Here is a 230,686-nt window from a genome sequence, read left to right on the forward strand (position 1 = left end):
GGAGAAAGTCATGGAAAAAGAAATTATAATTGTTTTCTGTATATGTGATGAGATAACACAAGCACTCAAGATTGTAGAAGATCCTCAAGTTAAAATGACTAATTCAGAAATTATGACAACAGCATTAGTTTCTATGCTCTACTTTTCTGGCAACTTTGAAAAAGGACGAAACTTTTTAGCTGAACATGGCTACATCAAAAAAATGCTAAGTAAAAGTCGTTTCAATCGCCGCATACGTGCTATTGGTGAAAATGTATGGCTTTCTCTTTTTCATTTGTTTGCTGAAATTAGTAAGCGAAACAATCTGCGAGATTATATCATAGATAGTTTCCCTATTCCGGTCTGTGACAATATTCGCATTAGTCGTTGCAAAATATACAATACACAAGATCATCGGGGTTGTGTTGCAAGCAAACGTCGTTATTTTTTCGGTTTGCGGGTTCATATGCTCGTCACCAAAACTGGTTTACCAGTTGAGTTTTTGCTTGCTCCTGGTGGCTGCAATGATTGTCGTGTTCTCAAACAATTTCAATTAGATATCCCTGAAAACTCTTTTGTTTTTGCTGATAAATCTTACAACGACTACTCTTTCGAAGATATTGTTTCCGAAGCTCTTAATGTCTCTATCTTACCTCAGAGAAAGAAAAATTCTAAAAGGGCTTTTTCCCGAGCTACTGAGTTTATTCAAAAAGTTACCCGTAAAAGGATTGAAAATACTTTTAGTCAGATCACTTCTTTTTTTCCAAAGAAAATTCATGCTGTTACCTCTTATGGATTTGAGTTAAAAGTTGTCCTTTTTGTTCTCGCTTTCACTTTTTCTTGTTATTTTTATCATACTGATTAATTTATTACTAGTACTACAGTTGTAATTAAAATAACAAATAGGTAGCTATAAAAATTAGACACTCTGTAGGTCTTATTTTATCGATAGCTGTTTACAAATAGCAAAAAATACTGTTATTTGTAAACAGCTAGAAACACCGAAAAATAAGGAACTGTACTTAGTTACAACTGTAGTACTAGCAATCCCAACTCTTATTTTTGTGGATTTATGTTTGGCCAATTTATGTAAAAAAGAAATAGTGTTTTTATTTCTGGCTTGTTTTATTTAAAAGCCTTTCCTTTTGTAAAATAGCAACCCATTCACGTGCTTTGGTAAAACCTTTCTCAAATTTTTTAGAGACTACCATATTACGCATAACCATTTCATACAAATGATATTGTTTTTGCTTGATAGGTTTGTAACGGTGCGGATAACGATACTGACTATAACTTATTATATTGTAATAAAATTGGTGTATTTTTTCTTGATGGCTTGCTGTAATGAGGTAAGGAATATGGCTATATGTGCTCCATTTGTTTTCGATATGCACTAATTGTGTTTCTAATCTTTTTATAGCATCTATAGTTACACGTTGAATATCTTTGTCAGTTGAAGATAAAAAGTCAGTAAAAGAAGAGAACACCAACAGAGGTTCCATTACCATTAGTTCCAAAGTAAGATTTTTTAAGTTACTATTATAACGACGTTTTTTTTCAAATTCACGAAAGGCTTTCTGGCTCTTGCATATCTCAATAAATTTTTCGGTTAGGTCAGGAGCAAAACCATTGATAAACGCTTTGTGTGAACCCAATGTATCGATCGCTTCTTGATCGCTATAATGTGATAAAGCAGATGCTGCGGACATACGCGTTCGACCATTTAGTGATTGGTCATTTAGACATTGAATGAGAAAACCAAGAATCTGTTTGTTGGGTGACAAACGTCCGAGACCTTTTACAAAAAGATAGGGAGAAAAAGAGCCGATTTTTGTAATATCCAGATATTCATCCTTCATATCAAAGTTTGAAATACTAGAAAAAATAGGTGTATAGTCGTCATTGGCAATACACATAATTTTAAAAAGCCATGCCTCCTTTTTCGGTAGAATAGATTTGATTGACTTTAAATTTTCAATCGAAAAACTGGAGTATGTCTTTCCTGTGATTAGGTCTTTGGTGAAACCACCAATCGTCGTTGATCTAACTAAACAACCATTTGGACAATATTCAATAGGCGTCATGTCAATTAGATGCTTCTTAAGAAAAGAAATAGCTTTGATTTTTTTCCTTTGCCATAGACCTAAAATTCCCATTGCCCTATAAATAGGATTTTTGCTGGTTGTCATGTACTCAAAATCTTTATTTGTTGCAACTTTCATAAATTCTTGGGAAAGTGTGTAAAATTGCCCTGGCATTGCTGCAAATCCTGTATGCTTTCCATAAACACCGTTTACTTTTCTTAACTCATCAAGTAAATTTGGGATCTTGGTATCTTGAGCACAAACAATCGAAATAAAAACTACCACTAGTATATATTTCATATTTAATCTCCAAAAATATACAGTAAAAGTAATTATAGAACACCCAAAGAGGTTTCAAAATTCCTCTTATACTTTCCTGTATAGAGTACAAATTTTTGAAAATATTCATATTATACATGGATGGCACTACATTTTTTCAATTATTGAAAAGTAGTCCCAAAGAACAGATTTGATTATAGATGGTATGGTGGGTAAAGCGATTGATTTTTTAAATAGAAATATTAAAAGCGGCAACAGACAACTAACAATTTATTCTTTTGTCTGAAATATCTCATTGATAGACGAAACTCTACAATACGAATGATCAAACGTTTTGCTTTGGTATTTTTTGGTGATATTCTTTTTTGCGTTTAAAAAATATACACGCGCCAAGAATCCCTAGAAGAAAGTAAATAGAAGGCTCAGGTACCGCGGCAACAAAGTCGATATTCAAATTATCAAAAGCAACATTTGCATCTGTACCGTTGTTGGGGATGGTAATTGAAAATCCAATATCCTGCCCCAAGAAAAGATTGTCACTAGTAATAGTATAATTGTAAGTAAATTCTTCGAAAGTACCTGATGCTGGTAAGGGAGTATCAGACGAATCAAAAGCAAGTAAGTTTCCTCCTGCTGTTAAACCAAGGTCTGTAGCTGGATCAAAACTAGCGAGTGGTCTATTGTTAAAGTCTCCAACATCTATAGTTACAACGTAATTGCCTACTTCTAATGGTGTGCCTGCGAAAGTGATAGTATTTGTTCCATTAAATTCTGGGCTTAGATTATTGAAATGCATTAATTCATTTCCTGCTGTAGGAACTAATCCTGCTACAGCACCTAAAAATTGAATATCAGAAACCCCAAGATCCCATTCACCATTGTCATCGATGACAGAAGAGGCTATAATTTCGGCATTAGCTACAAGTGAAAACGCAAAAATAATTGCGAATAAAAATATATTTTTTTTAGACATACATTGCCCCATAGAAAATAAATTCTAGGCTGTTTGTTTATTACTTGAATTAGTTATATACAATATAATAATTTAAATTTCAAAATAACTCTAGCCAAAATTTATTTTCCTTCAACCGACTCCACTACAAATGGCTTGCGTCGTTTTATTTTACTGCATTCTTGCAAAAAATATATAATGCTATTTTCAACAATATCAAATTTTTTGCGCTGATAAGAAAGTTCAAAAGTAAAAGAATATATACCAAGAACTCCGTAGGTCCAGTCAATTGTGTATCCTGATCCGTTGCGCACTACGTCAATAATTTGATGTCTTTTTGGGTATTGTGAATAACGGTCCATCACATGATGAAGAGTTTGATACAACCATTTGTACTCTTTGTTTATCGGATGGTCAATAACACCAAAAGCTGTAAATATCATATCAGCACTCATATGATAGTCAGCGTAAATTGTTATAGATTTGCGTTGTAGTAAAAAGTCGCGAACCGCTTGCGATTCTGGCTCGGAAAAGGCAGAATCGCCAATATAATAACTACTTTTTTTCTGACGAACGTTCTTGAAACGCGTTCCCCAGTTTTCTCCCCAATGATAACCAAAATTTCTATTGAGGTCAACACCAGTAGCATTTTTGCGCGAACCGCGGACAACACCGTCCGGATTTACCATTGGCTGCACCCAGATTATTGTTGATTTCAAAAGCGAAGCAATATCCCGCTGTTCGCGCTTTTGTAAAAAACCCTTTAGAGCTTCTAAAAGTGCAAAATGACTATATTCGTGACCATGAATAGAAGCTCCTAGATAAATAGCAGGAAGGTCATTGTTTTTCGATGCGCTAATACGCAGAACAGTTAAATCGCGTTTTTCAACAGATTTACCGATAAGCATTTTACTTACTAAACTAGGATATTTTTTTTGCAGATAGTCGATTGTGTCCACAACATACTTATATTCTTCTTGCGAAGCGTTAATTGATACAAAATTAATTAGCATTATTAAAATGATTTTTCTCATTTGATATCCTGCTTTTAGAAAAATCTAGAATAGAATATAGAAAAAGCGGTACACTCAATTACTCTTCTCATAAAAAGTAAATGTATTAAAAAGCGCTAAAAAATGCCGTTCTGGTTCGAACACTAAAACATACACGCTAGCATATCGGATGTTTTACAAAATATATCATTTCTTAGAAAAATAGCCGGTAAAGTCAGTACAAGAAATCGCACACATTCATATTCTAACAATGCATAAAATTTGTAAAGGATTCTTGGTTATTACCTGCGACAAACATTCGCGTCCAGTCTACTAAATAAAGTTTTTCATCTTTTAAAAATGCATTCATCTGCGATGAAAATGGCTCAACTAACGCATTTGCCATAGCTATAACGTTTAGAAAACAAATATGATTGTTGTCATTCAATTGCCCCCAGAAAATCCAATTGGATTCTGTTGCTAAAGCAAAACCATTCTCAATGACTCCATAGCTGCTGCTAAAACCAACGCTATTGTAACGCATTTTAATTTCAAAATGTTTTTCTAGATGTTCAATTAAAAGAGTTTTATCTCCCAGTGGAGAAAGAATCAATTTTCTCAGATGCATATTCCTAAACCCAGCGCTTTCTCTTTCATTTTCATAAACATTACGGATTTGAGAAAGTTCTTCATTTATATTTTTGAGAAAACGAGCTTCTAAACACTCCACTTGCCGCCAATCATCTTCTAATAACACAAGAGTTCCTTCAGTTGTATCACTTTCTATAATATTCGGGATATCTTCACTAATAGAAGGTAAACTATACAATATCTTTTTAGGGTCCATCACTTCTGTTTTGGATAAAAATAATTTTACTTTTCCGCTTTCTTGAAATTCTGATTTTTCAGAAGGTAGCGCTTCAGAAATTACCCAATGAGAGTCAGAGAAGTGAATTGCTGTATCTTTTTCAAAAACATCGGGTAACTGCTCTAAAGATTTACTTACAGTCTTAAGCAATTTCTTATTTATAAAGTCATAAAACTCAATACTAATTTCATTTTGTTTCATCTTAAGAATACCTAAAAAATTATTAAGGTTTATCAACGGAAAACTTGAGATATTATATACAAAACAAGAAAGGAATTAAAATGGATATTGTAGAACACAATAGAAAAGCGTGGAATAGCTACTCGAAAAATGGAAATCGTTGGAGTATTCCAGTAACAAGCGAAGAAACGCAAAGCGCAAGAAATGGGAATTGGAATATTATTTTAACACCAAACAAAAATGTTCCGCGTGAGTGGTTTGGAGATATCGCAGGAAAAAAAATACTATGCCTAGCTTCTGGAGGAGGACAACAAGCCCCCATTCTTGCTGCAGCAGGTGCAGATGTGACTAGTTTTGATAATTCAGAAGAACAGCTACAAAAAGATCAGCTGGTTGCTAAACGTGACTCATTATTAATAAAATGCGTTCGCGGAGATATGGCTGATCTATCTGTTTTTGAAAATGAAAGCTTTGATCTTATTTTTCATCCAGTATCTAATGTATTTGTGGAAAATATAGCTCCTGTTTGGAAAGAGTGTTTTCGCGTACTAAAACCTCAAGGACGTTTATTATCAGGTTTTATGAATCCATTTTTCTTTTTGTTTGACTACCAAGAAATGGAAAAAACAGGGGAAATGATAGTAAAACATAGTTTACCCTACTCCGATATTAAAAGTTTAGAAAAAGAAAGAATGGAAGAACTCGCTCGTAATCAATCAGCTTTAGAATTTGGTCACACTTTAGAACAACAAATAGGAGGACAACTCAAAGCAGGTTTTGTTCTTAGCAGTTTATACGAAGACGACTGGAGCGACGAAGCTACTCCCTTGAATAAATATAGCACAACATTTATCGCTACTTTAGCGGTAAAATAGACACAACTCTGTGCAAAAGATCATTAAGCTAAGCTTGGTTCACAACCATTTTGTTTTTTACAAAAGAAAATCAAAGGCCTCCCACCGTCGTGGAAGGGCCTTTGATTCTCAATTTAATTAAGATTATCAATTAGGGCGTGTCATCATTCAATACAGATAAAAATATAACGGATTCATTTAATGATACGCCAGTAGTATTGAGCCCGAGTCCGTTTGCGAGCCCGCGCCCGAAAACTTTTTGAGAGCGACAGAAAGTGATTTATTGGTTCAATACTAGTTTTTTGCGATGGAAAAAGAAACTTTGCTTCTTTGATAAATTGTTAGTGAAAGTTTCGGAAACGAGCTCGCAAACGGGCTCGGGCTCGAAAAAACACACAATATTTTGAATGATGACACGCCCTAAAGCATCGTTTATTTACTGTACTCAATAATCCGCGTTTCACGTGTCAAGGATACTTTGATCTCTCCTGAATACACAAGCTCACCACTTATACGGTTAGCTATTTCGCGTGCGAGAATGTAGGCTCTTTCCTCAGACACACTATTCGCCGTAACAACGCAACGAAGTTCGCGTCCTGAGTCAACAGCGTAGGCTTGATTCACATCTTCAAATGATAACGCCACTTTTTCTAAATTATCCAACCTTTTAAGATGTTTCTCTAAAGAATCTTTACGACTCTCTGGTCGCGAAAAAATAATGCTATGCGCTATTTGTAAAATAACTGCGTATAATGTTTGTGGCTCTTTGTCATGTGATAAGATACTTGTGACAACAATTTCTGATTCTAAATATTTTTTTGCTGTATCCGCGCCTACAACACACGAACTTCCTTCAAAGTTGTCTTCAACCACCGAACCAATATCATGAAGAAGAGCACAACGTTTAGCAATATCAATATTTAAATTAAGTTCACCAGCAATAAGAGAGGTTAAATGCACAACTTCAAGAGTATGCTGTAATAAACTTTGCCCCATCGTTAAGTGAAATTTCATTTTTCCAATAAGTTCTATTAGATGACTATTTATATTAACGACATTTACATCGCAACACACTTGTTTACCTGTCTTCATAATAAATTTATTGATTTCTAAGCGCGTTTGTTCAACAACTTCTTCAATTCGAGAAGGATGGATTCTTCCATCTAGTATCAATTTTTCCATGGTAATTTTAGCCACCTCGCGACGCAAAGGGTTAAAAGCCGAAAGTATAACAGCATTCGGTGTATCATCAACAATGACATCAACTCCCGTTGATTTCTCGAAAGTCCGAATATTGCGACCTTCGCGACCAATAATACGACCTTTCATTTCTTCATTGGGCAATTCAATTGTTGTAATCACATTTTCTGCGGTATATTCTACAGCGCAGCGTTGCATCGCTAATAATAAAATATCTCTAGCTTGACGATCTATCTCTGTTTTATAACTATCAATATGTTTTTGCACTGCGTCGGAAATTTCACTCTCGAGTTCTTTTTCTAATTTTACAGTTAGTCGATTTCGAGCCTCTTCTTCTGAGATTGAAGATACTTCTTGTAACATTTTTTTCTCTTGAGTAATAAGGATATCTAAATGATCAATTCTTTTCTCTAAGCTAAGTTTTTCCTCGATAAGTTGCTTTTCTTGAGAAATAAGCAGTCCCTCTTTCTCATTCAAAAAATGTAGACGCTTCTCTAAGTCTTTCTTTTTTTCCCTTACGTTTGTATCTGTTTGCCCCAATTCATCTTTAATCGCTAGAACTTCTCTTTCATATAAATCTTTTTTATAACTAAATTCATCTTGTATTTGTTTTTCTGCTTTTTTGAGTAAATACTCTGCTTGTTTTTGTGCTTGTTCTATAATTTTTTGCGAATGAACTTTACCTGTGCTTTCTGAAAACCTAAAATAAATTTCATGGAGCACAAAACCTAAAATAACTCCTGCTAAAGATATCGCAATGTTAATTAAAATATCCATTTGCTTACCGTTTCTAATTTCACTTACAACGAGGAAACCTTTCATTGGTCATTTAGTTTTATGCAAATAAGCCAATAAGCTCTTGATTTATCATCTAGAATTATTTATTTTTAATGAATGAAGTTTTCCACTAGGTGTGTCTACACTATAAAGAAGATAGATGTAAACGCCTCCTAAATCCCAAACATTTTAATAAGGCCAAAATATGGAAATACCTCGTAAATTTGGAAAGTATAACATTTTATCAGTAATCGGCCAAGGTTCCATGGGGACTGTTTGTAAAGCAGAACAAGATGTCATTAGACGTATTGTTGCCATTAAAGTACTTCCTTTAGAATTAGCAAAAGAAGATAAACGCAAAGAGCTACGTTTTGAATATGAGGCTAAGTCGGCAGCAAGATTATTTCATCCTCACATTATTACAATTTTTGAAATAGGCAAATTATCTGTTCCTCCTGATGACATACATTACTTTGTAATGCAATATTTCAAAGGAGAGTCGCTAGCAAACTTAATTGAAGGTAAAAAACTACCATTAATGACAGCTCTTTCTATTTTTGAGCAAATGGCAAGTGCTTTAGATCATGCTCATACAAAAGAAGTCGTCCATCGAGACATAAAACCTTCTAATATTATAGTAAGTTCTGATTGGAAAGCCAAATTATTAGATTTCGGTATTGCGAAAATTATCAAAGAGTCTCCACAACTTACAAAACCAGGGTATGTTATAGGTAGTGCACCTTACATGTCTCCTGAACAAGCGCGTGGCGAAACAGTAGATGGTCGCAGTGATATTTTTTCTCTTGGAGTCGTTGTTTATGAAGCATTTACAGGGCAACGTGCTTTTTTTGCCAAGAACAAAAGAGACATGATACTCAATCGTCAAAAAATGGACAAACTCCCAAAGAAAAAACTTCCAACGCGAATGCGCCTTATTAACCCTGAAATTCCCACATATTTAGAAGAAATTGTTCATAAGTGTATGGAAGGAAACCAAGATAACCGTTATCAAACGGCAGGGGAACTATTACAAGATATCACTAAATGCAAATTACTAATACTCTCTGAAAGAAAATTCTATAACTTAGTGCCCAAATATTATTACTTACCTAAGAAACAAAGTTATTTAACTTTGCTATCTATTTCAGCTATCGCAGGCGTACTCATTTTCATTGCAGGTATGATTTCTTTCTAGGAACAAATTATGGCTATATTACGAATAGAAAAAGGTCCAGGCGCAGGCAACACCTTTTTTCTCAAAGAAAAAGAATTTATTGGTCGCGATGCAGCGCAAGCATCAATTCATCTTCCTGATAGTAAAGTATCCGGATGCCATGCTCTCGTTTCTAAGCGAAATGACAGCTACTATCTAGAAGACCAAAATAGCAAAAACCACACGTTTATAAATGGCCGACCTGTTGAAAGTAAAATTCGTCTAGAATCAGGCGACTACATAAATATAGGTTCGACGTGGCTATGTTTCGAAGAAGAAGAGGAAGTAGAAAGAATTGCAAAAGAATTAAAAACCTATGAAGTTATTCAGCAATTAAAAAAAATTGGTGGTATCGGGCATCATTACAAAGTGCGTCAAATAAAACTAGACCGTGTTGTTGCTTTACAACTTTTACCTCCTAATATTATAAAAGCGCACCCCGACCTAAAGAAAAAATTCCGTTTACAAGCAAAGTCTCTTGCAAAACTAAATCATGAAAATGTTGCAATTATACTAGACTTTGAAGCAAAAGAGTCACACTTATATTACACGACAGAATACGTTGAAGGCGAAGCTATTACTGGCCTTGTTGAAAAAGATCAACCAGTAGACCTTAATCAAGCCTTAGAAATTGGGATGGGAGTAGCCTACGGTCTAGCTCATGCACATAGCCAAGGAGTAATACACCAAGATATCAATCCTAACAACATCGTTCTTAGCGGAGAACGTGTAATTTTAACAGGTTTTGGGCTCGGAGCGATATTTTCAGATATCCAAGAAAGATTCTCATCCCTGGTTGGTAATATTGAATACTTTTCTCCAGAAAAACTTTCAGGTAGAGAAGTCGATTATAGAAGTGATATATATTCGTTTGGTATTCTTCTGTATAAACTACTTACAGGCCATGCTCCATTTATTGGCGAAACAATCGACGAGATCATAGAATCACAATTGCACGATATACCTGCTCTTACAAATTTCAACACCAATATTCCTGCTGAAGTAGAAAAATTGGTCTACCAATGTTTAGAAAGAAGCAAAGAAGCTCGTCCTCAAGATGTTGGGGCCGTGGCAAATACTTTAGAAAATATACTGTACAAACAACGAGCTGTTTCTTTAGCTAAGTACGAAGATATCTACACATCTTTTTGGAAATACGGCATCACAAAAATATTTTACCATCCAGTTTTTACAATTGCAGTAGGACCTTTAATTGCAGGCTTGATATTATTATTAATTCATTTATCAAAATAAGATTTAAATCCCTATTTTACAGGGATTTAAACCTTAGTTGCTTATGTAATTTTGTGCTTCTTCGTTATTTGGATCTAAGGCGAGAATTGATTCATAGCATCTTTTAGCTTCATCAAAGTTGCGTTTTTTGATAAGTGTTTTTGCAAATAAGGATAGTTTTTCTATGGCATCATTTATTTTACCAATAGAGATCGCTAATTCGGCATATTCACTAACAGAATCTTTGTCTAAAGGATTTTGTTCTATCTTCATTGCCAGTTGCGACATTCTTCTTTTTGCATTAGGAGGGGGACTGGCAATAGCACCATCTTCAAAGTCATCAAACAACGATAAAGCAGAATCTATTTGTTGGTCTGTTTCTGATTTTGGCGCTGGATCTTCGCCAAAAACGGCGGACAACGCAGAGTCTATTTCACCACCACCTGTGTCTGGAGAATCTTCGCCGAAAACATTTGCTAAAGCGGAATCTATTTCATTGTTTAGTTGCGGAGCTTCTTCAGGAAAAACAGATGATAAGGCTGTATCTATTTGACTTCCCAAAGGAGAATCTTCTCGTTGCATTGTGCCTTGTAAAGGAGATGTTTCTCGGTGTTGTGTTTTAATAATTTCCGACATAATTTCATTATCGGCTTTATCAAATATAGTTTCCCATACATCGGTATTACCAAGTTGTTGTGCTGATTTACTCTCTTCACTCTTAGTTGCGAAATCATTTATGTGCTTTTCTATATTACTTAGCAAGCCTACAAAGAAAAACAAATCGCAAGATTTTGCACTTTCTAATTCTTGTAACATTTCTAATCTAGGAGGAGAAGTAATAGCCATAGTTAAAGCACCACCTGCTTCAACAATAGGAAAACACAAATAACGTTTCATTAACCCATTAGGAATACTATTTACTAAATCTTTAGAGATATTCATATTCTCAAGTTGCAAAAACGGTAGATTAAGAGTTTTACAGGTAATCTCAGCAAGCTGTTCTTCCGTAATCAACCCATTTGACATCAAGGTTTTTTCAATAGGAACATTTCTCTGTGTACTTTGTATAGATAATTTTTTTAATTTAGAAGTATCAATGATATTTTTTTCGATCAAAAGCTCTTCTAAATTTTTCTTTGTTAATTTTTCTAAATATTTCATATTGTATACAACCATATCAGCAAGACAACACAGTACATGTAAAGGATTGATAGTAACCGTTTTTTAATATTTTGTCAAATCAAAAAAATAGGGCACATCAACACACCCTACTTATAATTTTGCAAAATATTTTTAAGAAAGTATGAAAATGAATCAATTAGATATTTTAAAAGAAATTAAAAGTGACCCTACAAATTGGTCTTTGTGGCATAAGTATGGCATATTTGCGGCAGAAAATAAAGATTGGAAAACGTGTATTAGTGCATACCTTGCAGCGTTAAGACTTAATCCACAACAAAGTATCCAAGATGAATGCATGAATGCTTATCAAAACTATACCACCACTTTAACAACAAACTTTAGCTTTCGTTTTTTAAAGTTACCTAAAAAAACACTTATTGTTGATATGTATGGTCTTATGAATATGGACATGACCGATTTTGAAAACCAAGTAAAATCACTAATTGCAAAAAATAACGAGGTCATTTTTCTTCACTTTGCGTTTGTTAAAAACTTAACAGGATTAGGTCCTTCAACAATAAAAAAAATAATAAAGTGGAGTAAGGAAAAAAATATTTTTGTTGCTGCAATAGCGGTTCACGATCAACTTCGGATAACTTTCAATTTAAAAAAAATAGAAGTAGATGAATATCAAAATCTACTTCAAGCTTTTCAAAACAAATAGGATACGACATGAATTCGTTGCACTTACTTTTCACAACACGTTACCAAGAAATAAAAAGACAGCTAAAAATAGCGACAGAATCTCGCTTTAGAACTTACACTGTTGCTATTTGCGCTTTACTATTTTGGTCAGGCCTCTTTGCTTTTTTCCTACGTGGTTTTTCTTTTTTTACTTCTTACATACCACAAAGCTTTTCCAATATTATTATTGACTATATGTTTTCGATTTTCTATTTTGCGCTTTTTACCATGCTAATGTTTTCATCTTTGCTCATTGCTATATCACTGTTTTTTAAAAACAACGAAACAAAATTCCTAATGACAAAGCCTATTCCTCATCAAGACATTTTTCTATACAAACTTTCAGAAACATTTGTATTTGCTTCATGGGCTGTCTTTTTTCTTGGAGTTCCCGTTGCGTGGGCATATGGCATTCAACAAGGAGTAAATTTATGGTTCTATCCTTTAGTAATTGTTAGTTTTATTCCTTATATCATCATACCCTGTACACTAGGTGCACTTCTTTCATTTATCATAATTCTTTACATTGCAAAGTTTAAAAAAGCATTGGGAATTATATTTGCTCTAGTCTTATCTGTAGGTATAGCATACCTCATTTACTCTATAGCTGCAGAAAAAGAAAATGCTCCTTCATATTCCGCGGTATGGTTATTTAATGTGTTAGCTTATTTTCAATTTACAAAATGGCCTTTTTCACCGTCATTGTGGATGTCACAATGTATGCAATCTGTGGCTTTACTAGAGTGGGGGGAATTTTTCTTTCACTTTATGTTACTACTATCAACATCGTTAGCCTTAGTATTATTTAGTTATTATTTTGCCGCATCGAATTACTTTATTGCATGGTCAAGAGTGTATAGCGACCTGAGCTCTAAAAAGCTATGGAAGTTATCTTTAATCCGCAAAATGCTCACACCACTTATTTTTGTAAGTCGTAGAGCAAAATTATTCTTAGAAAAAGATCTAAAAATCTTTATACGTGATCCAGTACAATGGTCGCAATTTGCCATTTTATTAGGGTTACTTTTATTATATATTTTGAATCTAAGAACTCTCAAATACGACCAAAAGTCTACTTTTTGGCGCGAAATTATCGCGAATTTAAATCTAATGGCAATTTCACTGACGGCATGTACTTTTGCAAGTAGATTTATCTTTCCAATGTTATCTTTAGAAGGTAAAAGATTTTGGACTCTTGGAGTCATGCCAATAAAAAGGTCATCTATTATTATGGCAAAATTTATATTTGCGATGGTAATATTAACCTTAATGACTCAGATATTAGTTTTGTTGTCCGCCATTATGCTAAAATTTCCATGGTCATTAATGGTATACCACAGTATTATAGCACTGCTTCTAACTAGTGGAATTGCTGGTTTGGCAGTGGGATTAGGTGCTATTTATCCTAATTTTAGAGAGGACAGTCCATCAAAGATAGTCTCTGGATTTGGTGGAACACTTAATTTGGTGGTGAGTTTGGTGTATGTATTTGTTGTTATATTTACACAAATTATTCCAAGCCACATACTTCTAACATCTACTTTATCTAAATCATTTTATATTTTGACATTTGCAGCTATTTCTATTAGTGCCACTATCACATTACTACCTTTGTGGATTGGAATTAATAAGTTTAACAAAATTGAAATCTAAGACTCATTCGCAACTGCATTAATTGCAGTTGCGGATTTGTTTAGGTCTATTGACATTGTAAAAAAGATAAATATCGACACTCTATTCACATTGCACTTTAACTAAAGCCACAGTGATATTATCCGATCCTCCAGCGTCATTCGCTGCGTCAATAAGATTAGCAACTGTTTCTTCTAAATCAGCGGAATTTAAAACAATTTGTAAAACAGGATCATTCTCAACTAAATCACTCAAACCATCAGTACACAATAAGAAAATATCGTTGTTCTGCAACTTGTGTACCTTAGTATCTACCGTTACATTTTGTCCCATTCCAAGAGCACGTGTAATAATATTTTTGTTTTGCAAAAACATTAAATCTTTTTCGTGAATAATATTATGGCGTAGTAATTCACCAACCAAGGAATGGTCCTCTGTAATTTGTTCTATTTCTTCATCTCTAATTCGGTAAATACGGCTATCTCCCACACACGCAGTAATTGAGTGTCCACAAGGAGTGATTTGTAAACCAACAACAGTTGTGCCCATACTCTCAAGAGAAAAAACTCCTTGGTTCTTTTCGAATATTTTAAAATTTGCACACTCTATGCTTTCTGCGAGAAATTGTTCCTGAGATTTTATTTGGTCATCATCATCGTTTACTTTTTCGGCATATAAACTATCATACCTCTCGTTTAGAGTCTCTGTCACAATACGGCTAGCAACGTCACCATCGACGTGCCCTCCCATCCCATCAGCGACAATCGCAAGCGAAAATTTTTCCAGTATAATAAAATTATCTTCATTACGAAAACGTTGTCGTCCAACATTTGTGTTGGCGGCAATTTCACATTTTACATCCATAATGGCATACATCCTAGCATATATCTCTATCCTCTTTAAACCCGAGAAATCTTTTATTCATCGTAATCATCTTCATCGTTGTCGTCTTCATCGTAATCTTCTTCGTCGTCTTCTTCGTCTTCTTCGTCGTAAAACTCCTCTATGTTATCAAGAAGATTTTTCGCTGTATTATAAGAAACCGAATTCACAAGTGCAAAGGTCTGTTTTAAATTTTTGCTTTTTCGATTTTCCCAAGTATCAACGACTTCGTTCAATAAACCCTCAAACAAAGACTCATCAGTAGAAAATCTTGCCAATGTTTTTGCATATTCTACATGTATTAATAGTAATTTTCGCTGTGATATTTCCAGCGCTGTCTTGAAATAACTTTCAACAATATCGTTTTTAGATTTTAATTTTCCTAAAAACATAAATGGTAAACCATCTTGGTATTTCTTATCCCAGGAAATTACTTTTTTCATAGATGCTTCTACTTGTGTTAATTCATCTAGTAAAGTAATATTATCTGCATTAACAGATATAAAACTTCCCCAACTTGTTGCAAGCCAAAAAAGAGCTTCTATCATTTGCGGATTCAATTTATCTAGTGCAGCAATAAAGTTTTGTTCTTCTTGCAATATATTAGGTTCTAAGCCACATGCTTTTGTTGCATATTCTTTTGCTTGTTTGTAGTGCATACTCGCCCATACGCTATTATCATTTTGAACAAAAAGAGCACCATACATAGAGTGTAACTGGGCACCTTGTACTAATAAAAACTTATCACTTGGATTCTTGAGTATAAATGAATCTAACATCAATAACATAGAAGGCGTAGCTTTTTCAACTAAAAAGAAATTCTCTGTTTTTTGAATTTGTTTTTGAGATTCCTTCATGTTTTCTATAAATTGCTCTTTAGCAATTGAATCGAAACTACATCCAAAAATCATAAAGCAAAACATTATTACAACCAACTTCATGTTTCAAATATCTTCCTTTGGGCTAGGTTGCAAACTTGGGAATAGGGCACTAGCAAAAATTCGCCCTACGTACAATAAAACATTAGCTTCAAATTAAACAACCTGACAAAAGTAGTCGATTAAGCAACTACTTCTGTCAGACCATCTTGTATATTTAGTGCTTAAATAATTTAGCTATATGGTAAAACAATATACCAAATTTTATGAAAAAATTTTATTCATCAGTTCTTTATTAAAAAAAGTGGCGCGTAAAGCGACCACTTTTTTTATAATAATACATTTACTGATAGAATCTTACCACTCTTCATCGTCGCCAGATTCTTCACCAGAATCATCCCAGCCTTCATCATCACCAGCTCCATCGCCAGCGTCATCCCAGCCTTCGTCATCACCAGATTCTTCGCGATCTTCTTCACCAGCTTCTTCACCCCACTCATCAGTGGTTTCTTCCATAGATTCACCAGCTTCTTCTACTTCTTCGCCAGCTTCTTCACCCCACTCATCAGTGGTTTCTTCCATAGATTCACCAGCTTCTTCTACTTCTTCGCCAGCTTCTTCACCCCACTCATCAGTGGTTTCTTCCATAGATTCACCAGCTTCTTCTACTTCTTCGCCAGCTTCTTCACCCCACTCATCAGTGGTTTCTTCCATAGATTCACCAGCTTCTTCTACTTCTTCACTAGCTTCTTCACCCCACTCATCAGTGGTTTCTTCCATAGATTCACCAGCTTCTTCTACTTCTTCGCCAGCTTCTTCACCCCACTCATCAGTGGTTTCTTCCATAGATTCACCAGCTTCTTCTACTTCTTCACTAGCTTCTTCGCCCCACTCGTCAGTGGTTTCTTCTACTTCTTCCATTGTCTCGTCAGTTTCTTCCATTGTTGCCTCAGCCTCTTCCATTGCGGAACCGGCCTCGTCCATTGCATCTTCAACAATAGCACCACTTTCACCCATCGAATCTTTCATCATTTCGTCTGAGTTATGATTAGCTTTGTATTCTGTAACAGACTTAGTAGGAGCAGTGTAATTTCCTGCGCTGTCACCAACCCAGGCAGCTGCAACATCCGACCAATCGGCTTTTGCCCAATCAGCAGCAGCAATTTGGTTCACTCCAGCAAAACCAGTGTTGTAAGGAGCAGCACTTCTGGTTGCTGTTGAACGAGTTGTTGATGAATCAGTAGTGGTACTATGATCATTGCTTGTGTCACTGTCGTGATTTACGGTAGATTGTTGTGTACTGCTCTTACTATTGTTCGTCTTTTGCGAACTAGAGCATGCAATCATCGCCGAAGCAACGATGAAACATAAAAATATTCTCAGCATCTTTCAAATTTCCTTCCACAAAAACAAGAGTTTTACACACATACAATTACACTTTATGTAGTTGTGTTTATGCATCCCTATCTTGATTGAGTATAAAATTCTCATCTCGGTGCAATAACACCGAAATGAGAAAACCATTTACAATTTCGTAAAAGGCGCAAACAATAGCAAAAGCTTACTTGTAAACACTTGTACCTTCTTCGTCAATGATCTCTTTATCAAACTGATCATATCTTAGACGAGCGGTATTTTTTGCAGAGCCTTCCTTGATAGCACGACATACGATTTTAATTGTTAGTTTATCACCAGGTTGTAAAATAGGCATTGGCGCAAACTTAACCTTACGAGTTGCTTCATCGTATTCGAACTCTCCAGGACCTTCAGCTTTTACAAATTCCATTTCTTCAGGAATATCATCTATAAGGCTTACATTCGTACAAGCACTAGTACCTTCGTTTCTTGCCGTAATAACATAAATTGTTTGTTGCCCAACTTCTACTGGGTCATCGGTATCGTAAGTAGATAAGTGCATCGCAGATACACCTTCGATTCTTAGACCAGCTTCATCTTGAACTTCGCGGCCTTCGCTTGTTACCTTCACAACGTTAATACAGCGCGCCACTTTTTCAATACCGCGAGCAACAAGCTTGATTTCAATAGATTCACCAGCGTCAAGTTTAGGGAATTGCCATCTTACAGTCGCAAGTTGTCCACCTCTACCAGGACGGAAAGAACCTTGAGGTTCAGAAGATATGTATTCTAATTGTGAAGGAAGAGAATCAACAACATCAACTCCTCGCGCTTCACCACTACCCTCATTTTTAACAGTGATTTTAAAAGTAACTTGCTTGTTCAAGAATATAAAACGACTACTAGCGCGTTTCTTAACAGTGATTTGTGGATTGACAACGCGAGTAACAAAACGCGCTTCGTGAAGAACCTTGCCACCGCTAACAGCCTGGGCAATATTAGTGAATTCACCTTCTTTTTGTGTCAATAACACATAATCAAAAGATCTTTCTTCACCTCTTTGCAGAGTTCCGACATTCCACTTCAATGAAAATTTACCAGTATCGCGACCACGATATTTAAATCCCGCAGGAACGTTATCGCGCACAACTACATTGCGTGCAGGTGCACTACCACGATTTTTAATAGTAATTCTGTACGCTGGAGATTCACCCAATCTTGCAAGTGCTTGTCCAGTTTTCACAATGTACAATTCAGGCGCACCAATTAGGGTTTCAGCTTGTGCTTCTGGGCCTTCACCGCGGTCAGTAATTACCTGAACTTTGTTAATTTGCTTACCTGTTTTTGTTGCTTTAACAACTAGGTTAATCTGCTTTGTTTCATTAGAAGCTAGTGTTCCCAAATTCCATCTAATCTTATTACCACGTACAGCAGATGGGTCAGGCTGAGAACTTTCAAAAGCTAGTCCACTTGGAAGAGAATCAACAACTTTTACTTCACGCGCTTCACCTTCTCCAGAGTTTGTCACCATAATACTGTAGCTAACATTCTCTTTTAGAATACCATCCGCCGGACCTGTTTTTACGATGGTCATTTGTGGTGATATCCATCTTTTGGTTACTTTTCGTACAGCTAAAAGCTTACCATCAGGATCGCGAAGTTCAATTTCAATATCATTTTGCCCCGGATCGGGGTTGATTTGCGTTAATGTAACCTTCGCTTCACCTTCTTCGTTGGTCTGAACTTCAACCTCTTTGTTCTCTTCACTATCATTCAGATATGCAGGAACACCACCTTCTACAAGTTTCCAACGAACACGGTAACCAGGAAGCGGAGTACGAGAAGAAGCCTTGATTAATTTGAAAGTAAAGGTGTGAGGGTCGCCTACGCGGTTAATAGCATTGATTGGCCACTGAATATCAGCGTCAATCCAGTATTTTACTGCGTAAACTTTGTGTTGACTTGCATCTTTAATACCAGGGCAAAACGCGATAACGTGAGTTTCTCCTTCAATAGGAGATGTAATCGTACACCATGTTTGTCCAACGGTTAAGTTTAAGTCATCGTTAGGGTTGTCATTTCCAAAGTCCAATGTTCTTGGTCCATCATTGGTATAACTAACAGTGTAGTGGTTAGAAAGTTTGTTAACTTTTTCTCCACCAACAATTGCACCCTTATCGTCATGTTCTACAATATCACCAACGCAAATGTTACCACGTGATAAAATCCACTCAACTCTTTGTCCTCCAAGAGGGTTACCGTTTTCATCATATACAGTAACAACAAAGGTGTGTTGTGTTTTTACAGGGTTAACAGCAGCGACAGGATCGATGGTTAATCTAGCAGGTTGTTGTGCAAATAACGCTACAGAAAGAACCACGAGAAGCGCACTTACTATTCGCTTCATTAAAATATCCTCCAAGTCTTAAATGCATATAATATTCAATTTTTTACATAGGGTATATCGATATTTAGATTTTATTATAATGTAAGATATTTTAGGGAATAGCGCTCTGCAATTGAAAAGTAACAAAGCTAGTCTCTAAAATAACAACACTATAAGGAAGATAAATGTCAACATGCCCTAATTCTTATTGTAAAAGTTTTCGCAATTTCAATACGTAGAAATACAAATACAAAGTGCCAACGCAACCCAACTTGTTAAGAGGTAAATAGGTGGGAGAACACCTCTTACAACGTTAGTGCATCGCGATTACACATCACTTATAATAAGAATTTGCAAGCGTTGCGAGTATAGCAAAAAGCGTAATCCTTTGCAAGTGATTCCATAATAATTATTTTTCCAAGTATAGAGTATTGTCAATTTAAATTTTATTTCGCAAACTCCACCCTCCGCATTCAAGTTTTTATATAATGTAGAAAATATTCCATTGAGGATAGGACCCGTAAACATTTTCAACTATTTGCTTAAAACAAGAAAATACTTGAGACAAATACAATAGCGCGTTATGATTTGTATAAAATATATCAAGTAAGTTGTAGAAACTTTGCGACTTAGTTCAAAACGCGACAAAAATCCAAATAAATTTTAAAATTACTAAAAAGGACAAGACTGCTAGTAAAGTCTGTTTATAAAATTATGAAGTAATAACAGACTCGAAGTGTTCGTCTTGAGTAAAACATGAACAATAAAAAAATTCTCGCTATAGTTGGTATGGCTGGTTCAGGCAAGTCAACAGCTGTAGATTTACTCGTACAAAAATATAATATGCCTTACATATATTTCGGAGATATCACTCTACAAGAAATGAAAAAAAGAGGTTTAGAATCTGGGCAAGAAAACGAGAAAAAAACTAGAATCGAACTTAGGCAAAACCACGGCATGAGTGCTTACGCAAAACTATCTCTACCAAAAATAAATGAATATTTAACTACAAATGACTACGTCTTACTCGATGGTTTATACAGCTGGAGTGAATACACTTTACTGCGACAACAATTAGAAACACCTATTATTCTAGTTGCTGTTATCGCCAAAAGAAAAATCCGTTATGATCGTTTACAAAACAGAGAAGTGCGTCCTCTAACTGCTGAAGAATCGGAAAAGAGAGATTTTGCAGAAATAGAACAAATCGAAAAAGGTGGCCCCATAGCGCTATGTGACTATTACATAACAAACGATACTTCGTTAGAAGATTTAAAAGCACAAATAGAACAAATCACAAGTGAACTAGCTATCGGATCAAAAAAACCCATTTGACTATAGTGATTATTTACCGCATAACAAATTTAAAACAACACTTGTAAGTAGGGCATGTCAACGCCTCAATGAAAGACACATCATTTTGTTTACAGTGCTCTCTATTTTATAGAGCAAAGGCCAGGGCACATCTAAACACGTTAAGGAAATCTCCATGATAAAACAAATAGTATTCATCTTAGCAACATTAGTTGCTTTTAATACTGCTTCCGCTCAAGAAACAGATACTTTATTTGTGATGCCCTTGAGTCTGGATAAAAGTATTAAAGATCCTTATTATCATAGTATTACTAAAAACTTGAACAAAAATTTATTGCAGGCCATAGGTCAAACAAATATTTATAGAATCAAACGATCAAAGCAAATAACCAAAGAACTAGCTTCTAAAAAATTATCACTAAAAAAACTTACGAATCTTCAATATCGTACAAAGCACGCAGCATCTATTTCATCTTTATTCAGTTTTATTGTTCAAGGAGAAGTTATTTTTCCCAAGCAAAACGAGCTGTCTGTTAGCGTACGTTTAATTCAAACTAGCAACAATGCGATTGTTAAGTCAACAGCTCTTCGCGAGCGTATAGACACCATGGAAAAGCTCTCAGCAAAAATTATTGAAACAATTTTTCCAACGCAAGACGAAGTACTACAAAGTATTCGCAAAAAATACAAAAGAGCTTTTAAGAAAAAAAACTATCCACACGCTAAATTGTTGTGCGATTGGGCACTTAGAATAAGACCTCTTTACGCTGATTTTTTATATTTTAAAGCGCAAGTACTGGAAAAACAAAAAAATTATATCAATGCTCAAAAGCTCTACAAAGAAGCAAAGCGTATGCGTTACAAAAATCCACAAAATATAGATAAAGCTCTACAGAGAATTCGACCTTATGCGCAAAAATCTAAAAAAGGTTACCAACAAGAGCTACAAAGTCTTTTCAAAGAATTCGAAAAATTTGAAAAGAAAAACGTCAGTAAAGAGATCGTCGCAGCAGCAACTCAAATCCAGCTGAAACTAAAAAAAATAACGCACCTACAAAAAGTAATAGATGTTGCAACCTCCTTACAGAAAGATACCAAGAATTTCATATTGTGGATGAACCAACTTCACGGTAGTACCTTTTCTGATAAAAAACGCACAATGATAAACAACATGCGCCAAAAAATCGAGGATTTTAAACAACGCCAAAAAACAGCAACAGAGCAATTACAAAAGTATCCAGCGCATAGCAAAATGTTTTTAGATAAATGTACAAAACTACAAAGAAAAAAAGACTATGATAAGGCTTTATACCAAGCAAAATTAGCTATTTTAGTAAACCCTAAAGATGCAGAAGGTTATTATCATAAAGGTATTTGTCTTGGTAAAAAATACAAACACCAACAAGCAATTTTTTCTTTTTCTCAAGCGATAGCTATTGATTCAAATCATTGGCAATCAATATACAACAGAGCAATGACCTACCTTGCTCTCGAAAACACGAATAAAACAATTTCAGATCTAAAATCAGTTTTAAAAATACACAAACACGCCCCCACTTATTATGAACTAGGGAAAATATATCTCGCTCAAAACAAAGACAAAAAAGCGCAACTGTTATTTACAAATGCAATCAACCGCGATCCTACTTTAGCGGCCGCTTATTACGAACGAGGAAAAATCAGCGACAAGCAAAATCAATTTGTGCAGGCCAGTCAAGATTACAAAAAAGCAATGGCGTTAGATAAGGCCTTAGCTACCAAAGTAAGTGCTCTATACGACAAAAGTAAATCTTATATATCCCAGCAAGCTTATATTTACTTAGAAATGGGACAGGATTATCAACAATATGGTGAGCTAGAAGCTGCTTCAAATTTTTATAAAAAAGCTATATCTCTAAATCCACAATTATACCAAGCCTTTTTTCATCAAGCACAAATTTTACATATACAAAAAAAATATAAGATTGCGGTAAAAAACTATAGTAAAGCACTACGCATTAATCCAGAAAAACCAGAAATACACAAGTATCGTTGTATTAGTTTTATTAAGCTAGGCAACTTTGAGAAAGCTCTTCAAGATGTAGAGGATGCACTAAAACACGACCCTAATATATCGGGTATCTATTTACTAAAAGGTCAAATTTACGAAGGGCTACATCAAAAATCTAATAACCCTTCCTATCTTCGTCTTGCTTTACAAAGTTACGATCTAGCAGTAAAATTATTACCAAGTAAATCTCATTATTACATGGAACGCTCACGTATTTACAAACAACTAGGACGTAACGAAGAAGCATTGCAAGACCAAATATATGCTAGAAATTTAAAAAAATAAAGGAATGGAATGAACTTTTCACAACTTCAGCTTCACGCGCATAGTTTGTTAGAAGAAAACTACCAACACCAAGAATGGCTTATTCGATTTACTGCGTGCGAAGCTTTAGCTCATATTCGCGACGACCGGGGAATTGACACACTGATAGAAGGTTTACAACACGCAAGCGCTCTTATTCGTGAGCGCGCGGTTGTTGCGGTTACTGCACTACAAAAACCTGAGCTGTATGAATTTATAGAAAAATATAGTGCCTCAGACAACGACGCTAGTGTATGCGGATATGCAATTATTGCAGCAGCAAAACTTAAGCCACAACAATGCTTTTTTCAAATACAAAAAGGTCTAAGTAACAAAAACGACCTTGTAAAACAAAGGGCTATTGAGTCGATGCATATTTGTTCTACACAACCTGCAATAAAAGAGTTAAAAAAAATCGCCCTAGGAGAATACGACAATCAATTACCGTACTTACTGCGTTTAAATGCGGCTTATTATCTTGCTTTAGAAGAGAAAAGTGGTCGCGAAGCACTATACACATTACTGAATTCTCCTGATGAATGGGTTCAATTTATTACTGCTAAAAAATTAGCAATGCTAAACGATTCTACTGCGATACCGTACTTAAAAAATATGATTACTGACGGTGATTGGGAAAACAAACTAAGTGCAATTGAAAGCCTTCTTTTGCTAGAAGAAAATGTTATTGAAGATTCGCTTTTTTTGAAACCAACGCAAGCACCTGATATTTTTACTAAAATCACCGCGGCAATTGTTCTATACAAACAATTTCCCGATGCCGCTGCAACCACAGTAAAAACGTCTTTGGAATCAAAAGAAGAAGAGCTACAGTTACACGTAATCCATCAAATTACCCGTAGTGGTCATCACCCTCTTCTCGTTCATGCTAAACCTATTTTACAATCTGGAAGAGAAAATGTACGCGCAGCTATAACAATAGCAATTGAAAAATCAGAAGACGCTGAGTTAGTAGTACTTCTCGAACCGATTATTGCTCGCTCTCACTGGATATTACGTTTACAAGCCGCAAAAACCATCCTAAAAATAGCCCAACTACAATGTCAAAAATCAAAATAGATGCGATAATTATTCTTGTCAACTGGAACGGTTGGCAAGACACACTTGAATGTGTCAAGTCTTGTCAAAATCTTGTTCATCATTCATACCAAATTATTATTGTCGATAACGATTCTCAAGATCAACCACAAAAAACTCTACAACAATTACAGCGTTTCGATAATGTTACACTTCTACAAAGTAATGCAAATTTAGGCTTTGCTGGGGGCAATAATTTTGGTATTCGCCATGCACAGCAAAAATATAATTGCGATTACTTTTGGTTATTAAATAACGATACCGTTGTTGAACAAACAACATTAAGTGAGCTCATAAAAACTGCTCGTTGCGATTCTAACATTGGTATCGTTGGTTCTAAAATATTCTACTACAACAGTAGCAAATTATGGTTCGCAGGAGGAGAATTTCAAAAACACAGTGGTTATATAAAGCATTTGGGAATGTTAGAAGAAGATAATGTGCAATTTTCTCAACAGAAATCAGTAGATTTTATCTCTGGTTGTAGCTTACTTATTACTAAATCTGCAATACAAACAGTTGGCCTTATACCCGAGGATTATTTTTTATATTTTGAAGATACTGACTGGAATTTTGCTGTAAAAGAAGCGAGTTTTAAAATTTTATACGCACCTCACTCTCGTGTTTGGCATAAGATATCTCAAAGCGTAGGTCAACAATCAACAACATATTATTATTACATGTTTAGAAACTCCCTTATTTTTAGTAAAAAGTATTTTCCACATTTACAACAACGCATTTTTCTTTTTAGATGTTTAGAAATTATACAGTTACTTCTCAAAGGAAATTTTACAGCGGTACGCGCGTCTACAAAGGGCATTTGGCATTTTTTGAAAAAAAAGAATGGAAAATTATGATACTGCGCTTTTTACGCGTTATAATATAAAATGCCCTACCAACATACTCTATAAATAGAGTACAACAAAATACTAGGGTAGAGAGATATTATATAATTTTAAATTTAATGAGGATAAAATACGAATGGCAAAAAAAAAGACAGACCAAATTGAATCAGAAGAAAACAAAGACACGATAGAAACAAAAACTAAGGCGAAAAAATCTTCCTCAAAGAAAACTACCAAAAAAAAATCTACCAAAACTAAGTCTAAAGACAACAGTGACGAGGAAAAACAAGAGAAAAAAACCACTCAAAAAAAATCATCGACTAAAGCTAAAGCAAAAACCACAAAAGATAACGACGAAGAAAAGCCTAAAAAGAAAACTACTGCTAAAAAATCATCGACTAAAGCTAAGGCAAAAACTACAAAAGATAACAACGAAGAAAAACCTAAAAAGAAAACTACTGCTAAGAAATCGTCGACTAAAGCTAAGGCAAAAACTACAAAAGATAATGACGAAGAAAAACCAAAAAAGAAAGCTACTGCTAAAAAATCGTCTACTAAAACTAAAGCAAAAACTACAAAAGATAACGACGAAGAAAAACCAAAAAAGAAAACTACCGCTAAAAAATCATCTGCTAAAGCTAAGGCAAAAACTACAAAAGATAACGACGAAAAAAAACCTAAAAAGAAAGCTACTAAAAAATCAACAAAAAAACAAACCGCGCCAAAAAAAGTAGCAAAGGCTGATATTGTAGAAAATACGTCATTCGCACTTGTAAAACACAGTGACATAAACAAAAAACACTTGAGTACACCACTGATCTTTATATTTGTTATCATAGTATTAGCTATACCATTGTCTATATTTATGGCAGAAACAAACACAATTGAAATTCCAACAATTAGCGTATCGACAAAAGCGATGCAAATACTCACTATTTTTCCTATTCTAATCTTTGTAGTACTCACGCTTGTTTTTGCCAAATTTATTTACCAAAAGAGTTACTCTTTCTCTCTTAAAGAACAACTGACAGAAGAAGACAATCCTGCCGTAGGAATTAGTTTAGCAGGATATTTAATAGGTGTATCGTTGGCAATTATTGGCTCTGTCTCGCATATTGCCAATGACAATTTAATTGTTAGTCTTCCCAGTATAATGAATAATCTTATCCCTGGTATTGCCATTAGCCTTATTCTTCTCTACGTTTCACAAAAAGTACTTGATAAACTTATTTTATACAGATTTTCAATAGAAAAAGAACTAGCAACTGATAGAAACTTAGGAACAGCTGCTATTTGTTGCGGAGGTTTTATCGCCACCGGCTTAATTTTAATGAATAGCTTCAGCTCCAAAATAGAACAAGGTGTTATTGAATATGCACTTGCTATTGTATCTGCATTTGTAGTCGGTCAATTAATTTTTGTAATAAGCGGTTGGATTTTTACAAAAACTTCTCGTTTCAATTTCCATTATGAAGTAGAGACCAGAGATAATGTATCAGCAGGTATCCTTTTTGGAGGCTTTCTCGTAGGTGTGGGATTAGTGATCGCAGCTTCTGTTTCCAACATTGAATGGGAAAATCCGCCCTTATTTGTTGCAGAACACAAAATGAACAATAGCTTTTCGCAAAATGACATTAATGGCAAAATGATCAAACTATTTCAAGATAATGGTTGCCCCTTAAGCCCTAAAGCTAACGTTCTATCAGAACAACCTAATGAATGGATTATAAAAAACCCTGGATACTACATTCAATACATTATTGTAAGTAAAGGTACCTCAATAGAGGTTTACAACAATAACCTGTTTTTAATCACCTTACACAAAGCAATTACAGCTTTAATTGCCGGTATTTTAGCGATACTTTTATTATTATTTATGGGTTTATGGGCATCAAGACTATTATTTTTCCGTATATCAATCACCCAAGAAATAGAACAAAAAAATCCAGCTGTAGCCTTGATAATTATATGCATCTACATCGCGACAGGTCTCGTGATACAAACACTTCTCAACATTTGAAATTAGGCCCTAATAAAACATCTATTTTCACTAGAGCGCGTCCCTAGTTACCTTACTAGGTTAGACTAAAACATCTTAAATTTTTGTACAATTATGATATCCGCGCTCCCTAATAAACACTGTAGATAAAGTTTATTTATATGTTATATTAATTGATGGACTTTGTAGAGCGTTACAATAAATTTGTAACGCTCTATCACTTGGGAAAATAGATATTATATGTAATACTGTTTGGATAAAAAAATGGACAACAGAGACAAGGAAAAATTAAAACAACAGTGGAAAAAGTTGGAAAAACAACATCAAGATTTAGGTAATACATTCAAATCTAATACAATTCCTCCTCAAAAAAAATCATCATTACCACAAGTAACATTTTCACAACAAGAAATAGATGATTTATTTTTTACTGAACAACGAATAGAAGAACAGAATACAATTATTGACCCTTCTGCTTCTTCTTATACTTCAGAAGCCAAACCTTCAAGCGTAAACTATGATGTAGGTGAAGAAATTGCTAGAGGAGGTATGGGCATTATTTACAAAGCTAAACAAATTAGTTTACAAAGAGATATTGCGATAAAAAAGCTTATTGATAATGAAAATATTCCTAATCTCAGAGAAAAATTCATCAATGAAGCTGTTGTTACCGCATTCCTTGATCATCCCAATATAGTTCCTGTCCATGAACTTGGAAAAAGTGTTGATGGTGAAATTATCCTAGCAATGAAACTCGTCGGTGGAACCTCGTGGAATAACGTAATGTCAAATCCACAATACGACTTAGACTATCATCTGGGTATATTACTCAATGTATGTAATGCTGTTGCTTTTGCACATAGCAAAAAAATTATCCACAACGATCTTAAACCAGAAAATATCATGATAGGTGAATTCGGTGAGGTCCTCGTAATGGATTGGGGGATAGCTCTTGATATAAACGATGTTCCTGACACCCATAAAAAAACATTGTCAGGCCGTACTCTCGACTCCCCAATGGGAACACCTCACTACATGCCTCTCGAATTAGCCCAAGGAAACGGTGCAAACATTGGAGCGTGGACAGATGTGTACTTGCTTGGTGGCATTCTGTATGAGATATTAACTGGAAATCCCCCGCACTCAGGTTCAAACATATGGGAAGTGATTTCGTGCGTCATAGACGGAGCGTCTTTGGAATTTACAGAATCAACTCCAATAGAGTTACAGCAAATCTGTACAAAAGCCCTCAGTAGAAACTCAGAAGAGCGCTATCAATCAGTTCACGAATTCAAAAAAGCAATAAAAGACTTCATTAAACATCGCGAAAGTAACACTATCTCAAACAAAGCATGTGAAATACTAAAGACATGTGAAGAAAAAGTCCTAAAAGTAACATCTGCGCAACTTATTCTTCAAAAAATAGAACGCAGCCAACTTTACGATCAATTTGCACAATCCATAGCAAGATTTCAACAATCAATAGAGCTCTGGAAAGGTAACAGCATAGCCGCTGAGTCAATGCAAAATGCAAGACTTCTTTATGCCAAAGTCGCTCTACACAACAGTGATACTGGTCTTGCAGAGGCGCAAATTTCAAAGATAGTTTACAATACTGAAGAAGTAAAACAACTACGTAGAAAAATTAATCAACAAAAAATTAGCAAAATTCGACAAACAAAAACCACAAGAAAACTTCGTACAAGTTTAACAGCGGCATCGATATTTATTATCCTAGGTTTAGCAACAAGTACTATACTTATACGCAAAGAACATTTACGTGCGCAACAAAAAGCAACAGAGGCAATAGAATTACAAGAGCAAAAAGCTAACGATGCAAATAAATCGCGAATTAAACTTGCGAAAATAGCTTTGAGTAAAGCAATAGAAGCACGCAAAAGAACAGAATGGAACAAATTAGGATCTTATGCTGCGGAAGCCTTAGAGTTCATAAAAAATATTGAATCCGGCAGTGAACAAATACAAAATATTAAAAATACGACGCGCAATCTAATTGCTATAGCAGAACAAAAAAAGCCTTTATTATGGCGAAGCCCGTCGCGACAAAACCTATCTAGTGGCAAAATTACAGCAATAAGCGCACACAAAGACCACATTGTTTATGCTGTAAATCAAAGATGCTATGTTTGTGATACGACAGGCAAAATAATTGTTTATTTACCAGAAAGCGCCTATAAAATACAACATGTTTCTATAAAGCGTAATCTTGTAGCTATAGGGTTAAAAAATAAAGTCATTAAAATCTTTAATTTACAAACAGCCAAAACTACACACACATTTTCACATCATAGTACAAATTCTTTTTTCAATTTTTCCTCACATAGCAACGCCTTAGTATATAACACTAATGAATCGGTGAATATTTGGAATCTCGACACAAATGCTCACCAAATACTTTACTACCACACCAACATACACTCTTTAGCTGTTTCAGAAACAACAATAGCTTCTGCATCCAACGCAAATATTACAACTTATAATCTTGCTACACAACAAACCGTCAACATTCCTAAAAATCGCAAAGTAACCCTGATCTCTTTGCACAAAAACCTGTTACTCTCAGTGCTAGATAAGCAAACAATCAATCTACGATCAGCAAATACAATTGTGCATTCTTTACACAACAAAAATGCCCAAATAAATGCTACAGCTATAAACGATCGTTGGCTAGTCGCTGCTTTTGCAAATCGCTCTCTTGTTCTATGGAGTACACAAACAGGTAAACAGGTATATACGACACAATTAGAAATGGATATCGAATCGATTGAATTCTTTACCGACACTCAAATTCTTATTATCACAAAAGATCGGCAAGTTCAAACCTGGGATTGCAAGACGCGAAACCCTAGTATCATTTTCCCAGGACACAAGAGCAGAATCAACGCTATTAAGTTTAGTAAAAATGGCAAGACAATTGCTACTGTTTCCAACGACCATACTTTAAAACTATGGCTTACTTCAACAGGTAAGCTCCATAAAACACTTCGTGGACACAATGCCGCAATTAATTGTCTAGATTTTTCAACCACATCTAATTTAATAATCACTGGTTCCGAAAACAAAGACTCAACATCTAAATTGTGGAACATCTCACAAAACACCCAACAAACCATTTTCAAACACAATAATCTAGATATTTACAGTGTAGCTTTTAGTGAAGATGATAAATTAGTTGCTGTTGGTTCTGCAGAAAATGTTGCTATGTTATGGCAACTTTCAAAAAAAGCCACTTTTAACAATTTTAGACACCCAACAACTGTCAAACAACTTTTGTTTACGGGATCACAACTAGTAACAGTTTGTCAAGGAAATGACAACAAAATTCGCTGGTGGGATACAAAAGAATATCAACGCGACCCCAAACCTTTATTTGAAATACAAATACCCAATAAAGTAACTAATACCGCTGTATGTAAACGCAATAAAACACTTGCAACTGTAGTCGATAATAACACGATATATCTATGGGACGTCACAACAAGAACACTACTCCATAAATTTGGTCCATATTCTTATACAATAAGTACCCTATCTATCTCACCAACAATGATGGCCTTATTCACTTCTCAATCAACAATAGAAATTCTATCTTTAAAAACAGGTCGATCAATTACAACAATTCCAGCAAAAGAAAATATTAACTGCATCGCCATCTCTCCTGTTGATCAACTTATTGCAATTGCTAGCGATGAGCAAATACAATTACTGTCGATTCCAGCACAAATGAATTATAGTAAGCCTGGAAAATCTATATTTATTGATTCTCAAAAAAAATACATAGCATCTGTTATAGAACAGAAAATATTTATCTACGACAGTTCTTCTTTAAAGAACCTGGGAGAAAAGAAAATTGATGGCTCAGTGGTAGATTTTCTACCAATGAAAAACGCTATATTTTTCAATAATGAAAAACAAGTTTTTGTATGGGATCTAGAGAAAGATAAGGAATATTCGACAAAAATATTTGGTAAGTTAATTACTTGTAGTCCAAGTGGCAATAATGTAGCAATAATGAGTTTCGGAGACACGCATATTTTTTTTCATGACATAAAAACAAACAAAGATCATGGACAAATTCAAAGACATTTGAGTAAAAAAGTACACATGCAGTTTGTTTCTGAAAATATCGTTGCCATTGCACTTGACAACAAGCTACTCTTACACGATATTGCGATAAGTGATAATGTAGAAAAATTATTTAATAACGAAAAAGTCAAAACATTTCCTTCCAATATTCAATACCTAAAAGTATTTGCAAACAACATATTTTTAGTTACCGAAAAACAGATTTTTATTGTTGATAATACCCTAAGAACAACTCAAATCATTGATAGTAAACATGAAATTGGTCACTTATCTTGTGATTCTCAACATATAGTGTTTTCTAACGCTAGTGGAACAATCTATGTGTGGAATCGCACAAGTAAACAATTCACTCATATTTTCAATAACGATCATGAAAAAGTAGACGATATGAAGCTACTAAATGAAAATACACTCATTATCTCAGCGAACAATCAAATAACACACTGGACCATCTCACCTATAAAAAAAATGCATTACTCCACAAAATGGCAGAACACACTAGAAAATAATTTTTCTATAGATACTAAAACCAAGAACTGGACTCTCAATATCAATTTAGATTTCTCGGCCAAAATAACAGCAGAAAACCTTTTTGGGAAACATATAGAGGACAATCTTTCAACAAAAAATACAACTCCTGTGCAATATTTTTTTAAATAGACCTAGAAATATGCAAAATATCTTCGTACACGAGCTTCATCATTTTCATTGAGATCATCAGAAGAGATAAATAATGTTTTTTTCGAAGAATATTCACTAAAAAAGATATTCTCACACGCTGTTCGCGCTTGTTTCCACATGCCTAGCATTGCGTACGCACGAGCTACTCGCAACACAAATGTTTTATCTCTAGCAAGTACATTAGCTGTTACAGGTGCACCAAATAACATTTTCATTTTTTTTGTCGCTTGTTCACCATCATAGTTTTGGATGTAGTATTCTGCTAATTTTAAACGACTAATAAAAGATTCTTTTTGAGAATCATATTTGCGATTATTCACAATTTCTTCCCAAATTTTAACTGATTGAGAAATTTGCTTAAAATTTACTTGAGCAACTGCTTTTTCGAATTTGTATGTCATATTTAGCGGATCGAGTTGAATAGCTCGATCTAAGTGCCGAAGAATTTCGCGATTTATTCTACGTTTAGATTTGTTTTGAAGAGCAGTGAGATATAAATAATACTGTGTTTGTAGTGACTGTATTTCTTTTGGGGCTAGAAATCTAGAAAAAGTCATTAGTTTAACTAAATTATGTATTCCTACAGCAAGCATTTTTTTCTGTTGTTGGCTTTTCAGAAGGTAAGAATTAAATATTTGCTGTTGTTGTTTCTTATCTGAGTAAACATACCATGCCATCAAAGCATTGCGACGTAAAGATTCTTTGTCAGAATTGATATATTTTTTGATTAACTGCAATTTTTGATCGCGACTCCAATTGTCTCCTATTTCTTTATTGAGTGTTTTTAGTGCATATTTAGTAAGAGCATTCCCCGGATTTTGAAAATTTTTCATAAAACCAAATTTCAAAAAGCAGAGATGCTGTAGTATATGAGATTTTGTTGCTTCGTTTTCTTTTTCGAAAGAATCTAGCGTATGAAATCCAAATAATGCAGAAATATAGTACACAAAAATTTTATAGTATTTGTCTTGCTCTTCTGATTGAGTACGACGTAAAATTTTCTTAATAAATCGCATATTTTGCAAAACTTTATTTGGGTTCCAAGAATTTGAAGCTCGTTTGAATATTTCGCTGTTGTAAGCAAGCACTCTTGGAATAGGATGCTCATCTGGTTGTTCTAATAACCGTTTAGGAGGCGAAAGATGATAAAAAAGCACTTTAGTAGCTTGCAAACGAGACACATTAATTTTTTTACCTTCTTGGCGTTTTTTTTCTATATGTTGTGCCATATACTGTGCGATGAGCTTTGATTTTTTTTTATCTAAGATTTTTTCTTTTGCAAAAAAAATCATTGTCGAAATAATTGGCTCATATTGTTCCTGCCAAGCCTTGTGATAATATTCCCAATAGTCTTTGATTCTTTGTTTTACATAATCGTTTTGCCAAAAATAGTAATGTGCAAAAAAGCGATTTTCGACATTCTTGTCATCCATACACTTAAGAAATATATTTTCTGCTTTCAACCATAATTCCCGGGGCGCATTTTTTATGCTAAAAACAACTTTTGCTGCATACATACGTACTATTTGCTTATTATGGGGCAGCATGAATTCTTGTAATAACGATAAGGTTGCTGAATCTATATGTTCACCCGGTAAATATAAGTAATTAATTGATAGTAATTTTAATAAGAAAGTGGTTTTACTTAAACTGCTTACAATAGGCGAAATACTAACAGCTACCGACTCACTACGATAGGCAAGACAGGCAATTAGTCTTCCTATACTAGATTTTGTTGTTGTTAAATAGTTTTCTACATAGTGAGTGTCTTGCGAATTCAGCAAAGCCTTCGCTGCTAAATACCTCATTATTAACTTTTCTTTATCATTTTCAAGTATAGCTCGTAAATTTTGTTTATCTATACTTGCAAACTCTTGCTGAGTCCAGTCAACGACCATTTCTCGATCATTATTTTCATACCACTGAGCTAAACGATAATAATTTGCTTTTTTGATCTCTCGTTGTTTTTTGTTAATAAAAGTTTCCAATATATCAAAAAATTTATGCTCGCTGTCTGAAAACTCTTTTGATATATAATCCTTGATAGTTGTTTCCATATCATTGTGATGGCGAACTAAATTTAAATATGTGCGAAACTGGTCAGGAGTGCCAAAGAAACTTTTTTGTATATTTAGTTGTTTAGAATTATGCTTTTCTCGCCACCACTGTAAACGTTCATAAGACTCTTGGAATTTTGCCTTTAATTGTATTACTTTATTTTTAATACAGTCAGGGACAGCTATTTTATCAAAATTCTTACTGTAGTATGTCATAGTCATATAGTATTCTTGCTGTTGTTGCGGGTTTTGGTAAGCTAATTCGATAAAAGAGGTGCTCGCTATATTGTTACGTGGATCTAATTTTACTGCTTCTATTATACAGCTATAAGCTTTAGAAAAATCCTTAAGAGCAATATGAACTTCTGCAAGTAAGTTATAATAACGTGCTCGTCCTGGTTTGAGATCTATGCTTTTTTGGAAATAAGCTTTTGCTTGCTCAAGATCTAAGTGGTCGACGAACAAACAACGCCCTATATATTCATAGACCTCTGCATTATTAGTTAATTGCTTTTCTAATGAAAATAAAATACCTTTAGCTTGTTGTAAGTGAATATTTTTTTTACTTTTTAGATAAGACTGGAAATATGTTTTTCCTAAAAGCAAGCGAATAAAAACCTCCTTGGTTTTTGTTCGTTGTAAAGAGCTTTGATCTGTGGCTTTTAGACTTTGAAGCAAAGATGATATTGTTTCTTCGTACTTCTTTTCTTCGTAAAAAAGTTTTGCCTTTAAGTAATAAAAATCTGTAGCTAAAGAATTCGAAGTCCTAACTTTATGTTTTAAATGTAACTGGGCTTTGTCGATATTGCCTTTTTCAAAAAACATATATGCCAGTGCTAAATCCGCTTGTAGTACATTTTTTCCGCGAAAATAACGCGTCGCTATCTTCTCAACTTCTACCCATTTTTTTTGCCTTTTATATATTTCCAACATACCAAGATACATTTTCTGGCGAAGTGGACTTTTGGTACTCAACCTTTGTTCCAAAGATGTAAGTTGTTTGAAAGCATCTTCATCTAAACCGTAATCAATTAAATTGAAAGCATTTTGTAATAGAGTTTGCGGTGAAGTAATGCGTAAATTTATAGTATCTTTTCTCTCTTTTGACCAAAAAAGAACAGCCAACAGCACTAAAATTAAACATAGTGGATTGAGAATTTTAAAAAAACCGCTTCTCATACGCCAAAAAGTGGCTGTAGGGGTTTGCTGACTTAAAAAACTATTTAAGTCATCTGCAAATCCCTGGGCACTCTGATAACGATGTCTTTTCTTTTTTTGCAAAGCTTTATAACAAATACTTTCTAAATCGTACGAAGCATTTGGATCAATTTCTCTCAAACGCATAGGTTTTTCATAAATAACTTTCCGCAAGATATCCATAATTTTTTCATCTGCAATCACAGGTAAATCAGTAATAAGCTCGTAGAAAATAGTTCCAAGAGAATAGAGATCAGACAAATGATCTAATTTGCGAGTTTCGCCATTTGCTTGTTCTGGTGACATGTAATTAGGGGAACCAATAAGTAAACCCGTTTTGGTTAAAGTGGCATCTACCTTCATTCGTTTTGCAAGACCAAAGTCCATCAAATGTGGCTCACCTTGCTGATCTATCATAATATTTGCAGGCTTGATATCACGATGAACAATATTTACTTTGTGCGCAGACTCTACAGCTTCAAGTATTTTTATAAATAGCTTTATCTTCTCTTCTAGAGACAAAGTATTGTTTGGTAAATATTCATGAAGTGTAACACCATCGATGTACTCCATTACTAAACATGGAAAATTTTGAATCATGAGTACATTGTAAACTCTTATTATATTTGGATGAGTTAAAGAAGCAATAGATTGTGCTTCACGCATCATTCTTTTTACATAATATGAACTACGATCATTGATATGTTTAATCGCCACTTTTCTTTTTATAGAGTCATCATATGCAAGGTGAACAGTCCCCATACCACCTTCGCCTAATTTATCTAATATTTTGTATTGCCCAATTGTTTTTGTCATACTACATTTCCAAATGAATTCAAGAATGAGAGCTGCGGCATTTTTTATCCACAATTTTTTTTCGTTTTGAGCGATTTTTACTTTTGTACTTTTAATAGAATCAACATACTGCATATAATAAGTATAGCCGCAAGTGCAAAAGGAGCACCTGGAAAATAAAAAATATTATCTTTACCAGTAAAATAACTAAATGTCTGTGTCATTATAATAGGAGATAAAATAGCTGAAAAGCTCACTAAACTGCTTATTGCACCTTGCAATTCTCCTTGTTGATTTTCATCAATTTGGTTTGACATAATAGCGCGTATCGACGGATCGATAAAACCACCAAGAGAAGATACAACAATAAAGAGACATGCTACCCATGTTTGTCGCGCAAAAGCAAATCCTGTAAATGCACAACCAGCCATAAATAAGCCAAGGAGAAGCGCTTTTCGTTCGCCTATTTTAGGAATAACAACACGTATTAATTTTCCTTGTACCAAGGCCAGTAGTATTCCGACAAGAGCTAAGGAATAACCAATTTCACTTTCCGACCACTTAAAACTTTCTATAGAATAATAAGTCCAAATGCTTGCATATGAATCCCTAGCAATTTGCGCAACAAATAATACAATAAGGAGTCCTGAAACAATAGGAAATTGTTTCATTGAAAGAAGTGCACCAATAGGATTTGCACGTTTCCATAAAAAAGGACGCCTTCTTTCTTTGGTAAGAGTTTCTGGAGCAACAAAGAAACCATATATTGCGACGAGTAAAGCGAGTACAGAAGAACAATAAAAAGGAATACGCGTTCCGTATTCTCCCAAAATTCCACCAAGTGCCGGCCCAACAATAAAACCGACGCCAAAAGCAGCACCAATAAGACCAAAATTTTGTGCTCTTTCTTTGGGTGAACTTACATCAGCAACGTAAGCAGCAGCTGTACCATATGTGGCTCCAGCAATACCTGTAAAAAGCCGCCCTAAAAATAACCAATATAAATTAGGAGCAAAACTCATAATCGCATAATTAATGCTCAAAGATACCAGAGAAAAAAGTAAAACAGGTCGCCTTCCATAACAATCGCTAAGGTTTCCAAGAATAGGGGCGCAAAAAAACTGCATCAGTGAATAAATGAATAGCAACCATCCACCATAAATAGCAGCATAACTTAAGCCTTGACCAGTTAATTCAACGATTAATTTGGGCATAACCGGTATTATAATGCCTATGCCAATGGCATCAAGGAGAACTGTAATAAAAACAAAATACAACGCTTGTTTGTTGTGCAACATATTTTTCCTATTCTTAAGTCTATTAGTGATTGAGTTTCAAATATTTTATGATAAGGTAAGCAAAATGTGAATAGATATTTTATTTTAGAATTCACTTACAAGGGAATATTGCTGACGTGCCCTAGAAAAGAGAAGCTATGAGCAACGAAGAAGAAATGCATTGTATGGAAGTATGGGGAGGAAATCGCGATTGTGATTGCCATCTACAACTTATGGGGTTAGGAGTAGAGGTATATAGTAAACCATTTGCTGGTTGCGAGAATGGAGGAGATGTTTACTATGTTTCTTCATGTGCCACTGGTCGCATAACACGATTAATGGTTGCTGATGTAAGTGGTCATGGTGAAGACGCAGCTCACTCTGCAAATCAGCTACGTCAGTTAATGGGAAAGTATGTCAATTTTGTAGACCAAAGTCGCGTTATAGAAGGAATGAACGACCAGTTTGCCAGTATTGTTAAACATGGACGATTTGCTACTGCAGTTATTATTACCTATTTTGCGCCCACAAACGAAATGATCATATCGAATGCTGGCCATCCTCCGCCCTTGCTATACCGAAAAAAAAGCAAGAGCTGGTGCTTTATCGATAAGAATATGATAGGGGAAGAAACCGGAGACATTCCTTTAGGAATTCTCAGCGGTGCACACTATCACCAATGTAAAATATATCTTGAGCCAGGAGATTTAGTACTTTGCTATACAGATTCTCTTATCGAGATGCGCAAAAATTCTTCTGTAATAGGCGCGGATGGACTACTACAATTCATGCAAGACATTGGAAAAATTCACCTACCTAGTGCGCAAATACTCTTAGAAAAATTACAACAACAAACCAAATCGCAATTTAATGATGATGTAACAGTGGTTACCCTTGCAGTAGAAGCAGCACCAAGAGTAAACCTAAAAACGAAAATTCTAATTCCCTTTCGCATGTTGTGGATTGTTATACGTTCACTATTTTCAAATCGAATCATTACTCCACAGACAGAGTGGTCACTTCGCAACCTTGGCGGAGCTTTTTTTCACCGTCTTAATTTCCTAGGTAACAAAAACAAAAAGAACGATGCAAACTAGGAAGTGGTCAGAATCCTAGAATGCATCAATTTCTTTTTGGTACTTAAAGTTTTGTATCGTTAGTTCTTTAGTTAATCGCCGTTGACTCGTAGCTACAAATCCCATCTTTTTATATAAATAAATCGCAGGTACATTTTTTATCGCTGTTGAGACAATAACTTCTTTAAAATTCTCTTGTTGTAATGTGAATGACAAAAGAGTTCGAGCAATACCTTTACGAAATTGCTGAGGATCAACCATTAATCTATGAATATCTAAAACATTTTGACTTATTTTATAAGAAATAGCTCCTTGCAATTGTGAAGAATTTACATACCCATAAAAAATTTCCTGACACTGCTGTAAATCTCTTAAAGATTCTAACAAGGGAGGAATTTCGTAGAAATCTATTAGCTGCGCTTCTTCTTTATATGATTTTTTTTGTAGATTGTGTAGGGATAGCAAAGTTACTTCGTCTGTGAGATTTAAGTATTGAATCATAGTTTTACCTTGTATGAGAAATCTAGGATAAAGCTTTAATTTGATTGTTTATAGCTATTTTCTATGGTTAAATTAATAAATTAACTTTTAAAAAGACTCTCTCTGCTGGTAGATATATTCCAAATGGCCAGCCAAAAGAAAGGTGTAAAAATGGTTCCGCAAATAGCATCAATACTAGGAACAATATCGTTTGTTATTCAAAAAATTATTGAGTTTATTCGTCCTTTGTTAGAATCTTACATTCCGTGGTTTAATTTTTCTGATATTAAGGTTACCGAAAAAAAAGTAAGTTTACTTGATAAAGTATACGCTAATACACTACACCAAACCCAAGCTAAAGATATTAAAATTACTAAGGATGGTGAGGATTTTACTTTTAGCGATGAAATGATGGATGTCGTTAAGCTACGAGCAACACTCTTACAACGAGTTAGTAACCGTAAGAAATCCAAGTCGAGACGTTATATGGTTTTGGGTATGGCAATAGGCGTTATTTTATGTCTTATCGTAAGCAAATTAATGGGAATAACATTTTTCAGTCTCGCAGATAGTTACAAAAATATACAAATGTCTGGAGCATATTGGATCATTGATTCTATCGTTGCTGGTGTATTAGCTGGTTTTGGTAGTAAACCTGTAAACGACGTGCTCAGCTACTTCAATGGTAGTGAAAGAAAAAAGACTGCATAGTAAATTATGAGTGATCAACAAATAACCCAAGTATTTCTTCCCACCGATTTATCTAACACTAGCGAAATTGCCTTTGCTCACGCTTTAAAATTAAGCGTGATCGGCAAAGCGGAGTTAGATATTTTACATGTGGGAGAAAATGTAGATGTGAACAACTTTCCTAAAGTACTTAGCTTGTTAGAAAAATGGCAGTACCTTCAAAAAGGAAGCTCAAAAGCTGACATTTTAAAGCTGGGCTGTTTTGTGCGCAAAATTGCTGCACCAAGTAGTGACCCATTCTCGTGGATTATGGATTATCTAAAGACACATCATCCTGATCTGATAGTTCTTCTTACTCATCAAAAGAAGGGCATCCGACGTTGGATAAAGAAATCTATATCAGAACCAATCGCGCGTAAGTCTAAAGCAATGACTTTATTTATTCCACATGAAACTTCTGGTTTTGTTTGTATGGAAAGTGGAAAGTCCAAACTTAAACATATACTTATCCCTATTACTAAAGATCCCAATCCAGAAATTGCTATCAAGGTTGCAGAAAAATTTGCTGCAAGAGTAGCCGAAGATGAGAACGTCAACTTCACTTTGTTATTTGTAGGGGATATTGAAGATAAACCTTCTGCGAAACTTTTAAACAAAAATTGGGAGTTTATTGTGCGAGGAGGTAATGTTGTTGAACAAATCCTTAGTGTTTCTAAATTTAAACAAACAGACTTAATCGCAATGACGACCAAAGGGCATGATGGATTCGTAGACGCTTTGCGCGGAAGTACAACAGAACAAGTAATACGTGAAACATCTACTCCTGTTCTTGCAATACCAATAAGTAGAAAGTAAGAATTGCGACAATTATAATGTCGCAATTCTTTAGAATATCTTACTTTAAACGTTCCAGAGTTTTTTCAATCCACATTATCAATTCTGAGTTATCAGTTTCTTTTAGTTTATTTTTTAGAAACTTTCGATAGCGACTAAGATATTTTTTCATTTTTTCACTTTTATCCAGCGTTGTTAATGTATAAATAGCAACAATTTTTACTTTGGGATCTCTATCTCGTAATCTATCTGTTACTATTTTTACAGATTCAACAAACTCTTGCTTTTCAATAATGCTAATTGCGCGGTATCTAATATCTTTATTAGAATCAAGTGTTGCAAAATTTATTATCTCTTTGATAGGAGATAAATCTTCTTCTGTATTAAATAATGAATTCATTACTACGGTGCGTATCTCAAGACTTTTGCTACGCAAATATTTTTTGAACAGCAAAAGAATTTCCTGCTCTTCTGTGTATATTTTTCCTAAAGAACTCATCGCAGCAAGACGCTGTTCTCTTATATCAGAATTTTCAACTATAGAAATCAAAGCAGTAATAGCACTTTTTTCTTTCATTTCTCCCAAGCGTTCAATAGCACGCATCTGTAATTGAGGATTTTTTCCATATAAGAGATGGTTAATTTCTTCAACACTAGAATAACTTTCTTTAGGATCTTCCTTTTTCTCTTCTTTTACTTCTTTCTCTGAAGAGGGAGGAGAGACATCTTCTTTTGCAAGAGCTTCGTTTTTATCTTTTTGCACAGTATCTTTTTTTTGTTCGTTCTGTTCTTTCTCTGCTTGCTCCTGCGCAAGTTTTTCTTTTTCTTCTTGCTCTTTTATTTTTTTATCTTTTGCTACAGTTGTTTTCCAAAAATCAAAGTTTTTATGGAAATCTCTTTGTGGTCTAGTTACACCACCAAATCTATTCTTCGCAATGGTTCCTCCTGTTGTCCTTGAAAAATTATTACGTGCACGATTCAGTCTTTTATGCCAACGATTACGATTTGCTTCATTCCATTCTGAACCCGGAGGAAATTGCTCAAGTATTTCTTTTTCATCTTTTGTCAAAACAAGTTTTGGCTCTTCCAGAACCTTTTGTTTTTCTTCTATTCTTTTTTGTTGCTTTACGATCTTCTTTTCTTCCCGTTCACCACGTTCTTTTTGTCGTTCGCGATAGTCCTTAGCAACTTCATTTATTTTTTTTACTACTTTTGCTCGCGCATTGTAACTTTTTTCAATCACGACAATTTTATTAACATCGCCGTAGGGAATATACAGGTATCCTGGAGAATTTTTCACGTACCACAAACGGATGCCAAGATTGCGCATACTAGAACGTATTGCTCTCTCTTTTTTATTTGACAAATCGCGCACGATTTTCCGATTTTGATTTTTTAAAACAACATATCCACCATAGTTTTGCTTCTCTAGAAAAACAGCATTTCTCGCAACACCTTTAAAAGATGTTCCGTTTTTAAGTTTAACTTCTACAAGCCAATCGTTTTTGCCCTTTTGTGCGAAAAGGCATGTTGTTGCGATAACAAAAAGTAAAAAAAATTGAATGTTTTTCATAATTTAGGCTCACTTTACTATATTACAAACTCCACGCATTCCGCAGCTTCCGCCACGCCCTTCTGGGTTGCGACATCTACGAGCAGTTGTTCGCAGAAACTTTTTCCCTGTATACCACGATCCTCCGCGCAATACTTTTCCGATTTCTCCCTTTTGAGAATCTATTTTTGTAGCATCGGACTTACCTGGACCTCGAGGATTTTTTTTCGGAGATTTGGAATAGTAATTTTCTCCGTACCAATCTTTGCACCATTCCCAAACATTACCAGCCATATCCAAGCATCCATAAGGAGATGCTCCTTTTGAAAAACTTCCTACCCGCGATGTAGATTTTTGCCCGCGATTTCTTCCATAGTGAGGCTCTTCATTATAATTCGCTAACCAAGTTCCGTTTTCATCTGGAAGAGAGTTGCCCCAAGGGTATGTTCGTTTGTGATACGGATTTTTTTGTTGTTTTAAATCATCTCCGTCTAACCAAACACCACCTTTCGCTGTTTTTTCCCACTGTGCTTCTGTAGCAAGTATTTTACCTGCCCAAATACAGTAAGCTTTTGCATCCAACCAACTAATATTTACAACCGGGTGCTCTTCGTAAATGCCCCACTTAGGTGGTGTTGGTTTGGGATGTCCAGTTGCATCGCAAAAAGTCAAAAATTGATGCCATGTGGTAAGATACTTATCTATAAAAAATCCATCAACATACACGTTATGTTCTGGTTTTTCTATATCAGAGGAGGTTTCACTACTTCCCATAACGAACTCTCCACCTGGAATATACACAAGCAAAGATTCATCTTTTTCGCATATTATATGGCTATCGTCAAACCAGTGGAATCCATTTGGAAGTTTAATTTTAAGCTGCAGATCGGAAAGACCATTCTCTGCTTTGAGTGCTTGAGATTGCTCAAGAATAACCTCAAAATCGGATGTTTTTAAATGCACATCTTCTTTTGTAACAGGAGATTCATCTTTCATCGCCAAAGAGGAAGCAACGTAATCTGCCATTTCTGCTGGCGGAACTTGAATAACCTGCGTTTCTTCTTCAAAGACTACTTCATCTTCGTTTGAATCTTCGGTTTCAGGCTCCTGAATTTCTTCCACTTTTTCTTCAGGCATTTCGTCTTCTACTACAATGCTAATATCTTCTAACGTATCGTTTGTACTACTATTGTCTTCTATTTTGGTTTGTTTAACAGAAGATGGTATCATTTTTACAAGACTTTCTTTTGCCGTATTCATTTTTTCTAATAGCAAAGGCAGGCTCTCGTTTTCTTCCGTTTGTAAAACCTTCTGTAGAGTACTATAAATACGCTTTTTAGTTTCTACATCTGTCTCTACTTCATATCTTTGAACCAAATCAATGATAAAATCAAGACTTTTTTGAAAATTACTATACTCTTTGGCCGTTGAGAATATTTCGTCAAGAGATTTTTGCTGTTGTTCTTTTTCTAATTGCAAGATCCGCTCAAGTTGTTTTTCTTCAACTAAACCTTGCTCAAATCCTTCTTTTAAGATTCGCGAAGCCTGAGAATAGTTTTTTGTTTTTTCATATTTTGTTACGTATTTCTGAATATATTCCGTCAAAGCTTCGCGTATATCAGAAAGCATCTCTCCTGCGTGCTGATAACGGTCTTCTTGTTTTTTAGCAAGCGTTTTATCTAGTATTTTGCTTATTGAAGGAGCAATACCTTCTACTGAAGGACTTCTGAGACCAAGGTCTAATATTTTTTCCATGCAGTCGATACGTTTATTTTCATAGCAAACTTCGGCAATTTTTCCAAAAGGTGGATTACCTGTCAGCATTTCAAAAAAGATAACTCCTAAAGCATAAACATCTGCTCTCGCGTCAGGACGACCACGTAAGTCAAGTTGTTCTGGAGCCATATAAAGAAGTGTTCCATGGGGTCCAAGTATATTCGTCGCGCTGCGGCCAAAACGCGCAAGCCCAAAATCTAAAATGACCGGTTTATCTTCTCGAAAACAAATATTTTCAGGTTTTATATCTAAATGCCAAATTGGCTTTGATTGGGTATGAGCGTGTGCAATAGAATCTGTCATGTGATATAACAATCTTAGAGATCGCAAAGAAGAAATAGGAGCTTCCCTATTTATATAAGCGCGTAGCGTTTCCCCTTGTATAAACTCCATTGTATACCAAGGAATTTCGGCATATATATCAGCATCTAGAATCCCGACAATACCAGGGTGACTAAGTTGTTGTAAGGCTTTGACCTCTTCTTTGAATTGCGCAAGAAGAACATCTCCTGAATCGGAAAAGGGAGCTTTTATTAATATGTTTTCGTGCTTCACATTATAAACCGCACCCATTCCACCAACATTAAACTGTTTGTCAATGACGTAACTCTTAACTATATCCCCTTCATGAAAAGGTGGCTTTCCCATGAATATGCTCCAGTGTGTGTAGGACTGTGGTTTTTTGGATAGTGTAGTATTTACGAATTTAAAATTTAGGAAAATCCTAATAAATCGTTTGCAATTATAGCATATCGTGTATCCATTGACAAGACCATTTAGAGGTGATAGAGGTGATAGAGGAGTGAGTTATATTACAATTTTTATACCCAATCCCGTATAAATACGTAATTTAAGAATATTGTCAATAGTATAAACACATAACTGTATGCATCAAATATTGGTGACACTTAAGATTAATTTTATTTTGGTAACTTTGCACTTATAATTACTTGGTTGAGTTTCCGATAGGAACAGGTTAAGGATCGTATTTTTATTTCAACTAACACAAATAACTTTGAACATTATCCGAGCTGAGGTGTATATAAAAACAAACAAGTTCATTTTTTATTGTTATAAATCGGAGAAGTTCATGAAGTGTATTCAAGAAAGCTCGCTAGTTGTAGCGGGAATGAGTATTTTGGCATTCGTGACAACATACTTTGTTATTTCTACATTTTCTATCATTTATACTTATCTAGGAGTAGATTTATCAATCATAACAATAATCATTTCACCAGTTGTTTGGGTGTTGCTAAGCATTTTTAGTGTTATTGGTATCGTGGTAAAAGATTTCTGGATTAGCCGTAAGACTTGCGCACAGATCAATTTTGTTTTTGTTATTTTAATAGGGAGCTTTTTATCTTTTCAAATGATTAGCGCATCCACTCCCACCTTTGGCTTTCAAGGGCAACTTCCTCGTGAAGATAACAAGATAGAATCATCCTCAAAACCTTAAACTTAAAAGAACTACATCTTCACTAATTTTAGCTCTAACTTATAAAAGCGAGGTTTTCTTTTAATATCCTGAACCTCCTCTAATCCTTTATAGTGCTCATATACGTTTAAGAAAAAGCCTGGCGTTGTTAACAACACACCAGGCTTGAAAAAAAGATAATAAACCATAGAGAAAACTTGTTTTGAAAAAGTTAGATGTTTATTTCTTAGCCTTTTGAAATTCGTCCAGCTCTTTTTCGCTAAGTAAATCACCGTGCCCATCCACAAAAACATAGCCTTTTTTCTTAGGCCACAAAAAATAGCTCTTTTCGGAAACTAGAACATCTCTTCGGTTTTGCATATTTGCTTTTTGATGAAGAATATAAGACGAATGTTTATCTACAAAATCCCAAGCCTTGCTTTGATAGTTAAAAGTTGTGGTATCTGATGGCGACAAGAAGACTCTGTGCTCTAAATTCTTATACTTTATAACAAAATATCCTTTTAAATCGGAAGGTTTCGACGGAAGTTTACCATTTTTTTTATGATATTCGATCATTGCAATCGAAATCTCTTGCATATTATTTACACTTTCACCGTAAAGGCTCATTTTTAGCCATTCAAGTTTTTTCTCGTACTCTTCAGGTTTTTGATTTTCTCTATCTTTTTTTTCTAAACTATCAACTCTATCTACTAAATTTTTCAATACTTCTAAAAATGTAATTTTTCCAGATTTAAGATTTTTTTCCAAATCTTCATGATCTATATTCTGAGAGTATAAAAGTCCTGAAATACAAATTAAAGCTAGTAATAATAATATTCTCATTCCATTTCCTTTCAATGCTTATAGAAAAATTTCTTTGTGATTATATATTTGTACTTTTATATAATAGTCTCTGCAAAACTATACGGAGAAAAAAAATTTACAAAAAAAATTTACAAAAAAATCGGTAATAATTTCTACATAAAGAAAATTCTCCGTATAGCTATATAAAGAATTTAGGAAGAAAATATGAGTTATACTAACGATTTTATGAATTATATAGCAAGAGACGTCTCTGAAACCAATTTTAAAAAACACGGACAACCTGAAGAGATGGCGAAAAAATATGGTGTTTTTTTGCGCAAAATCTTAGAGGCTATCTTCAGAGATAACCAAATACCAATAATTATTGATAAAGAAGACGTTTTAATGGCGTTTTTGGGGATGAAACTCCCAGTTATTATGAAAAATTTTTCAAAAGAAAAGGGAAGCTTCAGAAAGTATTTAAAAAAATGCTTTAGGAACTATATCATAGACGAAATACGTAAGACACAATCGAAAAAAAATGTAGAAAATAGAACCGTTCCGATCAATGATAATGATTACAGTTTGAAAAATGAAGTGTACGAGCAAATAATAGACAAAGAATTTGACTTAGAATACTCAAAAAATCTATTTAAAATATTAGACTCGGAATTAGAAAGTGAAAATGCTGTACAATGTTTGCTTGGCGAATACCTAAAAAATTTCAAAAATACAGATAACGATTATAGAATTAATGAACGGTACTATCGCGAAAAAACGATAAATGTACTTCAAATAATAATATTTAGAGTTTTGAAAAAACAATGTTCTGATTTAGAACCAGAATATTTCTTTGAGTTATACATAAAGTACAAAAATTTAGGAAATAAACTTTGATGAAGTTTGATAAAGACTTTTTACTTCTCCTGAGAGGTTACTACAAAGAAGCAAAAACAATCTACGAACAAAAAATCGCCGATGAACCAAATGACCCTAACCACCTTTTCAATGGATTTTGCTCTTTTGTTTATTTTGGAAGAGAATTACCTAACCCAAAGAGAGATAAAATTTTTAAACAAGCACTAGAATATTACTTCAAATCTGTAGAGCTAGATCCGGAATATCAATTATTTAATAAAAGATACACAATAAAAGAAATAATAGGTGCCGGAGGAATGGGTGTTGTATTTCGAGTTTACGATACAAAATTGGATTTTGATAAAGCTATAAAAGTATTCAAACCGCATGAAATAAACATTACTAAATGCGATAAAGATCGCTTTATATCCGAGGCAAAAATGGTGCAAAGAATGGAAGATCAAAGGATTGTTAAAATATTTGATCTGTCACTGGATCCGTTGTACATGGTAATGGAATATATACAAGGAAAAAACTTAAAAGAATGTGTCCAAGAGTTTACAACTGACGAAAAGTATGATATAGCATTAAATATAGCAATAGGTATCAACGTATGCCATAGCTACGGCGTTATACATAGAGATATAAAACCATCTAACATATTGATAAAAAATGGTAATATTAAAATCATCGATTTTGGGATAGCTAAAAGTAGTTCATGTAATTCGTTAACTGAAACAGGGCTATCTCTTGGAACGGCAAAATATATCGCTCCTGAAATAAGAGAAGAAGCAAAAGAGGCAAACTTCGTTAGCGACATTTTTTCCTACGGTAGAACATTAATTTATTTGTTTTCAGAAGATTGTATCGATATCGAAAAATGCCCAAAAAAAATACAAAAACTACTTAAAAAACTCACAAAAAACTCCCCTGAAAAACGTTACCAATCCATGAGTCAATTTTTAGACGATTTCGGCAAATTACAACGAAAAAAAACTAGAATAATTTACTTAGTTTCAGCTTTTGCGGCATTTTTTTTACTTTTCAGTTTTTTCTTCGAAATAGAATTAAACCAAACTCTACCGCAGAATATTTCAAAGTCTCAAATTTTAAGATTTAAAAACATCCATAATTCGTGGGGGTTAGAAAGCAATCTTGAAGGTTTCGAAAATTTTACAAGCGAAAGAATATACAAATTATTAATACAACTGGATGAGTTCACAGGAATAAAGGTGACTAGTGAAAAACCCAAAAAAATTAATAATATTTGGTTCGAAAAGCATTTAAAGATGCTCGAAAAAATGCAATGGCGCTAACTCCGGTGATTTGCTTTTACCATTCCACTCAAAGCTTCAATCCATATTTTTTTACTTTGTAACGAAGTGAACGAAACGATAGGTTCAGAAGTTTTGCAGCTTGAGTAAGATTTCCATTGGTTTTGGCTAGGGCTTCTTTGATATAAAAACACTCGACTTTAGTAAGTTGATTTTCCAAATCAAAACCATCTTCTATCAATTCTGGTAATGAATTATCTGAGGCAGTGTTATCGTGAATTTCTAAATCTTCTTTTTGTATTATTGAACTTTCACAAAGAACAACAGTTCGATGAATTACATTACTAAGTTCTCTAATATTTCCTGGCCAATTATAATCGTGGAGAAGTTGCATGGCTTCTGCCGAAAACCCTGTTACATTTTTGTTATTTTTTTGCGTATAGAGTGCGAGAAAATAACCAGCTAACAGTGGAATATCTTCTTTTCTTTCGCGTAAGGATGGAACTTCAATAGGAATCACATTTAAGCGGTAAAATAGGTCTTCACGAAACTCGCCACGTTTTACCATTTCTTGTAAATTGCGATTTGTAGCAGTGATAAAACGTACGTCTGTTTTTTTAGCTTTAACACCTCCAATAGGCATAAATTCTCTATTTTCAAGTACACGGAGTAATTTTACTTGCGTTGAAAGTAGCATTTCGCCAACTTCATCTAGAAATAGTGATCCACTATTTGCAACCTCGACTAAACCTTTTTTGCTTTGTATTGCCCCGGTAAATGCACCTTGAACATGACCAAACAATTCTGACTCTAATAGATTCTCTACAAGAGAGCCACAATTAATTGAAATAAAGACTTGTTCTTGGCGCGAAGAAAAATTATGAATAGCACGCGCAACCAATTCTTTTCCCACACCACTTTCACCATGGATTAAGATAGTTGCGTCTGTTGGTGCCACACGCTGAATAAGGCTTTTTAATTTTTGCATTTGTAGAGAGTTACCAATTATTTTGGAATCTTTTTCTCGGTCGGCAACAGCAAGTTCTCGTTGATGAATACCTCGACGAACGATATTTACGATATTCTCATTATCAAAAGGTTTTCTTATGTAATTAAACGCACCTAGACGCATTGCTTCTACAGCGATTTGCCAATTAGAAAAAGCGGTAATTACGATAATGATAAGCTCAGGATACAGATTTTTTATTTTTTTCAGTAAGTCTAATCCTTCAATATCAGGCAACTTGAGATCCTGAACGACTAAGTCAAAGCATTCATCTTTCAATATTTGAAGTGCATCTGCTCCTGTTTGAGCTGTCCTAGTTTTATACCCTCTTTCTTCTAAAACGTAAGATAGAATTTGGCATATGCTTTTTTCATCATCAATAATCAGTATTTTTTTCATGGATTACGTTTCTATGGGAAAAAAAATAACAAAATCAGTTCCTTTTCCTAAGGTACTTTCTACGTAGTAAGCAGCACGATGAGATTCTAAAATTTGTTGTACAATTGCTAAGCCTATACCACTTCCTCCTGATTTCGTTGTAAAAAATGGCGTAAATATTTTTGTTGTTAAAAGTGGATCTATTCCCTTTCCCCTATCACTAAAAGACACTTGTATTCCTTTCGTAAAATCATCGTAGTAGAAGCCATGAATAGCACCACTTTTACAAAATTCCTCGAAAAGACAAGCCTTCGTTGAGACTGTTATAAAGTTTTCATTCTCTCCTTTGGCTTCTAATGAATTAATACCCAAATTGTAAAATAGCTGCTTTAGGTGTCCCAAATCACCTTTAATTGTAATGTTTTTTTCAACATTCATTTTTATCTTTGCATTGTTATCAGCACGTTGATTTAAAAGGAGTATTACCTCTTCTATAATATGCCCAATACTATGCGTTTGAAAATTAGGTTGCCGCAACTTTGAAAAGCGCAAAAAATCTTCAACAATACGATCAATTCTCTGTGATTCTTTTATCATGATATCAAATAGTATTTTTGCATTATCTTTGTTTGAAAATATGCGACTGAGTTCTTGACTAGCTCCTAGAATAGAGGCTAGAGGATTGCGGATTTCGTGAGCTATCATTGTTGCAGTTTCGTTTACTACTGACAAGCGCTCTGCCACTTTGATGGTCGCTTCCATTCGCTTTTGTAGTGAAATGTCTTTGAGTATTATAATAGACATTTTTACTTTTTTATTGATTGTAATTGGAGTAATTACGATGTTTAAAGGAATTTTTTTCTCTTGGTATTCCCAAACAACTTGATATTCCATAGGGCGATGCATTAAAATTCCCTTGAGGAGATCAAGATGTATGTTGTAGTTCAGTATTTTTAGTATAGAAAAATTATGATAATTTTTGGTTAGAGATAAATCTAACATTTTTCTTGCATCGTGATTAATATAACTTACACAATTTTTGTTATTTGTAACAAGAACACCATCAACTAAATGTTCTAATATTTCTTTGTGAAGTATTCTTTCCCTAAAACGAATAGCGGTAAGATGACCGCTAAAAAGAGCAACTAAATAAAACGACAATCCTTGAACAAATAAATAAGCGCGACAAAAATTTAAGTCGTTCTCTTGAGGAAAAGAAATAGGAGGAAACACTTTAAATATTGGAAGGTGAGATGAATGCAAGATGCTGATATAGTAAATAATAACACTAATAGATATACCTATAACTGCAAAAGAAGCGCAAAAAAGACTGACGCGCAAAGAAATAAACAAGCCAGAGTACAGTATAGACACAAAATACAATATAACAAATGCCGAAAGAATACCACCGGTAATATAAACGAGGATCGTTTCCATAAATAAATCAATTACTATTTGCAAAATGATAAATAATGACCACGAAAATCGAATGTACGGCGTCGCTATTAAAAAAAGAGTATTTATAATTAAAATAGCAATTAACACTAATGTATTTAGTGTGTTAACTTTAGGTCCATAATCTAAAAAAAGATGAATGGCAAAGCAAAGGCTTGTGATCGCAAAACGGAAAAATATGAGCCAATAGATTTGAGATTTAGTAACTGAATTTTGATATGTTTGTGTCGGAATATTCATCGAGTATTTACCTGACTTTGCTTCTTTTTATTACGCTTTTGGGATTGGTGAGTGGCAAAAATAATTATTGCCACTCACTTGTCTTTGTTTTAACCGCCGCGAGCCAATTGCTCTTGTAATTTGAAAATAGGTAAAAATACTGCTAATACAATTCCGCCCACAATAAATCCCATAACGCCGATCATTAATGGTTCGATCATAGAGGTTAGCGATTCTACGGAAGCAGAAACTTGCTGATCGTAAAATTCTGAGATTTTTTCTAAAAGCGCTTCTAGAGCACCTGCGCGTTCCCCGATCGCGATCATTTTCGTTACCATCGGTGGAAATACCCAAAAATCAGAAAGAGGGTCAGCTAAAGATTCACCTTGTTTTACGTTATTCATAGACGCTTTTACAGCATCTTCAATAATAGTATTTCCTGAAGTTTGCCCTACAATTTCTAAAGAACCTAAAATTGGTACACCACTCCGAATTAAAGTTGCAAATGTTCTAGTAAAACGTGAAATTGCGACTTTTTGAAACAGTGTTCCAAAAACCGGTGATTTAAGCATTAGAAAATCAAAGTGCCGACGCCCTTGTTTTGTTGTTACATAAACCTTAAGAGCAATAAAGAAAACTATTGTACCACCAAAAAGTTCTAGCCAGTATAATTGTAAAAAATCAGAAAGTTCTAGAAGGCCGATGGTAATCCCTGGCAGTTCGACACCTAGAGATACAAATATTTCTTTAAATTTTGGTATAATACCCACTAAAAGAAAAGCAGTAATACCAAAAATCATTGCTAAGGAAATCACAGGATACGTCATGGCACTTTTGATTTCTCTACGCAATTTTGCTGTTGCTTCTTGATATTCTGCTAATCTTGTTAGAATAACATCAAGTTGACCACTAGCTTCCCCAGCTTTAACCATACTTACGTATATTTTAGGAAAAACTTTTAAGTGAGCACCAAGAGCTGTTGAAAGGTCACTACCTGATCGCACGCGGTCAACAACATCTCCTAGAATTTTCGCAAAACCTTGGTTTGATTGTTGGTCTTGAAGTATCTCTAAACTCTCTAAAAGAGGGATACCCGCGGAAATCATTGTTGATAATTGGCGCGTAAAAATTACCATGTCATCAAGTTTCACCTTGACTTTGGCTTCACCAAATTCCAGTTGCAATAAGGATTTTTTCTGATCAATATTTATAACAATAAGTTGTTTTTGTCGCAATTGGATAACAACGTCTTCGCGGCTAGATGCTGTCATTTGACCCAAAATTTCCTGACCGCTGTTGTCTTGCGCTGTATATTTATAAACAGGCATACTTCTTTACCTTTCCTACCTCATGATTAATTCTACTTGTTCCATTTCATAAACTGTCGATGCAGATCTTCGGGATCTGTACTGCGGATTAAAGCTTCCTCTTTACTAATCATTTTTTTATCAACCAAGTCAAATAAAGATTGATTCATTGTTGTCATTCCAAATCTTCCACCTGTTTGAATAAGCCCTTTTATCTGCTCGATTCTTTTTTCGCGGATCATGTTCCGTAGTGCGGGGGTTGCAATCATAATTTCAGAGGCAAGTACACGTCCTCTTCCTGATATGTGCGGTAAAAGTTGTTGGCAAAACACTCCTTCAAGTACAAATGATAGCTGTGTGAGTATTTGTGCCTGCTGGTATGCTGGAAATACATCGACAATACGGTTAATAGTTTGCGGACAATCAGTGGTGTGAAGTGTTGCAAAAGTTAAGTGCCCGGTTTCTGCAACAGTTAATGCCGCTTCCACAGTTTCGAGATCGCGCATTTCTCCCACAAGTACAATATCAGGATCTTGACGTAGTACTGCTCGCAAGGCATGTTTAAACCCGTGTGTATCACCACCTATTTCTCTTTGGTTGACTAAACAACTCTTGTTTGGATGAATAAATTCAATAGGATCTTCAATAGTCATTATGTGCTCTGATCTATGTTCGTTAATATAGTTAATCATAGACGCAAGAGTTGTTGACTTTCCACTACCAGTAGAACCAGTAACAAGTACTAGACCTTTTGGTAGTGCACACAACCTTTTACAAACATTTTCGGGAAGACCAAGGTCTTGAAATGTTAGTAAATCATATGGAATGATTCGCAAAACACCACCTACGGCACCGCGTTGTAAAAAAACATTGGTTCGAAAGCGCCCTAACCCTTGGATACCAAATGATAAATCCAATTCCCATTCTTTTTCAAATCTGGCAATTTGTTCGTCATCAAGTATAGCGTAAAGTAATCTTTGTGTTGTTTCTGGATCAAGGACATCATAATCAGTATCAATCAGTTGACCATCTACACGAACTCGCGGCCTTGATCCAGCTGATAAATGCAGGTCCGACCCACCTTTTTCTACAAGAGTTTGTGTTAATTCTTCAATGCTAGAAGGAAGCATCCTTATCCCTTTTAAAATGTTTACGGAAAATATAGTTTACACCTGTGTTCCATAGAGTTTAGCTATGAATTTTCAGATCAATATTTTGTTTTAAATACTATTTATTTGTTACTGTTACACTTAATTCAAAACCAAATACGGTGTTAAACAAATCAAAACTAATTTTCCAGAGTGAGTATCATACTCTGGAAGTATTATGTTTTCCTATTGAAATTGTTTAATAGTCATCATCGTCATCATCGTCAAGACCTAAATCGATAGTAAGTTCTGGATTTTTTTTAGGTTTAGGTTTAGGTTTAGGTTTAGGTTTAGGTTTAGGTTTAGGTTTCTGAGCTAATAATTCCGCATCAGAATCTTCGTCATCGTAATCATCATCTCCGTCAATTTGGATAGTCATTTCTTGGTGAGCGGCAACCTGGCGACTTGGTATAGAAATAGGTTTATCAATAACAAGTTGTGCGTGAGAATCGTCATCGTCATCGTCATTGTCTGAATCATCAAGACCGAGATTGATTGTCATTTCTCCTCCAGCAGGAGATTTCGTATTTGGCATAGGACTCATAGTCGCTTGGCTAACATCAATTTCATCAATAAGAAGTTCAGCATCAGAATCGTCATCATCGTAAGTAGAATTACTATGAACAGGCATCGTCATTTCTTGGTGAGCAGCAACTTGACGATTTGGAATAGAAACATGAGGACTGTCAACAACAAGTTGTGCGTCAGAGTCTTCATCGTCGTTATCTGCATCATCAAGACCGAGATTGATTGTCATTTCCCGTCCAGCAGGAGGTTTCGTATTTGGCATAGGGCTCATAGTCGCTTGGCTAACATCAATTTCATCAATGAGAAGTTCAGCATCAGAATCGTCATCATCGTAAGTAGAATTACTATGAACAGGCATCGTCATTTCTTGGTGAGCAGCAACTTGCCGATTTGGAATAGAAACATGAGGGCTGTCAACAACAAGTTGTGCATCAGAGTCTTCATCCTCGTTATCTGCATCATCAAGACCGAGATTGATTGTCATTTCCCGTCCAGCAGGCGGTTTTGTATTTGGCATAGGACTCATAGTCGCTTGGCTAACATCAATTTCATCGATCAGAAGCTCAGCATCAGAATCATCATCGTCATAAGTAGAATTACTGTGAACAGGCATCGTCATTTCTTGGTGAGCAGCAACTTGCCGATTTGGAATAGAAACATGAGGGCTGTCAACAACAAGTTGTGCGTCAGACTCTTCATCGTCGTTGTCCGCATCATCAAGACCAAGATTAATTGTCATTTCTCGTCCAGCAGACATACTAGCTTGATTAACATCAATTTCATCAATGAGAAGTTCAGCATCCGAATCATCTTCATCATGAGTAGAGTTACTGTGAACAGGCATCGTCATTTCTTGGTGAGCAATAACTTGCCTATTTGGAATGGAAACATGAGGACTATCAACAATAAGTTGCGCATCAGAATCATCATCGGCATCATCGAGACCAAGATTGATTGTCATTTCTTGTTTAGAAGCTGTGGGCTGTTGAATTGTTGTTTCCACAGCCAAATTAGGATTTGAATCATCTTCTGAAAAATCACGCCCATAATCCTCTAGATTCATCGTCATTTCAGGGCTTTGATCATCCACTTCTGATCCAATAAGTATACCATTGTCCTCGCTATCATCAAGACCAAGGTTAATAGTAGCTTCATTGCCAACAAATCGAGGTAGATCCTCCTCATCATCATCTTCGTCGTCATCGCCAAGATTAATAGTTACTTCAGGATTTCCTACCTGCGGAATATTAAAGCTATTAGCCTCTTCACCGATCAAAATGCCTTCATCATCATCTTCATCATCAAGCCCAAGATTAATCGTTGCTTCGATAGTAGATGCCGTACCCTGTACAGCTGATGTTGTGATTGGCACATCAACATCATCTTCATCTAAATCAATAGTCACTTCTGGATTACTAGGAGAAACTGCGACTTCTTCTTTGTTTGCCTCATACTCTTCTTTAGAAACACCTTTAAGTACTTTTCGACTATCAAGTCCTACTACTTTCTTCTCTTTGTGTACCAGGTCACGTACACTCTTTGACTTTGTTTGTCCTGGCATTGGTACTATAACAGCTGTTCCACACGTTTTACATTTAAACCGTTTTCCTACATCGTCTTGACTCACTCGGTACATTGTACGGCATTTACTACAGTGTACAATACGTTGTTTACTTGACTCTTTTATGATTTTTAACTCGTGGTTGGTGATCACTTTATTCTTAATCATAAAAACTTCTACACTGATACGAGGGTCTTCTTTGCGTAGGGCATCGAGTTCGTCTAGCAATCTTTGCATTTCTGCTTTAGAAATAAGGTCTTTAGAAGCAAGTAGTTTAGCAAATTCAATATCTTTTTGTGTAGGCACGGTACTCTACTTTCTTTAAGAAAAGAATTATTAGGATTTTTAGGTGCCATCATTTTTTGTAAAAACGACAGGTTTATTACTGTGTTTTCCGTGAATTTTTGTTTTCTAATATGAAAAAATATATGATACTATTGCTTTTATTTTGATGTCTGAGGATATTTTGTTTACGAAATAGTTCCATAAAACAATGGAATGGTAAAAATGTACATTTATTATAATAAAAACATCTATATCCAAACTTCAGACATACAAAGAAAACACAGAATTAGCGCGTCCAATGTAATCCTAAATTTTCAAAAATTTTAGGGCGTGTTGACACGCCTTAATAGAAACACGCTATAAATTATGTAATTATAGTATAACTCTTCTTTAAATAAAATCTATTTTCTCAAATTTCCGCAAAAATGTATAGTCTAAAAACTATACATACTAAACATGTAAACAATTTTGCAAAGACAAAAAAATATGAAAATTGCAATTGAAGCAAAAAAACTACACAAACACTACAATTCTTTTCACGCCCTAAAAGGAATCGACTTATCTGTTTATGAAGGAGAAGTTTTCGGTTTTCTTGGACCAAATGGAGCAGGAAAAACAACGACAATTCGTTGTTTGCTAGACCTAATTCGTCCAAGTAGTGGTGAGGTCAAAATTTTTGGTACTGATCCCCTGAAAAATAGTGTCGAAGTAAAAAAACAAATGGGCTACCTTCCTGGTGAACTAAATCTAGATGATCGCTTAACAGCAAGACAATCTTTACAATTGTTTGCAGATATGCGCAACTGCAAAGTTAGTTGGGCGTGGATTGAAAATCATGCTGAAAAACTCAAGTTAAACCTGGACACAAAAATCAAAAATTTCTCCAAAGGAAATAAACAAAAAGTAGGAATAATCCAAGCATTTATGCATAAACCGCGCCTACTTATACTAGATGAACCCACAAGTGGTTTAGACCCTCTTATGCAAAAACAAGTTCTAAAGATGGTAATGGCATCAAAAAAAGAAGGAGCAACGGTTTTCTTTTCATCTCATATCTTAAGCGAAGTAGAAGAAGTGAGTGATCGTGTTGCAATTATTCGCGACGGTATTATTATCGATACTGCAGTGGTAGAAAACCTATTAGCTAAAAACATGCGCCGTGTATCAGTAACATGTAGTTCTGATATAGACATTGATGGTCTACTTCAAAAACTGCCAAACGTAAAGTTGTTAGAGAAAAAAGAAAAAACGGTAGTATTGCAAGTCTCAAAAGATCTGGCAAAAGTAATTAATTATTGTACGCCTTACGAGATTAAAGATTTTGTTACTTCTCAACCCTCTTTAGAAGAAATATTTTTGACGTACTATACTGGAGAATATAGTGAGAAAATGAAATAAAAAATTAGAAGAAAAGCTGACTAAGTCAGGTAATAGTCACGCAAAGATATATGAATTCTCAATTATTGAAGAACCAGTAACACAACAAAAAAACACACACATACATTATTTAATATAGACTGCTACACTGTGCATTGCAAAAGCAGTGAATATTACGCATTTTTTTTTGGCAATGAAGGAATTTTTATGAGACCAATATTTTATCATACTTTTAAGCGTCTTGTACCTCAGATATTTGGTTGGGGGCTTGGGTTGGCTTTCTATTGCGCTGTTGTTCTAAGCTTTTTTCATATCGTTTCGGACAATGCCAATGAAATTCAAAAGTTGATTGCTAGCCTACCCAAGGCACTTACCTCCTTGGTGGGAGACTTAAGTAAATTCAATACTCCCGAGGGCTACATGAGTATACGGATTTTTGGAGTTTTTCCTTTATTGCTCGGTGTTTTTGGCCTTATTTGTGGTTCGGGCTTGATTGTTCGCGATGAAGAACGTGGTTTTCTCGATTTAATGATGGGCTACCCTATTACACGCGCACAAATATTTTTTGCGCGATTAAGTGCTCTTTTAGCGTCTATTGTGGGAATTTTACTTATTGTATGGATAGGTATTGCGATTGGTATATGGTTGGCAGAATTGAAAGTTTCTCTATGGCAAGTATTTTTTCCACTAACATCTCTATTTGCGATTTTATGTTGTTTTGCCACTTTAAGTTTGATGTTCAGTATGGTCTTAGCTTCGCGTATTGCGGCAACTATGACCGGAGGACTAGTGATGATTATCACTCAAATGCTTTCCAATTTGGCAAAACTTAGTGATACTTTAAAACCTATCGCATTATTATCTCCATTTGAATATTACCAAGGAGTTAAAGCCTTTGATTCGTTTGATTACATTAGCTTTCTAGTGCTTATTATTTCTTCTATTATTTTTATATTTATCGCGTTTTATTATTTTAAAAAGAGAGACATTCGCGTTGCAGGTGAAGGAGAAATGAACTGGACCAAATTTACTTTGGCAACGATCGCAACTCTGATCATTTTCGTATACACTCTTATTTCTCTCACTAGAGATGTTTCTCAACTTACACCTAAGAATTGTTTTAAAACCACTACAAAAAGCATCGAAGATAAGGATTGGAAAACATTGATGAAGTGTATTACTCAGCAAACCAAGAAACGTTGGTGTGCAGATGCACTTTTACGCGGATCTTTTTTAGCCCTTGATGTCGGAGAAAAAGGAGCAATTCGAATGTGGCAAGGAGCGGATGAACGTTTTAATTTCGATTTTGATTCTGCACAACAAAAAACCATGGGCTCTATTATCCAAATACAAATGGCGATTGCAAATGTCGATATAAAAGTACTACAAAAAAATGCAGACATTATTATTACTTATCCAAATAAATTATTTCTCACGGCAGAAGAAGTAGAAAGATTGTCTTCGGCTGTTAAGAATAAAGATGCCTTTATTCAGGCTGTTTTGCGTGCAACAAATAATTTACGACAATTTGAAAACTATAAATCGGTGCTAGATATTAAGAAGAAAGATAATGTTGCTACAGCAGTGGCACTAACAAACAGTCAAATAGAAATTCCCATTTCATTTACAAAAACGAAAAAGAAGTGGCGGGTTCATCTACCAGAGCTAAATTTTATAAGTGAAGAAATTGTTTCTGAAACGAAAACAAGTGAGGACGACATGGGAGAATACACACTACACCAAAATGTTACCTATGATAAAAAATACCAATTGCTACTCGATGCCTACATTCCTAAAAATGAAAATAATGCGCCTGCTATTTTGTTGGTGCATGGTGGTGGCTGGCGATCAGGCGACAAAAATCAGTTGTCCAAGTATGCCCATTTCTTAGCGAGTAATGGCTTTGCATGCTTTGCTATTAGTTATCGTTTAGCTCCTAAGTACAAATTTCCAGCTCAAATTGATGATTGTCGTCAAGCACTCTCTTGGCTACAAAAGAATGCAGGTACTTACAATATAGATCCTAATAAAATAGGAGCTGTCGGTTATTCTGCAGGAGGTCATCTTGTTTCTCTACTTGCTACGGAAAACCAAAATCGCAAAAACAAATTAAAAGTTGTTGTTGCTGGAGGAGCGCCTACCGATTTTAGCTCTTTAGATGAAAAAGTAACTACTTTTCGTTATTTGTTTGGCGATACGATTACTAATATGTCACAATTATACAAAAATGCCTCTCCCGTTTATCATGCATCAAAACAATCGTGCCCTATGGCTTTTTTTCACGGAGAAGAAGACATGTTGGTTTCTTTAGATGGTCCACTTAGTCCAGTGAAACTATACAACAAACTTACAAAACTAGGGGTAGCTTGTGAAATGTTGAGAATTCCTACAGCGGGACACTTTGAAACGATTTATCATGAACAAATTTTTCCTTTTACTTTAAAGTTTTTACAAAAATATTTGAAATGAGTCGTTTCGATTGTCATGTCGAAACAATCAAAAACACTGCAGAAAATACCAAGCTTTTTGATGTTTTAGCGAATTAAGAACAAATCTTAATTCTAAATTTAACTGTATTAAGTTTGATACAGCACATTAAAAAGGACCGAAGAACATGAAAAAAATAATTTTTGTACTCGTAATCTCAATTGTTATCTTAGGCTGTTCTGCACCAAAAATGACAAGCAATGATATTGCAGTTGAAAAAGCCCAAGTGCAAAGAATTGTTCAAAAAAATGCACCCAAAAGCACGCGTAAAATTATTCGCTCTGGCCAAATTTCTATAACTGTAGAAACGCTACGCGATATGACGGATGATTTTCAAATTTTGGCAGAAAAGTACGATGGTTATGTTTTAAGTTCCAATTTACACAGCGCAACTGTTCGCGTTGCGAGTAATCAATTTGACGCCACCGTTGAAGAAGTTGCGAAATGGGGAGATGTTCATTACAAAAACATCAATAGCGAAGATGTAAGCGAAGCATATTACAATACAAAAATTCGTTTAGATAATGCCATGAAATCTCGCGAGCGATATTTACAATTATTACAACAAGCAAAAAATGTAACAGATATTCTTGCGGTAGAAAAAGAGCTTGAACGACTAAACACAACTATTGAGCTTTTACAAGGACAATTAAGCAAGAAAGATCATTTAATTTCTTATTCAACGTTATCAATTACTATGCAAGAAAAATTTGAAGGGGAAAAGAGTCAACTAGGACCGCTAGGTTATGTAGTTTACGGAGTTTATGCTGGAATCCGGTGGCTTTTTATCTGGGACTAATAAGAAAATTAAGTGACCTAATGAAACAGGTCACTTAATCACAAATTAACGACTCACTTTTAGTGTACTCGTCCAAGTGTGTCCATTTCCACGGCATAACCAATTGTATGAATTGATTGTTGGACCTGACCATGGATCCATGATGTACGATGTGTTTCCTGATAATCCTTTACAAACAACAAAGTGTCCACCACCATTGTCCCACCCCCAGCGAACAACAACTGGTTTGTTGGCAGCAATTTCCGATTGAAGATCGTTATAACTCAAACGATTATTCAGTCCATAACTACGAAGTCCCCAAGTACTTAGAAGTTCGCGAATTCCTTTGCGGTATGGATTATTTGTAACACCCCATAGCCAGTTCCATATATTTTGGCCGCGTGTTCCTTCTTGAGCAATACGCTCTTGCTGTACATTTTTGTTGAAGTAGTTAAAAATAGCTTCGCTGCATCCTGCCCAACACCACTGATTATATTTTTGATACTTTTGCGGAAGATTTAATACCTTGCGCGTAGCATTAAAAGATGTTGGATTGTCATTAGCAATCTCTTCGAATTTTCGTTGTGGTTCCATGTTTTTTTGGACTTCTTGCCATAAATCTTTTGCTATTGTATCCATTGCACCTACATAGTGATAATCAATAGCTTGCTTTGTGCGTAATTGAATAGCGGTAAGATTGTTTTCATTAAGTTGTGGTATATGGAAAAAATATTGTTGCGCTTGATATACTACAATAATTTGCGGAGAAAATCCTCGGTTCTGTGCCCAAGTACTTTCTATACTTTGCAGTTGATTTGCAAGAGGAATATTACCTAGTGAAACTGCTTGCCACTGATTATCGATTTTAGCAACACTTAAAATAGTCTTATTTTCGCCAGAACAAACAATCGTAAAATACCACACACCAGTGTCTTTAGTCATTGATTGTACAGTGTCGTTAATATTGTAACTACGCAATTTGTTTGGAGTAATAGTCTTTAACTGAAAAGGAGCCCCGAGTTGGCACTGTTCTAGCTCTTCTTCACTATCAAATCCATATTCACTTAGCATAGCTTCGGGTATTGAATTTAGAAATGAGTGCATGCCTTGTTGTGCCGCTTTTACTACATCTTCTGGAGCAGCAGAGACAAAAACCATAGCAAATACTGCGAGAAAACAAAAGATTTTGTTATGTAATTTCATATATCTCCCCTAATAATTTTTAAATTAACATAATTTAAATTCTAACAAATAGAACATATCATGTCACCAACCATTTGCTAAACCACTTTGTCATGTTATTCCACAAATCATTCCAGTCATTTTCCAACATAAAATGTTCAGAATCAGGATACTCTATGTATTCTAATTTATTAATCTCAGTATAATATTCCGCTAGTTCACCGTGAAAATTCTTTGCTTCAAATGCAGGAACAGAGGTGTCTTTTCCTGCATTGAGAGACATCAGTGCAGTAGGTGCAAATTTTTGCATATAAAGATGCGGGCTATGAGAGTCGTTATTTTTCCATTTAGGAGAACCCAAAATTGAAACAGCGGCTTTAAAATGTGCGTACTCTATAACAGCGCGATAAGTAACAAATCCCCCCATTGAAATACCAGTAATACCTATGTTACCGTTAAAAATAAGCTCTTTCTTTTCTAATTCCTCTATGATTATCGGCACTTCTTGTGCAGTTTCTAGAACAGCTTGTTGAAAATCTCTTTCTAAATCGGGATTTTGCACCGAGAACTTTTGCTCAAAATCTAGATATCTTCTTTCACCATGGCCTACGTTATCAACACCTACAACTAAAAAACCACTTTTGGCAAGGTTTTTTAAATCATGTATTTGAGCATCTTTAGACGCTCCTAACCCATGAAAAAATAAAATAGTTCCTTTTTGGGATGCTTCAGTTATGTCATTGTTGTAAACAAAAACTGTTGGTATTTTTTGTAAATATTGTCGTTTTATATGCATAATTTTTGCAAATTATTCTAAGAAATATTGGGTCTTGTCGACTTATTTTCCTCAAGATGTAATTTGCCCTTCCCTAAATAAACGACTCATCTCTTTAAATTTTGGATGATTCTTATCACGAGCCCACTCAAAACCAACAGATTCATGATTAGTAATAATAGCTCCTTTTTGATTCATGCGTTGCAGGGCATGATCACGATACTCTTCTCCTCGTCCACTCACACACTCCCAACACACATGCGCTTCATAACCATTTTCTTGCAATTCAATTACAGTTTGCATAACACACACATGTGCTTCAATACCTGCAATAATAATTTGTTGTTTATTTGTATCCGGTCGCGCGTTTTTTAAAATAGAGTAGAACTGATCTTCGCAGCACCCAAAACTATCTTTTTCCATGTAGAATTTTTTTGTGGTTAATTTTTCATAAACGGAAAGCACCTGTGGGTGTGTTGATCCTAAACCCTTTGGATATTGTTCAGTTATAACCACAGGAACTTCAAATAGATCTGCTAATTTCATTAAGCGTATTGTTGAAGAAATAACTAAGTTCGGACGGTAAATCATATCCATTAGTTTTCCCTGTAGGTCAATAATAACAACTATACTGCGATGAACGTCAAGTAAACTCATGTAATGCTCCAGAATGACAGTAGTGACTTAATTCGTTATTTTATAATCGGTAGTAAATCCCAACGATATAAACTCCAAGGGCCTATAACGAGATGCTTTTCTGTGTAGAAATAGAATAGTATATCTTTAGGATAAAACTCTATATGACTAAAACGAGCGCGTACTTGTTGTTTTTTTAATAACATTTGCATTCGTTGCTGTGTAGAGGATTTAGCTTCAAAATATATGTATATAAATCCAACTATTAACAAAAAAATAATCACTGTTAGTATATAAAAAATTTTTTTCAAGCACTACTCCTTTATATCGCTAAGCGACCCAACAAAAGTAATTATTCTTTGGCAGGCCATTTAGAACTAAAAATTTTTGCTGGGTTTATGTGTTTATGTACACTCTATAAATAGAGACTAAAACATATTCACATTAAAAGAATAACTACAACAATGCTATTTAGCTAATTAAAATATAGGCTACAAACAGAAATAGAGATCATTTTTCGATTTTAAACGTCAACGCGATCTAATCTCTTATAGTTACTTTAACTTCGATTATTTAATATAATAAAGTACTCATAACAGCATACTTAAATAAAAGGAATATTATATGAAAAGTATAGGTTTAATGGCAATTCTTTTGTGCTTTGTATGGGCGGATAAATACCCTACTTACGAAGATATTACAGACAACGTTCCTAGCTACTACAAAAAAAATGTTGCTTTTTCTTTTGGTTTTGCAGGTATTAGAAATAAAGTTTCTATAGCTATGGTACGCAGAGGTTTTAAAAATGATAATTATGGGCAGTTATACGCTAACGATCTTAAGTTAGCACTACTAATAACTAAAAACGGCAGCGCGTGGAAAAATATAGAGTCAATGTCTAGAGGAACAAAACTACTGTGCACAGGAAAAGTAAAACGCTTAAATGCACGTTCTGGAGGTGACTTTTATTACTTGGTTATTTCTGCGATAAAAAAAGCCACGGAGCAAGAACAAGAAGAAGGAAAGACAACAACAGATATCAAGCTTTTGGCTAAATCGCCTAAAGAATTTGTTGGTAAAGAGATTGAAACAGAAGATGTTTTTATTCGTACAACAAATTTTCAAAGAATCGAAAACGACAAATACAAACGAATTCAAGGTAGCTCGAAAATGCTTATTGTCTACCCAGCAAATGATGGTGGCATAGAGTATACACTCAAAAACACAAAAAAGAGAACACCTCTACGTATTTTTGGTAGCCTAAAAGAAGTTAAAATAAAAAAAAGAACAAAGTACGTTCTTGTTGTAAAACGCATTGAATCATCTATAAATGAAGTAGAGAACAAATCATTACCTAAAAATGAGTTTCGTAAACGACGACGCAGAAGAAATTAATATTGCAAAAATGAGGATTCACAACAATTAAATCCTCATTTTTTTACCTCAAAACCGAGGTAATATCGGCTTCAATCGTATTTGAGGTATCAGGCCCAAAGCAATCTTTTCTCGTTTTTTTTGCCTTTTTTTACAATTAAAAACACTATTTTTAGTACAAAATCCCCTCTGCACTGCAAAGAAAGCGTTCATTTTTTTGTATAAGTTTGTCTCTGCAATAAGGTCTGTCCTCCTTTTTAAAATGGACAGACTGAATTATCATCTTAATTATCTTTATCTTAATTATCTTTATTTACTGCCAATTGTAGCTATGAAACTCTAAATCAAAAATAACGATAATATCTTTATTGTTTCCTTCTCCTCCTTTTTTGTTATTCAAACCTAAACTTTGCATTGATATTTTTTTTTTGTCTATTATTTTGTAAGTTATTTTGTTTCCCCACTCATCTTGTATATTTACAGATAATTCATCTAAAGAGGTTGGTAATCGATTATACTTTCTAAAATACATAAATACTTGGTGACAATTTTTTGAAATAGTTACCCTTGTTCTTATTTTTGCTGAATCAATATAAATTAAGGACATCACATAAGGTGGTAAAAATATTGCAATAGTTGTAGAGACAATAGAAACAACGATGCTAGTTTGCATCAGTGTGAAACTTCTTGTCTTTGTCATTTCTGCTCCTAATGAAAATACTGTTCTAATATTTCTGTATGAAAAATGATCTTTCTTTTCAGTTGCACTAGCAGGAAAAATTCTTGGGCGAAGTTCTATTTCACGAGGTATAATGTTCACATCTTCCCTATTTAATTGAGGTAATTCATCAATTGCTCCCGCAATGTTTCTACCGAAAACCCCATACCAAATAGCGAAACCAAAGCTAATACCAACTAAGCGTTTTTTAATAACCGAAGTTGCTGTTCCACAAATTAGTGTCAGACTCAAGCAAAAATAACACAAGTTGTTTTATAAAGCGTTTTTTAATAACCGAAGTTGCTGTTCCACAAATTAGTGTCAGACTCAAGCAAAAATAACACAAGTTGTTCTATAGCAGACTCTTACAAAAAAGACCTGCCAATTAGTGCCAAATTAGTGTCAGACTCGAATGCCATTCAGTTAAATTTAAGGTCGTTCAGTTCGAATTCCTTGTAAAATAAGGATCTTGTATTCATTACGATGTTTAGTAAGTAATGTAAATCTCTTCATACGTTGTTTAATTCGGCGAGGTTCTACACGCAAAATAGTACGAATAGGTAACAATTTCTTTGCAACATCAGAAATAAGAGCTTGAAATAAGAAACTCTGCATAGATCTAGAGGAAGAGCGCATTTGTTCAAGAAAAGAGAGAATCGAATGTTGGGAGTATCTAAAGCTAACAGAAAAAACAATGTGATTGTGTGCAACAGCAGTACGAAAAATAACAAGACGAATTAGATTATAGGCCAAGATATAAGCATAGATTTCTTTGTACAGTATATCTGGAGTTTTGCCTTTAAGTTTTTCCATACGCATGTCAGTTTTTAGAGTGCGTAAATAAAGCTCTGCATGCCATCGAAGAAAATACAACTGCGCAATATCCCCAAAAGTGTATCCATCAAAATCGAGAAGAGAAGTAACGATAATAAACTCTTTAGAACGAAAGCCAGGTGTATCAACTTTGTATTGAACAAGACGAACCTCCATTGATTCGGGAATTGAATCTGGTGTTTCAACCCAATCAGGTAGTATCCGTGTTAATGTAAGTGGTGGAAAGCTATGGGCGAAGATTTCTAATGACTTGATACAAAATAATAAGCCAAAAGAAATTCCTTTTCATAACGAGCATACGGGAGATCGTTTTAATTTTAGGGTTGTTAAATGAGGAAATTGACTGCGCAATAAAGTAAAACCTTCTAAATATTTATAAAGAAACTATATAAAGAATAACTTAAGGTAATGAGAATGAAATGCCTCCCAAGTTATCCCCATGATCTACGCGGTATAAATATCTTAAAGAAACCTATCTCTTCCTCGCCGGATACCGACGACTACATGATCGAAACCACACAAAGTACGTCCCAAATAGGGACTAGGTAGCCAGTCAATTTAATTCATTATAACATGTTTGTATTTTTATACAACTAGTATGGAGGTAAAAATGGATCAACCTGTAATTGTATTTAATGGTGATATAGTGAATTAATAAACCAAAAAACTTGGAGCAGAGAAAAAAATACTATCGTGTATATAGTTATTTTTGAAAAATTTTCTAAATAAGATAATCTTTTCACAAACAAAAGTAAGTTACAGGCATTAAAAAAGGAAAGAAGAATACAGTTGCAACAAATACATGAATCGGTGTTGGTGTCCATATCGTAATATCGGTAATCAACCATGCGAAAGAAAGTACGGTAAGAATACACAATTCAAAGAGTAACACTTCTCTGTTTTCCATAATAATTCCCTAGTAATCTATCGTTTTATTCCTGGTTTTTGTAAAAAGATATCCATATTTGTTGACTAAAATTTGATATGTTTCTTTCGCGCTTTTGTAGAGAAGATAATGAACTGTGATCTGCAACCGCTGGACATTATTTCGATTTACAATTGAACATTCACTAAGACAATAAAAACCCGGCCCTACAGAAAAAAAAGAATTATTACAGAGATTACTCGACATCGAAAAACTAGTAACCCGACAATAAGTCTCATCTTGCGAATCGATGGGAGTATATATTCTGACTAAGCATATATATTTTCTATGATCTGTTCCCTGAATCTCTAATAATCTATAACTAAAGCTATAAAAATGATGCGAGAACTCGAACGAAGCGCTTCCCTGCGCTTGAATCAATTTTTCAAGAATATCATACGAAACATTGCAGTTCTTGTGAATTATTCGAGAAACCATTTCTTTTCTTTTTTTTCTTTGATCCTCTGAAATAGAGTAAAATATATTGTTCGTTTTCAAATACGAATACTTTACTTCTTTGTTTTTGGTTATTTTTTCTGTATCAATTAGTGCTTGGTATATTTGAAAATGAGTCTCTACATCAGAATAAACAATAACTATTGAAGTTTTCTCATAAGATTTGACATATTTATATCTGAAGTTATTTTTTATATAGTTAACAACTCGAAGAAAAAATTTCGTGCTGGATTTTCCCGATACTTTTTTACATTGTAACTTTTTGCAAAACTGGCTTTTGTATCTTCAGAAAAAGCGCAGCAAATTAAAATCGCTATTAAACAATACCTAAACTTCATTCCGTGACCTCTTCACTTTTATCATTTGCCAAACAATATAGATGATCAGTATCAGTACTGTAAGTAGCGAAATCAATTTTCCTAGTTTATCGTACCATGGGTGTTGGTATTTAATGGTAATTTTACTGCTCCCTGCAGGAACATTCACTGCTATTGTTCCTGCTTGCGCCAGATATACTTTTGTCGTTTTTCCATTTACTTGTGCTACTAGATTGGGATGGTAGTGTAGAGAAAGAAACATTAATCCGTCTTGCTGCGAGTTTACTTCGTAAGTAATACTTTCTATATTATCGTGTATCACTTTGTAATTTGTTTTATTTTTTGGAGCGTCACCTAAAAAGAATGGAACTAGTTTTGTTTCCCAGTTTTCATCTGTGACTATATCACCAATTTCTTTGCCTTCATAACAAAAGCTTACTATATTCGGATTGAAATTAGGGTGGTGCGATATTTTTTCGAATAACTTCCATGGTTTTTGTGCTTTTATTACCATTACTCTTTGTGGAATTATTATTGGTGAGCTTAACGTATTTTCATATAAAGCAGAAGTGTGCGATTGATGTATCCTTCTTATAGTCGCAGAGTTTGTTATTCTACCAGTAGCTGGTTTAAAATAGCGAAGATTGAGAACTATGTAACGCACGTCTAAAATAGCAAGGCGGTGGGCTAGAGAATTTCCATTGTAGGCAATAAATGGTTTTTGCACACCAACAATAACTTTTCCAGAAAGCGCTTTTTTTTGTATCTTGATTACAATTTCTGCAAACTCAGCGGCTACATTTTTTTTCTCTACAGGAATTATTAAATAATAATTATAACCTTTTATGTCTGCTTTTACTTTCGAAACCGATTTGTTTTGATAAAACGTTTCTATCTGCGTTTGTGGAGATAACAATGTTGGGAGAACAATCCAGCAACTAAATTTTCCTGCTGGGAGATGTATTTTTAAACTCAAATTAGCATTCCCCTGTTGCTTCATTTCCCATAAATATTTCGAATCGTTAGGTTTCGGAACATTACACTCTATTTCATCTAATGGCAAAGGGCAGTGATTGCTATATTCCAGAGAGAAAGGTATTGCTTTCATCACTTCTTGCTGCGCAACTTGATCGCTATAGTATTTAGCTTCTGTCCAGTCAGTGTTTGGTTCTTCGGCAAATACATCTGGGTGTTTATGATATAGTCTATTGCAGTTAAATAAAAGCTTTGGTAGGTCTAATACACGTCCTTGTCGCGCATTTTTTAAAACATTGTATGCGTCAAAAACATTATTATTTCCAGAAATCCCTAACGGATCTTGTTTTCCTTGTCGCGGGGTATACATTTTTGCTGCCTTATTTATCGCTACGAGTGTAAAGAAATCAAGGCATATAATAATGGCTATTGTAAACATTATTCCTTTTGCTAAGCGTGTATTTACAATCTTACATAGCTTTTCAAATATAACTATTGACCCGAATAATACGCACATGCACATACAGAAATAAAAAGGCTCTAACCAATAAAATGGTAGAGTAAGATGGTGCCCGATTACATGAAATACATTATGCCGAAAGCCTTTCCAAAATATAATTATGGCAATGATAATTGTGGTAATACTAATGGCAACAGATACTTTTTTTAAAGGATTTGACCTCGGAAAAATGACAGAGCCAAATATTGCAATAAGTATCACCGTTATTCCAAAGTAAGCAGAATTTACTCCTCCAAAACCCCCAAGAAACGATCCTCCGTTTTCGGCATCTGCATTTAGATTAGAAAACCAATTATCGCGATCGACGAACTCTAACATATATTTGCTAGGTAGAACTTCACTCCAAGACACATTCTGTTGCGCCTGTTGCTGACGACGCATCATTCCGTAATATTCTTTTTCTAACACTAGAGGAAAGATAAACCAAGCAGCCAGACACAAAGAAATAATTGCAGGGCAAATGAGGCTACGCCATTTTTTCCACTGAAGACATTCAAACGGATTAATGATAGTAGAAATAGAAGCGTACATTATACACGTAATAACTAGATAAATAAAACTCCCTGGGTGACACATAAGGCAACAAGAAGTGGCTATCGCCATAATTACCTGCTCATTTTTCTTTAAAGAACGACGCAATAAAATCACAACAATCGCAAAAGCAATCGGGAAGAAAATAAGTGCCCCTGCTCTTTGTAGCGATCCCACATGTAAAACAACTCCCCATCGCGACCAACCAAAGATGTAAGCACAAGCGGCGACAATCGCTGCGCTATCCATTGCTTTTTTATCTTCGCTGTGAACTTCAATTATTTTTTTTGCTGCCCAATAAAAAGATAATCCTGCCCCTAGATTGAGAAGTATTCCAAACAACCGTCCAACAAACATAATAACCGTAGTATCAGATACATTTATAAATATTTGTAGTATATAACAACACCAGCCCATCATTTGCGCAATAAGCATACCTTGGTATCTAATAAAAGTTGTTCCCGCTCCATGTAAATAGTGATATGCTGGTATGGGAATTCCATCTGCTATCGCGTTTTTTATTATGTCAGCTTGCGCAAGATGAATAAAGTAATCTAGTCCTAATACATGCGGCGTTCCAAAAAAGTAGTGCCAACTTGCTAATAACGAAAAAGTTGTTACAATGAACCAGCCCCAATTTTGACGAAGACCCATACTTGACTCCAAACAAGGATTTATTATGAAAATCTGGATTGTTTTACCAGCATATAACGAAGAACTTGCACTACCTCCTCTTTTTGAGGCGATTCATTCCTGTTTACCCCAAAGTAATTTAGAGTATGAGGTTATAGTAGTTAATGATGGCAGTACAGATAACACAGAAGAGGTTACCAAAAATTATAGTAGCAAGCAACCTATATTACTTGTCAACCAACCTCAAAATTGCGGATTAGCAAAAACAATACAACTAGGGCTAACGGAGGCAAGTAGTCGTGCTAATAAAGATGATGTTATTGTTGCCATGGATGCAGATTTTACTCATCCTCCGCAACTTATTCTTCCAATGCTAGATTATATCGAAGAAGGCTACGATGTTGTCATTGCCAGTAGGTATGTTCCAGGAAGCCGCGTTCTTGGTGTTCCTTTCTATCGAAAAGTTTTAAGTGGTACTGCTTCGTGGCTATTTCGCTTGTGTTTTCCTACGCCAAATGTTCGCGATTTTACCTGCGGTTATCGAGCATATCGCGCTAGCGTTTTACAAACCCTGGTTAAAGACTACAATGGTGAATTTGTTTCACAGCAAGGCTTTTCCTGTATGGTGGAAATACTACTACACTTAAGAAAACAAAAAGCCAAAATGCAAGAAGTACCACTCGATTTGAGATATGATCGCAAACCTGGTGCATCTAAATTGAAAATATTTAAAACTATTTTCGAAACTCTAGAAATTATATGGCGTAATTTAAAAAACCGTTAATTAGTGTGTCACCCAACTGCTGTTAATTCCGGAACCAAGATCGCGAACATACAATTTCTGCTATTTTTTGTGCAGCTTTGCCACTCCCATATGGATTTTTAGCTTTGCACATACGTTCATATAACTCTTTATCTTCTAATAATGCACTAACTTTGTTCACAATGTTATCCTCATTCGCACCCACCAAAAGAGTTGCACCACAGTTAACGGCCTCTTGCCTTTCAGTTGATTCCCTAGTTACAAGCACTGGTTTATTTAGTGTGGGCGCCTCTTCTTGTATCCCACCAGAATCCGTAATAATCAAGTATGACTTACTCATTAGATATACAAAATTGGGATATGTAAGAGGTGGTAAGAGATGAATATTGGGTTCGCTCAAAAGAATTTCACTAACCGTTTTTTGGACATTTGGATTTAGATGAACAGGATATACAATTTGTAAATCTTGGTGCTTAGTAGCTATTTTTTTTAGTGCGCGACAAACTCCTTTTAGTTTCTCTCCCAAATTTTCACGGCGATGACCAGTGACTAATATGATTTTTTTTTGTGGATGTAGAATTTGCAAATCTTTAGAGAACTTTTCCGGCTTTTTCTCTATGATTTTGATCGCATCGAGTAACGCGTCAATTGCAGTATTCCCCGTTATATAAATATTCTGTTCTTTGATCCCTTCTTTTAGCAAATTTTTCTGCGCTTCTTTTGTTGGAGCAAAGTGTACATCAGCAGCGTGAGTAACTAGTTTTCGATTTACTTCTTCTGGCCATGGAGCATACTTATTTCCTGTACGAAGCCCAGCCTCGATATGTCCCACTGCTATACCAGAATAGAATGCTGCAAGAGTGGCGCAAAAAGTAGTTGTAGTATCTCCTTGGACTAAAACTAAGTGCGGCTTTACTTCTTCTAGTATCTTTTTTAGTTCAAGAAGAATTCTACTTGTAAGAGTAAAGAGGTCCTGATCCTTTGTCATTATATCTAAATCAAATTCAGGTCTAATGTCGAAAAATTCGAGAACTTGATCTAGCATTTCTCGATGCTGCGCAGTAACACAAACATTAACTTCACAGTTTTTTTCTTTTAGACTATTAATAACTGGAACCATTTTTATCGCTTCTGGACGCGTACCAAAAATAATTAATATTTTATTCAAAATACCCTCATTTTATTTATAAAATATGTTACGAAGAATGCCGTTGCTATTTAGGCTTTTGTAAAGTAATTTGTAGCTTTAGTTTTATAAATTTTTCATTCCAAGGTTGTTTTTTAATCGCTTGTTTTATTTTTTGTTGCGCGAGAGAAAATTTGTTTTGCTTCATATAAGCTCTTGTCATCCAATATAAGACCAAACTGTTTTTTTGCTTTATTCTTTCCAACACGACTAAACTAGTAGAAGCATTGCCTAATAAGTATTCAATAACGGCATTTTCAAGTAAATAACGATCATTTTGTGGGGCGAGCTCTGCGGCTTTTTGAGTACACATTTGAAAAATGCGCCTTTCCTTTAAGGACATTCGTGGAAGTCTTTTTTCTAACGTTTCTAAAAATTGTAAATAATTACCATTATTTTCAAAACTATTTATGTTAGACGAAAATAAATTAGCTAAGTAGTTGTATTTATATAAATAAAAAGAATATCCAAAAGCAGCATGAGATCTTGTTTTACTATCTTGTTTAAGAATAAATTTGTGTAGCTTATTTAATTTTTTTATTTTTTGATGCTGAACATAATTATTAACAAGCGACATATATGCAGCAGCTCGCACTCGTTCACTTTTATGTTTCGATAATTCTAGTAGCAAATCAGAAACTTCACCGCGACATTCAAGAAGGCCATTCGCCATTGCCCATGCACTATTAATTTTTTTCATATCAATATCGTCTAAAAAGTATTTAATAAGATTTCCTTTACTTGTACGCATCAAATACTCTATTGTAATAAAACGCATAGATTGCGCCTTATCTTTCGCTAGCTTTTTTATCACTTTTACAACTTCAAAAAGAGATGCATTGTTCTTATTTTTTGTTTTTTCGAAATAAATAAGTGGTGCTAGCCGCAAGGCAGGATACTCTTTGGTATTTGCTGCTATATTGAGTAAATACATCATATCCCCTTGAACCGTTAGCGAAAAAAGAGCTTGCAAGCGTACAGCTACTTCATCATTTCTGATGTGTTCTTTGATTTTTTTTATGAAAATGGGTTTTTCGAGGCTTTTCATTTTTGAGAGAGCAACCTTCCGTACTAATGGCTCTTGGTCTTCTACTGCAAGTAACAATATTTGATTATGCTCATCAATAAATTGTTTCTTAAATTTTTGCGGAAATTGATCAATGCTCCACAAAGCCTTCAAAGCAAAGGCGCGCATAATTTTATTAGAACTTTGACTGTGTTTTAATAATAATTTTTGTGGTTGTCGATCACCAACTAACCACATTTTTCGCGCGGCAGATAACGATACTTTTGGATATGAACTGTTAAGTAAAGAATCAAACAATGGATGATTTGTAGGTAACATTTCTACTAATTGTACTTGTAAAAAGGCTGGTGTATTTTGTGGTATTTTTTGCAAAGCTAGTTGCGTTGTTTTGCGATTATTTTTTTGAATTAGAATTTTTATGAGTAATTGTGTGGTTTGTGGTTGTGTCTCATACACTTGTTGGAAAAATTTTATCAATTTACTGCGAGCAATTCGAAACAAAATTTGTCCAGCGTAAAATCGTGTAATCATATCCTCCCAAGGATCTAACAAAACCTTTTGCAAAACTTTAATGTTTATTTCTTTGTTGTTATACAACGAAAAAAGCGTTTTATGGTCTTCTGTCATATAGTAACGACTAATTATTTTGCGAAAGTGAGCTTTTTGATTTTCGATGTATTTATCGCGAACATCCACATTAAGTGATCGCAATTTTTCCTGTATTTGAGGAGATAGATTTTCTTCTTTTATCGTTTCTTTTATCATCTCGCGTACACGCTCAATTATGAACATACCTTTTAATCCATCGTAAGCAATTTCATCAACACCTCTTTCTTGTCTAGTTCTTATGGTTTCTAAAAAACGCTGCGCACGTTCGATATCTTTAGAATCAGGTATTGTATTTCGTAAAGTAGCCGCTTGTGAGTAACTACGGCTTAATTTCTTTTTTTCTTCGCTAAACAAATCAATATCTTTTTCTATATAGGTGTGAAAAATACGCCCACGCAACATTTTTTTCCACGAAAAGCGTTCGAATGGATCCTCTTCAAAAATCATATTTTCGTACACATTTGTCACAGTGTACAAATTATCAATATTTAGTTCTACGGCATATAAAAAATCATGATTGGCGCGTCTTGTTTGCTTTAGTTCGTTATAACAAAAAGCTCTCTCTTTGTAAAAAATACCAACCCATGGTTCTAAATGAATAGCTTTTGTATACAATTCTACTGCTATTTGATATTCTTGGCGTAAATGATAGCACTTACCTAGCAAGAAATTCGTTTGTGCGTGTTCGTTGTTAAGTTGGACTGCTATTTGTAAGTATTTAAATGCCGACTCATAATTCTCGTTTGCAAATTCCCACTGTCCAAGATAAAAAAGCACTATGTATTTCTTATGATCTAAAGCTTTTGGATTATTTGCTAAGCTTTTTAGTAATGGTAATGCTATTTCTTTCTCACCTGATTCATAAAGAGTAATCGCTTGATAATACAGCGTTTCTATTTGTAATTTTCCTTTTAGAGACATAATTTGTTGTAGAAGTTTTTTGGCTTTGCTATAGTTTTGTAGATAATAATATGCACGAGCTATTTGTAGTAGATCTTGAGGAACTTTTGCAGAAATACGTTTTCCTGTTGCAATAGCAGATTGATATTTTTTTAAATTTACTTGTAAAGCAAGCATAATTTGTAGAGAAACATCATCAGAAATACGACTCATAGCATCTGATTTTTGATAACACAACAAAGCATCTGACTTATTGCCTATTTTGTGCTCTAGATATCCTAACATTTTGTAGTCTTCAGGAATTGCATTTAAACGAATGGCAGTTTGTAAATCAGGAATGGCAGATTGCCATTTATTTTTACGAAGTAATATACGTCCACGTTCCCTAAATCCTATAGCTCGGTGTGGATAAGAAATAGCTAATTGGCTTGCGAGAGAGAGAGCTTTATTGAGATTAGTGTCTTGGTACTGCACCAATAATTTTTTCTGAACAGAAATAGTAATATCTTCAATTTTAGTGGCATGTGTTTTGTCGCGCGCTGCTAGTTCTTTACGCTGCTTTTTCTCGTAGATACTTGCACGTAAGTGATAAAACTTAGCTTCTTTTGGTGATTTTTCGATGATGTAGTTAATATATTTGAGCGCCTTACTGTAGTTTTTTGTATCATACAAAAACTGCGCGTAAAGAAACGAAACTTCTAAAGTTTTTTTTTTAGTGCCACTGCAAAAAGCATTTTCGCTTTTTTTGTATCACCCATCTTTTGATAAATATGTCCCTTAAGCGCAATGAGATGTGCATCTTTGGTTGTTACCGACGAAATTTTCTGTAATGCGCTATCGTATTCTTGTTGTTGTACTAAATCATAGACCGCGTAATATATTTGCTCCATCTTTGTTGCAGTTGATATTCTAGAATTTGATGCTTGCCACCACCCTAAAGCAACAACAAGTGTTATGGCAATTGCAGCGATAGCACCTATCATTTTTTTATACGTACCCCACCACATTTTCGTGGTAAGGATCATATGTTCTTTGCCTAGAGGTTGTTTTTCTCCTGTGCGATACTTTTCCAATGCCTCAGCAAAATTTGCCGCACTTTGATAACGATCTTCAGCTTTTCTCGCAATGGTCTTTAGACAAATAAAGTTTAGTTCTTCATCAATGTTATTATCGACTTTACGCGGAGCTATAGGAATGTCTTCTTGTATTTTTTTATACAACCCTGGTAATCGACTATCGATAAAAGGAAATTTTCCACAAACAATTTTGTACAATATTACCCCTAAAGCATATATGTCAGCACGGTGGTCAATGTGTTTTCGATGACCGCGTACTTGTTCGGGAGCCAAATAAAAAGGTGTACCAATAACCGCTCCTGATTTTGTCAAAGATGAAGCTTTATCACTAGTTTTTGCTAGCCCAAAATCTGCAAGGTATGGTTTGTGATCTTTGTCGAGAAAAACATTAGCTGGCTTCACATCGCGGTGAATAATATTATTTTTATGCGCATAATCTAAAGCATGGGCAATTTTTATAAGAATATCAATCAGTTCCGTCTTTTTACAAGTATCTGCGTCAATAAGTTCCTGAAAATCCATACCATCAATAAACTGCATAACGAAATAAGGAAAACCATTTTCTTCGCCAAAATCATAAATAGGAATAATATTAGGATGTTTCAAAGACGAAATAGCTTGCGCTTCTTTATAAAAGCGCTTTACACTAATAGGATGACTACTTACATTACCTAATAAGGTTTTTAAAACTAGAATGCGATTGATTCCTGGTTGTCGTACTTTATAAACAACTCCCATACCACCACGTCCCAATTCAGATAATACTTCGTATTTTCCTATGTTTTTAGCCACTACACTTTTTTGAGGTTCCACAACATCTTGTGAGCATTTACTTTTTCCTGTTGTACTTAAATTTTCACCAGTGTGTATCATTTTGATTATCTTTGCGACATACTGCGGCGGAAGCATATTTTTCTGGATTAAAAATTGTGCTAAGTTTAATTGATTTTTGTTACAAAAGAATAACATCTGTTCAATAGCATTTTTTTGCAATGCTTGCTGTTCATCGAGAATTTGCGCAATTTTTACATTGTAATCTTTGATGTCACTCATTTAGTTTTTCCTTTGTAGCTGCGCGATTTGTCGTTTTAGTTTTGCAAAATCTGTATTCCAAGGCTGTCTTACAATTGCTTGCTCAATTCTTTTTTGTGCAAGAGAAAGCTTGTTTTGTTTTATATAGATTCTCGCTAACCAATATTGTTGTAAACAATTCTCGCGCTGCATATTTCGCAGTGAAGTAAGACTACTTGGAATATTACCTAATAAATATTGAACAACAGCATTTTCTAATAAGCAACGATCATTTTGTGGAGCAAGCTCTATAGCTTTTTGTACACACATTCTCATCGTACGCTTTACTTGCGAAGTACAGCCAGAAAAACCAACTTCGAGTATACGCAAAAATTCTAAATAATTGCGGTTATTTTCAAAATGATCAATATTTGACGAAAACAAACTGGTTTGATAATAGTAATTATAAAGATAGTAAGAATAACCAAAAGCAGCGTGAGATCTTGTTTTGACATCTTCTTTCAAAAGTTGTTTGTGAAGTCTATCTAATTTTTTTGGCTTGCTGTGTGAAATATAACAACTAAGAAGAGACATATACGCAGCTGTTCGTACTAATTTATCTTTATGTTTTGTTAGGTCTAATAGTATCTGTGATTGGTCAATATCACTTTCTAAAAGACCATTTGCCATAGCCCAAGCACTGCTTGCATCCTTTATATCTATATCACCTAAGAAAAATTTTACTAATTTCCCTCTGTTCGCTCGCATTATATATTCAATCATAATAAAGCGCATTATTTCATTTTCATCAGTAATCAGTTGTTTTGCAACTTTTAATACTTCAAAGACAGGCGTGTCATTTCTATTCTTTGCTACTTCAAAATAAATAAGAGGCGCTACGCGCAACGCTGGGTATTCTTTCGTATTCGCTGTTATTTTTAATAACGAGATAATATCTCCTTGTAAAGCTAACGAAAATATAGCTTGTAAGCGTACAGTTGTTACCTCTTTTTCTACATGCTCTTTTATTTTTTTTACGAAAACCGGTCTTTTGAAATTTTTCATTTTTGCAAGTGCAACTCTACGTACCAGTTTTGTTTTATCTTCTGCTGCTTCCAAGAGTATTTCTTGGTATTTTGGAATAAATTCGTTTTGAAATTCAGTAGAAAATTGATCTATTTTCCATAAAGCGTTTAGAGCAAAAGCGCGAATAAATTTATCTGTGTCTTTACTATATTTTAAAAGCGTAGGCAGCGATTTTTTTTTGCCGCTCAACCACATTTTACTTGCTGCAGACAAAGAAATTTTTGTCTGTGAACTGTAAAGGAAATAATCAAACAACTTATGATCTGTAGATATTACGTTGAGCAGTTGCACCTGTAAAAATACGGGCGTTGTATTTGCAATTTTTTGTGGTACTTTATTTACTAATTTTAGATTATTTTTTTTACTAAGTGCTGTTACAAGAAGCTTGGTAATTTCAGACTGCGATTTATAAGCGTTCTCTAGAAATTTTATGGTCATTTTCCGTTCAATTTCTAGTAAAATTTTCCCAGCGTAGTATCTCGCAATTATATTTTCCCACGGATCTATTACTATTTGTTGTAAAACTTTAATGTTGATTTCTTTGTTACTATGTAAAGAAAGTAGCGTCTTATTATTCTCTGTCATATAGTAACGACTAATTATCTTGCGAAAATAAGATTTTTGGTTTGTTATATATTTTTGGCGAATATCAGTATTTAATCGCCGTAGTTTTTTTTCAACAAAAGGGTCATCTAAATTCTTGTCTTCAATTGCTTTTTGTACAAGATCGCGAACCTCTTGTATCATAAACATACCCGTAAGCCCCTCATGAGCAATTTCATCTATTTTTTGTTCTTGGTTTGTTTTAAGAGTTTTTAATAATCGTTGGGCTCTCTCAATATTTGTTTTATTTTCCACTTGGTTTTGTAAAGTCGCCGTTTGCGAGTAATTACGGCTTAGTTTTGTTTTCTCCTCTACAAATAAATCGACATCTTCATCGACGTAATTTAAGAAAACACGACCACGCAACATTTTTTTCAATATAAAGCGCTCAAATGGATCTTTTTGGGTAATCATGTTATCGTACACATACGTTGCCAAATATAGATTACTCATATTTAATTCTATAGCGTATAAAAAATCGTGATTTGCTCGTTCTGGCTGCTTTAAAGCCATATAGCAAAAAGCTCTTTTTTTGTAATACGTATCAATCCAAGGCTCTATATCAATTGCTTTAGTGAGAAATCTTGCAGCTTTTTTGTATTTTTTACGTATATAGTAACATTCGCCTAACAAAAAATTCGTTTTTGCGTGATCTCTATTAAGAGATGCAGCTCTTTGTAGATATTTAAAAGCCAATTTATATTTTTTGTTTTTAAACTCCCACTCACCAAGATAAAAAAGCACAATATATTTGTTGTGAGTTAGAGCACCTTTCTGCTTCGCTAGGTTTTTAAGTAGCGCAATAGCCGTATCTGTGTCTTGCGATTCGTAATAGGTAATTGCCTTGTAGTATAATGTTTCTATTTGCAGTTTTTTCTGTTGAGTAGTAATTTGTTTTAAAAATTTTTTTGCATTACTATAGTTTTGCAAATAGTAATGCGCGCGAGCTATTTGTAATAAATTTCGTACTGACTTCGTACGAATGCGTTTCCAAGTTGCCACCGCCGACTGATATTTTTCTAAATTTACTTGTAAAGAAAGTAAATTTTCTAAGGTTTTTGCATTAGTAATCTTGCGTATCGCATCCGATTTTTCATAGTATAATAATGCTTCTGATTTATTTCCAATTTGTTGTTGTAGTTTTCCAAGCTTTTCATAATCCTGAGGAGTTGGGTCTAAATTAATAGCTACTTGTAAATCATGAATAGCAGACTCCCAGTTGTTTTTAAGCAGCAAAATATTTGCACGTTCTCTAAAACCAACTGATCGATGAGGATAAGAAACTACCAATTGACTTGCTATAGCTAACGCTTTATCTGGATTGGTATTGTAATACTGTTGTAGTAATTTTTTTTGTTTAAAAATTGCTGTATCTTCAATTCTTTTAGCGCGTATTTTGTCGTGGGAAGCTAATCTTTTGCGTTGTTTTTTCTCGTAAATGTTGGCCCGTAGTCGGTAATATTTAGCTTTTTTAGATGATAGTTTAATAATATAATTGGTATATTTTAGTGCTTTGTCGTAATTTGTAGTGTCATATAAAAATTGCGCATAAATGAAAGATACCTCAGGGTTTTTTGATGATTTTTTTAGAGCAGATATAAAAAACTTTTGTGCTTTTTGTACATTACCTGTTTTCTGGTAAATACGTGCTCTAAGGGCAATAAGACGCGGGTCTTTATTGGCAAAGGTCGTCGAAGAAATTTTTTGTAAAGCAGCATCGTATTTTTTTTGGTGTATTAGATCATACGCGGTGTAGTATATTTGTTCTATTTTTGTAGAAGTAGAACTCCCGTAACTTGTTGTTTGCCACCAACTAAAGATAATCGCAAGTGATGTCATCGTTATCACTAAGCCAGTAACAAGTTTCTTGTTAGCACTCCACCACATTTTAGTAGCAAGAGTCATGTGCTCTTTACCTACGTTTTGTTTTTCACCTGCACAGTATCTTTCTAGTGCTTTGGCAAAACTTGCAGCACTTTGGTAGCGATCTTCTGCTTTTTTAGAAATAGTTTTTAGACAAATAAAATTAAGCTCTTTGTTTATCTCTCGACTTACTTTTCGCGGTGAAATAGGCATATCTTGCTGTATTTTTTTATACAGTCCCGAGAATTGATTATCAATAAATGGAAATTGTCCGCAGATAATTTTGTATAGTATAATGCCTAAAGCATATATATCTGAGCGGTGATCAATATATTTCCTATGGCCACGTACTTGTTCAGGAGATAAATAAAACGGCGTACCAATAATTGTTCCGGATCTAGTTAAAGATGAAGATTTGTCACTAGCTTTTGCCAATCCAAAATCCGCAAGATACGGTTTGTTATTTTTATCAAGAAAGATATTCGCTGGCTTGACATCGCGGTGGACAATGTTATTTTTGTGAGCATAATCAAGAGCATGAGCAATTTGAATAAGAATCCGAATAAGTTCATCTTGTTGGCAAGTGCCTTTATCGATAAATTCCTGAAAATCCATACCTTCAATAAACTGCATCACAAAATAAGGAAAACCATTTTCTTCGCCAAAATCGTAAATAGGAATGATATTTGAATGTTGTAGAGATGAAATCATTTGCGCTTCTTTATGAAAGCGCTTTACACTAACGGGGTCATCACTAACATTTGACAACAAAGTTTTTAAAACTAAAATGCGATCAATGCCTGGTTGCTTTACTTTATAAACAACACCCATCCCTCCACGACCTAATTCCGAAATTACTTCATATTTCCCTATGGTTTTTGCAACTACGGAAGTATTTTGTTCTTTTGTTTCGGTAATGGTTTTTTCTTTTTGTAAGTTTCCTTGTGTTTCATTTAAACCTTGTCCAGTACGAATCATCTTAATTACTTGACTAACATACTGTGCTGAAAGTATCTTACGCTGTACAAGAACTTGAGCTAAATTGAGTTGTTGTTGATTGCAAAATGACAATGCTTGCTCAATCGTATTTTGTTGCAGTGCTTGTTGCTCTTTGAGAATTTGCGCAATTTGTGTATTATAATTTTTTATGTTGTTCATCTATTTTTTACCAAATTACTTAACCATGTATCTATTTCTTTTAAAGCCTGCTCGTTACTTCTGTAAACAATAGCGGTATTCTTTTCGTAATTTTTTTCTGGCATCCACGGCAAAAGAATCAATTGTAACTGTGCAGAAACAACGTCTTTTTTATAGGCATCTCTAGCCAACTCCATATTCACTTTTACTTGCCGTAACCACTCTTTTTCCCAAAAAGGTTCAAACAATTGTTCTTCTTTATTCAAGTAAATTTTGTATAGATACAATCGTGCTACAATATTATACAAATCTCCAATAATAGGGCTTTCCTTATAATTGTTTATGTCAATCGTTATTTGTTTGAGAATAGAGTTCAAATATTTTTGCGAAGGTTTTTGTAAAACATATAATTTTGTTTGGATACTACGGAGGAATTGTTTTTGTTGAGGAGTCGTTTTGATACGTTTTACAGAAGAATTTTGCTTTACATTACTTGAATTTCCACTATTTGAATTTTTATTTGAGGTAGAGGTTTTTTTGTGAACAATTTTCTGTGGTTTTGTATTATTGGTTTGAGTTTGCGAAAATGGATTAGAAATAGCTACAAGCACAACAACAAAAAAAAGTATACTTCCTGCTATAACATATCGAGATTTTTTGTTAAATTCTTCTTTATCTTTTTGATTGGAACGCAAAAAAGAGCCCTGTTTCGATTTATTCGTTTGTAAATGCGCTCGCTTCTCCGACATTTCATCGTAGAGATCAGAAAAATTATTACCCGATTCTTTTGAAGAATCAGATCTTGGACGTACAGCTGTTTGCAACATATGTTCATGTATTTGTTGCTCATCATTAGTGGCGGTGTCTTTTTTTACTGGTGATACAAATGCCTTTGTAGTGTTTTTTCCAAGATTTGGTGGTTGACGTACACTTGTTTGCACTTGTTTTGTATAATCAATACCAACAGATGGTTGATCCAAAATGGAATTAATATGTTGTAGAGGGCTTGCACTACGCATCACTGTCTTTTCAATATTCTCGATATGTTCCAACTTCTCCATAAGCGTTGGTTGCCCTGTTTTTTCTTTCTGAGTTAAAGCATCTAAACTTTCTTGAAGATCTATATGTGAAATACGATCTTTACGGCTAAACAGCAGCATTTTCTTAACTAAATCTTGAATTTCACTTTTAACTTGCGTGTCTTGCAGTAACTGTAAATCGGGGATTTTATTCGTTTGAACAGCTTCTTTATAATCATCAAGAGAATTAAATAAATTACGACCACTTAGTAGTTCAAACAGTAGTACACCTAAAGTGTAAATGTTGGCAAGTACATCTTGCTCCATACTATCAAATGTACATTCTGGAGGATTATAGTAGTGATAACGTCCCTTGATTCTCTTAGAAAGACCTGTAATGCGCACTTCGTTATTGTGATCTGCAAGTATATTGTCAGGTGTTAATACAATTGAAAATCCTTCTAATTCTTTTAAGTGTTTACTAATGTTTTTTATAATAATGAGCGCTTCATTTCCTGAAATCACTCCATTTTGTCCACGATAGTTTTCTAGGGTTATTCCATTGAAATACTCTGAAATAATAAAGTGATCTTCACTATTGATGTGCTTTATGTAAGGAAATATTGCACACTTAGATTTTTTTCGCTGTTCAGCAATCGCAACTTGTTGTGTGCAATCCTGATAGTTTGGAGAAGGAATCTGAACTACATAGCGCGTTCCTAAACGGTAGCTAATATATTCTTTTTCACAAATTTTGCGTATCATACCGTACTTTTGCTTTACTTTATTTTCTAAAGTAAACGACGGGATATTTTCTTTATGAATTTGTCCAGCAATATACAGATGTGGATTTATCTTAATTTGCCAACGAAACATATCTAAAGATTCACGAGAAAAAGGTATGCGCATTGCACCTGAGACAAAAGTATCGCGCATTGAGCTTGTATTTAACTGTGTATTCGCTTTCGCATTCATAAACATTGCTGTTTTTTGAAAATACATATTTACATGCTCTGGCTCTAAACTTTTAACTATAATGTCAGCGTTTATCGAGCTTCCAATACAAATATTTTGCGTAGGAAATTTATAAAACGACTGTCCATAAAAACTAGTTAATTTACTACCCGCAGTATCGCGGATAATAAGTAGATTGCAAAAATAAGTAGTTGCCATTTTCAACTTTCAGAATTATAGAACCTCTTTGATATCTAAATAAACAATGCGGATTATCCGTAATTGCACATCATCAAGTACAGGAACATCATTACCATTATTATTAAAATCAACGGTATATTCTACGCTAAAATTCTCATCAACGCCCGTATTACTCATAGGTAAACCATTTCCATCAAAACCTGGCTCTGTATCAACAGTTGGTTCCGTAAAGTTTGCAATAGTGCTACCTGTAGCATCTTTAATTATACTACTAACACTTATATTCGCTCCGCCATCGCGTTTATCAGGATAAGCACTCCATCGCAATGTACCCAAACTACTTTTACGCGGAATAACAAAAGTATGTGTATAGCGCGCTGCATTCTCAAAACGATTATTCAATTCAACAACGGTACCTGGGTTTGCAAAAGTACGCACATTTGAAATCGTTCCATTAGCTGAAAAATGAACATTGTTTGAAAATTTAAAGAGTCCGCGCGCCGCATCAACTTGTGGACGAAAAAAACCACCAATATTAAAACAATCTCGAGGAGCTCTTTCGTTGAGTAAACAATATTCAGGGTCGTCTAAAGTTTCAGGTGTAAAATCGATATTTTGGATGGCTGTTTCTTTTTGTTCTCCATCAATAGTCACTTGTAGTGGATTGTTTGGATTGATGTTACTCCATGATACAACCACTTGGTGCCATGTATGCGCTTCCCAGTTTAAATCATTAGCGCGTACGACAACATCTTGACGCGGAATAGGAAAACGAAAACCATTCAGTAATCTCTGTCCTTGCCAAACATCTCCTGGTATATCCCAACCATCAGCATTAGTAGTAAAGTGTGTTCCAATTGGATTTTCATTGTCATCAAACGTTATGCAAAAATACAAACGAGAGAACCGCAATTCACCTAAAGTGTTTTTAAAAATATAAAACTGTACTCCTTCAGAATTCGCTTGATTGGGTAGATCACCTTCTTCGGGATTAAATGGAGGATTAGGATTAATAAATGTAGCGCTTGCTAAACCACAACCCATTTGTGCATTAGACGACTCTGTTAATTTCACCCAAAACTCTAAAGTACCTTGGTAATAAGAGATTTGCGATCCTGCTGTTGTATTCTCACCACGCTCAACACCTGATGGCATTGCTGGTATACTATGAAAACGTAATTGAGTGGGATCAGAAACTTGGCGCAAATCAGAAAGTATTCCATCATTAACTATGTTATTTTGCGGATCGCGAATACTGGTACCAATATTCATATCTTGCAATACACCAGGAAAGGATAAAAATCGTTGAGAATTACTATCTGGCAAATCTGGTGTACCCGCTCTTGAAGGAGAAAATCCTGACGAAAATAACGATCCTCCTGGAGAAGTTGAGCGCACCTCTGGCTCTACACGTCCAACATGTTCTTCCGGGTCCCATCCTAAGTTTTTAATTACACCAGGGTAGCTTGTAGTACTAGTAAATGTTGGCGGAGTTGTTGTAGTTGTGATTTCAAAATCTTGCTGAGTTGTGTGTTGTAAAATCTCCATTACCGAAACATTACTTTCCACGATAGTTTGCGCAACAATACCCACTTCAGAATGTGCCATTTGACCAAGACTAGTAATTTCGTAAATACCCATTGATGAAAAACTAAACTCTGTTGTATGTGAAGACTCCAGTGTAGTGTTAGAAAATAAATCTCCTTTTGTCACACGTAAGAAAGCGTTATTGTTGGGATTAAAATTACTATCTACGTTATTAGGATTAAAATTCGCTTTCAAAGCATCGCGGCACATTTCTTCCCATATTTGTGTTCCTAAATTTGAATCGGTAATTTCAGGAGAACCAGGATTAGGATGTAAACGCGCGATGATATCACTATCTAAAGGAAGCTCTACCCCTATATTCAATTGACCATCGACAAACTTGTAAAAACTATTCCAATTAGTAAAGGGCTGTATAGCACGGAATTGAATAATGCGATCAGCAATAGCATCAGCAGTCGCTTTATCAGGAATCAAATCGAGCACAATGCGAACTGGTAAAGATTCGATATTTGTTTCATCGAAAATATCTCCTGAGCTTACACTCCCTTCATTAGAAGTTTGACGTACAATCGCTGAATTGTCTATCATAACAGGAGCTGCTTGTAATCCTTGTAGAATGCTTGAGAGAACTTCTTTTGAGGCAAGATTTATGTTTATGGGGCTACGCGCTTCACCAGTAAATGTAGGAATAGCATTGGTGCTTGGGTCTATATTTACAATTCTCGAAGTACGATCATCAATCCAAGATTCGGTGGTAATACGATCAATAAAACGTTGCTTGTCATCCTCGTTGACAGCGAGTCCTAACGAATTAATCACAGCAACAGCATCGTCTAAAGATGCCCAGCGTCTTGGCAGTGGTTGTGTTATATCATTATAAAGAGGTGAGAAATTAATATCAATAAGAGTATCAGCTACTGTAGTCGCATCAATTCCTGTAAATCCACAATTGATAGCAAGATTTCTGACGATAGTGTTTAACGTTATATTAGACGGCTGCTGATTGCCTATAGTTCCCGACTGCGGTAAAGCAATATGACTATTAAGATTTATCTGTGTTGAGGTATCAATAATTTTTAAAGAATAACTATCTAGTGTAAAGTCATCCTCTTTCAACAAACCAGAGTAACGAATAGTAAGCGCAGTACCGTCCTCAAGAGAAACACCTGTTTCTTCTCCTACATCAAGTGGGAAATTTTCACTAATTGCTTCGCGAATATCCACTGATTCATCGTGGGGAAAACGCCACGGAGTATCTTCTATATCATTAAAACCTCTTTGGGAAGATTCAGCAACAAGCACTGCAATCGCATGATCTAAGCCTGCAAAAGCATACAAACGTGTTGCCACTTTGTCTGCGTAGTTTTGCGAAGATTTTCGTTCCATTAGTGACAAACGAGTAAAAGTAACTGCTGTAGTTGATAGAACCAGCAACACTCCTATGGTGGTCATAAGCGCAATAGCTTTATGCTTTTTGCTAGATAATAACATAAAAAAATCCTCTACTTGTAGGGTAGTCTAGGAAGCCCAACTAAAAATAACAAAGCTCAAGTGAGTCATAAAAATTTCAAGTGAGTCGCAAAAGTTTTTGAGCACGTTTTAAGTCAGTGTAGAATTTGAGTGTCAAAGCAAGCCTGAGAGTCACATAACCTTAACTATGTAACCGAAGGCTCGACACCGCTATGATACTCAAAAGCAAGCTACATCCTTTTAAAAACTTTTGGCCTCCTTAAGCACCAAGTTCTATTCTGACTTTATTTTTTATTTAAGCTTTTAGCTGTATTGTTAATCAATTTAGTTAAATGGTTTATAATACCTTGTTCTCTACTAACACCAAACGGATCTACGCGACTAGTGTCGCGAATATCCACTTTCACTTTGTGATATTCGTGAATGCGAATACTTAGTATACGTGCATAACGGAGTAACATAAACGTAAATTCTTCTAAATTGCTATTTGGTATAGGGTAACGTCGACAGTAAGTTTTCTTGTGAAACTTTCGTAAAGCCGTCAACTCAATCTTAATCGGGATTTGTAATTTTTTTTCGAGCCATGTACGCCAAAGAACAGGTGAAAATTTTTGTTTTTTCTTACTGATGAAGTGGTTAGAACGTTTATATTGAATACTTGCTTTTGTGTCTAATGCCAACTGCGCATTTTTTAGCAATTCTTTGTAAAGAAAATCTAGTCGTTTTAAACGCTCTTCGTAAAAATTTTTTATTTCTAAATCTTCTTCTGCAAACACCTCTTGAGTTTTCCAATATATATTTTGTGCAAATAGAGTGTGTTTCGCTCCCTTAAGTTCAGAAAGATTTTTGCGTACTTCTCTTGATTGTCCAGCAACTATAATGTAAATATGAACCTGATAATCTCCAGCAAGAACTCGCTGGTATGGTTCATTAAGTGGTCCACAGACAAAACGAAAAGGAAAATACTCTTTGGATGTAGTATTTGTTAGAGTAAAGTTATATTGACTTGCTACTTTTTTATGGTAACGTATTTCTAAAATCAATTTTGCATTTCTTAAATAGCGATGAGCATTCCCACGCACTAAAAATGAAAATTCATCTCCCCATGTATATCTTTTGAATCGAAATTTTGCTTCTTTTACTTTAAACCATTCAGAACCTTGCGTATAACCACAAGTAACAACAACAAAAACTAATAATAGGTACTTTATATTTTTTTTATTCCGCATTTTATATTTTACCAATTTTATATTTTTATTTATTTTTATAAAGTAAGTCAGGGTGTGTCTCTAGCTAAAATATTATAGCAACAACATAAACGCGAATAAATAAAAATCTGATCTCGTAAAATAGTACCTTACTTTTTCTGTTTACGGTAGCTCATTATAAAGCTTTTTCCACCGCTTTTTTCTTTCCCTGATGGTAGAACACAGTGTTCCCAACTCCATCTTGATGAGCCTGATATTAAGTAAGCATCTCCACTAGATAATTCGATTTTGAATATGTCAGAACCCGCATCACAGCGAAAGCCTATCATTCGTTTACTCGAAAGCGTAACAACTAATATTTTTTTGCCATGGCGTTTATTATCAATATGCCACTTAAAGTTTGAAGATAACTCGCCAATCCAATCACAAACGCGATATTGATTAGGAACCTCAGAAAAGAAATCATGGTGTTGAAAAACTTTTCTCCCATAATCAATCATCCACTCTTGTGGAGGCTGTGCTTCTTTCCCTCCAAATTCTCCAAAAAGGCGAAACAACTCCATTTTGGAATTATTAACAAATTCTGTTTGTGATAATATATGATTTATTTCATCTTGATGGAAAAAATTTCTTATGATTTTTAAACCTGGAGGACGTTTCATATTTTGACCTTATAAAATCGATAAATTTAAATAGACCTCCGCAGAAAATAAGCAAAAATTGGAGACCAAGATGGAATCTATAATACAAAAAGACAAAAATTAATTCCAAAAAATTCTAAACGGAAAATAATCATAAATGAAAAAAGCAATTGCCATAACGAACCTAGTAGCGCTATTTACAGCAGGCATATTGGTATACTACATTCTCTTATATAATGCTTTTAATACAGTATCAAACGAATGCATGATGAAAAACCCCATCCATCACAACACAAATATATTTGTAGAAAACAAAGACATAGGTATTTCATTTAAATTTTACAGTCAATCAAGCATTCACCGTGTATTTGGTACAAATTATGCAAAAGGATTTTTTATAAACTATCACTTAAGAAAATGGATAATCACTATTGGGGATATTCCTTTAATTTTAAACGATAACCGACGCTAAAACTCTATATTTGAGTTGCGGAAATTTCTTCCTTAGTTTAAAACAACATTGGTTTAGGCATGGGCGTAGCAGAAATGTACTTCTATAAGTGTAGGAATGTCTTTGTGGGTTTGGGTGTCCATGGCAATCGAGAGAATAGTACAAACATTTTTTACAGACACCGTTGAACAGTAGTTACAATTGGTTTACAAAAATTCTATCGCGAAAAAGTCATTCAATATTCTGACGGTAATTTTAAATTCATGCATAATAATAAATGAACTATTCACACCTTACTTACAAGGTACGAATAATTTATTTATTATCAGTTACATTCTATTATTTTGTTTTTTGAAGCTCTTGCTCCCAAGCGTCAAATGCAAACTTGAATACATCTGGACGAAATTTTGCCCAATTGCCTAGCTTTTTAGGAACTTTGTACTCTTTCCATATTTGGCTTGCGGGAATTCCTTTCTTAAAAGCTTCTGTCGACGTCATCCTGATATCGCCAAGAAGTTCTAAATATGACGATAAACCTTGTGCATTTGTAATGGCTCCATGCCCAGGAACATAAGTAACGTTAGGGTCTTTTAGAAAAGAATTACACGTTTCTTCTAATTGCGAAGGCAAAGCATCAGCGTAATACGGAAATAACCCGTTTAAAATTAAATCTCCGCCCCAAGTAAGACGTGGAGAGTCAATTTCAACAGTCACATCACTTGCAGTGTGTCCAACTCTAGGAACTAGTTTCACTATTTTTCCACCTAGATCAATTTCAAAGGGCTTGTCTGTGTTCGCTAAAATTTGATTTGGCAATATTGAATGATATTGTTGAGTGATTAAGCCTCCTTGTGATTTTTGGTTTTCAAAAGATTTTAACTGAAAATTAGATAGTAATTCTTGCGTTTTTAAGGTAGAGATTATTTTTACTTGCGGATTACGATGAACATAACCAACTAACCCTGATGAATGGTCGATATGAAAATGAGTTAAAGCTACATGAGTAGGAAAAGAACCTGTCAATTCCTTCGCCACACTAGCAATAAAATGCGATCCTTCGACTGTCATACACGCATCAACCACAAGAACGCCATTTTTACCTTGTATTATACCACTATTAGACATCACTTGTGGGCCACCTGTCGGTGTTGCAATAATTGTCCAAACTCCAGGGGCCATCTTTTCAACTCTTGCAAAAGGCTTATTTATAACGGTCTTTCCTGTAGTTTCTTGGGCAAATAAATGACTGTCCTCCATCATAAAAAGAGACAACGCCACAAATCCTCCGCAACCTAAACCTTTTAAAAAATTTCTACGAGAACAACAATTATTAGATTCTGTCATGCCATATTCCTTATATTTTTTTTAAAATCTACTCTAACCTAAGATAATAAATCATTGACCAACAATGAGAAAAAGTAAACACATCTGTTCCTGCTAGTCTCTTGTGCCATTTTTTTTGCATTGCTAAAACGCACTTTGTGGCTAACTTATCAAACACTGTTTGCACTAAAAGCCATCTATTTTTTGCCCCACCGTTTTTGACCACATCACTGCCTGCTTCACGATAATCAAAATTTTGCATTTCTCTTTGGCAAATTTTCTTGAGATCGAGAAGATATTCTTTTGCAAGTATTACATCTTCTCTCATCCCTAGCTTTGTATGGCCTCCAACAAAGTAGTCAAAACTATACGAAAGAATTTTGTCGTGAGCATCAATGTATCCTCCAACATTCGTCGTATAAGCAAAGTTTTTAAATGGTACCCAACCTGGGAAAACTATATCCACAACCATAAGTAATTTTTTCTTAGGCAAATAAATAGCTGAGTCACCACGACTGTGCCCGTATATATTTGCATCCAGTACTACAATTTCTTCTCCCAACTCGATTTGAAAAGTATCATTGTAAGTAATTGTTGGAATTGGACGTTTAGGGTCTTTTGCTTTTTTTAACAACTCAGCTGCGCGCTTCGTAGCAACATATTCAACGTCCATTTTTTTAAATAAATGCGCTGCCCCAATGTGATCTTTATGGTGATGACTATAAATAACATATTTTATTGGTTCTTCACTCACACTTCTGACCGCTTGTAGAATTTTACTTCCAAAACCCATAGGCGCATCCATCAGGATAATACCTACACCTGTAGTAACGAACAAAAAATTAAATCCTGTGTTGGTTACCCAATAAACATTTTTACAAATATTTTTGACTATGTAACCTTCTTTTGGCAAAGGCTCAAGAACAGATTTTTGCGGTACAGGAAAGTACTCCGAAATTTTTTTGTTTTGACTCCAAAGAAAACTAGGAGTACAAATCAAAAAAGTAACAAATATAAATGAGACAATTTTCATCAATATTTCTCTTTATTTAAAAGGTTAAAAATATTTTAATATCCTAAGCCCTAGTGATTAAATAACCAGCAATTATTCTCAACATCATAATTGTACAGACCGGTTGGTATTTTTCAAGAAAAAAAGTTCTACAATAATAGATTTGTTTGTATTGAGTTTAAGAAATACAGAAGGTTATGATTTACGATGACATTGCTTTAAATCTACGATTTTGTACACTCCTTCGCGTAAATCTTTCTTTACCATATCTAAACTACGATAAACTCTACCAACGATAAGGACTCCTTGGATAAATTGATAGAGAATCCGCGCTGTTTGTAGTTCATCATAATCACTATTTGCTAGTTTTTCTGCTTTGATAGAACGCAACAAAACAATATGGTATTTTATAATGTTTTGCGATATTTCTTCTGCGGCTTTTCTAATTTTTTCATTGAGATTACCACACAGCGCTCCAGAAGTAACAAACGGACAACCACTAACAGGATTTTTCTCTTGCGGTTGTTGATGGTCAAGAACAAAAAGAATTAAACCTTCTAACTGTTCTAAAGGACTGTTCACTGGAGAAAAAATGCAATCATAGTCATTTTTCATATTTTTCCAATAGTGAAGAGAACACTCGTAGAAAAGATCAGCCTTCGTTTCAAAATGATAGTAAAAACCGCCTTTTGTTACTCCAGCTTTTTTACAAATCTCATTTACACCAACACTATCATAACTACTTTGCCAAATTAAGCTGGTCGCTACTTTTAGTAATCTTTCTTTTGTTTCTTGCGATTTTTTCATTATCATTTCCATTACAAACCATTGAATCTTAAATATGTGTACTCTTATATTAAAACATTTATGACTTTTTTACTCCACTTTATTTATTCAAGATCTAATTATTCCAATTTACACATTGTTATATTATTCAAAATATTTCATTTATTAAAAATAAAAATTGTGTTGTCGTTACTATAAAAAAAGAACTAGCTAAGCATAAAAACACTTGGTAAAAATTTTTTTCTTGCAAAAAAAAAGACCAGTTGGTATTTTTTCTCTATAAAAATCAATTTAAATAATTTGTGAAAGGTAAAAATATGTCCGATGTCAATCGTGTTTGGCGTTTACGCAAGCGTCCTGTTGGTGATCTTACAGATGATGTACTGAGTTTCGAAAAAGAAGCAATCCCAACCATCGAAGATGGTCAGTTTTTAGTACGCTTAAACTATTTGTCTCTAGACCCGACCAATCGTATTTGGATGAGTGATCAAGACCAATATATGCCTCCCGTCGAACTCAATGCTCCAATGCGTGGTCTTATCTGTGGCACAGTAAAGTCATCTAAAAACTCTGATTTTTCAGAGGGAGATATAGTCAGTGGTTTGGGAGTTTGGGCTGACTACCAAGTGGGTAACCCACAAATGATGAACAAACTTGGAGACACAGGTCCTATGCCTGTAGTAGACGCATTTGCAACATTTGCTCTTGTTGGGCCAACAGCCTATTTTGGGCTTTTGGATATAGGACAACCGCAAGAAAAAGAAACGGTTGTTGTCTCTGGTGCAGCTGGAGCCGTCGGTTCTATTGTTGGACAAATAGCCAAAATAAAAGGTTGCCATGTTGTCGGCATTGCAGGAAGTGAAGAAAAATGCGACTGGATCACAAAAGATCTAGGTTTTGATGTTGCCATTAACTACAAAACAGAAAACGTTGCTGAATCACTAGCAAAAGCTTGTCCAAATGGAATTGATGTTTATTTTGATAATGTTGGTGGTAGTATTCTAGACGCATGTTTAAAACTTATGAATATTAAGGGACGTATCCCAACTTGCGGTCTAATTTCTGGTTACAACGAATCAGAACCAGTCCCAGGTCCTTACAACTACGGAATGATGCTAATGCAAAGAGTGCGTATTGAAGGTTTTATTGTAACTGATTACGCACCGCGTTTTCCAGAAGCAATAGCAGAACTTGGTAAGTGGATGGGTGAAGGAAAAATCAAAGTGCGCCAAGATGTACACGATGGTTTAGAAAACGCTCTTGAGCATCTTAAAATGTTATTTACAGGAGCAAATAAAGGCAAATTGATTGTTCGCGTAGAAGATGCGTAAATAAATCTTGTGGTGAAAAGTTTTTTACCTAAATTCAGTGATAGAGACCTGTTTTCCAAGTGACCTTACAACCTTCACAAATAAATACAATCGGATCCTCTTCGTTACTACTAGATTTTGGCAAAGATTTATCACATAGTAGGCATTTATAATTCGTAAACAACCGATAATCTTGCCACGCCCAAATCAATATAGATAAAACAAAAGAAACTATACCAATCCAAAATTGGATGCCCAAAGTACCTGAATCTAAGTACAGAAAGGTAAAACTAATAAGGAGTGGTATAGTTTTTTTTATGTTATTTTTTATATAGTTTATTTTGAAATTTTTATCCAGTACCGTCTTCACTATTCACCTAAATTTTTCCTTTAGAAACAAATATTTGAATTAATTGACCGCAATATAGTATGCTATCAAGTCAAGCGTATTATACATCATAAACAAAGCAAAAGTGGAACACCAAATATCAACAAAACACAGAAGCGATACATTCACCTAAAATTATATCATAGATAGGAGTACAAATGCCTCGTTACGCACTACTTTCTGATATCCATGCAAATATCGAAGCACTACAAAATGTTCTTTGTGATTTAGAAAAACGCAACATCGATGAAATATTAGTATTGGGTGATGTAATTGGCTATGGACCTAATCCAAAGGAATGTTGGGAAAAAGTTTATGAAGTAGCGAAATTAATTTTAATTGGAAACCACGAACAGGAAATCGTTGCTGCTGATGATGAATTTACCAGAGGCGATGCTAAAGAGATGCTAAACTGGACAGAAAAACAATTGCAAGGATGCGGTAGTTGGGAAACATTTGTAAAGCCAATTACTATAGAAAATTATCCTCAGTATGCTCTGCACATTTACAATGAAAAAACGTTTGTACATGCTGCACCTCATGCACCAACAAAACAATATATTTGGCCTGGGTATGAAGGTTTTTACATTATATATAATGATCAATTGGATTTGAGGCTACAAGAATTTATGTCTAAGTTTACCACAAATCACGGTTTTTTTGGACATACCCATGTTCCAACAATTTTAACAGATTATAAAAATAAATTGATTTTCGACATAGAAGGCACCTGGAACAAAGAAGCGACGTTCATTGGCCCCAATACCATTTTTTTTGTTCCTAATGGTGAAACGCGAATCGAAAATTTGCACGAAAAAAGAATTTATATAAATCCAGGAAGTGTCGGACAACCACGTGATGGTGATTCACGAGCTTGCTACGCAATTTATGATGAAACGAGTATTGAATTTATTCGCGTTGAATATGATTTTACAAAAACCCAAGAGAAAATAGCTAAAATTCCGATAAGTAAAGAAGCTAGACAACGTACAATTGAGCGTTTAGCTGAAGGTAAATAGACCGTAAATCACTCATTATCGACAAAAAATCAAAGGATAGATTCAATGGGAAAAGATATCAAAATCACTATAACAGAAAGCGAAGCATGGGTTTTATTTGAATTAGTAAATAGATTTAGCGAAACAGATAAACTTAGTATTCAAGACCAATCGGAAGAGCAAGCTTTATGGAACTTATGTTGTGTATTTGAAAAAACAATGTCTTATGATAAAGAACTACCATATAAAGAATTTATCAAGGAATGCCGCAACAATTTAAGAGACAAAGAAAGTGCATGATTTTATAAAGGAATGCAGTCTATTGGCCTAAGGAACTCAAATGTCATTGTAAACATTGTTTTTCCCCTAGTTATTCCTGACATTAAGTGAAGAATCTAATCTAGGAGGTTTAACAAAAAATAACTTCTCGTGTAAGATCTACAATAGCATATCACACTTGTCATTTCTGCCTTGACTAGGGATCCAGGTCAATTGAAATAGTGCAATCCCACGAAAAATATTTCCATGAGCAGTTTTATAATAGCCGTTTACTACTTGGTTACTCAAACTCATCTGAATCCCTCACTGTTATTTTATTTGAAAGCACACACAAAGATAATATTTCTTTTGCGTAATTGTGAAATTACGTTTTAATAAAGATAAAACAACAAGAGTAGAAATATAAAATTTTTTAGGACATCTCATTATGTTTACACGTTTCAGATATTGTTTTATGATAGCGATTTTAACACTATTTACCGTAAATACTATGGCAACAGATTACTATGTACTCCAAGGGGCAAAGCGCGGCAAAGGAACGAAAAAACGTCCGTACAAAGGTATTTACAAAGCTTTGAAAAAAGCTATTAAAGGCGATGTTATTCATGTTGCCGAAGGTGTATATCATGGTAAACTAAAAGTCGGCTTTATCACTGTTAGTGGAAGAGGAATCACGCTTCTAGGTGGTTATAATAGCGATTTTTCTCAACGAAATCCATGGCAACATCTTACTTTCATTCAAAGCCCAGACAAAAAAAAATCGCAAAGCGGTGACATGGGACTGGTTAATGTTGCTAAAGATCATAGCAATTTAGTGCTCGATGGTTTTATCTTTGATAGTAGAACACGCAATGTTTATAAAGAAGGCTCTCTTGTTTTAGATATGTCTGCGAGAAGACCACCTGTACTACTTACCAGCCCCGATTGTATAGTAAAAAATTGCGTTTTTATGAACTCTGCCTTGGGAGCATGTCGCATTACTGGAGAAAACTCTATTGTTGAAAACTGTTTATTTATGAACAATGTATATTTTTCATTGCAGGTAGCAGCACGCGGAAAAGTGACTATAAAAAATAATAGTTTTATAAAAACCTATCGCCAAACGCATACTGGCGGAGACGCCATTTTAATCGGGCGTGAGTGTCAAACAGTGATAGAAAATAACATTCTTGCTTTTAATGATGGCGCTGCAATATCAAATAAATTACCTAATCCTTCGCACGTTTTTAATAACAATATTTTCCACGAAAATGGCAAAGGAAGCTACGTATTTTATAGCAGTGACAGCAAATCAATTATCGAAGTAGAAGACCCTGAAGACCTTGAGGATGCCGACCTTGAAGAAGCAGAAGATAACTTTTTAGTTGATCCTGAGTTTAGTTTCGCCGCTAAAAAAGGTGAAGAAAAACTTTATGCTCCTCATATAAGTTTCAAACGTGGTTCAGTATATCTAGAAACAGGAAATGACGAAGCAGAAGAAATAGGAGTTAACAAAGATGGACCTTTTTCTATCACGAAATCCAAAGCAAATACACAAGAAAAATACTCCTACGAAAGCATAAGCATCAAACAAATTCGCACAACCCCAAAAACAGGTAAGGCCGTTACCTTTAAAGCTTGGTACTCAGAAGAGAATCGCTACAAATTCAAAAACGCCAAAAGAGTATTATTTCTAGAAGAAATTACTGAAAAGAACTATCGTTGCATTGTCCTGCGCTCTATTCCAAACTATCCTGGATCAAAAGGAGAGATTTACGGATACATTGAGCGCGGTTCGAAAGCTGAGCAGTATTTTACAAAAAAAATTGCTCCTAAACGTCCAAGCCGCTTTACTACAAAAAACTCTTTTACGGTAAAGGGTTTAATTCACATAAGCCCACGTAGTGATAAGCCGATGCTTCGTATATTAGAACTAACGAAATAGGGCATTAGGCTCATTCATACCACGTGCGTTTAATAATAATTAATATAGAGATTTTGTTGATAGTATTTTCGAAGAGCCAGAATTTTTAGATAATGATGCACTTGTTTTTATCTTTTCTTGTTTTTATCTTTTCTAATTTATTACGGTTTCTACTAATACGATCTCGAACTCAATACCATCCCTGATCCCGGAAATTCAACTAACTAAATAAGTGATGTACAAACTTAGACCAAAATAATTGTAAATTTATTTTGGATGTTACCAATATTTAATACATACAATTATGTTTTTTGTACTACTTAAATTAAGTTGTACTTTTACGGGATCGGGAACGTAAAAATAGTAAAATCTCAACTAGCTCTCTAGATCTTGTAAACTATTCTTCAGAAAGTTGTGGCATGGATGAACATAAACAATCAAAAGAAGATTTACTTTATTATAATGGCTTAGTTTCCATAGACTATGGAACAACGAATACAACAGTTGCGGCGAGAGACGTCCGTTTTGCAGAGGAAGAAATTCGTAACCAACTGAGCTCTCAACAGTGGTCTTTTTTATGTGAGTGGTTAGATAAACATGTATCTCAAAAAGATTTTTCGGCTATTTTTCTTAAAGAAGTTTTTGCAAAAAAACTAGAAACCTGTCAGCAAAGACTAGATATTGTAACGGAGATACTTTGCTATCTTTCTAGTGGTGACAAAAATACAGAAATCCACAGAAATATATCCCAAAAGCTATTATCTGCTTTTGAATCTATAATTTATAATTCAAATTTAGAGGAGAAACGATACTTCACACTACCCTTAACTAACAATAAAATATTTACGCCAAACACACAGCTAACAAAAACCACAAATCCGCTTACGGTACCATCTTTACAATATCTCCTAAACCAAGACAAAGAACAAACCTCTATACGTGATTTTTACATCAAAATTATAGAGAGAACCATTGAAAATATAAATAAAAGAGCAGCTAAAGGAGAATTTGAATTCGCACATCAACTCTCCCACATTATTCTAACCTTACCCACAGTATACACTCATTCTTTTCGGCGAAACCTACAACAAATCTTTGCTGACATGGGAATCGCAGTCGACACTCGCTTTGATACGGCAACAGCAGCCGCACTTTTTTATGCATGGCGCGAAACTGAAGCAGACCCTATCTGTGGCCAGAGTGGCTTATTTTCTCGTTGCCGTAAAAATCAACAACACCAACACTACCAGAATCTTTTGGTCTACGACTTGGGAGGCGGCACCACTAGTATTTCTATAGTTCGTTTTACATATAAAGAGATAGTTGCTTTTGCTAATGATGAAGAGAAAGGAAAAGGAGGGCGTTGGTATAACATTTGTCCTAAAGTACTAAGAGTCACAGGACATCGTTATCTCGGCAGTAACCTCATCACTCTAGAAATTTTCCATTTTCTAAAGAAAAAACTAGCAAACAGCATACGAAATATTATTTTGGATCATCATATTTCTTTACCAAAAGAGTGTAGCATACATACCTCTCACCTACATAGTGAATGGAATACTGAAACAATTAATGCTTTTATACCAACGCACTTTGCAGAAGAAAAAAGATATAAACAGAATTTCATTTCACTGTGGGAAATAGCAGAAACATTGAAAAAAAACAAATGGCATGACAAAATACAACTAGACATAGAGACTATACAAACATTCATTTTGTCTATACACCCTTGGCTCAGAGATATGATTTCTGTGGATAACATTGAAATTTATGTTACGCGTGTAGAGTTAGAACAAACGACTCGACCGATTATTCAGGAATCATTAAAATTAGCTTATCAATTAGCAAAAGATATCGATGATTCTATTGATCGAGTTATTTTAACTGGAAATGCATGTTCTCTAGACTACGTTCAAACGATGACAAAAGAGTTTTTCCCTCTAACAAATGTATCATATGAGAAAGAAACAGCAAAAACCTCCGCGGCAGTAGGAGCCTGTATAGGCCATGAATTGAGTGGTCCTTGCTATTGGCTTAAACACACACGTACTCGTGCGATTTTAAGAGATGGCTACGATTATACTACGTGGGCTGTAGAAGAAATGTTTTCTCCTTTTCCATGCCGTTTAGCTTATGACTCTTTGGTTTCGATGATCTCTATTGTCACACAACAAGATAAACCGAATGTGTACATTCCACAACGCAAACAGTGGGTTTGGAGAACATCAATTACCAGTTTGCATCGCATACAGCCAGCATACTGGATTTACCGCATAGATTTCCAAGAAGCAATACCAAGATATCTAGGCTTATTTATTCCATGTGAAGAAGACGTCGGTCTTACCGATTTTCGTAAATTCGCAAATGAGTATGTTGTAGGTTTTGAAGTTGACTGTGACCTATTCGTCCGGGCTTTCTTCTTGCCAAAGGAACACAAAAGACTCGATGTTATCGAGTATAAAGAATGGCAAAAAAGCATTACTTCTTTAGAGGTCATACAGGAAGATAACGAAGATCTAGTAGTCACATATGATATTTATTTCAATGACGAGGTTATCATCGCCTCTGGAACGAAATTAGAGTATATCGTAAAGTTCCCCAACGGCGAAGAGAGCACATGTGCAATCAGTGGTTATTTACCGATAACTGATAACTATACGTTTTTTATACAAAATGATAAAGCGCTCCACTTTGATATAGACAGAGATGATATCCACCAGGCCATTTTAGCCTGTAATGAAAAAGGTCTCTTTTCTCTCATAACCTCTAGTGATAATAAAGACAAATTTTGGATGAATATTGAATACACAGATCAGAGGATAGGGGAAAACAGCGATCCTTTTTGTGGCTACCATTAGAATTTGTATAGTCTTAGTTATTCTACATGAAGTTGCGCATCATAAAAATCATAAATACACTACTTTTTATTTTGCTCCAACGTGATTTAATTCGCTACGATTGGAAACTTGGGTAAAACTTCGCAATTCCAAATCTAATTTTAAAAGTAACAGTATTCTATCGTTATTGAGCATGAACCTAGAGCGATTTATCTCCTCGATTTGGGTTTTACATCTTTAGGAACAGACATGGAAAAAATACCAGTTGTTTTCGATATGGAAACACAAGATCCAGACGATTATCTAACTTTAATACTTCTTCTAGGACACCCACAAGTTAAGCTAAAAGCAGTTACAATTACTCCTGGCTCATCTTATCAGGTAGGAATAGTAAGACGCGCACTTGATTGTTTTGGAGTACAATTACCTGTAGGGGCATATAATATAAATCATTCCAAAAAATGCGTTTCTCCTTGGCATTATAGAGCCTATGGTACTGTACAACCTTCATACAATGCACGACCAGGTTATGAAGTTCTCGCTGAAAATTGTGATAAAGATACGATTTTAATTACCGGAGCCCCACTAAAAAATATAGGTATGGCAATAAAAAACACTAGTTTCGTTGTGAAAAGCCTATTTGCTCAAGGTGGTTTTGCTGGCGAAGGTGTCGTTCCACGGCATTTACAAATCAAAAAATTCAACGGTAAACGCATGTGCGCAACTTTTAATCTTAGCAGTGATCCTGAGTCGGCTCTTTTAGCTCTAGAGTATTCAGGTTTTCCGCATCGCTATTTTGTGTCAAAGAATGTTTGTCATCGCGTTTTATACGATGTAAACATGCATAATCACATCGATAAAATACGCAAAAAATCTAATTCTTTGGAGGTAATTTGGCAAGGGATGAATAAATATCTATACAAAAATAATAAGCGAAGTGGTAAATCGAAAAAGCTGCATGATCCACTTGCTGCATGTTGCGCGATTGATAGTACAATTGGAAGTTGGGTCGAAGTAGAATTATTTACAGAAAAAGGTTTATGGGGAGCGCGACTTTCTCCTGGTTCAAATACTAAAATTATCATCGACTACGACCATAATAAATTCATCGATACATTCAGCAAGTGTTGAAAGAAAAAATTGAAAACACAGAAAAAAATCGCAAGATTTATTTTTGTAAAACCCCATTAACATTAAATACAAAGCCGTTTACTAGCCATTCGCGTTGCACCGTGTAATAACCACCACGTTTAACCTTTATCTCTTTTGATGATGAATCCAAAGCAGATAAAATTATTTTGGGTGTGCGACTAGCTGCTAAACCCAAAGAACATCGATTTAACATATTCTGATATGGCGCTAAAGGAAAATATCCTAGGTAGCTATTGCTACTACACAAGTTTTTCAAACGCGGCTTTAACTTATGAGGAGATATACCATCGCTAGCCATACCAAGGACGAATAGCATACTGTCTAGCTTTGTTGCTCTGAGTACCTTCAGCATCATTACGTCGCGAGATTTAGCGGCATTTTTTGTTTTGAGAGCATCGCCGCCTGTATCGACACCAATAATAAAATCAAAATGATTGAGATCGATAATTTCTCTTGCTAGTTGCTCAATAATATCAGGGTTTTGTTTATCGAGAAGAAATATCAATGGTGAATGGTGCGAACCTCTGGACAATGAACTATCAATGTCGGTTGTTCCATGTCGCACCTTTGTTATTGGTACTTCGCAGCTTTTCACGTAGCCTATATGTGTGGATAGAAGACAAATATCTTTGTTACCATTTAGTTTTGTATTACCGTAAGCAATATCTACGGCAATGTCCTTTAATATTTGAGCGCAAACAAAAGCACTAATGGCATCAGATCCTCCTCCAATGCCAAGACACAATATGCGACGTTTGCGTAGCTGAGCAAAATCAAATTTTTTTGTAAACATACTATCTTTCTTCTATTTTTTATCTAGATCTGGGTTTGAAGACAATTGATACGCTATGCCACTCCTAGTTGCCCAGAAATTAATACTTTTTAAAATATCTGAGCTTATGAATTCTAAATAAAATCCAAAATTTTAAAAATGTAGTATTTATAAGCACTTGGTGTCTTTCGCTGCTCTGATACTGAAACAAAAGTATTCAGTGTTCTAAGTGGCCTGACAAAAGTAGTTACCCATTGAATGCAGGGATTTTATTTTCTAGCGCGGCGAGACGAAGGCGCGCAGCTATAGCTGCGTAACTAAGGAGCAACAAAGCTAGGAAATAAAAGAGCAAAATGCCAATGGGTAATTACTTTTGGCGGGTCACTTAGATTTCTATTCTACGACTAAGTCAAGTTTTGAACGTATTGCTTTTCCTTGTATTTCGTAATTACTGTGAGAGTTTCCGTTTAACGAAGCGCTGATCTGGTATTTGCCACTTGGTAAATCGGGTAAGTGAAACCAGCGGCTATACACACGCGCGCGTTTTTTTCCATTTATATATAAATGGATATGGCCTTGACCAACAATGTCTTTTTTACCAGCATCTTGTGGAGAAAAAATGAAATTTTCGGTTATGAATTCTATATTCCATCCCGAGATACTATCTTTTTGGATTTTTAATTCTAGTTGAGGTTTGTTTAGTAGTTCTGTAACATCAATGCTAGAATGTTGGTGGCAGTTTTCATTTTTATTTGCCTCATATTGATATGAACTAGATAGTGAATAAGCCCAGGTAATTAAAAATAGAAGTATTAGAAAGTTTATACTTGAAAATAATAATCGCAATTTAAAATTCTTGTGAAAATGGATAGGAGAGGTGTAAAATTTTCCTGGTCCTTCTATTAAAAAAACTATTAAAATTGCGTGTATTGCAGTATGACCAATGATTTCTGTTTTTCCGAAAACTAAAGTGGTGCTAAAAAATACGCAAGTGATGATAACTGCCAAAGGACGCTGTAGTAAGCAAATAACAAGAAGGTAACCAAGACTGAACTCTACAAAAGCAGCTCCTTGACGGAAAAAATCGAGATTGAACCCTAATGCTAATTGTGGGTTTTGTTCTAGAATATAGAGTGTCCACTGAGGATAGAATATTTTCTCCAAAGCCAACCAACACAAGGAAAAACCAGTAAAAAAATATAATAATGGTAAACGTAGTTCTAGAATTTCTTTTGTTTTTACTTGGCTAACTAATAAGAAAAATCCAATACCAACATAGTGCGTGTAATCTAGCATATGCAAAAACCCAAATTTTTGCATCCCGTATATATATAAGAATAAAATTGCGATACCTGAAAAAGGTAGAGTTCGAGAAAACAACAATAGAAAGCAAATCACAAATTGTAACCAGCCAATAGAGCTTCCCTGTACATTTAATTCTGGAGCTAAAATAGAATCTGCTTGCCAACACAACAACATGGTGGCACCTACTGCTATTCTTATGATTAGGTCCGACATGTCTTTATAATATTCAAGTGTATCATTAATTTTTTTGTTCCATGCAAAGTTTTGCAAATTTTTATCTAGATATACTAATAACATTATCGCAAAGACACTTAATATTGCGAAAAAAAGAAATGTGGGATTTAGTACTTGATAAATCCCTAGTGGTTCGTCAGAGAAGCTAAAATCACTAAACCATTTTACGTGGGCATATAAGTTACACAAAAGTAGCAAGAATAAACATGTATATTTTTTCATTAGATGTATCCATTATCTATTTTTTAGTATGCGAAACCCTAACTTTTAAAAGGGTATGTTTAAATTACACTTGTTTTTTATTTCACTATCCAAAACGCATATCCCAATCGAATTGAGATGTACAGAAAGCTTGATTTTATCGTTTTTTATAATTGTTTGCCAAGCAGAATGCATACCCTTCGACCAATTTATATCATCAAAAATAACCAATGATTTATCTGTTAAATGCGGTAACAACATTTCAAAGTAAGTGATTGTTGCTTTTTCATCGTGATGACCATCTATAAAAGCAAAATCTATCTTTTGCTCTATATCACAAATTACTTTTGGCAAGCTATCTTGGAAATTTCCAGAGATCACAGTTACATTTTCAAGAGCAAGTGATTGCAGATTTTTTCGCGCCAATAAAACTCTCTCGTTTGCACCTTCTAGAGTAATCAAACATCCTTTTTTATTTATGTGTTGAGCTGCGGCTTGGTAAGCTGCTGAAATGCCAAGGCATGTTCCTAGCTCTAAACATAGATTTGGTTGGAATTCTCTGATAAACTTAAATAATATAAGTGTCCATATATCGCGTTTACTAGCAATTTGACATACTTCTGAAACAGTTAATGTATCGGTGCGAATTAAATCATTTTCATCGGCAACATAATGACCCATTTCCTCATTATTATTAATAAGCTCTTTTCTCAGTGTTTCAATTTTACATATCCATTCTTCTTCTTGCTGAGAAAAGTTTCTATCTATACATGTATAAATAATATTTGCTATTTTCTTTCCTGTAGGATTTACTTTTGATAATTTTTTGAGATTCAACCTTCTTTTTATTTTATCAATAACAATGTTTATTAAATTCACTTCTTCATCCTAAACTAAAAATAGGACGCAATCCATCGGGTTGCGTCCCAAAATAATACTTTATTACTACACTGTATTTAAATACGCCTAAATTTTATTTTACAAACAAAACTTTGCCACTAGAGAAAGCGGAAAATTCAGGTGCATACATACTTTGTAGTGTTGCTGGACCTACGCGAAAATCTCCGTTCATGTTGGCACGAACGCGGTAGGTAAAATTATACTCGCCTTGCGGTAACTTTTCGAAGAAAAAATTAGCCCCTGAATCACGAATCTCTTCGTACCATACGATGCCATATTCCCAACGATGACGACTCACATTGTTCTCAGGTTCAAACCCTGCACCACGAGGATCGCGTAAATGTACATACTCCATTGGATGTTTACAACGAATACTCAAGTGTACCTCTAGCTGATCGCCAATAGCTACGTTTTTTGCATCTTCAATAGGAACAAGAACATACTCTTTGCCTTGGTGCTTTCGTAAAAAATATTTACGCGTCACCTGTAAAAAATCACCGCGTGCTGTTTCAGGAAGTTTTTCAGTAGAATAATGCCAATTCATTGATGCAAACATATATCCTTTACCTTCTTTTTCGATGGTAACTTTAGACATCGTTTTCGAATCAATATCTTTGCCTTCTACCACTATTTGTTTCTGACCACCGTCATATGTATCTGGCTCAAAAACAACTTCTTCTTTTTTCGTTCCCAACACAACAATGGCCTTCTCTTTCACAGCAAGAGAGCCTTGTTTTTTCATAAATGTCACTAAAGAGTAAATCACCTCAGCCGTAGCACGAGTAGATTTCCATTGATTCATTTTTTTATTGAGAAGTAACCATAAAACAAGACCATCTAGGTGCTCTTCGTTTTGCGGTTGTACTTCCATTAGTACTCTCAAAATAAAAGCATGTGATTCAATGTTGTCGTTATACCACAGCCAACCACGATCCTCAGGCGCCCAAAACGTACCTTGATCTTTTTTGGTAATCGCACTATCCATAATGCTATCAAGAACAAGTACAGCATCAGTATCGCGTTTCATGCGCTTCAAAGTTAAAGACAACATCGCCTTGATATAAGGGCTATGATCTTTCCAACGTGCAAACGAATATTTAAGCATCTCTTCGCGCTGTTTTTCAGTAAAAGCATGCTTGTAAATCTTGCTATCGTAACACGATAAAACATAATTCAGAAAGGTGATAAACTCATAACCAAAATTTTCAAGAACCATACGTTTTTCATAATAATCGCGAAAGTGCTGCCCCATAAACGTCCATGCTTTTTTGAGCATATCTTGGGAAATATCCACTTTAAATTCTAGAGCCCGTGCAAAACTACTTAGTAAATACAGTGTCATATAAGGGCTAGAGGGTCCACCTGACCACCATGGAAAGCCACCATTGTTTAATTGTATTTTTGTTAATTTATCTAGAGATGACGAGCGATGATAGTCCGCTATTTTCGGGTTTAAAACATTAATCAAATGATCTTTACTACCCCCTTCAGCAGCGACAAGCCACGGTGTTTCAGCAAGAGCTAATTTACGATTAGCGTTTGCTTTATTCCATTTTGCAAGTTGTGTATCGCGTTTAGCAAATTCGGCCGCCATTTTTTTCATCGCTGGATAATGATTGTATAGCGAGGTAACCATAGACGTAGAAACAAAACGATTCATCGTCTGCTCAACACATTCATATGGATATTCAGTTAGATAAGGAAGCGCGTTTAAAACAGTGTAAATCAGTTGCCCATCTAAATTCACAACTAACGAATCATGAACAAGAGATTCATCTTGCTGCGCATTGTGCAAATCCTCTATTTCCATAATACGCACATCGTTATTTTTTAGAGTAACAAAACGCGACTCGCTAAGATGAATTCGACTTGGAAGAACAGGAACAGGACGCAATTCACCATCAGAAAGATCATCACTTACCGCCACAACCTTAAACGCATATTCACCTAAAGATCTCGGAGCTGTAAGCTTCCAAGAAACATTGGTACTGCCACTTCCAGCGCACTTCCATTCTAAATCCTTATCTTTAAGAGCAAAATCTCGAGAACGGTCTTTCTTAGTCTTACTATCGAGTATTTGTAGTGAAACTGTGCCTTTCATTTCCTTTGCTGTGGCATTATTAATCACTGCTTTCAAAACAGCTTTATCCCCTTCGCGAAAAAACCGCGGAACGTATGGACGAACCATAAGATCTTTACGCGTCGCTGTTGTGCGATTCATACTCATATATTTCAAATCACTGGTAATTGCATGAACATAAATTCTCCATTCCGTAACACTATCTGGAACTTCAAATTCAATTGTCGCAACACCATCTTTTGTTTCTATGTGAGGAAGAAAAAAGGCTGTTTCTGAAAAATTACTGCGAACGCGTGGCTCTTCTTTTCCTTGCTGTCCAGGATTATTACCTCCCTGTTGCGCATTAGCCGCTTGTTTATCCTCTTCTCCAAGAAAACCATCAATGATTTCCTCATTTTTTTCTGCAAGGCCTTCTTGTTGTACAACCCTATCAAGTTTGGCCCCAAAATTACCTCTCCGAACAGGAAGGTAATGCTCTCTATCCCTACGTCCAACCCCACCAACACCGTATGAACTGTAAAATTTTAAAGTATTTTTGTAATAGTAAGAAGTAGGTGGAATTGTATACCAATTGTTATTCACAATACTATAAAACGATCGCGTAAATAAAGCGTTTCGCGTATTTTCAACACCATATTTACTTGGATATAACGTTTCAGGAGAAGTGAAAGTATGTGGAGCAAAGAAATCCAGGCTACGATCATACATATAAGCCAAAACTTCTGCTGCTACTTTTTCTGCTTCAGGCCCTTTAACCTTCACAGTCCATGTTTCTTTTTGGCCAGGACGTAGAACATCACGAAATGTTGCAAAACTCATTTGCAATTTTTTGTTGTCCCATGGCACAAGAACATGTTTAGTAACACTGTAATATTGATAATCATGTACAGCTTGAACACGAACACTAAACCCGCCGCGGTATCTTTCAGTAACTTTTACTTTAAAAATTCGCGTTTTATTTGCATCATCAATCCACATGCGTCTAAGTAAACGACCATTTTGATGAACCTCAACACTTAACATTTGATCCTGAATACCTGAACCAAGAAAAAAAACAGCGTCTTCACCAACTTTTGCATTATTGTTTTTTGAAATAAGAAATGCAGGAACTGCCACGCGTGTACCATCTTCGCTAACAATAAACTCTTTTTGCGTTTTGTACTCACCACCAAAAGAATCTTTTGTAGTATAACGAATACGATAAACACCTGCCGCTAGGCCAGAAAACTCTAACTTTGCTTTACCATCTTTGCCATGAGAAACTTCACCTGAGTTCAAAAATTCTCGATCTTCAAAAGCAAATAAATACTCTTGTAAAGAACGATTGTGTTCCCAGCGAGGTCGTGTCAAATCGCCTTTCGTATATTTTTTACCTGGCGTTTTTGAAAGAGGTAAAAGTTTAGGCAACATAACAAATGGTTGTCTAACCCGAAACAGTGAATATTTTGCGTTTCCTGAAAGCGGAACATTATTTAAATTTTGTAAATTTATGCTAAAAACAGCTTTTTCTGTAGTGAGAAAAAAGTTTTCTGTAGTTGTAACAGTTGCTTTTACTCCTACAAAACCAATATTATAAGCCATTGAAGCATTGCGTGTTTCACCACCCTCATCAGTAATTTCAGCATGCACTTCAAAACGATAGCTTATATTTTTTTTGTTAGGTAAACTATCATCAGCCTCAGGCGTAAAAGAAACATCAAAATTACCTTGCGCATCAAGTTCTGTATAACCAGAAGTAATTTCACTACGTCCTTGTGCAGAAAGATCCCTATAATACCACCAGTACCAGTATGGATACACAGGAGCACGAGTAACACGATAAAAAACCTTACCCGTTGTAAGAGGTAAACCAAAATAATAGCGCGCATTACCTGTTACTTTTGCTTTATGATTCAAACGTAACTCTTTTTGTGGCTGTTCTAGCCCAACCTCAAATGTTGGCCTCTTATATTCCTCAACGCGAATATTTGCATAACTTATTTTACCATCTACAGTAGAACGTACTCGGTAACTTCCAAGAACCTTTCCTTGTGGTATAACAAAAGATGTAGAAGCTGTCCCATAATCATTTGTCACAATCATTTTGGTTTCGATTTCTTTCCAATTAGGATCAAGCAAATCGATCTTCACTTTTTCACCAACAATAGAGTTGTACTTTCCTGACATCGAATTTCCATTGTAAGTAGCCACTTTACAAAAAACTTTCTGTAACGGCCTATATATGCTGCGATCAGTATATACAAAACTTCCTTTACGATGGTAATTAGCAGTGTGTTTATAAAAGTACGCAACATTAGGATCAAAAGAAAATTCACCATCTTTTTCTGCAACAAAAAAATAATTGTAGCCGCGTTTATTCATCGGAAAAAAAGTTGTGCCACTTAGTGATGTTTTGCGCTGCGCAACTAATTGTGAACCACTATTATGATTATATTGGTATAGTTTAACTGTTGCTCCTTCAACGCTCTTGCCTTTCTTGCCGTCAACAATCCATACTTCCCAGCCATTTTTTTTCTGCGTTTCTAGAACAACTAATTTACTAATGAGTATATTTGTCGAAGAAATAAAATTGTTTTTTGTTGCAAAGTCTTCGCGAGCAGAAGCATAAACAGCATACAAACCATTTCGCTTAATTGGTGATGAAGTATAAGTATTGTGATATGCGAAGTCTTTGACATCTTCAAGTTCTACATTCCAAGAGTGCAGTGGTTTTTGTTTACCAAGTATATCACGTAAATCATTTGTGTAAACACTCCCAGGAGAGCGATGCTGTTTTTGTAATCTTTCTTCAAAATTAAGTTTATAAACCCGAAAAAATAACTTACTCATATTTTTGTGTTGTATGCGTATCGACTTTTCACCATAGTTATCAACAGCCATAGTGATAATATTAAAACCTGGTGCCTCTATTGTTTTTTGTAAATTCAGACATTTTTTTCCGCCTAAACTATCTGGATATTTTAAATACCCTACTTTTGCTGCCTGATGACAAGCGACGAGATTTTGTTGTCCTTGTTCTAAAAAAGCTACCTCGTACATACCAGCAGACCACCACGGATATGCAACATATTTTTCCAGAAGTGCGGAAAGAGAACTTACCATTTGTTGTTTCTGGCGTTTTTGGCCAAAAAAATTCTTAAAAGTACGTATTTTCTCTAACTGAGACTCAAGAGCAGACTCAATTTTACCGTTATCTATACTTGAAAAGTATACATCATCGAGAATATGAACTAACTTCTGTATAGGATGAGCACTACTTAATAAAATATCATCTAGTGTACGTTTTCTTTGATCAGAAGCTTTGAGTAAATGTGCAAAATCAAGGCGATACTTTTCTTGTGACTGCTCAGAAGTCCACGTTGCAGTATTCGCAAGAAATTTTGCCCAAGAATAACAAACAAAATCGCGCATAGTTCCGCGAATGCGTTTAGGATACCCTCCTTTTGTAATATACTCAGAAAAATCATCAACATTCAACTTTACAAGAGTATAGCGCACCTGATATGCCTTATAATAATGCTGGTGGATACGCTTAAATATTTCTTGTGCGCTCCATTTTTTTAAATCCACATTTGTAGTCGAAACGATTTTTTCGCGATTCCGAATTTCCCAACGATAAATATTGAAATAGTTTTCGAGAGTATGAGCATAGAGTAAATGAAATAAGCTACGGCTTTCTCCATCATGTGGCCACTGTTCATTTTGTAAAGTACGAACCGCCGCTTCGTAACCGTGCAAGGCTGTTTGTAAAACTACTTTGCGAACAAAAGCCTTACGCCACTGCTCTAAATCTTTTTGCTGCTGCGCATTATCAAGTAGTACTTCTACCTTTTTTAATGCTTTTTTGTATTGTCGTTTTTTTTCTAATTCTTTTATCTCCGACCAATTATCTCCTGTTTGAGCAAAAACAAAAGAAAAAAAAACAACGATAAAACTCAAATATAACTTCATAACGAACCTTTCAATACATTTAGTAATATTCTATAGATAAATCCAGGTAAATAATAAGTAATTTACTTAGGTTAATTGTCTTTCAACAACTATTCGAAGCTTTATTCTCTCATCATTTTTTCCGTTTGTTTAAGAGAATTTCCTTGCAAAAAAAGCTCGATTCTTTTGAACGTTTCGGGATTAGCCTTTTTAGCAAAAAGATAAGCTTTTTCTTTATTACCTTTCCAAGCGTAAATCGCCGCGACTATATCCATCATATCTGAATATCCTTCTACAGCAGAGAGCGCACAGAAATATACTTCATAAATATTTTAACTTACTTTTAAAGAGCTACACAATAAATGTATTGGCATTTCGTCTTCTTCGTCGAGATAAATCGCCTCACCAAAGTATTTTTTACTTTCCAAAGCAAAACGACTTTCTTGCCCTATAAAATCGCATTCATTCCAATCTTCAACAGTTAGCATAGCAACGAATTCAGCTATTTCAGCTTTCCGTTCATCATTCATTTCTATGTGAGCGTTTTTATCCATTTCACACACAGCGCTATCGTATATAACACTTTCAATAGCTTTTTGGTGAAGACTATTCCATAACTCTGCATTTCCAGCAATCTCAAGTAAATAGTTGAGATGCACTTCTTTATTTTTTACCCAAGTAAAAGGATCGATTTGAATAGCAAAAAATCCTATTTGCTGTTCTTTTGGCGTTTTTAAATGGGACAGCATTTCTTGTGCGCGTTCGCGTACACCTAACATTTTGTCATTCATCTTGACATTGTTTTGTTGCAATAAAGAATTTTGTTCTACGGAACTACCCATGGTTATGGTTCTTGTACATGTGAAAGATTCAGAACCAGAGTTAGTATTTGTTAGTGTTTCATATGTGCGTATCTTTTCCCAAGTTTGACCTTGATTTTGCGTATTAAATCGTAGACCTGAAGATGTAATATCGTTGCACACCGTAAAATCTTTGTTTTTACCAGGATTCCAACGCCCATGTTGTACACACTGCACTGGAATGTCATAACGACCCTTGGAAACAAGACAGCTATGGTACAACTGTCTATCTTGTCCACCGCCAATAAGTAAATGCCCTTTAATGCCAAGAGCATAGCCTTCTCCAACGTAATCAACAGACAAACGCGGTACATTACTTTGCTGTTGTTCTTGTATTTTCAAACTTCCATTTTTCAGTGCTTCACCAAAAAGCATTGGAACATGAAAATCACTTTGCTTTTCGGAGTAAACAGGAACAACAGTCAAACCAGGATAAGATTTCGCCTCATTTATACAAATATCTAACTGTTTCAGTGCATTTACCATAAACAACTCCCTGCATGAATTATTAGTGACCCATTAAAAGCTCTACATTCTATCGAAAAATACTTTTGATGGGTCACCTAGTTGGACGAACGAAGTTAAAAAAAGTTCCAAGATAATTTTCACATGCTTTGTGATTCTCGGAAACGAAATAAATCGCTTGTAGAGAATCACTCAATATTCATATTTTGTTTACAGACTTCAGAGAATAACTAATCTAAAAGAGCAACGCGTAATTGACAACCTGAAAGAGTAGCCATTCCAGCAATAATTCCACCAACAGCCCCACTAATAACGATAGTTAAATACGGATGAGGTAATGAAAATAATGTGGATACGCGCGCCGCAATAATATCAGATGATGTAAAGTACTTAACAGTGGCAACCAAAGTCCATAACAAAGCCACCCCAAAAAATCCTTTAAAAAATACTCCGATACCTGTTTTTCCTTCTACAACGACAAATCCAACAACAAATGCAGCAATCGCCATACTCCACCAAGGAAAGAACATTTGAGTAACACCACATACAACAATAAGACAAACAATACTTCCCATTATTCTGCTCCTACAACTAATTTATGAACCATCTTCTCACTTCGGTCTTTCGCATCTTTTAAAAACAAAAGCTCATAAAGCTGGCCATCTACCCATTTTCCAATAAAATCATCATAGTGCTTACTTCCAGGATTACCAGACTGTCCACCAGGATAAACTCCCCACGCCTTTATTGGCGTGGTTAGCTCGACAACCATACGCCACGAAGGCCCCGCGTGTTTGCGCGTCGCGTTAACAATGTGTCTTCCACCTCCTACGAACAAATCAGGACGACTAAAAGCTGGGATTTTCATCATATGCTTTACATGACAACCTTGATGATGTCCCCATTTCCACTTTTCATTTTGTTGACCATTTTCCACTAAAAATGTACCATGTTCTTCTGTGAGTTGTTTCAGCGTAGCGTCAAAACTGCTATTCACTAATTCCTCAAGTTCCTCTTTATGCTCCTGAGTCGATAGATTATCAAACCACTTACTTTTAGGGTCGTCTACTATAAGTTCTACTGTTCTGTGCCAACTAGGTTTAGTGAATTTTTTACCATCTTTAAATTCATCCCACACAGAAACAAATAGTTTACTCCACCATTCATCAAAGACAGAAGGCCCAATTTTCTCGGCATCATTGTTGTAGTCCCATTTTTTTAGAACATCAAGTGCCCATTTTCCTTCTTCAGAGTCATTCTTTACTATTTTTAGTAAAGTAGGTAAAACAGTCGATGCGTGAACATTGTAATTATCATTTAACAAACTATTGAATTCTTTCATCGTAACCTGTTGCATTTCTTCTAAGCGTTCGTTAATACGTATATTGCGATAATACTCAAAACGTCCATTGTAGTAATAAGGATATGCTTTATCTGTAGGGTGTTGGTTTGCAGAACTGATAAAATTTGACGATGGATTTTTTATGTGTGGCGTGTGATTGTTAGGAACATAAGACTTCCACTCTGTACTTGAAACAGTACCATCTTCGAAAACGCGGCCAAAACCTTCCGGTTTTATGGGAAATTTTCCATGGTGTGTTATAGCGATATCCCCGTTAACATCAGCAAATGCAAAGTTTTGCGCTGGACAACTATAATACTTGAGTGCCTCGATATAATCTTCATAATTTTTCGCGCGATTTAAAGTATAAAAAGTTTTAAATTCTAAAGACGAATCATGAGCTGTCCATCGTAATGCCGTAGGAATAGGCTCTTCAAAAGCAACAGGACCATGATGTGTGTAAACAACATCAAGTACATAATCAGGCTCTCCACGGATTTTAATCACTTCTCGACGTTTTTTGGTCGGCAACCATTTATCATCAAACAAATAAAATTCTTTTTTCTCGGTTTTGTATTTTATTTTGTACCAATCAATAACATCCCAAACAGCATTGGTAACTCCCCAAGCAATACTCTCGTTAAATCCAATAACAATACCTGGTAAACCAGGTATGGTAACCCCGTAAACATTTACTTCTGGACTTGTCAACTGAGTTTCAAACCATATAGCAGGCATAGTTAGAGGTAAGTGAGGATCATTTGCTAACATTGGACGACCACTGCGCGTTTTTTTCCCAGAGACGGCCCAGTTATTACTTCCTTTGATCATATCAGGACGATTAGGAAATAAAATATCATGCATTTCATCCGTATTTGTGTTAGAGGCGTTTTTGTTGTCTTGCGCACTATGAGGAGTAAATGACCATTTTCTCTCAGAAGGGATTACCGGACTCGTTGAGTTTTTTAACGGAAAAAGATTTTCCATTGTTGCGCGATCGTAAGCCGCAGAAATATTGTGCATTTCTCTATCTTCACTACGATATGAGAGTGATTTTGTCATGTACTTATGAACAAAGAAAGTTTTTAACACATTCCATCTCTCAGGCTTGTAGTTTAAAAGCTTATATTCAATCGGATAGTCAGCATAACAAAGTGAGTCAATATAATAATTTACTCCTTCGCTATATGCTTCGAGTAAAGCTTTGATCTTAGGTTCATTTTCTACAGCCTCTAAGCTTTTTTCCGCTGCATAACCCAAACCAATACTGCGATTCTCAATGTCTAACTTTTTGCCTTTTTCACCAATAATTTCAGACAAACGTCCGCTGGCTAAATGCGCAAGAATATCCATTTGCCATAAACGATACTTCGCGGTAAGGTACCCTTGAACCATAGATAAATCGTGTTCATTACTAGCAAAAATATGGGGTACCTCACGATCATCCCATGTGATAGTTACCTTATCTTGAAGATTTGGTAAAGATAACTCTGTAATTTGTAAAGAAGAACCGTTCATCCAAAAACCATGAAACGGATCTAAAAATTTCGCCACAGGAGGAATAGGCGCTATTCGTAAATTACCAACAACAACAATCAAAATAAGCACAATAAAAGAAAAAATAAATTTTAACCACTTCATGTATCTTGCCTTTCTAAACGATATACATTGTGTACGCTTATACAGCTTTTCTCTACACAATACCATAAGGTCAGTTAGTTGAAAACAAAATACTAAAACGGTCAATTAAGTAAAACGAGCCACTAGTTTAAATCGCGAGCATTTAATCTAAACTCATAAAAACCACCTGTCAATGGGTAATGCTTTTAAAAAAAATAACGAAAAATGAACAAAAATTTTATCTTAAAATTCTGGGTTTCAATTTTTATGAGCGAATTAGACAACAGCTTTATAAAACATCTTTTTTTGTAGTCAAATCTCGACTCTTTTATCTCTATCATTTTTACTACTTACAACGTTTTGTTACGAGTCCACACATTTACCGTATAAAACGGTATATCATTTTCAATATTTAAATTAATTTTTTTGAGATTTTGTCTACTCTGGGCTGCCCCACTGTATAATCGAAAATCTAAAACACGCTGGAAGTTATTGACAAATTCAGGTATCATATATCACGTTCCAGGTGAGACAACTCATTTGGTAGTAAAATTTCATTCAAAAGCAAAGCGCCTTTATCACTCATACCAAGCTTAAATTAAAGCAATGAGTTACTTACATTTTCAAACGACAAAAGGAACGCTCAAAGATATGTCAGAAAAACGCAGTCGCGAATCGCATAGACAACAACCACTTGTTACTCAAATTAACGCACTACAAACATCCCAAAAAAATAAACAAGAAAATTTTCAAGTGGGAAAGATATTTAATAACTACTACATCGAATACAAATTTGAGAATCACAATATAACAAATTTATATCGCGGCATAGAACAAACAACAAGCGTTCCTGTACTAATAAGAGAATTTGATGTTGAAGATAATGATTTTTGCGAATACTTGCAGTGGGAATATCAATTTTTAAACAGTACAAATCACCCAAATATCCTTAAAGCACTTGAACTCATTCATTGCAAAAAACAAATCTATATTGTTTTCGAATTTGCTGAAGGCTTATCTCTCAAGGAAATACTGACAGAACAAAGAAAAATATCTTGGTCAGATAAAATTGCCATAGCTTACAATGTTGCAAATTGTATTGAAACACTCAATGGTGTTGGTATTATCATTCGCGATATGAAACCTGCAAATATTATCGTTAATCAACAAAACAATCATATAAAGTTAATGTATTTAGGCTTAGAGAGTCCTTCTAACAAAAAAAAATTACGCGTTACTCTACGCAATAAAATTGATGAATCAGTCATGTACTTTAGTCCAGAACAAACAGAGGGAAGAATAACCGATCGTAGCAATATATTTTCTCTGGGAGCGATATTTTATCAATTATTTGCTAACAAAAAAAGATCTCCATTCTATTCGGATAATCCTTTTAGTTGTTGCTACATGATAGGTAGCCATAATCCATTGGTACTTGAAAAAGTAATCAACAGCCGTGATATTGATAAAGAAATTCGCGGACATATATCTAATATTGTCAAACGTGCTATGCAAAAAAATGATCGCGAAAGATGGGAAAGCGCTATGCAAATATCAGCGCGATTAGCGCAGTGTTATCTTGCAATGGTTCATAAAAACAATAAGTATTTAAAAGAAGCTCTTTCTTTTCAGCCTCAAATCAACCTTTCAGGTAAGGAAGAACAAATCCATGAAAAAGAAAAAATAACCTCCTTAGTACTAGATATTGATAATATAGAAATAGAGCTTCCGCGAGCGAAGGAACAAGTAAATTCTAATTCTCCAGAAAACCCAATGAAAAACAAGGTAGTAACAGATGCACCAAACGTCATGCCAAATTTACACCAAAAGCCAGCGCCTACACTAGAACGTAGCACACAAATAGCAACTAAACCCAAGATCTACAGCAAAAGATTAAAAAAAAGTATCGACTTCAAAAATAATCTACCCCAAATACTTTCGCAAAAAATAACAACAAAATACAAACTTGTTTTAGCGATTCTTATTATAAGTAACGCAGTCGTTGCTTATTGGTTACTATTTAGCTCTAATTCTAAAGCTAAAGCTAAACTAGACGATAAAATATCGTCAAAACCTCAATATTCGCAAGCGCAAAATCTAATCGCACAAAAAAAATATTTATTAGCTACACGACTACTACAAAAAGTGATCACACTTGATAAGAAAAACGTAAATGCTTACTATGACTTGGCTCAATGTTATCAACTATTTGGTGAACACACTAAAGCAATTACTCACTACAACAAAATGCTGCGACTACAAAAAAACGCAAACGCTTACTACGAAAAAGGTAATTGTTATACACACTTAATTAGCTATGCCCAAGCAGTTTCAGCATACAAAAAATCAATGGACATAAACCCTCGTTCTCCTTTGGCGATGAAGGCTCTAGCAGATATATTTTACAAAACCGAACAACATACCAAAGCTATTTATTACTATAAAGCGGCTTTGCAAGTGACTAAAAGTATTGACAGAAAAGCGAACATTCATTTACATATAGGCTCTAGTTTTTTTCAACAAAAAGACTATAACACTGCTGTTAAACATTACTCTAAAGTTATCGAACTAAAACCGCAACAAGCAAATGCATATAATAATCGAGCTATTACATATAATCTACTGGGTATGAAAGAACTTGCAGCAAAAGACCTTTCTGTGTTCAGAAAATTAAAAATAAAGTAGTTCATCCCATCTAAAATTAGAGCTACAATGAAATATAAACATTGAGCGCAGTCTCACAGTCGCTTTTCTATTTTAAATGTCAACATCCGTAGTACTCAATAAATTAGACATTTTCGTTTACAGAAAAAATGTAGTTTTATTTTAATGAGACAATTGTCATTACAATCACTGGTTATCACTTCTAGAAATGAACTTATGAGCTACGACGATATATATCACAAACCGCGAAAAAATGTACAGCGCTTCTGTTTTGACAAAGAGGTGGTAAATGTTTTTGATAATATGATTACAAGGTCTGTTCCTGGCTACCAAACAATAGTACAAATGATTTCAATGATGGCTGAAAAGTATACGCAACAAAACACATGTATTTATGATTTAGGATGCTCGCTAGGAACTGTCTCCGATGCTATTCGTTCAAAATTTGATGCCCCAATTATTGCCGTAGATAGTTCTTTAGAGATGATTGAGTGCGCCAAAAAAAACCTATCGTCCTACGATAATATAGAAATTCTCTGCGGTGATGTATGTGATATTGACATAACAAACGCTTCAGTCATTGTCATGAATTTTACTATGCAATTTATTCCGCGCCAAAAGCGCGAAAAGCTATTACGAAAAATATATAACGGTTTAGTTCCCAACGGTATACTTATTCTTTCAGAAAAAATACAAGAAAATACAAATCTCCTTATTGATCTCCATTTAAATTTCAAGCAAGATCAGGGATACTCATTATTAGAGATAGAGCAAAAAAAACAAGCGCTCCAAAACGTCATGGTCATCGATTCCGTGGAGCAACATCAACAACGTTTACAAAAAGTTGGCTTCTGCTTTAACCAGCTTTGGTTTCAATGTTTTAACTTCGTTTCTTTTTTTAGTCAAAAATGTAAGTAACTTGAAAAGGCAAAACAAAATGAATCAAAATTTTTGGGATATCTGTTACCAAAAATTATACAGCGAACTTGAGAAAGACGATCGATTTCACCAGTGGCTCAAACAACTTCCACAGCAAGTAAACACGGCGTTAGACACCTCACAAAATAGCAACATTAATACCTGGCGATCCGCACTACAACAGTTGCCGAATATGCCAGCAAACACAATCGATATAAAAGAGAGAGTCTATGTAGCTAATAATTCTTTCCACGAACAATCTTTTCTAGAACAAGTTCTTCTAAAATTCCATCCATGGCGCAAAGGCCCATTTGATTTTTTTGATATTCACATTGACACAGAGTGGCGATCTGATTGGAAATGGGAACGCATTAAAAATGCCATTTCACTCAACGACCAAACTATTCTAGATGTAGGTTGTGGTAATGGTTATCACTGCTGGCGTATGGCAGGACAAGGGGCAAGACTTGTCATTGGTATAGATCCTCTTCCTCTTTATATAATGCAATATCAAATATTCGCAAAATACTTGTCTCATGTTCCTACTTACGTTCTGCCATTAAAATTAGAAGACGTACCAAAAAATTTACAAGCATTTGATAGTGTTTTTTCTATGGGTGTTCTATATCATCGGCGTTCGCCAATAGATCACTTGTATCATCTGAAGTCTTGCTTAAAACAAAAAGGACAACTGATATTAGAGACCCTAATAATAGATGGTGAAAAAGGACAAGTGCTATTACCACCAAATCGCTATGCAAAAATGCGCAATGTGTGGTTTATCCCTAGTTGTCTTACTCTAGAGTCGTGGTTAAAAAGATGTGGATTTACGAACATTGAGCTCATAGACGTGAGTACAACATCAGTACAAGAACAGCGCTCTACTTCGTGGATGAAATTTGAATCTCTGCAGAATTTTTTAGATCCTCAAAATCCTAACAAAACAATAGAAGGACTACCAGCCCCTAAGCGCGCTATTTTTATAGCAAAAACTAAATAGAAAAAACGATTCAATCTTGTTTTGTTTTCATTTTAATCTTATAATAAAAAAACCCTATACGAAAGACTTTCAAGATCTCGAAAATCAACGGCTCTTTTTGCAGTATTGTTTCGTTTAGAGGATCGCGAAAATAATATTGCAATGGTTTTTTCAGATAGAGAATTACCTATTTGTGCGATCTCTCCATATTTTTTAGCCCCACTCAAATCTCAACTGCATTTCCCTAAGCCTTTTTAGACCAAAACCACTTAATAACAAAACTTAATAAACATTTCTACCTTGTTTTGTTTCCATTTTGAAGTTATAATAAAAACAAAATTGGTCAATGGTTAGGATTATAACATGAATGAAAAATTTATTTATTATGCTCAGGTATTAAATTTTATAGAAAAAACAGTCAATAAAGAGTCACATCTAGGTTTACTAAATTCGCTTTCGAAAGAGCAAAAAAAAGCTATCAAATTTCTTTTATTCCAGGATCAAATACTACAAAAACTCGTTCTCGCAAAAAAAATAAATATATCTCAAGCACAAAGTGCCCTACAACAAAGTACAACAGCCATACATAACAATACAATCAAGTCTTTTTTTTCTGCTACAGGTGTTACTTTTAATGATTTGCAAGTAACCATTCAACAAAGCCAAAATTTATACAATGAAGAGCAAAAAAAAATAGCAAATCTCATATTACAAATAGAATCAAACAACAAAGTAAAAGAGAAACCACAACATTTTGGACATTATCAAGTCATCCAAAAACTTGGTAGCGGTGGTATGGCAACAGTATATAAAGCATATGATCAAAAATTACAAAGATTTGTGGCTATAAAAAAAATGCATGGTAGTGATCATAAGATACAAGAACGATTCTTACAAGAAGCGCAAATCACTGCAAAACTAAAACACCCAAATATTATTGCTGTCCACGAAATTTGTGAAAAAGAGAACTACATCGTTATGGATTTCATTGACGGTCAACCGCTCAGTCAATCCCTAAAAAACAAACGACTTAACATCCGTCAAGGTTTAGAAAATATACGCGATATTGCTCATGCCGTTCATTATGCCCATAATCAAAAAATTATTCACCGCGATTTAAAACCCGATAACATAATGGTAGAAGTAAAGACAGGACGCTGTGTTGTTATGGATTTCGGAATAGCTAAAAATTTTGACGCAAAAAATAACCTAACAAAAACGGGAGAAATTATAGGTACACCGAGATACATGGCTCCGGAGCAATTTCAAGGAAAAAAAGCCAACATTGGTAGGCAAGTAGATATTTATGCTTTGGGAGCTATTTTATACGAAGTATTAACAAGTAAGCAATTAATACTAGGTAACAATACCATGAATTTGATGTATGAAATTATACATACGGCTCCTATCCCACCTCGTAGCCGTAATCCACGTTTGTCCATGGATCTCGAAACTATATGTCTCAAAGCTATTGAAAAATCTCCTCAAAAACGCTATGTTACCGCCGCGAAGTTTGCCGCTGACATAGACAGTTTCCTAAAAGGAGAAATCATATCTGCAAAACGCAAAAGCCGTTTATATGTGCATTGGCAAAGCCTAAAAAAAAGAAAAAGTTTTGCTGCCACTATACTTTCACTTTTACTACTCATCGGCTATCTTGTATATCAATCAAATTTCGCAGCAGCATATATTAAAATAGTATTAAAAACACCACAACAAGAAATCATTAAAGATCAATACAATATAATCATAAATAAAAAAACAGTAGTTCCTAATTCTAACGGTTACATCAAACTAAATTCGGGCGTCACAGAATTTACAATAAACTCGAAATTATACGAAGAAAAAAAAATTCGTAAAAAAATATTTCCTGGTGAAACAGACATCATTAGAGAAACACTCACTCCTATAAAGGGCACTGTGTCATTCAATTCCGTGTTAGAAAACATTAACGTTTCTTTATCTAAAAATGCACAGCCACCAATCCAAATAAATGCACCAACAACCAATTACGAACTCGATATAGGAAAATATTCAGTTACTTTCTCCAAGCAAAACTATTTTTCCTACACAATAGAAACCGAGGTGTCTAAGAAAAAGCCATTTAAACACAACATACATTTAATTCCAATGAAGATGTGGAGCTCCACAATTTTCGCACAGCCGCAAGCTATTGCTATTGCAAGCGCAGATCTAGACAAAGATGGTTTTGCTGAATTAATATACGGAACTAAAAACGGAGACTTATACTGTTTCAGCTTAAAACTACAAAAACAACTCTGGAAAATAACAAGTGAATTCTCAGAAGAAAATGCAATAGGATCTATACAAATACTAGATATTAATAGAGATGGTATTGATGATATTGTGTGGGCACATTACACAGAGTTTTCGATTATTGATGGTAGAACCCAAGAGCATTTATTCCATCAACTCAACTGGTGGGGACAAGAGTTTATTTTTACAAATGTCAATAGCGATGTGTACCCAGATCTTATTATGTTTCCGCGTTATCAAGGAGTTAGATGCCTCGATGTAATAAATCAAAAAATTTTATGGTCTCAACAAAATTTTATTGCCCGAGATTTCTGTAATCCGACATTTATTTCGAAAAATGAAATTGCACTAACTCAAGGTAACTACTACAAACAAAAGAACAGTGGTATCAGCATAATAAACATTCAAAATGGTCACATAAGAAATGCCAAAAAATACTCAGGCTATACGATGGCGATGGACTACGACCCTAAAACAAAACTATTAGCTCTATTCCATCCAAAGCAAGGTTTACACTCAAAAAGCCTTGTTAGCGACAAACAAAGCTGTTTACAATCAAAAGCCTATCGTTATGTCGATACACCTAAATTTTTTGATATAGACAACGATTCTCGTAAAGAAATAATATCATTCACTGATAAGTTGTATGCTTTTGATACCAAGAACAACAAAATTAAATATACTCTATGGGATCCGCAGCAAGGGCGGTTTACGCGAAATAACTTGCGAAAATACATTATAGATATAAATAATGATAAGATTCCCGAAGTTATTGCTGTTTTTGATCATGTAATCACCATCTCTAATTATAAACAGAAACCCATTGTTTTAAAACTACCTGAAAAAATCATTTCTTGCGTTTTTCTTGATACGAATAATGACAATATCCTAGAAATAATAGGTCTTTCAAGTAAAACACTTTACTGTTATTCTTGTTATCCGATGGAAAAAACATATGTTGTTGACGAAAATACACGCTTAGATAAATTTCGTATATCACCGCATAATAATCACGTTATAGTCTCTACTGTACATGGAAATATCAAAACATTTAATTCGAAAAATTGGCAAAAGCTATCCGAATTTAATGCCAAAGGGAATATAGGCGTTGTATCATTTGCTACAGGTAACATTCTAAAAAAAGATTTAGAAGACGAGGTAGTTATACACCACAATAAAAACATAACATTAGTAAAAAACTCCAAAGAAATCTGGAACACAAATGTAGGTGGAATTCCTCTTGCCAAAGACAATGCTATGGTTCTTCATGATCAAAATGGTGATGGCAACTTAAACATATACAGCAATTTACTATTCGGTTCGATAGTTTGTTTAGAGGCAACGACAGGAAAAATACTGTGGCAAATTAACTGCGGGAGATTATACATACCTCCCTGTTTTATAGACAAAGATTGTATATTTCCATCTGCCCAAGGAATGCACTGTGTAAATGCTAATGGAAAAATCAAATGGAAAACACCTTTGCCATCAGCAGTTGAAAGCCCAACTATGCAAAAATTTGAAAACACAATAATTGTAGGGCAAAAACTAGGCTTCATAACCGCTATCAATATAAAAACAGGACGCGCAACATGGACAAGAAAACTACCATGTTCAATGATCAACTCTGCGCATTTATTTGATATAGACAACGATAAAAATCTAGATTATGTGTGCACCACTATCCGCGGAAAATTAATAGCCTTAAACCCTAAAAATGGCACAGTAAAATGGATAAAGAACAACCCCCACTACCGTACCACTCTTCTAGACAAAAGTAATAATCAACTACTTGTAACAGGAAATACATTTACCGTTGCTAAAATCAATTCTTTTGGTAATAGTGAACAGCAACTCCTTTACCAAGGAATTATTCCCAACAATGCGGCAAAAATCATTGATATTAATAATGATAACAAAAAAGATTTCTTATTCATCAATGATCAAGGCAAACTTGTTTGTATATATAACTGGTCAAAATACCAAAAGCGTAAAAGAAACCTTGTTATTGGTAACAACTCATACACAACACAACTTCTTTACGACATTCAATTAAACAAACTACAAATAAAACCTAATACTCAAATTGCCAAAAATGCCAAATCGTTAAGTGTATCTTTATTAAAAGTAAGTCAGTTTATACAACAAAAAAATTGGCTAAAAGCGAACAATTTATTGCAATCGCTTCAATTTCAATATCCAAAATGTATAGAAGTCAAATTCTTGCGTTTGGTCGAACATATGCACAATAATAAAAAAATCGAAGCCTTAAAAATAATAAAACAATGTACAGATAGATCGCTATTGCATTTTGAAAAACTTTGGGAAAAATACCGTCATATTTTTTCTAACCATGTCAAATTTAAACAGTACACTCATAGCGCCCTATCAAAAAATATCACTCCCTACGAGCAATTAGAAAAAATTTATTGGGGGTTTATATACAACAATCAGCACCGCAAAAGTCAAGACATATTACCTGTGCTAGCAAAATATGATCTTAACAAAGAAAAACAGTACCTCACACAATACAAAAATCTATTGTGGAGTAAAATAGATAAAAACATATCCAGTTATACTCAGTATACTCATATAGAGTATATTGACGCAGCAATTACAGCACTTATAACAGACAATGATCTACATTTTTCAAAAGCTTTGTATAATTTTATATATGGGTACAGTACCTCTTTAAAACAATTAGAAAAAGCAACTGATAAAGCTACATTTCCTAAAAAACAAGCACTCGGATACGCGATATTAGTTCTCTTATCGCCCAACAAAAAAATCCACCTCCAAAAATTTTCGCGTTTAAATTTACAAAAGAGCCAATTTTCTTATAAAATATATAAATGTGTGCAGTCATTCGCGCAAAAAAAACATAAGTCAAAAATAGTAAACAAAACTTTTCAACAACATGCAGCAATGATCAATCAAAATCCCGTTTATTCTTATATATTTAATAAGCTAAGGCAAAGAAGGTAAAAAATGTCGGTAACAAAAAAAAGCGCGTTGATTCAATTTCAACGCGCTTTACAAAAAACAATCAACCAACCAGAATTCAAAAAACTAACCATCCGTTTAGTTAGTAAAGATAAAAGTAAAAATGTTCCCTTATTCAAATGGATGGAAAAAAAAGCGGCCAGTCACGTAACAACATGGCCTGAATGGGCAGCTCTTATTGCAAAAAATACAACAAACAATACAAACAAAAGTAATTTAAAACGCTATGAAAAACAACGCCCAAAACCAACCCAAATAATTCCAGGAGCTTTTCATCTACAACACAAAAAAACCATACAACTACTAACAAAAGACATAAATACCTACCTACAAAAATCAATAATTAATAGTCTGCAAAAATTCGAACAAAGCCCTGAATATAAAAAAGCCGTAAACAATTTTAATAAAACAATTACCCTAAAAAACACACAACAACTGCTCCCCTTAAAAGATATTCTATCCCCAAGTAAGCACCTAGGACAAGAAATAGTAGAAGAAATATTACAGCGCATATCTTCAAATCTAAACGACTTGAAAACACTACCATATCCTTACAGAAAAGACGATCACCTAAGATGGAACCTAGCGATAATAATGCGTGTACAATCCTTATTAAAAACTAACTACGTAGACCGCCTATCGCGTATAGTAGCCGCTGCAGAAAGCAATTTTAACAGAATATTTTGTAAAGAAATCGTAGAAAATGAGGTATTACCGTGTATTGTCAGAGTGATAACCAATCCAAATTTATTCTAAATCTTTTACAATTAAAGATATCTTTCAAAAAAATAACAATACCACGAGAAAAACAACCATTATAAAGAAATAATAAATACGACAAGCATCTCTATAAAGCCAGGTATTTAATAGAAAACTTTTTCCAAAATTAAAGCAATACCTTGCTATTGCTACACCATATAATAAAACTGCTCAGAACTTTTTAGAGGCTATTTATCTGGCTTCTTGTGTTCTTTTACTTTATTGAATGAGGACAGGCTCTAGTTAAAATATTATAGAACATTCTGGTAACAACTCTTTCATTTTTTTTCGCTTATTAGAGCTAAAAAAGCTTTCTCTTAAATTTAATTTTTCAAGAGAGACAAGGCTTTTTATATCTTCCGAAATTTCCTGTATCTCATTGTAACTCATGTCTAATTCGATAAGCGAAGGAAAGTGGGATATTCCGTACCAACTATAGAAATTATTGTGCGATAAATTGAGTTTCTTTAAAGATAAATATGGTTCTTCTCTCTCGACATCGAAAAAATCCTCTTGCACTCCACAATGCGATAGATCAATTTCTTCTAAATTAGGAAATAAAAAAATTACAGATGGAAGACTTGAGTATTTTAATTTTAAAAATCTGATTTTAGTAAGAGATGTAAACAGCTCAAAATCAATATCGCTTAAAACACGACACCCAGAGGAGTAAGATGCTTTATACATTTCATCGAGAGTTAAATTAAGATATTTTGATTTTTTATTTCTTAATATAATCAAATCTGTAACAGCTGATTCACAGCCTTTAAAACAAGGACGTTGGTCATTCCATAAAAATAACAATAACTTTCCAGAAAAACTACAATTTACAAATTCACATTTCTCGCTAGAAAAGCAAAAACACGTATTCCCTTGAAAAGTACAGTTTTCAAAATATACATTCTTGGGCTCATATGGAAAAAGATCATCAGCCCTTATATCCTCATTGTCAGGACACCATTCTGGCGTATATGGAAGATCAATAATACAATCATAATAGCTAGTTTCTTTTTTAATTTGATCAATATTTTTACCGCATATTTTTTTCATTTTTTATCCTAGATTGCCATTGTAGAATTTAAATGTATTTGTATGAGTTTGGTCTACAATGCAGTATAAAACCCGTATCTTTATTTTTCAAGTTGAAATTATTTTTTGAATTTTCATTTCAGGCCAAAGTAAACGGGTTTTTTAAAGAGCTACAATCCGAATTTGTAAGCGCATGTCCCTCTGCATATACAAAAACCTTACCTCTCTCTAATGTCTGATTTGCGCTTTTGAGTTTGTTACTTCCTAAATGCTCAAACACAATATTGTGGTCACGGCCATTTAATTCTTTTTTTGTTGATAATTTACATTCATGTTTCTTCTTCGAGATTATCTTGCTAAACGCCCATAATTGAAATTTTTTGTTTGTCTTCAATTTGTCTTAAATTTCGAAAATGAATTTTCACTATTATTAGCTCTATAGTATGTAAAAACAGTACTTTATACATATTCTTGGAATATCAACAAAAAAAGCATTAAATGGCCGTGACCAATAAGTTCTCTTGTTGATAAAATTACTGCTTTTAATATGGCCAGATCGTTAGAGCCCCTACAACATATTAACCAATAAAAAAGGCGCGCCAGAAATTTAAATTAAATTTCTGGCGCGCCTTTTTTTATCACCTTAAATTTTCGATACAGGCTAACGTATAACTTTGCGTGTAAAAGCACCGACAAACAGCGCCATTGTAAAAATACCGACGAAGGCTTCAATAGTAACAACGTAACGAAACACACTATTTGGTTTGGGAGCCCAATCTCCAAAACCCATTGTTGTAAAAGTTGCGATGCTAAAATAAGCGGCATTGCTCCAATCAAAAACGGTCTTCTCAACACCACTATAAATAAATTCATTAGGAAAATAGCTATAACAGAGAGCAAAGGTAAGTGCTATTACAATAGAAGTAAATGTAATGCGAAATGGTCGTGTACCATAACCACAGCCTAAATCAAGTGTCAAAAAGCTCATCATTCGCGTCAAGGTTTGCCATGGGTGTAGTAAAGAAATTTTTAGCGTTTTGCGCATAGTCTGCTTATAACGAAGGTAAGCTTCGTCTTGATCATCGTATCTGTTTTGTCTTTCAAATATATTTTTGAGTAGAGAATATTCTTCCGCTGCGTCTACATAATTTTTGTTAACAACACTTAATAGCTTACCATCGACTTGTCCCCAAGTAATTGCCATATCTTGAACACTCATTCCAGCGAGTGAAAGCATTCCATTAAACTTGGTTTTATCAAAACTCACTTTAGAATCAAAGATAGCAGCATAAAAACGACAATCGTTATTAAAAACGGCGCTGTGAAAAGTAGTTGCTCCGCGAAAAACGGCATAGCTAAAATTGGTTTCACCAAAAGCGGCTTTTGTGAAATCCGCGCCTTCTTCTAAGCGAACACCTTCCATGTCCAATTTACCGAACACTGCATCGTTAGCAAATAATTTACCGCGAAACTTACTTTTAATCCATTCGATGCCTTGTACAAAATTACTCTCAGCAAAGTAAACTTCGTCATCAAAAGTCGATAATGAAAAGCGCGCTTTCTCCGCGAAATGACAACGAAAAAATAATGTTTGATGAGAAAAGTGCGATTCTCCCCAAAAAACAGGGCATTCAAATTTACAATCAAAAACTTGTAAATCTTTTGAAAAATGAGTTCCTTGGAATTCAGCTTTTTGTGCAAAACAATTTTCTTTCATCTTTACGGAGTTCTTAAAAATGGCCCCTGATCTTTCGCCAAGAGCACCAAAGATAGTTTCTTCGGAGAACTTACATTTTTCAATTTTTACTTCACCACCAAACACAGCATCGCGAACATCTAAACCACGTATTTGGCAGTCGCTTATTTCAAAATCTCCAAAGAATTGCGCATCACGAAAAGAAACGATAAAATCCTCAATTGTCGCTTTCTTGCCTTCTCTCTTCGGCATTTTTACGTTATACAAAAGTACATAGCTATCAAAATGAGCAACATCAAAATCAGCTTTGCAGTTTATAACAACATCCTCGAGGATCAAACTTCCTGAAAATTTTGTTGGAGAAGAAAATTCTTCATCACGTGCTAATTTCTTCTCAAGCTCACTTAAATACTCTCCTCCAAAAAGCATTTCATTTATTTCTACAGATTTAAAACGCACCTCTTGTAAAAAGTGAGTACTGTTACCTATCAATTTATCAATAACAACATTTTCAAAATATACTTTTTCTTTAAAAACTTCATCACTAATGTCTAAAATCGCAATAGAAACATCTCTTATAGCTTCGCCTCGAAGCATCATTTCGATTACTTTTACATTTGAAATATGCATTCGTTCGGTTTTTGGATTATTTATTGCTTCTTTGTGTACAGGTTTTTTAACTTTTCGTGGTACTTTACTATCTATCGTTTGCAAAATATTTTGACCACATTCTCTTGCCATCAAGTCAAAACATTCATAAATGTTATTCTCACTACAAGCACTTACTTCAAAACTAGGATAGTTTAATTTGTTTATTTGTTGCTCTAGTTCTTCTACAGGAGTCAAATTTTCTAAATCGCGTTTATTCCATAAAATAGCGATGGGAATATTTTCGTCCAAACCCATGTCTTTAATATTAAAAAGAAGTTCTTCCCACGAATCAATATTGTCTTGAAATCTACTTTTTTGCGAATCAGCAACAAAAATAACTCCATTTGCACCTTGTAGAACCAACCTTTTCGTTGATTTATATCTCACTTTTCCTGGAACAGCAAACATTCTAATTTTTGTATCCATTCCATTTATTTTTTCTTGTGGAGTTATAGCTGTAAATATAGTACGATCCGATTCTGTTGATATTGTGACAAGATCACTTCTTTTATCCATAGGAGTTCTGTCATGAATTTTTTCAAATGTTGTAGTTTTCCCAGCCATTTCTGGACCATATAGAACTAGCTTAATGTTTACTGACCTGCGAAAAAAATTAAATTGAACCACGTTCTTCTCCGTTTTTATGGCTGTTAGGGATTTTGTATACGCAATAAAGTTCCAGCAATACCAACTAAATCGACAAACTCTTTACGATAAGGATCATCACCTTGTGCGCTTAGTGCTAAACTCCTAACAAGTTCCATAGAAGCGCTACCTTTAAATTGTGAATCACGAAGTAATAGACCATATGCAGCAACTGCTGCGGCAAAACGAAAGCTCGTAGAGGTCTCATTAAGGCTTTTAATCGGCAAAGGTAGGGTACTTGTCAATAATTCACTTGTATCGCCATCAGGAGCCTTGTAGCGCATTTTAAGAGTTAATATCTCATTGGTGAATGATTGCTGAGAAAGTTCTCGCTCTTCTTGGTACTTAAGATCATCGACATTTCCTCCACGCGATACATTCCCTGACGGAACAACTTCGTATAGTGCTGTTACTGTGTGACCAGCACCTATTTCCCCCGCATCCTTATTGTCATCATTAAAATCTTCTGCTGCTAACAAACGATTTTCATAGCCGATTAAACGATAGCTTGCTACATAACTAGGGTTAAACTCAACTTGAATCTTTACGTCTTTTGCTATGGTAAACAAAGTACTACTTAACTCTTCAACAAGAGCCTTACGCGCTTCTGCAAGAGTGTCAATATACGAGTAATTTCCATTTCCTTTATCAGCTAGTTTTTCCATAGTAGAATCGTTCAGGTTGTACATTCCCATGCCTAGCACTGTTAAAAATATTCCGCTTTCTCGTTTGTGTTCTATCAAACGTACTAAACCACCCTCGTTGGAAATCCCAACATTAAAATCACCATCTGTTGCAAGAACTACGCGATTTACTCCACCAGGAATAAAATTTTGCGTTGCTATACTATACGCTAACTGAATTCCCTCACCGCCATTTGTCGATCCACCAGCAGAGAGCGAACTAAACGCACCGAGAATCTTTTGTTTGTCATTACCGGCTGTCGGAGGTAAAACGAGCCCTGCAGCTCCAGCGTAAACAACAATAGAAACAGTGTCTTGTGCGCGCAATTCATCTGTCAACATTCCCATCGCTGTTTTTAAAAGCGGTAATTTTTGTGGGCTACTCATAGAACCTGAAACATCCAGCAAAAAAACTAAGTTCATTGGTGGCAACTCTTGGGCTTCAATTTCATAGCCTTGGACACCAATTTTTACTAGCCAATTTTCTTTATTCCACGGACATTCAGCAACTTCCATCGACCGAGAAAAAGGAACCTTATCCTCAGGAAGAGGGTAGTTATAAGAAAAATAATTAATAAGCTCCTCAATACGCACTGAATCTTTTGGTGGTAATTTATTTTGCGTTAAAAATCGCCGCATATTACTGTAAGATGCCGTATCTACGTCTATTGAAAATGTAGACAGCGGTTCTTTTACTGCGTCTTTAAACTTATTTTCTTGAATATGAGAGTATGACTCTGTATTCATTTGCTCTGGCGTCATTTCTGGCGTGCCCGGTGCCAAACGACGAACAGCCGATCCGGCCATAACCTCATCTCCGGAGAAAGCAGTACTACTGTCAGCAACCATTTCCTTATTCGCAAGCCCCGAAGCAATATAACTAGCTCCTCCTTGAGATCGAGATTGTCTACCGCAACATGTAACAATAAATAACAATCCCACTACAAAAGTAATATATGTTTTTTTCATTTTATCTAACCTTTATAGAAAAACGACCTGTTTCAATAGGACACTTTAAGGCGTGTAGCTATAACATACATCAAAGCAACAAAACTTACATAAGCAATTAGCGACCCATCTTAATTAGAGTATCCGCAATATTTACTAAATCAACAAATTCTCGTCTATAACCATAATAATCTTGTCCTAAAGCACTCATCGCAAGACTGCGAACTAATTCCATAGAAACATTATTTTTATATTGTGAATCGCGTAAAACCATCCCAAAAGCGGCAACAGCTGTAGCAAAACGAAAGCTAGTTGATGTGTTATTGATACTTTTTACAGACGTTTTCAAAACACTAGTAAGAAGTTCGCTTGTATCACTGCTCGGAGATTTATAGCGAATTTTAAGTGTTAAAATTTCATCATTGTAATCATACTGCGGAACAACAATCTGTTGTTTTTGGTATTTTAACGGATCAACAGACGGCCGAAATTGTGCATTGCGTGGGACAATTTCGTAAAAAGCTGTTACAGTGTGCCCAGCGCCAATCTCTCCAGCATCTTTACTATCATCATTAAAATCTTTTGCTGCTAACAAACGATTCTCATAACCAAGCAAACGATAATTCCCCACATATGTAGGATTAAACTCTACTTGTATCTTAACATCTTTTGCAATAGTAAACAATGTACTACCTAGCTCATGCACTAAAACCTTGCGCGCTTCTGCAAGAGTATCAATATAATGATAGGTACCATTTCCTTTATCCGCTAACTGTTCCATCATTCCATCTTTTAAATTTCCCATACCCATACCAAGAACAGTAAGAAAAATATTACTTTGTCTCTTGCTTTCAATAAGTTGCCACAAATTATTTTGATTTGATATACCAACATTGAAATCGCCATCAGTTGCTAATATAACGCGATTTACTCCATTAGGAATAAAATTATCAGCCGCTATTTGATAAGCCAACTGGATTCCTTGTCCACCATTGGTAGAACCACCAGCTTGCAAATTACTCATCGCTTGTAAAATAGCATCTTTGTTACGTCCAGAAGTTGGCGGTAGAACAAGTCCTGCTGATCCAGCATACACGACAATAGAAATAGTATCTTCAGGACGCAATTGATCTGTTAATAACCCCATAGCTGTTTTTAAAAGTGGGAGTTTTTTAGCACTGCTCATCGATCCAGAAACATCGAGAAGAAAAACAAGGTTGGACGGAGGCATTTCTTGTTGTGGAACTTTGAATCCTTGGATACCAACTTGGACAAGCCAATTGTTAGAATTCCAGGGACACTCAGCCACTTCCATTGTTCGTGAAAAAGGTATGCGATCTTCAGGAACAGGATAGTTATAAGAAAAATAGTTAATAAGCTCTTCTACGCGAACAGAATCTTTAGGTGGTAATTGATTTCCAGATAAATAACGACGTACGTTACTATATGAAGCCGTATCAACATCAATTGAAAAAGTGGAAAGCGCTTCTTGTTGTGGATCTTTATAAGAATTTTCTTCAATCTTACCATATTCTTCATTATTTGGTGAAATTTTAGGTACCATATAACTCTCGTTAGAAGTAGCACTTCCCATACTACCATCTTGCCAGTCACCTCCTCCAACATTATTGATTGTAACATTGTTACTATCAGGTATAACCAGTGGATATTCATCTACACTACTTTTCACATAAGCATTAGCACTCATACGTTCGCGGTAACTATCACCATCTTTTGTTGCTTCCGAAACTTCTTGATCACTTATATATACATTTCCGGATCTAGTTGAACAACCAACAACAATAAAAAGCGTTAATCCCCATAACCATAACTTTTGAGTTAAATCCATCGCGTAATCCTCCGTATTTATATATGTACAAAAAAATAAGTGGCTACCTGCGATAGCCACTACGATTGTCATGATTGATACTGCATATTCCAAGCCTTTTACGAATATGAATATAGAAAAATTATAACAAATCAATATCACCAAAATGTCATGACCTAGTAATATTTAGGTAATTTTTACATAACGATTTACGGCACACTATCTGCCAAACTAATTGCGTAGTAAAAGGTTAATTTAATCATACTTTCAAAAAAGAAATGCCATAAAATTCAATATTTTATATCATACTTTCAAAAAAGAAATCGAATTACAGTACTTTCAAACACTACTTTCCACCTAACAAATACCTAAGAAAAAATCGATATGTCCAATATATTTATATCATACTTTCAAAAAACTTTTGCATTCAGAAGCATTAGTCACTTTTAGCAAAAGTAAGTTCCCTTAGGTTCACAAATTCAAACATAAACAAGAATTGTTCTTCTTTTTAAATACCAACACCGCGATAAACACTAAAATAGAATCTAAAAATCTAGTCTTTTATATCATACTTTCAAAAAAGAAATGTCATAAAACCCAACATTTTAATCATACTTTCAAAAAAGAAATTAAATTACCATACTCTAAAATATTACCTGTCATCTAACAAATACCGGAAAAAAACAAAATGTATCGATAAATTTTAATCATACTTTCAAAAAAGAAATACCATAAAACTTAAACATATTAATCATACTTTCAAAAAAGAATTCTAACATAAATAACTGCATTTTAATATAAAATCATAGAAAATACAGTGGTTTGCGATCTATTACACTACATATTAAAAAGAATTCAAAAGTACTAATCAGTTCAAATACGCTAACAAAAATTGCGCATTAATATACCATTTTTTCAAGTTCAAGAAAAATACACGAAAATAATTTATATCATACTTTCAAAAAACTTTAATAACTAAAATTTATTAGGGTAAATTTCTCTATTACTTAATTAATCACATTAAGAAGCGGACAAAGCTCGATTATTTAATCATACTTTCAAAAAACTTTTTAGTAAAAACCTCGATATTCAATCATACTTTCAAAAAACTTTATTCTTGAAAACTCTATCTTACTTTCATAAAATCAGGAAACTTTACCGACAAGGTCAAATATTGATTATTTAATCATACTTTCAAAAAAGTATACATATATAGATATGATTTTTTTCTTCATTACGATAACAAAATTGTGTAAATTAAATATAATAAGATCCTTTTAGATTAACGTTTTTAAAAGAAATAGTAATTAATCATTTTGAAATAGAAATTTAATACGCAGTATTTTAAACTTGCTTGTTTTCTTAGTATGAAACGGTTTTTTAATCATACTTTCAAAAAACTTTAGCATTAAAATTTGCAAAGTCGCGATATTGAGATTATTATTAATAATCAAACGTTGATAACGCAGTAAACATATTGGCGTTATAATATATTTTGCAAACATATATTTTTTCTATATTTAAAAAATACTAGTTAGACTGTCGCACTGCTAGTATCTTTCTTATGTTTATTGATACATCCTTTTGTTTTTCTTTATATATATTATGTCTAAGTTATTGTTGTAAATCTTATATCAAGGCATGGTTTTTTTCTTCTATATCTATAAAAAACCACTACGACTTGGCTCTTGTATAGTAGTAGTATATTATTTATGTTATAAAAGTATAGTAAAGTATACGTTTTGCGAGTTTGCTTATATTATAAGGACCAGAGCGCTATTTTTTTTTCTGAAAGTATGATTACACTTGTTTGAAAGTATGATTACACTTGTTTGAAAGTATGATATTTACTTGTCTGAAAGTATGATTAGATGTTTTTGAAGGTATGAATAGAACCTCAAAAAAATTATTCATTAATAAAATTAATATTATTCTTTGTTTTTGGTACATACCGCGCTGAAAAGCGCTATTTTCTTTTCTGACGGTATGATTAACTTTTTTGAAAGTATGATTAAATAGGTCAATTATGGATTATATGGAGCCTTATGCAAAAGAGAATAACCTTTTGCAATTATCGCTTTTTCATTTTGGAAAAAGAAGACCTGTTCCCGAAAAGACAATTAGTGAGTGGGCTGATACTAGAGGTAATTACAAATTAACTTGTGTATGTCAATATGGCGTTCCTGGGAGTTTTGAACAGGATGTGTATGCTGCATGTATGCGTATATGGGTAAAAAATGGTATGCCTGCAACAAGTATTAAATTAAATTATAGTGATATTGCGCGTGAATTAAACCTAACTCCTATCAAAGCGTGGGTAGGAAAAATTAAAAAATCATTGCGTAAACTTGCGCAGGCTCGTTACGAATTTGTACAATGTTTCATTAAAGCTGATGATGCAGGAAATAAGAAAGTGTCTACACACTTCTCGTTATTTGATTCTGCTAGTTTATTTGAGCACGAACGCGGTAAGAGCAAAAGAATTAGTGAATCAGAACTAATTTTTCCCGACATTATTAAAGGGAATTTAGAAGCTAAATATTATCAATTATTAGATATGGTTTGGTATCGTGCTTTACCAGAAGGATTGTCAAGGCGTTTATATGAATATTTAGCTAAACGTCATTATCACAATGTTGATGGGAAGTTTACAATATCAGAAGAAGCATTGTGCCGCTGGTTACCTATTGTTGATAAGAATGTAACAAATCGACGAAAACGTTTAAACAAAATCTCGAACTCTTTAATCGAAAAAGGTTTTTTATCGAGCTATGTGTTTGATAAGAAAAAGAAGTTGTGCATTTTTGAATATGCGAGAAATGCCACTCCTAAAGTACATGATATTATGAGTTCTTCTGGGCAAGAAAGCGCTAAAGATTGTATTGTTACAGCAGAAGAACAGGCTGTGTTTGTCGAATTCTTAGATTGGATTAATAACATACCTTATTTTCATAAGAGCAAAAAAAGAGATATAGCGTCTTTACCTATTTCGAAAGTGATTGGTTTGTATCCTACTATACGTCAAAGTTATGAAGAATTAGTAAAAAATAATGACAAACCTAAAGCTGTGTGGATTCATAAAGAGTTTATGAAAGATGCCAAGAAGAAAGATTTACAGATAAAAAGGATTGCTCCTGTTGATAATTCCCAGTTGTCTTTGTTTCAAGATGAGCCTGAATCAGTAGAGTTAGATTATGATTTTGATCAAGGAAATCAAAGTAAGATTGAAATGGATATGGAAGCTCTTTTCGAAAAAATGAATATAAAAAAATGTTCAAATGCTTTGAAGAAAGTGGTAAAAAAGTGCTACGAACTTCATGGATTTGAGTATGTAAAGTGGAATATTCTTTATGCAAATAATTATGCTAAGAAAAATTATTCTCCGTATTTACAAAAAGCGCTTGCAGAGAATTGGGGAGAAGAGTGGGCTGAGCAAGAAAAAGCTCGTATTGAAATTGCCCAAAAAAGAGAAAAAGAAATTGTTGAAAAAATCGAATCAAAAAAACAGGAAGATAATGATATTACAGAGTTAAAAGATAAATTCCAGGTGAAAATAAATCGCTTACGCAAATCAACAAAGAGAAAACTTTGGCTGGCAGCAGAGGATGAAGTTCCTAGAGATAGTATTGGCCGTGGAATGAATGTAAAAATTGCTTACAGTAAAAAACTTTTACAATATGTAAATAAAAAAAGTACTGAATTCCCAGAGAAAGTTGTAAAAGAACTTAGTTTTATCAAAGAAATTGCTTTTGAAGAATAGAAAAGCCAAGACAAAGTCTAACAGACATGCTAAAAATGACACCAATATAACTAAACGATAAATGTTAGATATTCGTAGTTCTCTGAAATAAGATTCTATAGAAACCTAAAATTCCACTGATTTTTGCCCAAGTTAAGATTTGGTTATTTTGAAGTGGAATTGAAGATGTCAAAGCGAAATTAGAACTGATAATAACACCTTTCTCGTTGCCAGACCTTGTTGTCAACCTCCTCTAAACCAATTGTACCAGCCTTATCATCCAACAACAATTCTAAATCGTTTCCTTTTGAATATTTGCAATATGCTCTAACAAAGCTGTTAATAAAAATTATAAGAAAAATGCTTTGTTATTCATACTCCAGAAAAAGTTTGGGTATTTTTCTGGAATATCATTGCGAAAGTTTTAAAATAAGTTCATGGTATTCGCGTTCGTTTAGATTGTAGGACAAAAAGATGAAAGATGATATTAAAGACTTAGTGCAAAAAATTATAGAGGAAGAGGACGGAGAAATTCGCAGCGAATTATGCGAGGTTTTAGTTGGTTTTAAACAGGAAGCCGTACTTGCAATACTTCCGTGTTTGCAGAACGAAGACTGGCAAATTCGTTATCGTATGATTCGAATTATAGCGCAAATAGGTGTAAAGAACAAAGATGGATTTTTGAGTGTTGAAGAAGCTTTCTTAGTAGAAGAAGATGATGATGTTCGCCGTATGATGATGCAATGTTTACTTACAGCACAAGTACCGATTGTTACTGATTTTTCTGGGGATGTTAAAGGAAAAAAAACTAAAAAAATCTGGAAATTTGCGGGTGAAGAAGCGGAAACAATTAAAGAAATGTTTGCTGAAGAAAATATTATTTACCGTGAACATGTTGTTTGTTGTGGACATCCCGACTACCCTTCTTATCGAGAAGAGGTAACGTTTGAAGTAGTTGAAGATGAATTTGATAAAGCAATAGGAATTTTGAAAGATTTTTTTGGTTTGGGTTCTGGAAGTGGTTTTACAGGAGAGTGCCCAGCGTGCGGTACAGAAATTGAAAGTGCAGCTACATGTCCTGAGTGTGGGCTAAATTTAGAAATGGACCCTAATGAGGTGATTCAATATCATCCTTTCGGAGAGTTCTTGAGTAGTTTAGGTGAGTAAAATGGTCAAGATATTAGACGCAACTTTGCGCGAGGGCGAACAAACTCCAGGGGTTTATTTTGAAGGGCATAACAAGCTCGCCATTGCTGAAAAACTTGATAATATAGGTGTTGATATTATTGAAGCAGGACACCCTCTTATCAGCAAAAATATATATAAAGCTGTAAAACAAATTGCTAATATGGGACTAAAAGCAAAAATAGCAGCACATTCGCGTTCAACTAAAAAGGATGTTGATACTGCTTTAGATTGTGGAGTTGATTTTCTTGGAATTTTTTATTGTGTATCGAATGCAAGATTAGATGGCGTTTTTAAAAAAGACATTTCTTATGCTGTAGACCAAATAACTAAAATCATTGCCTATGCTCGAGAACAACAACCAGATCTTACTATTCGTTACACACCTGAAGATACTGTACGTTCTAATTTTGATAATGTAGCGCAGGTTGCAGTGGCTGCTGTAAAAGCAGGTGCAGATATTATTAGCATTGCGGATACCACTGGGTATATGATACCGGGAACAGACCGTAGTATGTATGATTTTGTGGTAAAATTGAAAGCAGTATTTACCAAAGAGAACCTTTCGCCGCAAATAGCTGTGCACTGTCATAATGACCGTGGTTTAGCACTCGCAAATGCTATAGATGGTTATCGCGCAGGAGCAGATATTATTGATTGTACTGTTCTTGGAATAGGTGAACGCGCGGGAATTGTTGATTTAGCGCAATTATTGGTATTATTGCGTGAAGATTTCGAAATAAAAACCGATTGGGATTTACTACGATTAAGTAATTTATATGAATTCGTGAGTGAGTATGCCGATATTACTATTGCAAAGAATTTACCTATTATTGGTAAAAATGCTTTTACACATTGCGCTGGTGTTCACACTCATGCTGCTGTTATGAATCCGATACACTATCATAGCCTTGCGCCAGAAGTTGTGGGGCGTAAGATGGAAATATGCTTGGATCACATGTCGGGCATTTCGTCTGTTAAGTATGGACTAAAACGCATTGGTATGGAAGACATTTCTGATTCTTTTACAATGCAGGTTCTCCATGAAGTGAAGTCTATTGGTGAAACAGGTCGCACAGTTAATGATCTAAAAGAATTAGAACGGATTGCTTTGTGGTGTAAGCAAAATGTGGAGGACACATTGTAATGTGGAATTTATTTTTTCATATGCATGAGGACCACTATATAAGTTTAGCGTACTTTTTTGCAATGATCTTTATTTTTTCTGGATTACATGAGTATGCTCATGCTCGAATTGCTTACGCTTGTGGGGATGTGTCTGTAAAGAATCGCGTTACGTTAAATCCTTTTAAACATATAGGACTTGTAGAAACAATTTTGTTTCCGGCTCTTATTTTATATATTTCTGATTATCAAATTATTTTTGGAAGTGCAAAACCAGTCCCTATCAATATTGAATTGTTGCGTAGGCGTGGACGTGATACGATGTCAGCGGTTCTTGCTGGTCCTGGAATGAATTTTTTCTTAATAGTGACAACTTTAGTTGTGATGATTATTAGTAAATTTTTTATGACACCAAAAGAATTAAGCTCTAGTTTCCTTGTAAATTTTTTAGGTAATTGTGTGCTGATTAATGCACTACTTGTATGTTTAAACTTAATACCTTTTCCTCCTCTAGATGGTTTTAAGGCATTTTGCGGATTTTTGCCGCGTTGGAGATTTTTTATCATTTTAGATTTGATTGGTATTTTGGCTTTGCTTTATGTTTTTTGGAACTATCCGCAGTTCTTTATGACAATAATGAATGATTATGTCAGACCTTGTTGGCAATTTGTATGGAAATGCTATTTTCATTTTCCTGTATAGAGGGACTTGTAAAAGTAATTTACTTGTTGTAAATAAACCATTGATTTAAAATGTAAATTCCATGGTTACGAAAATTATTTTGGATGTATCAAGTAAACGAATACTTTACTATAAGTACCATAAACAATAATCTAGATATGTAGGCTCGTCTATGGAAATAACCAAAAAAGATATTCTGTCTGTACCTAAAAGTGAGTTGCACTGTCATTTAGACGGTTCTGTTCGCATAAATACAATTATTGATATAGCTCGTGAGTACAAAATTGATTTGCCCAGTTATGAAGCTAACGACTTAGAAAAAAATCTTATTTGTGGACGAAAAGTTCTCGATTTAGTTGAATATCTTGACGCTTTTCGCATGACTTTATCCGTTATGCAAGAAAAAGAATCTTTAGAACGAGTTGCTTTTGAATTAGCGGAAGATGCAGCGCTTGAAAATTTATGGTACTTAGAAGTACGTTTTTCTCCTATCTTGCATTCTAACAAGGGGCTTAGTTACGAAGAGATTGTCGAGTCAGTGTTACGTGGTTTTGAAAAAGCGCAGCAAAAATACAAAATTAAAGTAGGACTTATTATTTGTGCTATGCGTCAAAAATCGGTAGATGAAGCTCTTGTCATGGCCGATTTATGTATTAAATATCGCGATAAAGGTGTTGTTGCATTTGATTTGGCCGGTCCAGAGGCAGGAAATCCAGCGAAAAAATATCGCAAAGCTTTTGCTGTAGTAAGAAAAAATTTAATTAATCGAACTATACATGCTGGAGAAGCATTTGGTGCGAAAAGTATTTTTCAAGCAATAGAGCTAGGTGCACAACGTATTGGTCATGGTATTACGCTTTTAGAAGATGAAAAACTATCGAAATATATAAATGATCATCGTATTGCGCTTGAAGTTTGTTTGAAGTGCAATACCCAAACAGGGATTCCTTTAGAAAAACATCCACTTCCAGAATTTATAAAGCAAGGGCTATGTGTTACTCTTAATACTGATAATCGCCTTATGTCTGCAACAACACTTACTGATGAATACTTACTTGCCATTGAAACATATTCTTTGAATTGGAATGATGTGAAGCAGCTTACTCTTAATAGTTTTAGTAGTGCTTTTTTACCATTTAGTGAAAAACAAGTTATGCTAAGTGAGTTACAAAAATTTTGGGAGGAAAAAGCACCTGATGTGTTGGGCGATTGATGTTGGAAATACTCATTACAAAGTAGGGATTATTAAAAATAATAAGGTCGTCAAGGTTTATCGTTTTAGAACGATACGCGATCAATCTATTGATGAATATTATTTTCAACTGCGCAATATTTGTCGCGAACATAGTATTGCAAATATACCAAAACTGTGGATTGCAAGTGTTGTACCATCAGTAACCATTGCTTTTGAAATGTTGAGTAAAACCAAGAATATTGACGCTGCTTTTATTGATACACAGAGTTCTTTTTCTTTTAGTTTAGATGAACGTATAGGTAAAAAAATAGGCGCAGATATTCTTATTCTAGCTGAAGCAGCTGTTGATATTGTTGGCGAAAATGTCATTATTGTTTGTGCGGGTACGGCAACAACGATATTTGCTGTTGTTGAGGGGGTTCTTATTGGAGGCGCTATAGCTCCAGGAATTAAAGGTTCTGTTGAATCACTTATTGATAGCGCAGCGTTATTAAGTACGACATACTTAGAATTACCAGAGAAGGCTATTGGACAAACAACAGAGGGGGCAATGAGTAGTGGAATTCTTTATGGTTTCGCTGGACTTGTTGATGGACTTATTACTCGAATGAAAAAAGAAATTGGCAAAAATGATATCCCTGTTGTTGCGAGCGGTGGAATGATCAGTAAAATTGAGCGCGCTTCATGTGAAATTGATAGTGTTTATCCTGATTTAGGGATGAGAGGTATTTTAAGTTTGGCGAAAAAAAATTAGGGCATTATTGCCCTAATTTTTATACGCGTTCTAAAATTTTTTCTCCTTGTCCCAAATGAAGCTGATGCGCTTTTTTTTGTGGTTTCCAACCTTTTTGTAAAGCAATTTTTATAAGGCTTTGAACATCGGCAGGAGTGACTGATGTTGCTTCGCCATTTTGATCTTCCCGATGAAAAGCAACGACTATACGTTGGCCTGGTTCGTCGGCGTATTCTGCAACAAAGTGCAAACCTTTTTTATCTGTAGCTACTACCCAGCGGTACTTTATATCATCCACTGTAATAACACGAGATCCTTTTTTACGTAGAGCCATTATCTATCTCCTATGAATAGTTCTTAAGCGCAATTAAAATTAGTGTGGCAGAAGCTATAAAAAATACATAAGCAATGATGGCCATCCATTTTGCTGTACTTTGTTGACTACGTATCAGCTGTTCTTCTGATTTTGTTGATATAATGAAGGGACTTCCTGATGCGACAGGTTTTCTTATCGATAAAGTTTTATCGTTACTAGATACTTCCCCTAGTATGTATAGTTTTTTATCTAGTGGTACAATACTTTCTTTTAGACGATAACCGATTGTACGATTTCGAGATTGATTAGTAATGACTCTTGCAAGATCTAGTACCATGTTACCCATTGCTAAATTATTGTTGCGAGGATGGCGCTCTAGTTTATTAACTACTTGCACTGTATCCATATCTGCTCCTTCACCTTCAATGAGAATTTTGCCGGTCTCATCTTCTAAGTAAAAGGGAATATGACGTGTGTCTTTTGTCATTACATCACTACTGCGTCTTCTTCTTGTAACACTATTACCGTTAGAATCTCTTTCTTTGTAGGTTTCTTCATATTCATGAGTGACTTTGGTATCATAGTAAACGCATTCTCGTTTGGATAATTCGCCGATTAAGGGTTTTTCGCAAACGATTTTACCTTTGACTTCTACTTGTTCTCTATACTCTTCGTTTGCGTTTTGCCCTTTACTGTGATGTAGACGATCTTCAAGTTGTTTTACTGTGGATGTAGGGGTGTCAATCATGTTTTGTAGTTTTTTTATTGAAGAATTACGTATGAACCAGAAGATGATTCCTATAGTTCCTGTAATTCCAGAGGCGACGTAATAAGCTGTCATTTAATTTTCCTTGTTAGGCCAGTTGTTTTGGCAGTTAGGGGTTTGAAGTAATTGGTGGTAGTGCTTAGAGTTTGTTATAAAATTATTTTAAGGTACAGCATTGTTCCTTTTAACCTCTAATTTGGTTATTTTTTAGGATCAACATTTATTTTTTCAACAAATTCGGTAATTTGAAACACTAGGGCGTGTCATCAATACAGATAAAAATATAACGGATTCATTTAATGATACGCCAGTAGTATTGAGCCCGAGCCCGTTTGCGAGCCCGCGCCCGAAAACTTTTTGAGAGCGACAGAAAGTGATTTATTGGTTCAATACTAGTTTTTTGCGATGGAAAAAGAAACTTTGCTTCTTTGATAAATTGTTAGTGAAAGTTTCGGAAACGGGCTCACAAACGGGCTCGGGCTCGAAAAAACACACAATATTTTGAATGATGATACGCCCTAGTTTTATGTTTTCAAAAAAACCTAAATGTCGATACGTTTTGTTATAAAATTATTTTTATGTTTTGTTAGAAGTTCAAATGCCTGAATTTCTCGCCCTCAATTAATTTTGCAGGTTGTTAGATGCTATTATATAGTACGATCAAATAATATAATTTGTTTGTAAAAATTTGCAACGAGTTCTAGGAACATGCCCTAATCATTATAAAAAAAATGATTGCTTGTATTAAGTAAAATATCGAAAAATTTATGTAGGAGAATTAAGATGTCTAGAATAATTTGCGTTAAAAAATTTGCAAATCGTTTAGAAGCAGAACTAGCGAAGTCGCTTTTGGAATCAAAAGGAATTATGGCAAATGTTTCTGCTGATGATAGTGGTGGAATGGAAATGATGCCTGTTCAACTAATAGGGGGAGTTGAACTACTTGTTTTAGAAGATCGACTTGAAGAAGCTTTGAATATTTTACGAGTTTGAGATGAAAAAGTATACCGTTCTTCCTGAAAAAGGGCGTCTGTTAATTTCTACTGACTTACACGGAAACTATGGTGATTTTCAAACATTGAAAGAATTTTTCTTCTGCCAAGAAGAACCTGTATACTGGGTTATTTTGGGAGACGCTGTGCATGGACCCAGTCGTGAACATCGCAAAAAAAATCTATACGATTATAGTGATCGATCATGGGATATTGTTTCCGAATTAATGGATTTGATGGCGAAAAATAAAAATATTTACTATGTACTAGGAAACCACGATCATGGACATATTGGTGGACGAACTACGCGTAAATTTCATCAAGATGAGGTGGCATATTTGCGCTCCTCAATTACCAGTAAACAGCATCTTGAAATGCAGTATTTTTTTCAAAACTCACTTCTTGCTATTGTCGTTCCAAACGGGCTTTTACTAACGCACGGTTCGCCTGATGATACACTACTAAACATAGAAGATCTTAATGATATTTCTTTTGATCCCAAAGAAAATAATAATTATCAAAATGAAGTGCTGTGCAGTTTCTTAAGTCATTATGGACAGGAAGAACAAGTAACAGCAAATCTTTTGAAGCGTTTATCGCAAAATTTAAATTTATCAATAAATGTTGTTATTCATGGACATGATCGCTCTCTAGATGGATGGTTTGTCGAAGGAAATAACCAGCTTTGTCCAGTTATTTTTGGCGCAGAAAAGCAAAATAAAAGTTATGTTTTCGTTGATTTATCAGAAAAATTTACTGAGGTGTCGCAGCTAGAGAAATATATTTTTACTATTTACCATTGAAATTAGTTAAGGAAAAGGCAATGCGGATTTTAGTGACAGGAGCAACAGGGTTTATTGGTGGTCGTACAGTAGAGAAATTATTAACTTTGAATTATAAAGAAGTGCGAAGTTGCGGACGAAATCATGACAAAGGCAAGCCTTTGGTCGATAAAGGTGCCACTTTTTACAGTGGTAGCTTGTTAAATGAAAAACATTTAGAGGAAATTACTCGCGATATTGATGTGGTAATACATTGTGCTGGTTTAGCAGGTACTTGGGGGAAGTACGGTGATTATTACCAAGCCAATGTTCTGGCCACAGAAAAATTACTCACTGCTGCGCAGAAAAACGGAGCTAACCGTTTTATTAATATATCTTCACCAAGCATTTATTTTAACTACAATGATCAGTTAGATCTTAGCGAAGGGGATTTACCTGTAAAGTTTTCAAATCACTATGCAAAAACGAAATTCGAAGCTGAAAAATTAGTAGAAGCAGCGCACAGTAATAGTTTTTTGACGGTTTCTTTGCGCCCGCGCTTTGTGATTGGAGCAGGAGATAATCAAATTTTACCGCGCCTTATACGTTTGCAACAGTCAAATATGCTAGTACAAATAGGGAATGGTGAAAACATTGTTGATATGACCACTGTAACGAATGTGGTTTGTGCTATACTTCTTTGTATTGATGTTTCTTCGCAGTCAATGGGAGAGGTTTATAACATTAGCAATGGTTCACCTGTTAAGTTTTGGGAATTTGTCGATATGGTCATTACAAAGATGAAATTGCCTACTAAGCGCAAAAAACTATCGTATTCAGTGGTCTTTCCTCTTGCAAAATTGAACGAGTTTTTTTCGTTAGCCCTTCGACGTAAAAAAGAACCACGTTTACTTCCTATTACTGTTGCTGCTTTAGCTAAATCAATGACTATGAACATAACAAAAGCTCGTAAGAATTTAGGTTATGACCCTAAACAGAGTTTGGAAGAGGGGGTTGACGAGTTTCTATTGTGGTGGCAAAACAAGATTGAATAATCATTGATATTTTGAGCAGCGCAATCAAATATTGAGATTCTAAACGAATGAATTAAATTTGTAATTAGTTGTCTACTACTGTTGATTTTATGATGATTTTCTATAAGTGAATGCTAGGAGATATTATGCGGAAAGTATGTATTTTTCTTTTGAGCTGTTGTTTGTATGCGCAGACAATGGATAAGTTACTTGAAGATTTAGAGCGTAAAGATTGGACACAAAGGATTTGCGCTGCTTACGAATTAGGAAATAAGGAAGTTAATAAAGAGTTGGTTTTACATCTTATAAAACTAATGAATGATAAAGAAATTGGTGTTCAGAATTTAGCGACGAGCGCTCTTATTCGAGCAGCAAATAGCGATGAAAGTGCTATTGTTTTATCTCTTATTTTTGATCATCTACGACTTAAAAAGAATATCAAAAAAGTTTTATACGTACTTAGTAAAACTGAGAAAAAAAAGTCTTTGATTTTTCTTGAAATATTACGCTTTTTAGAAAAGCATCCTGGAAAAACAACTTTAGCATTAAAGATAGGAAAAAAAGAAGACTTTGCTCCAGTTTTGTTGAAAACATTGAGAAAGGAAGATGTTTTTGTAAAAAAGCGAATTTTTGCTATTTTAAAGCAGTATCACAGTGGTTATTTGCCGTACAGCGAAGATATAGATGAATATTTAAGAACAACAGTTAAGATTTTGATAGAAGAGCAAGAGTTTTTCGAAGAGTTATCAGAAAAATTGAAGGTTGAAAGTAGCATTGTTAGAAGATATGTCTTTGCGCTTACAAAGGAGATAGAAGCGCGTGTAGTCAAGGCTGAAGAAAATGAAGTTGCAGAAGCAGTGAAAAAAATGATTATTAGAATGACATCAAGCAAAGAGGGTAAAGCTTTTATTCCTGAATTGAAAAAATTGTTGTCCCATGAAAAACTGGAAGTAAAAAACCATATTATTGATATTCTTAGAGCTTCGAAAGAAAATACTAGCGACTGTTTACTGCCTTTAGCTAAACTACTGAATGAAAACGAAAAGTATGAAAATCTTGAAAAATCTGTAGTTGAAATAGCACTTTTTTTTCCAAAAGTGTTTATCTCCGAAAAAGTAGATATATGTTTAGCGGACAAATTAAAGAGTGCAAAACAAAATGAATTTCGGCGACGACTTACGAAATGTTTTTCTGAGATAAACATAGTAACACCAGCGATTATAAATACAGTTATTAATCTTTTGGATGATGATGATCGTTATATGCGTATGTTAGCATATAAAACTTTATATAAGTTTGGTATGAAAGCTGAAAAATCTTTAATTTTAGCTCAAAAGTATTATCCTCATCGCATTGACCGTTTGTTAAAAGCTATACAGCAGAAAGATGAAATCAAAGATCCGTTGCCTATCGATAATCGTAAGAAAAATTATGAAGTAAAACTGAAAGAACTTTTTTTAGATGAGATTGACTACTCATTTGGTCACCGTGAGGCTCAGAATGAAGTTGAAAAATTAACTTACTCCGAACCTTACACGGTAAACACTTTAGTGGATATTGTGTTACTAGATAATGTTTTTTTGAGTGCTAGTGCAGCGAATACTTTAGGGAAGGTAGGAGGAGAGAAGGTTATTCTTGCTCTTTTAAATTTATTAAAGCGTCCCAAATGGTCAGTAAAAAGAAATACGATTAGGGCCTTAGGTTTGTTACAAGAAGACCATAGGGTTGTTTCAGCGCTTGTAAATGTGATTCGCAGCGAAAAAATTGGTTTATTGAGGTTAGAGGCGGCGCAAGCTTTGTCGCTGCCTATACATTAATTTGTAGCAAGGGGATGTTATTATGTGGAAGGTATATCTTATTCTTTTCAGTTGTTGCCTGAATGCCCAAATCACAGAGCAATTATTAGAAGATTTAGAACACGGAGACTGGATACAAAGAATTTGCGCAGCCTATAAATTGAGAAGTGAAAAAGCCTCTGATGAGGTCGTTGCAGGCTTGGTAGATGCGCTAAGCGATAAAGATCGTGGAGTCCATAATATTGTTGCTGATTCGTTGATTCAGATAATAAATGACAATAATAATAGGAAATACTTACATTTTTTATTTGAGAAATTGCGGTCAAAAACTGCTAGTGTTGCGATTTTTTATGTACTTTCTGAGCTTAATGACCATAAATCTCTTATTTTTTTAGAAATTTTGAGTTTTGTTAGAAACAATTCGCATTCAATTAAGGAATGTGAATATGTTTTGAGTTCTGTAGAGCAGGATTTAACTCCGTTTGTTCAAAATCTAAAAAATGAAGATCTCTTTATAAAAATGCGCGTGTTTGAAATTTTAAAACAGCTTGATTCTGGTAATAAAAGTAATGTAAAAAATGCAATAAATAAACGGCTTGGAGATGTCATAAAGAATTTGATAAAGAGTGAGAAAAAAATTTTACCCGATAAGTTGATGGAGAAGCTTCAGGGTGAAGATGCTATTGTTCAAAAGTATTTACACGTTATTTTGACAGGAGCAAATAAAGAACAGTTTAACTTGGGAACACACGATCTTACAAAAGTGGCAAAGAAAATAATTATTAAAATGGTAAATGAATCAAAAGGAGAAGCTTTTGTTTCGCTTATTTTGGAAAATTTAAAGTATAGTGATAATAATGTTCAACACTATAATATTTCTATACTAGACTCTTTAGAAGAAAAGTCTAAGGAAACTAATTCTTCGCTAATTGTTAGTGCGCTTGTTGAGATTTTAAGTGGCGAGGACCGCTATATGCGAATTATGGCAAGTAGGATATTACTAAGTTTTGGTGAAAAGGCTCGTCAAGCTTTAGTGGAGGTAAAAGAGTCTTGTCCGCGCGCTGGTGTTCTTATAAAGAAATTTGATAGATTTAAATCATATAAAAAGCAAAATTTACAAAAGAAATTATCGAGTGTTCGAAAAAAACCTGTTGTTGAATATAAAAAACTTCTTATTTCCGTTATGTTAGAATATTTTGAAAAAAGAGTGGTTGACGTGAGCCTGAGGGATCTTGATTATGCGCAGCCCTATAGCCTTTCGACATTAGAGCAGATTGTCAAAGGAGAAAATACCTTCTTAAGTGTTTATGCTGCATTGGCATTATCCAGTGCAGGAGAAGAAGGAATTTCTTTATTGCTTAAGTTATTGAAACATAAAAACTGGCTAGTTCGTCGTAATGCAATAATAGCTTTAGGTAATGTTTACCCTCAGAGTAAATCAATTAAAAGAGCGTTAATGAATATTATTTTAAATGACGGAAGTGGTTTTTTTAAAATGCAAGCAGCACAAGCTCTTACGAAACGAGATTATTAAATCGCTCGTAACTACTTTGCTAGTGGCCCTAGATTACTATATGGAAACGGTAATAATTATGGATTCAGTTCAACCTCAAAAAAGAATTGTTATTCTAGATGTTTTGCGCGGTTTTGCAATACTCGGTATTTTAGTGATGAATATCCAATCATTTGCCATGCCATCAGCGTCTTACGAAAATCCTATAATAGTAGAGGATTTTGTTGGTGTTGATATGTTGGTGTGGATTGCATGTATGATTTTTGCAAATGGCAAGTTCATGGCTATTTTTTCGCTGCTCTTTGGTGCAAGTGTTCTACTTATACTTGATAATGCTAAGAAAAAAGGTCGTCGTAGTGGGGTTCTTCATTACAAACGTAATTTTTGGTTACTTATTATTGGGTTTTTTCATGCTTATATAATTTGGTTTGGGGATATACTTGTTAGTTATGCGCTGTGTGCTTTTGTTTTATACCTATGGAGAAATGCTTCAGCAAAGAAACTTTTTATAAGTGGAATTTGCGCTTTTCTTGTCTATGCATTTCTAAGTGTACTACTTCATGCGGTTTTTTTGCAAATGTCAGAGGATGATCTGATTGCAGCAGGTTTAGACGAATCTACAGTATATCAGGAGCAGCAAATGGAAACGCGTATTTGGCAACAAGGGAGTTGGCAAGAACAGTTTGCGCTGCGCGCTGAATATTCTTTAGCTATGCAAACGATTATGTTTGTGCTATATACTTTGTGGTATGGTCTAGGTTGGATGCTTATTGGTATGTCTATATACAGGAGTGGTTTCTTGCGAGGCGAAAAAAGCAAAAACTATTACCTGCGTTTTCTTCTCTATGGTGCTATTTGCGGTATTACAGCTATCTCTTTTGGTATAATATGTAATCTTGAGCAAGGATTTAGTTTGGAGTATAGTGGAACTATTGGTACATTGTGGAATTTTTTTGGAACCATACCACTGGTGTTTTCATACGTAGCGCTTATTATTTTGTGGTGTAAAAGCAGTGTCTTTCATAAATTTAGAAATTCTCTTGCGTGTGTTGGGCGTATGTCACTGACTAATTATCTTAGTCAATCACTTATATGCAGTGTGATTTTTTATTATTTCGGTATGTTTGGGAAATTAGCGCGATGGGAACAATGTATTGTCGTTGTACTTATCTGGAGCGTACAAATTATATTTTCTCAATTATGGCTACGAAAATTTTCTTTTGGACCATGCGAGCGTGTTTGGCGTTATTTAACCTATGATTTTAGATTGATACGTAAAAATTAAAGTCACAACGCAGATAAAATGAATTTGTAATAGATTCCAAGATCGAGGTAGTAAACTATGTCAAAATCTATTGTATATTTTTCTCACGGTAAAGAAAGTGGACCGTGGGGAACTAAAATTTCGCGGTTAGCTGAAATTTCGAAGGAATATTCATTTTCGGTAGAAAGCCCTGATTATTCGTTTACCAAAAATGGTGATGAGCGCGTTGTTCACTTTATGGAAAATATCTATGATAATAAGTATCAAAAAGTTGTTTTAGTTGGTTCAAGTATGGGCGGATATTTAGCAACTGTGGTTTCACAGCGTATAGAGGCTCTAGGTCTATTTTTACTTGCCCCTGCACTCTATATGCCCGGTTATTCTTGCCAAAAGTATAAATCACAGGCTGCGAAAATTAGCGTTGTGCACGGATGGAATGACACTATTATTCCCGTGGAAAACTCTATGCGCTTTGCACAAAAACATCACTGTGATCTGCATGTTATTGATGGCGACCATCGTTTGGTTGGTGTACTAGATGAAATTGAAAAACTATATCGTAACTTTTTAGATTTGATCACTTCTTAGGTTATTTTTTATGAAATATTTAATTAAAACTGTTATTGCTTGTGTTTTTATTTTTGTGGTTCTAGGTTGTGGCACTGTACAGTCTCAAACTCAAAAAATAGATATACTGGCCGAAAATCCTGATTATATTGGGCCTTTTTCGGGCATTGTTTACGATGGAAAATGGGCTGTGTGTAATCCACTTCGTATTGTTGATTTACCTCTAAGTCTAGCGGCAGATTTTGTGATTATGCCGTACACAATTTATCGCGCGAATGAAAAATGTCGTTTAGAAAAGTGCGATGCTCCCGAGTAAGACGCGTTATCAATTAGATAACGACAGTGACATATTACGACAGTTTTTCGCTCTTACTATCAGCTAGGAGTTAATATGAGTTGGACAAGAGTATTTTTGAGACTTATTGGTATACTCAGTGCTCTAAATGGTTTATGGATGCTTATTTCTAGTTGGAGTTGGTATCATCATATACCATTTGAGGTATGGAATATTGGTCCGTATAATGCGCATTTTATTCGCGATATAGCGATTATTTATATTGTCCAAGGTGTTACTTTCTATTGGTGCGCAAATAATCTGAAAAAATGCCGATCTGTTTTTATAATAATGGCAATGATTGTTATTGCCCATGGTGTTTTGCACATTGTTGATCTTATTTTATATCGAATTCCAAGTAGCCACTGGATTGTGGATATATCGAGTATATTTATTCCTGCGATATATATGTCTTTGTTGTGTATTCCTCATATTTGGAATGGCGTGGTAGTTCACGCAGAGAAAATCGATAGACAGAAGCAAGAGTATGTCGCAATGTACGTTTTGTTGTTTACGGCTTGTTTAATTAGTCTTGTGTATTTTTATGTAGCGACTTTTCACTATAAAGATCATTCTGTTGGAAAAATTGAGTGGTACAATGATTTTTATCTTGCCCAGCAACACGCTAGCCAAAAAAACATGAGGCTTTTAGTAAAAGTAGAAGCGCCTGTTTGTATTAATTGTAATAAATTGGATTCTATTACTTTTGCCGATCGCACCATAAACAAATTGTCAGATTCTTTTATTTGGGTAAAAATCAATCGCGTTGAAAACAATGCGTTGTGCCGTAAATTAAACATCACTCAGTGCCCAACGATTGTTTTTTATGAACCCAGTGGTAAAGAAATTGTTAGGGTCGCAGGTTTTTTAGATTCTGCGAGTTTTATTTCTTTAGCTGAAGACATTGTTAAATAGGATTGTTACCTGTATTATTTTTGTTTTATAAAGCTCTGAAAAGCTTTTTGTATGCGACGAGGCCATATAGGATCTTGATTTTGCGTTGATGTTGTGGAAAAATACTCTGGAAAATTTTCGAAGTTTAGTTTTTGTAAATCGAAAAGAAAAAGCTGAGCATTCTTTGTTGGAAAAGCTGCGTATTGCCAGTCAGAGCAAAAATTTGCGCCGGAGTTTTTGTGGTATCCTGGGAATATAGGAAAATAAATTTTAAATTTTATGGAGTAGATATAATTTTCATGAGAAGTAAATATTGCAAGCATTTTTCCGTTGGGGGAAAAAGATAAGTGAAATTTTCCTCCTGGTATTGTGATCCGTTCTTGCTGCCAGTTGGATTTTTGGTTTTTAGATATTAGGTATAGTCGTTGTTGTGTGTTCGCTACAGCCAACATTTCTTGCGTAGGGTGCCAAGCCAGTAATTTGAAAAAATATCCTTCTTCTTTTAGTTCAGATTTGTAAATAACTTGACCATTTGTCTTTATAATATCGACCAGATCTTTTTGGCCAATAGCGATAAGTTTTTTAGTTGGATGTACAACTATTTTCTCAATTTTTACGCGGCAACTGTAAATCTTTTTTACTTTTCCTGAAGAGTAGAGCCATAGCTCTTTTTCGCGACTGAAATATAATTCATTATTTGCGGAGAAAGCAATGCTTTTTATTTGAGGGTTTTTACTGTGCTGCCACTCCTTAATGTATTTATTGTTTAATTTTTTACCATCAATAATTTTTGAAGTTGTGCGTAAATCGAGGTTGCTAATTTCGCTACTTTTTAGAAGAATAATTTGCTGTTTACGTAGTTTTTTGTTGTGTGTAAGAGTAGCTATCCACTTATTGTCAGGGCTTAATCGCATATCCCATAACTCAGATAAAAAATCGGTTTTTAAGTAGTTGATATATTTTTCTCCGTGCTTTTCCCAAATTGATATACCTCTGTACCACGGCAACATAACAGTTTGTATTTGGCCATTTTTTTTTATTAGTAGAGACGGTCCAGATGATACTAAATCTTCGTTAACAATATTTCTTATTGCTAATTGGTAAACTTTTAAAGTATCCGCGCTTGGTTGTAATAGCTGTGTGAGAGAGAACGGAATTTGCCATTTTTGGAAATAAAATTTTTCTTCTTTTCGTAAAATAGCGGTGATGATGTTGTTTGTTTTGTCGTAATGTGCGTGATAAACATTTGGTTGCTGATAAATAGTTTCTTTACTGTATAAGTCGCGTAAGTAAAAATGATTTTCTTTATCAATAGTGAAGAAAAAATGGTGCTGGGCAAAGGATATTGTGTGTATTGGACTGTAGTTTTGTTGCTGTCTAATTGTGCTGGCAAAATTATCTTTTAATAAGGTAACATAATTAATTGCTCCTGTATCACTTCCCCATAAAAGTGTTTTTTGGTTGGGACTTATAGCACTGGCTGTAAGTGCTTCTTTTGATGCAGTAGTAAAAGTGTATCGTTGTTTTTTTGCAGTCTTTGTATCGTAGATATCTAAGGTTTTTCCCACATGAATGATAAGTTTGTCGTTTTTTTGTATGGGAAATGAATCGCGTTTGTACTCGCCAATAAAAGTAGTTACTTTTTTATCAAAATTATGAAGATAGTACCCTTGATTTTCAATGCGAAATACTAAACTTTGAGATTTTGGAAAAAAGCTGTAATTTGTTGCTTTTTCTAGTGTTTCTTGCCCTTGCAGTGTTTTAGTATAAATATCTCTTATTACTTTTTTGGTACGAGTGTCTATAGCTGATAACCCGTAGGGCTCCTCTGCATATACAATGTAGCGCGAATTCGGTGAAAACGCAAGTTGCGATGATATATATTTTCCTATAGATTCTTCTTGCAGAAGATCTCGTGATACTACGTCATAAATACAACATGATCGTTTACCATCTACTTTTAATATCAAAGTTGCTAATTTTGTTCCATCTGGCGAAAAACAGAAAGAATCGCATTTTGCGGTTAGAAAATTATTTTTGGATACGAGAGATGTGTTTTTTGGAGAAACTTGTTTGGTATCTAAAAGATAAAGTTTTCTTGAATTGTTAATAAAAGCAATGTGTTGGCGCGATGAAGATGCTATTTGGTATATACCTTTTATGTCTTGTAATTCAATACTTTTTAAAATTTTTGGGATACTTGGCAATAAAAAATAGCGCATTATACTATTTGTTCGATTTAAAAAATGCGTAATATTTTGTTTTTGTTCCGTAAGTGCTTGTTCGTACTTTTTATCATGGATCTTATTCTCTAAACTGCTATATTGTCGCGAAATTTCACTTAAAATAGAGTTGATTCCTCTAGAATCGTAGTATTTTTCATAAAGTTGCATAAGCCCATTGTTAATAGCGTTTGCATACGAACTAAAAGATTTTATCTCTGTCCGCCGTTTATTTTCTGATTCTTGCTCTTGAACTTTTAGAATCCGATCTTGAGCTTTTAGAATCCGATCGTAAGAAAGGACTAGTAAAATAAGAAGAGAAACAACTAGAGTAAAAACACCTGTCGCAAGCTTATTTCGTTGTAACCACCATACGGATTTTCTTACAATACTTGGTGGTTTTGTGCTGATTGGTTTACCTTCAATAACACATTTTAACTCTTCGCATAAAAAATCTACTGAAAGCAAACGGTCATTTGATTTTTTTTCCAAGCATTTCAAGCAAATTGTTTCTATATCACTATCTTTTTTTACCTTATTATTTACACGCGATGGAGCAATAGGCTTAGTGTGAGATACTTGAAATAAAACTTCGAGAACATTGTCTCCTGTAAAAGGAGAAAAGCCAGTTAACATTTCGTATAAAATAACTCCTAGGGCATAAACATCGCATCTCTCATCTGCTTTTTCGCCACGCATGATCTCTGGAGCTATATATTTTGGAGTACCAATAATATCTCCCGTTTTTGTTACATCGTCTGCTTTATCTAAATTGCGTGCTAGCCCAAAATCGAGAATAATAGGAATACCTTGCTCTGATACCATAATATTTTCAGGTTTTAAATCGCGATGTATTATTTTTTCTTTATGTGCGTAGGCGATGCCAAGGCATACTTGTAAGAGCATTTCTAATTTTTGCTTAAGAGGTACTTTTTTATTCATATATTCTTTGAATGAAATACCCTTGATGTAGTCCATAGAAAAATAATATAAGTTATTGCCTTGGACATCAGAACAATTATTGAGCTCTTTTATTTTTATGATGTTTGGGTGATTGAGTTTTGCAATAGATTGTGCTTCTGTTATGAACCTTTTCGTGGCATTACTGTTTGTTCCTTGGTCTAGTCGAATAAATTTTACAGCACATTCATGTTGTAAATAAACATCGCGCGCATGGTAAACAACACCCATTCCGCCGCGACCTAGCTCTTTGATAATTTCAAATTTACCAATTTTTTTTTGCGCTGGTAGATTTGCAAATTTAGTTGCCATTTCGTTGGCACTATACCAGGTAACTCCATCGCTTGAAATAGCACAACTATTATCAATGTTTCTTTTTTGTATCATTGTTTTTAGCTGATCAGAAGAATAAGGTCCGTATTTTTTATGCTGATTTTTATTGTATATATACCAAGGATTCATTTTTTCCTCATGACTATAAAGTTACAATTAGGTATGGGCGTAACTTAGTATAATGTTTTGTGAGGAAATTTTACAATTAAAAATTTATAGTTTTTTAATATGTATTAGAGGCTAAATTTAAGTTAAATTTTATAAACTTTGCGAATAGAACGTGTCTATTTGGGGATTTTTGATAAAATAAAACTCAGCACAGCAAAATTAAAACAATTAAAGAGAGAGCTCCTGCACTTCTCTAACACTATAGCCATTAAAATATCAAGAAAGTTAATATAATGAGTACGGAAAATGTTAAACCTCGGATGCTTTTGCACATTGCATCAAAACTCAAATTTATTGAGAAAGAACAAGCTCGCGATATATTGAAGTCTTCTAGAAATATAGAAATACAACTTGTTTCTTGCCTGAGTAAATCGCAATTTCATATTGTGCGTCTTTTGTTTATTTTGAAATCGATACTCAAAATAGCAGAGTATAAAAATTTTATTTCCCGTGTTGAATATATTCATTTGCTTGATTGTCAGTTTACTTTAGCGCAAAAAAGTGTCCCAGAAATTGCGTCAGCAATGGGTGACAAGCTTAGTTCTCCTGTGATTGTAAGAGTGGTAAATGTTTTGGTAAAAACAAATATACTTTCAAGTAGTGATAAAGACTTTATTCTAGATATCGTGGCTAAGAAATATTCTTCAGTACCGCGTTTACCTAAAACAATAGATGATATTCAACTTGATCGCGAAGAGACTATATCTATTTTACGTCAAACATCTTCTATGCCGATTGTTCCTCAAAACAAGAAGTTTGTGTTAAAGGAATATAATATCGTAAAAAAAATAACCGACGATGTGTATTTGGCTTTGGATGAAAAAAACCAAGGAGTGGCAATGGAGCTTTTTTCTTACGATGTTAGCAATGAGTTGGTTAAAAAGTTTCATGATAAAATACAGATTTTAAAGACTCTTGAACACAAAAATATCGTTACGATGTATGATTTTGGTTTTTATCCTTCCTATCATCAGTACGCTTTAATCAAAGAATATGTTGATGGAACAAGTGTTAAGCAAATGGTGGGTAAACATGCGAAGCTTACAATTCCTTTAGCTCTAAAAATAATTTATTATGTTCTTAATGCCTTGAAGCATGGTCAAACGCAAAATATTACTCATGGAAACGTTCGTCCAGATAACATAATAATCACTGGGGATAAATCAGCAAAACTAGATGGCTTTTGTTTGGATCGTATTGTAAATGAGTTAGAGATGAAGTCTGATAAAAATGATACATATTTTTATATGTCGTTAGAGCAAATTCAATCTCCAGAAAAAATTGATCAACGCTCGGATATATATAATGTAGGAGCTAGCTTATATTTTATGCTATCAGGGCGTTCTCCTTATTTTGAGTGTGCTAATATGTATGAAATTGCAACAGCTTATATACAAGACCGCAAGCCCGCTGCATTAACAGGGATTCCGAGTGGTGTTGTGGAAGTAATAAACAGAGCGATGATGATAGACAAAAAGAAGCGTTACCAAACACTCTTTGCAATGCAGTCGGATATCAAAAAACTTTTGAAGGAATAAATCTAAATCGCTTTAAAAATGCATATTTTCTAGGCTTTGTTGCGGTTTGTTTCGTAGATTTCTATTTATTTTTTTTGGGTATTTTTCTTATTGCTGTACGATCGATATTGAGATAGATAAGAGAAGTTAGGCGTGTCATCATTCAAAATATTGTGTGTTTTTTCGGGCGCGGGCTCGCAAACGGGCTCGGGCTCAATACTACTGGCGTATCATTAAATAAATCCGTTATATTTTTATCTGTATTGAATGATGACACGCCCTAATTCTTTGGGTAATTTATTTATTCTTGTTCCTTCAAGTGTCAATAGTCTGAGAGAAGACAATTTTCTAATTTCTTTTGGTAATCTTTCTATCACTGAATGAACCAAACCAAGGTGAACAAGAGAAGATAATCTACCAATTTCTTTTGGAAGTTCTGTTATATTCGCATTGCTTAAACATAAATGAGTAAGAGAAGAGAGTTGTCCAATTTCTTTTGGTAACTCTCTTATGTCTGTATCGCTTAAGTATAAATGAGTAAGAGAAGAGAGTTGTACGAAAACTACATTTTCAAAAATACAGTTTTCTACTGAATGTGCTGCTATTTTTGATGCTGCGAAAATTATGGAAATCATTGATTCCAAGCAGTGGCAAAATGGAAAAAATTTATTAGGCCGTATTGTTTCTATGCTTTGTAAAATGCTATAATTACTTCGGCTACGATTACGGATACGGTCAAGGTCACGCTCACGAATTTCTAATTGATGACAGGCCCAAATTCCTACACCCTACTTACTAAAGATTATTTTACCTTCTACTGGTATAGTACTCTCAATACCTTTATTAGAAAAATAAGTGAAAAATAATTGACAGGTATTTGCTTCTAATAATTTTTGTTTTTGTAGAGTTGTTATATTTTGTAATTTTGCTGCCCATACTACTGGAGTGAGTTCATTAATAAGTGTTGAAACAATGGGAACATTATGTTGGGCGATAGTAACCGCAGCTCGCTTTCTAATTAAGGAGTCTGCTAAACCAGGGTATGCGATATTAAATAGCTCTTTGTTTGTCATGTCAAAACGTAGAGAAAACGTCTGTTGATTTGATAGCTGAATTTGGGTTGGTGATAGTAATTTGGGATGGCTATCTTGAGAACTCGGAAAAAAAGCAATTTGTTGCCACGGATCAGCTAGAATACTATGCTCAATATCTTCAGAATGCATTTTTATGCGTACATCTACTTCGTACAACTGTGGTGTTTTCGGAAACTTGTCTTTACTTGTTAAGGTAAAATTTAAAAAATTTCTGTTTTTCAAACTACCAGGGTTTCTCAAAAGAAAAGAAATCTTGTCGTTGTTGGTTCTCAGGTGGCAATGAAAAGAATGATATCCTTGTGGAACAGTTGCAGGCGCTACGGCTAAAGAAAGTCGAGGAGAAGTTCCTACTAGTGTGGGGATAATATTAGCAAAAGGACGTACTTGTACATCGCGGCGCGCAGGTATAATAGTAACAGCATTACGCAGGCGACTACTACCTAAACTTGTGATGACTGTCAAATCCACAGTTGTTTCTTCTGATTGTGCGTAGGGAATTTCAATATCGTTAAAATAAGCATATAGCCCTTCCATGTCTGGAAGAACATCAATTCGATGTGCTTTGTGGGTTCCGACAAATACTTCTGGATTGCGCCATAATTCGTGGCCGCGAATGAGTAGATGTTGAGTCTTGTTAGAAAAAGCCTTGAGAACCATTTGTTTACTATCTAGAGGGGGTAGAACCATCGGTCTGGGACGCGACTTGTGATGTAGACTAATGAGAGCGTTAGTGAGAGATGACATATCTCCAGGCAATACAACTTCTATTTGTTGTTGTTGCCACAAAGAAGTAGAGTCTTTCTTTTTTCCTTGTTCGTCAATCCAGTGTGAAACCCCTGTTAAACTAATAGAAGATTGCCATGCCGGAACAACAATGGATGCGGTAAAAGTGTGGCGTATAGGAGTATGCAAGAATATTACTTCGCCATTATTTAAAGAAAATTTAGGCCCTAAAATCCACCCAAATTTTTTTGTTCCTTGCCCGAAACCAATAACTAACGGACGACGTTTAATCGCGTTAACTAGAGTTTGTGATTTACGTATATATTCTAAAGATTCGTCGAAATTCATTCCCTGTGGTAAAGCTGCTTCAAGAGAAAACAAAAGGTTTAACAAATTCTCCTTGGAACTTACCTCGGATATATTTTGGGCGTGCTCCTTTGGTTCTACTCCTGCCACATAAGGATCAAGGCTGTGAGTTCGTAAGTGTTTTATATGTTTTTTGAAATTAGCAAGGCCTTTTTGGTGAGCAAAAACTTCAACAACGAAATTAGTTGTTCCTTTAAATTCTAAAGGTTGAGTGCGGATATTAACAGTGTCGTAAAAGTAATTTTGATATTTAGAAACAACATGTGTTACGGCAGCTTCCATGAAAAATTTGCGATGTGAACGGTGATTGAGAATTTGTTTCCATTGTTTGGGATCGTTTATCAAATCGAGGATATGGTGGTGCGTTTGTTCCCAATTATAAATCAATTTTTTCACCTGTGAACGCGTTGTCCCAGGCATTTTGGCGCTTGGTGGGACGTAGCGTTTGTATAATTTTCTCTCTTCGCTGTTAAGACTTAAGGTTTTTTGTTTTGTTAGTTCTTGTTGAAGGCCTATTATTATGCGATCTTCTTTTTGTTGTTGGTCAAAAATGATATGGCGCAAATCTCCTGGTTCAATATGCCCTGTGACCAATCGCCTTTGTAAAATTGTAATTTCTTTATTGATATCATCTTTCAGAGAATTTAACCATTTGCCGTACAATTCTTGGAAATCTTGGTCTTTAGAAATAGGCGGTGATGAGGACAGTTGGACTGTGGCCATTGCATAACGTGAACTTTTTTTTCCAGGGAGTAGTGTAAGATCAAATTTTAAAGTATATAAGGTGAATCCTCGTAAATCATGTGTATCATCAAGCTGTTTTTCGCGAATAATAGCGTTTACCGCATCGCGGTAAGCCATATGGTCGTGTAATCGATCAAGAGAACTTATTTGCGCTTTGGTTTCTGCAATTTGTTCTTTTGGTAGTGTTTGTGAAGATTTAAATTCGCTTTGTTGTTTACTTGGCGCGGTGTTAGATATAGGAGGTACTAAATTACTTTGCGGTTTGGGATTCGCGGAAGCTTTGTTATTAAGCTGTTCTTGTAGCTCTTTTACCTGAATTTGATGTTGTAATCTTGCAATTTCATTTTGGCGTTGTAATTGTTGAGATTGATTTTTTTTCTGTATGTCATTTACTTCGCCAGCAAGTGGTTTATATGTGGTATTTAGCCTGTTGAAAAAACCTTCAAAATTGCGTACTTCACTTAAGCCTTGGAATGTACTTTGTGGTTTTTTTTCCAATTGATCTTTCAACCACTGATTTTCTCTAATTCTAGTATTGACAAGCCTTTCTCTCGTGAAAACTTGCGGATGACTAATATAAAGAGAACCGTGGGATTGGCATCCACAAAGAAAAAGTGTAATTCCGATACACCAATATGCTATTTTCATTTTATATACCTATCGTTTTAAATTGTTTCGAATTCAAAAAAATGCATTTTCTAAAGTTCATATCTTCTTGAAAACAAAATGATCTTTGTCATCTTTCTTTTGGATGAAATTGCAATGTTATTAAAGCAGTAAATAAGACAACTGTGATAGATTAAACACTTTGGGAATGTAATCTAATCTTTAACCTCAGAAAAAATTTTAAGTTTGTTCATTCTCCATAAAGTATAGCCACCGATCATACCATACATTACTCCTGAAAATAATAAAGCTGTTTGGATAGAATAAGCATCAGTAACAACTCCTATAATTGGTCCCAAGATTGCGTATTGTAGTTTCTGCACTAAGTTTTTAACAGAGAGAACGGTCGCGCGAATGTCAGAAGAGACAATTGCATTTACATAATCTTGAAAAATAGGGGTATGCACACCACGCACTAAATAAAATCCGAGAATAAATGGCAAAGTAATTAGTGATGGATAACAGCCCATCACAATATAAGAAACAGAGCCTATTACTGTAAAAGATGCAAAAGCTTTTGTTTTTCCCAAGTACATTTCATAAGCGTTTGCATATCGCGCAAAAATAGCCATAAATCCCAATTGTGTGGACCACAAAATTCCGAACCACCCAAGAGAGATACCTAGTAATTGATAATATGGTTGTGTGAGCCATACCATCGTGTAAGTAAGAGTTCCTAGTGTTGCGCTATAGAAGATAAGCCATTTTACTTCTTGTTGTTGTATTAGTGCATATTTGGTGATATCTATAATATCAACTAGTGGGTTTTTAGTTTTTTTCTTCTCTCTTTGTGGTTCTTGGAGAAGTAATACTAATGGAATGAGAGTAAGATATATTGATGTTTGTACATATAATGGAAGGCGCAGCGTTACTAAAGCAAGGAGACCTCCTATTATACTTGCTGCTGCTTCGCTAATACCTGTTAGACTGTAACTGTAGGCTTCAAATTTTCGATAATCACTTTCTTTTTTTATAGTAAGAAGACTGTCATATGCCAAAGCAGAGTCGGCGCCAGATATGAAACTGTAAGCGATACCTAAATTGATTGCGCCTATTAGTATTGTTGAAAAATCGTGTGCATAACAATAAGCTACATGCCCAATTACAGCAAAAATAACTCCGACTAGCATACTGCGTTTACGCCCTACATAGTCGGCAAAGTAGCCACTCGGAATTTCTAAAAGAACTATCATAACTGCATATATTGACTGCACTGTGTATATTTGAGTCTGTGTAAGGCCGTTTTCTTGAAAAAATGGTACTATAACAGGGACAAATAGCAAAAAGGTTCGTATCGAGCGTATAGCGTAAAGTAGTGTGATATTGCGTTTCATGTCTATCCTGTAAAAAGTTGTAGTAGGTATTGCGGTGGTACAAGCCACTGAAATATGAATACACAAGTGGTCGAAAGCGCTATGCTGATCACGAACACTAGAATAAACTCCATTAAAATAATTCCACGCAACATTTTATAACTACACCCCATTTTTGATAGAGTTTGAAATTCTTGGGTACGTATACGTATAGATAACATAATAATTAGAACAAGAAACAACGACACTGTCGTGATCACAAGGATAAAATATGCCTTGAAGAAAGCGTGTACACGTAGTATTAAAGACATTAGTCGATCAATAACTTTTAGTGGTTGAATGAGAGTTATGTTTTCATTACCTTGGTAGTCGCCGAGCAAGATGGTTTTACTTTTGTGATCGCGAGCGATGATTAAAATGGTGGTTATTGGCAACTCCTCTGCTTTTCCATGATGATGGAACATATCGAGGTTGTCTAAAGTTACTTGAGGATATTCGTATATTTTTGCTTTAGAAATGACAACATTTTTTTGTTGGGTGTTCTTGGTTATATTGTCATGACCATGAAAAATACCTTGGATAATCCACGTGGTTTTTATGTCCACAAATATTGCATTGTCATCAGCAGAATAGTTTGGACGCAAAATCCCAACTACTTTCATTTTTAATGGATAAGAAGCTGAAATGTCATAGAGGTTTTTTTGATCAGAAAGAACAAAGTCTCCAACTTGTATGTTCATATCTTGGGCAGTACTGGCACCGACGACTGCTTCTCCAAGAATACTCGGAAGCCTTCCTTGTTGTAAGGAAATTTTGCGTAAAGAAAAGTAATCTAAATGCGTTCCTATTATTGGAATGTTATCGTAATAAGCGTTTTGTTCATTGTTTGTGTAAAGTTTGTGTCCTGTGAATGGCAAGTACATTGGAATTACTTTTCCTACATGTTTCATATCTTCGAGGTTTTTCATCGATAATGAACCAGGATAAGAACCTTTGTAGTATAACGAGCGCAATAGAATGTCGTAGTCATTTCCCCGCTTGCCAGCTATTAAAGTTACTTGTTTGGCGCGTTTTTTAAGATCATTTTGATAATTTTCAATAATGAAGTAGGCGGCTAAAGGAACTATGGTTGTTAAAACAAGGCAGATGGTGAGGATTATTGTTTTTGTGTAGTTGTGTACTATATATTTATAAGCAAGAAATAATACAGATCTCATTCTTCCAATCCTTTCTCCCCTACATGAATGACGCGATCAAATTGATTTAATAAGCTGTGATCGTGGGTGATCATTAAAAAAGTGGTTTGTTCGTTAATTTCTTTCCACAGAAGATCCATTATTTTTTTGCTGTTTTTGGGATCTAAATTTCCTGTTGGTTCATCAGCAATAACTATAGAAGGTTGATGAATAAGTGCTCTAGCAATTGCTACGCGCTGCTTTTCTCCTTGAGAAAGTTGGTGTGGTTTGTGTGTTGCTTTATTTTTGATAGACATCGCATTTAGCAAGTAATCTAACTTGTCAAGGGTTTGTGGTGTCGCTTTTTTGAACAGTAGGGTAAATGGCAGTAGTATGTTTTCTGTCACATTGAGATAGTCGAGCAATTCGAAGTTTTGGAATACAAAACCAACGCTACGTAAGCGAAACTGTCGTAATTGTTTGTCCGAAAAATTGTGAATTTGTTGGTCTGCAATTGTTATTTGTCCTGCATTTGAACGCAGTACACCTGCAATTAAGGATACCAATGTTGTTTTTCCGCAACCACTTTCACCAACAAATGCTACTTTTTCACCGCGAGCGATTGTTAATTGTTTGATATGGATTTCAAAATCACTTCCGTAACTAAAAAATAGGTTTTGCAATGAAATCATATTATTTTCTCCATAATAAATGAGGAACAATATGTTTTGCAAAAGTGTCTTTTAACCTTGAGATTAAAAGATTGAGTGCTGTTGTTTTGAATCGATTTCTTAAACCTTCTTTGATAAAGGTTATTTGTTGTTGGCCTTTTTCAACTGTTAACCTTGCACGCTGTGTTTTGTCGCCATACAAAATAATTGCTTTTTCTTGAGCCCATGTTTGTAAGTACTCTTCTAGAACATCCTTTGATTTTTCCCAAAAGTCAATTCCATCCTCGTATTCGGTTAAGTCGTTAAACATTTGGTTATAAAAGTCATTTGTTTTATTGTCAATATCTTTCGTCATTTTAGAGAATAACTCCTATAAAACGCGTTGTGGCTTGCGCAAAGATTTATAAAAATGGATCTTACTGCGAATTTTTTGGATATTCGTATAGAAACGTCTATTGTGGTGGTTATGGAGATCGATATAATAACCGAAAACAAACGCCTGGTTCTTCTTTCCGTGGACACTGTGGATCCTGCAGTATCGAATGGTTTTATTACTAGCACAAATCATACGATTTACATATTTTACCAAGTGGATTGTCAAAACAATCGACAAAATTTAATAAATTTTAACTTGTATTGCACTAATATAGCGATAGGTCCTAATCAACGGAAAGATTGTGTACTTTACAAAATTGTTGAAAGTTAATTTGTAAGGCATTTAATACTTGTGGGTTTTTTTTCCAAATAATTGTATTTTTTTTGAAGTGGTGAATACATTGATCTTTATTGGTTGCGTGCAAATATTTTTGCCAGTACTCATAGATAATTCTTGACTGAGAACCATGGATAATGAATTTTTTCCCTCTATTTATTTCTTGATGAAAAACAGTGTTACTAACGTTGTGAGAGCAGCTTCCGTGAAGCAGTAAAAAAAAAAGTAAAAAAAATCTGATAATCATACTTGACTTTCTAAATATTTGTGATAGTATATTCCAACCTCAATAGGGGCGATTAGCTCAGTCGGCTAGAGCACCTGCCTTACAAGCAGGGGGTCAGTGGTTCAAGTCCACTATCGCCCATTTTTCATTGGAGACGTAGCTCAATTGGTTAGAGTACCGGACTGTCGATCCGGTGGTTGCGGGTTCGATTCCCGTCGTCTTCGTCACTCCAAAAAAGTTAGAATCTGGAGACGTAGCTCAATTGGTTAGAGTACCGGACTGTCGATCCGGTGGTTGCGGGTTCGATTCCCGTCGTCTTCGCTACACAAACAATCTCCTAAACTACACCACAAAAACACACACAATCTCACAACAAACCTCTTTGTTATTTTTTCTTTTGTAAATGAGCAACTAAATTTCCTTGTTGGTATTTCACCATATATCCTTCTTTATCTACCCACATTTTAAGTTCATAAAACGGTGTTTTGAGTTGATAAACATATGTACCACCTTTTAGTTTCTTAAGTGGCGAAAATAGAGCTTTTGTTAGTTGCAATCGACGTGGATGAAATATATATACATTAATTTCGTTTGTAAGCGAAAATGGAAGTTGTGAAGCAAAAGTAGCGAAATGATGGTAAGAATTGTTGTCGAGAAATACATATTCTACATCTAATGGTATTAGACGATCTATAATATGGGTTCCTTTTTGAAAATGAGCTTTAACACCGCTTTTTTTAAAGTTACAGTTGGCTTGTATTGTTGATTTACCTTCCACATCTTTTTGCTGTAATTGATAGTGTACTGGTTTTAAGTTTTCGTTATATTGAGTTTTTGATGTAAAAGAAACTCCTGAAGCAACTAAATTACCTATCGCTGTAACTTCGTGAAGTTTTTTTTGTTCATTGAAGTGAACAAAGAATTCAATAATGCCTGTTTTTTCTCCTGCAACGGTTGTGACATAACGATACATTTGTCCTGATTTAAATGGAAACGGACGAATTTTCGGAAGCGCATCACTTGGTTTTTTATAGACAACATCTTCCGTATTTAGTTCTATAATTGTGCTATTGAGTTGATGTTGTTTGACGCGTAGAATTTTTTTCTTATCGTTTGATAGCCAAAATGTCAATTTACTGGCATTTTCTTTTACCATTTGAAATACTTGCGTTTTGTGTCTTTTTCCTAAAATCTTTATATTGCGTGTACCTAGAGGTACTATTGTCATTTTTGTCGATGGAACACTTAAGGCGTTTGGATTGATACCTTGAGGTTCTACTACAAAAAATGATAGGGGAAATTGTTCACATTTAGCGAAAAGAGGTATTAGTGAAAAGTAATTTGTGACGACAGTGACTCCGCGATTCAGAGGTAATTCGATATTTATAGGAGGTTTTGCAGAGCTTGACAATATATTTACGCTGTTCTCTGAAAATAGATATTGCTGTTGCTCCGTTGCTAAGTTTCTTTGATATTCTAGCAGATATGCAGCTACTTTATTTTTTGATTTACTAATAATTGTTTTTTCATCGATGATATATTTATTGCCTTGCAAATTAAAAACAGACCAACTTTCAATAATACGCGCAGGTTTATTCTTGTAATCGAGCTCTGTAAAACGAGCATGAATATAGCCTGCATCTTTGTTTCCAATGCTAACACTATAATAAAGATCTTCTGCAAATACAAAAGATAGTGCGAGTGATATGAATATTAAAATTTTCATTGTTGGTGACGAGGATTTTTCGAAGGAACTGCCAATAACTGATGCAAAACCTGCATTTTCCTCGTATCTCCCTTCTCTAAAACGAATTTATATTAGATGTCTACACAACAATATTATGCACTGCTAAAGAGTTTTACTACCTAAAATAACCAAATAAGGCGCGTCACCAATTAAAACATTATGCTGAAAAATTCGTGACCCTAACGGTAATCGTGATCGTAGCCGAAAATAATAAATTGTTTTTAATATAGAAAACATTTATCTTTTGTACGATTACAGCTATGAGTTCTATAATAAATTAGCTTTAGGTTTTATAATTGATGGCACTCCTTATTATGTCTTTCTAAGACTGTGCAAAAAGTTAAAATTTTTTAGCTTTTTGGCTCTTGGTTTCGTAGCTCGATAATGAAGAGCCACAAAGCCAAAAGTTGTATCTACTCTTTAAGATTGATCATTGTTTTCCTTTTTTTCTCCCTTTTGACTTTCTACGTAGATTTGTTTGAAATCAGCAGGGTAGAAATGCGGATAGATATAGTGTATTGGAAATTGAATGTTATTTTCTGTTATCATCTGTTGGATCTTGTCTTTTACTTGTTGATGGGAATAGCGAGATGAGAAATGAAATAACGCCAAAGAAGCTACCTCTGCTTCTATTGCTAGTTGACAAGCTTCTTGTATTGTTGCATGCGTTTTTTCCTCGCGATCATTTTCCAATACAAAAGTAGCGTCGTGAAGGAGTACTTCTGCTTTTTGTACTATAGAAGTATCTAAAGGCATTGTGTCTCCACTGTAAACTAAAAGATTTTTTTGGTATTCTTCATGGATAGCTTCGCGGCCTTGTTCTTTGATTATAGTAATTAGATCGTTTTGAGGCAAACCTTGGTGCTCTGCTTTTAAACGTTTTCTTACTTCTATAATTTTATATCCTAATGACAAAGTTCCCATGTGATCAGAGGCAAAAGCTTCTACAAAACGATTTGCGTGTAGTTGTACTTGGTCTCCTGGTGATATACCTTGCCAAGTTAATACAAAGGGAAGTTTGGGAATAGATAGATCAAGGTAGTCTTTGAACTGCAAGATATAAGTGTCACCTTTTGGGTAATATATTGTGAGAGGTTTTGTAATGTCACCCATTGATGAGGCTCTTGATTTTATGAACCCAGGTAATCCACCGATATGATCCCCATGATTATGAGAAATAAATATACGATCAATTCCGTAAATCATATTACGAAGAGCAAGGCTAATACCTTCTCCAACATCAAAAAGTATATGATCTGGACGATAATAAAACCAAGTAGAATATTTTGCGCGCGAATATCCGCAGATGTTTTTCATAATTTCGTGAGAAAGAGACATGATTTTTCATTTTAAAAATAGTTAAATATAGAATGGTAATAGCCAAAAGTATTGTCCACTAAATTTACTCGCTTGTTGTTTCATTGTGTATTTACACAGCTAAATATCAATTATCGAGTTTCAGTTGGGTACTAGTTACATTGATTCAAAATTATCAGCGTTTATAACGCAAAAATTTATGAATCAATGTACTAAGTGATTTGTTAAAAGTATTTACATTGAAATTTGTTGGTTTATTTTTTAGCATTAAATTAGGGCGTATTGACATTATCTTTTTTATAATTTAGCTTTTTTAGGAATTCATTTTGTTGCTTTTCTTGTTACAGAGCGTAATTTTGCACTTTCAAAGTGCTTTGCTACTTCCTAGAATAACTCACATTATATAAAAACCTAAATATCAACACGACCTAGTTTCGACACTAGGCAATTACTTTTATCAGCTCACTTATTTTGTCAGGCACTGATAAATTTTACTCAGATTAACTCGGATATACTAAATTGTCAATTTTTTTTTACAACGGAATCATATGATAAATTTTATATTACAAAACAAAATGAGATCTAATGTATTTTTTGGTATTAGTGCATTTTTTCTATCTTTTATAATCTGCATGCTACTTGTATATATAATTAAAAAACATGCAGTGAAGTTACGTTTAGTAGATGCACCTGGAGAAAGAAAAATTCATAACCGTACTATGCCCTTGGGTGGTGGCATTGCTATTTTTTTAGCTGTCATTTTTTCTTTATGTAGCTGTATTTTTTTATATAAAGCAATATTCTCAATAATAATTTTTTATATATCACCACAAATAATGTGCATTTTGATAAGTGGCTTTTTTATTTTTATTGTCGGACTTGTTGATGATTATATTAGTTTAAAACCGCGTACTAAGTTGTGTTGTCAAATAATAGCGGCGGTTTGTTTGTTTCTTTTCGATATAAAGCTCACTGTTTTTATCGATAATGATATTTTTTCCTTTTTTATTACTATTTTTTGGATAGTACTAATTACCAATGCTTTTAATCTACTTGATAATATGGATGGACTTTCTTCTGGTGTTGCGTTTATTATAGGCCTTATTCTTATTTGGGTTATGGTTTGCTTTGATCAATGGTCTATCGTGTTTGTTCTATGTGCGTTGCTTGGAGCTTTGTTGGGTTTTCTTCGCTATAACTTTTCTCCTGCGTCTATTTTTATGGGAGATAGTGGGAGTTTATTTATTGGTTATACCTTAGCTTCATTGACAATATACGCTGATTTTTATCAAATGAATTTTCCACATTTTGCTGTAGCTCTACCAATACTTGCATTTGCTATTCCTATTTTTGATACTACTACTGTTGTGTTATATCGTTTGCGAGAGGGGCGTCCTGTTTTTGAAGGAGATACTAATCATTTTTCGCATAGGCTTACAAAATTAGGTTTGAGTACACAAAAAGCGGTGCTTGTTATTTATTTAGTTACATTTGCCACTGGAATTAATGCTACTTTGCTTTATCAAGTAGATGATTGGTTAGGGGCAATGGTTATTGTTGTGCAGCTCATGGCTATTTTATTTATTATTCACATACTGGAACACACGGCTTATGTCTCTAAATCTCAAGAATAAAGATCTATTATTTGTTATTCTGAAAAATATTTCGTTGTTTTGTCTGTTTCAAGTTATCTTTTTACGCACATTTATTCCTACACAATCGCTAGCGTTTGTGCATTTGTGCTTAGTTTTTTCATGGATGGCCTTTGCTTTTTTAGCGATTTTTTTGCTATTGAAACAAGAATATGAATGGCGTAATTTTAGCTTATTTTTGGCTATTTTTTGTTTGATATTTAGCTGTTTGGTTTCTTTGTTGTTTTGCCGTAATGTGCACGCTGCCGAAACCACTCTGATGATGTGGGTCTCTGATATATGTTTGTTTTTCTGTTGTTATTTTTGGGCAAAAGATCAAGCAATCTGGCGATTTATTGTTTTTGCTTTATTATGCGTGTTTTGTATAGAGTTAATGTATGGTTTTTACCAATATTATTTTGATTTGCCTGCATTGAAATTACAAGTACAGCAAAAGTCAGATGCACTTTTATCTTTGTCTGAAAATAAACAGCAATTGTTAGCAGCGCGTATTTTATCACAAAGACTGTTTGGGCATTTTCCATTAGCAAATCACTATGGTCTTTATCTTGTTGTATACACCGTTGTTGTTGCTTCTGTGTATTACAAATCCGTAACGAAAAAAAATATAGGTACTTTGTTGTTCTTTTTGATTGCAGGTATTATGAGTCTTTACCTTACGAAGTCAAGAGGAGCATTTTTAGGTTTTTTTGTAGCGATAAGTTTTGTGTCTCTTGGATATGTGTATTCTAGGAAGAGGTTTTTTTACTTAGGGTCTTTTAGCTGTCTTGTAGGCTCCTTAGTGCTATACTCTTTGATGTGTTACACACCATTTTTTGATTTTATTGGCGATTCTAGTCTTACGTTTTTAAGTCGAATAGGTTATTGGCAAACAACAATTCTTATGTTTCCAGAGCATGGTTTGACAGGTATTGGTGTCGATAATTTTTCGCAATATTTTTATCAGTACAAGCCTTTATGGTTAGAAGAAGTTAATAATGCCCACAATTTTTATTTACAATTTTCTATTGAGACCGGCATTTTAGGAATGGCCGCTTTGTTGTTCTTTGGTGTTGTGTTTTGTCGTAATCTTTGTGAAAAAGAAATAGCTGAAACAGAGGAAAATCCAAACCGTTTACTTTTTTTCTCAAGTGGTTTGGTTTCTCTTGGTTTCGTTATTATGCTGCAATCACTTTCCCTTAGCGATCCTGGACAGAAATATCTAGATGCTTATGGAGATAGCGCAGTATTTTTGGGAAGGACGTTTTTTTGGGGATTAATCACTGTTGGTATTGTTGTTTTGTACAAACAAGTGATGAATAACCGTTTTTTTTCATCTATTCTTGGGCTTCGTATTGCGCTTATTTCTTTCGCTGTGCATGCTTTTATAGACACTAATTTTTATACTTTTAATTTAAGCCATCACTTTTGGATACTTTTTGCGTTGTATATTGCGCGAATGAAGAGCACTCCTCATAAAGTTTCTCCAGGCTTGTATATTTCTGTTTTGATTATTAGTATTCTTTTTATATTATTTTTGACGATCTATTCACCACATAGTTTACAAAAGAATAATTTTTCACAAGTAGTTAAAACTTTACAAACGAATGATTTGTCAAAAGAACGCGTACAAAAATACTATAAATTTTTGCAACAAGAGCTTTTACTAAATCCTAGTCACGCCCAAGCAAATATACGCTTGGCTCTTTTATTACTTAAATCGTTGCGGTCGCAACTACACAATGTTCCCAGAAAGAGTATTTCAATATCAAAAGTGGTGGGAAAAATCAATTCTCTTGAACAACATATACAGATGGCAGGAAAAGATACGATTTTAAAAAATCTAAACGGAAAAAATATATTCTATCGCGATCTTGCTAACTTTTGGTTACATTTACAAGAAAAAGATAAGATGAAAGTGTCATTGCAGAAAGCATTGCAGATTTCTGAGCAAGCTCTAGAGGTATATCCCAGTAGTAGTTATTTTCTTTTAGTTCATGGACAAACTCTTGAGAATCTTGGAGATAATAAGGCATACGTATTTTATAAAAAAGCACTGTGGTGTTCTGATATGATTTACCCAGCTGTTTATGGACTTAGTGATGCGCAAAAGAAATTTATACAGGATAAGTTGGCTAAAGGAGTTAAGTAATAGTTATTGTCATATTAATACGAATCTTTATAAAAAAATTTGCTACGCTTGCATAACATTTTCTACGCGTTTTTTGAAATTCTCATAACTATAAGCTTCTACTGTTTGATTGCGTAAATATTCTCTATCGTAGAATTTAGGGTCAGCATTATTATTTAGAAATGTAATGAGTGAATTTGCGATTTGCTGTGGATCATCAGGATTTACGAGTATTCCTGTTTTTCCTTCTAATACAGCATCAGAACTTCCATCTTTGTTTCCTGCTAATGTTGGTCTGCCGCAACAGGATGCTTCTGTAAAGACAATACCAAAACCTTCTTTCTGAGAAGGCATAGCGAATATATCGCATAAATTGTAGTAATCAACGATTTCGTCATCGGGTATAAAGCCAGTAATGATAACGTTGTCATGTAGGTTTTTTTGAGATACTAGGTTCTTTACACGCGTCAAGTCATCGCCTGTTCCGCCAAGTATATATTTTACATTTTTAACGGATTCTAAAACTTGGGGAAGAACATTTATTATAATATCATATCCTTTGTACATTTCTTTTTTTGATAAGCGGCAAATGGTTAAAATTATTTTGTCTTTTTTGTGTAAATTCCATTTTTGTGTCAGATTTTGCGAACGAGGAACTATTTTAAATTTATTGTTGTCAACGCAGGGAGGAAGTAAAAAAAAGTTATTGTTGTGTGTTTGTTGCTGAACGTTTTTTTGAGTATATTTGCTAACCGCAATTAATTTTTCTGCTTTTTGTAGAGCAGTGATTTTTGAGCGCGACATGTTGAGTGCATCAATGCCGTGGCATATTACATAGTAGGGAATGCCTAAAGGTTTACATGCGCGTTGGCATAAAAAAGCGAAATTTATATGCCCACATATTACTAAATCTGGTTTGAATAATAAAATTTGTTTTAGAAAACGAAAAATGAATTTACTTTTACTTTGTGAACAACCGTTTTGATTGTAGTCGTTAAGAGTGAAGAAATTGCAGTTATAGTTTAAGTTTCTAAGAGAATTTAGTAGTGAATGGTTGTACATCTGTATACCGCCAAAAAATTTGCGGTTTTCTAAATCGGTTAACAGCAATAATACTTTTTTTTTAGTCATTGCGAAATCCTGAACAAAAGAGGTAGTACGATATTCGTACTACCTCTATATTGAGTAACTTTATTGCAAAATACAACTAAGGCTTCTAAAACAACTCACATCCCTATTTCTGCATAGCATATAAAACAATTTGCAAGCGAATGCGAAGTTGTCCATTTGTTATACGCCATGAACGTAAATGCTGTAGGAGCGTTTGCTTTTCTTGCGAACTTACTTTTTGCCACTTACGTCGAAAACGATAATTTTGAAGCATTCCTTCTAAAGCACCTATCGCGGAACCATAGTTTTCATTTTTATGTAGTTGTTGCAAATGTGCAACTAGGTTAGAAGTGTCAATTCCGTTTAAACGGCCAAGCATCATTCCTGAAACAAACTCGTTCATTGAGATTTGGTTGTATAAATATCCTGCTGTAACACGGAAATTTTTTGTGTGGCTTGGTACCATTACTCGATGGTAGTAGTAACTGTTGATTGTGCGCGTTTCTATATGGTGAGCTTCTATTTTACTGTTGTTAGCGTAGAAAGCGAATGGATAGTTAATACCATCGAAATTCATTTCGTTATAACGAGTTGAAAGCTCTAACTTTTGCCAATGATTTTGTAACCAAATGTCGACAATGTAAGGTCCTTGGCCGGATTTTACAACAACAATAGTATCTATAGAACCATACTCTTTGAACTTTAGATTTAGTTTGAGTTTCGTGTTAATAGTGTACCAGTCGTTCGCTGTGATTTTTGTGTTGGTTGCTGAATTTATTATCTGATAAGCGGTTACAATTGCACGGCTATTTTTATCGCGTATATTAAATGAAATCTGGCGTTTATTTGTCGAAAGTACCTCTTTTATTATATACGGATCATTGTTAGGTGCAATGTGGATTTTCTTATCTTTCTCGAATGTGTAACCATCTTTCTTGATATTTAAAAAATACCAACCAGGCTTTACTGCTTCATTGTTTTCGATAGCAGTCCAATATTTTGAATTTACAGGGGTTATTGTTACTTGATAACCACTAAAATTTTTAACATTGTTTGCGGTGATGTTAAAAGATACTTTGCGCGATTTTGCTTGTAGTTGCTTCTTGATGATAACAGGGGCATGTTCTTCTTTTATGTGTAGATCGTATTGTAAAGAATGGTAACCTGGCATAGAAATATCGATATGATATAGACCTGGGACTATTGTATCGCCTGTTTGTAAAACGCGAACATTTTGTGGGTCACTGGCGAGAGTTGCAGTAACTACATGGTTTGTTTCTATTGGTTTGGTATTGTAGCTAATATCAAATGTTATATCTCGCGGGTAAACAGGTTGCGGAGAATGATTCATTTGTTGCTGTATGTTTTGCAGTACTTGTAGAATGTCAGTATTACTTTTTTCTAAAGCGGCAATTCTTTGGTTTTGGTTTGCTACTTTATTTTCAAGCACTTGTATTTTTTTTTCGTATTGTAAGTGGAGGTCTTCAAAAGCTTTAGGGTTCCAATTCGAGGCTTTTGGCTTTTCGTAGATAACAAGACTTTCACTACCAATATAAATTGTTAAACCATCTACAATTTTTATATTTTTTAGCACTAAAATGTTTTTAGAACGTAATTCTATTTTCCCCCAATTATTTAAGTTGGCTGCCAAACCAAGCATAATATTTTCGTAATCTTTAACAGTTCTGAAATTGGCATCTCGTGCTTGTTGTTTTTTGTTGGGTTTCATAAGAGAAATAACAATTAAACGGTTATTTTGTTCTGAAATGATTAATTCAATATCTGTAGTTTTGTTGACATTTTTTTTGATAAATCTAGGTCGTTTGAGTTTTATATCTGCAAACAACAAAGAACTGCTTATAGCTAATATACACAGTATAATTTTATGTATACTCATATTCTAATCCCTTAATAAACTGCTTGCTCAAGTTACGACTCTTATACATTTATAAAATGATGTGTTTTGTGAGTTTTATGCTTTAATCGGTAGCAACTTGAGTTACTATTATAAATAGAAACGGCCTTTGATTCGACAAAAGTAAGTAAATCCGCCAAAAGTATTTATTCTTTGAAAACAGGACTTTTATTTACCTCGTCGTACACTTTAATACTATCACACTAGAACTTATTACACAAACGATGATTTAAATTACATAGTAAGGAATTTTGTTATGCAATGTAATACATGTAATAAAGAATTAGATATCAAATATTTTTTACCTTATCCACAAAGAGAAGAGTTGCACATAGATTGTGTTTTTTGCATGCACAAGAGATTTAGTGTTGTGTCTAAATTTTGTAAAGTGGTAGCAGATGAAGGAGTAGAATTTGCTTTTTCTTCACTGTCACAGCAAGAGAAAAGTTTTGTAAATGATGTAACTTGTTTGCAGAAAGAACTTTTGTCTATAAATGAATTGAAAAAAATATTTAGAGAAAACTATATTCGTCCAGAAGGAGAAACGCGCGATAAGAATTTGTTGCGTTTTAGATTAAAATGTGCTTGCGATAGTACTTGTAGCTATGATGGTATGGCAATAGAAAGGCAAGATGGGTCTTTTTTGTGGCAAACCTTTAACAATCACAGCTGTTCTGAGCGCAATTTAGAACAAGACTGGTTAGAAATAGAGAAATTTGAATCGTTGGTGGGCCTTATAGAAAAAGTAATGCCCAGCGATTCTATTGTGAAAGCAAATGAATGGTCCACAGATTACAAAACTTTGTCGAAGGTATATAATAAGGGACAACAAGAGGTTCATGATTTAGAAGACCAAGCAATTAAGGAGGTTTGGGGATTACCTTGTGTTTGGCGGCGTGCACGTGGGGAGGTAAATGAGCTACCTTCGCAAGAAGATGTTGTGACTTTAAAAGAAATTGTCAAAAAAAGAGAGCTTTTGAGTAGTGAATTGGATGATTATATAGATAATAATTTTTATGTACCACAGCCAAGTTATTTTCAACAGCGCGGCTACTTTATTTTGCTTATGTGTAGCTCCTTAAGCATACTACAAGACATTTTTGAAGCACGTTTAAGAGTTATGTACTATGCGCGTAATTTGTTGCAACAAGATATGTTTTTATTGTGCTTTAGAAGATTGAATCGTATTGTATTACGCAATCATGTGTGGATGCTTGGGTTTCTTTGGCAAGTTATGATGGCAAGGAAAAGTAGTGAACCTTTACCTTTAATGGGAAAAACGACTATTCCTCTAGATTCAGAGAGCAAAAGCCTGTACGAAGACTTGAACGATTTTTTCCATCGCCAAGGAGATAAGTAAGTGGTCGCTTGTGTTTATCATCCTATATACAGTGTTCCATTTCCTAGCAAACATCGATTTCGCATGGAAAAATTTCGTTTGTTATACGAAAGGCTACTTAGAACAAGAATCATTACTAAAAATGATATTGTCAGTCCAGAGCCTGTTACACAAGAGATGATCAAAATTGCACATAGCCAAGATTATGTAGACAATTTTTTCGCTAATAATCTTGATGTAAAGCGCGCTAAGAGAATTGGTCTTCCGTGGAGTGAACAACTAGCTTTAAGAGCAACTTATTCTATAGGTGGTACATTGCTAACGGCAAAGCTAGCATTAGAAAATGGAATTGCATGTCATTTAGCAGGTGGTACGCATCATTCTCATTTTAATTTTGGTTCAGGTTTTTGTATTTTTAATGACTTAGCGATTACAGCACTTACACTTATTGAACAACAATTGGCGGATTTGATATTTATTTTAGATTGTGATGTTCACCAAGGAGATGGCACAGCAACTATTTTTCAAAACAATACCGATGTTTTTACTTGCTCGATACACTGTAAGAATAATTTTCCTTTACAGAAACCTGATAGTGATCTCGATATAGCTTTGGAAAAAGACATTGGCGATGATGAATACATGGTGGCTTTGCGACAAGGGCTCTCTGCAATGTTAGAATTTGAGCCAGACTTGGTAATTTATGATGCTGGTGTGGATGTTCACGAAGATGATGCTCTCGGGAAATTGTCAATGACATCACAAGGAATTGCCGCGCGCGATTATCTTGTACTTAAAACATGCGTCGATAATGGTGTACCTGTTGCGACTGTAATCGGTGGAGGCTATCATAAAAATTTAGATGGCCTAGTCCGCAGACACTGTGTTATTCACGAGCAAGCACGACAATTTGTTTAGAGAAGTTGGATAGAAATTAAAGAGTGTAACTTAGGATGATTGTAGAACATATAGCTACAGATTTAATGTTTTTTAGGGAGTAACTTTATTACTTTTAGTTGTAGAATACAATGTATTTCTAAAACTTTGTTACTCCCTAAAATGAAAATCTAAACGTGGAGATGTTGTAGTTTATTTTTAATAAACATTTTGCTTTGAGAAGTGTTTTTGCGCGCGTCCAAGAGCCATGAGCGGAAAATAATGACGATAGTAATTGTAGTTGATCATAAATGCTCTGGAAAGCTCGGAGCCTTGCTGCAAGGAGCCTTTTACTTTCTTCAAAAACACACGTTCACCAACACCATAACCAGGAAATCCTGTTCCTGTGTACTGGTTTTCATCCCAACTACCTTCTTCATGATTATTTTTTAGCCATTCAATTCCTTTTAGGATGGAGTTGTCATAAGAATTTGAGTCTACAGCTAATAGAGCCATTAGCGCCCATCCTGTTTGGGAAGGAGTACTTTCTCCTTTGCCTTTAAGGCTTTCGTCGATGTAAGATTGGCATGTTTCTCCCCATCCACCGTCGCTATTTTGATGTAACATAATCCATTCGGCTGCTCGGTGAATGTATTCAGAATTCATGTCTTCGCCTACCACCTTGAGTGCTGGTAAAACAGCTGCGGTTCCGTATATGTAGTTAACCCCCCATCTTCCAAACCATGAACCATCTTCTTCTTGTTCGTTTTTCATGTATCTGATAGCTCTTGCTACAGGAGGGTAGTGTTTATCGTAACCCATTTCTCCAAATGCTTCGACTACATGCGCCGTAACGTCAACGCTTGGAGGATCTAGTGCTTCACCAAAATCGCAGAATGGTATTTTGGTAACGATTTTACTATTGTTATTTTTGTCAAACGCTCCCCAGCCTCCATTAGAAGACTGTAGTTCTAGTAGCCATTCTTTTGCAGTGTTTATCGCTTCTTTCATTTTTTGTGTTTGCTCTGAATCTTGCAGCTGGTGACACATTTTACTAAGAACTATTAAGGCAACAGCAGTATCATCAGTATCAGGATAGTAATTATTTGCTCTTTCAAAAGACCACCCTCCGCAAGGGGCTTTTGGAGAGTATACTTGCCAATCACCTTTTTCTTTGATTTGTTTGTTGAGAATCCACTTCATTGCTTTTTGTAATTGTTCATTTTCAGTTACTTTTACATCGCAATCTAACATGGCGAGACATGAAAGAACAGTGTCCCAAACGGGAGATTCGCTAGCTTGTAGATATATACCGCCGCCTTTTTCGTAAGACCAGTGTTTATCAAAAGCAGAAAGGCCTTTGTCAAGAACAGGGTGGTCTATGGAATAATTTTCGGTATTAAGAGCCATAAGCGAATAAACCCAAGGTGGTTGAATACCGCTCCACGCACCATCTGCTTCTTGGCGTTCAATAACCCACTCAACACAAAGTTTTTTGGCTAGTTTCCTCATGGGCTTCCAAGGTAATTTGGTGTAGATGTTTAATGCGCGATCGATGACAAGAAAAAGTGATTCCCAAGAAGCTACTGATTTGTCACGAGGTAAACTGTAATCTAAATTTTCTCGTCCTTGTGGAAATAATTCATCAAGTCTTTTTTCTGGAGGTAAAGGTCGAACAGGGCGATTCGCTGATAGGATAGCCATAGGCACAAGTGTACCACGTGCCCAAGAAGAAAATTTGTAAATATTAAGAGGTGACCATGAAGGCAAGAATATTAGTTCTGGTGGTAACTGCGGTGTGTACTCCCAAGGCCACTCACCAATAAGTGCAAGCCAATATTTAGTAAAAACACGTAAACTTTTTAGATCGCGTTGTAAAATCCAAGTACGAGCTTTTACCATTGGCTCGCTGTTTAAATCTACACCTGCGACTCGTAAAGCAGCATAGCTTTCAACTGTTGTATTGATATCTCCGGAGGGAGCATCGTAAAATACTTCCCAAGAACCATCGGCTCGTTGTTCGTTTAGAATACATTGAACCACTTTGTTGTATTTATGATCACCATCAATACCTAAGAAATGTTGCATTAAAATCCACTCTGCTTCCATACACGAGTTAGATTCTAACATACCGACCCAGTAGCCTTCTTCGTTTTGATTTTTCTTTAACCAATTAACAGCAGAACTAACAAGACTGTTTATATCTGTAATGTCTGTTTGATTTCTTTGTGCCTCTAATACATTAACATTCACAATAATCCCTTTATGTTCACATGTAGACAACCAACAAAATATGTAGTGTGTTTCAATAGTGCTGACCAAGCGGTCAGGAAAGGGTTGCAAAAAGCTTAAGAGCTTTTACCCAAGGGGGTTTACAGGATTGACCGTTCGGTTAGTCTGTTAATAATAAAGCATAACTAACTACATTTGTCAATTATTTATTTCCACATAGTTTTGCAAAAACAAGCGTAGCTTTTTTGCTTGCGTACTGGTTTTTAAAATTTTTAAGTAATTGCGATGGAGGTCATTATCAAAGGGCGACAATTTCTGTGTTTTTTTATAAACACGCCATGTACGCTTTGCATTCCATGCGAAAAATTCTTCAAAATTTGGGTACGTTTGGTAGTAGAGAGGCGCTAATTCTTGGGTAGCGATAACAAGCGCTGCAGAGTAAACTAAAAATTCGAGCGTTGCAAGTAAGGTATCGCGTTTTCCTTGATTCCATAGTTCATTTTCTACAAGATCAGTTCCTACTTCAGCTCCGTTGACATAAGCAGTCCACTCTTCCCATATATATAGAGGGTTATCTTGATAACCAGCGTTCGGAAAGTAGTTGTCAAATAGCTTTCCCTTTAGTTCTTTTGGTATAAAATTATATACCTTTTCTAGTGCAATTGGAGGGTTTTCTATAATAGCTACTTTGTTGTCGAAGACATAAAAAGCATTGATTTTGCGAAAATAGTGTTGCTGCTCATTCATTCGGAAAAATATACTGATATCATGTGTAGCTTCGTGCGCTGTAGTCACGAGGTCTTTAAAATTATTTTCATAAAAGACCTCATGATTTTTAATATCTTGTAGTTTCTCGCCCCATTTAGGGTTATTGACTGTTTTTTGTGGAGGAAAATGTTCAAAAAGTGGTTTACGTTGTTTTTCCGGTATTTGCGTTTGGCAACCGAAAAAACAACACGTCAAACATACAAGTAAAAGTTTATTCATAATATATTACTTAAAATTCATTTCTGGTAATTTCGTCATTAACATTATTAACTCTTTTAACTTAGCACGATGATCTTTATGTGTTTTATTTAAAATGTTCCTGGCTATTTTTTGCGACTTCTCATTGAGAACATGACCGGTTATACGCATAGCAATTATATCAATTGTTTCTTCTAAAAATTCGCGATTGCTAATTGTATATGATCTTTGCCATGGTCCAGGGACAAATTTCATAAATTGATTTTGTAGATCGTTACTCAATTTCCAACGTTGCAAAATCATGTTGGAGTCAGTGTAAAATTGCGCATGTTGAGGGTAGCCATCTGGTGTTGCTTTATCAAAAAATGACATGCCGCTGTTTCCCAAATAACGGCTAATAACACCTGAAATTTGCATGTTAGTACAGCGTCCTAAACGAAGAGCGTAATCTTGGGGAGTTGTGAATTTTTTGCAAAGAAGAGCGTCTTCCCAAAACAAAGGGTGCTTACTGAGAAATAGTAATATTTCGCGAAAATCACCGTAACTTTCATGAAAAACTTTTGTTAGATCTTCCACCAATTTTGTAGGTGCTGGAGATGAAACATATTGATCGGCCAGTTTTTGACAAATAAACTTTGCAGTATTTGGATGCGCAGCAAGTAACTCAAATACACGTAAAATTCTATGGATTTTTTCGTTTCCTGTTGCTACAGGAAAATGCACGCCTAGAATCTTTTCTTGTTTACTACTATTAAGCATTTTTACAAAACGTTGTTCACGGTTTATTCCACCACCAGAATCGCTACGTGTAGTAATGGTAGATGTCCATCCTGTCAGTAGTCGCGACAAAGCTGTTACATCTTGCTGTGAATAACCACCGTTTACCCCAAGAGTATGTAATTCCATAATTTCTCGCGCATAATTTTCGTTAATGCGATTGGTAAAGCTACTATCTTGATCTAAGTAGAAAAGCATTGCTGGACTTGTTGCTGAGGTTAATAAAAGATCATGAAAGTGACAAACACCTTCTTTGTTAAACTGTTCGTGCTCTTGCCATTTTTCCATACCTTGTACTTTACGAAGCCATGTTGAAAAATGGTTCTGAGCCCACATGACAAAACGTCCTCGTACAGTGTTTTGCATTAGTAGTAACTGCAAAATTATACGTTGCTGAATTGCATATGAACCTTGACGTGGAAATTGTTCAACGACACGCGAAATGATCATTGAATCTTTCGAGCTTTGTTGGTGGGTAATATTTTGTGTTAACCAAGTATTTTCGCCTAAAACAAGAACTTTACCAAGTTCATCGAGTTCTGGCCCATAAGCAAAACGGTTGAGAAGCGCTACTGCACGGCTATATTTTGTTCCCATTTGTGGTTTTTCGCTTACCACATTAAAGGCAATCTCTTTGCTTTCGCTTACATTACCAGCGCTATCGCTTACTCGTACAAAAAAATAGTGCTTTCCAGTTTTAAGGTGAGTTAAGGGTAAAGGAAAAATGTAGTGACCAGCGCGCCCTAAACGTTGGATGTTCATATTTTTTGTTTGTCCGTTGATATAGATATTAGCTGGACCAACAAGTCCGTCGTCGTATATTTGAGCGATGATGACATCACCACCGTAGACTATTTGGTTTTGCTCAGGGTATAAAACGCGTACACTTGGAGGTGTGGTGTCAGGAGGCATTACTTGTACTAGTATTATGGCATTCACAAATAAATTGCGGTCACCTATTTTTTCTTCGAAAGCATCATTAATGAAAGAAACTTTTATTTGGCCGTTGTCAATTTTTGTTTGACCAATCTCTTTAATGTTCCAAAATTGAGGAACTTCAAATACAGGTAGTTCCTGTTTATCTACAGTTACTTGCAGTTTTGCTTTACCACGAAAATTTTTACCTCGCGCGTCAACGTAGATGCGGAAGTTTCCACGTATATTTTTTGGTAGTTGTAAAGTGCGTGTTTCATTTGTTGCGAAAAACAAAACATCGCTTTTTTTCTGATTATCTTTTGTTAATTTTTTTTGATTATCCCAACGTAAATCTACGCCAGAGAATCGATAAAATTTAGGTAACGGACGGTTTAGTTCTTTGGGATTTATCAATTCTTGTTTCAAACTAGTAAAAACAGGACCGTTACCTATCTGTGCACTTAGATAAACAGTGTTTTTTCCTTTTTGTAAACACTCGCGAAAAATAGGAAAAAAAATATCAAATGTGGTCTGCTCGTAAACAACTTCGTCATTTACATGTAACTTAACTCTAGGAGCTATTGACGAAGATGTAATACAAGTACCATCAACAAAAGTACACCCTGTTGTTTCTTCTCCGTCAAAAAGGCTACGCAAAATTATTTTTATTTCTTCGCGACTTGTTGGTTGAGACATCATCATTGAAGTATCTGCTTGTTCTTCGACGGAGATAAGCTCATATTGATCAAGCATTAAATTGCGATCTTGCCAAGGTGTTGAAAAAAAGTCATTAACAAACAAAACACTGACTATGTTTTTTCCTTTTGTTAAGGAAAACGGCTTGCCAATTACAGTGCGGTGCCAGTTACTGTCGACAATTCGCCCAGATGTAACCGGATTTTGCTTATTGTTGACATGTACGCTTACTCCAGGAAAAGCTCCCCCTGCAAAGTCCCCTTTCGCTCGAAGAATGAGTTGGTAGTTGCCTTGTTTCGCAATATTATATTCAAAACTCCATACAGGAAAAGTGCTTGCTTGAAAAATACAGGTTTTATTACCTGCGTCTGGGTGGAAGACTTTGCGAATTTTGCGATTGCGATTGCGATTAAAACGAGATTTTACATTTACGATATAATCATCTTCACACTCACCTTTTTTAGCTAATACTTTAGAAGTAGAAACAATAACTTGAGAGTGACCAATAATCTTATACCTATGCCATGCTTTTGCAACCAAACTAGCTGTTGTCGGTAATAATTCACTATTGACAGAAAATAAATAGCGTTTGTGGATTGCATCTAAATGCAAAATTTTATAAGCTTCAAATTGATGGTTACCTGATTTTAACTGTATTTTATCAAAGGCCTTGTTATTGTAAGAACTAACATCAACTGCAACAACAAATTTACCGTAGACACTACTTCCGGAGATTGGCGTGATTATTTGTAAATGAGCGCGGTGATTGTCTTTCGCTTTACATTCAACTATTAATTCACTACCGTTTTCTAGGACTAATTTTGCGCTACCTAATTTAATTCCGCGTACGCGAACATAAGCAAGGTTGTGTTTAGCAAGTAAAGTGGGTTGTTCTATAATTTTTACAAATTCAGGTGCTAGACTCTTAACAGTAACTAGAGTGTCTTTTTTGGTAGCAGTTTTTTTAGAAATAACAATCATTCGCGTTTCATTTTCTCTAACTACTGTTGTTGAATAGAGAAACGATAGCTCTTCGCTACAGATGAAAACGCACGACATGAATAGTAATAAAATTTTCACTTTAGTATCCTAAATATGAGAATTTGAAGCATGAATTTCTGCGACTTTATTTAAAATTTTTTGCGCGCATTGTAAGTGACCGTGTACAGCAAATCCATGCGAAGATCCTCGTGGAACTTCTTGTTGGCGAAAACGTTGTGCCGCAGCTTCGCAATGGCGTGCTGCAATTTCTAGTTCATCGGCAATAGCTTCGTATAACATTGCAACTTCTTCAATCGAGATTTCTTCCATTAATTTTTCCTAATTTTTTTCTTGGTGATTTGTGCTCTTTGTTCTACTGACATCTTCTTATCTATCGATCCTTTTGTGAAAAAAGGTACTTTTTTCCACCATAAGCGTAAAGCTTGGTAATGTATTAGCAAAACTACTTTCCAAGTCATATGTGGATATTTGAAAAACATCTTTAAAAGAGAGCCGCTGGCCATCTCGTTTCTTTTCAATGATAAAGCTGTTTTCACAATTGGTTTTTCGTTGGAAAACGAGTGGATACATACTTTGAGGTTTTCATTTGGAGCTTGAAAAAAAAACTGTAATTTTGTATCTGAATCAACAAAAGGAGAAATGTAAAAATCTTTTCTATCGTTGTGACGATAAACGTGACCTTCTTTATTTTTCATTGGTATATGATAATATTTTTGCTCAGAAAAAGTATTGGTAACTTCCGCGACAGTGTGATAAAGATTATTGTTTTTATCATAACAAAAATAAAAACTGACTGGATTAAAAACATGACCTACTATTCGTATATTTGTAAGTAAACATACGCGATGTGCTATCGCAATTTTTTGTTGTTGTAAAAAGCTGCGAAAACGTTCATTTAGTGGTTTGTTTTGTTCTTTATTATGCCATAAATAGTCTTTATCATAAAAGGAAAACAATTGCCATTTGTTTTGTCCCAAGCACCATATATTTTTTGTCAAATTTACAATTTCATCTAAATCGAGGAACATCATATATACGCGGTAAGTAAATTTGTTTTTGATCGATCCTACGCGATTATGAATAACTCTTCCTTCATATATACACGAATTTTGCATTAGCTTTTTCTCGCTAATAACTCAGAAACTTCTACTGCTGAACGCAAACCATCTTCATGAAAACCATAGCCAAAATAGCTTCCGGCAAAAAAAACTTGCCCATTGTTTTGTAGTTCTTGTAGTTTTTTTTGTGCGTTTATCGCTTCCATAGAAAACAAAGGATGTTCGTAAACCGTTTCGTATAAAATTTTCTGTGGATCAATGGGCATAAATTCATTGATTGACACAAAGTAATCGCGAGTAGTTTTTAGATTTTGCAGGTAATTCATATAGTATGTTGTTGTGGTTGTGTGTGTTGAATTTCCTGGGAGTATTTTATAATTCCAAGCACTCCAAATACTGCGTATTGGTGGCATAGTACTAGAGTCGCAGTGTAATATAGCTTTATTTTTTTGATATTTAAAGCATCCGAGAACGTTTTTTTCCTCTTGCGAAGCATCTTTAAGAAGATGTAATGCTTGATCAGCGTGAGTAGCAAGTAGAACCTTATCGAATTTATATTTATGTTCTTTTGTACATACAACCACTCCATTATGATCACGACAAACAGATTTTACAGGGCTATTGCTATGAATTTGTGCAGATATATTTTTGCATATTTGTTTTATGTAAGAAGAAGATCCATTTGCAACAGTGCGCCAAGGATGATGAGTATCTACACCTAAAAGACCATGATTGCGAAAAAACTCAATTAGAGTTCGCGCTGGAAATTCCATCATCTTTTCCATTGAGGTTGACCAAATTGCTGAACTCATTGGAACAATATAATTTTCAATGAAATATTTATTGTATCGACGCTTCTTGAGGTAGGTTCCAAGAGGCATATTGACGTTATTGTTTTGTAAATCACTTACCGATGTTTTAAAAAAGCGCATGATTTGCAGAATAAACCGCCAATACTCGAAACGGAAAGCATTACTTTTTTGCGCGAATATTCCTGGTAAGCCTGCGCCACAAAATTGCAGATTTGTCTTTAGATTATGTAAGCTAAAAGACATGTTGCTTGCTTGTGTTTCTACTTCTAATTCAGAAAAAAGCTTAGTTAAATTGGGATATGTTACTTCGTTGTAGACAATAAATCCAGTATCTATATTATACTCTTTACCATTTTCTTTAATGGTAACAGTGTTTGTATGCCCACCTAAGTAGTTTTCTTTTTCGAATATAGTTATATTGTAGTTATTTCTTAGATAGTATGCGCTGGCAATGCCCGAAATTCCAGAGCCAATGATTGCTAATTTTTGCATATGATAAGACACCTAACGAACTATTTTTCTTGCATAAGTACCGACAAACAAAGTCATTGTAATAATTCCGACTAAAGCTTCAAAAGCGACGACAGTTTTTAACCAACCATAAAAGTCAGGGTGTATATCACCAAAACCCATAGTGGTAAATGCCATGACTGAAAAATATATACATTGGCTCAAAGTTGGACTTTGGCCTTTCATTATTTCGTCACCTTCTAGAATTAATTGTCCAGGGAACATCCAATAAAAAGCTCCAAAGGCTGCGATCATGAGAGCTGCTAGGAAAGTTATTCGAAATGGATGTGTTCCGTAATTACTACCGTAATCAATGAATATTTTTTCTAGGAAATTTTTACCCAAAACGAAAATATTTTTGTCCTTTTTTGCTTTCAAAGAACTTTGACCTCTTTTTGTACGGCGAAACCTCCAGTAAGCCCAGTCTTCTTCGTCGTGCATACCCTGTATAGAGAAGCTTTTCTTCAAAGCTAGGTACTCTTGTGCTGTACGTTCAACGTCCATGGTATTATCAGCCTTTTCGTCTCCGCGTAATTTACCGTCGATTTGTTGTGGAGTTACTGCAATAACATCAGTGACCATATTGTAAAATGATATTTTGCGAAAAGAAGCGTCTGCTAGGTTTATGCGGCGATTGATATTGGCTCCTTTGAGAATAAGTTCTTCTTTTACATTAATTTTTCGTAGATCGAGTTCTAGACTACAAAATGCACCAGAAAAAATCAAATCTTCATCAAACTGGGCGTGGCGAAAACTGATCTGTTCTCCAAAGTAGACATTGTTGAAGTTCGTTTTTTTAGCGAATTTCACCTGTTGGAAAAGTGCTTTTTTGTTAAAGCGAGCATTTGAAAAATCAGCATTGTCTTCAAAAAATGTTGCATTTTGGTTCTCTGGACAATTTGTCATCGCAGTTTCTGTAGCAAAACGTACTGCTCCTTCAAATTCGCTGTTCATGAAATTGACTTCTTGGAAATGGCAACCAACAAAGTACGACTGCTTTAAAAATTGTGTTCCTTCAAAAGAACACGTATTTATAAATTTACAAAAGCGAAAAAATGCTGTTTGATGAAAGATTGTTTTGTCAAAAGCTGCGCGTCGATGAAAAGTACTTCCGTTGAAATTTACTTGTCCTACAAAAGCAGAATTATCTAACTTCAATGTGTGGTTAAAACTACATTTTGAAAAATCTATATAGCTACTTTGTGTTCCCCAAGTAGAGTTTGTAAAAAAAGTTTTGTGAAAAGAAGCTTCGCTAAAATTGACAAGAGCAGATTTTAATTGTGTGTTCTCAAAGTTCACTGCTTTCTTAAAAACAGTTTGCATAAAATTGAGTTGTTGGTCTTCGCCACCAAGATAACTGTTGCGGCAAAAAACATCTTGTTCGAATGTAGTTTCATTAAAGTTTAATGTTCCTTCGCAACTAATGTGGTCTAAAAGAACGGCGCCAATAAAAATGGTATCTTTTGTGTTTATTTGGTTATTGATCGAAGACTTACTTAAGTTGAATTTCTTTTCGAATGTAGTGTTTGCGAGAGAAACTACACCATTGATATTGCACTTATTCATATTAAAAATATGACTATACACACTGCCTTGAGAGGAAAATTCGCCTTCGAAAGTACATTTTAGGAATTCGACTTTCTCTTTAGCAGTTACAGCATTCCATCCTGCACGATCACCAAATGTAGACGCACCGATATGTGCAGTGTCGTGAAAAACAGAGTTTCCTAAGTTCATTTTTTTTGCAAAAATAACGCGACTCCATGAAATTTTTTTGTGGACAGTTATTTTGCGGAACCATGCATGACCATCAAAATTACAAGCGGCTATTCTAAAAATATTCTCAAATTCACTGCCGTTCAAACTTATGTCTTGGTAAAAATGGTTGTATTTCAACAAAAATTCATCTGCGAAATGTGCAGTGCAAGAAAATTCACCTTCAAATTGCCCTTGAATACAACTAAATGTATCTGTAAATTTACAATTTTGAATACGTACATGTTGCTTGAATCTTGTTTGCAAAATTACTTCTTTGTGATCTTGTAAGCTAAGAGCCGTTTTACCAATAGTTGAATTTTGTATAATGACAGTATCTAAACATGTACTACCTGATAAATCGAGGGTTCCTATTTCGCAATTGTCTAATGTAATTTTTGCTATTGTATTGTTGCGTACAATTAGATTGTCAATTTTTGCATTACTAATTACTTCACCAGCAATAATTTTTTGTTGCGCTTCTACATCGTCAATATGGGACATATTGTCGTTGTTTGTACAGCCCCAATCGGTTGTCATAGTAACTCCTTTTGACGGCAAGTCGTCTTGTTAAATGTAAAGTTGTTGTTTCCTCGTCACTATTAAGGGAACGAGAATATTAAAGTGTACTACGTTTAGTTTAAAGTACTATTAGTTAATAAAATCAAAGGTTACAAGCGTATCGAAATCTAATTAGGTAATAATTTTTAATTAGAGTATTAGCTAAAAATTTTAATGGCATTATATTTGCTGCCTAAAACAACACAAACACACAAGGCGTTTTAGGAGTCATAAAATGTTAGATTTAGGTTCTATTCTTAAAAGCGGTAGACTGCGTAAAGGTATGTCTCAAATTACTTTGGCCCGTAAATTAGGTGTCAATTCCTCTAGTATATCACGATGGGAAAAAAATCAACAAATTATTGCTGGAGATACACTAATAGAGGCTGCCAAGATACTCGGAATTATTCAAGAACTTTTTCCTGATTACCAAATGAATACAGCGGATAGTACACTTTTAAAAAATGACAATGTATACAATGTTGTAAAGAATTTAGAGCAAAAAATCACCAACATCGAAAAAAAAATAGCAACAAATGAATCGCGAAAAAAGTCAAAAATTGTAGTTGTAGAAGATAATCACGATGTTCAAATTTCGATACAAGAAGCAATATTTTGCTTACCAACTAGGTATCACATTGTCCACATGTATGAAAAAGAAGAAATTTTTGGCCTTTTAAAAAATTCTTCTGATGTTAGTTTAGTAGTAATAAGTCTTGTCTCTGAAAAAATAAATGGTCGAAAAATTTTTGATTCATTGCAAAAATCTGATTTTACCAAAGTACCTATAGTTTTAATTACTAACCGTGAAATGGATAAGAAAAACTTAAATACCGGTTTAGTCGGTTACGTGAACCAAATATCAAGCTATAGAGCTTTTTTGGATGTTTTTGAAAAAATCGACCTCGCTTGGCCTTTATGTAAAAACAATGAATCTAAAGAGTATGCATCTTATAATTTTTCATAAAACTGCATTCCTAGTTGTTTCAGTTTTTCGATCATGGGCAAATATATACTTGAAAAGATTGGTATTTGCACACCTGTTTGTGAGATTTTGTTTTCTAAAATCAGTTCTGTTGCAATGGCGACAGGAAGAGATACGGTTCTTGCCATAGCGCTATCGTTATTTTGCTCAAAATCTACTAAAGTAATTTCCATATTTTTAATCTCTTGGGGGTATTTGACCTCTATGCTATTATGCAATACAATCATATCTTTCTCTTGCGGTTTGTAGGACATCTTACGCAAAGAAAGTTCTACAATAAAATCAATGGGAGAGATATGCTTGCTTGGGAGTAAAATCTTTTCGTCAAATATTCCAAGCCACTCCAGAGAGCTCATTGCAGATAAATTTGTAATACGATTTTTGATTTCGGAATAAATTTCTGAAGAGTTTTGTTGTCCAAACATTTTGGAAGTAAACATTGCAGCACTCATGTCCGTTGTATCAAAAGTAGGCGCATCGCTTAAAAAACCTAAAAGTAAAAGTGCTTCAACAAATTCACACCACCCTTTATGGCGCAAAGTACAACGCATAATATTTTGAATATCTTTTAGGTTGTATAGCTTTTTGTATTTTAGGGAATCGCGATTTGCGTATGCAAAAAATGGCATTTCTTGGATTGAGATTTGTTTTTTTTGCCTAAAAACATTGATACTATCGAGCATAACTTCTTCACTGTTGTGTAAGAATCGAGCTTCGTTTTTACTCGCGCGCATAACAGCTAGTGGACTCCACGAAAATTTGTAGCCTACTGGGTTATCGTTAGACTCAGGTGCAGGCAGCCCACCGCAATAAGAAAGGAAGGATATGACTTTTCCACCTTGTTGTTGTGCTAAATCAATCATGTATTTGGCAAGTATGTGATCAATTCCAGGATCTAGTCCAATTTCATTTAAAAACAACAAACCTTTATTTTGTGCTTGCTCATTTAGCGATTGCATATCTGGAGTAACGTAGGATGCGGTAATTAAATTTTTTCCGAAATCTAAGCACATACACGCTATTCTATAATGAAGAGTTGCAGGGAGTAAACTAATAACAATATCATGGGACTTTATGCTTTCTTGTAATAAAGATTTATTTTCTATATCTAAAGAAAGTAATTTACCTTGAGGATGCTTTGATATAAAATTTAAATTCTCTGCTATTTCAAGACCTGCAACTGTAACTAAATAATTTGTGTGTCCAAAGAAATAATCTATCATCGGTTTTACAACGCGACCTGCTCCAAGCACTAATATTTGTTTATTCATTCAAAGATCCCTCTAAGTGTTTTTGTAGATATTGATAATTCTCTGTCAACTCACCTTTGTATACAATAGTCGCATTATGCCAAGTAGCAGATAAACCACTACTTGCTAGATTTCCTGCGTAGGAAATATTGCGCAAATCACTAAATAAACCGTAAAGCTCTTCACTAAAACCTTCCGAAGATTCTTGAGGAATTTCTCCTGGCAATTTATCTACGGCAAGCACTGGTAATCCTATGGTTTTCCAACCGTATTCTGCTTTCTTTGAAAACGGATTGTAAGTGTAACAAGGGTTTTCTGAGGAAGTCGATTCAACATTGAATTCGATACTACCATTTATATCGCACGTAATATCAGCGAGAGTTTGAAAACGGGGATTGTCCCGTGCTGTCAGTAAGTTCTTTAAATCCAAAATAGTCAATAAGTGTGGATATTTTGGAGCCCAGTATAAACCATTAACTACTATAGACAAATAAGGAATATACTCTGCAAATATACTGTGATATTGTTGCGGATGTTTAATATACTCTTCTCTTGAAAAAGTATTTTGACTATTGGTAAAAATATTTTCTAATGAAAATGATACTTGGTATACACAGTGATGAGACACATTTTCAGAAATTTTAGATAGATCCTTCGCCATTATAGTTCGCACAGGTAAAAGTGAATAAATTTCTTTTGCTCCTTGAGCGACTCTTCCACTTCCTGTAAAGCCACACACTATAGGAAAAGGCAAACCATGCTCTTTGATTGTCTTGCCAAGATCGCTAATTGCTGTTTTTGCTTGCTCTAGATTTTGATATTTGTTTGCTTGTTGGACTTGTGAAAATGGAGTCTCACATCCTAGTGTTTGCATTCTTTGTCCGTAAATCCATAGGGCATCTATCATGCCTGCATATCCTGCAAATTTTCCAAAAGCAATGAGTCGTTTTCCGCTACTGTCTGTTATTTTTTCATAATCAATAAGTGTCGCTTGCTTTTCCATAATTGTACGTAGCATTGTCATGTTGTTTTTTTGCCCCTTAATCGTATGGGAAAAAAAACAATGAATCTTTCCAGGTAATATCTTGGAACATGGTATCTCTTTGACGCTAAAAACAATGTCTACGTTTGATAAATCTGTTTGTAAATATGCACCTGCCTTTTGGTACTCTTCATCCGGAAAACAGCGTTTTTGTGATGGTTGCACATATACACTTGTTCCAGATTCAACAATGCGTTTTACATATTTAGGCGTTAAAGGTGCGCGAGTATCTAACTCTTCTGCTCGGATGCCAATTATTATGCTCATAAATACTCCTTTTGATGATTGTTTTCAGAACCAGTAACTTTTCACTATTAAACTGTGTAACTTCTGTAAACGTTTATTGGTTCCTCTTTGTCATTGTAGCAAAGATTTTTAATCTTAGAAAAAAAATATTACATAAGCGACAAATATAACATAATACGGAAGTATATAGGGATGCATCGATATTTAAAAGAATAACGAAATAATGCGATTTAGATAAGTGACTTGACAAAAGTAGTTACCCGTTGAATACAGGGCTTTATTTTTATAGCGCGGCGCGACGAAGGCGCGCAGCCGTAGCTGCGTAACAGAGGAGCAACAAAGCTAGAAAAATTAAAGAACAAAATGCCAATGGGTAAATACTTTTGGCAGGTCACTTAGTTAAACATAAGTTTCGATCTGGCCGAGGTTAGGAAGAACATCGTTTAGCTCTGTTTTTGGTTCGATTTTGTTGTTTTAGGCTACTTGAATTGAGTATCGTAGTAAATGTCGATATACCTAGGCAATGGTATTTTGACATTGACAAAATTGTAAATGAATAAAGTTGGTTTTAAGGCGTTCTAGATTATCGTGTGTTTTGTGATGAATATGCAGAAAATGAGGTTGTTTACTAGTAATTATTATTTTAACATTTGCTAACAAATATTAAAAAGGTTAAAATAGGAGTGAAAAAGGGGGTAAAAAATGCAGTGGGTACCAAGTCGAGTAGCTTGCGAAATATTAGGAGTGCACGCAAATACTTTAAGAAACTGGGACAAAAAAGGACTTATCAAAACAATACGCACAAAATCAAACCAACGAAGATACAATTTGGAAAGTATATTAGGTAATAAAAAGCCAAAGAAAAAAGTGTGTTATTGTCGCGTATCGAGCAGTAAGCAAAAAGACGACTTGGAAAGACAAAAGGAGTTTATGAAGGAAAAGTATCCAAATCATGAAATCATCACCGACATTGGGTCAGGGCTCAACTTCAAACGAAAAGGGCTGCTCAAAGTACTGGAACAAGGACTTAGAGGAGAAATCGAAGAAGTACTTTGTACCCACAGAGACAGACTTAGTAGATTTGGATATCGACTTATCCAGTGGATTATGGAAATCGGTGGTGGGCGAGTCGTGGTTCTCGAAGAAGATAAAAGTAGTGCACAACAAAAGCTCACAGAAGATCTTATGTCGATCATACACGTATTCTCGTGTAAACTTCACGGAATGCAAAGGTATAGCAGTAAAAAGAAGCAGGAAAATAAGATTCTATCCAAACAAAAAACAGCGGCAACTTCTACGTAACTGGTTTGGTTGCGCTCGGTTTGTTTACAACAAAACGATTCACTATCTAAAACAGCCAAATACAACTGCAAGCTGGATGAAAATCAAGAAACAAATACTTGATGATCTACCTGAGTGGTCAAAAGAAACTCCTTTTCAAATCAATTGCTATTAAAGATGCGTGCAAAGCTGTACAAAATGCCAAAAAGAAGTTCGCAAAAACTGGTAAAGTGCAGGAAGTGAAATTCAAAAGTCGCAAAAAACGCGATGAGTGCATCTACATTCCAAAAAGTGCTGTAAAGCAAGATTCCTTTTATAAACGCAAAATGGGAAAATTGTTACTTCGCGAAGTTGTTGGTAAAGCTTATTTTGATTGCCGCGTTGTTTTCCAACAAGGACGTTTTTTTCTTGTTAAGCCTGAAGGCAAACCTGTCATGAAACCTGAAAACCAAAGGAGTGACATCGTTGCCTTAGATCCAGGAGTTCGATCTTTTCAAACTTTTTACACCAAACACAGTTGTGGCAAAGTCGGCTGTGGTGATTTTGGTCGTATTGTGCGACTATGTCATCATCTCGATCAACTTACCAGTCGCATATCGAAAGCAAAATCACGACGTAAAAAGCGTATGAAAAAAGCCGCTGATCGCATGCGATGGAAAATCAAAGATCTCATCAGCGAAATCCATCACAAAACTGCCAATTTCTTGTGCAAACATTTTGAAATTATTATTATACCACCTTTTGAAACCAGCCAAATGGTGCTACGTTCAAAGCGAAAAATACGCTCAAAAACAGTCAGAGCAATGCTCAACTGGTCGCACTTCAAGTTCAAAAATACTTTGAAGTCTAAAGCTGAGCTCTTGTCTTCTATTGTTATCGAACAAAACGAAGCATATACCTCCAAAACTTGTAGCTCTTGTGGCTATGTTAAAGAAAATATCGGTGGACACAAGTTTTTTAATTGCTCTTCTTGTAAGAAGCGTATTAATCGCGATTTTAATGGAGCGCGTGGAATCTTTCTACGTGCATTGGGAGATAACCCCTGGCTGCATTCTTTGTAGCTTGCATTTGTTAGCATTTGTTAACAAAAATTTATCGGATATAAAGATGTGCAAAGAAAGGGCGTTAATTAAATTTAAATGAACAGCAAATTTGCTGTTCATTTAAGTTTAATGGATATCTGAACTATGTAAGCAGGTGTTGAACCGCTTCTTTTTCTTCACTTAGTTCTTTTATTGTTGCTGCCATTTTTTCTTGAGCAAATTCGTTGTGATTAACTCCTTGCACAATTTCCCACTCTTCGCCATTAGAGCGAATAGGATAGCCAAACATCAGTCCTTCTGGAACTCCATAACTTCCATCAGAACAAACGGCCACAGAGAAGTGTTTACCTTCAGGAGTTGGTGTGACTAAGTTACGTACTGTATCTACAGCAGCATTTGCTGCTGAAGCAGCAGAAGAAAGGCCTCTAGCTTTTATGATTGCTGCTCCGCGTTGTTGAACAGTCTTAATAAAATCACCTTTTAACCAATCTTGGTCACTGATTGTATCTGTGACTGGCTTTCCGCCAATAGTTGCATTGAAAAAATCAGGGTATTGAGTGGAGGAGTGGTTTCCCCATATGGTTAAGTTAGCAACGTCTGTATTGTGTGTATTTGATTTTTGTGCTAATTGTGTTACTGCGCGATTTTGATCGAGCATTGTCATTGCAAAAAAGTTTCTTGGGGGAATATTAGGAGCTATACTTTTTGCGATATACGCATTAGTGTTGCACGGGTTTCCTACAACTAAAACTTTGCAAGTACTTTTTGCGTTGTTATTTAATGCTTTGCCTTGGGCAGTAAAAATGTTAGCATTTTTTGCCAATAAGTCTTTTCTTTCCATACCTGCTTTACGAGGGAAAGCTCCAATAAGAAGTGCCCAATCAATGTCCTTAAACGCTACATTGGCATCAGAAGTTGTGGTAATTGATTGTAATAGTGGAAAAGCACAATCATCCAACTCCATTTTAACACCTTCTAAAGCTGGTAAAGCAACTTCTAGCTCTAATAAATTTAAGTGCACTTCTGTATCAGGGCCAAACATTTGTCCAGAAGCTATACGAAATAGAATTGCATAACCGATCTGCCCGGCTGCACCAGTGATTGCTACACGTACTGACTTTGTCGACATAAGAAATCCTTTATAAGAAACCTATAAAATTTGACACTCAGAATATCATCGAAAGAAATTAAGGTGTGTCCTATTTGGAAAATTTGAGAAATATGAATAGGAACACGCCCTATCTTACACTTTCAATAAATATTGTAAAGCTTAATTAGGCCACTCAGTAAAAATATTCGCATCAGATTACCGCGTTTATTGTAACATGGTTATTTCTTGTCGTAGTTTCTCGTTTTATATAGAATGGGAATTTATATCTATCTATTTATACCTTAAAAGTGTGAGGCAAAAAATGCTTTTTAACTCAACGATCTTTATTCTTTTTGCTGTTGTCTTTTTTTTAGTTTGGTATTTCGCAAAGCGTTTATCCTTGAACGTTCGTTGGGGCACAATCATTTTATTTTCTCTCATTTTTTACGGATGGTGGGATTGGCGGTTTATCTTTCTAATCATTTTTAGTGGGCTTATCGATTTTTTTGTTGCTTTATCAATGCATAGAAGCGGCAAACACCGCAAACTATTTCTGTGGATTTCTCTTACTGGTAACATAAGCTCACTCTTACTATTTAAATATAGTGAGTTTATTGCTCAAAATATAGATAGCTTTCTAGAGGTTTTATCTATTTCGTGGCAAATAACTCCACACATACCGGAATTTACTTTAATTTTGCCTGTAGGAATTAGCTTTTATACTTTTCAATCCTTGAGCTACACACTCGATGTCTACAAAAAAGAGTTAGAACCAACAACTAATATTCTACATTTCTTTGCTTATTTATGTATGTTCCCACAATTGGTAGCAGGCCCTATTGTTAGAGCAAAAGATTTACTCCCACAATTGAAAAATGACTGCTATACTTCAGAGCCGGAGCGGTGGATGGGTTTTCGTCTGATTGTTTATGGCCTATTCAAAAAAGTAGTTGTTGCTGATAATTTAGCCCCTGTTGTGGATAAGTCGTTTAATTATCCTATTGATAGCGGTGTGTATTGGTGGGTTGTCATTACGATGTTTGCTGTACAAATTTACTGTGACTTTAGTGGTTATAGTGATATTGCTTGTGGACTTGCGCGGTGGATGGGGTACCGCTTTTGTGACAACTTCAATAATCCATATATTGCAACTAGCATCCAGGATTTTTGGGCGCGTTGGCACATTTCTTTGTCTACGTGGTTCCGCGATTATGTTTATATACCTTTAGGAGGTTCGCGTTGCAAAAAATGGATTGTTTGGCGCAATATCTTTTATACTATGTTACTTTCGGGCTTATGGCATGGTGCTTCGTGGAATTTTTTAGCTTGGGGCGGAGTACACGCGGCTTTTCTTTGTATAGAAAGACAATTAGGTTATCATAAGTATTTACTAAAATATTGCTTCGGTCGCTTGTTCTGCTGGTTTATACTTATTGTGCAAGTGTGGGTTGGTTGGGTGTTCTTTCGTGCAGCAGACTTTGCACAAGCACTAGATATTCTAACACTCATGTTTGACTTTACCTCTTTTTTAACACCCGCGGTGCCGTTTTTATATAGTCGGCAAATGTTTATTTTGTATATGATGATGTTTCTAGGGATGATGTACTTTTTCTCTTTAGACCAAAAATGGCGCAAATATACCCACTACGAATCTTTATTTTTGGCTATACTCATTGTTATTATTATATTTTTTCGTGGTACAGGAGCAGCTTTTATTTACTTTCAATTTTAGGATACAGATATGCGTAGAGAGAGAATAATACATTCTGTTTTAATCACTACTATTCTAGTTGTGGGTTTTATTATGCTTCGCATACATTATGATACATCCCTTTTAAAAAACTCCAAGAAAAATAAATATTGGGTTAACAAAACTTTTTCAACAAAGACTTACAATTTTGTAGCGATGGGGGATTCGCGTTGTGTGTATGGCCTTTCTCCGCAAAAAATACAAGAAATACTTCCTGGGCGTCAGTGTTTTAATATGGGGTATCTTGGGTGTGGATTTTATGAACCTCTTTTGAAAATGGGGCTTGCGCGTTGCAAAAATGAGCCAGGAACAATTATTCTACTAGCAATAACTCCTCGATCTTTATCTGATTATCAATCTTCGATAGATTGTACTAAACTCAAACAAATTTTGGCTATATCATTCGAGCAAAGATTATGGACGCAATATTTTCCCTACACTCGTGCGCTCTTTAATAACTTTAGGGTTAGTAATCTAACGGCTTTTCCGAAAAATACTCGTTTCGAATTTCACCTAAACGGATGGATTGCGGCGCATACTAAAAATAAATATGAAAATCAAAGTGATAAACGTTATTTACAAATTTTTCAGCATTCTCGTTCTCGACAAGGAGTAGAAGTTCTTTCCTTTGTTAAGAAGGCTGCCAAAAAGAAATTTATGGTTATAGGCTTTTTTCCTCCGATATCGGAAAGTTTACAAGTTATAGAAAATGAAAAAAGTGGTTTCCTTCGAAAAACATTTATTGATATGTTTACAAAAAATGGAGGGTTCTGGCTAAATTTTTTAGATAAATATGAAACTTTTGATGGTAGTCACTTACACGCAAAGTCAGCACAAAGATTTTCTACAGATCTTGCGCTCAAAATAAAAAATGAAATACTTGTATATTAACTTAAGTTGCAAACCAGTTTTGGTGACGAGCATATGAACCCGCAAACCGAAAAAATAACGACGTTTGCTTGCAATATAACTCCGATGATCTTGTGTATTGTATATTTTGCAACGACTAATGCGAATATTGTCACAGACCGGAATAGGGAAACTATCTATGATATAATCTCACAGATTGTTTCGCTTACTAATTTCAGCAAACAAATGAAAAAGAGAAAGCCATACACTTTCACCAATAGCACGTATGCGGCGATTGAAACGACTTTTACTTAGCATTTTTTTGATGTAGTCATGTTCAGATAAAAAATTTCGTCCTTTTTCAAAGTTGCCAGAAAAGTAGAGCATAGAAACTAATGCTGTTGTCATAATTTCTGAATTAGTCATTTTAACTTGAGGATCTTCTACAATCTTGAGTGTTTGTGTTATCTCATCACATATACAGAAAACAATTATAATTTCTTTTTCATGACTTTCTCCTTCTTGTTTTTCCTACTTTAAGAGAAGAGTCGTTATAACAGTATAAAAAAACGATGTGTGCAATTCGATTTTTGAGGTTCGTGGTCGTGGATCGATATTCCATGTGCGAAAATTAGACTATTAACTTTGAAAGCATACAAATTATTCTATAGAGTAGTTTTTTCTTTTGAGTCTATTATTTGGGCTATCTTAGCAACATCGAATACTGCACTACATTCATTTGCTGATGCTCTTGCTATAGAGAAAAACCTTGCTTTCTCTTTTTTGCTAAATTTGGCATTGCCTTCTGCTATATTAAGAGGGACTCAAGGCGATGCTCTTTTTAGCTGATCCTTTAAATAGCTGTAAACCTGATGGCATTTTCTCCATCACATTAAATGTTTCTTTTGTATATTCTAGTGATATACATCTAATTTTTCATGATTAAAATTCATTGCATTACCCTTACTTCGTGCCATGTGCCACGACTGCGTCTCACGAGATTCGAACCGCGTACATCGAATTTGTAAGAGTAATTATACCAGACTGTACGATAACTTTTATAGGTCGCAACTTGGGTTATATTATAAAAATTACAATAAACAAAACTAATGTTAGGCACATGTTTTGAACAAGGATTTTAGATATGTGTAAAGAAAGAATAATACACACAATTTTATTTGCCACTGCTTTACTTACGATATTTATTATATTTCGTATACAATATGATGTTTATTTCTTAGAAAACGCCGAAGAAAATAAATACTGGGTACGCAAAACTTTTTCAACAAAAACGTACAATTTTGTGGCGTTAGGAGATTCGCGCTGTCAATACGATGTTTGCCCGCAGAAAATAGAAGAAGTACTTTCTGAGTATCAGTGTTTTAATATGGGATATGAAGGTTGCGGATTTTATAAGTCGCTTTTAAAAATAGGATTAGCGCGTTGTAAAAGTGAACCAGGGACAATTATTTTACTAGCAATAACTCCTCGATCTTTATCTGATGAGAAAGAAGTGATGGATGGTACTAAAATCAAACAAATTTTAACCATGTCTATTGAACAAAAACTGTGGATAGAGTATTTCCCTTATAGTTATGCGCTTTTTGATCGTTTTTCTATTAAGAATATAAAAGCTTCAAATAAAGGTATTCGACTGAAAAATCATTTTAATGGATGGACCGCGGTCTATCCTACAAAGATAAATGAAAGCCGGAGCGATGGAAGCTATTCGCGAATTTTTCGACACTCTAATTCGCGTCAAGGGATAGAATTACTATCTTTTGTTAAGAAGGTAACAGAAAAAAAATTTATAGTTATAGGCTTTTTTCCACCGATATCGAAAAGTTTACTTGTTATAGAAAACGAAAAAAGTGGTTTCTATAGAAAAAAATTTATCAGTGCATTTATACAACATGGAGGGTTTTGGCTAAATTTTTCAAATAAATATGAAACCTTTGATGGTAGTCACTTACACGCAAAATCGGCGGAAAAATTTTCTACAGATCTTGCGTTGAAAATAAAAAATGAAATTCTAAAAGAATAGACATGTAAACTTCTGTTACACCACTAATTTCGCTTTTGTAATCCAATAAATTTGATCATTAATTTATCTAAAAGGCGTGTTGGCATAAGCCTTGGTATAATCCAACCAGTAATTGGACGATCAGGAAGTGGGTAACGAGGTTTTGGTTTTCTTTTTCTAAGAATCTTTGCCACTAATTGACTAACATATTTAGGATCTATGGCATTTTCTACCATTTTGTTAACAAAGCCTTGAAATATTTCGAGACTTTCGGCATAGTCGGTTTTTTTATAGGCACTAAGGTCGTAACTGCTCGATTTTTCCCAAATGGGGGTTTTTATAACACCAGGTTCAATAATTACGACGTCTATTCCGTAAATATTTAATTCAACTCTTAGAACATCAGACATACACTCTAAGGCGTGTTTAGAAGCATTGTAAGCACCAATAAATGGGTTAAACATTTTTCCACCAACAGAACTTATATTGATAATTTTTCCAGGAGGATATTTTTGCGGAAACTTAGCGCCTAATAGTGGTAAGAAAGCTTGTGTTACATCTAAAACGCCAAAAACATTTACTGCAAATTGTTCTCTAAATTGATTTACAGGAATATGCATTAGAGGGCCAGGAACAGCGATTCCTGCATTGTTGACTAAACAAAAAAGTTCAGATGTTATTTCTTGTACTTTTTTAACAGCTTTATTAATATCGTCGCGGTTTGTTACATCAAAAACGAGTGGAGTAAAACGTTCGCTAAATTCTGTAGTCAGTTTTTGGGCATCTTGCTCATTTCTTACACTACCAAAAACAAAATAACCTTCTTTAAGAAGATGAACACATATATCTTTACCTATTCCTGTAGATGCACCTGTTACAACAATGTATTTCAATGTTCTCTCCTATTTGAAAGTAACTAGCTAGCAAAGTTGAATTTTATTAAAAATTTTTAATAAATGTTAACATTCCTTATTTAGAACAACGACGAATGAGAGGTTTTAAATCAATCGGAGAGCCTAATTTTTCAGCTATTTGAAAATAACGTGCCGCTAACAGATTTTCTTTTTCTTTTGCGGAAATTTGTCCTAGATGGTAGAAAATTTGCCAAAAATTATGGCCACTATTACCTAAAATCTCCGTTGCGACCAAATAAGCTTTTTTCGCTTTATTGTATTTTTGGTTTCGTAGAAAAAACCCACCTAAAGCTGTATAGCCTAAACCTGTTTTTTTGAAATCATTACAACATAATTTTAGATAGTAAAGAGCAATATCATTTTTGTTTAGATTTTCGCAAATTGTAGAAAATTGTAGTAGAGTAAAAATATTGTATACTTTTTGCTGTTTGAATAACTGAGTGTTTTTATCTAGAATAGGTTTAAGTATAGAATAATGTTTATGTAAAAAGTTAATATTATTGCTAGATGAATAGATAAGCAGCTCATGCAATTTTTGCAAGAAAACTTTTTCTCGTTGTATTTCAAAAATCTCAACGGCGTTTTTTACTTTGCTACTGTATTCTTTTTTGGCTTGTTCCTGGGCTTGTTGTGTTTGCTCTTCTGCTTTTTGTTTTTGCTGTTTTTCTTCTTGTAGCTGCTGAATAATTCGTATATTTTTTGCATTTTGTCGCTTTATTTTTGAAGCTGATTTTGACAATTTTTGCTTTTGATTACGCACAATTTGTAGTGTTTCTTGTAATTCCATATTTTTTTCATATACTTTTCGCGCTTCTTTTTCTGCAAGTTTTTTTGCCGCCATAGCTTTTTCCTCATGCTGCTCTGCTAATTTCAAAGCAACTTTAGCTTCTTGTTCTGCTGCAACAGCTTTTTGGCTTGCTAGTAGAGCATTCTGCGCCACAATCGCTTTTTCTTTTGCCAAGTTACGTTCTCGTTCGTTTACTTGATACTGCCATGTTGCGAAAAGCACTAACCCTAACGTTGTACATATAATAGTGAAAAAAATAAATCGTGCAAATACAGGATTATTTTGTGTCCAGTTATAGGTTCTTGTTATTACGCCTGGTAGTTGACCAGTAATGCGTTCCCCTTCTATAACCTTGAGTAGATCTTCTCCTACATGATTCATATTTCGGTAGCGATCTCCAGTATTTTTTTGTAACATTTTTAATAAAATAACTTCGAGATCTGGAGAAATATTACTGTTTATCTGTCGTGGTGGAATAGGGTTATCGGAGAGAATACCCGATATTGCTTCGGCGGGAGAACCTTCAAAAGGACGTTCTCCTGTAAGAAGTTGATAGAAAACAACTCCCAAAGAAAATTGGTCGGTAGCAGGGGTGACATTTTTTACATCAAGCTGTTCAGGAGAGCAGTAATGGGCAGTTCCAGCGAAAGATCCTGTACGAGTGATTTCTGAATGGCTTTTTAGATTCTTTGCAAGACCAAAATCTACTATTTTTGGTTCGCCAGAAAAATTGACTAAAATATTTCCTGGTTTGATGTCGCGATGAATAACACCCATGCGATGAGCATAAGCAAGAGAGAAACATATTTCAGCCATAGGGGCAAGTAATTTTGTTATGTTCTCAGTACAATGTTTACCGATAAGGCGATGAATTGTACCTCCTTCTATATACTCCATAACATGGTAAAGGACTTCGTTTATTTCGCCACTATGGTATATTTTAACAATGCCTGGATGTTCTAATTCTGCCATGATAGATGCTTCTATACCAAAGCGCTTTTCACTAGCACTGCTAGTTGATGATCCTTCTTTTTGCGACCCTAAAATTTTTATAGCTACTTTACGCTGTATCTTTTCATCTGTAGCTAAGAATACTGCCCCCATTCCTCCTTGCCCAAGTAATTTTTCAATTTTATACCCAGGAATAGGTGGGAAATGGTATTTTAAAACATCAAAAGTAGATGTTTTGTTATCAATTGTTGTAAGATTAGGGTCCTGAATAGGAGGCAATTTAAGAAAATCTTTTTTGTTTAAGTCCACAGTATTTCCTTACTCAGAACAAGAATAGTCATTTTAAAAAGATCCCAATGTTGTTATCTGCGTTGCGAAGATGTTCTAAATTGTGATAGCATTTGGAATATATTTTGGAATATAGCAAAACAAATGTTGAATGCCGATGCACTATACAAATAAAAATAGCTATAAATTATTATTCTACTGTAATAGACTAAAAAAACAATGAAAATAAAACAATACGATAATTGGTGGGAATTTAGTGAAAAACAGAAAGTGCTTGCTAAATACTATTACCAGAATAAAAATCTATATAAGATCAATGGTCATTTTGAGTGGCTAAAAGAAGCTCAAGTACCTATGAATGTAGTTTTTATTACCTCGGTAGCAGAGATATACGGTGAAGAACAACTAGATTTTGCGGACGAATATCTCTTGCTACATGGAGAAGAGTACAAAAATTTTTTTTGGGAGCCTTAATAATGGAAATATTGCAACAACTTTGTGCTTTATTTGGTGGTGTCGCTTTATTACTTTTTATTTTATACAAGCTCGAAGTGTGGACGACACGAAGGTTAACCAATAAGTTAGGTTGGAACGCAGTAATGTTTACCGGTATTATAGGAACACCTATACATGAAATAGGGCATGTGATTTTTTGTATTCTGTTTCGCTATAAAATTCGCGAAATTAAATTGTTTTCTCCTGATCGCAAGACAGGTACTTTGGGATATGTAAGTTATTCATACAACAAGAAAAGTCTTTACCAAAAAATAGGTACTTTATTTGTAGGATTAGCACCTTTTTTCATAGGTATTACTGCCTTACTACTTTTTACCTACTGGATGTTCCCTGAGTTTGCTGTAGAGTGGAAACTTTCGTCTTTTTCCAATATTATGCAAGCAGAATTCGCTGTTTTTTGGGATGAATTCTCGCATAATTTTACAATATTTATCAATGAGTTGTTCACTGAACAAAATATGAAACGTTGGGAGTTTTGGCTTTATTTGTATGTGTGTCTATGTATAGCTTCGCACATGGCACCAAGTTCTTCTGATTTAAAAGGAGCGTGGCCAGGTGTTTTTTTACTGGTGATTATTATAGCTATTACTGCGTTGATTTCTCATTATACAAATTTTCTCCTTAGTAATGAGCACATGGATAACGTAAGAACTTGGAGCCGTCCAGTACTCTCTTATATGATGTTTGCAACAATACTATCTATTGTAAACATGATACTAACGTATATACTTACTTTTTTCATTCGTCGTTAGATATTTATAATACATTAAAAGAAATGTTTTTAGACGATTGAATTATCTAATTGATGGTGTTGAGCTTATGTTAAGGATAAAACATGGATAAAATAGAAATATATATAAAGGGTGGCGATAAAGAAGTAGCAAAACTAGAAGGCCAAGAAGTGCACATACTATGTACATGCGGTATGAATGGTATAACAGATAAAGGCTTAGAAAGCATTTCTAAGATAATAGGACTTCGAGAATTAGACCTAGAGTGGGCTGAGAGAATTACAGATGAAGGATTAAAACAACTCCATAAAATTAAGACGCTTGAGTATGTTGATTTGGAGTTTTGCGAAAAAATTACAGTAGACGGTCTTCTAAAATTGAAAAATGCTTTACCTACTTGCAAAATAGAAGGCTTTTCGTGAATTAAAGGCCTGCTATCTCAAGAATAACAAGAGATCGCACGCCTTGTGCGAATTGAAAAATAGATAAACATTGAAGAGGAAGTCCAAGGTGAAGAAGAAAACTCGAAGGGCGCTTTGGAAATAACTGGTCGATACTTACTTTTTTCATTCGTAGGTAGGAGTCATTAATTAGGGCCGTCATCATTCAAAAATATTGTTTATTTTTGGAGCCCAAACCAGCTTCCGAACCGATCCCCAATTTTTTACTTGAGCTTTGATGAAACGAATAAATATTGCTATAAATTATAAAAGACATAATTTTCTACAACTTTACCTGTAGGAATAACAAAACTAAATTTTTTTTCAATCAAGATGTTCATGGTCGAAATTGTTCACCACTGCCTCTTTTTGAAAACAAAATCGGGCTTGCAAACGGGGCCAAAGCATTTTATGTTGAATGATAACGCGCACAAATTTATTTCACTCGTCCTTAACTACGTACTAAAACCGTTCACAGCGATGGTTTTTATATTTTTTAACGATACTTGTAAGGTACATAATTTCAATGGAAACAACAGAAAAACAAGAAAATTTACAGCCTGAAGAGAAGAAAAAGCTTTTTCAGCATTTTATTGGAATTTTTATTTTTATCGCGATTTTATTGGGATTTTTGGTAGTACTTTATCAAAATACTGATGATGACATTCTGCGAAGCATACTAGGTGTTCTTAGTGTATTTTTTGTTGGTATACCACTATGGATGGTAAATAGCTACTTTGTCGACTGGAGTATGGGGCAAAAAAGTATTGTTCGAGGAATAATTGCAGATCGAAAAATGAAAAAGATGAAAAAATCCAATTCATCAACAACATACAGCATTATCATTGACCAAAAAGAAATTGTCGTAGATTTTAAGCAGTATGCTATAGTTGGGACAGGTGATTTAGTTGAAATACACTATTCGCCGCGTTCAAATATCTCATTTAAATTACAAGTAGTTAAACCAGCAAAAGAAATTTTTCGTAACAAATCAGAAACAGAAAACATAAAATTTGATGTTACAGAAGATAATTATGATGAACAAGACAAGAGAGTACTGAAAAAGCAATTGTTTTCAAGACTAATGCCGCGAATTTTCATGTTTGTTTTTGCCGCTTGGATTGTTGTAGGTCTTTCATTATCGGGTATGTATGCTTTTTTAATTTTGTTATTCCCTTTCCCAATAATGTTAATAGTCAGTACGTTCAAGATTATCAAAGAAATATATCGATATTTTAGTGATTGTAAAATGGGCAAAAAAATTATTTACAGCACTCAAATCACTGATAAGAATTCATATCAAGAGCAACAGACCATTTATAGAGTTATAACTCGTACGCTTCACGTAGACGTCAGTCAAGAAGCTTATAATGCTGCAATTATGTTCGACCCTATGGAAATTCATGTATCAAAATACTTAAACACGCCAATTGCAGTTGTGATAAATAATAACAACTATAGTGTATAACATAAGATATTCATATATGGATGTCAGTTTTAATCGTTGAGTTTTTCTTATTTGTTTTTGATTCGTAATAAATGGTACTTAGCTTTGTTGCCATTTCCTAAATTTTTGTATGCATGGTATAATCCCTTGTGTGCAGCTTGGGGATAAGTGATAGTTACTTTTTTAAAATCATTTATTGCTTTATTATACGGCTTTAAATTTATATAGACATATCCTCTGTATAAATGGGTTAAACTGTTGTCTGATAGGTTTAGCGCTATTGCTTTACTATAATCTATTAAGGCTTTTTCATATTCATTTGTTTCTTGATACACAAGACCACGGCTTACATATGCATTCAAAAGTTTCGAATCGAGATCTATCGCTTTGCTACAATCTACTAGAGCTTTATCATATTGTTTTCTTTCTATATACAAAAGACCGCGATTCATGTACACCATTGCAAGTTTAGGGTCAAGCTCTATTACTTTATCGTAGTCTGCTAAAGCTTTCCTATATTGTTTTATTTCTGTATATAAACTGCCTCGATTCATGTATGTACCGATAGATTGAGGATTAAATTCTATTGCTTTGCTATAGTCCGCGAGAGCTTTTCTATATTGCTTTATTTCGGTATATAAAGTTCCACGGCTATAATTTATTTTGTGAAATTTGGGATTAAGTTCGATTACTTTGTTGTAGTCTATGAGAGCTTTCCCGTATTCTTTTATCTGTTGATATAAACTTCCACGATTCATATATGATTGGGTAAATTTGGGATCAAGTTCAATTGCTTTGCTGTAGTCTACAAGAGCTTTATTGTATTTTCTCATTTTGGTGTAGAGAATCGCACGATTGAAGTGCACATCTCTATATCCAGAAGTGAGTTCAAGAGCTTTGTTGTAGTCTGCGAGAGCTTTTTCATATTCTTTTATTCTTGTGTATAAACCACCTCGATTGAAGTATGCTAAAGCGTTAGTAGGATTTAATTGTATTTGTTCACTACTATACCGTAGACTATTGCGAATATCACCGCTTTTAGATGCTATATAACTTTTAATAAAACTCCAATCCTTGTTTTCTCCGTACGCTTCGAGATCTTCAAAAATATTGTCACATAAACGTGCAAATTGTTTATCTTTTTGTAAAACTTGATATTTTTTGAGGGAATACTCAATAACTTCCATCGTTTTGTTTAATGTTGCTTTCGTTTTGCGTTTTTCTTGCTCTGTAAATGCCAAGGCTTTTAAAGTAATGAAAAGCGAAATGGTAAGGCCTATAAATATAAAGAGCAAACTAAAACAAATAACCTTGTGTTTCGCGATAAAATTTGTAAGTACATCTCGCAAAGAGTATTGTCTCGCAATGATTGGACGGTGTTCTTTATAATTAATAAATTCTTTAGATAGTTGCTTAAAATTTTGATAGCGTTTTTGTTGTTTTTTCTGCAAACATTTTAGACAAATAGCTTCAAGATAAGGTGAAATATCAGGATTTAGCTGTCGCAAGTTTAGAGGTGCATCATCCATTATTTGCATAATGACATTTATATCTGTTGCTCCTTGAAAAACAGTACGAAATGTCAGTGCTTCATACATTGAAGCTCCAAGAGAGTACATATCACTTTTGTATGTTGCATTACCTCTTACTTGTTCTGGCGACATGTAAGCGACGGTACCTAGAATCTGTCCTGACTTAGAAAGCTGCGTTTTATCTTCTCTTTTTGCTAACCCAAAATCCATAATTTTTGGAACGCCATCTTTTGTTATTATTATGTTACTTGGCTTTATATCACGATGCATGATTTCGTTGCGGTGCGAATAGTGGAGTGCGTCACAAATTGGAATTAGTATATCAATGAGTTGCTCGGGAGTTATTTTCTTGTGCTTGATCAGGTCAGCAAGTGTATAACCTTCAATATACTCCATCGTAAAATAAGGATATGGATTTTCACCATATTCGTAAAAGCGCACGATATTTGGGTGGTTTAGTTTCGCGATGGCTGTAGTTTCAGTGAAGAAACGACCAATATGTTCTCGTTCTTTGTTGAGTATCATTTTTAGAGCAACGTTCGACTTTAATATTGTGTCGTAAGCCTTGTACACGACTCCCATACCACCACGACCCAATTCGCTTATGATTTGGTATTTTCCAAACACTCGATATTTTTTTTGCATCTTGTCTCGCTCTATTTTGTTTTTTTGTCTACGAAAAGACAACATTTTGTTAGGAATAACCCAAGTTGCGACCTATAAAATTTGTCGTATAGTCTGGTATAATTACTCTTACAAATTCGATGTGCGCGGTTCGAATTCGTGAGACGCAATCGTGGCACAAAGTAAGGGTAATGCAATGAATTTTAATCATGAAAAATTAGATGTATATCAAGTATCACTAGAATATACAAAAGAAACATTTAATGTGATGGAGAAAATGCCATCAGGTTACAGCTATTTAAAGGATCAGCTAAAAAGAGCATCGCCTTGAGTCCCTCTTAATATAGCAGAAGGCAATGCCAAATTTAGCAAAAAAGAGAAAGCAAGGTTTTTCTCTATAGCAAGAGCATCAGCAAATGAATGTAGTGCAGTATTCGATGTTGCTAAGATAGCCCAAATAATAGACTCAAAAGAAAAAGAGAAAATCAAAAAACTACTCTATAGAATAATTTGTATGCTTTCAAAGTTAATAGTCTAATTTTCGCACATGGAATATCGATCCACGACCACGAACCTCAAAAATCGAATTACACACATCGTTTTTTTATACTGTTATAACGACTCTTCTCTTAAAGTAGGAAAAACAAGAACGAGAAAGTCATGGAAAAAGAAATTATAAGTGTTTTCTGTATATGTGATGAGATAACACAAGTACTCAAGATTGTAGAAGATCCTCAAGTTAAAATGACTAATTCAGAAATTATGACAACAGCATTAGTTTCTATGCTCGTAAAAGGATTGAAACTACTTTTAGTCAGATCACTTCTTTTTTTCCAAAGAAAATTCATGCTGTTACCTCTTATGGATTTGAGTTAAAAGTTGTCCTTTTTGTTCTCGCTTTCACTTTTTCTTGTTATTTTAATTACAACTGTAGTACTAAGTTATCTTAAATTACTTTCGCAAGCGTTTAGGAATGCCAACAAACATTTTTTGTTCGGCTGGTCGAGCAATAATGTGTTGTACTGTAATTCCTTGCATGATGTCCTGGTCGTTTAATATAGAAAGAATAAGTTCATCACTCGGGTTCTTATATTCTGGAAATGCACAGTAGCAAGACATTGTATCAAAACGTTTGCAGCTTGTTTGTGCTAAAACATTTGCGTTCTCTTTGGCATCTATATTTGAACAGTAGTGATTTGTTGTGATGAGTGCTTCATCTCCTTTCGGTTTCCGGTAATATGCCTTCGACGGAGTGCGTTCTATTACAATACGTTCTTCATTCTTTTTTCCAACAAGAGTAATCAAGCACGCAGACATCAACTTTTGTTTTGTTAGCATTTTGACGGCTTCTTCATAACTATTTGCGTTATCGAGTACTTTTCGCAAAAACAATAATACGGGATAACCTGTTTTACGCAATCGCTCACTACTCCAAACGGCATTTAATGCAAATGCGAAACCTTTTCCTGAAAGTCCCGTTACAACTCCTAACGCGCCAGGCCAACCAGCGCAAGAGTTAATGAATTCACCGTTTTTTCGTTTAGTTATTTTAAATGTATTCCTTGCCAGTTCGCGTTCTGGCCAAAAGTCCATGTTACGGGCAAGAACAGGACCAATATCCGTAGCAATTGCTGTTGTAGAACAAGCTAGAGCCATTAGCTCGTAAGCCATTCCCATCATCATGATTACTCGCCAATCTCCACCCGAAACTTGGGCAACGGCCTTTGCTTCTCGAAAAAAGCGTCCAGAGGTTCTTAGATTAACAATGTGAGCTAAATATAAAATATTTGGCGCTAAGTTTAAAATTTCAGCAGAAACAGAGCTAAGTAGATCATCGATGGCTGTTTGAAGCTCCTCACCATATTTCGTTAATGTCTCATTAAACGATTTATCAATATCGATATTTATTTCTGGAGCTTGTATCCATGGAGTATTGGTAATTATCATAGTGTTCCTTTACAGCGGTTATATTGTCCACATCGACTTTATTTTCTCTTTGTATTTGGAAAACAATTGTAATATGAGTAGTATAGGATTTATCACTAAAAGTGGGATACAAGCATCTATAAAAAAAGCGATTACTTGGCGTTCATAGGTATAATCAAATAAACTTAGAATCAAAAATACAAAGGGGGATATTGTTAAAATGAACAGAAGACTAAAGATTGATGCTGTTGTTGGTATTTTGTTCATGGTTATGAGTAGCATACAGATTATGTTTAGAACAAAACTAATGGTTAAAGTTATCATTGATGTTTTAATAATTGCGTAACTCTCATCTATCTTGTTGTTTATCTGTGTTATTCTCTGAAGTTTTGATTTTACATGCTCTAGAACACCTCCCGATGCGCCGTGTTTAAGTATTACTTTAAAGTCCTTAGTGCTAATCCACCATGAGTAATCTTTATAATGCACTAGTTGTTTCTCTATTGTTAAATCTTCATTGGGAAAATATTGAGTTATTTTCAAAATGACAGATGGTGGCACTTCTTTTTTATCAAAAGCTTCATGATCTTCTTCTTCGAAAAAAACATAACCAATCTCGTCTATTTTTTGATAACTAAAGGTCCATGCACGAACTAAAATGCTGTGTTGTGATATTTTGTCTAAGTCCTCTATTTTTTTGTCTATTTGTTGCTCTATCGCTCCTGGATTTAATTTTTTAAGCGGTGGTAAAGTAGCATATGAATAAAAAACATAGGCCAAGAAAGATAAACATGCAACAATTGATAACCAGGCAATTGCCTTTGCTGTATTTGAGAAAGTAATTCCAAATTTGGGTAGATTTTCTTGTCCGGCTTTTTTGAAAATTTTCAATGAAAGTTTCATCCATCCCAAAGCAATAGTACATAGTAACCCTGGAATAATCCACATATCATCATCTGCTTGTGCCCGTACTATTAAAAGTAGTATGCCAAGTGCGAATAAAACAATCGCTCCTGAATAGTGCAGTGTATCTTCTCGTATGTAGTATATATACGTTTGGATAACAAAAACGAGGACGACAGCGATTACAAACAGCTCTAAAAGTGTGGTATAAAGTACAGGTAAGGACATGGCGATAGCGATAGTGATAAGCGCTGCGAGAGAATAACGAGGATTGTCGCTTTTAAATTGGCGTATCAAACAAAAAGAGCTAAAAATTAGTAGAATAAAAACAAGAATGTCATATAGCATAAGCAATTTAAAATATGAAATATCAGAATTCACTTCTTTAACGATTTCTTTTGTCGAGTATTTTCGATAAAGAGCTTTCTCTTGTAAAAATAGTACAAAAATTTGCTGCCCAGCATCAATCCATAATTTATCTTGTTCATTTTTGGAAAAAATTTTAGGTAGTGTATATGGTAGGTCATGCTGTTGACAGTAAAGAATAATAGCAGTATTTATTTGTTGTGGAATAAGGTTGTTTTCTACTGCAATATTAGAAAATACTTCAACTAGATTATGTTGATTACTATTCAACAAATATGCCAATTTATTTTTACTATAAATAAAAATATTGTCATTTTTGGAGAGGTTTTGTAGTTGCTTTTCTACTTCTTTGTCGACATTAATTTTTTTCAGTGTATATGTATGTGAAATATTCAACGCTAACAAAGTAGCGAAACAAGTGCAACACAAAACTAGAAGTACCATCGTTATACTTCGTATTATAAGAATAGCTTTTTCTATGTTCATTTTAAACTTTCTTGTGCCTAAGATTTATACTTTTTATTGAGAATGTTTTCGAACTATATTATAATAATACAACGATTTATATCGCAACACTCTAATATTATGTTTTTCCTAAAAGATAGGATGGTCAGATGTTAAAAAAAGCAATACTGTGTGTTTTTCTTACTGCGTCATTTATTTGCAGTGAAAAACTTCCTGTTGTTTATTTTAACTTGCAAATGTTTAATTCTCCTGAAACTGTTAGCGAATTAACGGGAGAGTTTAGTGAATATGTAAGTTATGGTGAACAGACTGTTCCAACAGTGGTCAATAACAGTTATTCCAAATCAGCACCTCAGTGCAAACCTTTTTACAATAGTGACGAAAAACCACAAGAATGTTTTTATAGTTTGAGTAACCCACGACTTGTAGAAGCACTTCTTGCAAATGGTTACCATGTTAATGTCTACATGTGGATTGTAAAAGAAGAAAAGGCAGTTTTTGGTACCACTTGCACTATTGTTGGTTATAACCAACAAGAACAAATTTTTATTGGTCAGCAAGCAAATGGCAGTGAAACAAAAATTTCTTACGATTATGCAGTCAAAAATTTCCGTTTAGTTGAGGTTTATAGTGAATCTGCAACTACAAATAATTGGAAATGTATGGCTTATAATGCAGAAGATCCTACTAAGCCTTTTACATTTAACATGGACGTTGCTTCTTTTGTTACAGCCTCAGCACAAATTTCTCATGAAATGACAATCAATAATTGGCTTGTAAACGATGTTAATTGTTTAGCGCACATTATTCCACAAAAATTAAATCGCGGTGAAGTAGAAAAAAGCGTAAAGTTTAGCATGCAGATCAAGAAAAAGAAGTTGTCCTCTAAAGGATGCGGCGGTTTTATTTGGTGGCCGGTAGGTTCAAAAGAGTGGGATAATATTACTTGGGATGCAACTAAGAATGGTCGTATTCTTTATCTCGACCCTACTATGCCTCTTGATTACCCAAAATATGGATCTAAAAACTATTTTCATAATGTCAGTACTAAATGCCATCCGTGTACAGCTAGTACTATAATGCCAGGCGTTTGGATTAATGTTAAGGTCGAGGGCAGTACAATTCGCACGCGAATTGTAAAGAAAAGCACTTGTAACATTGGTCATGGGTACTTAGATAAATACAATAATTCTACAGCTACAGTTGTTGGTGTTGTAAATGTTTGGGTTGAAAAATAATCATATAATAACTACCTACGCTAACTGTTAATGTTTGAGTACAAATAAAAAAAGCTCCCATAATGGGAGCTTTTTTTATTTGCTATTTTAGGTATTTTTATATGTTTGATGTAAAAACGGAGGTATTGCATCTTTAGTGTAATCTGTCTTCTTGGTGAGAAAGTCTTGTGTACAAGTATCATAATTTTGCCAGGACATATCAAAATATTTAATAAGTAAATCTTCTCTTTTTACTGTAGGTAAAGTACTTTGACTACTAAATGCTCTGGTAACGCGTGGTTTGATCTCTTCATGACCTAAGTAGTAAGTTATTTCTCCTACTGGCATTAGTGATTTAGCACTGCGTATTTTAAGGACTAAATAGTCCTCATCTAAACTATAAAGTGCGTACCATTCTTCTTCTAAACGTAAATTGTTTGCTATATATTCTCTCATTTGGTCGTGAATAATGTCAACATCTGACTCTTTCCATATAACTACAAGCGTAAGCAAAACATAGTCTTTGATATCCTCGTGTAAATCAGAAAGATCTCCCTCAATGTAAGAGCAAATCAAGTCAGATTGCAGCTCATAAACAATTTTAAGGGTGACATTTTCTCTATCTTTTTGATATAGAGTGATTGGTATACTAATGCCTTGATTATGAATAGATGCATGACCTACTTTAGTGCTTCGTAAATAGTCACGCATACGCGTGTTTATATTAAATTGACTACAAAAAGAACGCGATATAAACTTTTCTAGATCATGACAAATGTGGTGATGCTCATACTCTATTTTACGAGAGTATGCAATTTTGGCGGTGCCTTCTTTGTCTTTACGAATCTTTCTATACAACTTTGGAATTGTTCCAGAATGAAAGCCCGTTTTGAGAAGTCGTGGAACTGTTTCTCCGTGACTACCAACAACCACAGGTTTTATGATTTGTGAGCTAGAGTATTTGTACAGTTTCCAGTTTTCTTTGAATTCCCATGCCATAAATCCACAAATTCCTGGTAATCCAAATTGAATAAACAAAAACACCACTGTCATACCAAGACCAAGTAAGAAAGAATCTCCGAGAATAGGTATAAGTGTTTCTTCCATCGCAATAGTAAGAGGGTATGAGAAAGGAAGAATGATTTTGTGTGAAATTGTTACTATTGGAAAGTGCTTAATTGGATTGATTTGCGGTTCTGCAATTAAGTTTATTGTAAAACGGAAAAGATAGTTTATTGCAAACCATATTTTCCCAAATATTGCTTTCGATATTTGAGAAATAATATTTTCACCTTGGCGAAAACGAAAGAAGTCATCGACAGCGTAAAGAACGCGCTCAATCCACTGAATTGCAGCGCTAAACCCTTCAACAATTAAGTGAAAAACACCTACAAATACTGTGCGATTAAATTCATAAATCAAGTGAGTTATTCGGTCTTCTAGGTAGTCAAAAATATTTCGACCTATAGAAGTATTTATAATTAGATTTCCGAACGCAATTCCGAACAGAACAAATAGATAGCCATTTAAGTATGTAGTTATACTCGTAAAGAGAACAATCGGTACTGTAATTGGGCATGTATACAGTGCTGGTCGAAATATAAAGATGTTTAAAAAACGCCAAAATTTTAATTTATAAAGAAATTGGATGGGTGGAAAAAACCACAACCATTTTGGGAGTTTAATAAACAATATCCGTAGAAATTTAACAAAGAAATGAAATATTTGTTTACCTAGGCGTTGACCTGTTTTTGTATAGAAAAAAAACAAAATAGATAAGCCAATAGCTGCGACTAGAATTGGTTTTGTGGAAGTTTTTTGATCTAAAGGAAATATGTAGTGTTCGCGAAGAACATTCAGGCGATACGCAGACATTTCCAAGGAATCTTTGAAAAGCTTACCAAATTTCTTACCTATATATAAGCACATTTCGATAAGCGCATACGCACCTCCAAAAGGAGCTGCTATATACTTTGCGCACCAGCGACCAATACTAAAACCAAATAAAAGAGAGCTTACACGGTGGATCATTCGCATGTACATTTCACCGCGGCGATGAACGCCAAGAAGTGCTTTGTCTACTTTTTTATCTAAGCGTAGAAGTTGATCGCCAAGAATAAACTCTTGGGGACTCTTCAAGTCATTCATTTTTAACTGGTTGCGACTGATAATATCGCGCAAGTCAGTCATATGGACATAGCCTTTTTCAACAAAAAGATCGAGAATTTCTTCTTGCATTTTATATAAAGCTATACATTCGCGTTGTGGAGAAAAATTATCTTTTTCATAGTTTTTAGGTTTTAGGCCAGCTTCGATAAAAGCCTTTTCTAAAAGAGGGCGATAATGTTCGCGTATGCGGTTTTCTTCATTTTCAAATGTACGCTGCATAAGACCTATAAGTAAATTTATTTCATATTTTCGCAATTGTAAGTTGTATATTCGTTTTTGTATAGAACGCAAAGAACGAATTTTCTTTAAATGAGCTAATGCAGGTAAAGGCGTTTTGAAACTTACTCTACCAAAAGAAAATAACCACTGAAAAAACGATATTTTAAAATAGACCTTACGCGAGTCAACATAAGATTTTTGGATATCTTGCAATAATCTACGGTGCAAATGTTGTAAGGGGTTTAATTTCAAAATGTACTCAAAGCATTTTTTAAGCTCTTCTTTTTGTTTATCGTTGTATTTATACTCTGTAGCAAATTCTTCTTGTATACTACTTAAACACGCATTAGCTTCTTTTGTGATTGTTTGGTATAGAGGTGAGTTTTTTGGCATCTCTATAGGCCTTACAATTGTAGAAAGATGACGCTGGCATTTTTTAAACTCCATAAAAGCGCGGGCCATATTTCCTTTATGTTTTGCATAATAAGCAATACGAAGAGAGTTGCAATATTTACGACGAATACTTCGGTGTACTATTTTCTGTGCTAACGGTGAACGGAATTGAAATAAACGAATTGCAGGGTAGAGCAGCCGTGGAACGATTGCTAAGATTTGCCACACTAGCCATAGTGGGAACATCAATTTTAAAAGAAAATTACCTTTGGCAGCTTTTGCTTGTATTTTCTTTTGATCTTTTTCTATCTTTGGTAGTATTTTTTCTATGTTTTTTCGTATAGAAATACGGTATTTATCATTTTTAAGTAATTTTTGTGGAGAAAATGAAAATATGCGGCGCTGTAAACGTGAACATGGTTGGTAAAGAGTCTTTAATTGTTTTTTGAAAATAATATCGAGTTGTAGCAAACTAGCTGTGGGTAGTTCTATATTTTTACGAAAAGCTTTTGCATGGAGTTGTTTGAAATCGCAACGTCCAACAATACCATTGTAGTCAACTACATCGTTAATAACTTCTTCAATAAAATTGCCGTATTGTTGACGAAATTTGGCTTTGTTATCGCCAAAAAACTCTTGAAATTGTGGACTTTCGTATATTTTATCTAAATGATAACGCGTTTCAAATGTAGGAAGATCTGGATTAGGATCTTTGAGGCGATATTCTCTTTTTATAATAAGTTCTTCTACAGCAATGGCGTTGTTAGGACGTGATTGAGCAAGTAGCTGTTCAACATCAAATCCTAAATCGACTATTTTCTTGTAGATTTCTTCATAATTAGTTAATATCGGGAAGATTTTTGCTAAGCTTTGAGGAGCAAAGTTGTAGAATTGCAGAAAATAAGCAATAAATTCATAAAAAACTTCGCGATCGTTTTTTTGATCGAACAGTAAGTTTTCATGGAATAATACATAACGTATTTCTTCAAAAATATTTCGTCCAATACTTTCAATGAAACCATTAATTTGATAATCAGAAATTTTATTTTCTTTTTCCCACTGCATTTGAATTTTATGGATCTCGCCATGAAAAATTAGCGACCAATAATAACGACGAAAATGTAGTAGGCTATATGTTGATAGTTCTTTAGATGTTGGTTCTCGCAGAAGAATGACAATTTCTGGAATAGTTTCCGGATTACCTATACTCGAGTATATATCTGGCATTTCGATTTTTGCTATATGCAAAAAATCTTCTTTTGGCAAGGTATATTCTTCTGTATGTGGAACATACAAGTCGAGCAATCCCAAATTTTGATGCATTTGAATTACATCGCGAATATATTTTTCACGAAGAATAAAAACGCCTTTTTTTGTAGAAACAATATCGTTAATGAGTTCTTGACGATTTGTCTTTCCGGCATTGAGTTTATTGTCAATGTAATATTTTATGATTTGTGTAGAATCACCTGCACGAAAACCGATAATTTTTTTTGGGTTTTTGTTAGTTGTCATACTTGTCTCTTCAATAAAACAAATAGGGATGCGGCCAAAAAAAAATGTCCCTATTACGCTGAAATTTTGTATTTTAGCTAGGCATTATAAATGAAACTTAGCTGTTGTTTTGTTAGTTTATAATAACAACGCTATAATACAAAAGAGCAAGTAAGTGGGATGATTTATTTTGGCCACATTCCTAAACATACATTTTTCACAGATTAACAAAAAACGCTATATAAGTAAACTCAAAACCATATGAGTGTATAAGAAAGTAGGAGAAAACAATGGATTGGGAATACAACGAAGTACAAAATGAACATTCACTAATGTCCGGTGGTAGCAAGATTGCTGCTATACAGATAAAAGCCATGGAAAATAGTGAAAAGTTCAAAGTAAAAACTATTATTGATATAGTTTACTACGGTTACAAAAAACAGCTTCTCATGGAAAAGAAAAGCAAAGATTGGATTTGTCATCGCAAAAAAGTCCGGAAAAGCGATCTTGACCGCTATGTAAATGTGAAAAAAACAGTGGTAAAAAAGTTTATTGAGTCGCGGGAAAAAGAAGCGTGAATTTATTTGCCAAACAGCAATATCTCGAAGAAAAATTTAATGACTTGCATTTCGAATTTTACGAAGAGATTGATTCTACTAATGAAAAATGTAAAGAGTTATGCCGTAAAAAATATATTGATAAGTGGGTAATAATTGCAAATTCGCAAACCAAAGGCCGCGGAAGATACGGTCGAACATGGGATTCCCAAGCTAAAAATATTTATATTTCCTTTGCTACTGCTAATGCTTTTGTTCACGATATTGTTACTCTCAACTTTTATCTAGGTGTAGTATTGTACAGAACATTAATAGATGTTTTTCCTGAGATACAAACTCATTTAACATTAAAATGGCCCAATGATTTGTATTTTAACGATAAGAAGCTTGGTGGCATACTCATTGAAAATGTTGACAATGAGCTCAAGTGGATTGTTGTTGGGATGGGAATCAATGTTTACTCGGGAGAAAATGAAATTCCAAACACAGCAACTTCCTTACAAATGCAAGAAATAAAAGATGACAATGTACGAGTTAGGATAATTGAACGTTTGCTACATAATGTATACCTGACAAATAGAGAAGAAGATTATCGTGAATTGTTTTGGGAATATTGCCGCAAGACTCAATACAATGTTTATAGGTACACAAAACACAATGAAATTCATGCTGGTATTGCTCAAAAACTACATGCAGACGGTAGTATGACTATTCGCGATACAAAAGGTCAGCAAATACATTTACAAATATGATAAGGATAATAATTATGTTTAAGAAGTTTTTTTCTGGTTTTTTCTTTTCTATACTCTCTGTAGTACTTATTTGTGTTCTCTTTGTAAGCATAATGCTAAATGTAGTTTTGCTTGGTTCTTCAGCAATGCAGAACGCAAGTACGCTAGACAACGAAAAACATTTTTCAGAAGAAAAGCTAGAAGGCAACAACAAAGATCTAAAAATACTGGTTGTTTCTGTTGAAGGTATGATTAGTGATAGTGGCCCAGATTCATACATTGTGAAATCAAAGTACATAGAAAAAGTATTTGAGCAAGCAGCAAAAGATAAAAACATTCGCGGAGTTATTTTGAATATAAATTCTCCAGGGGGAACAATTACTGCTACAGATAAAATGTACAATACCATCGCCAAATACAAGAGCAAGATGAATGTACCTGTTATTGCTTATTTTGATAGTGTAGCTGCATCAGGTGGTTACTATATGGCAATGGCGTGCGACAAAATTATATCTCATGCTACCACAATTACCGGAAGCATTGGTGTTATTATGTCTTTTTATCAAGCGCAGGAACTACTAGAAAACAAACTAGGTATTGAGTCTGTTGTTATTAAGTCAGGTGAACATAAAGATATCGGATCGTCTTCGCGAAAAACTACTGATAGTGAACGCGAGATACTAAATAGTATCTTGCAAGAAATGTACAGCACCTTCCTAGAAAAAGTACGTGCAGGAAGAAGCGAACTAAAGGATATGCCAGAAGATGAATTGAAAAAAATAGCTGATGGTAGAATTTATACGGGAAAACAAGCTCTAGCACATAAATTAGTAGATGAATTAGGATATTTTTCCGACGCACAAGATGTTATTTGTGAATTGTCAGGATTAAAGCGCAAAGAGGTATCTTTTGTTGAATACAAGAAAAATAGCAATGCATTTCTTGATTTGTTAAAAGCAGAGTCTAGCGTACAAGGTTCTCTTCAAAATATGATAAGAAAAGAATTTACTGCTAATTTTTATTACCTGTGGCGCCCGTAGTAATAAATATCTTGACCGTAGGTATATTATCGTTAAGTGTGGTGTGGGGTTGTTTTGTGCCTTCGCAAATAATTGTAAAATTTATCTAGAATCGAACATATGACAAAGAAAATTTTATTTTTAGATATTGATGGGGTTTTAAATTTTGAGAGTATGCAGCCAATAATGGATTGCTTCAGTGCTCCTAATGCTGGATTTCATGGTATACATATGATTGATCCGCAAAAAGTTGAAATTTTGAATTTGATTGTTAGTAGAAGTGAATGCGAAGTCGTTGTTTGCTCTACTTGGCGCCAGAAATTTAATTTAGTTGAATTAAATGAGATGTTGACTAATCGCGGTTTCAATGGAATTGTGAGAGACACAACTACTCTGCCTTTCCAAAAAGAAGGAATTTGGTCTAAAAAAGGAGATGAAGTTGGAGTGTGGTTGAAGTCAAACTTTGACATTAGCGCATTTGTAATTATAGATGATGATGATGAATTTTCTCTTTTTAGAAATTTTCATGTGAAAACTGATTTTAGAGTTGGGTTAACAAACAAAGATGCGGAAAAAGCGATCTCTATTTTGACTCGATAAAACAGCCTTTAGTGTAAACGAGTAACCAAAAAATCATTTTTGATAATATCTCAAGTTGAACAATATATTACTTGTATTGCAAAATTTGGTCACCTAACCACTTTATTGTAAATGAAGGGCTCCAAACAATGTAATTTTTTATTCTGTGTAGATGATTTTCAATTGGTTTTTTTTCTGCTAATAACAACAATATATTTCGTAAATGTTCTTCTAAACTGTTTTTTGTAACAGGAAGTGTATTTAAAAACTTTTGCGCACGACTACGTTCATTTACTGCAACAAGACATAGTCCATATGTGAGTTTTTTCGAAAGCTCTATTTCGTAATCGATACTCTTTCGAAGAAAAGGTAGGGCTTTGCGATATTGTTGTTGTTCATAAAGTTGTACTCCTTTAAAATAAAGAGCATGAGCATTATTAGGAGATAGTGATAACAATTCACTAAAATAACTAAAGGCTTTGTTTTTATCTATTTGTAAACAATATTGTCCATAAAACTGTAATAATACCGGATCTTTAGATAGATATTTTAGTCCTTTTTTAATCTCGGCAAGCGCTTCGTGGTATGTGTATATTGCAGTTGTTTTAGCGGCTGCAGCGTTCAATGTTTTTTCGCGAAAAAGCTTGCTAATGTTTTCATAACCTTCGTAATTTTTTGAGCTGTACTTGACAATTAACTTCATCCATTTGTCTATATTTTCAGAGTCTTGCATGAAAATACTGTGATGATATCCGCGATACAAATGATCTTCTGTTTTTGCTTTTTTTGTAGCGTAAGGAAGGAAGCGAACTATAAGCTCGCGGTGATTTTTTTGTAATAAATGATTATAATGTTGCCATTGTTTTTCAAAATTTACAATAGAATTTTGCAATAAATAAATAATGCTTTTTTTCGCATTTTTTGTTTGTCCGGTACTCCATTGACACATCATAAGTATAAATCGCGCTGAAAAATGATTTGGCGTTGTTTGCAATATTTTTTTCGCAAGTAGTTGTGCTTGTTGCCATTTTTTTTGTGCAATATTAGCAACAGCTCTGTGAAAATCGAACGAAGTTTTGCTACTTTGATTTTGGTAATAAGAGCTGTCTTTTTGCAAAATAGAGTAGTTTTGATTGCGCAGTAGCATATTTAAATGCTTTATCTTGTTTACGTGATTCGTTTTTCTATATTTGGGCACTTCTAACACTTTTTGAATGTAATGTTCCCAGTCATGTAATACTACTATATGTCCTGAAGTATTTAGAAAAATGACATCTAATTGTGAGTCGCTATCAATATCGACAATAAGTGGTTTTTGTATTAGCCCTAGGGCGTTATTATGCCTAATTATTGTACCATTATCACCGCTAGTAACAACAAAACTGTGGTAAGGGGAAGTGCTTACAATGTCATTAATGCCATCGTTATTGTAGTCTCCAATTGTTTTCATCAAACCACTATGAATTTTATGTCGCAACCACTTGACATTCCCTTGTTGTAAGTCAATACAAATGAGCCTGTAATCTTTGGTTTTAGCGACAAGCTCTACATTTCCATCGCGATCAAAGTCTTCTATTATGTAAGGCGCATGTAAACTCGCACAAGCATAACGCCGGCTCCAGTATAAATGACCGTTGCTCTTTAGACAGTTAAGTGTTCCAGCAATTCCACCAACAATAATTTCGTTTTTACCATCCTGGTCAATGTCCACGAGTAAAATGTCTGAAGCTTCTGCATGTTGGACAATAGATGTTTTCCACCTCACGCGCCCGTTAATAGCGTTAAAACATACCACATAACTGTCATTGTCCTGCATTTGCATGCCATTAGTTACGATAAGCTCTTGTTGTTTGTCGCCATCTAAATCTGCGAGAAGAGGGCTCGCAAAGATACGCTCTACTTTTTGATGCCATACTAACGTACCTTGGTAATTGAAACAGTATATGTCTCCACTGTAGGCAGATAAAACAATAATATCGTAAGTACCATCAGCTTTAAAATTTGTAAGTAGGGCTTTGTGGTGTCTTGATAGTTTTTTATTTGCGGAAAATCGTTTTTTTATCGCACCATTTTTTTCGACAATAACCACTTCTTTGTTGCTTAAGACAATAATAGATTTTTCCATTACGGTAATGCCAAGTGAGGAATTACTTATTTTGCTTTCCCACAATATCTCGTGGTTTTTTCCATTGAAACAATAAAGAACGCCATCTTTAGTACTTGCTACTAATTCTTTGATATTGTCATTTGTAATATCGCTGATAGTTTCAACGTTATCAAAAATATACTTGGAAATAGTATTTATATTTGCGAGGTTATGGTATCTATAACAGTATAAGTCGGTGTCAGACAAGCACAATATTTCTTGATAACCGTCGTTATCTATATCTACAGATACACACTTTCTTAAAGTGGTAGAAATAGTAAAATGGCAACGATTCTCTCCTCTATGGTCAAGTACCCAAACATTCTTTGTGTCGTAGACAATTACTTCAATAAGTCCATCAAAATCAAGATCAGCGGTAAATATTTTCAGGGCCGCAATAGGTTTTTTCCATATAACGCTTTTTGTCCTTGAATCTAAGCAATATAATTTATCGGTGATAACTAGAAGCTCTTGTTTCCCGTCTTGATTTAAATCTGCCCAAATAGGTAAAGTCGTGAGAGGTGAAGTATTTTGCCATGACCAAACGATTTTCTTGTTAAAAATATTATGTAAGCGCAATCCTTTTTCCATAGAGTATGTAGCGACTACATCTTTCTTTGAACTTGCAAAAATTTTGGGCGGATTTTGGGAATGCTCTCTAAACCAAAGAGAAGTACTTCCAGACAATAAATCAATGGACATAATAGCATTGGTCTTGTTTTCAACGAACAGAGCCATATTGGGTGATATTTGATGTACAGTGTTACTTAGGCGCGGTGTATTATACCCTATGCGCCATACAATGCTGTTATTGTGTATATCATGGCACTCTATACCTTTGTAGCTTGAAAATGTAATAATTTCTTTACGCTGATCATTATTCACATCTTTGGTAATAAAACTGTAGCCCCACCAGTTGAGCTTTTGAAATAACATGCTATGACTTTTACCATCTATTACCTTAAAATCGTAATGATGGCTGTAGATAATTTCAGGTATACCATCGCCGTTAATATCATCACTTATCACCTTACCCACTGAAAAAGAATTATTTCCTTGTACTTTCCAAATACGCTGTTGCTCTTTTATATTGTAAGATACTACGGAGGCATTTTTGGCGGTGTAAACAACCTCACTGTTGCCATCACCGTCATTATCGGTAATTACCATTGTATCAGATAGTGGTTGCTCAAATAATTGCGTTTCCCATACCTTCATTGCTTTAGGTTCAATAAACAAATTAGATTCAGTATCTCTCTCGACATTGATTTTTTGCTCTTCAGGAAAATAATTTTGTTTGTTGGCAATAACCCTGTAGCGACCTGTTTTTACTTTCCATTTGTAAATAGGAGCAACAACGGAAATCTTTTCATTGCTGTCAAAGTTAATTAAGTCAACGTTTAAACTTGAAAGACTAGAAGAGATTGTTAATAGACCTGTTTGCGGTTGCAATTCTTTTTCTAGGTTAATTTCTTGGTTAGGAGGAATATGAACAAAAAACTCTTGGGATTCATAGTTTGGCGCTGCTAAAGTAACTTTGTGGTAACCACTGTTAATAGATGTTCCGCTGCGAAATGATATTTTATCATCTATTTTTATATTTGCTGTTAAAGGTTCGAGTTGCTGTTGGGAGTTTTTTACCACTGTGCGCAGATTTAAAACGCCAGGAGCTAAAAAAAGTTTATATGTTAAAACAAGCACGCAAATAAACAAGCTGGCGATAATAGTTGACAAAACTTTGTTGCGAGCTGCAATTTGTGAAAATCTAGCGATGTGACCCACAGGCTTAGCTTTAATAGTTTGCCCATTTGTGTAGCGTTCAATGTCTAGCTGTAAAGCTTTTGCATTTACGTAGCGATCTTTCGCATTTTTTTGTAAACACTTTAGACAAATAGTGTTGATGTCGTTGGGTAGATCTTTAATTAGTTTTTTGGGAGGAACTGGATCTTGTGAAGTAATAGCATTAAAAATCGCTTGAATGTTGTTCGCTGTAAAAGGTGTTCGACCCACAAGTATTTCATAAAGTACTATTCCTAAGCTATAAACATCTACCGGTTTTCCCACATTTTTAGAGCTATTGATTTGTTCAGGTGACATGTATGCTGGTGTCCCTATTCGTGCACCACTCATAGTTAAGTCATCACCTTTACGGATGTGTTTTGCTAGTCCAAAGTCCATCAAATACGGATTATGGTTACTGTCGACGATAATATTTCCTGGCTTTATATCGCGATGAATAATGTTCTTACTGTGTGCGAAATTTACAGCTTGTACAATCGGCAATAGGAGTTTCATAACGCGTAAAGGAGTTAATTTAAATTTACGCGCATAATCATTTAAGGGCATTCCTTCTATGTATTCCATAGTGAAATAGCAAATCTTTTGAGAATTTCCCACCTCGTAGACAGAAATAATATTAGGATGATTCAACGAAGCAGCAAGTTTTGCTTCGCGTATAAATCGTTGAACTTCGCGATCACTATTCATCGAAGGCATTACTTTCAGGGCGACGGTGCGCGACAATTTCGTATCGCGAGCTAAATAAACAATTCCCATACCACCGCGTCCTATTTCTTTTAATATCTCGTAATGAGCTATTTTAAAATCGGATTTTTGAACTACTTGCTCATTTTGGATAGCAAGAATTGGAGCTTCGCAAAGAAACTGTTGCTTTTGCATGGAAGATAATTGTTGTAAATAGCCGCGTACCTCCATACACTGTTCAACGGATAGAATTCTACGCCGCGCAAAAACGTTGATAACATCCTCAATAGACGGTGCCGATTTCTTTTGTAAGATAATATTTGCGTCATTAAGGGAGATTATTCCTTGAAGAAATAACTTTTTGATCACGACTAAAAAATCTAAAGTAATGTCCTTGCTGGGATCGGATAGATTAATTGTAGTTTTCAAAAACTGTTGATAGGTGTTTTCAATTTTGGCAGGATCTTGCTGAAGTTGTCTACCTACTATTTCCCATAAGGGTTGTTGAATATCAGCAGATGAAATATTTTTTAATATTGCTTGCACTTGTTGTGTACTGAGTATTTTGTTTTGTAAACAATACTGTAAAAATTTTTGATTTATATTATCTGACAAAGCAGGTCTCCAGATTTACGACAAATTCAGTGTAGATTTTTTAGATTAGGTGTGATAACAAATACGATTTTGATAGGAGTAGGATTGAGGTATTCTAAAATAGAAAAGAGATTGCGACCATAGGAATTACCTATGGTCGCGACTGCTATTTGTTTCTAAAAAGAAATGGTGCTTCTGCTTCATCAATTGCTTTTAAAAACTCAATGATATCGCGTATTTGGGCATCGTTTGCACCAAAGGTAGGGTGTTCAAGTCCATCGTCTGTTCTTGGTAAGAATACATCTTCTAAGTTCTCTGCACGTCCGTTGTGTCCATAAGGAGCAGTATGGCGTACACCAAGAAGTGATGGTGGATTAAATGAAACGTTTTGCCCTAGAGATGGTTGAGCATTTGCTCTTACTTCTATAGGATTACCAGGATCAAGCGTTTCGAAATTTTGATTGATGATAATAAAATTTTGTCCGTTTCCATTGAACTCTAGAGTACTTCTTGCTGGTCCAATAACCACAACATCATCATCTAATTGATTTCCACCAATATCAAACAAAGGTGTGTCCCATAAAATTTGCGATGTTGTCCACTTGTCCCCACTGTGACAATCTACACAAAAAGTTTCAAAAGCATCTCTTCCGCGAAGAACTATGGCATTGTCTAAATTGGTAGGTCGATTGAAAGTACGAATTCCCTTTTGGGCGTATATTGTCATAAGATTCAACGAATCAGAGATACCTACGCGTCCTAAGGCTTCTACTAGTGTATTTTCATCAGGACCATGATTGAAAACTTCATCGAAGTCTTCTACATCACCAGGCTGCCCTTGATCGTCAATAGCACGCTGTGCATCGGGAGTAAAACCAAAACCACCTTGAACATTACGTGCGTTGTTGTTGAAGTCTGTTACACTTCCGCGAACAGCATTCCAGTTCATAACACGGCGATCGTTTTCTGGATCAACAAATGAAAAACTTGCGTCAAGTGGAATAGTTTGTCTTGGGCCAGTACCAAATATCCAGGTAACACCATCACTAAGACCGTCTGGGTGGCAAGAAGCGCAAGAGCTCCAGTTGTCTTTGGAAGCGACATTGCGAAATCTGTGGGTATCGATATCTCGTACGTTTTGATTGAGTAAATCTTCTGCTGGTAAACCCATACCAGTGAAGAAAGCTAATTTACCCATTAAAATTTGATGTTGATCAGAACCAGCCGCAGGTAAATCAGCATTGTTAACTGTTGCAACAACTACATTTTCCTCAACGTTAATTACTGTAGTGGTTGCGTCTACATCGGCGTTTACAAATGCGCGCGTGGCATCGCTATTCATTACAATACCACTCGGAACATTTCCTACAGGAATGCGAAATGCTGCTGGTACATCGAAATTAATTTGATCACCATTAAAAAAACCTTTGGTAACAAAAGCACCTGAACGGCTTAAAAATAAAGCGGTATCAAGTTTTATCGCCATGGCAACTGTATCACCTGAAAATGCGCGGTCAAGACGAAATGCATTGTCGGCATCAAAAGGAGCTGTCGGTTCTATTTCGTTTTTAAACTTGGCATTTAAGTTAAAATGTTGATTTGCGAGCTCCGCATTTGAGCCTGTTTGAATAACGCCAATTAACGACTGAACATTTACATTGAACCTGACAGGAGGTTCGGGACTTGCAGCAATTGAAGGTAAGTAAACGTTTGTTGTACCATCGCGAAATGTCATGGTGTGGAGTTGGTTAAAGAAAGCTCCTTGTGGTGCATTTCCTTTAGCTCCTCCAGAAACTCTAAATACCGTTTGTTGAAAAGGAATACGGTTTGCTGTAAAACCAGAATCTTGTACTGGCGAAAGAGAAATAACATTAAGAATTTGGTCGTTGGATACGGTAATGAAAGCAATTCGTCCTTCTTTACCATTGTCAAAACCTTCGCGAGTGTCTTTTTGTAATCGCTCTATTTGTCGACCAAAAAAGTCGGCGACGATAAGAGTTTCATCTTCGTCAATATCATCTCCGTTGTCACTGACACCTATTGCATACGGATTTGCAAGAATAAATGGATCAATGTTCGTGCCAAAAAACTCTAGCTCAATAGTACGAATTACAGTGTTATTTCCAGTGTTGATAACCGAAATATTTCCTTCACCATAGTTCGCAACATATAATTTTTCACCACTTGGAGTAAGTGCAGTCCCGCGTGGTTCAGAACCAACATTTATCGTTGCAATAACTGCGGCAGCACCACCACCAGGAACAGCAGAAATATCAATTGCTGTTACTGTATTGTCTTGACCATTACTGACAAAAGCCCGTGTGAAGTCTTTATTGATAGAAACACTACGAGGGTCTTTTCCTACAGTAATTTCATCAACTTTTACATTTGCGTCGTTAACAACGCGAATAATTGACAAAGAACCGTTGACGTCAGAAAGGCGATCAAATGCTGTGGCTGCTTCTGCGCTATCTATTCTATTAATTGCGACGACAAAATTATCATCATTAGAGATTTGGATGGTACTGCTTTGTGAAGATTGTCCATTTATATCTATATCATCTCCACAACCCACAAAAAAAACAAAACTTAAAACATAAAAAAATATACAATATTTCATAACATCCCCTAGATTAAAAATTTCCAGGTATTATAATTTGGTTATTTAGAGCGTACCGATACTTATGTTTAAATTGTAGGAACATAAGTATCGGTACGCCTACTTATTACGAATTATAACAAATGGTTCTTCATCTTCGTCTATAGTTTTTAAAAATTCAATAATATCTTGTAACTGTGCTGCATTTGCCCCAAAGTCTGGGTGCTCAAGTCCATCTTCTGCAACAGTCAAAAATACTTCCGCCAAAGTATCAGCACGACCATGGTGCCCGTAAGGAGCAGTATGACGAACCCCTAGTAGTGAAGGAGGATTAAATGAAACATCAGATCCCAAGGATGCTTCTGCATTTGAGGTGACCTCTATTGGATTGTCAGCTTTAAAGGTATCGAAATTTTGCTGTATAATAAAAATATCGCCTCCACCAACTCCGTCATTAAATACAAGTGTACTGCGGTCGTCACCAACAACAATAACGCGATCATCTAGCTGGTTCCCTCCATCATCAAATAAAGGTCTATCCCACAGAATCTGCGAAGATGTCCATTTATCACCACCGTGACAATCTACACAAAAAGTTTCAAAAGCAGTTCGTCCGCGTGCTGCAGCTGCTAAATCAACATCAGTAGAGCGTTTAAAAGTACGAATTCCCTTTTTTACATATAGTGTCATGGTGTCGAGAGCGTCAGAAGCTCCTTGACGTTGAAGATTATTAATAAAAGTATCTTCGTCAGGCCCGTGGTTAAAAACTTCTATAAAATCTATTACTTGTCCAGGCTCGTTATTCTCGTCAACTGCCCGTAAAGCATCAGGAGTAAAGCCAAAGCCGCCTTGAACATTACGCGCATTGTTATTGAAATCGGTTACACTTCCGCGAATAGCATTCCAGTTTAGAGAGCGACGATCATTGTCAGGATCAACAAAGCTAAAGCTACCATCTAAAGGAATACTTTGTCTTGGGCCAGTACCAAATATCCAGGTAACACCATCACTAAGTCCATCAGGATGGCATGTTGCACAAGAACTCCAGTTACTATTTGATGCGATATTGCGAAAGCGGTGCGTGTCAATATCGCGCACATTATCGTCAAGTAAATCGTTTGCAGCAAGTCCCATTCCAGTATGGAAAGCAAGTTTACCAATGAGGATTTGATGTTCTGTAGTGTTTGCTAGAGGCAAGTCGGCGTTTTCTACGGTATCTAAAACACTATCATCGTCAAGGTTAATGACTGTAGTTGTCGCTGCAACTTCGGAATTTACATATGCTCTAGTTCCGTCGCTGTTCATAACAATACCATTGGGCATATTACCTACGGGAATGCGAATAGCTGGATTTTCAAAGTTTACTTCGTCGCCAATAAAAAATCCGCGCGTCACAAAAGCTCCCGAACGACTAACAAAAAGTACTTTCTCAGCGTTAATAGCCATCGCCGCAGTATCTCCTGAAAAAGCTCTGTCTAACCTAAAAACGTTGCCTTCATCAAAAGGTGGAACAGGTGCAGCTTCATTTTGAACTTTATCATTAACGTTGAAATGTTCCGCAGCTACTTCGGTATTGCTACCAAGCTCCATTACTGCAACAAGAGCTTGAGTGTTGACATCAAATTGAGTAGGAGGTTCAGGGCTTGCTGCAATAGTTGGGATATAAACCCGTGTTGTTCCGGTACGAAAAATAATTTGATTTAGTTGATTAAAAAATGCGCCTTGATTGGCATTGTTGTTTCCGGCGAAGACTGTCCCATTAAAAGCGGTACGGTCAGCGGTAAAGCCAGTATTGTCAACTGGAGAAAGTTGTACAACGGTTGTGATGATATCAGTGCCAGACTCAATAACAGCAACAAGTCCTTCTTTGCCATCATCAAACCCTTCGCGCGCATCTACGGCAAGATCTTGTCGCCCGCGTGCAAAAAAATCAGCAACTAGAACAGTTTCATCATCGTCGTCGCCATCACCATCATTGGTAATGCTAATGGCATTGGGGTTTGCTAAAATGAACGGATCTTCTGCATTACCAAAAAATTCTAACTCAATAGTGCGAATAACAGCGTTGTTTGCTGTATTTATAACTGAAACGCTGCCATCCCCATAGTTCGCTACATAAAGTTTACGACCATTTGGCGTTAGAGCTGTTCCTCTAGGTTCAGATCCAACGGCAATGTCTACAACAACAGCAGGAGGGTCAACAGTTAAATCAATTACTGATACCGTACCATCTTGACCATTACTGACAAAAGCGGTTGTGCGGTCAACATTGACTGACACGCTTCGCGGATCTTTACCTACAGTTACTTCGTTATCTTTTATATTTGCGTCATTGGCGACATCAATAATAGTAAGAGAACCATTTAGGTCAGACAAGCGATCAAAGCGTGTACCTGCTTCAGCACTATCTATTTTATTTACAGCAAATACAAACTGATCATCTTCTGAGATTTGAATAGTGCCACTTTGCGATGGAATTCCAGCTTCGACACCTTCTCCACCACCTCCACCGCCACCACCGCATCCGATGAGAGCAAGCAAAGAAAGTTGGCAAATCCATACGGTTAATTTCATACGAGAACTCCTGTTTCCATATTAATGACTCACTTAAATTTAAATATTAGTATTGCGTAGAGATTTAACACTCGCATTATTGTAGTAGTGCACTCTAAACGAGAAATCATTCCTATATAAAAAACTTTTTTTGTAGATGTTTGGTAGTCGCCTAAACATAAACAGTTATAACACATACGATAATATTCGATTATATTAATTTTCGCAAGGTTTTTATTGTACTCAACTGACAAGAGCGACCAATAATATTTGTATTATCGAGTACCATTATTTTGAATGTAGATAGAGCGTACTTGTTTT

161 protein-coding genes, 3 tRNA genes and 1 pseudogene are annotated in these 230,686 nt (G+C 34.8%); 78 read left to right on the forward strand and 87 right to left on the reverse strand.

Features of this window, described 5'->3' with window-relative positions; all coding sequences use genetic code 11:
- Positions 1-10 precede the first annotated feature (10 nt).
- Positions 11-844 carry an IS982 family transposase gene (locus UABHE_RS14095; RefSeq protein ID WP_372370975.1) on the forward strand — a complete coding sequence of 278 codons (834 nt, stop codon included), beginning with the start codon at positions 11-13 and terminating at the stop codon, positions 842-844.
- 244 nt (positions 845-1,088) lie between these two features.
- On the opposite strand, the gene UABHE_RS14100 is transcribed toward UABHE_RS14095, so the two are convergent.
- From UABHE_RS14100 to UABHE_RS14115, 4 genes are all read right to left on the reverse strand, one after another.
- A complete protein-coding gene (locus UABHE_RS14100) occupies positions 1,089-2,363 on the reverse strand; it encodes a HEAT repeat domain-containing protein (protein WP_372370976.1) in 1,275 nt (424 codons plus the stop codon).
- 304 nt (positions 2,364-2,667) lie between these two features.
- Positions 2,668-3,315, reverse strand: coding sequence for a PEP-CTERM sorting domain-containing protein (locus UABHE_RS14105; RefSeq protein WP_372370977.1), 648 nt, complete (start codon positions 3,313-3,315; stop codon positions 2,668-2,670).
- A 101-nt stretch (positions 3,316-3,416) separates the two neighbouring features.
- The gene (locus tag UABHE_RS14110) at positions 3,417-4,328 is read right to left on the reverse strand and encodes a M14 family metallopeptidase (RefSeq protein ID WP_372370978.1); all 912 of its coding nucleotides are present in this window, start codon (positions 4,326-4,328) and stop codon (positions 3,417-3,419) included.
- A 223-nt stretch (positions 4,329-4,551) separates the two neighbouring features.
- Positions 4,552-5,355 carry a hypothetical protein gene (locus tag UABHE_RS14115; RefSeq protein ID WP_372370979.1) on the reverse strand — a complete coding sequence of 268 codons (804 nt, stop codon included), beginning with the start codon at positions 5,353-5,355 and terminating at the stop codon, positions 4,552-4,554.
- An 80-nt stretch (positions 5,356-5,435) separates the two neighbouring features.
- On the opposite strand from UABHE_RS14115, the gene UABHE_RS14120 reads away from it, so the two are divergent.
- Positions 5,436-6,209 carry a class I SAM-dependent methyltransferase gene (locus UABHE_RS14120; protein WP_372370980.1) on the forward strand — a complete coding sequence of 258 codons (774 nt, stop codon included), beginning with the start codon at positions 5,436-5,438 and terminating at the stop codon, positions 6,207-6,209.
- A 411-nt stretch (positions 6,210-6,620) separates the two neighbouring features.
- On the opposite strand, the gene rny is transcribed toward UABHE_RS14120, so the two are convergent.
- Positions 6,621-8,165: a ribonuclease Y gene (rny, locus tag UABHE_RS14125; protein ID WP_372370981.1), complete on the reverse strand. Its 1,545-nt coding sequence runs from the start codon at positions 8,163-8,165 to the stop codon at positions 6,621-6,623.
- A gap of 205 nt (positions 8,166-8,370) precedes the next feature.
- On the opposite strand from rny, the gene UABHE_RS14130 reads away from it, so the two are divergent.
- The gene (locus tag UABHE_RS14130) at positions 8,371-9,360 is read left to right on the forward strand and encodes a serine/threonine protein kinase (protein WP_372370982.1); all 990 of its coding nucleotides are present in this window, start codon (positions 8,371-8,373) and stop codon (positions 9,358-9,360) included.
- Positions 9,361-9,369: 9 nt separating this feature from the next.
- Positions 9,370-10,632, forward strand: a complete 1,263-nt coding sequence (locus UABHE_RS14135) for a protein kinase (RefSeq protein ID WP_372370983.1) — start codon at positions 9,370-9,372, stop codon at positions 10,630-10,632.
- Positions 10,633-10,665: 33 nt separating this feature from the next.
- Here the strand turns inward: UABHE_RS14135 and UABHE_RS14140 are convergent, their stop codons facing one another.
- Positions 10,666-11,772 (reverse strand): hypothetical protein, encoded by a 1,107-nt coding sequence (locus UABHE_RS14140; RefSeq protein ID WP_372370984.1) that lies wholly within the window; start codon positions 11,770-11,772, stop codon positions 10,666-10,668.
- 148 nt (positions 11,773-11,920) lie between these two features.
- On the opposite strand from UABHE_RS14140, the gene UABHE_RS14145 reads away from it, so the two are divergent.
- The gene (locus UABHE_RS14145) at positions 11,921-12,457 is read left to right on the forward strand and encodes a hypothetical protein (protein WP_372370985.1); all 537 of its coding nucleotides are present in this window, start codon (positions 11,921-11,923) and stop codon (positions 12,455-12,457) included.
- A gap of 8 nt (positions 12,458-12,465) precedes the next feature.
- Positions 12,466-14,130: a hypothetical protein gene (locus UABHE_RS14150; RefSeq protein WP_372370986.1), complete on the forward strand. Its 1,665-nt coding sequence runs from the start codon at positions 12,466-12,468 to the stop codon at positions 14,128-14,130.
- Positions 14,131-14,211: 81 nt separating this feature from the next.
- Here the strand turns inward: UABHE_RS14150 and UABHE_RS14155 are convergent, their stop codons facing one another.
- The 4 genes from UABHE_RS14155 to UABHE_RS14170 form a co-directional block, all read right to left on the reverse strand.
- The gene (locus tag UABHE_RS14155) at positions 14,212-14,973 is read right to left on the reverse strand and encodes a Stp1/IreP family PP2C-type Ser/Thr phosphatase (RefSeq protein WP_372370987.1); all 762 of its coding nucleotides are present in this window, start codon (positions 14,971-14,973) and stop codon (positions 14,212-14,214) included.
- A 53-nt stretch (positions 14,974-15,026) separates the two neighbouring features.
- A complete protein-coding gene (locus UABHE_RS14160; RefSeq protein ID WP_372370988.1) occupies positions 15,027-15,932 on the reverse strand; it encodes a TRAP transporter TatT component family protein in 906 nt (301 codons plus the stop codon).
- 294 nt (positions 15,933-16,226) lie between these two features.
- Positions 16,227-17,255 (reverse strand): hypothetical protein, encoded by a 1,029-nt coding sequence (locus tag UABHE_RS14165; RefSeq protein WP_372370989.1) that lies wholly within the window; start codon positions 17,253-17,255, stop codon positions 16,227-16,229.
- 175 nt (positions 17,256-17,430) lie between these two features.
- A complete protein-coding gene (locus tag UABHE_RS14170; protein WP_372370990.1) occupies positions 17,431-19,632 on the reverse strand; it encodes a hypothetical protein in 2,202 nt (733 codons plus the stop codon).
- 735 nt (positions 19,633-20,367) lie between these two features.
- Between UABHE_RS14170 and UABHE_RS14175 the strand changes: the two genes are divergently transcribed.
- The 6 genes from UABHE_RS14175 (at position 20,368) to UABHE_RS14200 (ending at position 31,984) form a co-directional block, all read left to right on the forward strand.
- Positions 20,368-20,946 (forward strand): AAA family ATPase, encoded by a 579-nt coding sequence (locus UABHE_RS14175; RefSeq protein ID WP_372370991.1) that lies wholly within the window; start codon positions 20,368-20,370, stop codon positions 20,944-20,946.
- Between the two features lie 154 nt (positions 20,947-21,100).
- Positions 21,101-23,260 carry a hypothetical protein gene (locus tag UABHE_RS14180; protein WP_372370992.1) on the forward strand — a complete coding sequence of 720 codons (2,160 nt, stop codon included), beginning with the start codon at positions 21,101-21,103 and terminating at the stop codon, positions 23,258-23,260.
- Between the two features lie 9 nt (positions 23,261-23,269).
- Positions 23,270-24,355: a HEAT repeat domain-containing protein gene (locus UABHE_RS14185; protein WP_372370993.1), complete on the forward strand. Its 1,086-nt coding sequence runs from the start codon at positions 23,270-23,272 to the stop codon at positions 24,353-24,355.
- On the forward strand, positions 24,337-25,230 hold the full coding sequence (locus tag UABHE_RS14190) for a glycosyltransferase family 2 protein (protein WP_372370994.1): 894 nt from the start codon (positions 24,337-24,339) through the stop codon (positions 25,228-25,230). The genes UABHE_RS14185 and UABHE_RS14190 overlap by 19 nt, the downstream gene beginning before the upstream one ends.
- Before the next feature lie 124 nt (positions 25,231-25,354).
- The gene (locus UABHE_RS14195) at positions 25,355-27,238 is read left to right on the forward strand and encodes a DUF350 domain-containing protein (RefSeq protein ID WP_372370995.1); all 1,884 of its coding nucleotides are present in this window, start codon (positions 25,355-25,357) and stop codon (positions 27,236-27,238) included.
- Positions 27,239-27,481: 243 nt separating this feature from the next.
- Entirely contained in the window at positions 27,482-31,984 is a 4,503-nt protein-coding gene (locus UABHE_RS14200; RefSeq protein ID WP_372370996.1) for a WD40 repeat domain-containing serine/threonine-protein kinase, read from the forward strand.
- A 2-nt stretch (positions 31,985-31,986) separates the two neighbouring features.
- Here UABHE_RS14200 and UABHE_RS14205 read toward each other — a convergent pair whose 3' ends face one another.
- Both UABHE_RS14205 and UABHE_RS14210 read right to left on the reverse strand, forming a co-directional pair.
- Positions 31,987-36,075: a protein kinase gene (locus UABHE_RS14205; protein ID WP_372370997.1), complete on the reverse strand. Its 4,089-nt coding sequence runs from the start codon at positions 36,073-36,075 to the stop codon at positions 31,987-31,989.
- 77 nt (positions 36,076-36,152) lie between these two features.
- Positions 36,153-37,352 (reverse strand): TCR/Tet family MFS transporter, encoded by a 1,200-nt coding sequence (locus tag UABHE_RS14210; protein WP_372370998.1) that lies wholly within the window; start codon positions 37,350-37,352, stop codon positions 36,153-36,155.
- Positions 37,353-37,489: 137 nt separating this feature from the next.
- Here UABHE_RS14210 and UABHE_RS14215 point away from each other — a divergent pair, with 137 nt between their 5' ends.
- Complete coding sequence (locus UABHE_RS14215) at positions 37,490-38,428, forward strand: PP2C family protein-serine/threonine phosphatase (RefSeq protein ID WP_372370999.1); 939 nt, start codon at positions 37,490-37,492, stop codon at positions 38,426-38,428.
- 15 nt (positions 38,429-38,443) lie between these two features.
- On the opposite strand, the gene UABHE_RS14220 is transcribed toward UABHE_RS14215, so the two are convergent.
- A complete protein-coding gene (locus UABHE_RS14220) occupies positions 38,444-38,908 on the reverse strand; it encodes a GNAT family N-acetyltransferase (RefSeq protein WP_372371000.1) in 465 nt (154 codons plus the stop codon).
- A gap of 150 nt (positions 38,909-39,058) precedes the next feature.
- On the opposite strand from UABHE_RS14220, the gene UABHE_RS14225 reads away from it, so the two are divergent.
- Positions 39,059-39,598, forward strand: a complete 540-nt coding sequence (locus UABHE_RS14225) for a hypothetical protein (RefSeq protein ID WP_372371001.1) — start codon at positions 39,059-39,061, stop codon at positions 39,596-39,598.
- 6 nt (positions 39,599-39,604) lie between these two features.
- Positions 39,605-40,432: a universal stress protein gene (locus UABHE_RS14230; protein WP_372371002.1), complete on the forward strand. Its 828-nt coding sequence runs from the start codon at positions 39,605-39,607 to the stop codon at positions 40,430-40,432.
- 40 nt (positions 40,433-40,472) lie between these two features.
- Here the strand turns inward: UABHE_RS14230 and UABHE_RS14235 are convergent, their stop codons facing one another.
- Together UABHE_RS14235 and UABHE_RS14240 are read right to left on the reverse strand one after the other, a co-directional pair.
- Positions 40,473-41,984, reverse strand: a complete 1,512-nt coding sequence (locus UABHE_RS14235; RefSeq protein ID WP_372371003.1) for a HEAT repeat domain-containing protein — start codon at positions 41,982-41,984, stop codon at positions 40,473-40,475.
- A 9-nt stretch (positions 41,985-41,993) separates the two neighbouring features.
- Positions 41,994-44,387 (reverse strand): SUMF1/EgtB/PvdO family nonheme iron enzyme, encoded by a 2,394-nt coding sequence (locus UABHE_RS14240; RefSeq protein ID WP_372371004.1) that lies wholly within the window; start codon positions 44,385-44,387, stop codon positions 41,994-41,996.
- A gap of 442 nt (positions 44,388-44,829) precedes the next feature.
- Between UABHE_RS14240 and UABHE_RS14245 the strand changes: the two genes are divergently transcribed.
- On the forward strand, positions 44,830-45,195 hold the full coding sequence (locus UABHE_RS14245; RefSeq protein ID WP_372371005.1) for a hypothetical protein: 366 nt from the start codon (positions 44,830-44,832) through the stop codon (positions 45,193-45,195).
- A 198-nt stretch (positions 45,196-45,393) separates the two neighbouring features.
- Here the strand turns inward: UABHE_RS14245 and UABHE_RS14250 are convergent, their stop codons facing one another.
- Positions 45,394-45,999: a hypothetical protein gene (locus UABHE_RS14250; RefSeq protein ID WP_372371006.1), complete on the reverse strand. Its 606-nt coding sequence runs from the start codon at positions 45,997-45,999 to the stop codon at positions 45,394-45,396.
- A 186-nt stretch (positions 46,000-46,185) separates the two neighbouring features.
- Between UABHE_RS14250 and UABHE_RS14255 the strand changes: the two genes are divergently transcribed.
- Positions 46,186-46,857 (forward strand): hypothetical protein, encoded by a 672-nt coding sequence (locus UABHE_RS14255; protein WP_372371007.1) that lies wholly within the window; start codon positions 46,186-46,188, stop codon positions 46,855-46,857.
- Positions 46,857-48,134 carry a protein kinase gene (locus tag UABHE_RS14260; protein ID WP_372371008.1) on the forward strand — a complete coding sequence of 426 codons (1,278 nt, stop codon included), beginning with the start codon at positions 46,857-46,859 and terminating at the stop codon, positions 48,132-48,134. The genes UABHE_RS14255 and UABHE_RS14260 overlap by 1 nt, the downstream gene beginning before the upstream one ends.
- A gap of 28 nt (positions 48,135-48,162) precedes the next feature.
- Here UABHE_RS14260 and UABHE_RS14265 read toward each other — a convergent pair whose 3' ends face one another.
- The 5 genes from UABHE_RS14265 to UABHE_RS14285 form a co-directional block, all read right to left on the reverse strand.
- Positions 48,163-49,497: a sigma-54-dependent transcriptional regulator gene (locus UABHE_RS14265; RefSeq protein WP_372371009.1), complete on the reverse strand. Its 1,335-nt coding sequence runs from the start codon at positions 49,495-49,497 to the stop codon at positions 48,163-48,165.
- A 3-nt stretch (positions 49,498-49,500) separates the two neighbouring features.
- Positions 49,501-51,171: a nitrogen regulation protein NR(II) gene (locus UABHE_RS14270; RefSeq protein WP_372371010.1), complete on the reverse strand. Its 1,671-nt coding sequence runs from the start codon at positions 51,169-51,171 to the stop codon at positions 49,501-49,503.
- A gap of 89 nt (positions 51,172-51,260) precedes the next feature.
- Complete coding sequence (locus tag UABHE_RS14275) at positions 51,261-52,478, reverse strand: type II secretion system F family protein (protein ID WP_372371011.1); 1,218 nt, start codon at positions 52,476-52,478, stop codon at positions 51,261-51,263.
- Between the two features lie 32 nt (positions 52,479-52,510).
- A complete protein-coding gene (locus tag UABHE_RS14280) occupies positions 52,511-53,587 on the reverse strand; it encodes a type IV pilus twitching motility protein PilT (protein ID WP_372371012.1) in 1,077 nt (358 codons plus the stop codon).
- Positions 53,588-53,804: 217 nt separating this feature from the next.
- Positions 53,805-56,000 carry a hypothetical protein gene (locus tag UABHE_RS14285; protein ID WP_372371013.1) on the reverse strand — a complete coding sequence of 732 codons (2,196 nt, stop codon included), beginning with the start codon at positions 55,998-56,000 and terminating at the stop codon, positions 53,805-53,807.
- A gap of 465 nt (positions 56,001-56,465) precedes the next feature.
- On the opposite strand from UABHE_RS14285, the gene UABHE_RS14290 reads away from it, so the two are divergent.
- The 3 genes from UABHE_RS14290 (at position 56,466) to UABHE_RS14300 (ending at position 60,642) form a co-directional block, all read left to right on the forward strand.
- Positions 56,466-57,377 carry an ATP-binding cassette domain-containing protein gene (locus UABHE_RS14290; RefSeq protein WP_372371014.1) on the forward strand — a complete coding sequence of 304 codons (912 nt, stop codon included), beginning with the start codon at positions 56,466-56,468 and terminating at the stop codon, positions 57,375-57,377.
- Positions 57,378-57,563: 186 nt separating this feature from the next.
- Positions 57,564-59,825 (forward strand): alpha/beta hydrolase fold domain-containing protein, encoded by a 2,262-nt coding sequence (locus UABHE_RS14295; protein WP_372371015.1) that lies wholly within the window; start codon positions 57,564-57,566, stop codon positions 59,823-59,825.
- Between the two features lie 145 nt (positions 59,826-59,970).
- The gene (locus tag UABHE_RS14300) at positions 59,971-60,642 is read left to right on the forward strand and encodes a DUF4349 domain-containing protein (RefSeq protein ID WP_372371016.1); all 672 of its coding nucleotides are present in this window, start codon (positions 59,971-59,973) and stop codon (positions 60,640-60,642) included.
- Positions 60,643-60,687: 45 nt separating this feature from the next.
- Here the strand turns inward: UABHE_RS14300 and UABHE_RS14305 are convergent, their stop codons facing one another.
- Genes UABHE_RS14305 through UABHE_RS14320 form a run of 4 tightly spaced genes read right to left on the reverse strand, consistent with a single transcriptional unit; the run spans position 60,688 to position 63,525 of the window.
- Complete coding sequence (locus UABHE_RS14305) at positions 60,688-61,824, reverse strand: papain-like cysteine protease family protein (protein ID WP_372371017.1); 1,137 nt, start codon at positions 61,822-61,824, stop codon at positions 60,688-60,690.
- 58 nt (positions 61,825-61,882) lie between these two features.
- A complete protein-coding gene (locus tag UABHE_RS14310) occupies positions 61,883-62,599 on the reverse strand; it encodes an alpha/beta hydrolase family protein (protein ID WP_372371018.1) in 717 nt (238 codons plus the stop codon).
- A gap of 51 nt (positions 62,600-62,650) precedes the next feature.
- Complete coding sequence (locus tag UABHE_RS14315; protein ID WP_372371019.1) at positions 62,651-63,235, reverse strand: isochorismatase family protein; 585 nt, start codon at positions 63,233-63,235, stop codon at positions 62,651-62,653.
- A gap of 35 nt (positions 63,236-63,270) precedes the next feature.
- On the reverse strand, positions 63,271-63,525 hold the full coding sequence (locus UABHE_RS14320; RefSeq protein ID WP_372371020.1) for a hypothetical protein: 255 nt from the start codon (positions 63,523-63,525) through the stop codon (positions 63,271-63,273).
- Between the two features lie 313 nt (positions 63,526-63,838).
- On the opposite strand from UABHE_RS14320, the gene UABHE_RS14325 reads away from it, so the two are divergent.
- On the forward strand, positions 63,839-64,609 hold the full coding sequence (locus UABHE_RS14325; RefSeq protein ID WP_372371021.1) for a hypothetical protein: 771 nt from the start codon (positions 63,839-63,841) through the stop codon (positions 64,607-64,609).
- Between the two features lie 292 nt (positions 64,610-64,901).
- Here UABHE_RS14325 and UABHE_RS14330 read toward each other — a convergent pair whose 3' ends face one another.
- The 4 genes from UABHE_RS14330 to UABHE_RS14345 all read right to left on the reverse strand — a co-directional run bounded on the left by UABHE_RS14330 (position 64,902) and on the right by UABHE_RS14345 (position 70,518).
- Positions 64,902-65,558, reverse strand: coding sequence for a hypothetical protein (locus tag UABHE_RS14330; protein WP_372371022.1), 657 nt, complete (start codon positions 65,556-65,558; stop codon positions 64,902-64,904).
- Positions 65,559-65,735: 177 nt separating this feature from the next.
- Complete coding sequence (locus tag UABHE_RS14335; RefSeq protein ID WP_372371023.1) at positions 65,736-66,296, reverse strand: transposase; 561 nt, start codon at positions 66,294-66,296, stop codon at positions 65,736-65,738.
- A 583-nt stretch (positions 66,297-66,879) separates the two neighbouring features.
- On the reverse strand, positions 66,880-67,047 hold the full coding sequence (locus UABHE_RS14340) for a hypothetical protein (RefSeq protein ID WP_372371024.1): 168 nt from the start codon (positions 67,045-67,047) through the stop codon (positions 66,880-66,882).
- An 801-nt stretch (positions 67,048-67,848) separates the two neighbouring features.
- Positions 67,849-70,518: a YfhO family protein gene (locus tag UABHE_RS14345; RefSeq protein ID WP_372371025.1), complete on the reverse strand. Its 2,670-nt coding sequence runs from the start codon at positions 70,516-70,518 to the stop codon at positions 67,849-67,851.
- 25 nt (positions 70,519-70,543) lie between these two features.
- Between UABHE_RS14345 and UABHE_RS14350 the strand changes: the two genes are divergently transcribed.
- Positions 70,544-71,281: a glycosyltransferase gene (locus UABHE_RS14350; RefSeq protein ID WP_372371026.1), complete on the forward strand. Its 738-nt coding sequence runs from the start codon at positions 70,544-70,546 to the stop codon at positions 71,279-71,281.
- A gap of 22 nt (positions 71,282-71,303) precedes the next feature.
- Here the strand turns inward: UABHE_RS14350 and wecB are convergent, their stop codons facing one another.
- The 8 genes from wecB to UABHE_RS14390 form a co-directional block, all read right to left on the reverse strand.
- Complete coding sequence (wecB, locus tag UABHE_RS14355) at positions 71,304-72,428, reverse strand: non-hydrolyzing UDP-N-acetylglucosamine 2-epimerase (protein ID WP_372371027.1); 1,125 nt, start codon at positions 72,426-72,428, stop codon at positions 71,304-71,306.
- A gap of 46 nt (positions 72,429-72,474) precedes the next feature.
- The gene (locus UABHE_RS14360) at positions 72,475-75,654 is read right to left on the reverse strand and encodes a tetratricopeptide repeat protein (RefSeq protein ID WP_372371028.1); all 3,180 of its coding nucleotides are present in this window, start codon (positions 75,652-75,654) and stop codon (positions 72,475-72,477) included.
- Between the two features lie 26 nt (positions 75,655-75,680).
- Positions 75,681-77,111 carry a serine/threonine protein kinase gene (locus tag UABHE_RS14365; RefSeq protein ID WP_372371029.1) on the reverse strand — a complete coding sequence of 477 codons (1,431 nt, stop codon included), beginning with the start codon at positions 77,109-77,111 and terminating at the stop codon, positions 75,681-75,683.
- Positions 77,112-81,779 (reverse strand): protein kinase, encoded by a 4,668-nt coding sequence (locus tag UABHE_RS14370; RefSeq protein ID WP_372371030.1) that lies wholly within the window; start codon positions 81,777-81,779, stop codon positions 77,112-77,114.
- Positions 81,776-83,950 carry a hypothetical protein gene (locus tag UABHE_RS14375; RefSeq protein ID WP_372371031.1) on the reverse strand — a complete coding sequence of 725 codons (2,175 nt, stop codon included), beginning with the start codon at positions 83,948-83,950 and terminating at the stop codon, positions 81,776-81,778. Before UABHE_RS14375 ends, UABHE_RS14370 begins: the two co-directional genes overlap by 4 nt.
- A gap of 15 nt (positions 83,951-83,965) precedes the next feature.
- A complete protein-coding gene (locus UABHE_RS14380; protein WP_372371032.1) occupies positions 83,966-86,971 on the reverse strand; it encodes a hypothetical protein in 3,006 nt (1,001 codons plus the stop codon).
- Positions 86,972-87,234: 263 nt separating this feature from the next.
- Positions 87,235-88,179, reverse strand: coding sequence for a hypothetical protein (locus tag UABHE_RS14385; RefSeq protein WP_372371033.1), 945 nt, complete (start codon positions 88,177-88,179; stop codon positions 87,235-87,237).
- 128 nt (positions 88,180-88,307) lie between these two features.
- Positions 88,308-88,820 carry a hypothetical protein gene (locus UABHE_RS14390; protein WP_372371034.1) on the reverse strand — a complete coding sequence of 171 codons (513 nt, stop codon included), beginning with the start codon at positions 88,818-88,820 and terminating at the stop codon, positions 88,308-88,310.
- Between the two features lie 136 nt (positions 88,821-88,956).
- On the opposite strand from UABHE_RS14390, the gene UABHE_RS14395 reads away from it, so the two are divergent.
- The gene (locus UABHE_RS14395) at positions 88,957-89,271 is read left to right on the forward strand and encodes a hypothetical protein (RefSeq protein ID WP_372371035.1); all 315 of its coding nucleotides are present in this window, start codon (positions 88,957-88,959) and stop codon (positions 89,269-89,271) included.
- 318 nt (positions 89,272-89,589) lie between these two features.
- Here UABHE_RS14395 and UABHE_RS14400 read toward each other — a convergent pair whose 3' ends face one another.
- From UABHE_RS14400 to UABHE_RS14410, 3 genes are all read right to left on the reverse strand, one after another.
- Positions 89,590-90,594, reverse strand: a complete 1,005-nt coding sequence (locus UABHE_RS14400) for an MBL fold metallo-hydrolase (protein ID WP_372371036.1) — start codon at positions 90,592-90,594, stop codon at positions 89,590-89,592.
- Positions 90,595-90,622: 28 nt separating this feature from the next.
- Complete coding sequence (locus tag UABHE_RS14405) at positions 90,623-91,606, reverse strand: MBL fold metallo-hydrolase (RefSeq protein WP_372371037.1); 984 nt, start codon at positions 91,604-91,606, stop codon at positions 90,623-90,625.
- Positions 91,607-91,780: 174 nt separating this feature from the next.
- Positions 91,781-92,392, reverse strand: coding sequence for a TetR/AcrR family transcriptional regulator (locus tag UABHE_RS14410; protein WP_372371038.1), 612 nt, complete (start codon positions 92,390-92,392; stop codon positions 91,781-91,783).
- 296 nt (positions 92,393-92,688) lie between these two features.
- Between UABHE_RS14410 and UABHE_RS14415 the strand changes: the two genes are divergently transcribed.
- The 6 genes from UABHE_RS14415 to UABHE_RS14440 all read left to right on the forward strand — a co-directional run bounded on the left by UABHE_RS14415 (position 92,689) and on the right by UABHE_RS14440 (position 101,217).
- The gene (locus UABHE_RS14415; protein ID WP_372371039.1) at positions 92,689-93,702 is read left to right on the forward strand and encodes an NADP-dependent oxidoreductase; all 1,014 of its coding nucleotides are present in this window, start codon (positions 92,689-92,691) and stop codon (positions 93,700-93,702) included.
- 525 nt (positions 93,703-94,227) lie between these two features.
- The gene (locus UABHE_RS14420; RefSeq protein ID WP_372371040.1) at positions 94,228-95,088 is read left to right on the forward strand and encodes a metallophosphoesterase; all 861 of its coding nucleotides are present in this window, start codon (positions 94,228-94,230) and stop codon (positions 95,086-95,088) included.
- 45 nt (positions 95,089-95,133) lie between these two features.
- A complete protein-coding gene (locus UABHE_RS14425; RefSeq protein ID WP_372371041.1) occupies positions 95,134-95,367 on the forward strand; it encodes a hypothetical protein in 234 nt (77 codons plus the stop codon).
- A 406-nt stretch (positions 95,368-95,773) separates the two neighbouring features.
- Positions 95,774-97,270 carry a right-handed parallel beta-helix repeat-containing protein gene (locus tag UABHE_RS14430; protein ID WP_372371042.1) on the forward strand — a complete coding sequence of 499 codons (1,497 nt, stop codon included), beginning with the start codon at positions 95,774-95,776 and terminating at the stop codon, positions 97,268-97,270.
- A gap of 398 nt (positions 97,271-97,668) precedes the next feature.
- Positions 97,669-100,107, forward strand: a complete 2,439-nt coding sequence (locus UABHE_RS14435) for an Hsp70 family protein (RefSeq protein ID WP_372371043.1) — start codon at positions 97,669-97,671, stop codon at positions 100,105-100,107.
- A 228-nt stretch (positions 100,108-100,335) separates the two neighbouring features.
- Positions 100,336-101,217 (forward strand): nucleoside hydrolase, encoded by an 882-nt coding sequence (locus UABHE_RS14440; protein ID WP_372371044.1) that lies wholly within the window; start codon positions 100,336-100,338, stop codon positions 101,215-101,217.
- A 37-nt stretch (positions 101,218-101,254) separates the two neighbouring features.
- Here the strand turns inward: UABHE_RS14440 and UABHE_RS14445 are convergent, their stop codons facing one another.
- The 8 genes from UABHE_RS14445 to UABHE_RS14480 form a co-directional block, all read right to left on the reverse strand.
- On the reverse strand, positions 101,255-102,031 hold the full coding sequence (locus UABHE_RS14445) for a DUF1152 domain-containing protein (RefSeq protein ID WP_372371045.1): 777 nt from the start codon (positions 102,029-102,031) through the stop codon (positions 101,255-101,257).
- Between the two features lie 372 nt (positions 102,032-102,403).
- Positions 102,404-103,771 carry a hypothetical protein gene (locus UABHE_RS14450; RefSeq protein ID WP_372371046.1) on the reverse strand — a complete coding sequence of 456 codons (1,368 nt, stop codon included), beginning with the start codon at positions 103,769-103,771 and terminating at the stop codon, positions 102,404-102,406.
- Between the two features lie 45 nt (positions 103,772-103,816).
- Positions 103,817-104,629: an O-methyltransferase gene (locus tag UABHE_RS14455; protein WP_372371047.1), complete on the reverse strand. Its 813-nt coding sequence runs from the start codon at positions 104,627-104,629 to the stop codon at positions 103,817-103,819.
- A 94-nt stretch (positions 104,630-104,723) separates the two neighbouring features.
- The gene (locus UABHE_RS14460; protein ID WP_372371048.1) at positions 104,724-110,681 is read right to left on the reverse strand and encodes an alpha-2-macroglobulin; all 5,958 of its coding nucleotides are present in this window, start codon (positions 110,679-110,681) and stop codon (positions 104,724-104,726) included.
- A gap of 101 nt (positions 110,682-110,782) precedes the next feature.
- On the reverse strand, positions 110,783-110,938 hold the full coding sequence (locus UABHE_RS14465; RefSeq protein WP_372371049.1) for a hypothetical protein: 156 nt from the start codon (positions 110,936-110,938) through the stop codon (positions 110,783-110,785).
- Positions 110,939-110,992: 54 nt separating this feature from the next.
- Entirely contained in the window at positions 110,993-112,006 is a 1,014-nt protein-coding gene (locus UABHE_RS14470; protein WP_372371050.1) for an ARPP-1 family domain-containing protein, read from the reverse strand.
- Positions 112,007-112,215: 209 nt separating this feature from the next.
- Positions 112,216-112,560, reverse strand: coding sequence for a hypothetical protein (locus tag UABHE_RS14475; protein WP_372371051.1), 345 nt, complete (start codon positions 112,558-112,560; stop codon positions 112,216-112,218).
- A complete protein-coding gene (locus UABHE_RS14480) occupies positions 112,560-114,968 on the reverse strand; it encodes a penicillin acylase family protein (protein ID WP_372371052.1) in 2,409 nt (802 codons plus the stop codon). The genes UABHE_RS14475 and UABHE_RS14480 overlap by 1 nt, the downstream gene beginning before the upstream one ends.
- A gap of 630 nt (positions 114,969-115,598) precedes the next feature.
- On the opposite strand from UABHE_RS14480, the gene UABHE_RS14485 reads away from it, so the two are divergent.
- The 6 genes and pseudogenes from UABHE_RS14485 to UABHE_RS14510 all read left to right on the forward strand — a co-directional run.
- The gene (locus tag UABHE_RS14485; RefSeq protein WP_372371053.1) at positions 115,599-117,632 is read left to right on the forward strand and encodes a protein kinase family protein; all 2,034 of its coding nucleotides are present in this window, start codon (positions 115,599-115,601) and stop codon (positions 117,630-117,632) included.
- A gap of 195 nt (positions 117,633-117,827) precedes the next feature.
- On the forward strand, positions 117,828-118,529 hold the full coding sequence (gene cmoA / locus UABHE_RS14490) for a carboxy-S-adenosyl-L-methionine synthase CmoA (RefSeq protein ID WP_372371054.1): 702 nt from the start codon (positions 117,828-117,830) through the stop codon (positions 118,527-118,529).
- A gap of 19 nt (positions 118,530-118,548) precedes the next feature.
- On the forward strand, positions 118,549-119,529 hold the full coding sequence (cmoB, locus tag UABHE_RS14495) for a tRNA 5-methoxyuridine(34)/uridine 5-oxyacetic acid(34) synthase CmoB (protein WP_372371055.1): 981 nt from the start codon (positions 118,549-118,551) through the stop codon (positions 119,527-119,529).
- A gap of 342 nt (positions 119,530-119,871) precedes the next feature.
- Positions 119,872-124,770 (forward strand): protein kinase, encoded by a 4,899-nt coding sequence (locus UABHE_RS14500; RefSeq protein WP_372371056.1) that lies wholly within the window; start codon positions 119,872-119,874, stop codon positions 124,768-124,770.
- Positions 124,771-124,773: 3 nt separating this feature from the next.
- A complete protein-coding gene (locus UABHE_RS14505) occupies positions 124,774-125,544 on the forward strand; it encodes a hypothetical protein (protein WP_372371057.1) in 771 nt (256 codons plus the stop codon).
- A 77-nt stretch (positions 125,545-125,621) separates the two neighbouring features.
- Positions 125,622-125,773 (forward strand): annotated as a pseudogene (locus tag UABHE_RS14510) (IS5/IS1182 family transposase); the annotation flags it as partial.
- Positions 125,774-125,790: 17 nt separating this feature from the next.
- On the opposite strand, the gene UABHE_RS14515 reads toward UABHE_RS14510, so the two are convergent.
- From UABHE_RS14515 to UABHE_RS14530, 4 genes are all read right to left on the reverse strand, one after another.
- Positions 125,791-126,597 (reverse strand): hypothetical protein, encoded by an 807-nt coding sequence (locus UABHE_RS14515; RefSeq protein WP_372371058.1) that lies wholly within the window; start codon positions 126,595-126,597, stop codon positions 125,791-125,793.
- Between the two features lie 640 nt (positions 126,598-127,237).
- Entirely contained in the window at positions 127,238-129,550 is a 2,313-nt protein-coding gene (locus tag UABHE_RS14520; protein WP_372371059.1) for a pentapeptide repeat-containing protein, read from the reverse strand.
- A 23-nt stretch (positions 129,551-129,573) separates the two neighbouring features.
- Positions 129,574-131,220 (reverse strand): von Willebrand factor type A domain-containing protein, encoded by a 1,647-nt coding sequence (locus UABHE_RS14525; RefSeq protein ID WP_372371060.1) that lies wholly within the window; start codon positions 131,218-131,220, stop codon positions 129,574-129,576.
- 97 nt (positions 131,221-131,317) lie between these two features.
- Positions 131,318-133,048, reverse strand: coding sequence for a von Willebrand factor type A domain-containing protein (locus tag UABHE_RS14530; protein ID WP_372371061.1), 1,731 nt, complete (start codon positions 133,046-133,048; stop codon positions 131,318-131,320).
- Between the two features lie 2,005 nt (positions 133,049-135,053).
- Here UABHE_RS14530 and UABHE_RS14535 point away from each other — a divergent pair.
- From UABHE_RS14535 to UABHE_RS14560, 6 genes are all read left to right on the forward strand, one after another.
- Positions 135,054-136,787: a hypothetical protein gene (locus UABHE_RS14535; protein WP_372371062.1), complete on the forward strand. Its 1,734-nt coding sequence runs from the start codon at positions 135,054-135,056 to the stop codon at positions 136,785-136,787.
- 453 nt (positions 136,788-137,240) lie between these two features.
- Positions 137,241-137,933 (forward strand): HEAT repeat domain-containing protein, encoded by a 693-nt coding sequence (locus UABHE_RS14540; RefSeq protein WP_372371063.1) that lies wholly within the window; start codon positions 137,241-137,243, stop codon positions 137,931-137,933.
- Between the two features lies 1 nt (position 137,934).
- Positions 137,935-139,098 (forward strand): 2-isopropylmalate synthase, encoded by a 1,164-nt coding sequence (locus UABHE_RS14545; RefSeq protein ID WP_372371064.1) that lies wholly within the window; start codon positions 137,935-137,937, stop codon positions 139,096-139,098.
- The gene (locus tag UABHE_RS14550) at positions 139,098-139,778 is read left to right on the forward strand and encodes a site-2 protease family protein (RefSeq protein ID WP_372371065.1); all 681 of its coding nucleotides are present in this window, start codon (positions 139,098-139,100) and stop codon (positions 139,776-139,778) included. The genes UABHE_RS14545 and UABHE_RS14550 overlap by 1 nt, the downstream gene beginning before the upstream one ends.
- Before the next feature lie 151 nt (positions 139,779-139,929).
- On the forward strand, positions 139,930-140,970 hold the full coding sequence (gene add / locus UABHE_RS14555; protein ID WP_372371066.1) for an adenosine deaminase: 1,041 nt from the start codon (positions 139,930-139,932) through the stop codon (positions 140,968-140,970).
- Positions 140,954-141,706, forward strand: a complete 753-nt coding sequence (locus UABHE_RS14560) for a type III pantothenate kinase (protein WP_372371067.1) — start codon at positions 140,954-140,956, stop codon at positions 141,704-141,706. The genes add and UABHE_RS14560 overlap by 17 nt, the downstream gene beginning before the upstream one ends.
- 19 nt (positions 141,707-141,725) lie before the next feature.
- Here UABHE_RS14560 and UABHE_RS14565 read toward each other — a convergent pair whose 3' ends face one another.
- Positions 141,726-142,019, reverse strand: a complete 294-nt coding sequence (locus UABHE_RS14565) for a hypothetical protein (RefSeq protein WP_372371068.1) — start codon at positions 142,017-142,019, stop codon at positions 141,726-141,728.
- Between the two features lie 10 nt (positions 142,020-142,029).
- Complete coding sequence (locus tag UABHE_RS14570) at positions 142,030-142,842, reverse strand: E3 ubiquitin ligase family protein (protein WP_372371069.1); 813 nt, start codon at positions 142,840-142,842, stop codon at positions 142,030-142,032.
- A 708-nt stretch (positions 142,843-143,550) separates the two neighbouring features.
- Between UABHE_RS14570 and UABHE_RS14575 the strand changes: the two genes are divergently transcribed.
- From UABHE_RS14575 to UABHE_RS14615, 9 genes are all read left to right on the forward strand, one after another.
- On the forward strand, positions 143,551-143,760 hold the full coding sequence (locus UABHE_RS14575; RefSeq protein ID WP_372371070.1) for a putative signal transducing protein: 210 nt from the start codon (positions 143,551-143,553) through the stop codon (positions 143,758-143,760).
- A gap of 1 nt (position 143,761) precedes the next feature.
- Positions 143,762-144,562, forward strand: coding sequence for a metallophosphoesterase (locus UABHE_RS14580; protein ID WP_372371071.1), 801 nt, complete (start codon positions 143,762-143,764; stop codon positions 144,560-144,562).
- Positions 144,563-144,582: 20 nt separating this feature from the next.
- The gene (locus UABHE_RS14585; protein WP_372371072.1) at positions 144,583-145,575 is read left to right on the forward strand and encodes an NAD-dependent epimerase/dehydratase family protein; all 993 of its coding nucleotides are present in this window, start codon (positions 144,583-144,585) and stop codon (positions 145,573-145,575) included.
- Between the two features lie 125 nt (positions 145,576-145,700).
- Positions 145,701-147,371: a HEAT repeat domain-containing protein gene (locus UABHE_RS14590; RefSeq protein ID WP_372371073.1), complete on the forward strand. Its 1,671-nt coding sequence runs from the start codon at positions 145,701-145,703 to the stop codon at positions 147,369-147,371.
- Between the two features lie 139 nt (positions 147,372-147,510).
- Positions 147,511-148,884 carry a HEAT repeat domain-containing protein gene (locus UABHE_RS14595; protein ID WP_372371074.1) on the forward strand — a complete coding sequence of 458 codons (1,374 nt, stop codon included), beginning with the start codon at positions 147,511-147,513 and terminating at the stop codon, positions 148,882-148,884.
- 58 nt (positions 148,885-148,942) lie between these two features.
- Positions 148,943-150,148 (forward strand): DUF418 domain-containing protein, encoded by a 1,206-nt coding sequence (locus tag UABHE_RS14600; protein WP_372371075.1) that lies wholly within the window; start codon positions 148,943-148,945, stop codon positions 150,146-150,148.
- Between the two features lie 57 nt (positions 150,149-150,205).
- The gene (locus tag UABHE_RS14605) at positions 150,206-150,715 is read left to right on the forward strand and encodes a YqiA/YcfP family alpha/beta fold hydrolase (protein ID WP_372371076.1); all 510 of its coding nucleotides are present in this window, start codon (positions 150,206-150,208) and stop codon (positions 150,713-150,715) included.
- Between the two features lie 10 nt (positions 150,716-150,725).
- Positions 150,726-151,010, forward strand: a complete 285-nt coding sequence (locus UABHE_RS14610) for a YceK/YidQ family lipoprotein (RefSeq protein WP_372371077.1) — start codon at positions 150,726-150,728, stop codon at positions 151,008-151,010.
- A gap of 75 nt (positions 151,011-151,085) precedes the next feature.
- Positions 151,086-151,943, forward strand: a complete 858-nt coding sequence (locus UABHE_RS14615) for a thioredoxin family protein (RefSeq protein ID WP_372371078.1) — start codon at positions 151,086-151,088, stop codon at positions 151,941-151,943.
- 14 nt (positions 151,944-151,957) lie between these two features.
- Here the strand turns inward: UABHE_RS14615 and UABHE_RS14620 are convergent, their stop codons facing one another.
- The gene (locus tag UABHE_RS14620; protein WP_372371079.1) at positions 151,958-155,566 is read right to left on the reverse strand and encodes a protein kinase; all 3,609 of its coding nucleotides are present in this window, start codon (positions 155,564-155,566) and stop codon (positions 151,958-151,960) included.
- A gap of 272 nt (positions 155,567-155,838) precedes the next feature.
- Here UABHE_RS14620 and UABHE_RS14625 point away from each other — a divergent pair, with 272 nt between their 5' ends.
- On the forward strand, positions 155,839-157,143 hold the full coding sequence (locus UABHE_RS14625; protein WP_372371080.1) for a serine/threonine-protein kinase: 1,305 nt from the start codon (positions 155,839-155,841) through the stop codon (positions 157,141-157,143).
- Positions 157,144-157,376: 233 nt separating this feature from the next.
- Here the strand turns inward: UABHE_RS14625 and UABHE_RS14630 are convergent, their stop codons facing one another.
- From UABHE_RS14630 to UABHE_RS14660, 7 genes are all read right to left on the reverse strand, one after another.
- Positions 157,377-157,757 carry a leucine-rich repeat domain-containing protein gene (locus tag UABHE_RS14630; protein ID WP_372371081.1) on the reverse strand — a complete coding sequence of 127 codons (381 nt, stop codon included), beginning with the start codon at positions 157,755-157,757 and terminating at the stop codon, positions 157,377-157,379.
- Positions 157,758-157,910: 153 nt separating this feature from the next.
- Positions 157,911-160,697: a hypothetical protein gene (locus UABHE_RS14635; RefSeq protein WP_372371082.1), complete on the reverse strand. Its 2,787-nt coding sequence runs from the start codon at positions 160,695-160,697 to the stop codon at positions 157,911-157,913.
- A gap of 173 nt (positions 160,698-160,870) precedes the next feature.
- Complete coding sequence (locus UABHE_RS14640) at positions 160,871-162,049, reverse strand: MFS transporter (RefSeq protein WP_372371083.1); 1,179 nt, start codon at positions 162,047-162,049, stop codon at positions 160,871-160,873.
- A 2-nt stretch (positions 162,050-162,051) separates the two neighbouring features.
- A complete protein-coding gene (locus tag UABHE_RS14645; RefSeq protein ID WP_372371084.1) occupies positions 162,052-163,245 on the reverse strand; it encodes an ABC transporter permease in 1,194 nt (397 codons plus the stop codon).
- On the reverse strand, positions 163,242-163,895 hold the full coding sequence (locus UABHE_RS14650; protein ID WP_372371085.1) for an ABC transporter ATP-binding protein: 654 nt from the start codon (positions 163,893-163,895) through the stop codon (positions 163,242-163,244). The genes UABHE_RS14645 and UABHE_RS14650 overlap by 4 nt, the downstream gene beginning before the upstream one ends.
- A gap of 1 nt (position 163,896) precedes the next feature.
- A complete protein-coding gene (locus UABHE_RS14655; RefSeq protein WP_372371086.1) occupies positions 163,897-164,229 on the reverse strand; it encodes a hypothetical protein in 333 nt (110 codons plus the stop codon).
- 304 nt (positions 164,230-164,533) lie between these two features.
- Entirely contained in the window at positions 164,534-164,833 is a 300-nt protein-coding gene (locus UABHE_RS14660; protein ID WP_372371087.1) for a hypothetical protein, read from the reverse strand.
- Positions 164,834-164,879: 46 nt separating this feature from the next.
- Between UABHE_RS14660 and UABHE_RS14665 the strand changes: the two genes are divergently transcribed.
- From UABHE_RS14665 to UABHE_RS14675, 3 genes are all read left to right on the forward strand, one after another.
- Positions 164,880-164,953, forward strand: a tRNA-Val gene (locus UABHE_RS14665).
- A gap of 9 nt (positions 164,954-164,962) precedes the next feature.
- Positions 164,963-165,036, forward strand: a tRNA-Asp gene (locus UABHE_RS14670).
- Between the two features lie 23 nt (positions 165,037-165,059).
- Positions 165,060-165,133: transfer RNA gene (locus UABHE_RS14675), tRNA-Asp, on the forward strand.
- A gap of 64 nt (positions 165,134-165,197) precedes the next feature.
- Here UABHE_RS14675 and UABHE_RS14680 read toward each other — a convergent pair.
- On the reverse strand, positions 165,198-166,538 hold the full coding sequence (locus UABHE_RS14680) for a hypothetical protein (RefSeq protein ID WP_372371088.1): 1,341 nt from the start codon (positions 166,536-166,538) through the stop codon (positions 165,198-165,200).
- Between the two features lie 441 nt (positions 166,539-166,979).
- The gene (locus UABHE_RS14685; protein WP_372371089.1) at positions 166,980-167,897 is read right to left on the reverse strand and encodes an MBL fold metallo-hydrolase; all 918 of its coding nucleotides are present in this window, start codon (positions 167,895-167,897) and stop codon (positions 166,980-166,982) included.
- Positions 167,898-168,424: 527 nt separating this feature from the next.
- Here UABHE_RS14685 and UABHE_RS14690 point away from each other — a divergent pair.
- Positions 168,425-169,510, forward strand: coding sequence for a glycosyltransferase family 4 protein (locus UABHE_RS14690; protein ID WP_372371090.1), 1,086 nt, complete (start codon positions 168,425-168,427; stop codon positions 169,508-169,510).
- Positions 169,488-171,659: an O-antigen ligase family protein gene (locus UABHE_RS14695; RefSeq protein ID WP_372371091.1), complete on the forward strand. Its 2,172-nt coding sequence runs from the start codon at positions 169,488-169,490 to the stop codon at positions 171,657-171,659. The genes UABHE_RS14690 and UABHE_RS14695 overlap by 23 nt, the downstream gene beginning before the upstream one ends.
- Before the next feature lie 42 nt (positions 171,660-171,701).
- Here UABHE_RS14695 and UABHE_RS14700 read toward each other — a convergent pair whose 3' ends face one another.
- A complete protein-coding gene (locus tag UABHE_RS14700; protein WP_372371092.1) occupies positions 171,702-172,769 on the reverse strand; it encodes a glycosyltransferase family 4 protein in 1,068 nt (355 codons plus the stop codon).
- A 103-nt stretch (positions 172,770-172,872) separates the two neighbouring features.
- Complete coding sequence (locus tag UABHE_RS14705) at positions 172,873-174,645, reverse strand: hypothetical protein (RefSeq protein ID WP_372371093.1); 1,773 nt, start codon at positions 174,643-174,645, stop codon at positions 172,873-172,875.
- 274 nt (positions 174,646-174,919) lie between these two features.
- Between UABHE_RS14705 and UABHE_RS14710 the strand changes: the two genes are divergently transcribed.
- Positions 174,920-176,023: a hypothetical protein gene (locus tag UABHE_RS14710; RefSeq protein ID WP_372371094.1), complete on the forward strand. Its 1,104-nt coding sequence runs from the start codon at positions 174,920-174,922 to the stop codon at positions 176,021-176,023.
- On the forward strand, positions 176,024-176,920 hold the full coding sequence (locus UABHE_RS14715; protein ID WP_372371095.1) for a histone deacetylase: 897 nt from the start codon (positions 176,024-176,026) through the stop codon (positions 176,918-176,920).
- A gap of 177 nt (positions 176,921-177,097) precedes the next feature.
- Here the strand turns inward: UABHE_RS14715 and shc are convergent, their stop codons facing one another.
- The 7 genes from shc to UABHE_RS14750 all read right to left on the reverse strand — a co-directional run bounded on the left by shc (position 177,098) and on the right by UABHE_RS14750 (position 188,141).
- Entirely contained in the window at positions 177,098-179,131 is a 2,034-nt protein-coding gene (gene shc, locus UABHE_RS14720; protein WP_372371096.1) for a squalene--hopene cyclase, read from the reverse strand.
- Between the two features lie 177 nt (positions 179,132-179,308).
- Entirely contained in the window at positions 179,309-180,097 is a 789-nt protein-coding gene (locus UABHE_RS14725; RefSeq protein ID WP_372371097.1) for a hypothetical protein, read from the reverse strand.
- Positions 180,098-180,103: 6 nt separating this feature from the next.
- Positions 180,104-183,544, reverse strand: a complete 3,441-nt coding sequence (locus tag UABHE_RS14730) for a DUF1800 family protein (RefSeq protein WP_372371098.1) — start codon at positions 183,542-183,544, stop codon at positions 180,104-180,106.
- A gap of 9 nt (positions 183,545-183,553) precedes the next feature.
- On the reverse strand, positions 183,554-183,775 hold the full coding sequence (locus tag UABHE_RS14735) for a hypothetical protein (RefSeq protein ID WP_372371099.1): 222 nt from the start codon (positions 183,773-183,775) through the stop codon (positions 183,554-183,556).
- A complete protein-coding gene (locus UABHE_RS14740) occupies positions 183,775-184,581 on the reverse strand; it encodes a DUF1365 domain-containing protein (RefSeq protein ID WP_372371100.1) in 807 nt (268 codons plus the stop codon). The genes UABHE_RS14735 and UABHE_RS14740 overlap by 1 nt, the downstream gene beginning before the upstream one ends.
- The gene (locus UABHE_RS14745; RefSeq protein WP_372371101.1) at positions 184,581-185,828 is read right to left on the reverse strand and encodes an NAD(P)/FAD-dependent oxidoreductase; all 1,248 of its coding nucleotides are present in this window, start codon (positions 185,826-185,828) and stop codon (positions 184,581-184,583) included. Before UABHE_RS14745 ends, UABHE_RS14740 begins: the two co-directional genes overlap by 1 nt.
- A 12-nt stretch (positions 185,829-185,840) precedes the next feature.
- Complete coding sequence (locus UABHE_RS14750; protein ID WP_372371102.1) at positions 185,841-188,141, reverse strand: pentapeptide repeat-containing protein; 2,301 nt, start codon at positions 188,139-188,141, stop codon at positions 185,841-185,843.
- A 256-nt stretch (positions 188,142-188,397) separates the two neighbouring features.
- Here UABHE_RS14750 and UABHE_RS14755 point away from each other — a divergent pair, with 256 nt between their 5' ends.
- Positions 188,398-189,129 carry a helix-turn-helix domain-containing protein gene (locus tag UABHE_RS14755; protein ID WP_372371103.1) on the forward strand — a complete coding sequence of 244 codons (732 nt, stop codon included), beginning with the start codon at positions 188,398-188,400 and terminating at the stop codon, positions 189,127-189,129.
- On the opposite strand, the gene UABHE_RS14760 is transcribed toward UABHE_RS14755, so the two are convergent.
- Together UABHE_RS14760 and UABHE_RS14765 are read right to left on the reverse strand one after the other, a co-directional pair.
- Complete coding sequence (locus UABHE_RS14760) at positions 189,114-190,418, reverse strand: saccharopine dehydrogenase C-terminal domain-containing protein (RefSeq protein WP_372371104.1); 1,305 nt, start codon at positions 190,416-190,418, stop codon at positions 189,114-189,116. The genes UABHE_RS14755 and UABHE_RS14760 overlap by 16 nt on opposite strands.
- Positions 190,411-191,706, reverse strand: a complete 1,296-nt coding sequence (locus tag UABHE_RS14765) for a hypothetical protein (protein ID WP_372371105.1) — start codon at positions 191,704-191,706, stop codon at positions 190,411-190,413. Before UABHE_RS14765 ends, UABHE_RS14760 begins: the two co-directional genes overlap by 8 nt.
- 681 nt (positions 191,707-192,387) lie before the next feature.
- Here UABHE_RS14765 and UABHE_RS14770 point away from each other — a divergent pair.
- The 3 genes from UABHE_RS14770 to UABHE_RS14780 are packed head-to-tail and all read left to right on the forward strand — an operon-like array spanning position 192,388 to position 194,027.
- Positions 192,388-192,987, forward strand: a complete 600-nt coding sequence (locus tag UABHE_RS14770) for an IS607 family transposase (RefSeq protein WP_372371106.1) — start codon at positions 192,388-192,390, stop codon at positions 192,985-192,987.
- Entirely contained in the window at positions 192,944-193,141 is a 198-nt protein-coding gene (locus tag UABHE_RS14775) for a helix-turn-helix domain-containing protein (protein ID WP_372371616.1), read from the forward strand. Before UABHE_RS14770 ends, UABHE_RS14775 begins: the two co-directional genes overlap by 44 nt.
- A complete protein-coding gene (locus UABHE_RS14780) occupies positions 193,089-194,027 on the forward strand; it encodes an RNA-guided endonuclease TnpB family protein (protein WP_372371617.1) in 939 nt (312 codons plus the stop codon). The genes UABHE_RS14775 and UABHE_RS14780 overlap by 53 nt, the downstream gene beginning before the upstream one ends.
- A gap of 124 nt (positions 194,028-194,151) precedes the next feature.
- Here UABHE_RS14780 and UABHE_RS14785 read toward each other — a convergent pair whose 3' ends face one another.
- Entirely contained in the window at positions 194,152-195,138 is a 987-nt protein-coding gene (locus UABHE_RS14785; protein WP_372371107.1) for a malate dehydrogenase, read from the reverse strand.
- Positions 195,139-195,421: 283 nt separating this feature from the next.
- Here UABHE_RS14785 and UABHE_RS14790 point away from each other — a divergent pair, with 283 nt between their 5' ends.
- The gene (locus tag UABHE_RS14790; protein WP_372371108.1) at positions 195,422-196,831 is read left to right on the forward strand and encodes an MBOAT family protein; all 1,410 of its coding nucleotides are present in this window, start codon (positions 195,422-195,424) and stop codon (positions 196,829-196,831) included.
- Positions 196,832-196,840: 9 nt separating this feature from the next.
- Positions 196,841-197,740: a hypothetical protein gene (locus tag UABHE_RS14795; protein WP_372371109.1), complete on the forward strand. Its 900-nt coding sequence runs from the start codon at positions 196,841-196,843 to the stop codon at positions 197,738-197,740.
- Positions 197,741-197,908: 168 nt separating this feature from the next.
- Here UABHE_RS14795 and UABHE_RS14800 read toward each other — a convergent pair whose 3' ends face one another.
- Both UABHE_RS14800 and UABHE_RS14805 read right to left on the reverse strand, forming a co-directional pair.
- Complete coding sequence (locus tag UABHE_RS14800) at positions 197,909-198,124, reverse strand: hypothetical protein (RefSeq protein WP_372371110.1); 216 nt, start codon at positions 198,122-198,124, stop codon at positions 197,909-197,911.
- Positions 198,125-198,363: 239 nt separating this feature from the next.
- Positions 198,364-198,510 carry a four helix bundle protein gene (locus tag UABHE_RS14805; RefSeq protein WP_372371594.1) on the reverse strand — a complete coding sequence of 49 codons (147 nt, stop codon included), beginning with the start codon at positions 198,508-198,510 and terminating at the stop codon, positions 198,364-198,366.
- Positions 198,511-198,842: 332 nt separating this feature from the next.
- On the opposite strand from UABHE_RS14805, the gene UABHE_RS14810 reads away from it, so the two are divergent.
- On the forward strand, positions 198,843-199,742 hold the full coding sequence (locus UABHE_RS14810; RefSeq protein WP_372371111.1) for a hypothetical protein: 900 nt from the start codon (positions 198,843-198,845) through the stop codon (positions 199,740-199,742).
- 23 nt (positions 199,743-199,765) lie between these two features.
- On the opposite strand, the gene UABHE_RS14815 is transcribed toward UABHE_RS14810, so the two are convergent.
- Positions 199,766-200,614, reverse strand: coding sequence for an SDR family oxidoreductase (locus UABHE_RS14815; RefSeq protein ID WP_372371112.1), 849 nt, complete (start codon positions 200,612-200,614; stop codon positions 199,766-199,768).
- A gap of 76 nt (positions 200,615-200,690) precedes the next feature.
- Positions 200,691-202,682, reverse strand: a complete 1,992-nt coding sequence (locus UABHE_RS14820; RefSeq protein WP_372371113.1) for a protein kinase — start codon at positions 202,680-202,682, stop codon at positions 200,691-200,693.
- 198 nt (positions 202,683-202,880) lie between these two features.
- Between UABHE_RS14820 and UABHE_RS14825 the strand changes: the two genes are divergently transcribed.
- From UABHE_RS14825 to UABHE_RS14840, 4 genes are all read left to right on the forward strand, one after another.
- A complete protein-coding gene (locus UABHE_RS14825; protein WP_372371114.1) occupies positions 202,881-203,135 on the forward strand; it encodes a hypothetical protein in 255 nt (84 codons plus the stop codon).
- Between the two features lie 2 nt (positions 203,136-203,137).
- Positions 203,138-203,929 carry a metalloprotease family protein gene (locus UABHE_RS14830; RefSeq protein WP_372371115.1) on the forward strand — a complete coding sequence of 264 codons (792 nt, stop codon included), beginning with the start codon at positions 203,138-203,140 and terminating at the stop codon, positions 203,927-203,929.
- Between the two features lie 83 nt (positions 203,930-204,012).
- On the forward strand, positions 204,013-204,330 hold the full coding sequence (locus UABHE_RS14835) for a hypothetical protein (protein WP_372371116.1): 318 nt from the start codon (positions 204,013-204,015) through the stop codon (positions 204,328-204,330).
- Positions 204,331-204,874: 544 nt separating this feature from the next.
- Positions 204,875-205,816, forward strand: a complete 942-nt coding sequence (locus tag UABHE_RS14840; RefSeq protein ID WP_372371117.1) for a hypothetical protein — start codon at positions 204,875-204,877, stop codon at positions 205,814-205,816.
- A 47-nt stretch (positions 205,817-205,863) separates the two neighbouring features.
- Here UABHE_RS14840 and UABHE_RS14845 read toward each other — a convergent pair whose 3' ends face one another.
- A complete protein-coding gene (locus tag UABHE_RS14845; RefSeq protein WP_372371118.1) occupies positions 205,864-207,972 on the reverse strand; it encodes a tetratricopeptide repeat protein in 2,109 nt (702 codons plus the stop codon).
- A gap of 175 nt (positions 207,973-208,147) precedes the next feature.
- Here UABHE_RS14845 and UABHE_RS14850 point away from each other — a divergent pair, with 175 nt between their 5' ends.
- The 3 genes from UABHE_RS14850 to UABHE_RS14860 all read left to right on the forward strand — a co-directional run bounded on the left by UABHE_RS14850 (position 208,148) and on the right by UABHE_RS14860 (position 208,827).
- Complete coding sequence (locus UABHE_RS14850) at positions 208,148-208,282, forward strand: hypothetical protein (protein WP_372364459.1); 135 nt, start codon at positions 208,148-208,150, stop codon at positions 208,280-208,282.
- Between the two features lie 12 nt (positions 208,283-208,294).
- The gene (locus UABHE_RS14855) at positions 208,295-208,489 is read left to right on the forward strand and encodes a four helix bundle protein (protein ID WP_372371558.1); all 195 of its coding nucleotides are present in this window, start codon (positions 208,295-208,297) and stop codon (positions 208,487-208,489) included.
- Between the two features lie 122 nt (positions 208,490-208,611).
- Positions 208,612-208,827 (forward strand): hypothetical protein, encoded by a 216-nt coding sequence (locus tag UABHE_RS14860; RefSeq protein WP_372371119.1) that lies wholly within the window; start codon positions 208,612-208,614, stop codon positions 208,825-208,827.
- A 75-nt stretch (positions 208,828-208,902) separates the two neighbouring features.
- Here UABHE_RS14860 and UABHE_RS14865 read toward each other — a convergent pair whose 3' ends face one another.
- Together UABHE_RS14865 and UABHE_RS14870 are read right to left on the reverse strand one after the other, a co-directional pair.
- Positions 208,903-209,898: a C45 family autoproteolytic acyltransferase/hydolase gene (locus tag UABHE_RS14865; RefSeq protein WP_372371120.1), complete on the reverse strand. Its 996-nt coding sequence runs from the start codon at positions 209,896-209,898 to the stop codon at positions 208,903-208,905.
- Between the two features lie 18 nt (positions 209,899-209,916).
- Positions 209,917-211,632, reverse strand: coding sequence for a hypothetical protein (locus UABHE_RS14870; protein WP_372371121.1), 1,716 nt, complete (start codon positions 211,630-211,632; stop codon positions 209,917-209,919).
- A gap of 128 nt (positions 211,633-211,760) precedes the next feature.
- Here UABHE_RS14870 and UABHE_RS14875 point away from each other — a divergent pair, with 128 nt between their 5' ends.
- Positions 211,761-212,849, forward strand: a complete 1,089-nt coding sequence (locus tag UABHE_RS14875; protein WP_372371122.1) for a hypothetical protein — start codon at positions 211,761-211,763, stop codon at positions 212,847-212,849.
- 87 nt (positions 212,850-212,936) lie between these two features.
- Here UABHE_RS14875 and UABHE_RS14880 read toward each other — a convergent pair whose 3' ends face one another.
- Positions 212,937-217,124: a hypothetical protein gene (locus tag UABHE_RS14880; protein ID WP_372371123.1), complete on the reverse strand. Its 4,188-nt coding sequence runs from the start codon at positions 217,122-217,124 to the stop codon at positions 212,937-212,939.
- Between the two features lie 269 nt (positions 217,125-217,393).
- Here UABHE_RS14880 and UABHE_RS14885 point away from each other — a divergent pair, with 269 nt between their 5' ends.
- The 4 genes from UABHE_RS14885 to UABHE_RS14900 all read left to right on the forward strand — a co-directional run bounded on the left by UABHE_RS14885 (position 217,394) and on the right by UABHE_RS14900 (position 220,010).
- Positions 217,394-217,681, forward strand: a complete 288-nt coding sequence (locus tag UABHE_RS14885) for a hypothetical protein (protein WP_372371124.1) — start codon at positions 217,394-217,396, stop codon at positions 217,679-217,681.
- Positions 217,678-218,412 carry a biotin--[acetyl-CoA-carboxylase] ligase gene (locus UABHE_RS14890; protein WP_372371125.1) on the forward strand — a complete coding sequence of 245 codons (735 nt, stop codon included), beginning with the start codon at positions 217,678-217,680 and terminating at the stop codon, positions 218,410-218,412. Before UABHE_RS14885 ends, UABHE_RS14890 begins: the two co-directional genes overlap by 4 nt.
- A 14-nt stretch (positions 218,413-218,426) precedes the next feature.
- The gene (sppA, locus tag UABHE_RS14895) at positions 218,427-219,431 is read left to right on the forward strand and encodes a signal peptide peptidase SppA (RefSeq protein WP_372371126.1); all 1,005 of its coding nucleotides are present in this window, start codon (positions 218,427-218,429) and stop codon (positions 219,429-219,431) included.
- Between the two features lie 99 nt (positions 219,432-219,530).
- Positions 219,531-220,010, forward strand: coding sequence for an HAD domain-containing protein (locus UABHE_RS14900; protein ID WP_372371127.1), 480 nt, complete (start codon positions 219,531-219,533; stop codon positions 220,008-220,010).
- A 67-nt stretch (positions 220,011-220,077) separates the two neighbouring features.
- Here the strand turns inward: UABHE_RS14900 and UABHE_RS14905 are convergent, their stop codons facing one another.
- The 3 genes from UABHE_RS14905 to UABHE_RS14915 all read right to left on the reverse strand — a co-directional run bounded on the left by UABHE_RS14905 (position 220,078) and on the right by UABHE_RS14915 (position 230,386).
- Entirely contained in the window at positions 220,078-225,234 is a 5,157-nt protein-coding gene (locus UABHE_RS14905) for a protein kinase (protein WP_372371128.1), read from the reverse strand.
- A 145-nt stretch (positions 225,235-225,379) separates the two neighbouring features.
- A complete protein-coding gene (locus tag UABHE_RS14910) occupies positions 225,380-227,833 on the reverse strand; it encodes a hypothetical protein (protein ID WP_372371129.1) in 2,454 nt (817 codons plus the stop codon).
- 99 nt (positions 227,834-227,932) lie between these two features.
- The gene (locus UABHE_RS14915) at positions 227,933-230,386 is read right to left on the reverse strand and encodes a hypothetical protein (protein ID WP_372371130.1); all 2,454 of its coding nucleotides are present in this window, start codon (positions 230,384-230,386) and stop codon (positions 227,933-227,935) included.
- Positions 230,387-230,686 lie beyond the last annotated feature (300 nt).

The organism is Candidatus Uabimicrobium helgolandensis, from assembly GCF_041508025.1.
Taxonomy (GTDB): Bacteria; Planctomycetota; Uabimicrobiia; order Uabimicrobiales; family Uabimicrobiaceae; genus Uabimicrobium; species Uabimicrobium helgolandensis.

Bases quoted from the DNA above. Each gene is read 5' to 3' on its own strand.
- UABHE_RS14475 (WP_372371051.1), bottom strand. From the start codon at position 112,560: ATGGGAAGTATTGTTTGTCTTATTGTTGTATGTGGTGTTACTCAAATG.
- UABHE_RS14315 (WP_372371019.1), bottom strand. From the start codon at position 63,235: ATGAGTTTACTTGACGTTCATCGCAGTATAGTTGTTATTATTGACCTA.
- UABHE_RS14780 (WP_372371617.1), top strand. From the start codon at position 193,089: ATGATCTACCTGAGTGGTCAAAAGAAACTCCTTTTCAAATCAATTGCT.
- UABHE_RS14215 (WP_372370999.1), top strand. From the start codon at position 37,490: ATGAGCAACGAAGAAGAAATGCATTGTATGGAAGTATGGGGAGGAAAT.
- UABHE_RS14240 (WP_372371004.1), bottom strand. From the start codon at position 44,387: ATGGGAAAGCCACCTTTTCATGAAGGGGATATAGTTAAGAGTTACGTC.
- UABHE_RS14485 (WP_372371053.1), top strand. From the start codon at position 115,599: ATGTCAGAAAAACGCAGTCGCGAATCGCATAGACAACAACCACTTGTT.
- UABHE_RS14850 (WP_372364459.1), top strand. From the start codon at position 208,148: ATGAATTTTAATCATGAAAAATTAGATGTATATCAAGTATCACTAGAA.
- UABHE_RS14680 (WP_372371088.1), bottom strand. From the start codon at position 166,538: ATGAAAATTTTAATATTCATATCACTCGCACTATCTTTTGTATTTGCA.
- UABHE_RS14695 (WP_372371091.1), top strand. From the start codon at position 169,488: ATGTCTCTAAATCTCAAGAATAAAGATCTATTATTTGTTATTCTGAAA.
- UABHE_RS14165 (WP_372370989.1), bottom strand. From the start codon at position 17,255: ATGCTGAGAATATTTTTATGTTTCATCGTTGCTTCGGCGATGATTGCA.
- UABHE_RS14105 (WP_372370977.1), bottom strand. From the start codon at position 3,315: ATGTCTAAAAAAAATATATTTTTATTCGCAATTATTTTTGCGTTTTCA.
- UABHE_RS14435 (WP_372371043.1), top strand. From the start codon at position 97,669: ATGGATGAACATAAACAATCAAAAGAAGATTTACTTTATTATAATGGC.
- UABHE_RS14750 (WP_372371102.1), bottom strand. From the start codon at position 188,141: ATGACAACCGATTGGGGCTGTACAAACAACGACAATATGTCCCATATT.
- UABHE_RS14195 (WP_372370995.1), top strand. From the start codon at position 25,355: ATGGCAAAAAAAAAGACAGACCAAATTGAATCAGAAGAAAACAAAGAC.
- UABHE_RS14440 (WP_372371044.1), top strand. From the start codon at position 100,336: ATGGAAAAAATACCAGTTGTTTTCGATATGGAAACACAAGATCCAGAC.
- UABHE_RS14575 (WP_372371070.1), top strand. From the start codon at position 143,551: ATGTCTAGAATAATTTGCGTTAAAAAATTTGCAAATCGTTTAGAAGCA.
- UABHE_RS14380 (WP_372371032.1), bottom strand. From the start codon at position 86,971: ATGTTATTATCTAGCAAAAAGCATAAAGCTATTGCGCTTATGACCACC.
- UABHE_RS14460 (WP_372371048.1), bottom strand. From the start codon at position 110,681: ATGAAGTTATATTTGAGTTTTATCGTTGTTTTTTTTTCTTTTGTTTTT.
- UABHE_RS14400 (WP_372371036.1), bottom strand. From the start codon at position 90,594: ATGACAGAATCTAATAATTGTTGTTCTCGTAGAAATTTTTTAAAAGGT.
- UABHE_RS14540 (WP_372371063.1), top strand. From the start codon at position 137,241: ATGAAAGATGATATTAAAGACTTAGTGCAAAAAATTATAGAGGAAGAG.
- UABHE_RS14220 (WP_372371000.1), bottom strand. From the start codon at position 38,908: ATGATTCAATACTTAAATCTCACAGACGAAGTAACTTTGCTATCCCTA.
- UABHE_RS14290 (WP_372371014.1), top strand. From the start codon at position 56,466: ATGAAAATTGCAATTGAAGCAAAAAAACTACACAAACACTACAATTCT.
- UABHE_RS14860 (WP_372371119.1), top strand. From the start codon at position 208,612: ATGGAAAAAGAAATTATAAGTGTTTTCTGTATATGTGATGAGATAACA.
- UABHE_RS14735 (WP_372371099.1), bottom strand. From the start codon at position 183,775: ATGGAAGAAATCTCGATTGAAGAAGTTGCAATGTTATACGAAGCTATT.
- UABHE_RS14685 (WP_372371089.1), bottom strand. From the start codon at position 167,897: ATGTCTCTTTCTCACGAAATTATGAAAAACATCTGCGGATATTCGCGC.
- UABHE_RS14590 (WP_372371073.1), top strand. From the start codon at position 145,701: ATGCGGAAAGTATGTATTTTTCTTTTGAGCTGTTGTTTGTATGCGCAG.
- UABHE_RS14185 (WP_372370993.1), top strand. From the start codon at position 23,270: ATGAACTTTTCACAACTTCAGCTTCACGCGCATAGTTTGTTAGAAGAA.
- UABHE_RS14765 (WP_372371105.1), bottom strand. From the start codon at position 191,706: ATGAGCATAATAATTGGCATCCGAGCAGAAGAGTTAGATACTCGCGCA.
- UABHE_RS14640 (WP_372371083.1), bottom strand. From the start codon at position 162,049: ATGAAACGCAATATCACACTACTTTACGCTATACGCTCGATACGAACC.
- UABHE_RS14260 (WP_372371008.1), top strand. From the start codon at position 46,857: ATGAAGTTTGATAAAGACTTTTTACTTCTCCTGAGAGGTTACTACAAA.
- UABHE_RS14605 (WP_372371076.1), top strand. From the start codon at position 150,206: ATGTCAAAATCTATTGTATATTTTTCTCACGGTAAAGAAAGTGGACCG.
- UABHE_RS14700 (WP_372371092.1), bottom strand. From the start codon at position 172,769: ATGACTAAAAAAAAAGTATTATTGCTGTTAACCGATTTAGAAAACCGC.
- UABHE_RS14645 (WP_372371084.1), bottom strand. From the start codon at position 163,245: ATGAGATCTGTATTATTTCTTGCTTATAAATATATAGTACACAACTAC.
- UABHE_RS14900 (WP_372371127.1), top strand. From the start codon at position 219,531: ATGACAAAGAAAATTTTATTTTTAGATATTGATGGGGTTTTAAATTTT.
- UABHE_RS14350 (WP_372371026.1), top strand. From the start codon at position 70,544: ATGAAAATCTGGATTGTTTTACCAGCATATAACGAAGAACTTGCACTA.
- sppA (WP_372371126.1), top strand. From the start codon at position 218,427: ATGTTTAAGAAGTTTTTTTCTGGTTTTTTCTTTTCTATACTCTCTGTA.
- UABHE_RS14705 (WP_372371093.1), bottom strand. From the start codon at position 174,645: ATGAGTATACATAAAATTATACTGTGTATATTAGCTATAAGCAGTTCT.
- UABHE_RS14650 (WP_372371085.1), bottom strand. From the start codon at position 163,895: ATGATTTCATTGCAAAACCTATTTTTTAGTTACGGAAGTGATTTTGAA.
- UABHE_RS14245 (WP_372371005.1), top strand. From the start codon at position 44,830: ATGAAGTGTATTCAAGAAAGCTCGCTAGTTGTAGCGGGAATGAGTATT.
- UABHE_RS14175 (WP_372370991.1), top strand. From the start codon at position 20,368: ATGAACAATAAAAAAATTCTCGCTATAGTTGGTATGGCTGGTTCAGGC.
- UABHE_RS14795 (WP_372371109.1), top strand. From the start codon at position 196,841: ATGCGTAGAGAGAGAATAATACATTCTGTTTTAATCACTACTATTCTA.
- UABHE_RS14620 (WP_372371079.1), bottom strand. From the start codon at position 155,566: ATGAATCCTTGGTATATATACAATAAAAATCAGCATAAAAAATACGGA.
- UABHE_RS14545 (WP_372371064.1), top strand. From the start codon at position 137,935: ATGGTCAAGATATTAGACGCAACTTTGCGCGAGGGCGAACAAACTCCA.
- UABHE_RS14170 (WP_372370990.1), bottom strand. From the start codon at position 19,632: ATGAAGCGAATAGTAAGTGCGCTTCTCGTGGTTCTTTCTGTAGCGTTA.
- UABHE_RS14115 (WP_372370979.1), bottom strand. From the start codon at position 5,355: ATGAAACAAAATGAAATTAGTATTGAGTTTTATGACTTTATAAATAAG.
- UABHE_RS14120 (WP_372370980.1), top strand. From the start codon at position 5,436: ATGGATATTGTAGAACACAATAGAAAAGCGTGGAATAGCTACTCGAAA.
- UABHE_RS14335 (WP_372371023.1), bottom strand. From the start codon at position 66,296: ATGGAGGTTCGTCTTGTTCAATACAAAGTTGATACACCTGGCTTTCGT.
- UABHE_RS14110 (WP_372370978.1), bottom strand. From the start codon at position 4,328: ATGAGAAAAATCATTTTAATAATGCTAATTAATTTTGTATCAATTAAC.
- UABHE_RS14395 (WP_372371035.1), top strand. From the start codon at position 88,957: ATGAAAAAAGCAATTGCCATAACGAACCTAGTAGCGCTATTTACAGCA.
- UABHE_RS14265 (WP_372371009.1), bottom strand. From the start codon at position 49,497: ATGAAAAAAATACTGATTATTGATGATGAAAAAAGCATATGCCAAATT.
- UABHE_RS14425 (WP_372371041.1), top strand. From the start codon at position 95,134: ATGGGAAAAGATATCAAAATCACTATAACAGAAAGCGAAGCATGGGTT.
- UABHE_RS14100 (WP_372370976.1), bottom strand. From the start codon at position 2,363: ATGAAATATATACTAGTGGTAGTTTTTATTTCGATTGTTTGTGCTCAA.
- UABHE_RS14790 (WP_372371108.1), top strand. From the start codon at position 195,422: ATGCTTTTTAACTCAACGATCTTTATTCTTTTTGCTGTTGTCTTTTTT.
- UABHE_RS14530 (WP_372371061.1), bottom strand. From the start codon at position 133,048: ATGGATTTAACTCAAAAGTTATGGTTATGGGGATTAACGCTTTTTATT.
- UABHE_RS14760 (WP_372371104.1), bottom strand. From the start codon at position 190,418: ATGAATAAACAAATATTAGTGCTTGGAGCAGGTCGCGTTGTAAAACCG.
- UABHE_RS14725 (WP_372371097.1), bottom strand. From the start codon at position 180,097: ATGAATAAACTTTTACTTGTATGTTTGACGTGTTGTTTTTTCGGTTGC.
- UABHE_RS14570 (WP_372371069.1), bottom strand. From the start codon at position 142,842: ATGACAGCTTATTACGTCGCCTCTGGAATTACAGGAACTATAGGAATC.
- UABHE_RS14190 (WP_372370994.1), top strand. From the start codon at position 24,337: ATGTCAAAAATCAAAATAGATGCGATAATTATTCTTGTCAACTGGAAC.
- UABHE_RS14770 (WP_372371106.1), top strand. From the start codon at position 192,388: ATGCAGTGGGTACCAAGTCGAGTAGCTTGCGAAATATTAGGAGTGCAC.
- UABHE_RS14465 (WP_372371049.1), bottom strand. From the start codon at position 110,938: ATGATGGATATAGTCGCGGCGATTTACGCTTGGAAAGGTAATAAAGAA.
- UABHE_RS14470 (WP_372371050.1), bottom strand. From the start codon at position 112,006: ATGGTAAATGCACTGAAACAGTTAGATATTTGTATAAATGAGGCGAAA.
- UABHE_RS14915 (WP_372371130.1), bottom strand. From the start codon at position 230,386: ATGAAATTAACCGTATGGATTTGCCAACTTTCTTTGCTTGCTCTCATC.
- UABHE_RS14430 (WP_372371042.1), top strand. From the start codon at position 95,774: ATGTTTACACGTTTCAGATATTGTTTTATGATAGCGATTTTAACACTA.
- UABHE_RS14205 (WP_372370997.1), bottom strand. From the start codon at position 36,075: ATGACAAAAACAATTGGGCAATACAAAATATTAGATAAATTAGGCGAA.
- UABHE_RS14280 (WP_372371012.1), bottom strand. From the start codon at position 53,587: ATGCTTCCTTCTAGCATTGAAGAATTAACACAAACTCTTGTAGAAAAA.
- cmoB (WP_372371055.1), top strand. From the start codon at position 118,549: ATGAATCAAAATTTTTGGGATATCTGTTACCAAAAATTATACAGCGAA.
- UABHE_RS14305 (WP_372371017.1), bottom strand. From the start codon at position 61,824: ATGAAATTACATAACAAAATCTTTTGTTTTCTCGCAGTATTTGCTATG.
- UABHE_RS14180 (WP_372370992.1), top strand. From the start codon at position 21,101: ATGATAAAACAAATAGTATTCATCTTAGCAACATTAGTTGCTTTTAAT.
- UABHE_RS14615 (WP_372371078.1), top strand. From the start codon at position 151,086: ATGAGTTGGACAAGAGTATTTTTGAGACTTATTGGTATACTCAGTGCT.
- UABHE_RS14845 (WP_372371118.1), bottom strand. From the start codon at position 207,972: ATGCAAAAAAAATATCGAGTGTTTGGAAAATACCAAATCATAAGCGAA.
- UABHE_RS14550 (WP_372371065.1), top strand. From the start codon at position 139,098: ATGTGGAATTTATTTTTTCATATGCATGAGGACCACTATATAAGTTTA.
- UABHE_RS14785 (WP_372371107.1), bottom strand. From the start codon at position 195,138: ATGTCGACAAAGTCAGTACGTGTAGCAATCACTGGTGCAGCCGGGCAG.
- UABHE_RS14385 (WP_372371033.1), bottom strand. From the start codon at position 88,179: ATGCGGAATAAAAAAAATATAAAGTACCTATTATTAGTTTTTGTTGTT.
- UABHE_RS14825 (WP_372371114.1), top strand. From the start codon at position 202,881: ATGAAAATAAAACAATACGATAATTGGTGGGAATTTAGTGAAAAACAG.
- UABHE_RS14450 (WP_372371046.1), bottom strand. From the start codon at position 103,771: ATGAAAAAATATACATGTTTATTCTTGCTACTTTTGTGTAACTTATAT.
- UABHE_RS14625 (WP_372371080.1), top strand. From the start codon at position 155,839: ATGAGTACGGAAAATGTTAAACCTCGGATGCTTTTGCACATTGCATCA.
- UABHE_RS14690 (WP_372371090.1), top strand. From the start codon at position 168,425: ATGATAAATTTTATATTACAAAACAAAATGAGATCTAATGTATTTTTT.
- UABHE_RS14160 (WP_372370988.1), bottom strand. From the start codon at position 15,932: ATGAAGTTGGTTGTAATAATGTTTTGCTTTATGATTTTTGGATGTAGT.
- UABHE_RS14255 (WP_372371007.1), top strand. From the start codon at position 46,186: ATGAGTTATACTAACGATTTTATGAATTATATAGCAAGAGACGTCTCT.
- UABHE_RS14600 (WP_372371075.1), top strand. From the start codon at position 148,943: ATGGATTCAGTTCAACCTCAAAAAAGAATTGTTATTCTAGATGTTTTG.
- UABHE_RS14835 (WP_372371116.1), top strand. From the start codon at position 204,013: ATGGATAAAATAGAAATATATATAAAGGGTGGCGATAAAGAAGTAGCA.
- UABHE_RS14655 (WP_372371086.1), bottom strand. From the start codon at position 164,229: ATGACGAAAGATATTGACAATAAAACAAATGACTTTTATAACCAAATG.
- UABHE_RS14140 (WP_372370984.1), bottom strand. From the start codon at position 11,772: ATGAAATATTTAGAAAAATTAACAAAGAAAAATTTAGAAGAGCTTTTG.
- UABHE_RS14375 (WP_372371031.1), bottom strand. From the start codon at position 83,950: ATGGCAACTACTTATTTTTGCAATCTACTTATTATCCGCGATACTGCG.
- UABHE_RS14155 (WP_372370987.1), bottom strand. From the start codon at position 14,973: ATGGATGTAAAATGTGAAATTGCCGCCAACACAAATGTTGGACGACAA.
- UABHE_RS14830 (WP_372371115.1), top strand. From the start codon at position 203,138: ATGGAAATATTGCAACAACTTTGTGCTTTATTTGGTGGTGTCGCTTTA.
- UABHE_RS14300 (WP_372371016.1), top strand. From the start codon at position 59,971: ATGAAAAAAATAATTTTTGTACTCGTAATCTCAATTGTTATCTTAGGC.
- UABHE_RS14870 (WP_372371121.1), bottom strand. From the start codon at position 211,632: ATGAACATAGAAAAAGCTATTCTTATAATACGAAGTATAACGATGGTA.
- UABHE_RS14200 (WP_372370996.1), top strand. From the start codon at position 27,482: ATGGACAACAGAGACAAGGAAAAATTAAAACAACAGTGGAAAAAGTTG.
- rny (WP_372370981.1), bottom strand. From the start codon at position 8,165: ATGGATATTTTAATTAACATTGCGATATCTTTAGCAGGAGTTATTTTA.
- UABHE_RS14660 (WP_372371087.1), bottom strand. From the start codon at position 164,833: ATGATTATCAGATTTTTTTTACTTTTTTTTTTACTGCTTCACGGAAGC.
- UABHE_RS14745 (WP_372371101.1), bottom strand. From the start codon at position 185,828: ATGCAAAAATTAGCAATCATTGGCTCTGGAATTTCGGGCATTGCCAGC.
- UABHE_RS14800 (WP_372371110.1), bottom strand. From the start codon at position 198,124: ATGACTAATTCAGAAATTATGACAACAGCATTAGTTTCTATGCTCTAC.
- UABHE_RS14145 (WP_372370985.1), top strand. From the start codon at position 11,921: ATGAATCAATTAGATATTTTAAAAGAAATTAAAAGTGACCCTACAAAT.
- UABHE_RS14390 (WP_372371034.1), bottom strand. From the start codon at position 88,820: ATGAAACGTCCTCCAGGTTTAAAAATCATAAGAAATTTTTTCCATCAA.
- UABHE_RS14580 (WP_372371071.1), top strand. From the start codon at position 143,762: ATGAAAAAGTATACCGTTCTTCCTGAAAAAGGGCGTCTGTTAATTTCT.
- UABHE_RS14340 (WP_372371024.1), bottom strand. From the start codon at position 67,047: ATGGAAAACAGAGAAGTGTTACTCTTTGAATTGTGTATTCTTACCGTA.
- UABHE_RS14525 (WP_372371060.1), bottom strand. From the start codon at position 131,220: ATGAAAAAAACATATATTACTTTTGTAGTGGGATTGTTATTTATTGTT.
- UABHE_RS14500 (WP_372371056.1), top strand. From the start codon at position 119,872: ATGAATGAAAAATTTATTTATTATGCTCAGGTATTAAATTTTATAGAA.
- UABHE_RS14095 (WP_372370975.1), top strand. From the start codon at position 11: ATGGAAAAAGAAATTATAATTGTTTTCTGTATATGTGATGAGATAACA.
- UABHE_RS14585 (WP_372371072.1), top strand. From the start codon at position 144,583: ATGCGGATTTTAGTGACAGGAGCAACAGGGTTTATTGGTGGTCGTACA.
- UABHE_RS14270 (WP_372371010.1), bottom strand. From the start codon at position 51,171: ATGAATATTCCGACACAAACATATCAAAATTCAGTTACTAAATCTCAA.
- cmoA (WP_372371054.1), top strand. From the start codon at position 117,828: ATGAGCTACGACGATATATATCACAAACCGCGAAAAAATGTACAGCGC.
- UABHE_RS14865 (WP_372371120.1), bottom strand. From the start codon at position 209,898: ATGATAATTACCAATACTCCATGGATACAAGCTCCAGAAATAAATATC.
- add (WP_372371066.1), top strand. From the start codon at position 139,930: ATGGAAATAACCAAAAAAGATATTCTGTCTGTACCTAAAAGTGAGTTG.
- UABHE_RS14365 (WP_372371029.1), bottom strand. From the start codon at position 77,111: ATGAGTGACATCAAAGATTACAATGTAAAAATTGCGCAAATTCTCGAT.
- UABHE_RS14405 (WP_372371037.1), bottom strand. From the start codon at position 91,606: ATGAAAATTGTCTCATTTATATTTGTTACTTTTTTGATTTGTACTCCT.
- UABHE_RS14275 (WP_372371011.1), bottom strand. From the start codon at position 52,478: ATGCCTGTTTATAAATATACAGCGCAAGACAACAGCGGTCAGGAAATT.
- UABHE_RS14755 (WP_372371103.1), top strand. From the start codon at position 188,398: ATGTTAGATTTAGGTTCTATTCTTAAAAGCGGTAGACTGCGTAAAGGT.
- UABHE_RS14250 (WP_372371006.1), bottom strand. From the start codon at position 45,999: ATGAGAATATTATTATTACTAGCTTTAATTTGTATTTCAGGACTTTTA.
- UABHE_RS14325 (WP_372371021.1), top strand. From the start codon at position 63,839: ATGAAAAGTATAGGTTTAATGGCAATTCTTTTGTGCTTTGTATGGGCG.
- UABHE_RS14535 (WP_372371062.1), top strand. From the start codon at position 135,054: ATGGATTATATGGAGCCTTATGCAAAAGAGAATAACCTTTTGCAATTA.
- UABHE_RS14415 (WP_372371039.1), top strand. From the start codon at position 92,689: ATGTCCGATGTCAATCGTGTTTGGCGTTTACGCAAGCGTCCTGTTGGT.
- UABHE_RS14885 (WP_372371124.1), top strand. From the start codon at position 217,394: ATGGATTGGGAATACAACGAAGTACAAAATGAACATTCACTAATGTCC.
- UABHE_RS14875 (WP_372371122.1), top strand. From the start codon at position 211,761: ATGTTAAAAAAAGCAATACTGTGTGTTTTTCTTACTGCGTCATTTATT.
- UABHE_RS14210 (WP_372370998.1), bottom strand. From the start codon at position 37,352: ATGTTGCACAACAAACAAGCGTTGTATTTTGTTTTTATTACAGTTCTC.
- UABHE_RS14840 (WP_372371117.1), top strand. From the start codon at position 204,875: ATGGAAACAACAGAAAAACAAGAAAATTTACAGCCTGAAGAGAAGAAA.
- UABHE_RS14630 (WP_372371081.1), bottom strand. From the start codon at position 157,757: ATGATTTCCATAATTTTCGCAGCATCAAAAATAGCAGCACATTCAGTA.
- UABHE_RS14565 (WP_372371068.1), bottom strand. From the start codon at position 142,019: ATGGCTCTACGTAAAAAAGGATCTCGTGTTATTACAGTGGATGATATA.
- UABHE_RS14910 (WP_372371129.1), bottom strand. From the start codon at position 227,833: ATGAAATATTGTATATTTTTTTATGTTTTAAGTTTTGTTTTTTTTGTG.
- UABHE_RS14560 (WP_372371067.1), top strand. From the start codon at position 140,954: ATGTGTTGGGCGATTGATGTTGGAAATACTCATTACAAAGTAGGGATT.
- UABHE_RS14345 (WP_372371025.1), bottom strand. From the start codon at position 70,518: ATGGGTCTTCGTCAAAATTGGGGCTGGTTCATTGTAACAACTTTTTCG.
- UABHE_RS14635 (WP_372371082.1), bottom strand. From the start codon at position 160,697: ATGAAAATAGCATATTGGTGTATCGGAATTACACTTTTTCTTTGTGGA.
- UABHE_RS14230 (WP_372371002.1), top strand. From the start codon at position 39,605: ATGAGTGATCAACAAATAACCCAAGTATTTCTTCCCACCGATTTATCT.
- UABHE_RS14810 (WP_372371111.1), top strand. From the start codon at position 198,843: ATGTGTAAAGAAAGAATAATACACACAATTTTATTTGCCACTGCTTTA.
- UABHE_RS14710 (WP_372371094.1), top strand. From the start codon at position 174,920: ATGCAATGTAATACATGTAATAAAGAATTAGATATCAAATATTTTTTA.
- UABHE_RS14505 (WP_372371057.1), top strand. From the start codon at position 124,774: ATGTCGGTAACAAAAAAAAGCGCGTTGATTCAATTTCAACGCGCTTTA.
- UABHE_RS14370 (WP_372371030.1), bottom strand. From the start codon at position 81,779: ATGAACAACATAAAAAATTATAATACACAAATTGCGCAAATTCTCAAA.
- UABHE_RS14225 (WP_372371001.1), top strand. From the start codon at position 39,059: ATGGTTCCGCAAATAGCATCAATACTAGGAACAATATCGTTTGTTATT.
- UABHE_RS14610 (WP_372371077.1), top strand. From the start codon at position 150,726: ATGAAATATTTAATTAAAACTGTTATTGCTTGTGTTTTTATTTTTGTG.
- UABHE_RS14150 (WP_372370986.1), top strand. From the start codon at position 12,466: ATGAATTCGTTGCACTTACTTTTCACAACACGTTACCAAGAAATAAAA.
- UABHE_RS14310 (WP_372371018.1), bottom strand. From the start codon at position 62,599: ATGCATATAAAACGACAATATTTACAAAAAATACCAACAGTTTTTGTT.
- UABHE_RS14130 (WP_372370982.1), top strand. From the start codon at position 8,371: ATGGAAATACCTCGTAAATTTGGAAAGTATAACATTTTATCAGTAATC.
- UABHE_RS14880 (WP_372371123.1), bottom strand. From the start codon at position 217,124: ATGACAACTAACAAAAACCCAAAAAAAATTATCGGTTTTCGTGCAGGT.
- UABHE_RS14295 (WP_372371015.1), top strand. From the start codon at position 57,564: ATGAGACCAATATTTTATCATACTTTTAAGCGTCTTGTACCTCAGATA.
- UABHE_RS14515 (WP_372371058.1), bottom strand. From the start codon at position 126,597: ATGAAAAAAATATGCGGTAAAAATATTGATCAAATTAAAAAAGAAACT.
- UABHE_RS14420 (WP_372371040.1), top strand. From the start codon at position 94,228: ATGCCTCGTTACGCACTACTTTCTGATATCCATGCAAATATCGAAGCA.
- UABHE_RS14410 (WP_372371038.1), bottom strand. From the start codon at position 92,392: ATGAAAAAATCGCAAGAAACAAAAGAAAGATTACTAAAAGTAGCGACC.
- UABHE_RS14135 (WP_372370983.1), top strand. From the start codon at position 9,370: ATGGCTATATTACGAATAGAAAAAGGTCCAGGCGCAGGCAACACCTTT.
- UABHE_RS14445 (WP_372371045.1), bottom strand. From the start codon at position 102,031: ATGTTTACAAAAAAATTTGATTTTGCTCAGCTACGCAAACGTCGCATA.
- UABHE_RS14235 (WP_372371003.1), bottom strand. From the start codon at position 41,984: ATGAAAAACATTCAATTTTTTTTACTTTTTGTTATCGCAACAACATGC.
- UABHE_RS14480 (WP_372371052.1), bottom strand. From the start codon at position 114,968: ATGAAGTGGTTAAAATTTATTTTTTCTTTTATTGTGCTTATTTTGATT.
- UABHE_RS14740 (WP_372371100.1), bottom strand. From the start codon at position 184,581: ATGCAAAATTCGTGTATATATGAAGGAAGAGTTATTCATAATCGCGTA.